The 219,720-nt window shown below is 46.0% G+C and carries 211 protein-coding genes, 2 tRNA genes, 3 rRNA genes, 2 pseudogenes and 4 riboswitches (1 of these 222 running past the window's edge); of the genes and pseudogenes, 174 read left to right on the top strand and 44 right to left on the bottom strand.

The window, feature by feature from the left end; all coding sequences use genetic code 11:
• The coding region (locus BM613_RS02615) for a MurR/RpiR family transcriptional regulator (RefSeq protein ID WP_146192752.1) at positions 1 to 641 on the bottom strand (641 nt) is incomplete at its 3' end.
• 114 nt (positions 642 to 755) lie between these two features.
• Between BM613_RS02615 and hutU the strand changes: the two genes are divergently transcribed.
• From hutU to BM613_RS02595, 4 genes are all read left to right on the top strand, one after another.
• Positions 756 to 2,417 carry a urocanate hydratase gene (gene hutU / locus BM613_RS02610; protein ID WP_109429576.1) on the top strand — a complete coding sequence of 554 codons (1,662 nt, stop codon included), beginning with the start codon at positions 756 to 758 and terminating at the stop codon, positions 2,415 to 2,417.
• A 21-nt stretch (positions 2,418 to 2,438) separates the two neighbouring features.
• Positions 2,439 to 3,716 (top strand): imidazolonepropionase, encoded by a 1,278-nt coding sequence (gene hutI, locus BM613_RS02605; RefSeq protein ID WP_109429575.1) that lies wholly within the window; start codon positions 2,439 to 2,441, stop codon positions 3,714 to 3,716.
• A gap of 204 nt (positions 3,717 to 3,920) precedes the next feature.
• Positions 3,921 to 4,739, top strand: a complete 819-nt coding sequence (locus tag BM613_RS02600) for an inositol monophosphatase family protein (protein WP_109429574.1) — start codon at positions 3,921 to 3,923, stop codon at positions 4,737 to 4,739.
• An 83-nt stretch (positions 4,740 to 4,822) separates the two neighbouring features.
• Positions 4,823 to 6,334 (top strand): nicotinate phosphoribosyltransferase, encoded by a 1,512-nt coding sequence (locus BM613_RS02595; protein WP_109429573.1) that lies wholly within the window; start codon positions 4,823 to 4,825, stop codon positions 6,332 to 6,334.
• Positions 6,335 to 6,376: 42 nt separating this feature from the next.
• Here BM613_RS02595 and BM613_RS02590 read toward each other — a convergent pair whose 3' ends face one another.
• Positions 6,377 to 7,537, bottom strand: a complete 1,161-nt coding sequence (locus BM613_RS02590; protein ID WP_109429572.1) for a serine hydrolase — start codon at positions 7,535 to 7,537, stop codon at positions 6,377 to 6,379.
• A gap of 199 nt (positions 7,538 to 7,736) precedes the next feature.
• Between BM613_RS02590 and BM613_RS02585 the strand changes: the two genes are divergently transcribed.
• The 8 genes from BM613_RS02585 (at position 7,737) to BM613_RS02550 (ending at position 15,330) form a co-directional block, all read left to right on the top strand.
• The gene (locus BM613_RS02585) at positions 7,737 to 8,414 is read left to right on the top strand and encodes a response regulator transcription factor (protein ID WP_109429624.1); all 678 of its coding nucleotides are present in this window, start codon (positions 7,737 to 7,739) and stop codon (positions 8,412 to 8,414) included.
• Complete coding sequence (locus BM613_RS02580) at positions 8,398 to 9,960, top strand: sensor histidine kinase (RefSeq protein ID WP_109429571.1); 1,563 nt, start codon at positions 8,398 to 8,400, stop codon at positions 9,958 to 9,960. Before BM613_RS02585 ends, BM613_RS02580 begins: the two co-directional genes overlap by 17 nt.
• Before the next feature lie 19 nt (positions 9,961 to 9,979).
• Positions 9,980 to 10,969, top strand: coding sequence for a 4-hydroxy-3-methylbut-2-enyl diphosphate reductase (locus tag BM613_RS02575; protein ID WP_109429570.1), 990 nt, complete (start codon positions 9,980 to 9,982; stop codon positions 10,967 to 10,969).
• Positions 10,970 to 11,121: 152 nt separating this feature from the next.
• Positions 11,122 to 12,255 (top strand): 4-hydroxyphenylpyruvate dioxygenase, encoded by a 1,134-nt coding sequence (hppD, locus tag BM613_RS02570; protein ID WP_109429569.1) that lies wholly within the window; start codon positions 11,122 to 11,124, stop codon positions 12,253 to 12,255.
• A gap of 1 nt (position 12,256) precedes the next feature.
• Positions 12,257 to 13,318: a fumarylacetoacetate hydrolase family protein gene (locus tag BM613_RS02565; RefSeq protein WP_245926203.1), complete on the top strand. Its 1,062-nt coding sequence runs from the start codon at positions 12,257 to 12,259 to the stop codon at positions 13,316 to 13,318.
• A gap of 12 nt (positions 13,319 to 13,330) precedes the next feature.
• Entirely contained in the window at positions 13,331 to 14,491 is a 1,161-nt protein-coding gene (locus BM613_RS02560; protein ID WP_109429568.1) for a homogentisate 1,2-dioxygenase, read from the top strand.
• 81 nt (positions 14,492 to 14,572) lie between these two features.
• Positions 14,573 to 14,899, top strand: coding sequence for a peptidoglycan-binding domain-containing protein (locus BM613_RS02555; protein ID WP_109429567.1), 327 nt, complete (start codon positions 14,573 to 14,575; stop codon positions 14,897 to 14,899).
• A 17-nt stretch (positions 14,900 to 14,916) separates the two neighbouring features.
• Positions 14,917 to 15,330 (top strand): hypothetical protein, encoded by a 414-nt coding sequence (locus BM613_RS02550; RefSeq protein WP_109429566.1) that lies wholly within the window; start codon positions 14,917 to 14,919, stop codon positions 15,328 to 15,330.
• A 17-nt stretch (positions 15,331 to 15,347) separates the two neighbouring features.
• Here the strand turns inward: BM613_RS02550 and BM613_RS02545 are convergent, their stop codons facing one another.
• Complete coding sequence (locus BM613_RS02545; RefSeq protein ID WP_109429565.1) at positions 15,348 to 15,677, bottom strand: DUF1811 family protein; 330 nt, start codon at positions 15,675 to 15,677, stop codon at positions 15,348 to 15,350.
• 73 nt (positions 15,678 to 15,750) lie between these two features.
• On the opposite strand from BM613_RS02545, the gene BM613_RS02540 reads away from it, so the two are divergent.
• From BM613_RS02540 to BM613_RS02505, 8 genes are all read left to right on the top strand, one after another.
• Positions 15,751 to 16,080, top strand: a complete 330-nt coding sequence (locus tag BM613_RS02540) for a MazG nucleotide pyrophosphohydrolase domain-containing protein (RefSeq protein ID WP_219930614.1) — start codon at positions 15,751 to 15,753, stop codon at positions 16,078 to 16,080.
• Positions 16,081 to 16,095: 15 nt separating this feature from the next.
• Entirely contained in the window at positions 16,096 to 16,995 is a 900-nt protein-coding gene (gene galU, locus BM613_RS02535) for a UTP--glucose-1-phosphate uridylyltransferase GalU (protein ID WP_109429564.1), read from the top strand.
• A 28-nt stretch (positions 16,996 to 17,023) separates the two neighbouring features.
• On the top strand, positions 17,024 to 18,727 hold the full coding sequence (locus BM613_RS02530) for an ABC-ATPase domain-containing protein (protein ID WP_109429563.1): 1,704 nt from the start codon (positions 17,024 to 17,026) through the stop codon (positions 18,725 to 18,727).
• Positions 18,728 to 18,801: 74 nt separating this feature from the next.
• On the top strand, positions 18,802 to 19,056 hold the full coding sequence (locus tag BM613_RS02525) for a hypothetical protein (protein ID WP_109429562.1): 255 nt from the start codon (positions 18,802 to 18,804) through the stop codon (positions 19,054 to 19,056).
• Positions 19,057 to 19,308, top strand: a complete 252-nt coding sequence (locus tag BM613_RS02520; protein WP_109429561.1) for a hypothetical protein — start codon at positions 19,057 to 19,059, stop codon at positions 19,306 to 19,308.
• Positions 19,309 to 19,532: 224 nt separating this feature from the next.
• The gene (locus BM613_RS02515) at positions 19,533 to 20,594 is read left to right on the top strand and encodes a phospholipase D-like domain-containing protein (protein ID WP_109429560.1); all 1,062 of its coding nucleotides are present in this window, start codon (positions 19,533 to 19,535) and stop codon (positions 20,592 to 20,594) included.
• A 38-nt stretch (positions 20,595 to 20,632) separates the two neighbouring features.
• Positions 20,633 to 21,193 (top strand): phosphatase PAP2 family protein, encoded by a 561-nt coding sequence (locus BM613_RS02510; protein ID WP_181362841.1) that lies wholly within the window; start codon positions 20,633 to 20,635, stop codon positions 21,191 to 21,193.
• Between the two features lie 81 nt (positions 21,194 to 21,274).
• Positions 21,275 to 21,691 (top strand): cupredoxin domain-containing protein, encoded by a 417-nt coding sequence (locus BM613_RS02505; protein ID WP_109429558.1) that lies wholly within the window; start codon positions 21,275 to 21,277, stop codon positions 21,689 to 21,691.
• A 63-nt stretch (positions 21,692 to 21,754) separates the two neighbouring features.
• Here the strand turns inward: BM613_RS02505 and BM613_RS02500 are convergent, their stop codons facing one another.
• On the bottom strand, positions 21,755 to 22,096 hold the full coding sequence (locus tag BM613_RS02500) for a histidine triad nucleotide-binding protein (RefSeq protein WP_109429557.1): 342 nt from the start codon (positions 22,094 to 22,096) through the stop codon (positions 21,755 to 21,757).
• A 148-nt stretch (positions 22,097 to 22,244) separates the two neighbouring features.
• Here BM613_RS02500 and BM613_RS02495 point away from each other — a divergent pair, with 148 nt between their 5' ends.
• The 4 genes from BM613_RS02495 to BM613_RS02480 all read left to right on the top strand — a co-directional run bounded on the left by BM613_RS02495 (position 22,245) and on the right by BM613_RS02480 (position 28,671).
• Positions 22,245 to 23,138 (top strand): aminotransferase class IV, encoded by an 894-nt coding sequence (locus BM613_RS02495; RefSeq protein WP_109429556.1) that lies wholly within the window; start codon positions 22,245 to 22,247, stop codon positions 23,136 to 23,138.
• Positions 23,139 to 23,255: 117 nt separating this feature from the next.
• Positions 23,256 to 25,649 carry a 3-hydroxyacyl-CoA dehydrogenase/enoyl-CoA hydratase family protein gene (locus BM613_RS02490; RefSeq protein ID WP_281267807.1) on the top strand — a complete coding sequence of 798 codons (2,394 nt, stop codon included), beginning with the start codon at positions 23,256 to 23,258 and terminating at the stop codon, positions 25,647 to 25,649.
• Between the two features lie 38 nt (positions 25,650 to 25,687).
• Positions 25,688 to 26,866, top strand: coding sequence for an acetyl-CoA C-acyltransferase (locus tag BM613_RS02485; protein ID WP_109429555.1), 1,179 nt, complete (start codon positions 25,688 to 25,690; stop codon positions 26,864 to 26,866).
• A 32-nt stretch (positions 26,867 to 26,898) separates the two neighbouring features.
• Positions 26,899 to 28,671, top strand: coding sequence for an acyl-CoA dehydrogenase family protein (locus tag BM613_RS02480; protein ID WP_109429554.1), 1,773 nt, complete (start codon positions 26,899 to 26,901; stop codon positions 28,669 to 28,671).
• 130 nt (positions 28,672 to 28,801) lie between these two features.
• On the opposite strand, the gene BM613_RS02475 is transcribed toward BM613_RS02480, so the two are convergent.
• On the bottom strand, positions 28,802 to 29,875 hold the full coding sequence (locus BM613_RS02475) for a 3D domain-containing protein (protein ID WP_109429553.1): 1,074 nt from the start codon (positions 29,873 to 29,875) through the stop codon (positions 28,802 to 28,804).
• Between the two features lie 204 nt (positions 29,876 to 30,079).
• On the opposite strand from BM613_RS02475, the gene BM613_RS02470 reads away from it, so the two are divergent.
• From BM613_RS02470 to BM613_RS02455, 4 genes are all read left to right on the top strand, one after another.
• Complete coding sequence (locus tag BM613_RS02470) at positions 30,080 to 30,754, top strand: TetR/AcrR family transcriptional regulator (RefSeq protein WP_109429552.1); 675 nt, start codon at positions 30,080 to 30,082, stop codon at positions 30,752 to 30,754.
• Between the two features lie 32 nt (positions 30,755 to 30,786).
• Positions 30,787 to 34,077: a fused isobutyryl-CoA mutase/GTPase IcmF gene (icmF, locus tag BM613_RS02465; protein WP_109429551.1), complete on the top strand. Its 3,291-nt coding sequence runs from the start codon at positions 30,787 to 30,789 to the stop codon at positions 34,075 to 34,077.
• Between the two features lie 75 nt (positions 34,078 to 34,152).
• A complete protein-coding gene (locus BM613_RS02460) occupies positions 34,153 to 34,983 on the top strand; it encodes an undecaprenyl-diphosphate phosphatase (RefSeq protein WP_245926202.1) in 831 nt (276 codons plus the stop codon).
• Between the two features lie 33 nt (positions 34,984 to 35,016).
• Positions 35,017 to 36,393 (top strand): MFS transporter, encoded by a 1,377-nt coding sequence (locus tag BM613_RS02455; protein ID WP_109429549.1) that lies wholly within the window; start codon positions 35,017 to 35,019, stop codon positions 36,391 to 36,393.
• Between the two features lie 120 nt (positions 36,394 to 36,513).
• On the opposite strand, the gene BM613_RS02450 is transcribed toward BM613_RS02455, so the two are convergent.
• Entirely contained in the window at positions 36,514 to 36,750 is a 237-nt protein-coding gene (locus BM613_RS02450; protein ID WP_109429548.1) for a ferredoxin family protein, read from the bottom strand.
• A 317-nt stretch (positions 36,751 to 37,067) separates the two neighbouring features.
• Here BM613_RS02450 and BM613_RS02445 point away from each other — a divergent pair, with 317 nt between their 5' ends.
• From BM613_RS02445 to BM613_RS02430, 5 genes are all read left to right on the top strand, one after another.
• Positions 37,068 to 38,243, top strand: coding sequence for an NAD(P)/FAD-dependent oxidoreductase (locus BM613_RS02445; protein ID WP_109429547.1), 1,176 nt, complete (start codon positions 37,068 to 37,070; stop codon positions 38,241 to 38,243).
• A 210-nt stretch (positions 38,244 to 38,453) separates the two neighbouring features.
• The gene (locus BM613_RS14960; protein ID WP_181362840.1) at positions 38,454 to 38,615 is read left to right on the top strand and encodes a hypothetical protein; all 162 of its coding nucleotides are present in this window, start codon (positions 38,454 to 38,456) and stop codon (positions 38,613 to 38,615) included.
• Positions 38,616 to 38,732: 117 nt separating this feature from the next.
• The gene (gene yfmF / locus BM613_RS02440) at positions 38,733 to 40,070 is read left to right on the top strand and encodes an EF-P 5-aminopentanol modification-associated protein YfmF (RefSeq protein WP_181362839.1); all 1,338 of its coding nucleotides are present in this window, start codon (positions 38,733 to 38,735) and stop codon (positions 40,068 to 40,070) included.
• Positions 40,039 to 41,331, top strand: coding sequence for an EF-P 5-aminopentanol modification-associated protein YfmH (gene yfmH, locus BM613_RS02435; RefSeq protein ID WP_109429545.1), 1,293 nt, complete (start codon positions 40,039 to 40,041; stop codon positions 41,329 to 41,331). Before yfmF ends, yfmH begins: the two co-directional genes overlap by 32 nt.
• Before the next feature lie 15 nt (positions 41,332 to 41,346).
• Entirely contained in the window at positions 41,347 to 42,282 is a 936-nt protein-coding gene (locus BM613_RS02430) for an RluA family pseudouridine synthase (RefSeq protein ID WP_109429544.1), read from the top strand.
• Positions 42,283 to 42,292: 10 nt separating this feature from the next.
• Here the strand turns inward: BM613_RS02430 and BM613_RS02425 are convergent, their stop codons facing one another.
• Positions 42,293 to 43,048 (bottom strand): tRNA threonylcarbamoyladenosine dehydratase, encoded by a 756-nt coding sequence (locus tag BM613_RS02425; RefSeq protein WP_109429543.1) that lies wholly within the window; start codon positions 43,046 to 43,048, stop codon positions 42,293 to 42,295.
• 125 nt (positions 43,049 to 43,173) lie between these two features.
• On the opposite strand from BM613_RS02425, the gene BM613_RS02420 reads away from it, so the two are divergent.
• Genes BM613_RS02420 through BM613_RS02405 form a run of 4 tightly spaced genes read left to right on the top strand, consistent with a single transcriptional unit; the run spans position 43,174 to position 46,584 of the window.
• Complete coding sequence (locus BM613_RS02420; RefSeq protein ID WP_109429542.1) at positions 43,174 to 43,947, top strand: SDR family NAD(P)-dependent oxidoreductase; 774 nt, start codon at positions 43,174 to 43,176, stop codon at positions 43,945 to 43,947.
• Complete coding sequence (locus tag BM613_RS02415) at positions 43,919 to 45,313, top strand: Mur ligase family protein (protein WP_181362838.1); 1,395 nt, start codon at positions 43,919 to 43,921, stop codon at positions 45,311 to 45,313. The genes BM613_RS02420 and BM613_RS02415 overlap by 29 nt, the downstream gene beginning before the upstream one ends.
• Entirely contained in the window at positions 45,310 to 46,086 is a 777-nt protein-coding gene (locus BM613_RS02410; RefSeq protein WP_219930613.1) for a type 1 glutamine amidotransferase, read from the top strand. The genes BM613_RS02415 and BM613_RS02410 overlap by 4 nt, the downstream gene beginning before the upstream one ends.
• Positions 46,087 to 46,101: 15 nt before the next feature.
• Positions 46,102 to 46,584, top strand: coding sequence for a GAF domain-containing protein (locus BM613_RS02405; RefSeq protein ID WP_109429540.1), 483 nt, complete (start codon positions 46,102 to 46,104; stop codon positions 46,582 to 46,584).
• A 54-nt stretch (positions 46,585 to 46,638) separates the two neighbouring features.
• On the opposite strand, the gene BM613_RS02400 is transcribed toward BM613_RS02405, so the two are convergent.
• From BM613_RS02400 to BM613_RS02390, 3 genes are all read right to left on the bottom strand, one after another.
• A complete protein-coding gene (locus BM613_RS02400) occupies positions 46,639 to 47,613 on the bottom strand; it encodes an MBL fold metallo-hydrolase (RefSeq protein ID WP_245926201.1) in 975 nt (324 codons plus the stop codon).
• 43 nt (positions 47,614 to 47,656) lie between these two features.
• The gene (ftsW, locus tag BM613_RS02395; protein ID WP_146192749.1) at positions 47,657 to 48,895 is read right to left on the bottom strand and encodes a putative lipid II flippase FtsW; all 1,239 of its coding nucleotides are present in this window, start codon (positions 48,893 to 48,895) and stop codon (positions 47,657 to 47,659) included.
• Positions 48,896 to 49,135: 240 nt separating this feature from the next.
• Positions 49,136 to 49,429 carry a hypothetical protein gene (locus BM613_RS02390; RefSeq protein WP_109429538.1) on the bottom strand — a complete coding sequence of 98 codons (294 nt, stop codon included), beginning with the start codon at positions 49,427 to 49,429 and terminating at the stop codon, positions 49,136 to 49,138.
• A gap of 89 nt (positions 49,430 to 49,518) precedes the next feature.
• Between BM613_RS02390 and BM613_RS02385 the strand changes: the two genes are divergently transcribed.
• From BM613_RS02385 to BM613_RS02365, 5 genes are all read left to right on the top strand, one after another.
• Positions 49,519 to 50,130 (top strand): DedA family protein, encoded by a 612-nt coding sequence (locus BM613_RS02385; RefSeq protein WP_109429537.1) that lies wholly within the window; start codon positions 49,519 to 49,521, stop codon positions 50,128 to 50,130.
• A gap of 82 nt (positions 50,131 to 50,212) precedes the next feature.
• Positions 50,213 to 51,406: an FtsW/RodA/SpoVE family cell cycle protein gene (locus BM613_RS02380; protein WP_109429536.1), complete on the top strand. Its 1,194-nt coding sequence runs from the start codon at positions 50,213 to 50,215 to the stop codon at positions 51,404 to 51,406.
• Positions 51,407 to 51,512: 106 nt separating this feature from the next.
• Positions 51,513 to 52,937, top strand: coding sequence for a type I glutamate--ammonia ligase (gene glnA, locus BM613_RS02375; RefSeq protein WP_109429535.1), 1,425 nt, complete (start codon positions 51,513 to 51,515; stop codon positions 52,935 to 52,937).
• Between the two features lie 166 nt (positions 52,938 to 53,103).
• Positions 53,104 to 53,976 carry a deoxyribonuclease IV gene (locus BM613_RS02370; protein WP_109429618.1) on the top strand — a complete coding sequence of 291 codons (873 nt, stop codon included), beginning with the start codon at positions 53,104 to 53,106 and terminating at the stop codon, positions 53,974 to 53,976.
• Positions 53,969 to 55,180, top strand: a complete 1,212-nt coding sequence (locus BM613_RS02365; RefSeq protein WP_281267806.1) for a pyridoxal phosphate-dependent aminotransferase — start codon at positions 53,969 to 53,971, stop codon at positions 55,178 to 55,180. The genes BM613_RS02370 and BM613_RS02365 overlap by 8 nt, the downstream gene beginning before the upstream one ends.
• Here the strand turns inward: BM613_RS02365 and BM613_RS02360 are convergent.
• The 3 genes from BM613_RS02360 to BM613_RS02350 all read right to left on the bottom strand — a co-directional run bounded on the left by BM613_RS02360 (position 55,158) and on the right by BM613_RS02350 (position 58,267).
• Entirely contained in the window at positions 55,158 to 56,828 is a 1,671-nt protein-coding gene (locus BM613_RS02360) for a hypothetical protein (protein ID WP_146192748.1), read from the bottom strand. The two genes, BM613_RS02365 and BM613_RS02360, sit on opposite strands and share 23 nt — an antisense overlap.
• 106 nt (positions 56,829 to 56,934) lie before the next feature.
• Complete coding sequence (locus BM613_RS02355; RefSeq protein ID WP_109429533.1) at positions 56,935 to 57,603, bottom strand: hypothetical protein; 669 nt, start codon at positions 57,601 to 57,603, stop codon at positions 56,935 to 56,937.
• A 4-nt stretch (positions 57,604 to 57,607) separates the two neighbouring features.
• Complete coding sequence (locus BM613_RS02350; protein WP_245926200.1) at positions 57,608 to 58,267, bottom strand: SpoIID/LytB domain-containing protein; 660 nt, start codon at positions 58,265 to 58,267, stop codon at positions 57,608 to 57,610.
• A gap of 151 nt (positions 58,268 to 58,418) precedes the next feature.
• Between BM613_RS02350 and BM613_RS02345 the strand changes: the two genes are divergently transcribed.
• The 5 genes from BM613_RS02345 (at position 58,419) to BM613_RS02325 (ending at position 62,600) form a co-directional block, all read left to right on the top strand.
• Complete coding sequence (locus tag BM613_RS02345) at positions 58,419 to 58,883, top strand: YwhD family protein (protein WP_109429532.1); 465 nt, start codon at positions 58,419 to 58,421, stop codon at positions 58,881 to 58,883.
• A gap of 174 nt (positions 58,884 to 59,057) precedes the next feature.
• Positions 59,058 to 60,515 carry an aminotransferase class I/II-fold pyridoxal phosphate-dependent enzyme gene (locus BM613_RS02340; RefSeq protein ID WP_484419712.1) on the top strand — a complete coding sequence of 486 codons (1,458 nt, stop codon included), beginning with the start codon at positions 59,058 to 59,060 and terminating at the stop codon, positions 60,513 to 60,515.
• Between the two features lie 63 nt (positions 60,516 to 60,578).
• A riboswitch (cyclic di-AMP (ydaO/yuaA leader) is annotated at positions 60,579 to 60,712 on the top strand.
• On the top strand, positions 60,710 to 61,606 hold the full coding sequence (locus BM613_RS02335; RefSeq protein ID WP_109429530.1) for a LysM peptidoglycan-binding domain-containing protein: 897 nt from the start codon (positions 60,710 to 60,712) through the stop codon (positions 61,604 to 61,606). It overlaps the preceding riboswitch by 3 nt.
• A gap of 44 nt (positions 61,607 to 61,650) precedes the next feature.
• Complete coding sequence (locus tag BM613_RS02330) at positions 61,651 to 62,118, top strand: peroxiredoxin (protein WP_109429529.1); 468 nt, start codon at positions 61,651 to 61,653, stop codon at positions 62,116 to 62,118.
• A 131-nt stretch (positions 62,119 to 62,249) separates the two neighbouring features.
• Positions 62,250 to 62,600, top strand: coding sequence for a HesB/IscA family protein (locus BM613_RS02325; protein WP_109429528.1), 351 nt, complete (start codon positions 62,250 to 62,252; stop codon positions 62,598 to 62,600).
• Positions 62,601 to 62,693: 93 nt separating this feature from the next.
• Here the strand turns inward: BM613_RS02325 and BM613_RS02320 are convergent, their stop codons facing one another.
• Positions 62,694 to 63,314, bottom strand: a complete 621-nt coding sequence (locus BM613_RS02320; RefSeq protein ID WP_109429527.1) for a DedA family protein — start codon at positions 63,312 to 63,314, stop codon at positions 62,694 to 62,696.
• 158 nt (positions 63,315 to 63,472) lie between these two features.
• On the opposite strand from BM613_RS02320, the gene BM613_RS02315 reads away from it, so the two are divergent.
• Positions 63,473 to 64,720, top strand: a complete 1,248-nt coding sequence (locus BM613_RS02315; RefSeq protein ID WP_109429526.1) for a glycosyltransferase family 2 protein — start codon at positions 63,473 to 63,475, stop codon at positions 64,718 to 64,720.
• Positions 64,721 to 64,804: 84 nt separating this feature from the next.
• Here the strand turns inward: BM613_RS02315 and BM613_RS02310 are convergent, their stop codons facing one another.
• A complete protein-coding gene (locus BM613_RS02310; RefSeq protein WP_109429525.1) occupies positions 64,805 to 65,125 on the bottom strand; it encodes a YunC family protein in 321 nt (106 codons plus the stop codon).
• 154 nt (positions 65,126 to 65,279) lie between these two features.
• On the opposite strand from BM613_RS02310, the gene BM613_RS02305 reads away from it, so the two are divergent.
• From BM613_RS02305 to BM613_RS14840, 3 genes are read left to right on the top strand one after another with little or no spacing between them, the layout of a single operon-like run.
• A complete protein-coding gene (locus BM613_RS02305; RefSeq protein WP_109429524.1) occupies positions 65,280 to 67,070 on the top strand; it encodes a B12-binding domain-containing radical SAM protein in 1,791 nt (596 codons plus the stop codon).
• Positions 67,071 to 67,104: 34 nt separating this feature from the next.
• Positions 67,105 to 67,587 (top strand): divergent PAP2 family protein, encoded by a 483-nt coding sequence (locus tag BM613_RS02300; RefSeq protein WP_281267805.1) that lies wholly within the window; start codon positions 67,105 to 67,107, stop codon positions 67,585 to 67,587.
• 27 nt (positions 67,588 to 67,614) lie between these two features.
• Positions 67,615 to 67,797 carry a hypothetical protein gene (locus tag BM613_RS14840; RefSeq protein ID WP_146192747.1) on the top strand — a complete coding sequence of 61 codons (183 nt, stop codon included), beginning with the start codon at positions 67,615 to 67,617 and terminating at the stop codon, positions 67,795 to 67,797.
• Between the two features lie 33 nt (positions 67,798 to 67,830).
• Here BM613_RS14840 and BM613_RS02295 read toward each other — a convergent pair whose 3' ends face one another.
• Together BM613_RS02295 and BM613_RS02290 are read right to left on the bottom strand one after the other, a co-directional pair.
• Positions 67,831 to 68,127, bottom strand: coding sequence for a hypothetical protein (locus tag BM613_RS02295; protein WP_109429522.1), 297 nt, complete (start codon positions 68,125 to 68,127; stop codon positions 67,831 to 67,833).
• 31 nt (positions 68,128 to 68,158) lie between these two features.
• Complete coding sequence (locus BM613_RS02290; protein WP_109429521.1) at positions 68,159 to 68,632, bottom strand: DUF4149 domain-containing protein; 474 nt, start codon at positions 68,630 to 68,632, stop codon at positions 68,159 to 68,161.
• 29 nt (positions 68,633 to 68,661) lie between these two features.
• Between BM613_RS02290 and BM613_RS02285 the strand changes: the two genes are divergently transcribed.
• Complete coding sequence (locus BM613_RS02285) at positions 68,662 to 69,354, top strand: hypothetical protein (RefSeq protein WP_109429520.1); 693 nt, start codon at positions 68,662 to 68,664, stop codon at positions 69,352 to 69,354.
• 82 nt (positions 69,355 to 69,436) lie between these two features.
• Here the strand turns inward: BM613_RS02285 and BM613_RS02280 are convergent, their stop codons facing one another.
• The 3 genes from BM613_RS02280 to BM613_RS02270 are packed head-to-tail and all read right to left on the bottom strand — an operon-like array spanning position 69,437 to position 73,048.
• Positions 69,437 to 70,303 (bottom strand): 2-oxoacid:ferredoxin oxidoreductase subunit beta, encoded by an 867-nt coding sequence (locus BM613_RS02280; RefSeq protein ID WP_109429519.1) that lies wholly within the window; start codon positions 70,301 to 70,303, stop codon positions 69,437 to 69,439.
• Entirely contained in the window at positions 70,291 to 72,045 is a 1,755-nt protein-coding gene (locus BM613_RS02275) for a 2-oxoacid:acceptor oxidoreductase subunit alpha (RefSeq protein ID WP_109429518.1), read from the bottom strand. The genes BM613_RS02280 and BM613_RS02275 overlap by 13 nt, the downstream gene beginning before the upstream one ends.
• 40 nt (positions 72,046 to 72,085) lie before the next feature.
• Positions 72,086 to 73,048 (bottom strand): GntR family transcriptional regulator, encoded by a 963-nt coding sequence (locus BM613_RS02270; protein ID WP_109429517.1) that lies wholly within the window; start codon positions 73,046 to 73,048, stop codon positions 72,086 to 72,088.
• Positions 73,049 to 73,280: 232 nt separating this feature from the next.
• Here BM613_RS02270 and BM613_RS02265 point away from each other — a divergent pair, with 232 nt between their 5' ends.
• On the top strand, positions 73,281 to 73,730 hold the full coding sequence (locus BM613_RS02265) for a DUF86 domain-containing protein (RefSeq protein WP_109429516.1): 450 nt from the start codon (positions 73,281 to 73,283) through the stop codon (positions 73,728 to 73,730).
• 27 nt (positions 73,731 to 73,757) lie between these two features.
• Here BM613_RS02265 and BM613_RS14955 read toward each other — a convergent pair whose 3' ends face one another.
• On the bottom strand, positions 73,758 to 74,369 hold the full coding sequence (locus BM613_RS14955; protein ID WP_181362837.1) for a 3D domain-containing protein: 612 nt from the start codon (positions 74,367 to 74,369) through the stop codon (positions 73,758 to 73,760).
• A gap of 288 nt (positions 74,370 to 74,657) precedes the next feature.
• On the opposite strand from BM613_RS14955, the gene BM613_RS02250 reads away from it, so the two are divergent.
• The 6 genes from BM613_RS02250 (at position 74,658) to BM613_RS02225 (ending at position 82,263) form a co-directional block, all read left to right on the top strand.
• Positions 74,658 to 76,200 (top strand): 16S ribosomal RNA (locus tag BM613_RS02250).
• Between the two features lie 197 nt (positions 76,201 to 76,397).
• Positions 76,398 to 79,346: ribosomal RNA gene (locus BM613_RS02245) — 23S ribosomal RNA — on the top strand.
• Positions 79,347 to 79,441: 95 nt separating this feature from the next.
• Positions 79,442 to 79,558 (top strand): 5S ribosomal RNA (gene rrf, locus BM613_RS02240).
• Together the 16S, 23S and 5S rRNA genes with 1 tRNA gene alongside form the textbook arrangement of a ribosomal RNA operon.
• A gap of 5 nt (positions 79,559 to 79,563) precedes the next feature.
• Positions 79,564 to 79,638: transfer RNA gene (locus BM613_RS02235), tRNA-Val, on the top strand.
• A gap of 187 nt (positions 79,639 to 79,825) precedes the next feature.
• Positions 79,826 to 81,412 carry an FMN-binding glutamate synthase family protein gene (locus BM613_RS02230; protein WP_109429614.1) on the top strand — a complete coding sequence of 529 codons (1,587 nt, stop codon included), beginning with the start codon at positions 79,826 to 79,828 and terminating at the stop codon, positions 81,410 to 81,412.
• Positions 81,413 to 81,441: 29 nt separating this feature from the next.
• Positions 81,442 to 82,263 (top strand): NUDIX hydrolase, encoded by an 822-nt coding sequence (locus BM613_RS02225; protein ID WP_109429514.1) that lies wholly within the window; start codon positions 81,442 to 81,444, stop codon positions 82,261 to 82,263.
• Between the two features lie 39 nt (positions 82,264 to 82,302).
• Here BM613_RS02225 and BM613_RS02220 read toward each other — a convergent pair whose 3' ends face one another.
• Entirely contained in the window at positions 82,303 to 83,172 is an 870-nt protein-coding gene (locus BM613_RS02220) for an MBL fold metallo-hydrolase (RefSeq protein WP_109429513.1), read from the bottom strand.
• A 44-nt stretch (positions 83,173 to 83,216) separates the two neighbouring features.
• Between BM613_RS02220 and BM613_RS02215 the strand changes: the two genes are divergently transcribed.
• The 5 genes from BM613_RS02215 to BM613_RS02195 all read left to right on the top strand — a co-directional run bounded on the left by BM613_RS02215 (position 83,217) and on the right by BM613_RS02195 (position 88,868).
• Positions 83,217 to 83,792: a cob(I)yrinic acid a,c-diamide adenosyltransferase gene (locus BM613_RS02215; RefSeq protein ID WP_109429512.1), complete on the top strand. Its 576-nt coding sequence runs from the start codon at positions 83,217 to 83,219 to the stop codon at positions 83,790 to 83,792.
• Entirely contained in the window at positions 83,792 to 84,559 is a 768-nt protein-coding gene (locus tag BM613_RS02210) for an HAD-IIA family hydrolase (RefSeq protein WP_109429511.1), read from the top strand. Before BM613_RS02215 ends, BM613_RS02210 begins: the two co-directional genes overlap by 1 nt.
• A gap of 94 nt (positions 84,560 to 84,653) precedes the next feature.
• On the top strand, positions 84,654 to 85,133 hold the full coding sequence (gene nrdR / locus BM613_RS02205; protein WP_109429510.1) for a transcriptional regulator NrdR: 480 nt from the start codon (positions 84,654 to 84,656) through the stop codon (positions 85,131 to 85,133).
• A gap of 74 nt (positions 85,134 to 85,207) precedes the next feature.
• A complete protein-coding gene (locus BM613_RS02200; RefSeq protein ID WP_109429509.1) occupies positions 85,208 to 88,432 on the top strand; it encodes an adenosylcobalamin-dependent ribonucleoside-diphosphate reductase in 3,225 nt (1,074 codons plus the stop codon).
• Positions 88,433 to 88,544: 112 nt separating this feature from the next.
• Positions 88,545 to 88,868 (top strand): hypothetical protein, encoded by a 324-nt coding sequence (locus BM613_RS02195; RefSeq protein WP_109429508.1) that lies wholly within the window; start codon positions 88,545 to 88,547, stop codon positions 88,866 to 88,868.
• A gap of 72 nt (positions 88,869 to 88,940) precedes the next feature.
• Here the strand turns inward: BM613_RS02195 and BM613_RS02190 are convergent, their stop codons facing one another.
• Positions 88,941 to 89,375 (bottom strand): Hsp20/alpha crystallin family protein, encoded by a 435-nt coding sequence (locus BM613_RS02190; RefSeq protein WP_109429507.1) that lies wholly within the window; start codon positions 89,373 to 89,375, stop codon positions 88,941 to 88,943.
• Between the two features lie 191 nt (positions 89,376 to 89,566).
• On the opposite strand from BM613_RS02190, the gene BM613_RS02185 reads away from it, so the two are divergent.
• The gene (locus tag BM613_RS02185) at positions 89,567 to 90,838 is read left to right on the top strand and encodes a glycoside hydrolase family 18 protein (RefSeq protein WP_181362835.1); all 1,272 of its coding nucleotides are present in this window, start codon (positions 89,567 to 89,569) and stop codon (positions 90,836 to 90,838) included.
• A gap of 71 nt (positions 90,839 to 90,909) precedes the next feature.
• Here BM613_RS02185 and BM613_RS02180 read toward each other — a convergent pair whose 3' ends face one another.
• From BM613_RS02180 to BM613_RS02170, 3 genes are read right to left on the bottom strand one after another with little or no spacing between them, the layout of a single operon-like run.
• Positions 90,910 to 92,073, bottom strand: a complete 1,164-nt coding sequence (locus tag BM613_RS02180; protein WP_109429505.1) for a Ger(x)C family spore germination protein — start codon at positions 92,071 to 92,073, stop codon at positions 90,910 to 90,912.
• A complete protein-coding gene (locus BM613_RS02175) occupies positions 92,066 to 93,163 on the bottom strand; it encodes a GerAB/ArcD/ProY family transporter (protein WP_109429504.1) in 1,098 nt (365 codons plus the stop codon). Before BM613_RS02175 ends, BM613_RS02180 begins: the two co-directional genes overlap by 8 nt.
• A gap of 4 nt (positions 93,164 to 93,167) precedes the next feature.
• A complete protein-coding gene (locus BM613_RS02170) occupies positions 93,168 to 94,613 on the bottom strand; it encodes a spore germination protein (RefSeq protein ID WP_109429503.1) in 1,446 nt (481 codons plus the stop codon).
• A 183-nt stretch (positions 94,614 to 94,796) separates the two neighbouring features.
• Here BM613_RS02170 and BM613_RS14950 point away from each other — a divergent pair, with 183 nt between their 5' ends.
• From BM613_RS14950 to BM613_RS02160, 3 genes are all read left to right on the top strand, one after another.
• Positions 94,797 to 94,961 (top strand): hypothetical protein, encoded by a 165-nt coding sequence (locus tag BM613_RS14950; RefSeq protein ID WP_181362834.1) that lies wholly within the window; start codon positions 94,797 to 94,799, stop codon positions 94,959 to 94,961.
• 371 nt (positions 94,962 to 95,332) lie between these two features.
• Positions 95,333 to 96,127 (top strand): RecB family exonuclease, encoded by a 795-nt coding sequence (locus tag BM613_RS02165; RefSeq protein WP_109429502.1) that lies wholly within the window; start codon positions 95,333 to 95,335, stop codon positions 96,125 to 96,127.
• Positions 96,128 to 96,142: 15 nt separating this feature from the next.
• The gene (locus BM613_RS02160) at positions 96,143 to 97,102 is read left to right on the top strand and encodes an NAD(P)H-dependent flavin oxidoreductase (protein ID WP_109429501.1); all 960 of its coding nucleotides are present in this window, start codon (positions 96,143 to 96,145) and stop codon (positions 97,100 to 97,102) included.
• Between the two features lie 114 nt (positions 97,103 to 97,216).
• Here the strand turns inward: BM613_RS02160 and BM613_RS02155 are convergent, their stop codons facing one another.
• Entirely contained in the window at positions 97,217 to 97,432 is a 216-nt protein-coding gene (locus BM613_RS02155) for a hypothetical protein (protein ID WP_109429500.1), read from the bottom strand.
• A 266-nt stretch (positions 97,433 to 97,698) separates the two neighbouring features.
• On the opposite strand from BM613_RS02155, the gene BM613_RS02150 reads away from it, so the two are divergent.
• The 3 genes from BM613_RS02150 to BM613_RS02140 all read left to right on the top strand — a co-directional run bounded on the left by BM613_RS02150 (position 97,699) and on the right by BM613_RS02140 (position 100,416).
• The gene (locus BM613_RS02150; protein WP_219930612.1) at positions 97,699 to 97,929 is read left to right on the top strand and encodes a hypothetical protein; all 231 of its coding nucleotides are present in this window, start codon (positions 97,699 to 97,701) and stop codon (positions 97,927 to 97,929) included.
• Between the two features lie 54 nt (positions 97,930 to 97,983).
• Positions 97,984 to 98,766, top strand: a complete 783-nt coding sequence (locus tag BM613_RS02145; RefSeq protein WP_109429498.1) for an enoyl-CoA hydratase-related protein — start codon at positions 97,984 to 97,986, stop codon at positions 98,764 to 98,766.
• Positions 98,767 to 98,865: 99 nt separating this feature from the next.
• Positions 98,866 to 100,416 carry a long-chain-fatty-acid--CoA ligase gene (locus BM613_RS02140; protein ID WP_281267804.1) on the top strand — a complete coding sequence of 517 codons (1,551 nt, stop codon included), beginning with the start codon at positions 98,866 to 98,868 and terminating at the stop codon, positions 100,414 to 100,416.
• 78 nt (positions 100,417 to 100,494) lie between these two features.
• On the opposite strand, the gene BM613_RS02135 is transcribed toward BM613_RS02140, so the two are convergent.
• The gene (locus BM613_RS02135; RefSeq protein ID WP_109429497.1) at positions 100,495 to 100,986 is read right to left on the bottom strand and encodes an inorganic diphosphatase; all 492 of its coding nucleotides are present in this window, start codon (positions 100,984 to 100,986) and stop codon (positions 100,495 to 100,497) included.
• Positions 100,987 to 101,228: 242 nt separating this feature from the next.
• Here BM613_RS02135 and BM613_RS02130 point away from each other — a divergent pair, with 242 nt between their 5' ends.
• The 3 genes from BM613_RS02130 (at position 101,229) to BM613_RS02120 (ending at position 103,418) form a co-directional block, all read left to right on the top strand.
• Positions 101,229 to 102,584: a hemolysin family protein gene (locus BM613_RS02130; protein ID WP_245926199.1), complete on the top strand. Its 1,356-nt coding sequence runs from the start codon at positions 101,229 to 101,231 to the stop codon at positions 102,582 to 102,584.
• Between the two features lie 88 nt (positions 102,585 to 102,672).
• Positions 102,673 to 103,071: a 2Fe-2S iron-sulfur cluster-binding protein gene (locus BM613_RS02125; RefSeq protein WP_109429496.1), complete on the top strand. Its 399-nt coding sequence runs from the start codon at positions 102,673 to 102,675 to the stop codon at positions 103,069 to 103,071.
• A gap of 80 nt (positions 103,072 to 103,151) precedes the next feature.
• Positions 103,152 to 103,418 (top strand): GIY-YIG nuclease family protein, encoded by a 267-nt coding sequence (locus tag BM613_RS02120; RefSeq protein WP_109429495.1) that lies wholly within the window; start codon positions 103,152 to 103,154, stop codon positions 103,416 to 103,418.
• Here BM613_RS02120 and BM613_RS02115 read toward each other — a convergent pair.
• Positions 103,415 to 104,296, bottom strand: a complete 882-nt coding sequence (locus tag BM613_RS02115; RefSeq protein WP_425450678.1) for a lytic transglycosylase domain-containing protein — start codon at positions 104,294 to 104,296, stop codon at positions 103,415 to 103,417. The two genes, BM613_RS02120 and BM613_RS02115, sit on opposite strands and share 4 nt — an antisense overlap.
• Positions 104,297 to 104,442: 146 nt before the next feature.
• Between BM613_RS02115 and BM613_RS02110 the strand changes: the two genes are divergently transcribed.
• A complete protein-coding gene (locus tag BM613_RS02110) occupies positions 104,443 to 105,099 on the top strand; it encodes a DUF502 domain-containing protein (RefSeq protein WP_181362833.1) in 657 nt (218 codons plus the stop codon).
• Between the two features lie 16 nt (positions 105,100 to 105,115).
• Here BM613_RS02110 and BM613_RS02105 read toward each other — a convergent pair whose 3' ends face one another.
• Complete coding sequence (locus BM613_RS02105; protein ID WP_109429493.1) at positions 105,116 to 105,751, bottom strand: TetR/AcrR family transcriptional regulator; 636 nt, start codon at positions 105,749 to 105,751, stop codon at positions 105,116 to 105,118.
• 42 nt (positions 105,752 to 105,793) lie between these two features.
• Positions 105,794 to 107,002, bottom strand: coding sequence for a threonine ammonia-lyase (ilvA, locus tag BM613_RS02100; protein WP_109429492.1), 1,209 nt, complete (start codon positions 107,000 to 107,002; stop codon positions 105,794 to 105,796).
• Positions 107,003 to 107,129: 127 nt separating this feature from the next.
• Between ilvA and hisC the strand changes: the two genes are divergently transcribed.
• Positions 107,130 to 108,266: a histidinol-phosphate transaminase gene (gene hisC, locus BM613_RS02095; RefSeq protein ID WP_109429491.1), complete on the top strand. Its 1,137-nt coding sequence runs from the start codon at positions 107,130 to 107,132 to the stop codon at positions 108,264 to 108,266.
• Between the two features lie 45 nt (positions 108,267 to 108,311).
• Positions 108,312 to 109,400, top strand: coding sequence for a bifunctional 3-deoxy-7-phosphoheptulonate synthase/chorismate mutase (locus tag BM613_RS02090; RefSeq protein ID WP_109429490.1), 1,089 nt, complete (start codon positions 108,312 to 108,314; stop codon positions 109,398 to 109,400).
• Between the two features lie 142 nt (positions 109,401 to 109,542).
• Here the strand turns inward: BM613_RS02090 and BM613_RS02085 are convergent, their stop codons facing one another.
• Complete coding sequence (locus BM613_RS02085; RefSeq protein ID WP_109429489.1) at positions 109,543 to 109,965, bottom strand: DUF2269 family protein; 423 nt, start codon at positions 109,963 to 109,965, stop codon at positions 109,543 to 109,545.
• 467 nt (positions 109,966 to 110,432) lie between these two features.
• Here BM613_RS02085 and BM613_RS02080 point away from each other — a divergent pair, with 467 nt between their 5' ends.
• Complete coding sequence (locus BM613_RS02080; RefSeq protein WP_109429488.1) at positions 110,433 to 111,107, top strand: PspA/IM30 family protein; 675 nt, start codon at positions 110,433 to 110,435, stop codon at positions 111,105 to 111,107.
• Between the two features lie 83 nt (positions 111,108 to 111,190).
• Here BM613_RS02080 and BM613_RS02075 read toward each other — a convergent pair whose 3' ends face one another.
• The gene (locus BM613_RS02075; RefSeq protein WP_109429487.1) at positions 111,191 to 111,460 is read right to left on the bottom strand and encodes a hypothetical protein; all 270 of its coding nucleotides are present in this window, start codon (positions 111,458 to 111,460) and stop codon (positions 111,191 to 111,193) included.
• Positions 111,461 to 111,573: 113 nt separating this feature from the next.
• Here BM613_RS02075 and BM613_RS02070 point away from each other — a divergent pair, with 113 nt between their 5' ends.
• Together BM613_RS02070 and uvrC are read left to right on the top strand one after the other, a co-directional pair.
• Positions 111,574 to 111,882, top strand: a complete 309-nt coding sequence (locus BM613_RS02070) for an NfeD family protein (protein ID WP_245926211.1) — start codon at positions 111,574 to 111,576, stop codon at positions 111,880 to 111,882.
• 58 nt (positions 111,883 to 111,940) lie between these two features.
• The gene (gene uvrC, locus BM613_RS02065; protein ID WP_109429485.1) at positions 111,941 to 113,716 is read left to right on the top strand and encodes an excinuclease ABC subunit UvrC; all 1,776 of its coding nucleotides are present in this window, start codon (positions 111,941 to 111,943) and stop codon (positions 113,714 to 113,716) included.
• Here the strand turns inward: uvrC and BM613_RS02060 are convergent.
• The gene (locus BM613_RS02060; protein ID WP_109429484.1) at positions 113,711 to 114,973 is read right to left on the bottom strand and encodes an NRAMP family divalent metal transporter; all 1,263 of its coding nucleotides are present in this window, start codon (positions 114,971 to 114,973) and stop codon (positions 113,711 to 113,713) included. The genes uvrC and BM613_RS02060 overlap by 6 nt on opposite strands.
• A 319-nt stretch (positions 114,974 to 115,292) precedes the next feature.
• Here BM613_RS02060 and BM613_RS02055 point away from each other — a divergent pair, with 319 nt between their 5' ends.
• The 11 genes and pseudogenes from BM613_RS02055 to BM613_RS02005 form a co-directional block, all read left to right on the top strand.
• Entirely contained in the window at positions 115,293 to 115,604 is a 312-nt protein-coding gene (locus tag BM613_RS02055; protein WP_109429483.1) for an urease subunit gamma, read from the top strand.
• 29 nt (positions 115,605 to 115,633) lie between these two features.
• Positions 115,634 to 117,691, top strand: coding sequence for an urease subunit alpha (gene ureC / locus BM613_RS02050; RefSeq protein WP_109429482.1), 2,058 nt, complete (start codon positions 115,634 to 115,636; stop codon positions 117,689 to 117,691).
• A 53-nt stretch (positions 117,692 to 117,744) separates the two neighbouring features.
• Positions 117,745 to 118,473, top strand: a complete 729-nt coding sequence (locus BM613_RS02045; protein WP_181362832.1) for an urease accessory protein UreF — start codon at positions 117,745 to 117,747, stop codon at positions 118,471 to 118,473.
• Between the two features lie 41 nt (positions 118,474 to 118,514).
• The gene (ureG, locus tag BM613_RS02040) at positions 118,515 to 119,186 is read left to right on the top strand and encodes an urease accessory protein UreG (protein ID WP_109429480.1); all 672 of its coding nucleotides are present in this window, start codon (positions 118,515 to 118,517) and stop codon (positions 119,184 to 119,186) included.
• Positions 119,183 to 119,998, top strand: coding sequence for an urease accessory protein UreD (locus BM613_RS02035; RefSeq protein ID WP_109429479.1), 816 nt, complete (start codon positions 119,183 to 119,185; stop codon positions 119,996 to 119,998). The genes ureG and BM613_RS02035 overlap by 4 nt, the downstream gene beginning before the upstream one ends.
• A gap of 73 nt (positions 119,999 to 120,071) precedes the next feature.
• Positions 120,072 to 120,183, top strand: a riboswitch (SAM riboswitch).
• 53 nt (positions 120,184 to 120,236) lie between these two features.
• Positions 120,237 to 121,367: a homoserine O-acetyltransferase MetX gene (metX, locus tag BM613_RS02030; protein WP_245926198.1), complete on the top strand. Its 1,131-nt coding sequence runs from the start codon at positions 120,237 to 120,239 to the stop codon at positions 121,365 to 121,367.
• A 10-nt stretch (positions 121,368 to 121,377) separates the two neighbouring features.
• Positions 121,378 to 122,697, top strand: a complete 1,320-nt coding sequence (locus BM613_RS02025) for a homoserine dehydrogenase (protein ID WP_181362831.1) — start codon at positions 121,378 to 121,380, stop codon at positions 122,695 to 122,697.
• Between the two features lie 108 nt (positions 122,698 to 122,805).
• Complete coding sequence (locus tag BM613_RS02020) at positions 122,806 to 123,432, top strand: succinate dehydrogenase cytochrome b558 subunit (protein WP_109429477.1); 627 nt, start codon at positions 122,806 to 122,808, stop codon at positions 123,430 to 123,432.
• A 42-nt stretch (positions 123,433 to 123,474) separates the two neighbouring features.
• Entirely contained in the window at positions 123,475 to 125,232 is a 1,758-nt protein-coding gene (gene sdhA / locus BM613_RS02015) for a succinate dehydrogenase flavoprotein subunit (RefSeq protein WP_109429476.1), read from the top strand.
• Positions 125,232 to 126,008 carry a succinate dehydrogenase iron-sulfur subunit gene (sdhB, locus tag BM613_RS02010; protein ID WP_181362830.1) on the top strand — a complete coding sequence of 259 codons (777 nt, stop codon included), beginning with the start codon at positions 125,232 to 125,234 and terminating at the stop codon, positions 126,006 to 126,008. The genes sdhA and sdhB overlap by 1 nt, the downstream gene beginning before the upstream one ends.
• A 241-nt stretch (positions 126,009 to 126,249) precedes the next feature.
• A pseudogene (locus tag BM613_RS02005) lies at positions 126,250 to 126,405 on the top strand (LuxR C-terminal-related transcriptional regulator); the annotation flags it as partial.
• 49 nt (positions 126,406 to 126,454) lie between these two features.
• On the opposite strand, the gene BM613_RS02000 reads toward BM613_RS02005, so the two are convergent.
• The gene (locus BM613_RS02000) at positions 126,455 to 127,669 is read right to left on the bottom strand and encodes a trans-sulfuration enzyme family protein (RefSeq protein WP_109429474.1); all 1,215 of its coding nucleotides are present in this window, start codon (positions 127,667 to 127,669) and stop codon (positions 126,455 to 126,457) included.
• A gap of 146 nt (positions 127,670 to 127,815) precedes the next feature.
• Positions 127,816 to 128,046: a small acid-soluble spore protein Tlp gene (gene tlp / locus BM613_RS01995; protein WP_109429473.1), complete on the bottom strand. Its 231-nt coding sequence runs from the start codon at positions 128,044 to 128,046 to the stop codon at positions 127,816 to 127,818.
• A gap of 307 nt (positions 128,047 to 128,353) precedes the next feature.
• Between tlp and BM613_RS01990 the strand changes: the two genes are divergently transcribed.
• A complete protein-coding gene (locus BM613_RS01990) occupies positions 128,354 to 129,967 on the top strand; it encodes an APC family permease (protein WP_109429472.1) in 1,614 nt (537 codons plus the stop codon).
• An 89-nt stretch (positions 129,968 to 130,056) separates the two neighbouring features.
• Here the strand turns inward: BM613_RS01990 and BM613_RS01985 are convergent, their stop codons facing one another.
• The gene (locus BM613_RS01985) at positions 130,057 to 130,950 is read right to left on the bottom strand and encodes a LysR family transcriptional regulator (RefSeq protein WP_109429471.1); all 894 of its coding nucleotides are present in this window, start codon (positions 130,948 to 130,950) and stop codon (positions 130,057 to 130,059) included.
• Between the two features lie 109 nt (positions 130,951 to 131,059).
• Between BM613_RS01985 and BM613_RS01980 the strand changes: the two genes are divergently transcribed.
• Both BM613_RS01980 and BM613_RS01975 read left to right on the top strand, forming a co-directional pair.
• On the top strand, positions 131,060 to 131,398 hold the full coding sequence (locus tag BM613_RS01980) for a DUF3147 family protein (RefSeq protein ID WP_109429470.1): 339 nt from the start codon (positions 131,060 to 131,062) through the stop codon (positions 131,396 to 131,398).
• Between the two features lie 31 nt (positions 131,399 to 131,429).
• Positions 131,430 to 131,819 carry a DUF3147 family protein gene (locus BM613_RS01975; protein ID WP_109429469.1) on the top strand — a complete coding sequence of 130 codons (390 nt, stop codon included), beginning with the start codon at positions 131,430 to 131,432 and terminating at the stop codon, positions 131,817 to 131,819.
• Positions 131,820 to 131,829: 10 nt separating this feature from the next.
• Here BM613_RS01975 and BM613_RS01970 read toward each other — a convergent pair whose 3' ends face one another.
• Both BM613_RS01970 and BM613_RS14945 read right to left on the bottom strand, forming a co-directional pair.
• Entirely contained in the window at positions 131,830 to 133,449 is a 1,620-nt protein-coding gene (locus BM613_RS01970; protein WP_181362829.1) for a recombinase family protein, read from the bottom strand.
• 4 nt (positions 133,450 to 133,453) lie between these two features.
• Positions 133,454 to 133,621, bottom strand: coding sequence for a hypothetical protein (locus tag BM613_RS14945; protein WP_181362828.1), 168 nt, complete (start codon positions 133,619 to 133,621; stop codon positions 133,454 to 133,456).
• 223 nt (positions 133,622 to 133,844) lie between these two features.
• On the opposite strand from BM613_RS14945, the gene bioA reads away from it, so the two are divergent.
• From bioA to qoxD, 12 genes and pseudogenes are all read left to right on the top strand, one after another.
• Positions 133,845 to 135,236, top strand: coding sequence for an adenosylmethionine--8-amino-7-oxononanoate transaminase (gene bioA / locus BM613_RS01965; protein ID WP_109429467.1), 1,392 nt, complete (start codon positions 133,845 to 133,847; stop codon positions 135,234 to 135,236).
• Positions 135,208 to 136,395 (top strand): 8-amino-7-oxononanoate synthase, encoded by a 1,188-nt coding sequence (gene bioF, locus BM613_RS01960; protein ID WP_181362827.1) that lies wholly within the window; start codon positions 135,208 to 135,210, stop codon positions 136,393 to 136,395. Before bioA ends, bioF begins: the two co-directional genes overlap by 29 nt.
• Complete coding sequence (bioD, locus tag BM613_RS01955; protein ID WP_109429466.1) at positions 136,392 to 137,102, top strand: dethiobiotin synthase; 711 nt, start codon at positions 136,392 to 136,394, stop codon at positions 137,100 to 137,102. Before bioF ends, bioD begins: the two co-directional genes overlap by 4 nt.
• Positions 137,103 to 137,106: 4 nt before the next feature.
• Positions 137,107 to 137,193 (top strand): annotated as a pseudogene (locus BM613_RS01950) (helix-turn-helix domain-containing protein); the annotation flags it as partial.
• A 184-nt stretch (positions 137,194 to 137,377) separates the two neighbouring features.
• A complete protein-coding gene (locus BM613_RS01945) occupies positions 137,378 to 138,082 on the top strand; it encodes a response regulator transcription factor (RefSeq protein WP_109429465.1) in 705 nt (234 codons plus the stop codon).
• Positions 138,083 to 138,085: 3 nt separating this feature from the next.
• On the top strand, positions 138,086 to 139,420 hold the full coding sequence (locus BM613_RS01940; RefSeq protein WP_109429464.1) for a sensor histidine kinase: 1,335 nt from the start codon (positions 138,086 to 138,088) through the stop codon (positions 139,418 to 139,420).
• A 69-nt stretch (positions 139,421 to 139,489) separates the two neighbouring features.
• Entirely contained in the window at positions 139,490 to 139,978 is a 489-nt protein-coding gene (rraA, locus tag BM613_RS01935) for a ribonuclease E activity regulator RraA (protein WP_181362843.1), read from the top strand.
• A gap of 189 nt (positions 139,979 to 140,167) precedes the next feature.
• The gene (locus BM613_RS01930; protein WP_245926197.1) at positions 140,168 to 140,626 is read left to right on the top strand and encodes a DUF420 domain-containing protein; all 459 of its coding nucleotides are present in this window, start codon (positions 140,168 to 140,170) and stop codon (positions 140,624 to 140,626) included.
• A gap of 493 nt (positions 140,627 to 141,119) precedes the next feature.
• A complete protein-coding gene (gene qoxA, locus BM613_RS01925; RefSeq protein WP_109429462.1) occupies positions 141,120 to 141,974 on the top strand; it encodes a cytochrome aa3 quinol oxidase subunit II in 855 nt (284 codons plus the stop codon).
• A gap of 30 nt (positions 141,975 to 142,004) precedes the next feature.
• Positions 142,005 to 143,960, top strand: a complete 1,956-nt coding sequence (gene qoxB, locus BM613_RS01920) for a cytochrome aa3 quinol oxidase subunit I (protein ID WP_109429461.1) — start codon at positions 142,005 to 142,007, stop codon at positions 143,958 to 143,960.
• 2 nt (positions 143,961 to 143,962) lie between these two features.
• Positions 143,963 to 144,589, top strand: coding sequence for a cytochrome aa3 quinol oxidase subunit III (gene qoxC, locus BM613_RS01915; protein ID WP_109429460.1), 627 nt, complete (start codon positions 143,963 to 143,965; stop codon positions 144,587 to 144,589).
• A gap of 1 nt (position 144,590) precedes the next feature.
• Positions 144,591 to 144,950, top strand: a complete 360-nt coding sequence (gene qoxD, locus BM613_RS01910; protein ID WP_109429459.1) for a cytochrome aa3 quinol oxidase subunit IV — start codon at positions 144,591 to 144,593, stop codon at positions 144,948 to 144,950.
• A gap of 124 nt (positions 144,951 to 145,074) precedes the next feature.
• Here qoxD and BM613_RS01905 read toward each other — a convergent pair whose 3' ends face one another.
• Positions 145,075 to 146,676 (bottom strand): ABC-F family ATP-binding cassette domain-containing protein, encoded by a 1,602-nt coding sequence (locus tag BM613_RS01905; RefSeq protein ID WP_109429458.1) that lies wholly within the window; start codon positions 146,674 to 146,676, stop codon positions 145,075 to 145,077.
• A gap of 274 nt (positions 146,677 to 146,950) precedes the next feature.
• Between BM613_RS01905 and BM613_RS01900 the strand changes: the two genes are divergently transcribed.
• From BM613_RS01900 to yihA, 11 genes are all read left to right on the top strand, one after another.
• Entirely contained in the window at positions 146,951 to 147,394 is a 444-nt protein-coding gene (locus BM613_RS01900) for a MarR family winged helix-turn-helix transcriptional regulator (RefSeq protein WP_245926196.1), read from the top strand.
• 141 nt (positions 147,395 to 147,535) lie between these two features.
• Positions 147,536 to 148,369 (top strand): glutamate racemase, encoded by an 834-nt coding sequence (gene racE / locus BM613_RS01895; protein ID WP_425450677.1) that lies wholly within the window; start codon positions 147,536 to 147,538, stop codon positions 148,367 to 148,369.
• Between the two features lie 36 nt (positions 148,370 to 148,405).
• Positions 148,406 to 149,152 carry a ribonuclease PH gene (rph, locus tag BM613_RS01890; protein ID WP_109429457.1) on the top strand — a complete coding sequence of 249 codons (747 nt, stop codon included), beginning with the start codon at positions 148,406 to 148,408 and terminating at the stop codon, positions 149,150 to 149,152.
• A gap of 24 nt (positions 149,153 to 149,176) precedes the next feature.
• Positions 149,177 to 149,776, top strand: coding sequence for an RdgB/HAM1 family non-canonical purine NTP pyrophosphatase (gene rdgB / locus BM613_RS01885; protein WP_109429456.1), 600 nt, complete (start codon positions 149,177 to 149,179; stop codon positions 149,774 to 149,776).
• Positions 149,777 to 149,848: 72 nt separating this feature from the next.
• Positions 149,849 to 149,925: transfer RNA gene (locus BM613_RS01880), tRNA-Arg, on the top strand.
• Between the two features lie 22 nt (positions 149,926 to 149,947).
• Positions 149,948 to 151,240 carry a trigger factor gene (tig, locus tag BM613_RS01875; protein WP_109429455.1) on the top strand — a complete coding sequence of 431 codons (1,293 nt, stop codon included), beginning with the start codon at positions 149,948 to 149,950 and terminating at the stop codon, positions 151,238 to 151,240.
• Positions 151,241 to 151,340: 100 nt separating this feature from the next.
• Entirely contained in the window at positions 151,341 to 151,931 is a 591-nt protein-coding gene (gene clpP, locus BM613_RS01870; protein ID WP_109429454.1) for an ATP-dependent Clp endopeptidase proteolytic subunit ClpP, read from the top strand.
• 12 nt (positions 151,932 to 151,943) lie between these two features.
• Positions 151,944 to 153,224: an ATP-dependent protease ATP-binding subunit ClpX gene (gene clpX / locus BM613_RS01865; protein WP_109429453.1), complete on the top strand. Its 1,281-nt coding sequence runs from the start codon at positions 151,944 to 151,946 to the stop codon at positions 153,222 to 153,224.
• 171 nt (positions 153,225 to 153,395) lie between these two features.
• Positions 153,396 to 155,093: an ATP-dependent protease LonB gene (gene lonB / locus BM613_RS01860; RefSeq protein ID WP_109429452.1), complete on the top strand. Its 1,698-nt coding sequence runs from the start codon at positions 153,396 to 153,398 to the stop codon at positions 155,091 to 155,093.
• A gap of 206 nt (positions 155,094 to 155,299) precedes the next feature.
• The gene (gene lon, locus BM613_RS01855) at positions 155,300 to 157,621 is read left to right on the top strand and encodes an endopeptidase La (protein ID WP_109429451.1); all 2,322 of its coding nucleotides are present in this window, start codon (positions 155,300 to 155,302) and stop codon (positions 157,619 to 157,621) included.
• Between the two features lie 29 nt (positions 157,622 to 157,650).
• Positions 157,651 to 158,268 (top strand): ribosome biogenesis GTP-binding protein YihA/YsxC, encoded by a 618-nt coding sequence (gene yihA, locus BM613_RS01850; protein ID WP_219930611.1) that lies wholly within the window; start codon positions 157,651 to 157,653, stop codon positions 158,266 to 158,268.
• 36 nt (positions 158,269 to 158,304) lie between these two features.
• Here yihA and BM613_RS01845 read toward each other — a convergent pair whose 3' ends face one another.
• Entirely contained in the window at positions 158,305 to 159,216 is a 912-nt protein-coding gene (locus BM613_RS01845; protein ID WP_109429449.1) for a DMT family transporter, read from the bottom strand.
• A 289-nt stretch (positions 159,217 to 159,505) separates the two neighbouring features.
• Between BM613_RS01845 and hemA the strand changes: the two genes are divergently transcribed.
• The 27 genes from hemA to ytxJ all read left to right on the top strand — a co-directional run bounded on the left by hemA (position 159,506) and on the right by ytxJ (position 190,418).
• Complete coding sequence (gene hemA, locus BM613_RS01840; protein WP_109429448.1) at positions 159,506 to 160,957, top strand: glutamyl-tRNA reductase; 1,452 nt, start codon at positions 159,506 to 159,508, stop codon at positions 160,955 to 160,957.
• Between the two features lie 9 nt (positions 160,958 to 160,966).
• Complete coding sequence (gene ccsA / locus BM613_RS01835) at positions 160,967 to 161,791, top strand: cytochrome c biogenesis protein CcsA (RefSeq protein WP_109429447.1); 825 nt, start codon at positions 160,967 to 160,969, stop codon at positions 161,789 to 161,791.
• A gap of 12 nt (positions 161,792 to 161,803) precedes the next feature.
• The gene (gene hemC, locus BM613_RS01830; protein WP_109429446.1) at positions 161,804 to 162,757 is read left to right on the top strand and encodes a hydroxymethylbilane synthase; all 954 of its coding nucleotides are present in this window, start codon (positions 161,804 to 161,806) and stop codon (positions 162,755 to 162,757) included.
• Positions 162,758 to 162,763: 6 nt separating this feature from the next.
• A complete protein-coding gene (locus tag BM613_RS01825) occupies positions 162,764 to 163,525 on the top strand; it encodes a uroporphyrinogen-III synthase (RefSeq protein ID WP_109429445.1) in 762 nt (253 codons plus the stop codon).
• 51 nt (positions 163,526 to 163,576) lie between these two features.
• The gene (gene hemB / locus BM613_RS01820; RefSeq protein WP_109429444.1) at positions 163,577 to 164,557 is read left to right on the top strand and encodes a porphobilinogen synthase; all 981 of its coding nucleotides are present in this window, start codon (positions 163,577 to 163,579) and stop codon (positions 164,555 to 164,557) included.
• Positions 164,558 to 164,581: 24 nt separating this feature from the next.
• Positions 164,582 to 165,913 (top strand): glutamate-1-semialdehyde 2,1-aminomutase, encoded by a 1,332-nt coding sequence (gene hemL, locus BM613_RS01815; RefSeq protein WP_109429443.1) that lies wholly within the window; start codon positions 164,582 to 164,584, stop codon positions 165,911 to 165,913.
• 1 nt (position 165,914) lies between these two features.
• Positions 165,915 to 167,417 carry an MDR family MFS transporter gene (locus tag BM613_RS01810; RefSeq protein WP_109429442.1) on the top strand — a complete coding sequence of 501 codons (1,503 nt, stop codon included), beginning with the start codon at positions 165,915 to 165,917 and terminating at the stop codon, positions 167,415 to 167,417.
• A 120-nt stretch (positions 167,418 to 167,537) separates the two neighbouring features.
• Positions 167,538 to 169,700, top strand: coding sequence for a LysM peptidoglycan-binding domain-containing protein (locus tag BM613_RS01805; RefSeq protein WP_146192746.1), 2,163 nt, complete (start codon positions 167,538 to 167,540; stop codon positions 169,698 to 169,700).
• 39 nt (positions 169,701 to 169,739) lie between these two features.
• Positions 169,740 to 170,681, top strand: coding sequence for a phosphotransferase (locus tag BM613_RS01800; protein WP_109429440.1), 942 nt, complete (start codon positions 169,740 to 169,742; stop codon positions 170,679 to 170,681).
• Positions 170,682 to 170,694: 13 nt separating this feature from the next.
• Positions 170,695 to 171,987, top strand: a complete 1,293-nt coding sequence (locus BM613_RS01795) for a protein kinase family protein (protein WP_109429439.1) — start codon at positions 170,695 to 170,697, stop codon at positions 171,985 to 171,987.
• A 288-nt stretch (positions 171,988 to 172,275) separates the two neighbouring features.
• On the top strand, positions 172,276 to 172,848 hold the full coding sequence (locus tag BM613_RS01790; RefSeq protein ID WP_109429438.1) for a PTS sugar transporter subunit IIC: 573 nt from the start codon (positions 172,276 to 172,278) through the stop codon (positions 172,846 to 172,848).
• Positions 172,849 to 173,169: 321 nt separating this feature from the next.
• Positions 173,170 to 175,860, top strand: coding sequence for a valine--tRNA ligase (locus BM613_RS01785; RefSeq protein WP_281267802.1), 2,691 nt, complete (start codon positions 173,170 to 173,172; stop codon positions 175,858 to 175,860).
• Positions 175,861 to 175,872: 12 nt separating this feature from the next.
• Positions 175,873 to 177,237 carry a bifunctional folylpolyglutamate synthase/dihydrofolate synthase gene (locus BM613_RS01780; RefSeq protein ID WP_109429437.1) on the top strand — a complete coding sequence of 455 codons (1,365 nt, stop codon included), beginning with the start codon at positions 175,873 to 175,875 and terminating at the stop codon, positions 177,235 to 177,237.
• Entirely contained in the window at positions 177,219 to 178,637 is a 1,419-nt protein-coding gene (gene murC, locus BM613_RS01775; RefSeq protein WP_281267801.1) for a UDP-N-acetylmuramate--L-alanine ligase, read from the top strand. The genes BM613_RS01780 and murC overlap by 19 nt, the downstream gene beginning before the upstream one ends.
• A 208-nt stretch (positions 178,638 to 178,845) precedes the next feature.
• Positions 178,846 to 180,510, top strand: coding sequence for a GspE/PulE family protein (locus BM613_RS01770; protein WP_109429603.1), 1,665 nt, complete (start codon positions 178,846 to 178,848; stop codon positions 180,508 to 180,510).
• A 12-nt stretch (positions 180,511 to 180,522) separates the two neighbouring features.
• Complete coding sequence (locus BM613_RS01765; protein WP_425450676.1) at positions 180,523 to 181,599, top strand: type IV pilus twitching motility protein PilT; 1,077 nt, start codon at positions 180,523 to 180,525, stop codon at positions 181,597 to 181,599.
• A 70-nt stretch (positions 181,600 to 181,669) separates the two neighbouring features.
• Entirely contained in the window at positions 181,670 to 182,878 is a 1,209-nt protein-coding gene (locus BM613_RS01760; protein ID WP_109429434.1) for a type II secretion system F family protein, read from the top strand.
• A gap of 221 nt (positions 182,879 to 183,099) precedes the next feature.
• Entirely contained in the window at positions 183,100 to 183,633 is a 534-nt protein-coding gene (locus BM613_RS01755; protein WP_181362826.1) for a type II secretion system protein, read from the top strand.
• Between the two features lie 129 nt (positions 183,634 to 183,762).
• Positions 183,763 to 184,494 carry a prepilin peptidase gene (locus BM613_RS01750; RefSeq protein ID WP_109429432.1) on the top strand — a complete coding sequence of 244 codons (732 nt, stop codon included), beginning with the start codon at positions 183,763 to 183,765 and terminating at the stop codon, positions 184,492 to 184,494.
• A gap of 53 nt (positions 184,495 to 184,547) precedes the next feature.
• Positions 184,548 to 185,579 carry a type IV pilus biogenesis protein PilM gene (pilM, locus tag BM613_RS01745; RefSeq protein WP_109429431.1) on the top strand — a complete coding sequence of 344 codons (1,032 nt, stop codon included), beginning with the start codon at positions 184,548 to 184,550 and terminating at the stop codon, positions 185,577 to 185,579.
• The gene (locus BM613_RS01740) at positions 185,576 to 186,370 is read left to right on the top strand and encodes a hypothetical protein (RefSeq protein WP_109429430.1); all 795 of its coding nucleotides are present in this window, start codon (positions 185,576 to 185,578) and stop codon (positions 186,368 to 186,370) included. Before pilM ends, BM613_RS01740 begins: the two co-directional genes overlap by 4 nt.
• A gap of 57 nt (positions 186,371 to 186,427) precedes the next feature.
• Positions 186,428 to 186,991, top strand: coding sequence for a hypothetical protein (locus BM613_RS01735; RefSeq protein WP_181362825.1), 564 nt, complete (start codon positions 186,428 to 186,430; stop codon positions 186,989 to 186,991).
• Positions 186,992 to 187,036: 45 nt separating this feature from the next.
• Entirely contained in the window at positions 187,037 to 187,435 is a 399-nt protein-coding gene (locus BM613_RS01730) for a type IV pilus modification PilV family protein (RefSeq protein WP_109429428.1), read from the top strand.
• A gap of 70 nt (positions 187,436 to 187,505) precedes the next feature.
• Positions 187,506 to 188,180: a PilW family protein gene (locus BM613_RS01725; RefSeq protein ID WP_181362824.1), complete on the top strand. Its 675-nt coding sequence runs from the start codon at positions 187,506 to 187,508 to the stop codon at positions 188,178 to 188,180.
• A 120-nt stretch (positions 188,181 to 188,300) separates the two neighbouring features.
• Positions 188,301 to 188,705, top strand: a complete 405-nt coding sequence (locus BM613_RS01720; RefSeq protein WP_109429426.1) for a hypothetical protein — start codon at positions 188,301 to 188,303, stop codon at positions 188,703 to 188,705.
• 251 nt (positions 188,706 to 188,956) lie between these two features.
• Positions 188,957 to 189,940 (top strand): resuscitation-promoting factor, encoded by a 984-nt coding sequence (locus BM613_RS01715; protein WP_181362823.1) that lies wholly within the window; start codon positions 188,957 to 188,959, stop codon positions 189,938 to 189,940.
• A 148-nt stretch (positions 189,941 to 190,088) separates the two neighbouring features.
• The gene (gene ytxJ, locus BM613_RS01710; RefSeq protein ID WP_109429424.1) at positions 190,089 to 190,418 is read left to right on the top strand and encodes a bacillithiol system redox-active protein YtxJ; all 330 of its coding nucleotides are present in this window, start codon (positions 190,089 to 190,091) and stop codon (positions 190,416 to 190,418) included.
• Positions 190,419 to 190,516: 98 nt separating this feature from the next.
• Here ytxJ and BM613_RS01705 read toward each other — a convergent pair whose 3' ends face one another.
• Complete coding sequence (locus BM613_RS01705; RefSeq protein WP_109429423.1) at positions 190,517 to 191,740, bottom strand: cation:proton antiporter; 1,224 nt, start codon at positions 191,738 to 191,740, stop codon at positions 190,517 to 190,519.
• 174 nt (positions 191,741 to 191,914) lie between these two features.
• On the opposite strand from BM613_RS01705, the gene BM613_RS01700 reads away from it, so the two are divergent.
• The 27 genes from BM613_RS01700 (at position 191,915) to zapE (ending at position 213,984) form a co-directional block, all read left to right on the top strand.
• Entirely contained in the window at positions 191,915 to 193,045 is a 1,131-nt protein-coding gene (locus tag BM613_RS01700) for a hypothetical protein (RefSeq protein WP_109429422.1), read from the top strand.
• A 202-nt stretch (positions 193,046 to 193,247) separates the two neighbouring features.
• Complete coding sequence (locus BM613_RS01695) at positions 193,248 to 193,829, top strand: Maf family protein (RefSeq protein ID WP_109429421.1); 582 nt, start codon at positions 193,248 to 193,250, stop codon at positions 193,827 to 193,829.
• A 108-nt stretch (positions 193,830 to 193,937) separates the two neighbouring features.
• On the top strand, positions 193,938 to 194,630 hold the full coding sequence (gene radC / locus BM613_RS01690) for a RadC family protein (protein ID WP_109429602.1): 693 nt from the start codon (positions 193,938 to 193,940) through the stop codon (positions 194,628 to 194,630).
• 26 nt (positions 194,631 to 194,656) lie between these two features.
• Complete coding sequence (locus BM613_RS01685; RefSeq protein WP_109429420.1) at positions 194,657 to 195,691, top strand: rod shape-determining protein; 1,035 nt, start codon at positions 194,657 to 194,659, stop codon at positions 195,689 to 195,691.
• A 27-nt stretch (positions 195,692 to 195,718) separates the two neighbouring features.
• The gene (gene mreC / locus BM613_RS01680) at positions 195,719 to 196,579 is read left to right on the top strand and encodes a rod shape-determining protein MreC (protein WP_109429419.1); all 861 of its coding nucleotides are present in this window, start codon (positions 195,719 to 195,721) and stop codon (positions 196,577 to 196,579) included.
• On the top strand, positions 196,576 to 197,091 hold the full coding sequence (gene mreD / locus BM613_RS01675; RefSeq protein WP_109429418.1) for a rod shape-determining protein MreD: 516 nt from the start codon (positions 196,576 to 196,578) through the stop codon (positions 197,089 to 197,091). The genes mreC and mreD overlap by 4 nt, the downstream gene beginning before the upstream one ends.
• 85 nt (positions 197,092 to 197,176) lie before the next feature.
• The gene (locus tag BM613_RS01670; RefSeq protein WP_109429417.1) at positions 197,177 to 199,039 is read left to right on the top strand and encodes a peptidoglycan D,D-transpeptidase FtsI family protein; all 1,863 of its coding nucleotides are present in this window, start codon (positions 197,177 to 197,179) and stop codon (positions 199,037 to 199,039) included.
• Positions 199,040 to 199,078: 39 nt separating this feature from the next.
• Entirely contained in the window at positions 199,079 to 199,765 is a 687-nt protein-coding gene (gene minC / locus BM613_RS01665; RefSeq protein ID WP_109429416.1) for a septum site-determining protein MinC, read from the top strand.
• A 12-nt stretch (positions 199,766 to 199,777) separates the two neighbouring features.
• Positions 199,778 to 200,572: a septum site-determining protein MinD gene (gene minD, locus BM613_RS01660; RefSeq protein ID WP_109429415.1), complete on the top strand. Its 795-nt coding sequence runs from the start codon at positions 199,778 to 199,780 to the stop codon at positions 200,570 to 200,572.
• 82 nt (positions 200,573 to 200,654) lie between these two features.
• Complete coding sequence (locus BM613_RS01655) at positions 200,655 to 201,518, top strand: M23 family metallopeptidase (protein WP_181362822.1); 864 nt, start codon at positions 200,655 to 200,657, stop codon at positions 201,516 to 201,518.
• Entirely contained in the window at positions 201,515 to 202,399 is an 885-nt protein-coding gene (locus BM613_RS01650; protein WP_109429413.1) for a M50 family metallopeptidase, read from the top strand. Before BM613_RS01655 ends, BM613_RS01650 begins: the two co-directional genes overlap by 4 nt.
• Before the next feature lie 128 nt (positions 202,400 to 202,527).
• Positions 202,528 to 202,839 (top strand): 50S ribosomal protein L21, encoded by a 312-nt coding sequence (gene rplU, locus BM613_RS01645; protein WP_109429412.1) that lies wholly within the window; start codon positions 202,528 to 202,530, stop codon positions 202,837 to 202,839.
• Positions 202,840 to 202,844: 5 nt separating this feature from the next.
• Positions 202,845 to 203,162, top strand: a complete 318-nt coding sequence (locus BM613_RS01640; RefSeq protein ID WP_109429411.1) for a ribosomal-processing cysteine protease Prp — start codon at positions 202,845 to 202,847, stop codon at positions 203,160 to 203,162.
• A gap of 24 nt (positions 203,163 to 203,186) precedes the next feature.
• The gene (gene rpmA, locus BM613_RS01635; protein ID WP_109429410.1) at positions 203,187 to 203,498 is read left to right on the top strand and encodes a 50S ribosomal protein L27; all 312 of its coding nucleotides are present in this window, start codon (positions 203,187 to 203,189) and stop codon (positions 203,496 to 203,498) included.
• A gap of 117 nt (positions 203,499 to 203,615) precedes the next feature.
• Positions 203,616 to 204,893, top strand: a complete 1,278-nt coding sequence (gene obgE / locus BM613_RS01630) for a GTPase ObgE (protein ID WP_109429409.1) — start codon at positions 203,616 to 203,618, stop codon at positions 204,891 to 204,893.
• A gap of 5 nt (positions 204,894 to 204,898) precedes the next feature.
• Entirely contained in the window at positions 204,899 to 205,369 is a 471-nt protein-coding gene (locus tag BM613_RS01625; RefSeq protein ID WP_109429408.1) for an NUDIX hydrolase, read from the top strand.
• Entirely contained in the window at positions 205,321 to 205,794 is a 474-nt protein-coding gene (locus BM613_RS01620) for a M67 family metallopeptidase (protein WP_109429407.1), read from the top strand. The genes BM613_RS01625 and BM613_RS01620 overlap by 49 nt, the downstream gene beginning before the upstream one ends.
• Before the next feature lie 496 nt (positions 205,795 to 206,290).
• On the top strand, positions 206,291 to 207,358 hold the full coding sequence (locus tag BM613_RS01615) for a GspE/PulE family protein (RefSeq protein ID WP_181362821.1): 1,068 nt from the start codon (positions 206,291 to 206,293) through the stop codon (positions 207,356 to 207,358).
• A complete protein-coding gene (locus BM613_RS01610) occupies positions 207,309 to 208,334 on the top strand; it encodes a type II secretion system F family protein (protein WP_181362820.1) in 1,026 nt (341 codons plus the stop codon). The genes BM613_RS01615 and BM613_RS01610 overlap by 50 nt, the downstream gene beginning before the upstream one ends.
• Positions 208,335 to 208,346: 12 nt before the next feature.
• Positions 208,347 to 208,724: a competence type IV pilus major pilin ComGC gene (locus BM613_RS01605; protein ID WP_109429404.1), complete on the top strand. Its 378-nt coding sequence runs from the start codon at positions 208,347 to 208,349 to the stop codon at positions 208,722 to 208,724.
• A gap of 60 nt (positions 208,725 to 208,784) precedes the next feature.
• Positions 208,785 to 209,246: a pilus assembly FimT family protein gene (locus tag BM613_RS01600; RefSeq protein ID WP_109429403.1), complete on the top strand. Its 462-nt coding sequence runs from the start codon at positions 208,785 to 208,787 to the stop codon at positions 209,244 to 209,246.
• A gap of 31 nt (positions 209,247 to 209,277) precedes the next feature.
• A complete protein-coding gene (locus tag BM613_RS01595; RefSeq protein ID WP_109429402.1) occupies positions 209,278 to 209,619 on the top strand; it encodes a hypothetical protein in 342 nt (113 codons plus the stop codon).
• Entirely contained in the window at positions 209,616 to 210,146 is a 531-nt protein-coding gene (locus BM613_RS01590; RefSeq protein WP_109429401.1) for a PulJ/GspJ family protein, read from the top strand. The genes BM613_RS01595 and BM613_RS01590 overlap by 4 nt, the downstream gene beginning before the upstream one ends.
• Positions 210,130 to 210,516: a hypothetical protein gene (locus BM613_RS01585; protein WP_181362819.1), complete on the top strand. Its 387-nt coding sequence runs from the start codon at positions 210,130 to 210,132 to the stop codon at positions 210,514 to 210,516. Before BM613_RS01590 ends, BM613_RS01585 begins: the two co-directional genes overlap by 17 nt.
• Before the next feature lie 64 nt (positions 210,517 to 210,580).
• Positions 210,581 to 211,105, top strand: a complete 525-nt coding sequence (locus BM613_RS01580; RefSeq protein WP_181362818.1) for a shikimate kinase — start codon at positions 210,581 to 210,583, stop codon at positions 211,103 to 211,105.
• A 24-nt stretch (positions 211,106 to 211,129) separates the two neighbouring features.
• Positions 211,130 to 213,052 (top strand): asparagine synthase (glutamine-hydrolyzing), encoded by a 1,923-nt coding sequence (gene asnB, locus BM613_RS01575; protein WP_109429398.1) that lies wholly within the window; start codon positions 211,130 to 211,132, stop codon positions 213,050 to 213,052.
• Complete coding sequence (zapE, locus tag BM613_RS01570) at positions 213,049 to 213,984, top strand: AFG1/ZapE family ATPase (protein ID WP_109429397.1); 936 nt, start codon at positions 213,049 to 213,051, stop codon at positions 213,982 to 213,984. The genes asnB and zapE overlap by 4 nt, the downstream gene beginning before the upstream one ends.
• An 11-nt stretch (positions 213,985 to 213,995) precedes the next feature.
• Here the strand turns inward: zapE and BM613_RS01565 are convergent, their stop codons facing one another.
• A complete protein-coding gene (locus tag BM613_RS01565) occupies positions 213,996 to 214,898 on the bottom strand; it encodes a YqhG family protein (protein WP_181362817.1) in 903 nt (300 codons plus the stop codon).
• 63 nt (positions 214,899 to 214,961) lie between these two features.
• Complete coding sequence (locus BM613_RS01560; RefSeq protein WP_109429395.1) at positions 214,962 to 216,620, bottom strand: DEAD/DEAH box helicase; 1,659 nt, start codon at positions 216,618 to 216,620, stop codon at positions 214,962 to 214,964.
• Between the two features lie 143 nt (positions 216,621 to 216,763).
• Positions 216,764 to 216,874: riboswitch (glycine riboswitch) on the top strand.
• Positions 216,875 to 216,877: 3 nt separating this feature from the next.
• A riboswitch (glycine riboswitch) is annotated at positions 216,878 to 216,973 on the top strand.
• A gap of 90 nt (positions 216,974 to 217,063) precedes the next feature.
• Here BM613_RS01560 and gcvT point away from each other — a divergent pair.
• The 3 genes in view from gcvT to gcvPB are tightly spaced (at most 54 nt apart) and all read left to right on the top strand, a layout consistent with a single transcriptional unit that may run on beyond the window.
• Positions 217,064 to 218,158: a glycine cleavage system aminomethyltransferase GcvT gene (gene gcvT / locus BM613_RS01555; RefSeq protein ID WP_109429601.1), complete on the top strand. Its 1,095-nt coding sequence runs from the start codon at positions 217,064 to 217,066 to the stop codon at positions 218,156 to 218,158.
• A gap of 54 nt (positions 218,159 to 218,212) precedes the next feature.
• Positions 218,213 to 219,553 (top strand): aminomethyl-transferring glycine dehydrogenase subunit GcvPA, encoded by a 1,341-nt coding sequence (gene gcvPA, locus BM613_RS01550; RefSeq protein ID WP_109429394.1) that lies wholly within the window; start codon positions 218,213 to 218,215, stop codon positions 219,551 to 219,553.
• Positions 219,553 to 219,720, top strand: partial view of an aminomethyl-transferring glycine dehydrogenase subunit GcvPB gene (gene gcvPB, locus BM613_RS01545; protein WP_109429393.1) — the beginning only. 1,302 nt of this gene lie beyond the right edge of the window; the window shows 168 of its 1,470 coding nt (coding positions 1-168); the start codon lies at positions 219,553 to 219,555; its stop codon lies beyond the right edge, outside the window. The genes gcvPA and gcvPB overlap by 1 nt, the downstream gene beginning before the upstream one ends.

Raw genomic sequence — 219,720 nt, 5'->3', positions numbered from 1 at the left:
AGATGTGTATAAGGGACAGGTACCCGTGGATAGCGGGGAAACGCAAGAGCTATGATGAGCACATCGGTTGCATTTTCTACCGCAAGGTGGTCCCACAGAGAATCGCCTGGCTCTGTTTGATATACGTGGGGTCGCACCTTGCTTAAAAAATAGTGAGCATATGGCATAAGTGTCGCAGACGCGCGCGCGCTCGCAAAGATGACCTGGCGAGCGCGCGCCATCTGTTGAGCGAGTGCGTAGAATGCTTGTGAATTTGTAATGTGTAGTAATTGTTCAAGATTGTTTTGTTCGCTTTGAATGACGCGATCGCCCTCGTCATTTTGTGGATTTTGTGCAAACCACAGGCGGTCTTGAGCGGATAATTCTTGACGAATCAACTGTTGCATTGCTTTATTCCACTCTGTAAACCCGCTGAAACCAAGCAGGCTTGCAAATCGCGAAATCGAAGCTTGGCTTACGCCAACAGCTTTTGCAAGTTCTGCAGAGGTCATAAATGCGGCTTGTCGATAATGTGTTTCAAGGTAGCGCACGATCAGTCGATTGGCGTCAGAGCTATGGCGTGCCGTCTGCCACCACTGTTCAAGCTGTGCAGGTGGATTGATAGGGTTCATAGTGGCTCCCTTTTGAATGAAATTATTCATGATTATGATTAAAATAAATGCTACTATTCAATTGACGTAATTGCAAGAAAAAATTAGCTGTGCTAGCATAACGCTAGACACATTCGTTTTTACATGCAGAGAGGATGATGAGAAATGGCTGTAGCGAGCCGAGGTGTGATTCGCGCTCCGAGGGGGAGTGAGCGATCTTGTAAAGGGTGGGAGCAAGAAGCGGCATTGCGAATGTTGATGAACAATTTGGACCCGGAAGTCGGGGAACGTCCAAGTGATCTTGTCGTTTATGGGGGAAGAGGGAAAGCCGCGCGCAACTGGGAGGCGTATGACGCGATCGTGCGAGCACTGCGCAAACTAGAAAACGATGAGACGTTATTGATTCAATCAGGCAAGCCTGTGGGAGTCTTTCGCACGCATGAAGACGCCCCGCGCGTACTTCTTGCAAATTCTCTACTTGTGCCAGCATACGCTACGTGGGAACACTTTGATGAACTAGATCGCAAGGGATTGATGATGTTTGGACAGATGACTGCGGGAAGTTGGATTTATATCGGGTCTCAGGGAATTTTGCAAGGGACCTATGAGACGTTTGCGGAAGCAGCCAGACAACATCGTGGGGGAACGCTTGCTGGCACTTGGACGCTAACGGCTGGACTCGGTGGCATGGGTGGGGCGCAGCCACTCGCAGTGACGATGAATGACGGGGTTGCGCTCATTGCAGAAGTGGATCGGCAGAGAATCTTGCGCCGATTGGAAACGAGGTATCTCGATGTTTTTGCGCAAGATTTAGACGAAGCGATCGTGCGTATGCAAGATGCTGTAGCAAAAAAACAGCCACTTTCGATTGCTGTGCATATGAACGCGGTGGATCTCTTTCAAGCACTTATCGCGCGAAACCTCATACCTGATTTTGTGACGGATCAAACATCCGCACATGATCCGCTTTACGGTTATTTGCCACAAGGGATGACAGTGGAGGAAGGAGAGCGCATGCGTCAAACGGACGCAGTGGCGTATGTCACTCGTGCGAAAACTAGCATGGCTGACCACGTGCGTCTGATGTTAGAGATGAAGCGCAGAGGGGCGATTGTGTTTGACTATGGCAACAACATCCGTCAAGTGGCCTTTGATCAAGGGGTGAAAGAAGCATTTGATTTTCCCGGATTCGTACCTGCTTATATTCGCCCACTGTTTTGTGAGGGGAAAGGGCCCTTTCGGTTTGCGGCTTTGTCAGGAGATCCGGCAGATATTTTGCGTGCAGATCAACTCGCTTTGGAACTATTTCCGCATGATGCGCATTTGCGCAGTTGGATTGAAAAAGCGCAACAGAAAGTTGAATTTCAAGGATTGCCTGCCCGGATTTGTTGGTTAGGGTACGGTGAGCGTGCAAAATTCGGACTTGCTATAAATGAACTCGTGAAAAAAGGGGAAATTAAGGCCCCTATTGTGATTGGTCGCGATCACCTTGATGCAGGGTCTGTAGCCTCTCCCAATCGCGAGACAGAAAGTATGAAAGATGGTAGCGATGCAGTCGCCGATTGGCCGATTCTCAATGCGTTGTTAAATACGGCAGCTGGTGGATCGTGGATTTCCGTCCATCACGGGGGTGGAGTGGGCATGGGATATGCGATTCACGCTGGAATGGTCGTTGTAGCTGATGGATCAGAGCGAGCCGCGCGAAAATTGGGACGCGTTTTGACGACAGATCCTGGTATGGGTGTCATTCGGCATGTCGATGCTGGGTATGAGCGCGCACAACAAGTTGCTCGGGAGCGTGGGGTACGCATTCCGATGTGGGAATAGCGTTTCGCCAAGGAGGATTCTATGAAACGCGTGAAACGGTTGATTGATCATATCGGATTACTTTGGACGATGAGTTCAGGGAGTGCAGTGCAAGATGCGCAACCGCTTTGTGGGCGAACAGCGATGCAAGAAGTTGGTGCAGTGACGGATGCAGCGATCGCAATAGACGAAGAGGGAATGATCGCAGCCATTGGCAAGAGTAAAGAATTGCAAACTGTCATCGATGCACAAACAGAAATTATCGACGCAAACAATGGATTTGTTTGTCCGGGGTTTGTAGATCCGCACACACATTTAGTACATGGCGGGTCAAGAGAACACGAATTGCCAATGCGTTTGGCGGGTGCGGATTATCTTGATATTTTGCGCATGGGTGGAGGGATTATGAGCACTGTACAAATGACACGAGAGTGTACAGAGCAACAACTCTATGAACAGGCGCAAAAAAGTTTATTGCGCATGCGCTCCTATGGGGTAACTTGCGTAGAAGCGAAAACAGGGTATGGATTAACGGCTGCGACAGAAGAGAAGCAGTTGCGTGTTGCAAAAGCGCTAGAGCAAAAGATGGCGATGCGCTTTGTACACACGGCCCTTCCAGCACATGCCCTCCCACTAGAACGCAAGGACATGCGTGAGCGCTTCGTAAAAGAAGCTGCGCAAATGTATCTCGAGTTATCCAGACAAGGTGCAGAGTTTGCTGATGTTTTTGTCGATGATGGCGCATTTACTATTGAAGAAGGGCGTTATTTGCTTGAGACAGCGAAAACGGCTGGAATGAAGATTAAGTTACATGCCGATGAACTTGTACCACTTGGCGGTGCAGAGTTGGCGGCAGAGTTAGGAGCAGTTTCAGCGGATCACTTACTTGTAGCCAGCGATGAGGGATTGGAGGCGATGGCACAGGCAGGGGTTCTTGCCGTCTGTTTGCCAGGCACATCTTTTTATTTGCAAAAAAAACCTGCTCGTGCTCGTTTTATGATCGATGAAGCGCAGCTTGGGGTGGCGCTTGCGACGGATTATAATCCTGGGTCGGCACCCTCAGAAAACTTTCTTCTGATGTTGAGTCTTGCCCTGTTTACTTTGCGTATGACTCCTGAAGAAATTTTCGTGGCGGCGACGCGAAATGCAGCAGCGGCAGTAGATCGCTGTGCAGTTGCAGGTGTATTGCGCCCAGGGCGCGCGGCAGACGTCGTGATCTTTGATGCTCCCAACCCTCAATATGTTCTTACACACTATGGGATCCAGCATGTGGCGCGAGTCTTGGTCAAAGGGGAAGTCGTTTATTCGGACGTTCAGTGACATTCATTTGTACATGAGCGTGGCATTTTACGGATCTTTCGCGTTTCACGTGAAAAAGGCAAAAATTGTGTCGAATGAAGCGTTTGTATAGGGGCTGCATGGCTTGTTAGCAAGCTGTGCAGCCTTTGTGTAACCCGTTTTGCATTTGCTGTATAATTCTCGTGAGACGCGCTGTTTTTGCGCGAGATGGAGGGTGTGTAAGAATTGGATTTACAAAATGCGCAACGTGTGGCGCAAGCGGCAGCTCGTGTCGCAGGTGAACAAATTCGGACCTTTATTGGTCGACCCGCGCAGACACACCAAAAGTCGTCACCCCACGACTTGGTGACAGAAGTTGACAAGGCTTGTCAAACGGCGATCTATGAAATACTGCAAAAAGAATATCCGACAAGCGTGCTACTTGGTGAGGAGTCTGTGCCACCTGGTGCAGCAGCTGCTACTCTTGCGGTACAGCAAGTAGAAAGAGACTTGCTGTGGGTGGTCGATCCGATTGATGGAACCCTTAATTTTATCCGCGGATTGCCTGCCTGTACCGTTTCAATCGGACTCATGGTTGAGTCAGTAGGTAGGGTTGGAGTGATCTATGACCCCATGCGCGATGAGATGTTTTCAGCGATTCGCGGACAAGGGGCATATTGCAATGGTCGGCCCATGCGTGTGTCTACTGAAGCCGATTTGTCTAGTTCGGTTCTGGCTAGTGGCTTTCCGACTGGGGCATATCGTGGACGCAATGCAGAACAAATCAGGAGATTTGGCTATCATGTGCGAAACGTACGCGCATTTGGATCTGCAGCTTTACATTTGGCTTATGTTGCTGCAGGGCGGCTTGATGGTTTTTGGGAGAATGATCTCAATGCTTGGGACTTACTTGCTGGCGCTGTAATGGTAGAGGCAGCAGGTGGGCGCGTGACAGACGCTGACGGTGCACCTTATTCGCTCGATACGCGCCATGTGGCAGCCACCAATGGACATATTCACGATCAGTTACTGCGCGATTTGAATCTTGATATTCCGCTTGCGTAGTAGCGAGCTTTAGCTTCCCTCATCACCACAGCAGGGCAAGGTGATGAGGGATGTTCTTCACAAAAGGGAGGTTGAATTTTCGCATGGGCGGCAGTGCAGAGCGTCGGATTGCGGCAATTAGTTCATTGCCAATTTATCGACATCGCCAAGAAGGTCTGTTGACCGATTTATATCAGTTAACGATGATGTATGGTTTCTATAAAAGTGGTCGAATGGAACAGCGTGTGGTTTTTGATATTTTTTATCGAATGAATCCTTGTGATAATGGATATGTGATTTGTGCTGGGTTGGAACAAGCCGTCGTCTATCTGCGCAATTTGCGCTTTTATCCTGAAGAAATCGCGTATTTGCGCAGCTTAGGGATCTTTGATGAAGGTTTTTTGAAAGAGCTTGAAATGTTCCGTTTTACTGGGACAGTGTATGCGATTCCAGAAGGCACGGTGGTGTTTCCACAAGAACCGCTCTTGCGCTTGGAAGGTCGAATTTTTGAATTGCAATTGGTTGAATCAGCACTCCTTTGTTTTATCAATCATCAAAGTTTGATTGCAACGAAGGCGGCGCGAATTGTCCAAGCTACGCGTGGTGTTTTGGTGGAAGACGCCCATCCAACCAGTGAATTTGGTTTACGCCGCGCACAAAATGGTGATGCGGCTGTTTTTGGTGCCCGCGCTGCTTACATAGGCGGCTGTACAAGTACAAGCAATGTCGTGGCAGGGTATAATTTTTCGATTCCCGTTTCAGGGACACAGGCGCACAGTTGGATTCAAAGTTTTGATTCTGAACTAGAGGCATTTCGCGCCTATGTGGATGCATTCCCAAACCGTGCAGTGCTACTCGTCGATACGTATGATGTCTTGCGTTCAGGTGTGCCAAATGCCATTCGCGTGGGACGCGAACTACGTGAAAAAGGATTTGATTTGCTCGGTGTGCGCATTGATTCAGGTGATCTCGCGTACTTGTCGAAGGCAGCACGCAAATTGCTGGACGAAGCTGGATTTCAACAGACGCAGATCATTGCTTCAGACGATCTCGATGAAGATACGATTCGCGATCTCATGGTTCAAGGTGCTAAAATTGATGGGTTTGGCGTTGGGACTGCGCTTATTACAGCCAAAGGATGTCCTGCACTGGGCGGAGTGTATAAGCTGGCGGCGGAAGAAAAAGATGGGCGCTTTATTCCCCGTATCAAGGTTTCTGAAAATCCGCTTAAAGTTACGAATCCCGGGAAGAAGAAAGTGATCCGCTTTTATGTCGGAAACAAGGCCAGTGCTGATCTCATTATGTTAGATGAGGAAGCTATCCCTCAAGGGGAACCTGTTACATTATTTGATCCCGTTCATACATACAAGCGTAAAACCATCTATCAATACACGGTTCGAGAACTCCTTATTCCCGTTATTGTAGATGGGGACATCGTTTATGAACTGCCTGCGGTCGAAGAGATTCGTTCGTTTGCACAGCAAGAATTAGCGACGTTATCCAGTGAGACGTTGCGTCCTAAAAATCCGCATACGTACCATGTAGATCTAAGCCTTCCACTATGGGAGTTAAAAAGAGAACTAATGGCACGCATGCGCACGGCTGGGGCAAATTGAAAGCCATGGGTGAAAGCGTGCCTATTTTCTCTTTTCTGTGACTTATTGTTGACTGACAAATTGGGCAACCAAACGGGCGATGTGCGACTCGACGCGGCTTGCCTCGCGTTCGTCAACGCCTTCACTGCAAATGGCTAAGGCAATTGGGTGCTGATGAATCCAGAAAATCGCTGCGTCGTGGAACTCGTTTGGCCAATCCCCAGTCACTTGTTCAATTTTACTTTCGCTTGGCAGGCCACCAGCTATGCGATTTGCCTGTGCGACTTGTAGGAGATCTTGCATGAGCGGCGCGACGGTCTTGGGATGTGCTTGGTTCATGCTATATAAATAGCTCAGGTATAAGGTCAAATCGTACGGGGTTATAAGCCTTGGCGTGGCGAGTGTTTCATGACTCCCGACGCTGTTCATAAAGCTATTGATTTCTGAAGGGTCGAGTTTGCGAATGAGCATATTGATTGCTACGATGTCGTGATCGACAAGTGCAGCTCGAGCGAGTTCAGTCACAGAAAGTGGTGTGCCGTCTGGTAATCCACCGATAAAGCCAGGGCCAGCCTGTTTGTCGACGCTTTGTACGTGAACAAGCGTTTGAGCGCTCAATTGACCATTGGCAATCTCACTGTAGAGATTTACCGTGATAGGCAGAGCGAGTGTCTGTGCCGCACTAAAGGATTCGTGTGCCTGCCAGCCAAATTGAGCTCCTGTCACGAGATCAGAGCCAGCAACGCCAAATGTTCCAGGCTGTTTTTGTAAATACAATTCGATCTCTCTTGTGAGCGCAAGATAGGCGTCTTGTGTAAAGGGCAGCGGGCGTGATTTTTCGGTGACCTGTAGTACGTCCGCCCGCAGGCGAGCGTAGAGTGTTGTAAAGCCGGACGCAGCCATCCATTTTAGCGAAAATCCGAGAAGAATTGCTGCGCAAAGGACAAAAAAAACGCGCAATAGCCGCAGTCGTTTGCGGCGATAAGCTTTAAGCGACGTGGTTTTCCTGTTTTTGTGACGCTGTGGGTTACGGCGTGCATGAGCTGATGTAGAGGATGTTTTCGCTGGTTGCAGGGGTGCAGACGCAAGCGTTTGAATCGAACGACGTTCACCTGGTGAGCGATCTGGTTGGTGTTTTTTCGGTGAATTGCGCCCTTTTGTAGATGTGTTTTTTTTCCTTGTCGCTGATTTTTTAGCTGGAAACTTGTGAAAAGGACTATACATGTGAAATCATCCAATCTATATTGAACTTATAAACTTATTCTTCCCCCATGTTGTTAATCTATCATATAGATGACAAACTGGCGACGGATGATTACTTCTTTTTGGAGGCGGGTTTCAAGTGAACGACATTCGCATGATTGTACCGACAAGTCAGACGGCACGAGCCGCTCAAGTCAAAACTGGAGCAGGCGAGACGAACATGACTCGACCAGGGCGGATTCTCGTCGTCGACGACGAGCAGGGGATCAGTGATTTTTTGTTGTTTGGACTGCGCGACGAGGGGTATGACGTCATGTGCGCGCGCGATGGCGAAGAGGCGCTCGAACTGCTTGAACGGTTTAAACCGCATGTGGTTCTGCTCGATATCATGCTTCCGGGAATTGACGGATTTGAAGTGTGCCGATTGATGAAAGACAGGGCGCGCGTTGCAATTATTATGCTTACTGCGCGCGATGATGTCACAGATCGCGTAAAAGGACTTGTGACAGGAGCAGATGATTACGTCGTGAAGCCGTTTTCTTTCGCTGAACTAAAAGCGCGGATCGAAGCGCGCTTTCGCAATCAGTTCCCTGAATTATCGGCGGTTACTCGGGTAGGAAAATTCGAAGTAGATAAAGTGCAAAAACTTATCCGATACGAAGGCGTTGCGCTTGGTCTATCGCGTACAGAATATACGTTGCTCGAGATATTGTTGGAAACTCCTGGGGTGGCGCTTACCCGCGAACAAATCATGTCGCGCGTGTGGGGCGATGACTTTACCGGTGAAGATAATATTCTAGAGGTCTATATCCGCTATCTTCGCCACAAGTTAAACGATACCAAACGTCAACTCATTCGCACGGTGCGTGGAGTCGGCTATCGTGTCGATCTTCAGTAAATTTAAGCGACAGCCTTTTCGCAATCGCAAAAGGGCTGGGAGTTTAATTCGTGATTTGTATGCGCGCTATGTGGCGGTCGTAGTGATCTTACTGGTGCTTGTGGCGGCGATTCAATTTGAGTCGTTGCATAGCGCGCTTGTCGTCGCCAACGAGAATAATCTCTCCTTTGCCTTGCGCGATGCGCTGTCCGAATCTGCAATTGAACAAGGGATTACACCGCAGACTTTTGCAAAAGCGGCTCCACGCTTGCTTTTGGCACTGAGCATGCGCGGCATTAATGTGCGGCTGTATGATCCGCAGTTACACCCGATCGGTGAGCGGCTCTCAAAATATGATCCAGCGAATTTGATTCCCGTGCGGCCCGATATGCTTCAGGTCATGCGCAAAAATGAAACGCGTGTCTGCCGGATCGCGTCCGCCTATGTCATGCAAACACATGGCCAGATGCTATTGCTGGCAACGGTGGGCAGTTCTAGGCAAATTGCAGGGTATGTAGAACTTGGTTACTCTGAATCGTTATTGTATCCGATCTTATTGCAGCAATCGCTAAAATTTTTGCTGATTAGTTTGCTTGTGGTCGTGTTTGTCGCAGCCATCCTCATTCCTGTTATCCGTGCACCACTGCGTCCACTTCACCGCTTGATCGAAACGGCATTACGCATTCGCGATGGGGCTTTTCAGGAGCGCTTTCCGCTTGTCGGAACACATGAAACCGTACGCCTCGCGGAAATCATCAATGATGCGCTAGATTTGCTCGCAAGCTCAGTGAAGCGCGAGCAAGATGCGACGGAACGCATGAAGCAATTCGTGTCAGATGCGTCTCATGAGTTGCGAACGCCACTCACGGCAATTCGGGGATTTACTGACGTATTATTGCGCAGGTTGGATTCATATGTACAGGATTTAGAGGTTTTACAGCGCAGTGTACACTTGAAGACCGAATTACCAGATGAACTTATGGCGCGACTTTTGACAAATGCAGAAAAAGTGACAGGCATGCGCCAGGGATTACTTACAATGCAACGAGAAACTGGGCGGCTTGAAGAGTTAGTGCGGGACTTACTGCAACTTGCGAAACTCGAACAAGGATTAAAACCGCAACTGTTTGATGTCGAACTTTCTGCAGTTGTTGAGATGTTGCAGCCACAATTTCAGGTTTTAGCTGGCGCGCGACAAATTATCTACGATCTCCGACCTGTAGTTATTCTTTGTGATCAGAGTATGTTACAACAAATTTTATATAATTTAGTCATGAATGCAATTCAACATACAGATCCAAAGCAGGGGATCATTCAGGTTCGCCTGCGGCCACTGGAAAAACAAAGAGCACTACTCACAGTGACTGACAATGGATCTGGAATTGCGAAAGAACAGTTAGCGCGCATATTTGATCGTTTTTATCGCGCTTCAGGCGCTCGCGAACGACATCCTGGAGGAGCCGGGCTAGGGCTTGCGATTGTAGCGGAAATTGTCCGTGTGCACAATGGCCGAATTTGGGCGGAAAGTGAACTGGGTGTTGGAACCACAATGTTTGTGGAATTATAAAGATGTGAGGGAACGGCGCATGAAAGTGATTAAGATTACACCACGCGGGTATTGTTATGGAGTTGTTGATGCGATGGTGTTGGCTTCACAAGTGGCAAAACAGCCGGATTTACCGCGTCCGATCTATATTTTGGGGATGATCGTGCATAATCAGTACGTGGTTGAGGCGTTCGAAAAACAGGGAATTATCACGTTAGACGGGGATAATCGCCTGGAAATCCTAGAGCAAATCGATAAAGGAACGGTCATTTTCACGGCGCATGGGGTTTCTCCTGCTGTGCGTGCGCGTGCGCGTGAAAAGGGATTGGCTGTGATTGATGCTACATGTCCAGACGTGACGCGCACGCACCGATTGATTGAGGAGAAAGTGGCGCAAGGATACGATGTCGTGTACATCGGTAAGCGTGGGCATCCTGAGCCAGAAGGAGCGCTTGGTGTGGCTCCAAGTCGCGTCTATCTGGTTGAAACCATGGAGGATATTGCTGCATTGCCAACCACTCTTGGACGTACTGGCGATCGATCAAAAGCGGATGAAAGCGATCTTCCGCGCATTATTGTGACGAATCAAACGACAATGAGCCAATGGGACATTGCGCAACTCGTCTCCCAAGTAACGCAACGCTTTCCAAGTGCAATTGTGCATAACGAGATTTGTAATGCGACGCAAGTACGGCAGAATGCAGTTGCAACACAAGCAAAGGGAGCCGACTTGTGCCTTGTAGTCGGTGATCCGCGAAGTAACAATTCGGGCCGTTTGGCGCAAGTTGCAACGGAGATTGCAGGGGTAAAGGCGTATCGGATTGCGGATGTTTCAGAGATTCAGCTCGAGTGGTTAAAAGATGTAGAGACGGTGGCTGTCACTTCGGGTGCTTCTACACCGACTCCCATTACACGCGCAGTGATTGATTTTTTAATGCAGTTTGACCCGGCGCGTCCGGAAACTTTTCATGCTGTCCATCACGTTGATTACGAACACCTATTGCCTACAGGGAAAACGCAACAGGAATAAAGGCAGAGTACGATTGCTTTATCTTAGCGATGATGTAAAGCGAATACGCGTTGCTGCTGATGTGCGGCAACGCGTATTCTTGATTTTACACACTTCCTCTTATTAGTATGAATGTGCATAGGCGTTGTATAGAGTTGGGGGAGGTAATGAGGATGGGTGTTGCTCAATCTGAATTTCATCGTGCCACTGCGCAGGGAGTGGATCATTTACCGATAAAATATTTAGATTATATCGAGTTTTACGTCGGCAATGCGAAGCAAGCAGCTTATTTTCTAGCTCATGCTTTTGGTTTCGTACCCTTTGCGTATCGCGGTTTAGAGACGGGGTCGCGCGAGCGCGTTAGTTATGCGTTAAAACAGGGGAGTACAGTCATTGTTGTGACGTCAGCTTTACATCCAGACCACGAGATAGGGGAATTTGTCCGCCTGCATGGCGATGGAGTAAAGGATGTCGCGTTTGCAGTTGACGATGTGCAAAAAGCTTACGAAGCGGCTGTTTTACGTGGAGCAAGAGGGATTGTGCCGCCCTATACGGTTCAGGACGAATATGGGGTGGTCTCGCGCGCGGTGATCGGGACGTATGGGGATACAGTGCATACTTTGATTGCGCGAGAATCATATCAGGGAACATTTATGCCAGGATTTGTTCCGTATGCAGCTTCTTATTCTGTGCAAGAAAAGGGACTCGTGCAATTTGATCACGTTGTGGGGAATGTCGAGTTAGGCAAGATGGAGGAGTGGGTGCATTATTATCGTCAAGCGTTAGGCTTCTCGCAATTTATCTCATTTGACGATCAGGACATCAATACAGAGTATTCGGCGCTCATGTCAAAAGTGATGGCTAACCATTCAGGCCGCATTAAATTGCCCATCAATGAACCAGCTACAGGACGCAAAAAATCGCAAATTCAAGAATTTCTAGATTTTTATGCAGGGCCAGGTGTACAACATGTAGCTCTTTTGACACATGATATCAAAGCAACGGTTCGTGCGTTACAAGCATCAGGAGTCGAGTTCCTCCGCACACCCCATTCTTATTATGAACATTTGCGTGCGACGATGGGAGATATTGAAGAAGGAATCGATGAATTAGAAGAACTCAATATATTACTAGATCGTGATGAAGAAGGATATTTATTGCAGATTTTTACGCGGCCTGTTGTTGACCGTCCCACATTTTTCTTTGAAATCATTCAGCGCAAAGGCAGTCGCGGATTTGGCAAGGGAAATTTTAAAGCGTTATTTGAAGCGATAGAACGTGAACAGGCACTCCGGGGGAATTTATAAGATGAAATGGGTTACTCGGTGGATCACTTCACGGCAAGAACGTTTGCACTTCTTCGCTCGTACAGCGTCTGGTGAACAGGAAGTCGATTTTGCGAACGCGGTACTTGCCTTACGTCGTTTTGTTGCACCAGATCGCTACCTGCAAAGTTGTAAAAAAGTTTATGAAAAACGGGTTGGTTTAGGGAGCAGCAGGAGCGGAATGGATCCCTTGGACACGCCGCCAGACACGTTACTTACTTTGCTTGAAGCAGGGGACCAGTGGTGGCAGTACGCATTATGTGTAGAGCAACTCTTTGTGACGGAATTGACAGCAGAGCAGCAACGGATGTGTTTTGCGACGGGTGTGCCAGCTCCGCTCTTGCCAAAACCTCCTTCATTTCGGGATTTTTATGCTTTTGAGGCGCATGTTAAACAAGCGCGTGCGCGCCGTGGATTAGGTATGCAACCGGAGTGGTATCAGGCTCCTGTTTTTTATTTTTCCAATGCAGCCGCCTTCATTGGTGATGGGATGGCGGTTGAACGTCCGCGGGGATGTTCGTGGCTAGACTATGAATTAGAAGTGGCGACAATCATACGTAAATCAGTTCGCGATGTAAGTCCGCTGGAGTGGCTAGACGTTACCGCTGGATTGACGATTTTGAACGATTGGAGTGCGCGGGATATACAAGTCCAAGAGATGAAAGTGGGGTTGGGCCCAGCGAAAGGGAAGGATTTTGCGACGTCACTCGGTCCAGTACTGGTGACATGGGATGAGTTACAGGATTGCAAGGTGATTTTAGACAACCAGCAAGGCCCCAATTTCAATCTGAAAATGCGTGCATATGTGAATGAGATTTTGCGTTCGCAGGGAAACCTCGCTGATTTGTACTTCACATTTGGACAAATGATCGCGCGTGCATCGGAGGGCGTGACTCTGTATCCAGGGGATGTCATTGGATCGGGGACGGTCGGTTCAGGATGTATTTTAGAAATTGGACCAGAGCAACAGCCATGGCTTGAGGCGGGAGATGTTGTGACGCTTGAGGTGGAACGCATTGGCCGCTTGACAAACGTCATTGCGTAAGGGGGGATTGACATGACATATTACACGATGCAAGGGCAGGTTCCGAAAAAACGCCATACGCAGATGCGCCAGAGCAATGGGCAACTTTATACTGAGGAGTTGTTTGGCAGGGAGGGTTTCTCTGGGAGACAAAGCCTACTTTACCATATCACACCTCCAACAAATGTCACACAAGTTCGCGATCTCGGTTCCGTCGCGCGCGAATTTTCTTTCTTGGGGCCTTTAGTGCATCGCCATTTGCGTACTCTGACATTGCCGCCTCCAGCACTGCAAAATGCAGTGGATGGGCGAGTGATTTTGCTTGGCAATGAAGATGTCGCACTTGGGGTAGCTGTCGTTACGGAAGCGATGGACTATTTCTACCGCACGGCAGAGGGTGATGAGCTGTTCTTTGTGCATCAGGGGCATGGGATGATAGAGACGATTTTTGGACGTCTTGATTATCGATCAGGCGATTATGTGGTACTACCTGTAGGGACAACATATCGTGTGATTCCGACTGCAGGAGAAGTTACACGCCTGCTTGTGATTGAGGCGCAAGGGCAAATTGCGATTCCAAAGCGCTATATGAATGAGGCGGGCCAAATGATGGAGCACGCGCCATTTTGTGAACGCGACTTTCGGCTGCCGCAGTTAGAGACACATGATGAGCAGGGAAATTTTGAAGTGCGTGTGAGGGCGCGCAAACAACTGACAAGTTTTGTGCTCCCCTTTCATCCATTTGATGTGGTGGGATGGGATGGGGCGCTTTATCCCTACATTTTCAACATCGCAGATTTTGAACCGATCACAGGGCGTATTCATCAGCCACCTCCGGTTCACCAGACGTTTTCCGGTGAAAATTTTGTAATCTGCTCGTTTGTTCCTCGAAAAATGGATTATCATCCGGAGGCAATTCCAGTACCTTATCATCATTCAAACATCGAAAGTGATGAAGTACTCTATTATGTAGATGGCCATTTCATGAGTCGTAAAGGCATTGAAATCGGATCGCTGACATTGCACCCTGCCGGCATCGCGCATGGACCGCATCCTGGTGTAGTAGAAAACAGTTTAGGTGTTGCAGATACAGCGGAATGGGCGGTCATGTTAGACGCCTTTCATCCACTCGGCCTTACAGCAGCGGCCTTGGCGATAGAAGACCCACAATATATGTACAGTTGGCGTCTGTAATCATAGAGAGTGAGGCGTGCACACATTTTAGGCGGATGACCATATGATAGGGCATAGACTTTGTTGGGGGGATATGTCCTAATGTTGTGGCGAGGGAAAAATGTGAATGCAGAGCCTGATTATGAGTACCATGAATTAGGTTTTCAGGATTATGGGCATGCGGTAGGGTTTCTTCAGTATATGTTACGTCGGCTTGGCTTTTATCATGGTCCAGTTACGGAGCACTTCAATCAAGGGACAGAAGAAGCGTTAAAACGTTTTCAAATGAGTCAGCATGTCCCGATTACTGGTCGCATGGATCAGCAAATGTGGAAATTGCTGATTGGGGTTGCAGTCAATCGACAAATTCTGCAAAATGAAGTGGGGCCGCAGTTTGTTAATCATTTTACTGTGGCCCAAATGGGATAAAGGGAAGGGTCAATTTCATGCATGTAAAAGCTAAAATGCACGCCACGCTTGATGAAGAGCGCGCTGTGATTGATGCGCCAGGAGCGAAATTGTGGCTTGAGAATTATCTTTGCAAGGAGGATCGAGCGCCACTTTCGCTCCGCTTTGCTGCATCACCGTTTGAAAATGCGCCTCATCTGGTGATTGGGCTGCGAGAACAAGGCAGAGGAATTGATCTCTTAGTGCCTGTTGCACAGTGTGCAACTTTGTTACAAGCACCTGTCGGGATTCTTGTGCGCACAGGAGAAACGCGCTCTGATCTGCAGGTGGATGTTGATTTTGATGAGGATGCTTTTAGTACATTTATTGAGCATGCGGCGACGATGTATCAAGAATTTCCTGATCATGAGGTCTGGGGCGCGCTATCGATGCTGTTTAGCGACGGTGTGTAACTTCATGATAATGGTTGTTAGGAATCGCGCGAAAAGTCGAGCGGTACGAGCTTGCCGATCGGGAATGCGCGTTTTTCTTTTGTCCCAAGGACCTTTCCATAGGCCATAATGCCATCTAAGTATTCGACTGTAAAAAGGTCTGTCGTAGTTTCGATGCCATAGGTGACATGAGGTTCAATCGTTTGGCGATCCATGAGGTACGATTTTGCTAGAAAATAACGTTGCTCATAGACTTGATATTCATTGATGACACCTTGTTCGAGGGCGAGTTTAGCTTGTTCTTGGCAACGAGCCATTTCAGCTTCCAATTGCATTTTTGACATTTGACTGAGCAGTTGAGTTGTCATGATAGTCCCCCATGAAAGATTCTTAACTCTATGTTACCATAAGAACAAGATGAGCACAGGGGGCGTTTGAGCCGTGTTGCCGGATCGGCCGACTTTGCAGGATTGCCAAAGGTTCCATGAATGGTTGGACAAGGAAAAGGGATTTTCACAGGATCTCCCGTTGAATGTGATGTTGCTTGTGGAGGAAGTTGGGGAGGTTGCAAAGGAAGTGCGGCGGTTACAGGGCGCCATGGGTCACCCCGAGATGATCGCAAAGGAAGGCGAAGCCCGCGAGCATTTGCGCGATGAACTCGCGGATTGTTTGGCGTATATTGTGAAATTAGCAAATTACGTAGGGATTGACTTAGAGTTGGCGTACGTCCGAAAAATGCGCTACAACATGGGACGAGAATGGAACGAGTAGAAGGGATCGGTAACGATGAGACGCGTGCGCAAAGCAGTTATCCCAGCAGCGGGGTTGGGAACTCGCTTTTTACCGGCGACGAAGGCACAACCAAAGGAAATGTTGCCGCTTGTAGACAAGCCAGCCATTCAATATATCGTTGAAGAAGCAGTGGCGGCAGGGATTGAGGATGTTTTGATCGTGACTGGGCGATCAAAGCGGGCGATCGAAGATCACTTTGATCGATCATTAGAACTCGAAATGCACTTGGCAGAACATGAAAAGCGTTCTACGTTAGAAGTGGTTCAACACATTTCACGCTTAGCCAATATTCATTATATCCGTCAGCCGGAATTGCGAGGGCTTGGACATGCTGTGTATATGGCTCGATCATTTGTAGGGTCGGAGCCATTTGCTGTATTGTTGGGTGATGATATTATCTATTCACAAAAACCAGCGCTATCGCAACTTTTGGAGATCTATGGCCGCTGTGAACAAACAGTTGTCGGGGTCAAGCCTGTGCCACGGGAAAATGTGTCAAGCTATGGGATTATAGCGGGTGTGAGCGCGGATGGGATCGAATATACAGTTACAGATTTGATTGAGAAACCGTTTGTGCATGAGGCGCCTTCGAATTTGGCGATCGTTGGTCGCTATGTAATTACACCGGATATTTTCTCAATTATCGAGACGACTCCTCCTGGTAAGCAAGGGGAGGTGCAACTTACAGATGCATTGCGTGGGCAGATGTTAAAAAGCGGGTTACACGCGTGTAAGATTGATGGATTGCGATTTGATATTGGCGATAAATTGGGATATATCAAGGCGACTATTGGACTCGCATTAATGCGATCCGATATGAGAACGGATGTTTTGCAGTATTTACATGAAGTGTTAGAAGAGGCAGAAAAAGAGCGCGGACCTTTTGCCATGTGATGGTCGGTCTGATCAGGGAGCGAAGCACATGGAGAATCGATCGTATTTTTTGCGGTTGTTGCGAAGTTTAGAGGGCAAGTCCTATGGTGGATATCGCGATCTAAAAGGTATATTTGATCTTGGCCCATATATTTTAACCATTGATCGGGTGCAATCTGATCCCTTTGCGCCACCTTCGCGCGTTCGCGCGTTTGTAGATGCAGATTTGTTGCGGCTGGACGAAGCGATATTAACGGATCTCGACCGCAGAATCGCAGTTGAGGATTTTTTAACACGAAGGTTATCGGCGGTTTTAAAGGAACTTGGCTTAAAACGTCGAGGGAGTGGCCGTAGTGGGATTATTTTGTTCGCTTCTCCACAACAGGTAGTTTTGCCGCGTAGTGCAGTAAATGTGACAAAAGCAGGCATTGAGGTACGCCTTGCTGTGGGGCTTCCGGCAAATGGTCGAAGGATTCGAGCCAAAGACGCTGAGGCGATGTTTCTTGTCGATTTGCCGTTCGTTTTACATCAGGCATTTGCGCGATCGGAGTTTCCTTTTGCGGAACTAGATGAACATGTAGCATTGTACATAGACCAATGTTTTATCCGACGCTCGTTAGCAGACCGGGGGCTTGTTTCATTTATTGGAAATGGGTCAATCTTGGCACGGCGAAGCGGAATGAGTGAGTTGCCGATGGATGAAAAACTTGCCCAGCCATTTCAAGCACCTCTATCTACAGTGGTGACTTGGCATTTGCCAAGTGGACGGGAAATTGCAGGCATGGGGATTAAAAAGGGCGTAACTTTGATTGTGGGCGGAGGATTTCACGGGAAAAGCACCTTGTTGCAGGCGATCATGCGCGGGATCTACCATCATATTGCGGGAGATGGTCGAGAGTGGTGTATCACGGATGAGACGGCAGTTAAAGTGCGTGCAGAAGATGGGCGCAGGGTAAGTCGCGTCGATATTTCAGGATTCATCTCACACTTGCCGCGCGACCGTTCTACCACCACTTTTAGTACTCAGGATGCGAGTGGTTCCACGTCTCAGGCTGCCGCAATTATGGAGGCGCTTGAGCTAGGTGCACGTGTTTTGCTGATGGATGAAGATACGAGTGCGACAAATTTTATGATTCGCGATGCGCGTATGCAGGCGCTGGTGGCCAAAGAACGCGAACCGATCACGCCCTTTGTAGATCGGGTGCAGGAATTATATCTCACATATGGTGTATCGAGTATCTTGGTGATTGGTGGATCTGGAGATTATCTTGATGTAGCGGATATGGTTTTGTTGATGGACGAATACAGACCGCTTGATGTTACCGAAGAGGCAAGGCGTGTTCGTCTCGATTTCCCTGCAAAACGTAGGATCGAAGCGATAAGTCCTTTGACACAGGCACGCATCCGTGTTCCACAACCTATCGCAATGGGGACAAAACTTGAACGAATGGATGTCAAATCGCGTTTTACGGTACAGTACGGCGATGAATTTGTCGATCTTGGCGCATTAGAGCAACTTATTGAAGAGAGTCAGACGCGTGCGGCAGTGGCGATGATTCGCTATGCACTTACCCAATTTGTAGATGGAGAGATATCGCTTCACCAAGTTACGTCTCGCATCGTGCAAGAAGTTTATAAAAAAGGGTTCGCACAAATAAGTATGGAAGAAGGGTGCTCTGGGTTTTATGCTTTACCTCGCGCCCTTGAAATTGGGATGATTTGGAATAGAATTCGTGGGCTTGCCATTCGTTGACAACCTAGATCGCTATGAACCAACCGTCTTGACAGTGCATATGTATATCGTGTGGCGAGCGAGGAGGAGGATTCATGGCTGCATTTGTCAGTGTGGGAGCGTTCCAGATTTCATCCATGACAAACGATGTGGGTTTTTTTTACGGACAGAACGTCCAAAATGCGTGGGATTCTCATTCTCCTTTGCAAATGGCGGCAGGATATGTGATGGGCAATTATGATCTAAACGGTGTCGCAGCGGTTTGGTCGTATACTCCTGCTGTCGTTTTACAGCCCATCGCGGATTCGGATGTGAAAGACAATTTCTCTCCAAGTTGGCAGGGACCCTAGATGGCAGCGTTTATTCAAGTAGGCAATATCCAAAATGCTGCGATGACAAATGCGGTTGGGCAATTTTTCGGACAAAACATTCAAAATGGTTGGGATTCGCACTCCACGATGATGATGAGCGCTGGATTTTGTATGGGTGACTGGTCATATCTCTCTACGCTAGGGGCGACGTTGACTTCGCGTTCCCAGCTGTTGATGCCGATTTTTGATCAGGATCAAAAATGTCTTTATTCGCCGATTACACAGCGCTAGAGGAATATCAATACGTCTCTGCAGCAATGGTGCATGCAGGGATTTTTTTATGGCAGAAAAAGCTTTTGGCGACAGCATTGTGAACGACAAGTATTCAAAACGAGTAGCCATTGTGTGATTGTAAAAAGGAATTTGGTCTGCTGTTCGCTAACAGAAGAGATTGATGGAGGATGTGCAAAACGTTCTCATCGATCATCGAGTTGTAAAAGAGGAGCGATCACGGCATGATCTTGTATCAATCAACAGCTGCTCGAAGTGAGTATAGATCTGCGCAAAGGCGCAAGATCTGGTTTTTCATCCCAAAAGTGCTCATAAGCGGTGTACTTCTCTTGCTGCTTTCAGGATGTACATCGATGGATGGTATGTCTGCTGGGCAATTTCCTAACCCGGTAACACAGGGCGACGAGACGCTGCTTTGGGGTCCAGAGATAAAACCGGAGGCACTGAAGATGATTGATCAGAGTACAAGCTTTTGCCATTTAACAATGTATGAACTATCCGATCCAAATATTTTGCAGGCTCTATTGCGTGCAAAAGTACGAGGGGTTGATGTAGAAGTTGTACTGGATGCTACAGAACCACACTCTCAATCCGTTGCACTTCCTTTTCTCCAAGCTCATCAGATCAAAGTGCGCACTCTTTCAATCTCCGGGGGGATTTCCCATATCAAATCACTTGTTGTTATGACACATCATGGAATGCAGGCTTTACTGGGGGGGATGAACTTTGGTACATATAGTTGGGAAAATCACGATGCATCAGTCTATTTCACGCATCCAAGTCCAGAGTTTGAAGGTCTTTTTGAACAAGATTACGCGCGTGCGGGCGGCAATCCGGAAGTCCCAGTAGCTTATCCGCTTCCGTTGCGCGCTGATACACAAATTGAGCCAGCCTTGCTTTTGGCGATCGCAAGTGCGAAAGAAGAGATTGATATGGAAGCTTTTGCATTTACTAGTCGTGAACTCGTTGCAGCACTTTCTGAAGCGGTCGCAAGAGGTGTAAAAGTAAGAGTCGTACTTGATGCAAAGCAGCATTATAATCATAAAACGGCTCGGTTGCTGGCAAATGCGGGGATAGACGTTCGCTACTATCAACCGTATGATAATGAATATTTACATGCAAAAATTTTGTCTGTGGACAATGGCCGAATTGTATTTATTGGGAGTGCCAATTTTTCTTACCATGGGTTCTCGGTCAATCACGAGGGTGACGTCGAACTGATGAACGCGTTTGCTTTTGGCAAAAGCATTAAAACTGATGTGGACAATCAGTTTACAAGAAGTTAACGCTTCCTCTAAAGGCTTTAAAAGAAATTAAAGGATTGGTGAATGGTTTGATAAAAGATTGGGTGGCGCGGATTCAGCAGCGCGACCGCGTGTGGTATATGACCATACAAAGGCTTCGCGGCAAACATCAGCTAGTGGATCGATGGATCAGTTGGCTTGGAAGATTTGGGCCCTTGTTATTTTTCCTTGAGATGGGGGGGATCTTTGTAATTCTTGGAATCCAAGAAAGGTCAAATGCAGTGAAGGTTTTGTATGTCCTGCTTGTGGCTATTGCTGCTGCGTTATCGACGAAGTTTATCATTGATCCACTCGCTGCACGGATTGCAAGAGTGCGTCCTTTTGTCAAGGAATCCGTCGTACCACTTGTTGCGAAGGATCCGCAGGATCCTTCTTTTCCTTCAAATCACGCGGGTGGGGCTTTTGCTTTAGGGATATTCTTGTCGATCGCATTTCCGCATTTGCTCTTTTTCTCATTGGGGTTAGCAATTTTAATATCCTTCTCGCGCGTCTATATTGGTCTGCATTATTTCACGGATGTTCTGGTTGGCGGGATGATTGGAACACTTGTTTCTCTGCTGTATTGGAAAATATGGCTATGAATAAAATGGATAAATTAGTTAATTTAGGGCATGATAGCCCTCGTCATCAAATTCTAAATCTGATGTTGGAGGGCATAAGATGTGAGACACTTGACAAAAAATCGCTATGAACAAGAATCTTGGCGGATAAATCAAAGAGGAATTTTTAATGGCGCTCGTCGCTTGTTGCTTCTTCTTATGTGTCTGTCTATTGGACTGTGGCTGAAACCAACTCCTGTTTTTGCAGCTACATATCACATCATTGTAACTGATAAGGGTTTTTTTCCTAAAAAAATCACTGGTTCCTTCAATCAACCAGTGACGATTACAGTCTGTAATAAAGGGACAAAGACACACAACTTCATACTTCCTGCATTCTATATTTATTCCCCCAATCTTGCTGTACATTGCTCCACAACAGTCCAATTTACCCCAGATAAAACAGGGGTGTTTCAATTTTATTCTGATGCCGGAGGATCTAAAGAACCTGGATTAATTGGTGAGATTGACGTACACTAAGGCAAATGATTTCTTGCAGTTTTTTGCAGTTGTGATCGATTACATAAGCGTTTAGAACAGTTTCTAAGCGAGTGTTAATTCCAGATCTCTTCCACCTAAAATATGAAAATGAAGGTGAAAAACCGTTTGACCAGCAGCTTTTCCTTTGTTTGAGACGAGACGGAATCCACTTTCGGCTACGCCGGTTAGGGCAGCAACCTCCCGAATCGCTTTTTGTAATTCTGCTAGCAATTGTGTATCGTCATCAGGAAGTTGCAAAATAGATTCAATATGTTGCTTTGGAACGATGAGCACGTGCACGGGTGCAGCTTTTTGGATGTCTTCAAATGCAATCACACGTTCTGATTCATAGATTTTTTTTGCGGGCAATTCACCTTGAATGATGCGACAAAACACACAATCCATCGTAAGATTCTCACCTTTCTTGTATGTAAAGAATTCACTGTATTCCATGATATCAGACGAAGTGCAGGTTCGCCAATGTTCACATGGTATACAAAAGGTATGTTTCCAAGGGGATTCCCAGTAAACAAAGGAAGAGGAGTGTTAACCAGTGAGTCCGGGTGAATTTTTAAGTGAAACTGAAGGAATTGGTTATGCGCGCGGCCGATTTGTGGGACTTGATGAGCCGGTGATTCCGATTGAGGATCGCGCACATCAGTTTGGCGACGGTGTTTATGAGGTTATTCGCGTCTATGGCGGGAAACCATTTTTATTGCAACAGCACTTAGAGCGGTTTTGGCGGAGCGCAAAGTGGATCGAGTTGCAATTAGATCGTTCATTGCAAGAACTGCAGGAGCTAATAGAGGAGGCGATCACTCGCGCGGGATTTTCTGAAGCACAAGTATATTTTCAATTGTCCAGAGGAATTGTCAAACGGGATCATGCATTTCCAAATGTCCCTAGTCATCTCAGTCTAACTGTACGCCCCGTAAATTTAAAAAAATGGGAGAAGGGGAAAGAATATGGGCAGCATATGATTTTGGTTGAGGATATACGCTGGAAACACTGTCATATTAAATCGCTGAATTTGCTGCCCAATGTGTGGATGAAACAAAAAGCGATTGACCAAGGGGCAGATGATGCTATTTTTGTTCGCGAGGGAGTGGTTACCGAATGCACGAGTAGTAACTTAGCGCTTGTGCGGGATGGCGTTATTTTTACACACCCGGCAAATGAACATATTTTACATGGCATTACGCGTAGGTTTATCATGGAAAACGCCCATCAGATAGGGATTCAAGTTCGTGAAGAAACGTTTTCATCCGATGCATTATACGATGCTGACGAGGTCTTCACTATGGGAACAATGAGTGAAATTCTTCCTGTCACAAAGGTGATGGATACGCCAATCAAAACAAGGTACAAGGAAAAGCAGAGTATTACTTACCAATTACAACAATTACTTAGAGAGGCTATTCACAACCTTACGCACAATAACTACTAGATTGTAAGGGTGTAGCTGTTTGCGAAAAAGAAAATTGACCAATCAGTCAAAAAAAGATGTTCAAATGAATACTCGTTTGTTATCATAGAAACAGCAGGAGTAAGGAGGCTGATCTCAGTGAGCTCAATTCGACGTGCAGCAATTTTAGGCTCTGGAGTAATGGGAGCCGCAATTGCAGCGCATCTCGCAAATGTGGGGATTCCGTCGTTATTGCTTGATATTGTCCCTAATAAATTAACGCCGGAAGAAGAAAAAAAAGGTTTGTCTCTCGAAGACAAAGTGGTGCGAAATCGAATTGTAAATTCAGGAAAAGTCGGTTTGTTAAAAGCAAAACCGGCGCCTTTATATCATACAAAAGACATCGACCTCATTGAGACGGGGAATTTTGAGGATGATTTTGAGCGAATTGCAGAATGTGATTGGATTATCGAAGTAGTCGTGGAACGTTTAGATATTAAACGTCAGGTGCTCGCTAAAGTAGATGAGTACAGACGTAAGGGGTCGATTGTTAGTTCTAACACCTCAGGCGTATCCATCACTGCAATGGCAGAGGGAAGATCAGAAGATTTTCGGCAGCATTTTCTAGGCACTCATTTTTTCAACCCGCCGCGCTATATGAAATTGCTTGAATTGATTCCTACAGTAGATACTTTGCCTCAGGTCATTGCACAGATGCGAATTTTTGCCGAGGACGTGCTCGGTAAAGGGGTTGTGATTGCAAAAGATACCCCCAATTTTATCGCAAATCGCATTGGCACGTATGGACTACTCATCACTTTCGCGGAGATGCAAAAAACAAGATTTGGTGTAGATGAGGTTGATCTTCTAACTGGTCCTGTACTAGGCAGACCAAAGAGCGCAACTTTCCGAACACTAGACATTGTAGGGATCGACACGTTTGTTCATGTAGCACAAAACGTGTACGATCAATCAACTGATCCCGAAGAGAAGGCTGTATTTGAAGTGCCTACAGTTATTCGCAAAATGGTTGACAATGGATGGATCGGGGAAAAGAGCGGTCAAGGTTTTTTTAAACGTGAGAAGACAGCACAAGGGCGCGAGATTTTTGCATTAGATATTGATACGATGGAATATCGTCCACGCAGGAAATTATCGTCCGCTTCTTTTGAGGCTGCCAAGGCAGCGCCAAGTCTCAAAAAGAAATTGCAAACGCTTGCATATGGTGAAGATGATGCAGCTATTTTTGTGTGGAATGTAATAAAGCAAACGTTACTTTATAGTGCGCGCTTAGTCGGTGTGATTGCGGATGATATCACCGCCATCGACGATGCGATGAAGTGGGGATTTAATTGGGACATGGGTCCTTTCGAACTGTGGGATGCCATTGGCGTTCGCCGATCGGTCGAACGTATGAAACAAGAGGGACTAGTCATTCCAGAGTTTGTTGAAGTGCTGTTAACGCAGGGGGAGACGTTTTATACGCAGCGAGGACAAACGGTACAGAGCTTCTTTGTGGGTCATGGGTATAAAGAAGTGAAACCTGATGAGCGAAAAATTGATCTTCGTCTCCTCAAAGAAAACGGACACGTAGTTTTCGGAAACAAGGGAGCCAGTTTAGTCGATCTAGGGGATGGGGTTGCGTGTCTTGAGTTGCATTCTCTAAAACAGGCGATTGGCGCTGATGTAGTAACGATGATGATGAAAGCCGCTGACGAAGTAGAGAAGAACTTTGAAGCACTCATCGTGAGCAGTGAGGCGAGCAATTTCTCAGTTGGTGCGAATTTGATGATGATTTTGATGGAAGCACAAGATGACAATTGGGATGAGATTGATCTAGCGGTGCGCCAATTCCAAAATGCCAATATGCGCTTGAAGTATTTGAAAAAGCCTGTTGTTGTTGCGCCGCATGGGTTAACTCTTGGAGGGGGCGCGGAAATCGCCCTTGCAGGAAGTGCATTACAGATGGCGGCTGAGACTTACTGTGGATTAGTCGAGGTCGGGGTTGGGCTCATTCCAGGTGGTGGTGGCAACAAAGAGTTGCTTATACGCATGATGGAGCGTTTGCCTGAAGGAACGGATTTATCACCTGTACCTCTTGTGCAAAAAGCTTTTGAGGTAATTGCCATGGCTAAAGTTTCTACGAGTGCAAAAGAAGCTGCAGAGTTGGGATTTTTGCGACCTACTGATCAGATTACGGTGGCGCGTGATCAGTTGTTGGCACAAGCGAAAGCGACAAGTTTGAAATTGGCTGAGAATTTTGTTCCGCGCCGGCACAAGGGGATTAAGGTGCTAGGGGAAAACGCTGCGGCGTATCTCATGATTGGTGTTTATGGAATGAAGAAAAGCGGATACATTTCTGAACACGATGAAAAGATTGCTCGGCATCTGATCCGCGTGTTAACTGGCGGTCAGGCGGCTGGTGGTAGTGTAGTCAGTGAACAGTATCTGTTAGATCTTGAACGCGAAGCGTTTTTGTCACTCTGTGGAGAACCGAAAACGCAGGCGCGAATGCAATACATGTTGCAAAAAGGAAAGCCGCTGCGGAATTAGCGCATGGAGATAGCGGATATCTGTAAGGAGGGGTAAGTATGAGAGAAGCTGTCATTGTCGCTGGCGGCCGCAGTGCCGTGGGAAAAGCGGGCAAAGGCAGTCTGCGCCAGACGCGGCCTGATGAATTTGGCGCAGCGGTACTAAAAGCAGTTTTTGAACGGGCAGAAGGATTGGATCCAGAATTAATTGAAGATGTGATTTTGGGGTGCGCAACGCCAGAGGCGGAGCAGGGGATGAACCTTGCCCGAATTGTTGCGGTGCGGGCTGGTTTTCCAACTTCTGTGTCAGGAGTAACTGTCAATCGCTTTTGCAGTTCCGGACTGCAGGCTATTGCGATGGCTGCTCAAGCAATTCAAACGGGAATGAACGATATTGTCATGGCGGGTGGGGTTGAGAGTATGAGTCGCCTGCCGATGGGTGGATATAATATTTCTCCCAATCCTTATCTAGCGGAGTTTTATCCACAGATTTATATGTCGATGGGGCATACAGCAGAAGAAGTAGCTGTACGTTTTGGCGTGAGTCGTGAAGATCAAGATGCCTTTGCGTTACAGAGTCATCGGCGTATGGCGGCAGCGATTGAAGCTGGCAAATTTAAAAATGAAATTATTCCGCTTGAGGTTGTTTTGCGCGATACAGATGATGAAGGGCGCATCGTCGAAAGAAAGTTTATTTTTGACACTGACGAGGGTGTGCGTGTTGATACTTCACTTGAAAGTTTAGCTAAATTGCCGCCTGTTTTTCGTGTGGGGGGAACCGTAACCGCAGGCAATTCTTCGCAGACAAGTGACGGAGCAGCTGCTGTTGTGATGATGTCTGCACAGGAGGCGGCAAAACGCGGTCTGCAACCGCTTGGCGTATTTCGTTCATTCGCTGTAGCCGGGGTCGATCCGGATATTATGGGCGTTGGTCCTGTGGCAGCAGTCCCTAAAGCATTAGAAAAAGCGGGATTAAAACTCGAAGATATGGACCGGATTGAATTAAATGAAGCTTTTGCTTCTCAATCTTTGCAAGTTATTCGCGAGTTAGGAATGGATCCGAGCAAAGTGAACGTCAACGGTGGAGCGATTGCAATGGGCCATCCACTTGGCTGCACAGGCGCTCGTCAGACGGTTACGATTTTAGAAGAACTCAAACGCTCTGGTGGACGCTATGGTCTTGTCACGATGTGCATTGGCGGAGGAATGGGCGCTGCAGGTGTTTTTGAACGCGTGTGAGTAGGAACGAAAGAATCAAGGGGGAATCGTTGATGAGTCAGACAAGAGAGCACGGGGCCGCGTTTTTTGTTGCTCCACAAAGTCCTGAACAAATCTTTACGCCAGAGGATTTCACGGATGAACATCGCATGATTGCAAAAACAACTTTTGATTTTGTAAACGGGGATATCCTACCTGTCGCAGATCAGTTGGAACATCAGGATTGGGATCTCACTGTAAAATTATTGCACAAAGCAGGCGATTTAGGTTTGCTAGCAGTCGATGTGCCTGAAGCATATGAAGGATTAGGTCTGGATAAAGTCACTTCTTCGTTGATTACTGAATATATGACGCGTGGTGGTTCATTTGCACTCTCCTATGGGGCACATGTCGGAATTGGATCATTGCCAATCGTATATTTCGGAAATGAAGATCAGAAGCGGAGGTATTTGCCTGATCTAGCCACAGGGCGTAAATTTGCAGCCTATGCATTAACTGAACCAGGATCAGGATCAGATGCGCTCGGTGCGCGGACGACTGCAAAATTATCGGAAGATGGGAAGTACTACATTTTAAACGGCACAAAGCAGTTTATTACTAACTCTGCTTTTGCAGACCTCTTTATCGTCTATGCGAAGATTGATGGAGAGCAGTTTTCTGCTTTTATTGTGGAGCGAAATTTCAAAGGGGTATCAACGGGGCCAGAAGAGAAAAAGATGGGGATTAAAGCATCTTCTACTCGTCCGCTCATCTTAGAAGATGTGCATGTTCCAGTAGAAAATTTGCTTGGAGAAGCTGGAAAAGGTCATGTCATCGCTTTTAACATTTTGAACATTGGACGTTATAAACTAGCAGTTGGCTGTGTTGGAGGCATCAAAGCAGCTCTTGAAACAGCTGTAAAGTATGCAAAAACAAGGGAGCAATTTAAGCGTCCAATTGCCTCATTTCCTCTTATTCAAGGAAAGATTGCTGATATGGCGATGCGCGGGTATATTGCAGAGAGTATTGCGTATCGGACGACTGGCGCAATTGATCATGCACTGTCAGAAGTTGACCTTTCAGGTGAAGATGCAGGGCGCAAGGCAGCCAAGGCTATTGAAGAATTTGCGATTGAGTGCTCCATCAATAAGGTCTTTGCTTCTGAAGCCTTAGATTTCACGGTAGATGAGGGGTTACAAATTCACGGGGGGGCAGGATTTATCCAAGAGTATGCGATTGAACGGATGTACCGTGACTCGCGGATTAATCGAATTTTTGAAGGAACGAATGAGATTAATCGACTGTTGATCCCTGGCACGCTTATGAAAAAGGCGCTAAAAGGAGAAGTAGCACTTTTGCAAGCAGCGCAGGGGTTACAAGAAGAACTGCTCGGCATCTTGGAGCCTGCTGATGAATCAGAACTGCTTGGAATCGAGCGTCATGCAGTGGAAATGACACGTAAAATTTTCCTCTTTGTCGGAGGGCTTGCTGTTCAAACGTATGGACAAAAGCTTGAACGAGAACAGGAGATTTTAGCTAATTTAGCAGACCTTGCAATGGCACTGTACGCTATGGAAACGGCTTTGTTGCGGGCTTTAAAAACACAGGCGAACGAGGGGAGCAATGCGCAGTTGCAAGGGGACTATGTGCGCTTATTTGTCGCAGAGACCTTCCCTGAGGTAGAGCGTATTGCGAAAGATACCTTAGCTGCGATGCAAGATGGGGATACGTTAAGAACTTCTCTGGCTGTTCTTCGAAAATTGACGAGAATTGCACCAGCAAACACGGTCGAACTCAAGCGCCGTATCGCTGCGCGTATCATTGAAGCAGAGGGATATTTAGCATAGAATTCATTTTTCAGTAGAAGTACTGTGTGTATTTGCTTGGCAAACCTCAGGATTGTTCTTGCGCAGTATGCGATGATCCTGAGGTTTGCTGTATTTTGGCGTTGTTCAGCTATACTTGCATCTTGCAATGTTAGAGCGAGTGTTTAGCTGATTCGAGCATCGGCTGCCAGATATAGCGATCAAGCGTGATTACCCACACATCAAGTATGTCACTTTGGTTTCCTTGTGTGCCGAGCGAGAGACTAGAAATCGCTTTTCCCAATTCTTGATTTGTCGTCATAGACGAGTACTGTGATGAGTTAGCAAGCAACTCTCTTGTAGCAAGCGGCATCGATGTGGGATTCCCGACAGAGGGTGCAGCTGTTACAACCGCGGTCATGCGGGCAGAGGAACTGACCTCTAAGTTTTGCGGCGCCAAATTTGCGCTTGTGCTCATTGCTGTTACTGTATCTTGCGCAAGAGAAGAGCTAGCGGGAGCCACTGAATTGTTATTATTTGAGGCTAATGACCCAAAATTGTTGGCTGCTGATGCCTCAGTCCCTTGTGTGGCCAGACTGTTTAAGGGTTGACTGTTGTTCACAGGGCTCGTTAGACTTGCAGCAAATACGGGCAAACCATCCTGATAAGCCACATCTGCTGGTGGAATTAAGTAGACGACGACATTAGGTTTAACGCCAAAATTCATTGCTGTTTGCTGGCTATTGAAAAATACATCGATGCGATTGCCAACGATTGCCCCTCCCGTATCATCAGCGATCCGCAGTCCCACACCTGGAATAAATACTGCTGTACCATACGGGATGACAGATGGATCTACAGCGATCGAGAGCCCTTGTCGAGCCACTTGACCGGTCGCCGTAATCCCGTATCCTGGATCCCCGGGGACTTTCCCTGTTGATTGATATCCATCTGTATAGGCCGTGAGTGTGCAAACCATCGCTTGTGATCCGATCGGCAAATTTTGTTCTATGGTTGGGACCACTAAATGCTCACCGCTATAGATCAGATCAGGATTTGGCAATCGATTTAGCATCTCAAGAACAGTTGGTGTCGTGTTAAATGCGGCTGCAATCGAATCAAGCGTATTCCCTGGCTGTACGACGTAGATGCTTGTCATATCAGGTGGTGTCAGTGGGCTTGCAGCGATTGCCTTTCCCACAAACAACACACCACTTAATAAACTGAATAATATCAGACGTTTCAATACGAGATCACTCTCCCTAGTGAATATACTAGTATTTTGAACCAGTTTTTAACTTACTAAACATGCGATCTATAAAATGGTCCTTTATAAGGAAATGAAGAAATACTCTAGCGACAGATTTCATGGTATGATATGATATTTTTGACTGAGCGCTCGCTCGGTAAAGGGATAGAGGAGAATGAACGCAGAGCGGGGGGACAGGGTATGGCTAATATGCGCAATATTGCTACACCAGTGAAAGACCCTGATCTCGTGCGCATGCGCCGCGATCAGATCGTTCAAGCGGCCACGAAGCTGTTTGCTGAGAAAGGGTTTCATGGGACGACTACACGGGAAATTGCGCGAGAAAGCGGTCTTGGGACGGGTACATTGTATGAGTATGTAAGTTCTAAGGAAGATATTTTGTACTTAGTCTGCGATATGATTCATTCTCAGGTAGAGGAAAAACTGCATTCTGTTCCAGTGACAGGATCGCGTGCAGACGAAGTGTTACCTGTTGTATTGGCAGGTTTTTTCCGTGTTATGGACGAACTGCAAGAGCTGGTTTTACTGATTTATCAAGAAACCAAATCCTTGCCTCCTGAATATATGCACTATGTCCTGCGCCGCGAGGAAGAGATAAGCAGTTATTTTGCAAAAATATTACGCACAGGGATTGAAGATGGTTCTTTTTCGATTTCGCCAGAGGTGGTTTCCTTAATGGCGCATAATATTACTGTACTGGGACAAATGTGGGCGTTTCGCAGATGGTCACTGCATCGCAACTACAGTTTGGAAGCGTTTACGGAAACGCAAACTTCTCTCTTTATGCGAGAACTTTGTGCGGATGCGAACGCTGGCTTTCTAGGGAGAACACAGATTCACGAGAATGTGCAGTAAGTACGAGGAAGTAAAATAAGGAGCGATTCGAGTTGGAAACAGAAGTCTATCGACCGCAGCATCGAGTTCGATTTGTAACAGCATCAAGTCTTTTTGACGGCCATGATGCTTCTATTAACATTATGCGTCGCTTACTGCAAGCATGTGGTGTAGAGGTCATCCATTTAGGGCACAATCGTTCCGTTCGTGAGATCGTGGAGACGGCAATTGAAGAGGATGTTCAGGGAATTGCCGTAAGTTCCTACCAAGGCGGCCATGTCGAATACTTCAAATATATGGTGGACATGTTGAAGGAGCAAGGTTCGTCGCATATCCGTGTGTTTGGCGGAGGCGGTGGAGTGATTGTACCGCGTGAAATTGAAGAATTGCACAACTATGGAGTGGCTCGCATCTATTCCCCTGACGATGGGAGAAAACTCGGACTCGTCGGGATGATTAATGACATGGTACGCCTCTCTGATTTTCCGACGCCAAAGGAGAGAGCGAAGAGATGGATCGAATCATCTGCGCCGCTTGATGGTCAAGATCGGAAAATGGTCGCAGAATTGATCAGCCTGTTAGAAGAACGGGTGGAAACTGGACAGTCAGTGGCAGATCTGATGCTGCGCTTGACAGAGGCGATAGGTAGTAATCAGAAAGGTCAATTGGATCATAAAACGGTTGTTGTAGGAATCACGGGGACAGGGGGAGCTGGGAAAAGTTCTCTCACAGATGAGCTTGTCCGCCGCTTTATTCGCGATTTTCCAGACAAGAGAATTGGCATCTTGTCTATTGATCCTTCGAAACAAAAAACAGGTGGCGCATTGCTTGGTGACCGCATTCGAATGAATGCGATCTATCAGCCTCAGGTATACATGCGATCGATGGCTACACGGTCGTCGCGTTCTGAGCTTTCACTTGCGATCGAAGAAGCAATCGCTGTACTGCGCGCTGCTGCTTATGATCTTGTTTTAGTCGAAACAAGTGGCATTGGGCAGGGGGATGCTGCAATTTCAAACATTGCAGATGTCAGTCTTTATGTGATGACGAGTGATTTTGGCGCTCCTTCACAATTGGAAAAAATCGATATGCTTGATTATGCGGATCTTGTTGCGATTAACAAGTTTGATCGCAAAGGCTCACTAGATGCACTGGCTCATGTGCGTAAACAATTGCAACGGAATTTCGGGAGATTTTCTGAGCCGTTAGAGAATATGCCTGTGTATGGAACAATGGCAAGTCAATTTAATGATTACGGTACTAATGCACTATATCGTGCCTTGATCTCCACGATCGATCAAAAATACAGGAAAGATTGGAGTAAAGGGCTTGGGGAAGAAGCGATATCTCCTGAACGTGCGGTGATTATTCCCGGAGATCGTGCTCATTATTTGTTGGATGTGGTTCAAACAGTCCGCGGATACCGGGCAAAAGTAGAGGAACAGGTGGCTTTGGCCAGTAAGTGGTATCAGATTGAGGGGACATTAGCTGAATTGAAGCAGCGCAAAGTATCCGAAACAGTGCTTGATGCAGTTTTAGAAGCGCGGGATGATGTAAAAAAAATGCTCCGGCCTGAAAATATTCAGCTTATCGAGACGTTTCCGGAATTGGTACAACGCTATCGTCAACCGGAGTTTATTACAAAAGTGCGCGATCGCGAGTTGCGTTCTCCTTTATTTGTAAAGTCTTTAGCTGGTTTACAAATTCCCAAAGTGGCAGTTCCACGTTTGCGGGACTATGGCGATATTCTAAAATACTTGCTTCTTGAGAATGTTCCTGGGGAGTTCCCTTATACGGCTGGTGTATTCCCGTTAAAACGCACGGAAGAGGAACCAAAACGGCAATTTGCAGGGGAAGGAACACCTGAGCGAACCAATCGGCGATTTCATTTTTTGTCTAAAGATGATAAGGCGAAACGTTTGTCAACTGCTTTTGACAGCGTGACTTTATATGGTGAAGATCCGGATTATCGACCGGATATCTATGGGAAAATCGGTGAAAGTGGGGTTTCTGTATGTACTTTGGAGGATATGGAGCAACTCTATGATGGGTTTGATCTCGCAGATCCAAGTACTTCCGTTTCAATGACGATTAATGGTCCAGCCCCCATTATATTGGCGATGTATTTGAATACAGCAATTAACCAACAGTTAAAAAAATATGCAGCGAAGAAAGGTGCTCCGTTAACAGATGCTGAGGAAGCAGAAGTCAAGGAACAAACGTTACGGGCAGTGCGAGGAACAGTCCAGGCAGACATTTTAAAAGAAGATCAGGGGCAAAATACCTGCATTTTTTCAACTGAATTTGCGTTGCGCATGATGGGGGATATTCAACAGTACTTTATCGATCACGGGGTGCGCAATTACTATTCGGTTTCGATTAGTGGGTATCACATTGCTGAAGCTGGAGCGAATCCTATTTCACAATTGGCGTTTACCTTGTCAAATGCATTCACCTATGTGGAGTATTATTTGAGTCGCGGAATGAAAATTGATGATTTCGCTCCAAATTTATCTTTCTTCTTTAGCAATGGCATGGACCCAGAGTATACGGTGATGGGGCGTGTAGCCCGTAGAATTTGGTCGGTGGCAATGAAGTTTTTATACAAGGGAAACGACAGAAGTCAAAAGTTGAAGTATCATATTCAAACGTCGGGCCGATCTTTGCATGCGCAAGAAATAGATTTCAATGACATTCGCACAACGCTGCAAGCTCTTTTGGCTATTTATGACAACTGCAATTCGCTTCATACGAATGCCTATGATGAGGCGATAACAACGCCTACAGAACACTCTGTGCGGCGAGCCATGGCGATTCAAATGATCATTAACCGGGAATTTGGATTGACAAAAAATGAAAATCCGATTCAGGGCGCTTATATTATCGAGGAACTGACAGATTTGGTGGAACAGGCGGTCTTAGATGAATTTATGCGCATTCATGAGCGCGGAGGCGTGCTTGGAGCTATGGAGACGCAGTATCAACGCGGAAAAATTCAAGAGGAATCACTCTACTATGAAACATTAAAACACTCTGGTGAACTTCCGATCATCGGTGTAAATACATTTATTGATCCAGAGACTTTAAAAGATGACTATCAGGCGCCAGAAATTGAGTTAGCGCGCGCGACGCGTGCAGAAAAAGAGCAGCAAATTCAATCCTTGCACGCTTTTCAAGAACGCCATCGGGAAGAGGCGAAGGCAGCACTTGAGCGCTTAAAGCAAGTCGCTGTCGAACGGGGCAATATTTTTGCTGAGTTAATGGAAACGGTTAAAGTTGCGAGTTTAGGTCAAATTACTGCGGCACTCTATGAAGTAGGGGGACAATATCGCCGCAATATGTAGTTCACGAGTCTGCGTGTGATACAATACGAAGGGAAATGACTCATTTCAAGGGGGAATTCGCTTCGTATGCATCTCATGCAGACTCTGATTTTTGCATTGGTTCAGGGAATTACTGAGTTATTCCCGATCAGCAGTGTGGGGCATGGTGTGCTTTTGCCCTATTTATTTCATTGGCCAAACATACAATCTAGTCCCGCGTTTTTACCGTTTATCGTCATGCTGCACGTTGGAACAGCCGTCGCATTGCTGATTTTTTTCTTTCAAGACTGGCTTGTTTTTTTGCGTGCACTCTTTGCATCTGGGAGTGAAGGAAAACAAAGGAGTACACGCAGTGCGCGCAAAGAATTTTTATTGTTAATCGTTGCAACTTTGCCTGCGGTGATTATTGGTGGACTTGGGGCTAAGAAGTTTGCAGTCTTGTTTGCCACACCACGCGTAGCTATGGTGTTTTTATTTGTAAACGGGTTGATTTTAATCTATGCGGATCGTTTATTGCGCCGCAAAGGAACAAAGACAGCAAGTCAATTGACATTTGGACAAGCTATTGTCATTGGAATTTTGCAGTCATTCGCATTGATCCCTGGGTTTTCAAGGTCAGCCATGACGATGGTTGGAGGACTCCTTTACGGGCTTCGTTATGAGGCGGCAGCTCGCTTTAGTTTTCTTTTGGCGACACCGATTATCCTTGGTGCTGCAGTTAAAGAGTTGCCAAAGCTTCACCATGCAGCCCATGGAATGTTGCAAATGGCGCTTATTGGAGGTGTCGTTGCCGGGATTGCGGCTTATTTGAGCACGTGGTTTCTCATGCGTTATTTTAAAACACATGAGGTAAAGGCATTGCGGCCGTTTGGGATTTATTGTATAATTGTCGGTCTTGGCACATTGCTATACAGTTTTATTGCCTGATTGCTTGATATTTGCTCATCCCCTTTGTCTAAGATGGATAAAATCCGTACAGCTACACACATTGATGATATGGATTGTCATGCGGGCGCCTGGCAACAGGAGCGCCCGTATGTTGTCAGGGGGGATGACATGCGGGCTATAGGGAAAGTCGCAAAGCTGTCGCAGCAGGGGTGGTGGCTACTTGTAGTTGCCACTTTATTTATGACTGGGATTGCGCTCTCGGGAACGTTTATCAATGTGTATATATGGAAGATGGATCGGACGTATGAGGCGATCACCTGGTTTAATTTATTTACTTTTTTTTGTATCCCTTTAGCGTTTGTGGGGGGCGGATATCTGGCTTCTAAGATCGGTGAAGCGTGGGTCATGCGCAGCGGCGTTACTGTATTGGTTATTTTTTTTGCCGTTTTATTAGCGCTCGGACCCTCTAGTGTGCATTATGTGAAATGGCTAGGTATATGTTTTGGAATTGGGCAAGGGTTTTATTGGTTTTCATTTCATGTATTCTCATTTGATTTTACGAATCCAGACAATCGAGCAAAGTTTACCGGACTAAGTGGTTTATTTGCATCACTCGCAAGTATGACCGGTCCCTATGTCGCGGGATATCTCATTGTGCGAGTGCGACAAGTTTCTGGATATCATGCGGTGTTTGCTCTTTCATTCACGATTTTTGCTTTATTATTCATCGCGACGTTTCGCCTTCCGAAAAAAGAGCTGCCCCATCGTCCACAGCTCTCCTTGGCCCTTCGTTTGAACCAAGACTCGGATTGGCGTAGATTATTGATCGGTTCTGTTGTTTTTGGTCTACGAGAAGGGCTATTTTCCTTTCTAGTTGCCTTGCTCGTGTTTGATGTATCCAAAAGTGAAGAAGGACTTGGGTTATATGGATTATATACGGGATTTTTATCGCTCATCGCCTTTCTCTTAGCTGCTTTTATTGGAAAGCGCGAGGGGCTGAGAAAGTTTGGCATGGGATTGGCGGCTTTTTTGCTTGGGATCATCCCATTTTTATTTATGCAGTCTGTTTCAGCGCGGTCCCTTTTTCTCTTTGGAACAACAACAAGTTTTGTTCTTCCTTTTTTTCTTGTGCCTTTTGGAACGATGGTGATGAATGAAATTGATGAGTCGATTCGTTCAGCGCGATATCGTGCAGAACACCTTGCTGTTCGTGAAATCGCTCTGGGGATTGGACGAGTCGTGGGGATAGGGGGATTTCTAGCGTTTGTCGTATACAGTCAAAATGTAAACTGGATCCCTTATCTCATGATGGCACTTGGTTTTGCTCAGTTTTTGGTATTTTTAATTACTTATCGGGTAACTTATACAGATCGCAAGGCCAGTGATCAATCTGTAATTGAAGTGGTCAAAGAGAAACGTGAAGGGCGATCTTTGCAACGAATGAAGTAGAGGTGTTTTGACGAGGCTCTTAGGGTAGGCATGTCCAAAAAGTCCCACGTAACAGATGGAATGAACCCGATCCTCTGCACATCATGGGGCTCTTTGGACAGTGCATAGATCATAAGCAACTTACTTTTTGAAGAAAGCGCGGTTCTTTTCGATAAAGGATTTTTCTTCTTCCGGAACAAAATCTTCCTGGAAAATGGCGGCCACTGGGCATACGGCTTCACAAGCCCCGCAGTCAATACAAGTATCTGGATCGATATAGTACTGGTCTTCGCCTTCGTGGATCGCGTCAACAGGGCATGTTTCTACACAGTCGGCCGCTTTTTCATCAATGCAAGGCGATGTGATGACAAAGGTCATTTGAACCCACTCCTCTTTAAATTCCTTTCTGCCCTATCATATAATACGCGCGGAAAGGATTTCAACTGTGTTTCCACACAAAACCCGTAGGATGGACAAACTGTTTTTGTTCGAAGTTGAATTGTGAACATTGTGTCTCAAAAAAACTAGTTGCTCTCATAAATTAGGCAAGAGTTCATGGCAAATGGTTGACAAAGTAGCTATACTTGCTATCATGAGGATATGAAGTTATATAGCACCGTACTTTGTGAAATATTCTACAATCTTTCTTGGTGTTTGTGAAATAATGGACATACTTTTAGGGAGCGGGAGATCTTATGGGCAATCGGATTGTGATTTTGGGCGCGGGGTACGCAGGGTTAGTTTGTGCGTTACAAACCCGCAAATATTTAACGGCTTCGGAAGCAAGTATTACATTGGTTAATAAACATAATTATCATCAACTCATCACGCTTTTACATGAAACAGCAGTTGGGGCAAGAAGCGATCGTTCCTTGCGAATTCCGCTAGATAAAGTATTAGCGGATAAGGATGTACAAATTCAAAAAGGAACGGTTGTAAAAATCGATCCGAGTGCTAAACAAGTTGCTTTGGAAGATGGGCAAACGATCTCATATGATCTTTTGGTTGTAGCACTAGGAAGTGAAACTGAGTATTTTGGTATTCCTGGATTAAAGGAACACGCTTATACACTCAAGTCTTTGAATCAGGCGCGCTTATTGCGTGCACATGTGGAATCTTGTTTTGCCCGTTATCCGCTTGAACGTAGACGGGAGTTGCTGCGCTTCGTAGTCGGAGGTGCTGGTTTTAGTGGGATTGAACTTGTTGGTGAATTTGCTGATGCGCTGCCTCGTCTTGCAAGTGAAGCAGGAGTGCCGCTGGAATATGTAGAGTTGTACAATGTCGAAGCAGCACCTGGAATTCTTCCGGGTTTTGATGCAGATCTTGTGAAGACTGCCGAGGAGAGTTTAAAAGCACGTGGTGTGCGTTTTCTGACAGGCGTTCCAATCACACAAGTAGAACCTGGAATTGTCCACTTGAAAACGGGCGACACGATTGAAGCAGAGACCATTGTTTGGACAGGTGGTGTCCGTGGAAATCAAATCGTCGTTGACGCGGGATTTGAAACCGATGCGCGTGGTCGAGCAAAAGTGAATGCGTATCTGGAGTCAGTGAATTATGAGGGAGTGTACATTCTTGGAGATTGTGCATTGATCCTCAATGAACAAGGGCGTCCCTATCCACCGACGGCTCAGCTTGCTTGGCAGATGGGGGCAGCTTGTGCAAAATACCTCTACCATGATGTGCGTGGCGGAGTTAAAGAGGAATTTCGCCCAAATATTGCAGGAGCGATTGCTTCGCTTGGTCGCAAAGACGCGATTGGGAAAATTGGTCGTTCTTTCAAAGCAACTGGGAAGATGGCCTACTTATTTAAAGATGCAAGTCAATATCGCTATTTGAGTAAAATTGGGGCAGTTTTTGCCAATCGGTAATCATTATTTCTGAAAATTACTTGCGATTTTTGACGTAAGGGTCTAGACTAGTAGCAATGGATTGTTTTTGTTTGGCACCTTAGAGACGCTAGCAGTAGGAATTGCATGTGACATACCGAACTGAAGGGATGGGTGTCCGTGTTTCAATGTCCGATCTGTGGTGAGCTGATGGAGGCCCTCACAAATTACCATTGTATGAGTCGCCATCACATGTCGCGCAAGGAACTTGTCGATCAACACGGGATGCCGCGGTATGTGTCGCCTGCAATGAAGAGAGAGGTTCAGCAGTGGATTCGCTCTTCACAAGTGATTACCAGATTAGATTATGAGGTGGCACAGGCAGCGGCGCGCAGCCAGATACGAAAAGGTTAAGAATCGGATGTGGCCAGCCCTCGGGGTTCCGGGGGCTTTTGGTATGCTTTGCAGTGAGATACGTATACTATCGGATATCTGTGATTTGTAATGTTGGGATTGGGGGAGTAGATGTCGGTGGATGCTGCGTGGATTAATGACCGGGTAGGGAATCAAGTGCATCTGCACATTTTGCCTACGGAAAAATATAAGATGGTATCTGTACTCGCCCAGTTTGAGTGTGCACTAGAGCGTGCTCGCGCAACGAAGATTGCTTTACTTCCGCAGATGTTAATGCGTGGAACGGTGCGCTATCCAGAGCCTACAGCTTTAATTCGCGCATTTGATGAATTGTATGGAGCGGCAATTGGGGCGCGGGTTAATAAGCATGGAGATCGCCAGACAGTGGAATTTACGATGCAAGTTCCACATGAAGGATTTTTACCAGAAGCAGAGGGGTTGTTTGCTTCTGCCATGCAGTTGTTTGCTGAAGTGATCTTTGCTCCCAAAACAGAAGAGGGTGGATTCCAAAAATCAGACTTTGCGGCTGAAATCACATTACAGCGGCAACGTATCGAGAATTTAGTGAACGACAAAATCGCTTATGCTGGAGAACGCTGTATACAAGAAATGTGTAAAGGAGAACCGTATGGAGTTGCGCGGTTAGGATATGTTGAGGATCTGGTGAACTTGACGCCAAAGGAGCTTTACACAGAGTATCAGCAGTTGATCCATTCGTCTGCTCTACATATCTACATGGTGGGGCCAATTGATGCCGCTTATGCGCAGGAAACGTGTCAGCGTGAATTTTCGCGTTTTTTGCATGCTGATTTTACAGAGCAGAACATTGGAGCGAACATTTTGGTCGGTGCAACTCGTCATAAGAGGGATATGCATGAACGCTTGATTGTCGAACAAATGGATGTCAATCAAGGGAAATTAAATTTGGGATTGCGTTCGACGACTTCTTACGCTGAAGATGATTATCCAGCGCTTGTTGTCTATAATGGGATTCTCGGAGGGTTTCCCCATTCGAAACTGTTTGTAAACGTTCGCGAAAAGGCAAGTCTTGCCTATTATGCATCGAGTCGCTTAGAGGGATTAAAGGGGTTACTCTTTATTCAATCTGGGATTCAGATCAGTCATTTCGAGCGTACAAAGGCGATCATTGAGCAACAAATTGAGGATTTGAATAATGGGCTGATCAGTGATGAAGAACTTGTCTATACAAAAAAGGGGCTTGTCAATCAATACTTGCAGTCCGATGATCAACCTTTTACTGGAGCAGTTTTGCAAATGTACAGTCGATTCACAGGTCGTGAACGATCTGTGAGTGAGTTGATTGAAGCGGTGCAAAAAGTAACCAAAGAAGATGTAATTCGAGTTGCGCGCGGCGTCACGATTGACACGATCTATTTTTTGCGGGACAAGGAGGCGTCGCAGGATGAAAAAACAGCAGTATCAGCGGCTAAATGAAACTATATATGAAGAGACACTCGACAATGGTCTTCAAGTGTTTGTGCTTCCGAAAAAAGGGTTTCGTCAAACGTATGTGAATTTCACAACGCGCTACGGTTCTATTGATAGTGAATTTATTGTTCCAAGACGTCAAGAGCGTATAAAAGTTCCAGATGGGATTGCTCATTTTCTTGAACACAAGATGTTTGAAGAAGAACACGGAGACGTGTTTATGGAATTTGCTAAAACAGGAGCCTCAGCGAATGCGTTCACGACATTTGATACGACTACGTACTTATTTTCGAGCACCGTAGAAGTCGAACGCAATTTAGAAATTCTGCTTAACTTTGTACAAAATCCATATTTTACAGATGAAAATGTCGAGAAAGAAAAAGGAATTATCGGTCAAGAAATTAAGATGTATGAAGATAACCCGAATTGGCGGGTGTATTTTGGCCTTTTGCAGGGGTTATACGGTGATTATCCAGTTGCCATTGACATCGCAGGAACGATAGACTCGATTGCAAAGATCACCAAAGAGACGTTGTATGATTGTTATTATACGTTTTATCATCCATCCAACATGGCATTGTTTGTCGTTGGTGATGTTGATCCAGCGCGAATTTTGCATCTGGTGCAAGCGAATCAGTCGGCAAAAGGTTATGAAGCACAGGCTCCGATTGAGCGCTTTTATCCAGAATTACCAAAGCAAATTGCACGCAAACGAACCGAATCTACACTTGACATCAGTCAGCCGCGCGTCTTATTTGGTTTTCGTGAGCAACATATCGAACCAAAGCCAACCGCGCGTCAAAAACGCGAGGCGGCAATGGAGGTGTGGATGGATTGTCTTTTTGGTCGCAGTTCTCAGCACTATCAGAAATTAATTGACGACGGACTGACTGATCAAGGATTTGGCTCTGAGTACGAACTAACACACCTTTATGGACACTCGATTTTTGGTGGCAATTCAAAGCGACCAGAAGAACTCATTTTACGAGTGCAAAACTTATTATTGGAGTACGCAGACAAAGGGATTGACGAAGCGGATTTCCTTCGTTCGAAAAAAAAGGCGATCGGTCGCTTCATGGCATTACTTGATTCACCACAAGGAATTGCAAATGTTTATGTCTCACAAAAATTGCGTGGTCTTGATGTGCTCACTTCGTTGGATGTATTGCAAAATCTTGATCTTCACGATGTGAATCAAACATTGCGCGAACATGTGGTGGACAATACAATGGCAATTTCCCTCATTTCACCAGAAAAAGGAAAATAAAACTGGAGGTTTTTCGTGATTCAGATAGAAATTTTAAAGCAAGATAGTGGTAAGAAATTGCACCGTTATGTGCGGCAGATACTTCCTGGCCTGCCGCTTAGCGGTGTTTATAAGATGATTCGCGTAGGGCGCATCAAGGTAAATGGAAAGAAAGGGAAAAATGATATTGTGCTCGTTGCTGGTGATCAGTTGACGATTTATATGGCTGAAGAAGAATACCGTGAGCTAGCGAGAGCGAAACCAAAGTTTCAAGGAGTGCACACAAACCTTGATGTGATCTATGAAGATGAGCATTTACTTGTTGTAAATAAACCTGTGGATTTGCTCACACATCCAGATCATAGTGAACATAAGAATACATTGATTAATCGTGCACTTGCTTATTTATACCGCAAGGGAGAGATCAGTGATGGTCGCTCTTTTTTACCGGCTGCAGTGAATCGGTTAGATCGTAATACGTCTGGTGTTGTCATGATTGGTAAAGATAGTGACACGTTACGTCTACTCACACAATCCATTCGCGAGCATCGTGTTCAAAAACAGTATCTAGCGATCGTCTGGGGAAGACTGATCGGAGAAGGAGAAATCGACGCACCTCTTACTCGCGATCAGCGTAAAAACAAAACATTTTTAGGTGATCAGCAGTCAGAGTTAGCGAAAGGGGCTCTGACACGTTACCGTGCATTAGGAACGGCTGCTGGATTTACACTCGTTGAAATAGACTTGATTAGTGGGCGGACACATCAAATTCGCGCACATCTGAAAGCCATTGGTCACCCACTTTTAGGGGATGCAAAGTACGGCGGGAAAACGGCGTTTGGCGTGGAACATCATTTACTCCACGCCTATATCGTCCGACTTGCAGATGGGAGAAAATTCGTCGCTCGACCTTCTGAAGTTTTTTTAAACGTGCTTTCCTCCACGGGTTTACATCGTTTTATAAAGGAATAAGAAAAAATCTTTATGGTTGATCTAATAAATCGCGCACGATGATACTCGCTAGCATGAGCCCTGCAACTGGAGGGACAAAAGCCAGACTCGCTGGCGGATTGGCTGCTTTACTTGTAAGGGTGCGCCCTTCTCCCACGTCAGTAGGTACCAGTGTTTGTTTGATGGCTTCGTGTGTTACGCTAGGTGTTTCAAATGAACAAACCACCTTTAGACCTTGTGTAATACCGACTTTACGCAATTCGCGCCGCATCACGCGCGCAATTGGGTCCACAGAAGTTTCGCTAATATCGACAATGCGAAACTGTGTAGGGTCAAGTTTGTTGGCAGCACCCATACTAGATGCAATCGGAATATGGAGTGACCTGCAAAGTTGAACAAGATGGATTTTGGCACTTAAGGTATCCATGGCATCGGCTACATAATCAATGGGCTGCGAAAAAATGTCATCTTCAGTATCTTTTAAAAAAAACATGCGCTTTGGAATTACTTCACAATCTGGGTTAATGTCATTGATGCGCTTTGCCATGACATCTACCTTTGCTTCACCGATAGTACTTGTCAAAGCGGGAATTTGACGGTTAATATTTGTGATGTCGATCACATCTTTATCAATGAGAACTAAGCGACCGATACCTGAGCGAGCAAGCGCTTCTGCAGTATATGAACCGACTCCACCAAGTCCAAAGACGGCGACAGTAGCTTGACGGAGCCTGGCAAGGCCCTTTGTGCCAATTAATAGTTCTGTGCGTGCAAAACGATGTACCAAAGTCAGTCTCTCCTTCAAAAGGGCAGTGATTTGTCGCTTTATTGTACTATACCCATTTGCAAAGATCACAAATGTGGGCGCACAAGGGACAGCGATCTTGAAATTTTGAGTAACGAGGTGAATGAATGTCGAAGAATATATTTGATGTTCGCGGCAAGCATGTGCTGATCACGGGTGCGTCACGTGGAATTGGCTTTGCGCTAGCGCAAGGATTTGCAGAGGCTGGTGCAAAGGTCATTTTAGCTGCCCGTAAACAGGAAGACTTAGAGCAAGCTGCGAGGCAAATTGAAGTTGCGACGGGACAAGTAGCCTTTACACAGCAGGTAGATGTGCGGGATCTAGTTTCGATTGCTGCGTGTGTTGAAGGCGTCATTGAAGCGTATGGTCGCATTGATATACTCATTAACAATGCCGGATTAAATGTACGTGTTCCAGCGCTTTCTGTAACAGAACAAGACTGGGATACGGTACTTGATACGGATCTGAAGGGCGCCTTTTTTATGGCGCAAAATGTAGGGCGTAGCATGGTCGCAAATGGTGGTGGGAGCATCGTCAATATTTCGTCGATTGGTGGACAAGTCGCATTGCGGACAGGCGTAGCTTATGCTGCTGCAAAGGCTGGTGTCCTTCATATGACACGTGTACTTGCTGTGGAGTGGGCAGCAAAAGGTGTTCGTGTAAATGCGATTGGACCTTGGTATTTCCGCACGCCACTTACAGAAAAATTACTTGATAATCCAGATTATCTTCGTGACATCTTGGTTAGAACGCCCATGGGACGTGTCGGGGAGCTTCATGAATTGCTTGGCCCTGTTCTTTTCTTGGCCTCTGATGCGGCGAGTTATGTGACAGGACAAGCTTTGTTTGTCGATGGCGGAATGGGCGTCTACGGATTTTGAGGCGATGCGCGTGATAAAAAAATGGAAATCGCGATTAGCTTTATGGGTGGGGCAGATTACGCTTTATGTTCTGAGGTTGATAGGGCGACGAGGAACGAGTTTACCTGGATTCCTTGCTTATCGTTTGAGTCCGGATCTGTTATTTAACTTGCTCACGCAACTGGATACTTGCGTATTTGTGACGGGGACGAATGGTAAAACAACGACCAGTGCATTGCTTTATAGTATTTTATCTGACGAAAAGAATCTGTGGCTGACAAATAAAGATGGCGCAAATCTAATGCAGGGATTGCTTGCTGCCTTTTTGCCGCATGTCACCGCAACAGGCAGACTCGGTCTGCGTAAAGCTATTTTAGAAGTGGATGAAGCGACGCTTCCGCGTATTACAGAACGTTTTCATCCGACGATGGTTGTCGTTACAAATGTAGTACGTGATCAATTAGATCGCTATGGGGAAGTGGATCAAGCACTTGCAATGTTACGACAAGGAATTTCTTATCCAGGAATTCAGCTGATTACGAATGCCGATGACCCGCTCGCTGCATCCCTTGGCATTGAACGAGAACTCACATCCTTTTATGGCATGGATGAGGTTTTGCAGGATACGCAAACTCGTAATGAAGTAAGGGATGGGGCGTTTTGCTTAATGTGCGGACAAGAGATTGAGTATTCACATACAATATATGGGCAATTTGGACATTACCATTGCCCAAATGGCGATTTTACTCGCCCAACTCCTGATTACGGTGGGATTTTGCGCGCAAATGATGCTTCTCTTATTGTGAGATGGCGCAAACGCAATACAGAAGTTGAGCAGTTTGCTGTTCCATCTCCGGTTATAGGTCTCTATAACTACTATAATTTACTTGCAGCTGTCGCCACTGCTTGTACACTCGGCATTTCTACGCGAAAAATCGTCGAGGCTGTGACAGTTTATGAGGCACCTTTAGGCAGGATGCAGGTTTATGCGGGTACTCCTGAACGCATTCTAGCGCTCATTAAAAATCCAGCAGGTGCAAATAGTGTGTTACGTACGATTGAAACTGACAGTCGAGCAAAGGCGGTTTGTTTTGCAATCAATGATGCGGACGCTGATGGACGTGATGTGTCTTGGCTTTGGGATATTGATTTGGAGAGTTTTCTAGCAACGGCTGTATGCGATCGTTATTTTTGTGCTGGACATCGCGCGCTTGATATGGCACTACGCCTTCTTTATGCTGGGGTGCAACGTAAGCAGATTGAGATCCTTGATGCACTGTCAGATGTGGTAAAAGCAACTGAATCTTTGGATGTGCCTGTCTATGTCTTGTCAACATATACCGCCTTATACCCACTTGGGACTTATTTGCGGGAGGCGAGTCGATGAGTGAGGTGAAGATTCGCCTTGGACATCTATTTCCTGAACTGTTGAATTTATATGCAGATCAAGGAAATATAGCAGTGTTAAAACGGCGTGCGGCACTACGCAATATTTTGTTAGAAGTTACCCCAATTAAACTCGGGAATGAATTGAAGGTAGAAGATTTTGATCTTTTGCTTCTTGGTGGTGGATCTGATCGGGAACAAGCAATCGTGGGAAAAGAATTGGCTCCCTATCGAGAAGACTTGCAGGCGGCGATTGAAGCGAATATGCCTATTTTGGCAATTTGCGGAGGATATCAATTGCTCGGGAAATTTTATGAGTTAGCGAATGGAGAGCGAATTCCAGGATTGCGCCTAGTAGATATGGAAACAAAACCGGGACATGGAAGGTTAATCGGGAATATTGCGATCGAATGGATGGCGCAAAATGAATCCTCAAAAGAGTTAACGATTGTCGGGTTTGAAAACCACGGCGGGCGTACTTATCACGATTATCCAGCCCTTGGAAAGGTGTTAAAAGGACATGGCAATAATGGGCGCGATCACTTAGAAGGCCTCCAATATAAATCTCTGATTGGTACGTATATTCACGGTCCGCTTTTGCCGAAAAATCCCCACCTTGCAGATGCTATTTTACGATATGCATTGAATTATCGCGGGCATTTTTCTCTGCTTGAGGCGCTTGACGATCAGTTGGAGTGGGACGCACACCATGCAGTGTTGCAAGAATTGCTGGGAAATAAAAAGTATGCACGGGTACGGCAGCGCCTGTGTTGAAATGAGGTGTTTATCGTGTTTCACCCAATACAGACAACAGAATCAGGTGATGCGTTTTATCGCCATCTGCTTGAGCAAGTAAAGCATTTATTGGAGGGAGAGCGAGACGCAATAGCGAATATGGCAAACGTCTCCTCGTTACTATTCATGATGATGGAAGACGTGAATTGGGTTGGGTTTTATCTTTGGAAAGATGGTCAGCTGGTACTTGGACCTTTCCAAGGGAAACCTGCTTGTGTTCGCATTGCGCAAGGGAAAGGAGTCTGTGGAACAGCTTTTTCTCAGCAGTGTACATTGGTTGTTCCCGATGTGTACAAATTTCCGGGGCACATTTTTTGCGACGGCGATTCGCGCTCGGAAATTGTCATTCCACTGTCCACTCACCAACCAATTGGTGTTTTAGATATTGATAGTCCGATTGTTGATCGGTTTACAGAGGTCGATCGCAAGGGATTGGAAGCAATCGTACAATGGCTCATTGCAGCGACAGATTTTTGATGGAAAAAATAAAACCGGGACTCCTTTGTGTCTCGGTTTTATTTTTTGTTAGAGCTATCTTGCGTGCTTCATGTCTTCGTAATAAAGTAAACCCTTCGCATCTAGTTCGAGATCAATCCCCAATTCCTTGACGTTGAATTCTTCAGAATGCCCCATATCGATGAGTAGAGATTGAATTTCTGCTTCTAAACCGACTTGTAACTCTTCCCATGTGATTCCTCTGTGGTATAGTCGATCTGCCATTCTTGCAAAGCGCTTGGCACCTTCAAGTGTATCGCGCAGTGCTTCTTGTGCAGGGGAAGGGCCGAAATGCGTGTGAAAGACAGTCTTCGCATCTAGTGTACGCAGTTTATTTACAGTCATTTCGACGGCAATTGGGTCAAAATCAGACGGACTGGTAGATGGTAAGATGAATTCAAATGGCCACCCAGTGAATCGATGAACATAACGAATGCCTAATGCATCACCAGAAAAAATGGCGCGTAAAACTGGATCATAGAGACTAAAGTGGTGTTTAGCATGTCCTGGAGTATCGTAAAAAGTGACGATGCGATCACCAAAATCAAGTGTCTCCCCATCTTCACGAATCAGCACTTGATCTTTTGGAACAGGAAGAATTTCACCAAAAAATTGTTCTAATTGTTCTCCGTACACTGCTCTGGCGCCTGCAATGAGCTTAGTTGGATCAATGAGATGACGGGCTGCGCGTGGATGCACGACAAATGTCGCGTTCTTGGAAACCTGTGCCAATGATCCAGCGCCTCCAGCATGATCGAGGTGAATATGCGTAAGAACAACATAGTCTAGCTCGTTTGTTTGGATTCCTAATTCATCGAGTGCGCGTAAAATATACGGGTGAGAAAGTGCAGAGCCAGTCTCAATCAAAACTTTTTTTACCCCATGATATACATAAGCTGCAGATCGTCCGGGTTGCCCCTGTTCAAATAAGTCAAACATGTACAAGTTTTCGGCGAGTTTTGTGGTATATCCCATCTGTGTGCGGAACTGAACTCCTGTCGAGTTCCACATGCCTCCTCTCACTGATCTGTCAAGATCTGTTGCTGTGTTTACATCATTGGCGAACGTCTAGAGACTGTGCGGAGGGTACTGCTGTTGAACGTTTTTTGCGGCGATGCGGCCGCCGTTCCTTGCCTCCAAAGGTGGCTGTTTGAACAATCCCCTGCGCTTTTTTTGTCGCAGAATTTGTCTCGGGAATGGTATAGCGAGACAAGGAGAGTAAAATCCCAGCGGCGCATAATTTCATGATCAACGCGGTGCCGCCATAACTAATAAAAGGGAGAGGGATCCCAGTGATTGGCATCAATCCTGTCACAACACCGACATTGATGAGAACGCCTAAACCTATCATACTGGAGAGTCCCGCTGCAAGCAATGAAGCAAACCGATTGGCAAGATGTTGGCTGATCATGATTCCGCGCCAAATGACGATTGCAAATAGGCCAAGCACAAAAGCGGCACCAACGAAACCTAATTCTTCAACGATTATGGCGAAGATGAAATCCTCATGGGGAATTGGCAAATATAAAAAAGGCTCAATTCCCCGGCCGATTCCTTGGCCGAATAATCCTCCGTGATAAATGGCAATTAGCGATTGCTGAAGTTGGTATCCCCCTTTGTTTGTATACGCGGGGTTCCAAGGATTAAGGAAGATCTTTATGCGGATATTGCGATAAGATTCAAGCCAAGCGAACGCAACAATAATAGGAAGTAAGATTCCTCCGATTGTGAAAATGTGTACCTTGCGAATGCCTGCAACGAACATAACGATGAGTCCAGACAAAAGTAATAGCATACCTGTCCCCATGTCGGGCTCTAAAAGGATCAGGAGAAATTGAATTCCTAAAATTGTGAGTGGAGGCATGACGTCGCGGGTAAAGCTGTTTATTTTTTCCCCTTTTTTATCAAATATGTATGCAAGATAGATCAAGACGCCAACAAGTGCAATCTCGCTCGGTTGGAAGTGCAAGAAAGGAGGTCCGATCCAGCGTCTAACCCCTGCTGCCTTATGTCCGATTCCTGGAATAAGTACGATAAAAAGTGACATGAGTATCCCGAGGGTGATCCACTTCGCATGGCGATGAATGACCGTATATGGGATATTCATAAACACGAACATCACGACAATACCGATCAGTGCATAGATCAACTGCCGTTTAAAATAATAGCCTGGGGAAGCATTGGTCACTTGAATGGCCCAGACCATGCTAGCGCTATATACCATGACGACACCGAATGTAACAAGGCACAAGATGGAGAAAAGCAAGAGGAAATCTGGTCTATGTCTACGCATCACAACAACCTCCGTAGACACTAATTCGCCTTCTCCCCCTAAACATCCTGCCTATTCATAGATCGTTTTGGGCAATTATTCATCGCGTTGCTTGGAAAGTTCAATCCACCTCCTTTCTGCTGTGCAGATTCGGACAAGAAGTTAATGAAATGTCATTGTGATGAATACGATACATGGTAACAGGTCGTTATACTGAGAATGTGACAATATGGATCTGGTCCGTTACAGTGAATGTATCGTTTACCACCCACTCATGGCGCCAAGACCAAGAGCAGTGATGCCGATGATCGCGGCGATAGGCAACGCCACCATTGCCGCTGGATAAAAGACAAGCTCTGCTTGGCTTACTGGGAGCTCGTTTAGTGGTGCGATAGATGGTGATTCGCACTTTATTGCATTGGCGACCTGAACGCCATGCAAGTGTACGTGTGTGTCTGTAATACCGTGTAAATAGCCGTGAAAAGTGCCCATGGTGGTGTGAACTAACACAGGTTGCCCGATGTAATGGTGCCAGTGATGTCGAGGAATCATCATAAAGTGTCGCCTCCTTACTCATACGGTATGTGAAGTTAAACATGAGGGTAGGGGCTTTTGCGGAATTCACAAGATTGATTTCATGAGGGGTGAGGAGCATCTCTGGGGCGGAGTTGTTGGCGCTGATTCATCATTATGGATATATTGGGTTAACGGCAATTTTGATTTTGGGAATCGTAGGTCTCCCTTTGCCAGATGAGACGATTTTGACTGCAGTCGGTTACTTTGTATATAAAGGCAGCTTGTCTTATTTTCCTGCGTTATTTTTTGGGATCTTAGGTGCGTCGTTAGGGATTACTTTGAGTTATGCACTTGGAGTGTTTATCGGACGACCGTTGTTGTTGCGGTATGGACGCTATCTCCACATTACAGAAAAATCACTGGACCGCGTAGAGCGATATTTTAAAAAATATGGCGCAGTTACACTGTTTGCAGGTTTTTTTGTGCCAGGAGTTCGCCATGTGACAGCGATTGTGGCAGGGCTAGGCGGAATGTCCTACGGGCGATTTGCATTTCCGGCGTACATGGGTGTTTGTGTCTGGGTGACAGTCTTTATAACACTTGGAAGATTTGCAGGTCCAAAGATCGCTGGATTTACAGGTATGCTATCGGTGACAGAGGCGGCATGGATCCTAGCGGGGTTAACAATTGCCAGTTTTTTAGCGCTTGTTGCAGTAAAATCCTTGGGAAATCGCCAGTAAACGCAACATTGCTGACGTTGCGTAAACGAATGACTCATGCGATGATTAGCAACGTAGAATGTTTTAGCTTGGAGGCAAAGCAGTGGAGTCAATTGTCAAAAGAAATATTCGCGATTTGGACTATCCTCTTATATTTGTGATGATCTGTATTTCGATTATTAGTTGTATTGCAGTCTACACTTCAACTTATGGGAAAGCGGACCCGGCAACAGGAAATGCATTGCTCGGCATTCCCCCTCACATCCTCTTGCGGCAAATCATGTGGGAAGTACTTAGTTATATCGTGATGTTTGTGATGATGTTTGTCGATTATAAATCATTAGCGAAATGGCATTGGTGGTTTTATGGCATATCTGTTTTTCTCTTGCTCGCTGTATTTGGATTTCATCGTGTAAACGGCGCTCATAGTTGGATTTCTCTTCCCGCTGGATTGAGCTTTCAACCCTCCGAGTTAGCGAAAGTCGCATTGATTATTTGGATTGCAGACTACATGGCACGAATGAATGAGAGGGAATACCCGGATTACTCGTTAAAAGGGCTTCTTCCGATTTTCGGTGTATTTATTGTCCCGTTTCTTTTGACATTAAAAGAACCAGCGCTTGGACAAGCGCTAGTCATGTTAGCGATCTTGTTTTCGATGCTTGTCGTCTACGTGCAGAGGAAGCATCTGCGCATTTTAGTGACGGGTTCACTCGGGTTTTTAATCTTTTTTATGTTGGCTGTAGGTCCGTTTGGCAATCAGACGATTCAAGTGCTTACTCATCAACATATCTTGCATCCTTATCAAACACAGCGTTTGATCTCGTTTATCAATCCGACGGCGAATCCGACAGGCGCTGGCTATCAAGTACTTGAGGCGGAAATCGCTGTAGGATCAGGCGGGGTATTTGGCACTGGTTTATTGCGCGGGTCACAGACAAATGGCAGCTGGATCCCATTTCAATGGACAGATTTTATCTTTTCAGCGATTGCGGAACAGCTTGGATTTGTGGGATCAAGCCTGCTCATCATGCTTTTTTTAATTATGTTATTCCGTATGGTTAAAGTTGCAACGAGTGCTTTAGACGATTTTGGAGCCTATGTGATTGCTGGTTCTATCGGCATGTTTGCCTTTCAGATATTCGAAAACATCGGAATGAATCTCGTGTTAAGTCCTGCTACCGGGATTACGTTACCTTTTGTAAGCTATGGAGGCTCTTCGTTGGTTGTTAACTTTCTTAGCATTGGGATTGTTCTAAGCGTCTCCCTGCGGCGTAGAACTTTGCGGTTCGATTAACTCACTTATTTTGCGTTAGCTAATCTAACATTCTTTATTGACGTTCCTTCTGATCCTAGCGTATACTATCGATAAGTAGTTTACATTTGATGTGGGGGTTGAAGACGTGACTGCTTCAGAAATTTTGTCTCTCATTCAGGAAAAAAATATTCAAATGGTTGACTTTCGAATTGTAGATTTGCCAGGTCGGCAGCATCATGTCACGATTCCTGCCGCAGAGGTTGACGAGGATATGCTCACTCATGGAGTGGCATTTGATGGATCGAGTATTCAAGGGTTTCGCGGAATTGAAGAGAGCGACATGGTTATGCGCCCAGATCTTTCAACGGCTTATGTGGATGCGTTTACGGCAGTCCCCACACTCGATTTAATTTGTGATGTCTATGAACCAAGTGGCAATCGCTATAATCGTGACCCACGTTATATTGCACAGAAAGCGGAAGCTTTCTTACAAAAGAGCGGCGTTGGAACAGCGGCTTACTTTGGTCCGGAATTAGAGTTTTTTGTTTTTGATGATGTGCGTTTTGCTTCTTCACCAAGTGGTGCGTTTTATGAAGTGGATTCTGAAGAAGCAAATTGGAATACAGGAAAAGATACAAGTCCAAACCTCGGATATAAGGTGAAAAACAAAGGCGGTTATTTCCCGGTTCAACCAACAGATAGTCAACATGATTTGCGCACAGAAATGGTTCTTGAGCTTATGAATGCAGGTATTCGTGTTGAGCGGCATCATCATGAAGTGGCCTCTGCTGGTCAGGCAGAAATTAACTTCCGTTTTGATACCTTGACTAATGTAGCAGATACCGTACTTTTGTACAAATACATTGTGCGTAATGTCGCCAGACGATATGGAAAAGTGGCAACATTTATGCCTAAGCCAATCTTTGGTGATAATGGTTCCGGCATGCATGTCCATCAAAGTATTTTTGATGGTGACAAACCGTTGTTCTATGAAGAAGGGAAATATGCAAATTTAAGTAAAATGGCACTTCATTATATCGGTGGAATTCTTTATCATGCACCTGCAATTTTGGCTTTTGCCACTCCGAGCACGAACTCTTTTAAGCGGTTAGTTCCTGGCTTTGAAGCACCAGTAAATCTTGTCTTTTCAAAAGGGAATCGCAGTGCTGCAGTACGCGTACCAGTGGCTGCGGTTACACCGAAATCAGCGCGAATTGAGTTTCGGACTCCTGATGGGACAGCAAATCCGTATCTCGCTTTTTCTGCGATGTTGTTAGCTGGCCTAGATGGAATCCGCCGCGAGATCGATCCTACTGCTCACGGGTTTGGGCCTGTTGATAAAAATATTTACGAATTGCCTTCTGGGGAGAAAGAGAAGATTCGGAGTGTGCCTGGCTCTTTGGATGAAGTGTTAGCTGCGCTAGAAGCTGATCATGAGTTTTTGTTGGAAGGCGGAGTGTTTGATCGCGACTTCATTAATACCTGGATTGAATTCAAGCGTTCTACGGAAGTTCAACCGTTGGCACTTCGACCACATCCGCATGAATTCCAGATGTACTTCGATCTATAAGTAGAATTTGGCATGGAATTGCTGTGACCGATGAAAAAAGCGCCCATAGAGGCGCTTTTTTCATCGTAGTAAGCCTATTGGATAATATGATTTCGCGCAGACGGCTTGGCGTATGGTAGACTACAAATTATACTTATTTGAAGCAATTTGTGCTTTTGGCGAAAGGATGAATCAAGTGAAGTTAGGCGCAAACGTTTCAGTTGCAAAAACAGGGTTGCTACATGCCGTAGAAGAATCCATCTCCTATGAGGCAGATACTTATATGATCTATACACGGAGCAATCGTGGCGGCTTGGCACGGCCCATTGAACAATTTCATCGGGATGAAGCCCTGCAATTAATGGAATCCCATCATCTCAGTGATCCAGTAGTTCATTTATCCTATCTTGTAAATTTGGCGAGTCCGAAAGAGGATACGTTTGAATATGGAATGATGATTCTTTCTGAAGAAATAAGACGCGTAGAGTATTTGGGATTTCGCTATCTTGTTATGCATCCAGGAAGTCACGTGGGGACAGGAATTGCTCAAGGAATCGAACGAATTGCTCAAGGATTAAATGCAGTGTTAAAAGGAGATGAGAATCTATATTTATGCCTTGAAACAATGGCTGGCGATGGCTCGAAAGTTGGTAATCGATTAGAAGAAATTGCTGAAATTATCGCACGTGTAGAATATAAGGACAAGCTTGGTGTGTGCATAGACACCTGTCATAATTACAGTGCAGGATATGATATCGTCAATCATTTTGATGATTTCCTACAGCAATTTGACGATATCATTGGGCTGCAACGCTTGAAAGTCGCTCATATTAACGATTCGAAAACGCCTTTTCACTCTCATAAAGATCGCCATGAGAATATTGGACGTGGATCACTTGGGCTTGATGCACTTCGCTATATCGTGCATCATGATGCGCTGTCAGAGATTCCATTAATTTTAGAAACTCCAGGTGGACTTTATAAACATGAAATTGCACTATTGCGCGGTGATACGGATGAATTGCCGCCGGCGGGAAAAGGGGAAACTGTTGATGAGTAATGGCGAAATCAATATGCCTGTGCAATTTCACATTCAGCCAGCCAAGCGTTTAGGACGTCTTCCTTCACAATTTTTTGCGAAGCTTACGCAACAAGCAGCAAGAAGGATAGCAATGGGCCATGATGTGATTAATCTGGGTCAAGGGAACCCTGATCTACCAACTCCCTCACACATCGTGAGCGCGCTTCAAGAGGCGATTGAAGATCCTTCTACACATCGCTATTCACCTTTTCGCGGAATTCCCGAATTGCGCGAGGCGATTTGTGCGCACTATGCACGAGAATACGGTGTGGATTTAGATCCTGAGCAAGAAGTTGCTATTTTATTTGGAGGAAAAGCAGGGTTAGTGGAAATTAGTCAGTGTCTTTTAGAGCCTGGAGATATCGCGTTGGTTCCAGACCCAGGATATCCGGATTACTGGTCTGGGATTGCTCTAGCAGGAGCACAGATGGAAGTAATGCCATTGCTCGAAGATCATCAATTTCTCCCTGATTTTTACGAAATTCCAAAAGATGTGCGACGGGCTGCTAAACTCATGTTTTTAAACTATCCGAACAATCCAACTGGCGCAACTGCAAACGAGGAATTTTTCCAGTCTGCAGTTGCTTTTGCCAAAGAGTCTGAACTTGTTATTGCGCATGATTTTGCTTATGGAGCGATTGGATTTTTAGATCGTCCGATTAGTTTTTTGCAGATTGCAGGAGCGAAAGATGTTGGTGTTGAATTTTATACCTTGTCAAAGAGTTATAATATGGCAGGCTGGCGAGTTGGATTTGTTCTTGGCAATGCTCGAGTGATCAGTATGATCAATGAGTTGCAGGATCATCTCTTTGTTTCTTTGTTTCCTGCTGTGCAGCGTGCTGCAATTGTAGCACTTAATGGAGATCAGTCGTGTGTTAAGCAGTTGGTGCAGACCTATGCAAAACGACAGCAAGCGTTGCTTGCTCCGCTTGATGATATGGGATATTCTGTAAAGCAATCAAAAGGTTCGTTCTTTGTTTGGATGAAGACGCCACAAGGTATCTCGTCAGAACAGTTTTCAACGTTTCTCCTCGAACATTACGATGTAGTGGTTGCTCCAGGAATTGGGTTTGGTGCACGCGGGGAAGGGTATGTGCGCATCGCTTTACTTGAGACTGAGCAACGTTTGCGCGAAGCAGGTTCACGAATCGCTCGTGCGCTTAATGAGCTGAAGGCTTTGTAGTAAGTGTCCAAAATTGCAATTGTTGTGTTGTCAGCAGACTTATTCCTTTGATATGAACTGAAATCCCTTTCGCGGGACTAAATTCAATGAGACTCGGAAGTCTTTCCCATGTCGTTGTTTGTTTTTGCAACTTAATGGCCATCCATCCTGGCTGTGCGAAATCGGGCAAAGGATTAGACGTGATCGCAGTGATGAACTGAGACAATTGGTTTGTTTGATTCGTATTCGCGGGATTCGTGAAAGGTCCGAGCATATAGGTCCAGTTACCGATTGCAAAAGCAGCAAACCATGTGGCTGAATGGAGAGTGGGATTCTTTACCTTCTGACTCTGTTTTTCGATTGCGCGAATCCATTCAATTTCTGGTCCTTGTTGTGAACTGAGAATCATCGAAGTAAGAGGCTGATAAGCCCCATAAAAACTGGGGATTGGCGTCACCGAATGCACGAATAGATTTTTAGTAGGCAAAATAAGGCTCTTGGTGTCGATATGTTCAATGTGAATCCGGTATTTGTGTAACGCTTGCTTGCTTTTTGCCACTGTAACTTGCAAGATTGTGGAGGGGTTTTGTAATGTCAACCTGATTTCATAGAGACTCGGCCCTTTTACGGTAAGTAGGATAGGCATGATCGAAGAGTGGCCGTATTGAAATGAAATTGAGGGAAGATACATCTCAGGCATGTGCAAAGGTTGTAATGCATTGAGTAAAAGAGGATTTAAAGGCAATGGCGGGGTTTGCGCGTGCGTTATTTGGCCTTTTGCATTGATAGAGATTTGTTCAGGACCCGCAATCACTAAGGCTGAGGAAGTATTTGAATAAAAAGCTTGCGCTTGAAAACTTGTATGAAACACGACGGTTGTATTCGCGGCGAAATTTCGATAGATAAAGACATGTTCACGTTGCAAATGGGAAGGGGAGTAACGTTCATAAATCACCCCGTTTGTAATCGGCATAACGACAGGGGGAACTGGTCTAAGTGGATATTGGCCCAGCAACTGAATCGCAGTATTCGCGTTTGTAAGAATGGCAAATTGAATCATCTTTTGACCATCGATAGGTAGTATATAGGAAAATAGGATTGCAGAATGGTCTTGATAAAGTGTAATTCCATTGTTATTGCTTACATGATCTGTGTATACCTGATTTGTCCGGAATAAAAGTGTCGCATTGTCCGTCAGTGACGTTGTCATCCGCGGAAGTGCATGCTCCATAAAATCACTGGATACAAAGGGTGTAAAGAAAAGAGAGTTTACCAGCGGCTGGTTTCCTTGGATTCCACCTCTAGGTTGTACCGTCCAAAGAATCCCATTATCTTGAAGTAAATACATCAGGCGTGTGTGCGCAGGTAGATTGATTTGATAGGTCATGTGATTTACGACGATGCGTCCAGAAGTTGTTAAGAAGGCTTGCTGCAAAAGATCGCGGTGTAAGGTTCCAATTGAGTCTGGAAGCGCAAGTTGGAGAGATGAATCTATAGTAAGTGGCGCATAGTTTTGCACTTTGGATAAAGGTTTTTGTACAGATTTTATATTTTGAGTATGCAAAGAAGACGACACAGTAGAGGGGGTCGTAGCACAACCACTAACCGTCATACAAAGCGCAGTTATTGTCCCAATTCGTAGCAATCGCTTTGTAGTATCAATTTTCATGTAGATTCCCCGCCCATAGTATTTAATAAAATCAACACTATATTTTATCATAAGTAGAGGCCCTGCATAGAATTGCAAGGCCTCCTATGAGCGAGTGATCTTTCTTTTATGGACGTTCATAACCTTCACCGAGTTGTGAAGGTCGGCGAAACCGATCGGCAAGTTGAATTAGCCACAGACGATGATAGGGTTCGATGTACACGATCGGTTCGAGACGCCGATCTACACCAGGTGTGATTTGGTATTGCCAAATTGTTGTTTTGGTTGTTGCGCCCTCATTCATGCGAACTCCCATATGAATCGAGTCGTGGTAACCGTTTTTATATGAAATGAGGGTGAGTTGGCCGTGCAACTCATTTACCAGAAAGCGAAAGCGAGCACTGCGTAAAACAGGTGCTTGAATCCACGGTGTAAGTCCATTTGCATCCGTTTTGTAGCGTTTCTCCGTTTCTAATACGACAACTTCTGCCCCTTCAATGGGTTTTAAGGTTCTACCATCAATCACTTTCACACGCAAATTGCCATATCCCTTACCGGAAATCATCGGATCGTAACCACTTGTTTGCGGTTTTTCCGCGGGATTTGGTGTTTTATCCGTAGTGTTTGGTGTTTTATCCGTAGGTTTTGGTTGTTGTTGCTGGAACTGCATAGGTTGTGAAACGTTTGCTGGTGTATTTGCAGCTGAACACAGATGGATCGGGAAAAAAGAAAGTGACAAGATTCCTGTAGCCAAAAGAGTGCGAGCTAATATTTGTATCACATTCTTATTTTTCACACTTTTAACTCCTTCCAACGCCTGGAATCGTTGTGAGCATGCGGCCAATATAATAAAATTCGAGAATTTGTAAAGGGGTTCGACCTTGGTTTGCCCAGTATTCAGAACCCCATTGGGCCATGATACCGGCATTTCGGTATTGCCAGTTTGGATTATTCTCGTAACCAGCGCGGTAGTTTAATTCGACAATTTCCTTGTTAGGTTTTACAAACGCTAAATTACGTGTAGCATAATACGCTTGGTCCGTACTCGGTTGATCAGACTGCGCGCGATACGTTTGGAAATTCACCGTATTATCTACATCAAAAGTGTATCCATCAATCGTTACAGGATGAAGATGATGGAACCAGGCAAACATTTTTACTGCGATGGCTCCAGCCTCAAGTGCGGCAGGATTCCAGTTTGGGAACCATTCGTTTGGCAAGACATCACGGCAATATTGATCAAAGTTAACAGTGGAAACATAGATGATTCGACCACGTGGGTCAGGTTCGCCGGATGAATTTGTTTCGCGAATCGCCACGCGAATATTACTAGGGAATCCTGTGGATCCCACCATGTAGGTTTGCGCCTTTGCTAAATTTGCAGGGAGAGTTGCACAAAGAGTTCCAAAAACAAGGGTGGTCAATATGGAAACCAGCGTTCGACGTTGATTTTTATACAAGGATGACTCGACCTCCAGTGCATAACAAGTCAGGATTCTGCTGTAATCATGCCCCACTTGGGAAATATCATGCGTTTGCTTGTGAAATCCTCGTTTGAAGGTAAAATGGGAGAAAAGATCCTTATACGCTGTGAGGAAAGGGTGCTTATATATGGAAGAATTACGTCTGACAGGGACGAATCAACATCGCGCGCCAGAAGGTATGTCGACGTTGTCTGCACTCATTATTGATCAAGGGGAGCTTTATCTGGATAATGGTGCAATTCATGGAAAGGCTAAAATCGATCAAGGAATTCAGTATGAAAAGAGTTTGCAACAGGTTTCTAATCCACGAAAAGTTGCAATTGTATGGTTGAGCTTATACCGCAGAGATGGCAATCAAGGATTTCACGGTGCGGCTGCTTGTGAGTCCTTTATTGATCAACAGTCTGGGAAAGGGTATAAAAATCTAATTGAACAGGCGAATCAAATGGAAAAAGCGGTAAAGGGAAGGGTGGACCTAACGAATCTGACTGAGGAAGAGTTTGGTTTATTGCGCGCATTTGTGCAGGAGTTTCGTCCAGATTTGTACCAGCATGCGTCTCCTCAGTTTCTTGAAGCGTTCACAAGCGAGTGACTTTCAAATCGTTAGAAGCTCTCTATGAATAGGAAGGCTTTGCTTGTAGAGTCTTCTTTCTGTATTATAAGTAGTTGATATTTTACTCGGATGTAATCGATGGGCGAGGATGTGTACCGCTTTAAGCGTGGTGATAGCAGTCATCGTTTGCATAGAAGTGAGGATGTGAATTTTTTGTTAGATCAGTCTCAGACCCCGTTGTTTTCGGCACTGCGTGAGCATGCAATGCGTCGCCCTTTGCAATTTCATATTCCAGGACATAAAACTGGACTCGCGATGGATCCTGAATTCAGGGAATTTATGGGTGAGCGAGCGCTGAGTATCGATCTCATTAACATTGGTCCATTAGATGACCTGCATCATCCTACAGGAATTATCGACCAAGCACAAAAGTTGGCTGCACAGGCATTCGGCGCAGATTATACTTTCTTTTCCGTGCAAGGTACAAGTGGTGCAATTATGGCAATGATCATGTCTGTCGTAGGTCCGGGAGATGAGATTCTCGTTCCGCGCAACATCCATACTTCGGTCCTATCGGCGATTATTTTATCTGGAGCTAGGCCGTTCTTTTTGCAACCAGAAGTGGACTTACGCTTAGGAATTGCGCATGGTGTGCGCGTCGAGTCAGTGGCAGAGGGATTAAAGCGCCATCCGAATGTAAAAGCGGTCTTGCTAATTAATCCGACATATTTTGGAGTAGCAACAGATTTACGTTCGATTGTAAAACTCGCACATGATCGCGGAGTCGTAGTTCTAGTCGATGAAGCACATGGCGTGCATACGCATTTTCATGAGCAATTGCCACCGTCCGCTATGCAAGCTGGGTGTGATTTGGCGGCTACAAGTGTTCATAAATTAGGAGGCTCCCTTACACAAAGTTCAGTATTGAATGTGAAAGAAGGGCTAGTGCGCGCGAGGCATGTACATTCAATCTTATCTTTGCTTACGACCACGTCAACTTCTTACATTCTCTTGGCATCACTGGATGCAGCTCGCCGTCAACTGGCAACGCGTGGGCATGAGTTGCTCGATCGAGCGATCGCGATGGCGCAGAGTGCGCGTCGGCGATTGAATGAAATTCCAGGGATCTATTGTTTTGGTGAAGAAATTTTAGCTTCTTCTGCGACATTTGCGCTCGATCCATTGAAACTTACGATTCGCGTGGCGGAGATTGGGTTATCAGGATATGAAGTAGAAGTCATTCTACGTGAAAAATATAATATTGAAGTTGAATTATCCGATTTATACAATGTGCTATGTGTAATTTCTTTTGGCGATACAGAGGAAAACATCGCAGCATTAATTTCTGCGATTGCAGAAATTGCGAATCGGGAATTGCTGCAACATCACCATAAAATTCAAATTGTTGTACCTTCTACCCCTGTACTTGCAATGAGTCCGAGAGAAGCTTTTTATGCTGAAACGGAAGTTGTACAGCTACGAGATGCAATCGGAAGAATTATCGCAGATGTAATTAAAGTCTATCCCCCAGGGATTCCGATTCTTTTACCTGGTGAAATAGTAACCGCAGATAATGTAGAATTTATTGAAGAAAATTTACGTGCAGGATTACCTGTACAAGGACCAGATGATCCAACAATTGAGACCGTGCGCGTTGTAAAGGAACGGTAAGATTCTCCATGGCATGATTTACAGCTTGGCAATTCGGGGTGATGTCGTGTATAGTTCTACGCGACATCACATAAGCCGAATCACACATCGATGTGTGTACGGAGGAACCGTGTGCTTTGGGGTGAACTCATCTTTGTGAGCGGGCATCCTTCGCCCGAACCCGTCAGCTAACTCCGGAGGCCAGGGAGGGAATTATGCGAATAAAGGCTAGATTTTCTGCTGTGCAGCAAACAACTGCGGCACTGTTATGCGCTGGGCTGTTGTTGGGGTCACATGTGAGTGCTTTTGCGGCGACGACTCCGCTTGGACCCTACACGGTACAACCGCTTGACAGTGCGTATTCAATTTCTGTACAGGCTCATGTAGGGTTGCAAAGTTTCGAACGGGTCAATCACTTGAATGGAGATAGTATTCTGTATCCCGGCGAAGTCGTGGCAATCCCTTTTTTGTATCTCGTCGATCCTGGGGATACGTTATGGTATATTGCTCGTCGTTACAACACAAGTGTCGCCTCTATTCAAGAATTAAATGGATTAACTTCTGACTTAATTTATCCTGGGCAAAAACTACTGATTGCACTAGGGAGTAATGAGGCAACGACGTGGAATTCAAATGACACGAGCAATTCGAATCTCGCGATGACTACGACAACTGCAAGCACTTTATCTGACAGTCAAACGGCGAGTGTTAATGACAGTGCGTCTGCAGCAACTTCATCGACTCCTACCTCTTCTTCACCTGCACCTGCACCACAAACACAAAATCAGTCTTCCGCGCAGACATACAATATGCTGGCCACGTCTTATGATGCATCTGTCGCAGATAATGGTCCATGGGGAGCGGTGAATTATTTTGGACAACCGCTTCAGTTTGGCGACGTTGCAGTAGATCCATCAGTGATTCCGCTAGGCTCAACACTTTTTATTAGTGGATATTCCGATCCAGCACTTCCGCCTGGAGGATTTTATGCAACGGCAAATGATATTGGTGGTGCTATTCAGGGGAATCGAATCGACATTTTTTTGCCAAGTGCAAGTTTAGCTGATCAATTTGGCATGGAAAACGTCAAAGTGCAGGTGATTTCTAAATAAATTCGGTATACTCTAGATGATTGCAAATCAGAAGGAGGAGCCGAATGGAAATAGCGGTTGGTCAAGAGGCACCAGATTTTACACTTACGGCAACAGAAGTTGGCTCATTTCAACTAAGTACACAACGCGGCCACTATGTAGTGTTGTTTTTTTATCCTAAAGATATGACACCTGGTTGAACGCAGGAGGCCAATGAGTTTCAAGCACTCTTACCAGAGTTTGCTAAACTCAAGGCGGTTGTGCTAGGGATTAGCACAGATAGCATAGCTTCACATGAAAAGTTTGCGAAAAAATACAATCTGACGTACCCTTTGCTCTCAGACCCTGATGCAGCAGTATGTACTGCGTATGGCGTCTACAAAGAGAAAAAAATGTATGGTCGCACCTATATGGGAATTGAGCGAACGACCTTTGTTATTGATCCAGAGGGAAAACTTGTTCGGATCTATCCCAAAGTAAAAGTGGATGGCCATGCAGCCAAAGTTTTAAATGACTTAAAAGAGAGCTTATAATAAAATCTCCCGCAAATGTGGAATGACGTTTGCGGGAGATTTTTTCTGTCTTTCATGTACACAGAGGAAATGCTGGTACTCATGTTTTGTGGGGTGTAAAATAGAGTTACAATGGCAAGGAGGAGTTGGCGATGGTAACTTTGACAATGGAAGCAGCGAAAGTGGTCAAGGAACTTTTGTCTGATAAAGAGGAAGGTTTAGGACTGCGCATCTTTGTCAAACCAGGTGGTTGCTCTGGTTATAGTTATGGAATGGCTCTCGATATGAAAAAAGAATCTGATCTTCTTACCATGCAGTCAGGCATTCCAGTTCTCGTTGATGAAGCAAGTTTGCCGCTTATTGATGGGGCAGAAATTGATTATGTCAATGGATTGTCTGGTAAAGGTTTCAAAATTTTTAATCCAAACGCGGTTTCTAGTTGTGGATGTGGTTCTAGCTTTCATACGAAAGATGATGCGGGTACGCCAGGAAGTTGCTCTTAAAGAAATGAAGAGGTGGGCGATTGTAGCCCACCTCTTCATTTCAAACAGGATTCCTGTTTATGTGCTTGGCTATGAGTGGTGGCTCTTTGTTGTTTACTGTGAGGAATTATTGTCAATGTGGGTGTGGGGTTTGTTGCGCAGCCAAAAGATGATCAGTATGGCAATCAACAAAATAGCAAATACATAGGTTAAGGCAGAGGAATGTTGTTCAATAGCAGCCCAATGTCCACCGAACTGGTATCCAAGAAGGGTTAAAATGTAAACCCACGGTAGACTGCCAATTGTGGTAAAAAGCAAAAATGTACTTATACGCATATTGGCAATGCCGGCTGGCAGGGAAATAAAGGTGCGAATTGCAGGGAGTATTCTGCCTAATAATACGGTGATAGCGCCATAACGAGCAAACCAGTGTTCGGCTGAGGAGAAGTGTTTTTCTGAAAATAGAATATATTTTCCGTAGCGTCGTAAAAAGGGTCTGCCTCCTTTGCTGCCGATGTAGTAGGCAATGAGTGAGCCTACTACATTGCCAATGACGCCAGCAAACACGGCTTCTGTAAAGTTAATATTTCCTTTCCAGGACTCGAATCCAGCAAATGTCATGATTAATTCGCTTGGTAGAGGAATACACGCGCTTTCTAGAATCATCGTGATAAAAATTGCAGCAATGCCGTAATGCCGAATGAAGTGTTCAAGTAGAAGTGACAGTCCTTGCATGTTGTACCCCTTTCTGACTGCAAAAGACAAATTGCGTTACAATATAAAGTATACAAGGTGAGAGATCGTCAGTCTACTTGTCCTCTGATTCGCATACATGCTATAGTAAGGAGGGCTTTTAGGCTCGCGATGTCGTGACATGACGGGAGAGACTTTGATTGAGTTTCTGGAGCGCAGTGTTGGATGGCGCCTTCATCGCTCTACAGGCGATCACCGGTCTCATCGGTGCCTATCAAGTGGTTTTATCTGTATTTGGACTGTATTATCGAAAGCGAAAGATTCAGTTCGATCCGCAAAAGCGATTTGCAGTGCTGGTTGCTGCTCACAATGAAGCGCAAGTGATTCGCCCATTGCTTGAAAATTTAAAGCGGATGGAGTATCCGGATCATCTGTATGACATCTATGTGATCGCAGACAACTGTACAGATAACACAGCTGAGATTGCGAGGGCGTGTGGAGTAAACGTCGCTGAACGATCCAATGATCAAGAACGAGGAAAAGGATTTGCGATTCGTTGGATGTTGGATCGCTTGTATGAATCCGAACAAAAGTACGACGCAGTTGTTATGTTTGATGCAGACAACTTGGTGGCGACAAACTTTTTACGCGTCATGAATGAGCGGTTATTAGCAGGGAAAAAAGTAATTCAAGGGTATTTGGATATTAAAAATCCATATGATTCTTGGGTAACGATCTCGATGGCTATTTCCTATTGGTACACGAATCGAATGTGGCAGTTGGCGCGTTACAATCTGGGATTGTCATGTGCACTTGGCGGTACTGGACTTTGTATTGACATGAAGCTCCTTGAACGGTTAGGTTGGGAAGCGACTGGGCTTACAGAGGACGTTGAATTTGGGGCGAAATGTGTATCAGTTGGGATTTATCCAGTATGGGCACATGATGCACGCGTTTACGATGAGAAGCCCATTTCTTTGCGGGCTTCGATGCGTCAGCGTTTGCGCTGGATGCAGGGTCATTTTAACTGTGCACAGCAGTATATGGCGCCGCTTTTGTCAGCCAGTATTGCAGAACGGAGTCTCGCGAAGTTAGATGCTGCCATTTATCTGTTTCAGCCGATGCGGTTTTTAATCTTATTCTTTACAGGTTTTATGCTTTTGTTTCAAATGGGGGCGCCGGCAGCTTGGGCAGTAAATTCCATGACGGAATTACTCCCAACTTGGTTTTGGGCGATGATTAATTTGTTTATTTTACTGCAGATGCCATTAGCCATGTTACTAGATCGCATTCCATGGAAAGCTTATCTGGGGCTCCCGCTCTTTCCTGTTTTTATGGTTACTTGGTTTCCTGTTACTCTGTTAGCCCTCTTTACACGGCACAACCGCGTGTGGAATCACACAGTGCATACAAGGGCAATTCAGCTAGATGAGATGCGCTCGCGGTGAGAGACAACAACATACTTTGGCGGCAGGGGAATCCCCTGCCGCTCGCCTTGCGACAGAAAGCAGCGTAATCTATGTTCTATCGTCTTACGGATGCGTCTGATGACGACACATGAGAAGGATGGCTTCTTTTCCAGTCATCCCCACTTTAATGCCAATTGCATGAGCTGCCTCTGTTACTGATTCTAAGGGAGCTGCGAGTAGTTGCTCGACGGTCTTGACACCGACAGCTCGCGCGGCGATAATCTGACGATCTTTAAGGCGCGCATTTAATAAACCAACGTCTAATGCGCCACACATAATGTATCCGATGTTTGTCGAAACGATGACGAGATCCGTTTTGGGGAGTGTGACGGTAGTTGCGACGCATGAACAATTTTCAATGGTTAACGGAGTAACTGTGACCATGAAAAACGGCCTCCTTTCTTCGTTAACATATGGCGGGATCACTGTCCCGGTGTCAAGAATGCACACTTTGGCTATACTGATATGCATTGGTTGTGAGCTAGGTCTGCTGATGCGAAGGCGTTTTGTACAATTGTTTGCGTGAGGTGAATGAAGGATGGCGCGAGTTTTTTTGACGACTTTGAATGCGAAATTTATTCATTCGTCACTTGCGCTAAGATATTTACGCGCATTTATTGCGGATGCACACGATGTGGTGATGGAGGAATTTACGATCCATGATCCTCTCGATTATATTCTAGGGCGCGTGTACGAAGCAGATCCAGAAGTAGTCGGATTTAGTTGCTATATATGGAACATTGAAGAGATCAAACGTTTAGTTCCCCTCATTCGCAAGATATTACCGCATGTTGTTATAGTGCTCGGAGGACCAGAGGTTTCGTATGACACAAAGGAATTTCTGGAGGAAAATAAAGCGGTGGATGTCGTTGTCATTGGTGAAGGAGAAGCCCCTTTGCGCAACTTATTAGCCGCGATTGAGCAGCACCAACCGTATTCTGCGGTGTCAGGTATTTATTATCGAGCGGAGGATTTCTCGATTCATACGACCGGTCCAAGTTCGAAATTGCGCTTAGATGATCTTCCTACTCCCTATCCTGAGGATGCAATGGATGAACTACGTAACCGAATTGTTTACTATGAAGCGAGTCGCGGATGTCCATTTCACTGTCAATTTTGTCTTTCATCGATTGAAGATGGTGTACGCTATTTTAGTTTGCAAAGGGTCCTAGATGATTTAAATCGGCTAATAAAAGCAAATGTCCGACAAATTAAGTTTGTCGATCGAACGTTTAATTTACGTAAAGACTATGCAATGAAGATTTTTGAATTTCTGGTTGAAAACCATGGGAACACAACTTTTCACTTTGAAATTACGGGCGACATCTTAAAGTCGGATATTGTACAATGGCTTTGTGAACATGCTCCTAAAGGTTTATTTCGGTTTGAAGTCGGAGTTCAATCGACAAATGACCTCACCAATGAGCTGGTTCGGCGGCGCCAAGACTTTACGCGTTTGGCGGCGACTGTACGGAAAATTAAGGAGTCGGGGCGTATCTTGCAACATCTTGATTTGATTGCCGGACTTCCAGAAGAAGATTTTTTAAGTTTTCGTAACACATTTAACGATGTATTTGAGCTTCGTCCAGATGAGTTACAACTTGGTTTTCTCAAGTTATTAAAGGGGACTGGATTGCGTCAGAAAGCTGAACAATTTGGCTATGTTTTTATGGACACTGCGCCATATGAATTGCTTTCAAATCACAGTCTCACATTTTCCGATATCCATCGATTAAAGCACATGGAGGATATTCTAGAAAAATATTATAACTCTGGGCGCTTTCCTTACACACTGGAATATCTCATCACGGAGTCATTTCCTACGGCATTCGATTTCTTTTTATCGTTTGGCGAGTTTTGGAATGCAAAGGGATGGGCGCGAATAGGCCATCAACCATTGGATTTGGTCCGCCGACTCCAGGCATTCTTGGAGTATGAAGGAAAATTTGATGAGAATGTTACCACGTTGCTTCATGCCGATTTTTTGCTGCGTGAAAAATTGCGTCCGCGCTCTTTGCTTTGGGATTCAGGTTTGTCGCAGGCGCATCAGTTAGAGCTGCTTCGAAGATTATTACAAGCTCAGCGCACGGATGTGAGCGATGGTTATTTGATGACAAAGATAAATGATCTAGAAAAGCGCATTGTATTGGATCACGCAGCAATAGGAGCAATTCCCTACATGTTTGCGCAAGTGAATGTCGATCCGAGTGAGGTATACTATCTTGCTTATGTATATCCTATAGCTGTGGGAAGACCGATTGTGTATTTGCTTAGCGATTCTATATTAGAAGTTCAGCACGATATGGGGTTACTGGCAAATCAGATTTAGAATGGGGATCGTTTTTATCAAAAGGAGGGGCCGAGTGGTGTGGTTTTCTGCGCTTCTACGAGGCATTTCACATAATCCAGCACTTATGGCTGCACTAGCGTCAATCCTCGTAGCGCAAGTGATTAAAGTTCCGATCTTTTATGCGACGAACCGCAAATGGGATTTGTCGAAGATGATGTCGACGGGCGGTATGCCGAGTTCTCACTCTGCTGCAGTGTCTTCACTTTCAACAGTGATTGCGATTCGTGTGGGGACCGGTTCGATGCTTTTTGCCGCAGCTGTCGTCTTTGCGATTATTGTCATGTATGATGCAGCGGGTATCCGGCGTCACGCAGGAGAGCAGGCCATTGCAATCAATAAATTAGAAGCAGAGATTGGAAAATATATCGAACGTTTTCCGATGGGACGACACGAGGATTATCAAAAAAAGTTAAAGGAGATGTTAGGGCATCAACCAATCGAAGTATTTATGGGGTCTATTTTGGGAATTTTAATAGGCGTTGTAGCTGCTCGTTAGAAGCCTTAGCAAGCAAGGATGGTGGTTTTGTTGCGATTGTCAGAACGGGATGTAGAACTTATTAGGAGGGCATTACACAGTTCTCTCTTAAGGGCTGAGACTGTGGATGAACGAAATGAATATCAAGCGGTTCTAGATCGCATTTTTGGATTACCCATTAAAGTAAAAGACGGATTTTTATATGATTTCGATGACGATACAAGAAGCTAGAAGGACCTGTTTCGTGCAGATCCTTCTTTTATTCTATTCTTCTTGAGAATGTACATCCTCTCCTACAAACTGAATCTCTGTGTGATCGTGTTCACGATTAATTTTTTTGATCGCTTGTTCCAATGCGACTGCGGGATCTTTTACGACAGTGCTACCATAAATATAGAGTCGATCACTGTGACTTGGCGTGCCAATGGCGTAAAACTCACTCCCCTGTGTTTCAAATAATTCAATTTGGAATAAGTCTCCCCCTAGTTGATAGTGATAGACTTCTTTTCGTAAGAGTTCCGCGTCTTCACGAAGAGGGATTGATTTCCATGAACTTGACATTTGTAACACCTCTCAGTTTGTTTTTTCCACTTTATGTAGTACGAGATGGGGTAACTGCCCAGATAATAAGCGAGGCAAGAATTAAAAAAATCCCAATTAAGTTAAATAACATTGATATGCCATGATACATAAAAAACTGGTTGATAAGCGGTGTTTTAGGCCCTGAAAAGGTGGGGATGCGAGCTGCAAGACTCTGCATCTTAGGAAGTAAAATTAGCCATCCAATGAGCGAGAGTGCACTTGTAATGCCAAGAAAAACTTGAATGAGCTTACCTCTGCGCATACTCGTTTGCCTGTATAAACCAAAGGCTGAGACAAATGCGATTACACAAAGTGGCGCAGTAAGTGTATAGTAAATAGGGAAGAGGCGATCTAAAACGTGTCCTGCTGTATCAATTGGCAGTACTGAAAACAGAGTGGGCGCGACGACTGCAGTAAAAAAAACTAGGGTTCCAAAGGCGATGCTGGTGGCAAGAGTGAACATGATTCGCATTGTAGATTGCATTTTTGATCTCCTAAAAAGGTGTGATAGGTATGAAAAGAGATTCTAAAGCACTTGCTATTCTTTTTGTGACGGTAACGACTGTGCTGCTCACTGGGTGTGGTACATCTAGTGGTGGGGGTGGACCTGTATCACAGCCTCTTTCAGATTCTCAAACGACAGTTACGACCACAGCAGCTTCGTCGAACAGTGCAAGTTCAGCTTCTTCAACTTCTAAGTCGCCGGGAAGTACGACAAGCAAAGGCACAAATAGTACCGGTGCAAGTACTCCAACTCAAGGGACGGGTACTCCTGTCTTGACAGCGGTGAAAGTGAATGAAACTGGGACTGGCAATACGTTTGTTCCTGTGTCCGCCTCTGTTTCGTCTATTTTACTGCCATCTGGATGGCAGTTGCAAACGGCTTCTCTTGGCAGCGGCGGGACAAGCTTAAAACTTGTAAATCCAGCTGATTCTTCGCAGATGATTAGCGAAGTGGTCATGCCTTCGGATCGAAATTTACAATCGTTTTATAACTCCCAATCATCAAGTACAGTTCATTGGATCGTTCCGGGTCAGATTTTGTCCTATACACAGTCTAATCCTGACAATCCATACTCAGATCGCGGAATTATGGCGAATTTAAGTTCCGGAGGTTCTATTCGTGTAGATGTTTATCTACCTTCAGCGGAACAAAAAGCCGCAGAGCAAATTCTAAATAGTTTTGTTGGAAATACCACTGCTTAGCTTCTTACAGGATAAAAAAGCGGGGATTGTCTCCCCGCTTTTTTATCTTTTTTATCTCCTATTTATTTTAAACATGGAGATTTTACGCAAATTCCTCCATCGTTTTTTCAAAGAAGTCGCGCTCAAGATGAAGATCTTGTTTTACGATTGGAGTTTCTTTAAAGCCTTCAATCAGTGTCTCAAAAGGTTGTTTTTGTTTATCTTCATAGATTAAACCAGTGCAAAGGCCGTCAGTCTCTGCGACTTTCGCCATCGCCATATTGCGATTAGTTGGATCGTAATCAGGGAATTGCTCTAAATTGACAACGTGTTCTTTGTACCATTCGTACGTGTTTACTTTGTTATATGTGACGCATGGGCTAAAGACGTTGATCAGTGAAAAACCTTTGTGTTCAATTCCTTTTTGGATCAGTTCAGTCAGTTGATTGACATCATGTGAAAATCCTTGTGCTAAATAACTAATTCCAGCAGCTAAAGCGATTTGTAAAGGACTAATGGCATTTTCAATATTCCCGGCAGGTGTTGTTTTCGCTTTAAATCCAAAAGCGCTCGTCGGTGAATGTTGTCCTTTAGTTAAACCATAAATCGAATTGTCCATGACGATGTAAGTGATATCAATGTTGCGTCGTGCTGCATGCATAAAATGACCGAGTCCAATTCCAAATCCATCTCCATCACCACCAGCAGCGATGACTGTCAAGTCGCGATTGGCTAGCTTAACACCTTGAGCCACGGGAAGTGAACGACCATGTACACCGTGAAATCCATACGCGTTGATATAGCCAGAAATTCGACCAGAACACCCAATTCCAGAAATGACCGCGACGTTTTCCGGCTCTAGATCGAGATTGCCAAGTGCCCGTTGAATTGATGCTTGGACTGCAAAATCACCGCAACCAGGGCACCAGTTAGGTCTCACGTTATTGCGAAATTCTTTTACCGTTGCCATGCGATCATCGATCCTTTCACATGAGTTTCAATTTCTTTTGGCAAAAAAGGCGTTCCATCATATTTGAGGTAACTCTTCATTTCAGGATGACTCAGGCCAAAGAATTGCAATAAGTGGAATAGTTGTCCGGTCCCATTGCTTTCAACGACGATGACTTGTTTTGCGCTATTTAAATAAGATTTGATCGTTTCTACGGGGAAAGGAGAGAGAACTTTAATTTGTGCATGACCAACTTTAATTCCTTGCTTGCGTAAGCGATCTGTCGCCTCACCGATTGCACCCACTGATGAACCAATACCGATCAATAGTACGTCAGGGTTTGTATCTCCCGCATAAGACACACTATTTGGTAGTTCAATTCCTTCAAATTTATTCAAGCGTTTATTCATCATGAGCACGTGATTTTTCGGTCCTTCATCGGGGCGTCCAATTTCACTATGCTCAACGCCTGTCACATGGTGGAGTCCGCCGCGTTGGCCTGGGAAGACGCGCGGTGAGATCCCATCTTCTGTACGCTCGTAGCGCTTAAACATTTGTCCAGCAGGCACTTGATCGAGTTCCTCTTGGGTCGCTAAGCGCCCGCGATCAATTGTTACCTTCTCGTAGTCAAACGGTTTTACCGATTGACTGGCTAGGGACAGGGCTAAGTCGGTCATGAGAATGACGGGGCATTGATATTTTTCCGCGTAGTTAAAAGCGTCTACTGTTGCGTAGAAGCACTCTTCTGGAGTAGAAGGAGTTAAAACGATCTTTCCAATTTCTCCGTGGTTTCCAAATAGTACTGCATACATGTCACTTTGTTCATGTTTGGTAGGTAAGCCAGTACTCGGGCCACCGCGTTGCGTATCTACAATCACAACAGGTGTTTCAGTCATTCCAGCAAGTCCGAGCGCTTCCATCATTAGCGATAAACCTGGGCCAGAGGTTGCGGTCAGAGCGCGTGCACCAGAATATGCAGCACCAATGGTCATATTTAAAGCGGCGATCTCATCTTCTGTCTGAACAACGACACCACCCACTTTTGGGAGCTTTTTGATGAGATATTCCATTACATCAGAAGCTGGCGTAATGGGGTATGCGGGCATCACACGCGCTCCTGCAGCGAGTGCGCCAAAAGCGATCGCATCATTGCCAATCATCAGGAGATGCTTATCAGGAACTGGGGGGGCCAATTGAAAAGCAGCAAAGTCAATTTGCTCAGTGCTCATTGCGTCAAATCCCGCTTTAATAGCAGCTAAGTTTTGATCAACAATCTTTTGGCTTTTCTTCCCAAAACGACTCTGTAAAACAGGAGCACAAAAATCCACATCAAGTCCAACTAATCGTGCAGTGGCTCCTAGTGCAACCATGTTTTTCATAATTACAGCGCCGTGTTCTTCTGCAATTTTGGTAAAGGGCATTGCAACTAAAGTGACGTTCGCGGCAACTTCATTCGGCAATTTGGGATTAAATTTTGCGTCGGCGATGACGATGCCACCTTCGCGCAATTCTCCAGCATTTAAGTCGATTGTTTCTTGATCAAAAGCGACGAGGATATCTAGATAGTCTGCACTTGCCGACTTTGGTTCGGTGGTGATACGCACCTTGTCATTTGTATGTCCGCCTTTAATGCGTGAGGAAAAATGTCGGTAAGAATAAATATAGTATCCCATACGATTAAGCGAGGTAGAGAACGTCTTGCCTGTTGAATCAATACCTTCGCCTTGTTGCCCGCCCACTTTCCAGGACAGTTCCTGTAACATAATTTGTCACTCCTTCTAGCGTAGTGCACAGGCGCACTCGTCACCTTTCACGGCGAACGTCAGCGACAGCTGCGCGGAGTAAATTCACAGATGCTGCATCTGGTCGAAATACAAACTCAATGATCGGTTGCCGATCAGTACATGCTTTTTCAACTTCACGGCGGCGACTAGGTGATACTATGACAGCATGTAGTCCTTTCACAAAGCGGGCAAGTTCGTCTGGGTCAGATGTAGTAGACACGTGAAGTGTGAATCCATCGAGACCTGCTTGACGTAGTGCAGAGCGAACTTTACCGGCAAAGCGATCACTTCGACAAACCAACCCAACTTCACTTTGTTCCGGTATACGAGCGATCTTTACGATCGTCTCTAATTCCGGATCTAGTGCAATGGCTAAGATGGTTTGCATTTCACCTAATAGCTGTTGGACCTCATCAAAGTGAAAGAATGTCGTAATAATTAAATCTGCAGATTCAACTAACAACAAAGCATCCCGTTTTTGATCGCGCAACTCATCGATAATAACGGGGGTAATGTGGACACCTCCAAACTCTAGTTTCCGTGAGAAATACTCCACCTGCTCGCGGTTGCACTCGATAAAGACGATTTGCGATTGATCGAGCAATGCAGCCTTTTCTTTCACGCGAACGGCCGCAAATTGCATGAAGTCGTCAAGCGTAAAACCGAGCTGGAGGCATTCTTCTAAAGCGACATCAATCACTTTTTGTAATAAATCACGCCGATTGCCAAATCGGACTTTATCGTCGCGATCACAGACAAAAGTTCCCCGCCCCTGAGCTGACGCGATCACGCCTTCTCGTTCTAATTCGTGATACGCTTGACTGATGGTGTTGCGACTTACGCCGATCATTGCGGACAGTTCGCGTTCTGTCGGCAATTTATCGCCGGATTGATACACACCTGTCCTGATGTCAGAAAGGATTCTTTCTTTAACTTGGACATAAAGTGGGATTCCATTCTTGCGAATGATAGAACGGTTCATCGCATCACCTTCCCACCGGTCCCTATCTATATGGACTAATCCATTAATCCATAGGATCTGTCACGTTTTATTATACCCGATGAAGAAGGGAAATGAAGCCCTCTTTTTGCTTTTTTCCATGTGAAATTCGAAGATGTAATTCTCGAATAAATTCATGGCCATAATATGGTCCTATTAATGGTAAGATACAGGATGGCACAATACGTATTGAACGAGAACAAGAGGTGATTGTGTGTTTATAACGGATGAATTAAGAACAAAAGTATTTGTTTTGACAGATGCATTAGATGAAGTTTCTCAGGCTTTAACATACCTTGTTCAAGAAACCATCTCTCGTGTGACAGATATGGATCGATTGATTGCAACAAAAGCAATGGAACGGTTAGTACATATTGCGATTGAAGCGATAGCGGATATTGGAAATTTGCTAATTGACGCATTAATTATGCGTGACCCCGCAAGTTACGCTGACATTATTGACATTTTACACGATGAAACTGTCATCACGACGGATGTTGCAGAAGTGTTGCGCCCGATGGTTGCGTTTCGCCGCACGCTGATGCAGGATTACACCAGCAAGCATGCGGCTTCGCTTTTTCTGTACGCACAAAACGCGCATTACATCCAGCAATTTGTGGAACAAGTCAAAAATTATTTATCCGCTTATCCTGAATCCGTTTAGCAAGTTGATGAGTGCTTAGCTATGGATTTAGGCTTTGTTCTTTTGGTGATTATGTCCAAACACGTAAACTTTCACGTGGTTTTTAACCCCGAATATTTTCGCGTCATTTTCGTCCGCAAAAAAAACATCAATATGTGGTCCTTTGATGGCACCACCAATATCTTCGGCAACTCGATAACCGATGCCGTCAATGTAGACAAGGGATCCTAGGGGAATTAAATTCGGATCAACTGCAACCGTGTGTTTGGGTTTTGCGACCTTTCCTGTCGCTGTGATTCCGTATCCTGGGTCGCCGGGATTTTTCCCTGTAGATTGAAAATCTGCGCTGTATGCAGTCAATTTACAGTCATACGTATGTACTACGGCCAAATGACCAAGAGCTTCTGCTGTAGGTAAGACAGGATTTAGCGTAGCCATCGCTTCAATGGCTTGTAGATTTGGTTCATTGTGGTGAATCGGTTTTACTCGCTGATGAAGTGTGAAATGGTCTGGCGAGGATGGTGTTCTTTGGCAAAAGTGTTGTAATTCCTTATTTGTATGCGGTGGGTGTGCAATGTGAGAGTTTGCATGCGGCACAGTTGAGACAGTGGTGAACATGATGAATGCCCCATACGCAATCACATTACTAAATGGCACCATGAAAGAAATCACCTCAAAAAAGAATGGATTAAGTGGCTTATTCAGAGAATAGAAGTACCCTGATTGGCGAAAAACTATGCAGCAAGTGGGAAAAAACTTTCAACAAATTCGCCTTGGGATGGTAAAATAAAACACAGAAAAACACGCAAAAAACGCATTGACAGAGCAAAACAGGGTATGCTATATTACTCGATGTCGCCGCGAGCGGCGGCGCAAGAAGGTAGCGAGTTGATCCTTGAAAACTAAATGCAAGAAGAGACGGACGACGAAAAGAGCACGAAAGCGACATGATTTAAGAGTTTGATCCTGGCTCAGGACGAACGCTGGCGGCGTGCCTAATACATGCAAGTCGAGCGGATGGATGTAACAATCCATGAGCGGCGGACGGGTGAGTAACACGTGGGTAACCTACCTTTTAGACGGGGATAACGCCTGGAAACGGGTGCTAATCCCGGATGGGATCTTTCTGCGCATGAAGGAGGAAGGAAAGGCGCAGACAAGCGCTGCTAAGAGATGGGCCCGCGGCGCATTAGCTAGTTGGTGGGGTAAAGGCTCACCAAGGCGACGATGCGTAGCCGACCTGAGAGGGTGACCGGCCACACTGGGACTGAGACACGGCCCAGACTCCTACGGGAGGCAGCAGTAGGGAATCTTCCGCAATGGGCGAAAGCCTGACGGAGCAACGCCGTGTGAGCGAAGACGGTCTTCGGATTGTAAAGCTCTGTCATTTGGGACGAGAGGCATGGAGAGGGAATGCTCGATGTGAGACGGTACCAAAGGAGGAAGCCCCGGCTAACTACGTGCCAGCAGCCGCGGTAATACGTAGGGGGCAAGCGTTGTCCGGAATGACTGGGCGTAAAGCGCGCGCAGGCGGTTTCTTGCGTCTGAGGTGAAAGGCCAGGGCTCAACCCTGGGATGGCCTTGGAAACGGGGGAACTTGAGGGTCGGAGAGGCAAGGGGAATTCCACGTGTAGCGGTGAAATGCGTAGAGATGTGGAGGAATACCAGTGGCGAAGGCGCCTTGCTGGACGAAACCTGACGCTGAGGCGCGAAGGCGTGGGGAGCAAACAGGATTAGATACCCTGGTAGTCCACGCGGTAAACGATGAGTGCTAGGTGTCGGAGGGTACCACCTCCGGTGCCGAAGGAAACCCAATAAGCACTCCGCCTGGGGAGTACGGTCGCAAGACTGAAACTCAAAGGAATTGACGGGGGCCCGCACAAGCAGTGGAGCATGTGGTTTAATTCGAAGCAACGCGAAGAACCTTACCAGGGCTTGACATCGGCGTGACCGGATCTGAGAAGATCCCTCCCCTTTGGGGCACGCTAGACAGGTGGTGCATGGTTGTCGTCAGCTCGTGTCGTGAGATGTTGGGTTAAGTCCCGCAACGAGCGCAACCCTTGATCTGTGTTACCAGCACGTAGAGGTGGGGACTCACAGATGACTGCCGGTGACAAACCGGAGGAAGGCGGGGATGACGTCAAATCATCATGCCCCTTATGTCCTGGGCGACACACGTGCTACAATGGGCGGTACAACGGGAAGCGAAGCTGCGAAGTGGAGCGAACCCCGAAAAGCCGTTCGTAGTTCGGATTGCAGGCTGCAACTCGCCTGCATGAAGCCGGAATTGCTAGTAATCGCGGATCAGCATGCCGCGGTGAATACGTTCCCGGGCCTTGTACACACCGCCCGTCACACCACGAGAGTGGGTAACACCCGAAGTCGGTGAGGTAACCCGCGAGGGGGCCAGCCGCCGAAGGTGGGATTCGCGATTGGGGTGAAGTCGTAACAAGGTAGCCGTATCGGAAGGTGCGGCTGGATCACCTCCTTTCTAAGGAAGTAAGCCTAAAGAGGGCAGAAGCGGACGATCTCTTACTTGCATTTAGTTTTGAAGGATGGACGCAGGGGGAAAGACCTGCGGCGACCTTCAGGGGTTCCTTGACAACTAGAGGTGAAACATAGGAGCGCACGAGGCGACGGGGAACCGGAGCGCGAGCGCAAAGAGAAGGTAAGGCAAGCGTAGGATGAGGATAAGATAGGAAGGGCGCACGGAGGATGCCTAGGCGCTAGGTGCCGAAGAAGGACGGGGCGAACACCGATATGCCTCGGGGAGCCGTACGCAGGCGAAGATCCGAGGATTTCCGAATGGGGGAACCTCTCTTTCGAAGGAAAGAGACCGGTAACTGAATGCATAGGTTACACGGAGGGCACCGGGGGAACTGAAACATCTCAGTACCCCGAGGAAAAGAAAACAAACGTGATTTTCCAAGTAGCGGCGAGCGAACGGGAAAGAGCCTAAACCAATTACGTGATACAGCGTGCAAGCGATGCGGGATTGGGGTAGTGGGGCAATTCGTAGGGGCCATGCACAGGTTCCACAGGGGAGAGTCAGCGTAGACAAACGGCATGGGAAGGCCGGCCAGAGAGGGTGAGAGCCCCGTCGTCGAAACGCTGAGAGAAGCTGAGAATTGACCCCGAGTAGGGCGGGACACGAGGAATCCCGTTTGAATCAGGGAGGACCACCTCCTAAGGCTAAATACAACCTAGCGACCGATAGTGAAGAAGTACCGTGAGGGAAAGGTGAAAAGGACCGCGGGAGCGGAGTGAAAGAGAACCTGAAACCGTGTGCTTACAAGCAGTTGGAGTCCCGCAAGGGATGACAGCGTGCCTTTTGTAGAATGAACCGGCGAGTGTCGATGGCAAGCGAGGTTAAGGGAGAGATTCCGGAGCCGGAGCGAAAGCGCGTCTGAAGAGGGCGGGAGTTTGCCGACGACGACCCGAAACCGTGTGATCTACCCCTGACCAGGGTGAAGTGGCGGTAACACGCTATGGAGGCCCGAACCCACTGACGTTGAAAAGTCAGGGGATGAGTTGGGGGTAGGGGAGAAATTCCAATCGAACACGGAGATAGCTGGTTCTCCCCGAAATCGCTTTAGGGCGAGCGTCAAGGGCGATGCAAGGTGGAGGTAGAGCACGGATTGGGCTAGGGGCCTGCAGAAGGTTACCGAACCCAGTCAAACTCCGAATGCCAGACTTGTAGCCTTGGCAGTCAGACTGCGAGTGCTAAGATCCGTAGTCAAGAGGGAAACAGCCCAGACCAACAGCTAAGGTCCCGAAGTGCCAGTTAAGTGGGAAACGATGTGGCGGTGCATAGACAACCAGGATGTTGGCTTAGAAGCAGCCACCATTGAAAGAGTGCGTAATAGCTCACTGGTCGAGTGACGCTGCGCGGAAAATGTAACGGGGCTAAACTGGACACCGAAGCTATGGATAGGAAACTATGGTAGGGGAGCGTTCCAAGGGCGGAGAAGGTGAGCTGGGAAGCGAGCTGGAGCGCTTGGAAGTGAGAATGCCGGTATGAGTAGCGAAAAGACCAGTGAGAATCTGGTCCGCCGAAAGCCTAAGGGTTCCTGGGGAAGGCTCGTCCACCCAGGGTAAGTCGGGACCTAAGCGGAGGCCGAGAGGCGTACGCGATGGACAACGGGTAGAGATTCCCGTACCACAGGCGTCTGCATGACCGAAGGGGGGACGCAGGGGCGCAAGGAGAGCGGCCGGATGGAAGAGGCCGTCTAACACGTAAGGGGGTCGTGCAGGGAAAACCGCACGGCGAGAACTCTGAGCGTGGAAGGGGAGCGAAGAGAAGTAGCGAAGCTCCGGAGCGCGAACTGCCAAGAAAAGCCTCTAGGGAGGACGCAAGTGCCCGTACCGGAAACCGACACAGGTAGGCGAGGAGAGGATCCTCAGGCGCGCGGGAGAACTCTCGTTAAGGAACTCTGCAAAATGGCCCCGTAACTTCGGGAGAAGGGGCGCTGATGCGAGTCAGCCGCAGTGAAAAGGCCCAAGCGACTGTTTAGCAAAAACACAGGTCTCTGCAAAGCCGAAAGGCGACGTATAGGGGCTGACGCCTGCCCGGTGCTGGAAGGTTAAGAGGAGGGGTCAGCCGCAAGGCGAAGCTCTGAATTGAAGCCCCAGTAAACGGCGGCCGTAACTATAACGGTCCTAAGGTAGCGAAATTCCTTGTCAGGTAAGTTCTGACCCGCACGAATGGCGTAACGACTTGGGCGCTGTCTCAACGAGAGACCCGGTGAAATTGTAATACCTGTGAAGATGCAGGTTACCCGCGGCTAGACGGAAAGACCCCGTGGAGCTTGACTGTAGCTTGATATGGAGGAAGGGTACGTCATGTACAGGATAGGTGGGAGGCGAAGAAGTCAGGGCGCAAGCCTTGGTGGAGCCGACGTTGGGATACCACCCTTGAGGTACTTTTCTTCTCACTTGGCGCCCTGAAGCGGGCGTAAGGACAGTGTCAGGTGGGCAGTTTGACTGGGGCGGTCGCCTCCTAAAGAGTAACGGAGGCGCCCAAAGGTTCCCTCAGCGCGGTTGGAAATCGCGCGGTGCGTGCAAAGGCAAAAGGGAGCTTGACTGCGAGACGGACAGGTCGAGCAGGGACGAAAGTCGGGCTTAGTGATCCGGCGGTGCCAGGTGGAAGGGCCGTCGCTCAACGGATAAAAGCTACCCCGGGGATAACAGGCTGATCTCCCCCAAGAGTCCACATCGACGGGGAGGTTTGGCACCTCGATGTCGGCTCATCGCATCCTGGGGCTGAAGTCGGTCCCAAGGGTTGGGCTGTTCGCCCATTAAAGCGGTACGCGAGCTGGGTTCAGAACGTCGTGAGACAGTTCGGTCCCTATCTGCCGCGGGCGTAGGAGATGTGAGAGGCGTCGTCCTTAGTACGAGAGGACCGGGACGAACCGACCGCTGGTGTTCCAGTTGTGCCGCCAGGTGCAGCGCTGGGTAGCCAAGTCGGGCCGGGATAAGCGCTGAAAGCATCTAAGCGCGAAGCCTCCCTCAAGATGACATCTCCCGCTCGGTAAAACGAGGGAAGACCCCTTGAAGAACACAAGGTCAATCGGTCCGGTGTGGAAGCACGGCGACGTGTGGAGCAGACGGATGCGAATCGGTCGAGGGCTTATCCTCACGAAAATCTATCCTGTGCAAGTCACCTCTAGTTGTGAAGGAATCCGCAAGGATTTCGCTCAGGGGCACCTGAGAAGATCAGGGGCCTTGAGACGTCTGGTGATGATGGCGGAGGGGACACACCCGTACCCATCCCGAACACGACGGTTAAGCCCTCCAGCGCCGATGGTACTTGGACCGCAGGGTCCTGGGAGAGTAGGTCGTTGCCAGACAGTATGCGGCGGTAGCTCAGAGGGAGAGCACCACCTTGACACGGTGGGGGTCATAGGTTCGATTCCTATCCGCCGCACCAATCTATTCAATTTGTAAACAGGTTTCATTTACCATTTAAATTGGTGAGTGTAACCTGTTTTTTTATCGTCTTTTGTGAATAATTTTGGGTCATTCTAGTATCTTTTTTTCTTTTGCTTTGTATGTTACGTTAACAAGGGGAGTGATTTTCCGTGTTATTGACAGTATTCATTGCATTACTTTTGGTGATGATCGGACCGATTCTTTTGTTTTTTATTAGCGCGTTGATTTTGTCACGAAAACCTCAACATGCGATTATTCGTTCGCATCCTTACCTTGGCTGGGTACGGTATGTTTTAGAGAAAGTGGGACCTGAATTTCGTCAGTATTGGTTTGATGGAGATGAGCAGGGAAGGCCTTTTTCGCGATCTGATTTTTTAGGCTTAGTTTTTTCTGCAAAATATCGTTCAGATTTGATTAGTTTTGGATCAAAACGGAATTATGAGGATGCTGGATTTTATTTAGCCAATGCAATGTTTCCGCTTTTAACGTCTGAGTTGCAGGTGGACAATTCGCAAGAGGCGATTGCAAAGAAATATGTTGTTAAAAAAGAAGGGTTGTTTTCACGGCGAGAAGAGTTACTTCAGGATCATACAAGTCGGTGGTTATATACTGAAAAGGATGCGATTGTCGTCGGTCCTTTGCGGACTCATCCGTGGCGCTTATATGGAATGTTTGGAGCGTCAGCTACTTCATATGGCTCGGTGGGAGAACATTATATTTTATCTACCGGTATGGGCGTGAAAATGGCCGGTGGTTCATGGATGAACACGGGTGAGGGCGGTGTGGCGCCTGAACATTTGCAAACTGGTGCTGATATTATTGCACAAATTGGACCTGGCTTATTTGGTTATCGAACAGATCAGGGTGAATTTTCGTGGGAAGAGTTTTCGCGCAAAGCACAGGAGCCTCAAATTAAAGCGTTTGAGTTGAAATTTGGCCAGGGTGCGAAGATTCGCGGCGGGCATTTAGAAGGAAGTAAAGTGAATGCTAAGGTTGCTCAAATTCGCAAAGTGCCTATTGGGCAGACTGTAAATTCGCCGAATCGCTTTCCTTTTTTAAGGAATGCAAAAGATGCCTTAGAGTTTATTGCTAAGTTGCAGCAGGTGGGTGGTAAGCCTGTAGGCATCAAAATTGTAGTAGGGCAACAACGCAAATTAGAAGAGTTATTTGAAGCGATGATTGCTCTTGACGTCTATCCAGATTTTATTACCGTTGACGGTGGCGACGGTGGATCGGGGGCTACCTTCAAATCTATGGCTGATACGATGGGGCTTCCACTCTATTCGGCATTGCTTACTGTTGTCGATACAGCTTATGCTTATGGAATCCGCGATCATTTTCGCATTTTCGCATCAGGTAGGCTGATTGCGCCAGATAAGGTGGCAATTGCTCTGGCAATGGGTGCTGATGCCGTGAATTCTGCTCGAGGGTTTATGATGGCAAATGGATGTATTATGGCGATGCAATGTCACACGGGTAAATGCCCTACAGGTGTTACTACGACGGATTTGAAGTACCAAAGTGCGTTAGTGCCAGATGAGAAAAAATGGCGTGTGATGAATTATATTTTGACGATGCGTTCTAGTCTTTATGCTCTTGCGGCTGCTGCGGGACTCGATAGTCCTCGTAAATTCACTCGTGAACATGTAATTTATAAGAATGAGTACGGGAGATCTGTTCGACTTTCAGATCTTTTCCCGCTGCCAGGAACTCTCCAACCAACCAGACATGCGGCTTTTGAAACAAGTAGTGAGACTCGTTCCATTCGTTGATGATTTGCCGAAATCAGGAGGTTATTTTTATGGAAATTACATCTTCTAAAAGATCACAAGAACCCGCAGCTCCGCGTTTTTCAACAACAATCATTATGTTGAGGAAAACTGAGAAAAATGCACCCTTTGAAGTTCTTCTGGTTAAACGCGCTCAAACGTTACGGGTATTGCCAGGGTTTATGGTCTTTCCAGGTGGCGTCATTGAAGAAAATGACTTGCAAGTAGCACAAACCTGGTTACATCGCAAACCTTTACTTAACATGCAAAAAAGTCCTCTAGGTGATACTGTCCCGATAGAATTTGTTCTAGAGGGTGCACAATTGTTTGGAAGATATGTCGAACGAACGGAACTGTACTGGGCGTTATTTGCGACTGGATTGCGGGAAATGTATGAAGAGACTGGGATTCTTATGCTTGATAAACAGGAACAAATAGATTTTGTCCCTAGTGAACAAACATCAAATGAGACCGCTGTTTTTCTGCCAGCTGAGCAATTGTGGAACCAAGTTGCGATGCGGACGCAATCACTTCCTTACACTCGCTACTTCGGACGTCGCGTGACGCCTCCTGAGGTCAAATTCCGTTATGACGCGCACTACTTTTTATGTCTCGCACCCGAAGTTGTCCCGTTGCAACTTCGGGAAAGCGAGATCGAGAGTGCCACTTGGTTGACTCCAGAAGAAATCTTAATTCGCTTTCATGCGAATTCATTGCTCATGGCGCCGCCAACAGTAGACGCTATCATGGCTTTAGCACAATATGCTTCTTTAGATGAGTTGTTAACGCAAGGATTCATGCCGCCACAAGTTTACGATGAAAAGCGCATTCGCGACTTTATCTCGCGGATCTGAGTGATTCAAAGTTATGCGTTTAGGGCCCATCGTGTTGACTTAGACTTCTGGCCGTTCATTTGCGCGATAGAGTGCATTGAAAGTAAGAGAGTCATAAGACAATGTCACTTGACGTTCGTCGATAAGTTTTTGCAGATGTCCTTGAACGGTTTTTTTGGCAACCCACAGCATATCTTCTCGAATACTGCCTCTGTAGAGTTCTTTAGTGATTTGTTCAATGCTTTGAGGCGTTTGTTTAATGAAGTGTAGGATTTGCTGTTCGCGTAACAAACGCCGTTCTTTCATGCGCAACATAAGGGGTACGGGATCATGCGTCACTGCGCCGTGACCTGGATAAACGAGCTTGGGGCTAAATGCGCAGAGAGCATCTAGTGATTGCAAATAATCGGCAAGATGGCCATCAGGAGGTCCGATCCAGACTGTACCTCCTGGAATGACTGTATCGCCAGTGAATAATACTTGAGTGAGTGAATCGTATAAGGCAATATGGCCGTGCGTATGGCCAGGTGTAAAAACGATGTCGAGTGTGTGATCTTCAAGTATAATCTTGGATGTTGGGATTAAATCTGCACGGATGTCGAGATTTTGAACCGGAATTCCATGTTGTTCATATAGGCTAGTTAACCGTGGGTACTCCAGTGGATGACAGTGAATCGGACAATTGAATTTTTGTGCTAATTCTGGAGCACCAAGACTGTGATCCGGGTGGTAATGAGTCAAATAAATTCCTTGGATAGTCGCTTCGCGATGTTTTGTGAATTCATAGATGAAAGTGGTCGTATCCTCATACCCTGCATCGATGAGCAGCGCATTTCCGCTAGCAGTTGTGAGTAAATAAGCGTTTACTTCTTGTTCCAAAGAGTGTTTTTGTGTGTTTACAGCCATTTGATCCACTGTAAGAGAAGTCAAGGCAAATCACCTTCATTCTGTAAAGTAAGGGGTTGTAGCTATAAATGAAAATATACACGAAAACAGGTGACGAAGGGCAAACTAGTCTTATTTATGGGCGACGTACGACAAAGGATGATCTGCGTGTTGAAGTTTATGGCACCGTGGATGAAGCAAACTCCGTGCTTGGGATTGTCTGTTCACAACTACAAATTTTAGGTCCACAGGTTGAGGATTTGCGCAAAATTGTGTTGCGCGTGCAACGGGATTTATTTGATGTCGGAAGAGATTTGGCAACGCCTGAAGATAAGCAGGATACCCCAAATATCACTGCAACACATGTTGCTTTGCTAGAAAAGATCATCGATCGCTTAGAAGGTGAGTTAGCTCCTTTACATCAATTTATTTTACCTGGCGGCGATCTGGCAGCGAGCTATCTACAACTCGCGCGTACGGTCGTGAGGCGAGCAGAACGACTCTGTGTTGCACTCTTGCGCACACAAGCAGTGAATGCGGAAATTCGCAAATACTTAAATCGCTTGTCAGATTTACTGTTTGTAATGGCGCGCACAGTGAATGCCCGTCTTGGAGTATCTGAACCGACTGTAGACTTTTCTGTGTTGCCAGAGGATGTTTTGTAATGGATTTAACGCGTGCGCAAGGATTTTTAATCGATTTAGATGGCACTTTACTACAGGGGCAAAACCCTCTTCCTGGTGCGATTGAATTTGTGCGATGGATTGTCAAAGCTGAAATTCCCTATCTCTATTGGACGAATAACTCAACTCGGACTCCAAAAGTAGTGGCTGCCATGCTACAGGAAATGGGGTTTCCTGCTCATGAACAGCAGGTCTTTACAAGTAGTATTGCGACTTCATTGTGGTTGCGAGAACATGTGAAAGAGAATCCTTTACTCTATGTTGTCGGGGAAGCTGGTTTGCGAGAGATTGTAAGTGACGCGGGCGCAACGTTGATTGATTCAACCACAGTCGCGGTAGATGCTGTGGTTGTAGGACTTGATCGGCATGTAACCTTTTCAAAATTGTCACATGCAATGACCCATTTGCTAAATGGTGCAATGTTTGTCGGTACGAATCCCGATCACGCGTTGCCTACAGAAGCTGGATTCATTCCCGGAGCGGGAGCACTATTGGCATTTCTTGAACGTGCGACAAAACGCTCACCACATGTGATCGGTAAACCCAATCCAGAATTTGTACGTGCAGCTTGTGAAAAACTCTCACTCGTGCCTCGAGATGTGATTGTTATAGGGGATAATCCAGAAACAGATCTTCGCGCGGCAACCTTAGCGGGGGCGCGAACTATTTGGGTTAAGACAGGGGTACGGGCAGAGCAAGCGGTAAAGGCTGATCTGGAGATTGCTAGTCTTCGCGATTTATTAAACTAGCAATCTTTTTTTACGTCCTTGACCTTTCTATATATAGCGCATATAATCGTCTTTGTCTCTATGACTACACTACATATAGTTACGGGGTGAGGGCGTGCGCTGTCCGTTTTGTCAAGCATTAGATTCTCGCGTGCTTGAATCGCGTGCCAATGATGACCAGTATACTGTGCGCAGAAGGCGAGAGTGTGTCGCATGTCAACGTCGCTTTACAACGTATGAGCGCGTGGAGTTAAGTCCGTTGCTCGTCGTTAAACAACATCGCACACGCGAGGAGTTCGATCGTGCAAAAATTCGTCGTGGAATTGCACGCGCGTGTGAAAAGCGACCGATCTCTTCCTCGCAGATCGAAGAGTTGGTCGATGAGATTGAACGTCAGTTGCGTACTGAGTATGAACGGGAAGTGCCTGCTGCAGACATTGGCGTAAAGGTCATGCAGCGTTTGCGCACGTTTGATGGGGTCGCTTACGTGCGGTTTGCGAGTGTGTATCGTGAGTTTCGCGATGTCGAGACGTTTGCAAAAGAAGTTTTACAGTTATTAAATCATAAAGAGAACTTAGAGGACACGCTTTCATAAAAATTTTTGCAAGGTGTGTATGTAGTTGTCTTTGCCCTTATGAAGGGTGAATGGACGAGGAGGATTTTATTTAGATGCGAGAAGAAAAACAGATGTTGCCTTTTTCTGATGAAGATCGACTCGGTGTAACGGGTGAACGTATTGTTGCAGATCGATACTTATTAAAAGATGTGAAAAAAGAAACACTCAAAGTAGGCAGTCTTGTCGTTGCTGTACTCGATCAAAAGCGCGCATACCATGAGCTTGCGCGCGTAGTTGAATTGGATGAAGGCAATCGCACGGTGACTGTTCAATTGCGGGATGGGTATGAAAAAGAACTTTCTTTTGACCATGTCGATGTGTTAGAAGAAGTTGCTCCACGTCAAATGTGGCGACGTATTGCTCGCGCAGTTGCACGTGCTACGAAATCCCCTGAAGTGTATGAGCAAAAGTTTTACGAATTGCAAAGTCAGTGGCGCTATGTACCTGGCGGACGTATTAATGCTTCGATGGGGACAGGGATACAGACAACTAGTTATAATTGTTTTGTCATTCCTAATGTTGGACCTACCGTACGCGATTACGCGCGATCTTTTGGACAAACATTGGAAATTCAGGCTCGTTCGGGTGGAGTCGGGATGAATTTAAGTCAAGTTCCTCCGGAAGGATGGCTAACTCCCGTTGAGGATCGCTCGCGTAAGTCTGATTTGTTGCTGGTACTTGATGTCTGGCACGAAGATCTTATGGAGTTTCTCGCACAAGAATATCCCAACAGCACAAAAGTCGTGCGCGTATCTCCTGCGTTTTTACGTGCTGTGGAAAACGGGGAAATGTGGACTTATGTATTCCCTGATACCACAGCGCCAGAGTATGACGAAGTTTGGCAGGGAGACTTGGAAGCGTGGATGGAAGCGGATTTGCCCATTCGTTATGGGGCAACCTTAAAAGCACAAGTTATCTATGAGAAAATTGTAGAGAGTGGCGCACAAATGCTTCAGGATCTAGTAGGTACAGTTATGAATCCTGGTGATAGTCGAGAGACGATTGCGACCACACTTGCAGATATGTGGGAAGCCATGTTAGCACATAAGCGTGTTACGATGGTTCTCTCCTCATTGCGGCCGCGCTATAGTTATGTACGCGGGGTAAATGGGAGGAGTTCAGGTGCTTATTCATGGGGCCAGCTTTACGACAAAGGGAACCAAGTTTTTGGACAAGGATTTGGTCCAGTTGGCGTTGGTGAGATCATGAGTGTTGGTTGCCAATTGACTTTGCAGGGTGGATCGCGGCGTGGTGCGCTTATGCTGATTTTAAATGACCGCCATGCGGACATTCTAAAGTTTATTCGGTGCAAACAAGTCGATGGCGTAATTACAGGGGCGAATATTTCGGTCGGTATTTCAGAAGAATTTATGCAAGCAAAGGCTGAAGATAGAGAGTGGACGCTCGCGTATCCACCTATCGAGCGAAGTACAGAGTTTGATGGGGATTTTTTTCACTGGGAAAACCAAGGCAAGCCACTTGTTGTGACAGCAGAGATCAAAGCTTCTCAGCTGTGGGATGAATTAATTCGTTCGGCTTGGCAATCTGCAGAGCCTGGTGTCGTTTTTTTAGGACGATATAACACGATGTCTAACTCCTATTATTTCAACCCGATTATTGCAACGAATCCGTGCGGGGAACAAGGGTTGCCGGCATTTGGTATCTGTAATTTAGGCGCAGTTGTATTGAGTCAATTTGCTGTTGGTTATGCAGACTCTACCGCTAAAGTTGAATTTCAAGATCCAAGCAAAGAAGAATATATTCGCAGTTGGTTGAGGAAATACTTTGACAGTGAGCGCACTGAATTCCTCTTGCATCACGTGAAATGGGAAGAGTTAGAGGAGATCACGCGCACAGGACTGCGGTTTCAAGATGCCGTGATCGATGCGACGTATTATCCTTTTGAGGATAATCGCCGCAATCAGTTAAGTGAGCGTCGGGTTGGACTTGGCATCATGGGGCTGCATGACCTACTCATTTACTGTGGGATTCGCTATGGATCGGAGGAATCCGTCCATTTTATTGATGTGTTGCTCGGGATGATGGCAGAATGGTGTTATCTTGAGTCTGTAGAATTGGCGAAAGAGAATGGACCGTTTCCTATGTACGATGCGGAGAAATTTTTACAGTCAGGCTACATGCGAACGATGGCAGAACATCGACCGCACGTCGTAGAAGCGATTCGCAAGCACGGGGTGCGTAACGTGACGACCATGACGATTGCGCCTACTGGTACGACAGGGACGATGGTTGGTTGTTCTACGGGATGTGAACCCTACTATGCTTGGTCTTACTATCGGAATTCACGCCTTGGCATGTTTGAAGAGCGCGCAGAGATTGTAGAAGCTTATCGTGCGACTCATGGGGAGGAAAGTCCACTCCCTGATTACTTTGTGACAAGTATGGAATTGTCGCCAGAAGAACATGTACGCGTTCAAGCAGCTTTGCAAACTTGGATTGACAGCAGCATCTCAAAGACGTGTAATGCCCCGAATTCCTATACTGTTGAGGATACAAAGCAACTCTATGACTTGGCATATGAACTTGGTTGCAAAGGAATTACGATTTATCGGGATGGATCACGTTCTGAACAAGTTTTGTCATTGACCGATCCATCGACGACGCAAGAAGGACATACAGATCAAGAAGCATATTCCACCGCACACCAAGTCGCAGCAGCCACAGGGGAAAGCGAATGGGCAAAAAATGCAGGTGTACAAGAGCGGGGCTACCAAAAGCGCAAACGTCCGGATGTTCTTTACGGTGCGACCTATAAGAAAGAGACGCCTCTTGGCACAGCGTTTATCACGATTAACGACGATGAGAATCACCTGGCGCGAGAAATATTTGTAAACATTGGGAAGGCTGGTTCGGATGTTTATGCAGCCAACGAGGCATTAGGTCGAGCGATCACCCTTTATCTGATGGACTCACAAAATCCAGACAAAGAAGCAGTCCTTGTGAAACACTTTAGTGGGATTGGCGGTCAGAGTGCTGTCGGATTTGGTGAGCGTAGGATTACGAGCGTTCCTGACGCAATCGCCAAATCACTGATTGAGCATGCGGAGACGTTCCCTTTGCGTCAAGCCTCACAGGTAGAAATTAGTGCGACATACACGAGTTCAAATGAGTCTAAGGAAGGAATTGGAGCATTTACACATCTTTCCTTACGTGAGGCAGAAAGTGGACGAGATTGGTGTCCTGAATGTCATCAACACACCCTGATTCGGCATGGGGGTTGTTATGAATGTGAGGCATGCGGATACAGTAAATGCTAGGTGAGTGGTTTGAGCATATGTGAAAACATATGCTCTTTTTTATAGAACAGCCTTATTTGTGAGTGCATAAACATAAAGCATCTCATGTCTTTCGTGAAAGGTGGGATGCGCGATGGCTGACTGTTCTGATGTTCGAACAGGATATGTAGGGGATCCTGGTGAGGATTTTATTCGCATTCAAAAATTTGTTGATCGAGGACGTAATCAATGGAGGTTAGACCCTGTTCGTACAGCGCGCATTGTCGGGAGAATTTTCGGGCTTGAACCTACGGATCGCTATACACTTTATCAAACATATTACGATCCGGGTGCAAGCGTACATTATGCCGATGTAATCGTGCAGCATAATTCTTGTCGCTATCTTGTAGAGCTAATCCAGCCTGTCCGTCAAGGACCGACAGGAGTGTGGGCAGTTGAGAGCATTCAAGCTCTATAGAAGAAATAGATCTACGTGTAGACACTGCACAAAGAAGTTGTACAGAATTTATCTACACGTAGAAGCGTTTGTTTAATGGAATTCTACATCAATTTGTTGTCCTACTTGTTTTTTTGTTTTGGGTAGGCGCACTTCTAGAATGCCGTTGTGATAACTCGCTTTCGCAGAAGTTTCATCTACCGTGGTCGGCAGCGCAATGTTTCTCGTGAACTGTCCGTAAAACCGCTCTGTGCGATGGATATTTTCATTTGTTTGATCTTCTTGCCGTTCAATTTTGCCGCTGAGTGACAAGTGATTTTCATGTACGACAATGTTGACATCTTCTTTTCGGTTGAGTCCAGGAATCTCGGCAGATACGATGACTTCTGTTGGCGTTTCGCGCACATCGACGCGAATGCGCGACCAAGAACCGACTTGATTGTCGAACCAATCCTCATCTACCCAACGTGGCAAAGAACCAAATTCCCTGCGAATAATCCCAAATGGATCATATGGAACTAATGACATGCGCTATTCCCCCATAAGTAGAGTAATCAGACATAGTATCCCCGTAAAACAGTTCATTATCCTCTCTTTTCTTTAGGTTTCCAATTGGACAGGAACTGGATTTTCGTGTTCTTAGAGGTTAGAAATAGGAACTAATTCGAAAGGACCCTGCATACGTTATATCAGATTACACTCGATGAGGAGGGACGTTGTTGTATATCTATACGGTGAAAAAAGGCGATACGACAGCAAGTATCGCGAAGTCACACTTTATTCGCGAGTATGAATTACGACAAATTAATGGACTGCGGGGTTCGAAATTAACCCAAGGTATCAATCTTTTAATTCCTGGTCCACCGAGTACTTTGATTCGCCATACAGTGGGGGCAGGGGAGAGTCTCTTTTCCATTGCCCGGCGATATAATACAAGCGTCACAGCAGTTGCGGATGCAAACGGACTCTCAGACAGTGCAGAGTTGCAGATTGGGCAAATTCTGTTTGTGCCGGCTCCCTTAGATGATTTGCGTGAAATTGAGGGAAATGGTTACTTGATTCCCTCGGGAACTGATGCAGATCGAGAGATTCCAAATGATCTCACTTACGTAACGATCTTTAGCTATCACGTGAGTACTACTGGTGAGTTGACGCCTGTTGCAGACACAAAGGCACTGCCAGCAATTCAGGAGCAAGGCTTAGCGCCTCTGCTATCTGTGAGTAATTTTGATGGCAGTAATTTTAATACAGAGTTAGCACATACAATCCTTTCTTCACCAGATTTACAAGCAAAAGTGATTACAAATATCGAAAAAGTGCTGCAGTCAAAAGGGTATCGCGGGGTGAACGTCGATTTCGAACACATGCAACCGAGCGATCGATCCTTGTACAATGAATTTATTAAAAATTTGACAGATCGCATGCACGCAAATGGCTATCTATCTACCCTTGCATTAGGTCCAAAGACGAAGGATGAACCGAATGCCGCCTGGATGGGTGCCTTTGATTATAAGACGCTCGGCTCACTCGTGGATTTTATTATGCTCATGACGTATGAGTGGGGATGGGTGGGGGGGCCGCCCATGGCTGTGGCTCCGCTTAATCAAGTGCAGACTGTTTTAGATTATGCTGTTTCTGTCATTCCGCGTGAAAAAATCCTTATGGGAATGCCTACATACGGATATGACTGGGAGATTTCTGGCGGTGAAAAGAAATTGGCGACAGGCATTTCTCCAGTAGATGCCCAAAACCTTGCGATTGAAAAGGGCGTGGTCGTCCACTTTGATCCTATGGCAGCAAGTCCTATGTTTCGCTATCGCGAGGGAGAACAAGAACACGAAGTGTGGTATGAAGATGCAAAATCTGTACTGGCAAAATTCCACCTTATCTATGAAATGAACCTTCGTGGAATCAGTTTGTGGGTCTTAGGACAACCGTTTCCTCAGCTTTATGAATTGATTCCCGATACATTTAAAATTCGTAAAGTGTAATTTTTCGTCCTCATGCGTGAAAATGTTTGCGCATGAGGACAAAAGTGAATCGAAGGTTTATTCCGCGATTGTTAAAGAAGATCACGGCGATAAGTGCTTAAAAATTCTAGATACGCTTTGACTTGTACGTGGATTTTGGCATGAGGATATGCTTGATCCCATTTGCTATTACCCTGCCATTTTTGTGGTGCATACCAATAGAACATTCGTCCAAAGCCAAAAAGATCTGCATGTAGTACGGTTTGTGTTTGTTGTATACTCGCTTCAATGTTTCGGGCCAATTGTTTTGAGACGATGCGTTCAATATAGAGTTCTTGCCGTATGTCCTCGATGTTATTTTTTGTGCAAGTATTTCCTTCAATATATCCGTGAATGCTTACATGCACTCTGATCGCAGGTTGATCTAGGCGCATGTCTGTAAAGTGAATGGTGGTACGGGAATCGTTAATTTCGACAACGATATGTCTGTTTTTGTGGTGTGGGCACTGAAAGATCAAAGGGGACTTGGGGAATTGGTTTTCAACGAATTCCCATCCGATCGCTTGATCTTTTTGTAAGCCGCCAACCATTTGATCGCCAAAAAAAGCTGCAATCCCTTTGATCGTCGGGGCAGAAAGACTTTCATTACTTTCCCCTAACCAAATGCCGTAGGGTTGAATTCCGGGAGATACTAAGCGTTGGTGAAATCCACCGATTGTCGCATCATAAGGGCGATTGAGCAAAATGTTGTTTTCAAAGAAATTCGAGAGATACGTCGAGGGAATCGGATCAAGCATGGGAATATCTTTTAGAATTGCTTTTGCGGAGTGTGTGGAAATAAATAACCAGCTTTCACGTGACACAATGCGTGCTTGGAGCAGAGGATCAAGGATTCTAAGCAGTCCTTCGCGCGCAAGTTGTTCATTTACAACGATAGCGCGCACATGACCGAAAAAGAGGGTTCGATCGATACTTAATTGCAATTTGCGCAGTGCGTCTGCTGCATTGACGCCTGTCTGACTAATGACAATCGTTTTTTTATTCTCTGATTGAGAGGCTGCTTTCACCGGGTTTTTAAACATTTGAGGACGGGCGATCTGTACACTTACTTTAATCTCTTGTCCATCTTCTTTCCCTGGGTCAATGCCAACCATCAGTACAATGGCACGATTTTGTAATTCGATTCCATCCCAACAGGCGGTTAATGTAAAAGAAAAAAAGACAGAAAGCAAAATGATGAGCAGGATTTTAGTCATTGTGAACTTCCTTTTTCTTTATGAGTAGAAAGCGGATAAAAAACACAGGAAGGCAAACGATTACGAGAAAGAGATTGAAAAAATTAATCATAGATTGAATTTTTAATGTGGTATGGACAAAGTAGTGCGGCAAAATGACTAAAAATCCTAATGCTGAGACCGTGATCGTAAGTACAATCCATTTAGCAAATGGAAGGTAGCTTGTAAGAATATAATTTGCTGCATAGAGATAGAGGTTTAATGCAGAAGACATTGCTACGAGAATTGGGACGAGAAAGATTAAGTCTAGGCGTTCGATAAATGAAGAAGCCATTTTTTGTACGCGCACGACTTCGAGCACTGGCCAGTGAAGTGTCGCACTTTCAAAAGGACCCAGTACAGCAAGTGCTAAGTAGAGGTTGATGAAATTGAGTGTCGCAACGCCGCCTGTACCCAACAACATGCTTTTTAGCGACAAGGCCGCCTGATGTTTCTTAAAGATGACCAAATAAACAACAAATAAATTGAGCCCAGGGAGCAGTTCTAAAATATTTGTCAGAAACGAAGAGAAGGTTGGTTGTACAGGCAACCATAGCGGCAAAAAATTATGGAGATTGGAAAAGCGAAACGACATGATCAGGAGGAAGATCGCCAAGCTTAGAGCAGGATAAAAAAGGGAAACTTGGTACCGGATCAAGGGTTCAAAGCCGGCGGGAATGAGCTGTATAGGGATGAGGAGGCCAACTAAAAGCAAAGCTGCAATGGGTGTATAGGGAAGTGCAGCGTACTGAATAATTTTAATTCCATTAATGCAGGTTTGTGAGGCATAGGTGATGAGAAAGAAGACGAGTAAAAGGTTTAGTCCAGCTCCTAAATATTTACCTAAAAGTGTGTCAAACAGTGTAAGATTGTTTTCTGTAAAAGGTATGTATGCGGTCATATAGTAAAAAAGCGTGATAATCCCTACAAGCAGGGTGAAATAGAGGGTAAAAGGGAGCCAAACTTCCGATTTAAATGCCTCTGACCACTTTGGAATCCATTCCATGGTTCCTGTGCTCAACAACAATTCAAATGTTAAAATTGCGACGACATGTGAATTCATCTGTTTCATCTGTCTACGTCCCTTTTTGCTGGTTTGCTCTACGCAACCATTTTCTTGGACTCCAATACGTCCCTGGCCGTTTTTCGGAGAATTGCAATGGCGCTCGAATCAGACTGTCATGTAAATCTGGGCCGGCCATTTGTACAAAGGGTGTCAAATAGGGAACCCCAAATGAGCGCAGGGTACAGAGATGAGCAAATAGCATAAGGGTAAATGCAATGGTGCCAACAATGCCAAAAATGGACGTTGTGAGCAACATTGGAAAGCGAATCATGCGGGTCACAAATGCCGCTTCATAATTTGGAATCGCATAAGCGCCAAGAGCGGTTAAACCCACTGCGACGACCATGATCGGACTGACAATGCCAGCTTGTACAGCCATGTCGCCAATGACAAGTCCCCCAACGATAGTATAAGATTGTCCCATTTGCTGTGGCATGCGATTGCCTGCTTCGCGAACAAGCTCGACCATGATTTCCATGAACGTCGCTTCTGCGACGATCGGAAGTGGGATTCCTTCACGTGTCGCAGCGAGTTGAAGGACCATTTTTAGAGGGATGAGTTCTGGGTTGAACATCGTGAGTGCGATATATAAAGATGGAATAAAAATAGATACCAACAGCGCAATGATGCGAATTAACCGCAGTGCAGTACCAGAGACCCAACGCTGGCTGTAGTCATCGGTTGTTTGAAAAAAGGACAGCATGACTGTAGGCGCTAATAAAACAAAGGGGGATCCATCAACCATAATGGCAATCCTGCCTTCCAATAAAGCGGCGACTGTTTTATCGGGTCGCTCTGTGGCTTGCATTTGCGGGTAAGGACTCCAGTGGTTATCTTCAATCCACTGTTCGAGCGTTCCACTGTCAAGTACCCCGTCAATTTTCACAGTGTCTAAACGGTCGAATACTTCCTTGACGATCCGTGGGTTCGCTAAATCTTCGATGAAAACGACGAGCACTTTGGTTTTTGTCCGCTCACCGATGATCCTCTCTTTCATTTGCAACTTTTCGTCTTTAACTCGTGTTCGAATGAGCGATACATTGACGTCAATGATTTCTGTAAATCCATCGCGCGGACCGCGGATTGAGGTATCAGCTTTTGGCTCCTCAGGTGTTCGCCTGGTTTGTCCATGCATGTCAATCGCGAGATAGCCCTTTGACGAACAGATAACAGCGGCACTGTCTAATAAGGACTGAGCAGCTTCCTTGGGGGAGGTTAGCGTTTTTATTTTAGCGACATGCAAATTATTGGCTATCCATTCTTCTAGTGGTTCAGTTTGTTGTTCATGAGGAATTCTGGCCCGTTCTGTGAGTGGCTTCAAAATATGTTCTTCGATCCTTTGCAGGTCGACAATGGTTGTAATAAAAACAATTTCTAGCTGTAAATAAGGAATCGTGCGCACAACAACATCTGAAGTGAGTATGATTTGATCAATTAATTTTTGTGTGGTCTCCACTGTCGTACTCCTTAGATTTCCATTGTATGGTCATGTTCATGATGTGCATTTTAAATGAAATTATCCATGGCAAGCGGTGGATCACTTGCTCACTTTTGTGAATCCCTTTTCAATTTGCTCTATTCAATGTATACTGGCTTCATAGAGAGAAAGTTTAGACAAATTAGAGAGGGGAAAAGGAGAATGGAGAACAAAACGGAAAAATGTGTTTTGTGTGAAGCGGAGACCGGGGTTGAGGTAAACACTCCGTGGTTTTTACGCAAGCATTATATTGAAAATTCCGGTCAATTATGCGACGAGTGTTATCACGAAATTGCTAAAAACAAACCTTGGCATGATCTCGCATAAACAGGGGGATCTAAAAGATCCCCCTGTTTTCCATCATCCCTACAACTAGTTGCCAGCCATTCCACCATAACCTGGGACAAGTAGGAAGAAGAGAACAAAAATGATGAGGAAAACGACTGCCCAACGTGTATACCCACCGAAAATTCCGTACATAAAAACCCCTCCTAGTAGATACTTTCTTTAAAATCGCAGCCTTATTGTCTGGCTCCCTGTTACTAAATGCGCAATCGTTCATACTTGATTGGACGTTTATCCATTAGAAATGAAATGAGCGCGTTCTTTAGGCATGAGCATAGAAAGAGCTGCTCTATGACTCTGACACAGTAGAAAGAAACATGGTATGATCATGAGAGGGAGAGTTAGAAGATAGAGTGGAGCGTTGGATAAAAGTGGATTATCTATCTTATAGTCGCTTGTCACTCTATGAGACTTGCGGACTACGTTTTTATTATGAATATGTGGTAGAAGCGACGCCGACAGATGAAGTTCCTACACATTACACCTCGTTTGGTAAGTTGCTACATACTCTCTATGAAGATCACGCAAATTCGCGTGGTGATAAATCGTTTGAAGAGTTAAAAGCGCACTATGACGAGCAGTTTCCTGCACTTGTAGCAGAATTTCCAGATCGTCAGACAGCAGTTGAATTTTATAAAAATGGCGTCCAGGCAATTTATCGTTTTAGTCGCTATCAAGTAGGGGATGTGATCGCTTCTGAGAATGAATTTTTACTTCCCATGAGTCCGTTTACCCCCCCAATCAAAGGTTTTATTGACCGTGTACTCTATACACATGAACACGGGTATATGGTTGCAGATTTAAAAACGGGGAAGGTGTTTTCCGCAAGAAACCCAAAGAAGATGTACCAGTTGGTGATTTATTCGGCAGCTTGTGAGTTACTTTATGGCGAACCGGCAAGCAGCGGCTATTTTGACTTTATCGTTCACGGTAAGCGAGAATGGATCGATATTACGGATGAAGATCGCAAACAAGCTCGTCGTTGGGTTGAAGATATTTGGCGAAAAATTGAAGAGGAGCAGTTTGCGGCTAACTATTCTCCTGGTTTTTGCACGCGCTTTTGTCCTTTTCGTTCACGCTGTGAGGTTTATCAAGCACAGCAGAAATTAAACGTGCAGGGACAGACAAAACAACGTTCTTTTGTTTAGAGGGGTGAGTTTTTTATGGAGAATGAAGTGTGTAGAATTCTTGGATGTCAGGTTCCGATTATTGAAGGTGGACTTGCTTATGTAGGGAATGGGATGCTTGCAGGAGCGATCTCCGCTGCGGGAGCGTTTGGCCAGGTAGGGACGGCAGGACGAAGCATTGCGCAAGTTCGGGAGCAAATTGAAGAGGCTAAAAAGCGTGCCGATGGACGCCCATTTGGGATTAATCTGCCCCTTAGTGAACATCGCGACATGAGTGAGTATGTTCATTTGATCACAGAATATGCGCCAGTTTTGCGTGCGATCAGTTTATCTGCAGGAAATCCGCGACCGTTAATTCCACATTTTCAACAACTTGGGTTAAAAGTAATGGTCGTCGTTTCAACGCCTGAACAGGCTGTGAAGGCAGAACAAGCTGGTGCAGACCTGCTTGTGGCAGAAGGATATGAGGCGGGTGGACATAATGGACCAGCGGAACTGACAACTTTTACGCTGATTCCACAGGTGGTGCGAGCAGTTTCCATTCCTGTAGTAGCGGCTGGGGGCATCGTTAATGGCACAGGGATTGCGGCGGCTTTATTACTTGGCGCAAAAGGTGTGCAGTTAGGTACACGCTTTGTCGCGACACAAGAGTGTGAAGCGCATGAAAATTACAAGCGAGAGTTGCTGTTGCGAAAGAGTGCAGATACGACCATTATAGAACGCAGCATGGGGCGTGTGACGCGCGTGTTAAAAAGTCCCTTTGTCGAACAAATTCTCGAAATTGAAGCGACTCACCCTACATGGGAGACCCTTGCACCTTATGTTTCAGGAACGAAAAACAAAACGGCTGCTATTTTGGGTCAGATGGATGAAGGTTGGGTAAATTGCGGCCAAGGTGTTGGGATGATTGAAGAGTTACCCACTGCGGCTGATTTAATAGAGGAACTAGTAACGCAAACAAAAGAGCATTTGGCACGAGCACAGACACTTTTTTAAAGATTCGTCTGCAAAAGATTAGGAGCAGTAGCTAAGAGGGGAGATCCATAACATTCCGGCTTTATCCCTGTGCCATATCTTTATGGGTTTCTCCTCTTAGCAATTTCCCATAAGTTACTTTACGTCGACATGACCATGGGTAAACTGTTCATCCAAGATGTGATTACAACCTATACAGGCATACTGGTAGGAGACAGCGTTTACTTGTGCAGGAATGGACATTCCACGTGTAACCATCACGCTTGCGTTAAGTTCTACGATTTTTTCTTCGCGAAATAGTTTTCCTCCGCATTGTGGGCAAACAATGGAATGTGGTGCTGGTGCTGCCATGTGATGACGACCTCCTTGTTCTATTGATCACTCGGCTTGAAAATCCACGCTAAGTATACCACTGTTTTGGATATGTTTCTTCTTAGCTGCAGCGGAAAACGGGGAAAAATACGCTTTTGGACGGGCGAGAACGCAAACCTACATGTTCATTTGGCCAAAGGGAATGGTATACTAACACATGACCAGATGTGGGGGTTCACATAAAGATTGGCGAAGAATGACGGTTGATATGCAGCGTCTGTTTGTCTTGAGATCATTGTAACAAGATGTCTCAGTTACCCCGCGCGGCGATTTTAGTAAGGGAAGGTGCCTCGATGGAGCGGGGAATTAAAAATTGGATGGTAGCTTCAATCGCGATTTTATTGTTGGAAATTGGGCGTATTATAGGGAGTCAAGTTCATTCTCACGGTGTGGAAGTCGGGTTTGATGGAGTGGCCGGATTGCTTTTTCTGATCGCCGGAATCCGATTTATCATTGAGAAATGGAAGCGAAAATAGTAACATTGTGTTACAATTAAAATGATTGACTGATCAGTCAAAGGAGGATGTCCGTTGGCAGAGCTTGTACGTGTTGAAAAAGAAGCTGGAATTGCGATTGTAACGATTGTAAACCCCCCGATGAACGTGTTAAGCAAAGCGGTGACTGAGGCGTTGCTGCATCGATTTCGGGAGTTAAAAGAAGATGCAAATGTGCGGGTTGTGGTCTTGACTGGCGATGGTGAACGCGCTTTCATGGCGGGAGCAGACATTAAAGAATTTCCTGAGGCGCTTGGACAACCTGGAGTGGCACTTGAGATGGCAGAACGTCTTCATGAGACGATGAATTTTATCGATTATTTTCCTAAGCCTACGATTGCTGCGCTGCACGGGTTTACACTTGGTGGGGGGTTGGAATTAGCTCTCACCTGTGACATGCGCATTTGTGACGAAGGCTCGATACTAGGACTTCCTGAAATTAAGCTCGGCATTTTCCCAGGAGCTGGAGGAACACAGCGTTTGCCGCGGTTGATTGGTGAAGCGCGGGCAAAAGAAATCATGTTTACGGGAGAGCCAATTGACGCACACACGGCAGCGCAGATTGGTCTTGTCAATCGAGTTGTGCCAAAAGGCGAGTCATTACAGGCCGCCAAAGAATTGGCACAACTGATTGCCTCGCGCAGTCTCGCGACGTTGTCCTTGTTAAAGCAAACGATTGATGATGGTGCAGTGTTGCCTCTCACTCAAGCTGTGGAAGTGGAAGCTAAGCGATTTGACGCTGCATTTCAAACGAATGATGCTGCAGAGGGAATCCAGGCATTCATTGAAAAGCGAAAACCTAATTTTTCCCATCGATAGGTTTGTGTATATTTCATTGAGAGGCAGTAGACGGGTCGTACATGAGCGCCGTGTAAATCTGCGCGCTCCTGCCAGTTCATGTGAGAGGTGGGATCGGTAGTGGATGAGTTTGTTCGGTTAGATGAGCATTTGCGAATGAGTGCACGCGATCACGGGGATGATTATGCTTACTCTTATCTTGGCAAGCGCGTCACGTACAAAGAATTGTATGCGCGTGTTCTTCGGATCAGTGGCTTTTTGTACGAATCAGGATTTCGCAAGGGTGATGGGATGGCCATCATTTTGCCTAACAGTGATGCTTTCTTAGAAATGTATCATGCCGCACTAGCCATAGGCATGTTTGTTGTGCCGCTAAATCCTCTCTATACTCCAAATGAATTGCTTTATATGTTAAAAGACAGCGCAGTGAAGATGATTGTCGCACCGGTACAGATGGCTCCGATTGCACCGATGGTCCTGCAGGCATTACCAGGTGTCCGCTTGATTGTCGCGGGGGATTCAGAGGAAACTTTGCCAGATTCGCTTATTTCTTATGAATCTGTTCTGGAACATAACCCGCTTACAAAGGTAGCGGAAGATCTGACAGTAGAAGATCTGGCGGTTGTGCTTTATACGTCAGGCACAACAGGGAAACCTAAAGGAGCGATGTTGACACATCGGAATTTAAGTTCAAACGCCATGATGGCAGGTGTTTACCTGGGCTTCTCTGGTTCCGATCGAATCGTCACTGTCCTTCCCATGTTCCATGTATTTAGCTTAACCGTCTGTGTTAACGCGGGAATTTTCCGCGCGGCAGAATTGATCATCCTCCCACGCTTTAGCCCCAAAGAAGTGATCACCGTGATTGAAGAAACCAAAGCTACTATTTTTGCAGGTGTGCCTACAATGTATAATTTTATTTTACAAGCGGCAGGAGATCGAGTGGTTGACTTCCATTCACTGCGTTACTGTATTTCCGGAGGGGCAGCAATGCCAGTTGCTGTGCTTGAAGCGTTTGAAAAGCGCTTTTCTGTCACAGTTCTGGAAGGGTATGGGCTGTCAGAAGCGTCACCGATTACTGCTTTTGCACCCGTTGACGGACGCCCGCGTAAAGTGGGATCGATTGGCGTCTCACTACCTATGGTTGATCAAAAAGTCGTAAATGAATTTGATGAAGAAGTTCCTGTAGGAGAAGTGGGCGAACTTGTAGTCCGTGGGCCGAACGTAATGAAGGGATATCTCGGGCTTCCCAAAGAAACGGAAACTGCCTTGCGCAATGGCTGGCTGCACACAGGTGATATGGCGCGGATGGATGAAGATGGGTACTTTTACATCGTAGATCGCAAGAAGGATATGATCCTCGTCGGTGGATTCAATGTCTATCCGCGTGAAGTGGAAGAAGTGTTATTCACCTATGAGGGTGTTCTTGAGGTTGCTGTTGTAGGAATGCCGAATCCCGATTACGGGGAAGAAGTAGTCGCTTGCATTGTTCGTAAAAACGAATCCGTGACAGAGGAGAAGATTCGGCATTTTTGCGAAACTCGACTGGCGAAATACAAGCAACCGACGAAAATCTTATTTATGGATGAACTCCCGAAAAATATGACAGGAAAAATCGTGCGACGTGAATTACGTGAACAACTAGCAGATCAGTTAAAGAAGAACTCATAAAATTGCTTGTCTGAAAGTTGCGCGTCCATCGTCGAGTCTTGCCCGATGGACGCTTTTTGTGACTTAGGGCTTGAAAGGCTATTTCTGAAAACGTGCCTTGCTTTCATTGAGTATACGAGTGGCGGATTCGATGTCTTCCCAGCCCTTGATTGTCACTTTTTTATTCTCCAGATCTTTATATACCTGGAAGAAGTGAGAGATTTCTTTTAAGGTGTGGGGAGGTACATCAGCGAGCGATTGAACGTGTGCAAAGCGCGGGTCTTGTGTTGGGACTCCTAGTAATTTTTCGTCTTGTCCTTTATCGTCCGCCATGATCAACACGCCGATGACGCGACTTTCAATCACACAGCCCGGGAAAGTTGGGAAACTAGTCAATACTAAGATGTCCAGTGGATCCCCATCTTCTGCTAAGGTGTTAGCGATATAACCGTACTCCGTAGGGTAGTGGAAGGGCGAATATAAAACGCGATCTAACCGAAAGACGCCGGCTTCTTTATCATATTCATATTTGTTTTGACTGCCTGTGGGGATTTCAATAAATGCCTCGACAACTAGTGGTGAGTTAGACAAAAGATGGCCTCCTTATCGCGTGGAAAATTAGAATTTGTACATGAAAGTCGCGTATTATTATAGCATATCCAATTTCGTTCATGGAAAAATGACTCATTTGCGGGCCATGTGTTATACTAAGTTGCAATTGTGTCCTCATTATTAATGTGGCGATCTAGTCGGAGGTGAATTCCCGTCGTGATCCTTGCATCTTATGGCCCAGGGGCTATGGGAGTGAAAAAGGGAGCAAGAACGGGGAGTGTGTGGGAATAACCACGAATGAATTCGTTGATTTACTTTGGGCTTTTGTTTTAATTGCCATAAATGGCTATTTTGTTGCGGCAGAGTTTGCAATTGTCCGATCACGCCGCACACGCATTGAACAATATGTGCAACAAGGCAGCAAGATTGCGAAGCATGCCATGGATGTAATCTCTAAGATTGACGCCTATTTATCGGCGACGCAACTTGGGATCACTTTGGCGTCCCTTGGCTTAGGCTGGACAGCACAACGCTCGATTACTCCGTTGTTGATTGCGGTTTTTGGGCAGATTCATGGGGTTTCGCCTCGCGTGCTCGGATTTGTCGCTGCTGTCATCGCATTTTTGTTAGTGACGTTTTTGCAGATTGTTTTTGGCGAACTCGCGCCAAAATCTTTGGCGATCTCACGTGCAGAAACATGGTTGATGGCATCGGCACTTCCACTCAAGGCATTTTATAAACTGATGTACCCGGCAATTTGGCTGCTCAACGCCACTGCACGAAACGTTTTACGTATGGCGCATATTACTTCTACCACCAGTGAACTTGCTCACTCTGAAGAAGAGTTGCGCATGCTCGTTACACAAAGTCACGAGAGTGGCGTGATTGATGAGACGGAGCGGGAATTGTTTAACAATGTATTTGCATTTGCTGATCGCGTGGCAAGGGAAATTATGGTACCGCGCACGGATATGGTAACTTTGTTTACGGATCAGACGATTGAGGAGTGTTTGGAAGAAATTCAACGTGAGCGTCATACACGCTTTCCACTGTGTGAAGATGATAAAGATCATGTCGTCGGGATTATTCACAGTAAAGATCTATTTAGTTTTGCATTGCAACATCCTGATCGGGAAGGATCTATTCGCTCACTAGCGCGTAAAGTGGTAACAGTTCCAGAGGCGATGGGAATTGATGATGTATTAAAAGTTCTTCAAAAGGAGCGCTCTAGTCTTGCCATTGTCATCGATGAGTATGGTGGAACGGCTGGAATGGTCAGTCTAGAGGACGTGATTGAAGAGCTGGTTGGTGAAATTCAGGATGAGTTTGATGAAGAGCGTCCGCCGATTGAAGAGCGGGATGGATATTTATCTGTTGATGCACGCATGTTGATCGAAGAGGTCAATGAGCTGTTTGGCTTTTCGCTATCGGATGAGGAAGTAGATACAGTCGGCGGCTGGGTTTACGCACAATTAGTGGGTCCGCTTAAAGTGGGATTAGAAGTTGAGTATGAAGGTGCGCGATTTGTTGTCGCCGAGATCGATAATTTGCGCATTACACGTCTTCACGTGTATCCTCCAGAGGTAGCAGATGAAGAGAGCGAGGCGGAGGATGAGAAAAAGGGACAGGAAGAATAATGCAGTCGCTTTTGTAAGATCATCCCCGTCCACTCTTTGGCATTGTATGATACAATGAAGCAGTGGTTGCTTTAAAGAGGGATGATCGATGAGTGATAAGGTGGCGATTCGGTTTCAACCGCAACGAGCAGAGATTGCGGTAGAACGCGGTCAAACAGTTCTTGAGGCGGCGCGAATTGGGAAAGTTGGACTCACGCACAAGTGTGGCGGGCATGGTACCTGCGGGACTTGTAAGGTGCAGGTAGATAGTAAAACAGAGTTAGAGACACCGACGAAAGTAGAACTGCGTCATCTCTCTGAACATAGGCTTGCAGCAGGATTTCGCTTAGCTTGTCAGTGTAAGATTACTGGGCCTGCGACAGTGCTTGTTCCTGAGGATCCTCTGCGCCGAGTGGTGAGAGAGTTGCTTGAAGCACAGAGGCAAGAGCGCGGTGATACAGACTCTCAGTTTGAGGACGGATGTTTGGAAGCGGCAGACGCTGAATAGGTTTGCAGAATCGGGTAAAACAGGCGGTTTGGCGCAAGATGTGCCAAACCGCCTGTTTTTTGTATGAGGAGGGCGATGGGATGGCATTCGTCTACATGTTGCGGTGTTCCGATGGCAGCTTCTATACAGGTTGGACGACTCACGTACAGCGGCGTGTATTGATGCATCAAGCGGGTAAAGGTGCGCGCTATACACGCGCACGCCTTCCTGTAGAACTGTGTTATGTCGAAGAGGTGCCTGATCGCAGTACGGCATTACGTCGAGAGAATGCCATTAAACAGATGTCACATACAAAAAAGGAACAACTTGTTCAATTGAGTTTGAGCGATGGGCAGAGCGTACTTTAGGCAAACTCACGATGTAAGGTTGCGAGAATATCTGAGACATACGCTTGAGTTTGCGGATAAGGAGGAATTCCTTGATAGGTATCCACTGCTTCGGGGCCTGCATTATATGCTGCAAGTGCGAGGGAGATGTCACCATGGTAGCGGGTGAGCAACTCACTTAAATACTTCATGCCTCCCTCGAGGTTAGCAACCGGGTCATAAGGTGCGGTGACATTTAACATCTTTGCAGTGCTAGGCATGAGTTGCATGAGCCCCATAGCCCCAGCCGGAGAGGTTGCTGTTGGTGAAAACCCGGATTCCTGCTGTACGACTGCAGCAACGAGTTTTGGATCTAGACCATAGCGAGGTGCTAATGTGTTAATAAGCGGCAAAATGAGCGATTGATTTGCTGTCGCTGATTCAACAGGGAAACTGTTACTGATTGCGACAGGGGTCTCGAAACTCGCTTGAGCATTTATCGGATCGAAAGGACTAGACGACGCGATCCCAGACAGACTGGAATCAGCTGAGAGCAAAAGTGATTGGGGAGATAGTGAAGTGAGTGGTAGAGAAGGAGAAGCGGCAAGTGGCGCCATCCCGAGACTTGCAGGCGAAGGCGAGCGACCAGTGAGCGCGGCTGAAAAATCAGCTTCTAGCTGGGCATTCAATAGTTCTTCTGTCAACATGGCTGCTTCCTGTGCGGCAATCGGGTTCATTGACATCCTGTTTGAGATCGTTACTTGTGGAAATGAAGTCGGATTTGTGTAATTTTGGGGCTGATTCTTCTTGTTTTCTAGATTTTTCAAATATGTATTGAAGTTTTGATGATCGTTTGCGATAGGTTGACGGTGTATATCCTGGCGCGACCGTGTGGAAATTGTCGTTTGTTCAATCTTCAAAATTTCACCTGCTCATCTTTTCACAGATTTTCATAGGAATTGCCGTATATACTTTCCTGATTCTAGCTACATGTTTATAATAAGTATAGAACTAGTTTACCAAATGAATCGCGTGGCGTAAACCACAGATAGGAGTATCTATGCGGTTGCTAAGGAAGTACTTTGTAAACGGTGTAATTACTATCGTTCCGATTGGCATTGTCATTTGGGTCGTGGTGCAATTATTCAATTTTTTTGATAATATATTAGGCAGTCAAATTACGACGATCGATCACCACTATATCCCGGGGCTTGGGCTGCTGTTGACAGTGATTCTGATCACCATTGCAGGTGCTCTTACCACGCACTGGTTTAGTCGCACTCTGTTTACAGCAGTTGATATGCTGCTAAAAAGAGTTCCATTTGTAAAAAGTTTATATGGAATTGTCAAAGATACAGTGGAATCGTTTGTCGGGCAAAGACAGGCGTTTCAGAAAGTCGTCTTATTGCATCTTCCAGGGTCTGACGTGGAAGTGATCGGGTTTCTTTCGCGTTCAGAAGGGCTTGAAGCGTTCGCGTTAGGAGATGACGGGCAACCCGCAGAGGAGAAGGTGGCAGTATTTGTTCCACTCAGTTTTCAAATGGCGGGGATGACACTGCTTGTGCCCAAAAGTCGTTTGAAAATATTGGACATTCCCGTCGAGGAAGGAGTGAAATTTGTATTTTCTGGAGGTCTTTCTCGTTCTGAAGAAGCACAACCTGAAGGCGTAGCACGGACTCTATTTCATTTGTTTAGTGATAAAAAATCACCTCCGCTCATTTAGTATGAGTTTCATGTTCCTATGATCGTTGCGGGGGTTCTTCTGGGAGTTGGCGATCTTTGACTGTCTGGTTTTGCGAGAGTGAACGCACAAGTAACTGCACGAGTGGATCGACCAAACTGTCTAGTGGTTGTGATTCGGGTTCAAGCAGTGTCATCATCAAAACTTCGTGAATGGCGCCAAGCCATGCGTAGGCAGTTAGATGAACATCGATCGGCTGGATGGAGCCGTCATCAACGGCTTGTTGTAAATGTTTTGCAATAAGTCCAGCAAATGCGCGATGTGCTGCTAAGACTTGGCGGTCAAACGTTCGCCCAAGACCCGTGGCTTCGACAAACAGCAGGCGTGTAGCTTTTTCATGGCGTGAAAAAGTTTTTAGCACCGTTTGCAAGGCGCCTTCAATTTTGCCTACAGCGCCTTGGCGAACGTCAATCGCTTCGTCAACATCGCGCACAATGCGATGGACTAATGTTTGCAGCATTGCTTCAAAAATTGCTTTTTTGCTGGGAAAATGAAAATAAAAAGCTCCTTTTGAGGTTTCTGATTCGCGCGCAATGTCGTCAACTTGGGTATCGTTGTAACCTTTTTCAGAAAACAATTCGACGGCCGCTTCTAAAATTCGCTGGCGTGTTTGTTCTTTATCGCGGCGTTTCATTCCTTTTCCTTCTTCCTTTTTGGCAATTGGATTGCTTTTGGATCATTTCATTTGAAAACTGTAGCCTAAACTTAAAAAGCGTTGTCGCAATTCTTCAATATGTTCTTCATTGCGGGTTTCTACGGCGAGATCGACTTCCACTTGTCCAAGAACGAGGGATTGACTTAAACGATGATGCTCGATCGATACAATGTTTGCACCAACGTCGGCGACGGCCGCAACGAGATTCGCAAGTGAGCCTGGGCGATCGGGAAGTGTCGTGACAAAACGCGCATGCCTGCCAGCTGCGACGAGACCGTGCTCGATGATTCGCGAGAGCAACATCATGTCGACATTGCCACCTGAAATCACAACGGCGACTTCTTTCTCAGTGAAAGGTAGGTGTCCTGTGAGAACAGCAGCAAGGGCAGACGCGCTGGCGCCTTCAGAAACGACTTTTGAGCGTTCCATGAGCATGACCATCGTACGCGCGATTCCCTCATCATCGACGACAAACACATCGTCGACTAAGTTCTTTACTGCGTCCCATGTTAAATTCCCAGGCCGCTTTACGGCAATGCCATCAGCAATTGTTGAAACGGCTTCTAGCGTTGTGATGTCACCTGTATCAAGTGAACGACGAAAACACGCTGCACCGGAAGCCTCAACGCCGTATATCTTAATCTGAGGCTTTATCGTTTTTGCTGCAATGGCTATGCCTGATATGAGCCCACCGCCGCCAACTGGAACTACAATCGCATCGAGATTGGGATTCTGTCGCAACAACTCAAGACCAATTGTACCTTGTCCAGCGATGACGTCTGGGTCATCAAAGGCATGAACAAAGGTGAGGCCTGTGGCTTCTTGAAGTTGCTTTGCTTTCGCATAGGCATCATCATAATTTTGTCCGTGTAAAACAATAGCAGCCCCATATCGCCGCGTTGCCTCAACTTTTGACAGGGAAGCAGTTTTTGGCATGACAATCGTGCATGGAATGCCAAGCTCGCGCGCAGCATAAGCGACACCTTGGGCGTGATTCCCAGCCGAGGCCGCGATGACCCCGCGACTGCGTTCTTGCTCACTGAGAAGAGCAAGTTTATTATAGGCTCCTCTAATTTTAAAAGATCCAGTTCGCTGCATGTTTTCTAGTTTGAGATAAATTTTGTTGTGGCTCAGTAGGCTATAAGTTTGCGAACGGTCGAGCGGAGTATTGTCAATGACGGCCGCGAGGCGGGTGGCTGCAGCTTCGATGTCGGAATAGTGCACGCGCATAATTTGGCCTCCTAAAATAAAATTTGCTCAATTCACAAGGTTCTCTTGTGATTTTGGTCTTTGCGGGAGTTCTAGACTGTGATACATTGTATCAAAAACCTGTGTGAGAAGGGAGGTTTGCGCTTCGATGGGAGATCAGCAAAAACTCTCTGAAGCAGTGCCGCTTGCTGAACGTGTTCGCCCTCTTGTACGACCGAATCTTCACGAGATTAAACCGTATGTGCCGGGAAGAACAATTGCAGAAGTGCAAAAAGAATTTGGACTACATGACGTTGTGAAACTCGCTTCAAATGAAAATCCGCTTGGTCCCTCTAAAAAAGCGATCGCAGCGATTCAACAACTCTTGTCTGAGCTCAATCGCTATCCAGATGGAGCAGCTGTTGACGTCCGTGAAGCGATTGCAAAGCACGTGCAACTAACGCCTGAGCACGTCTTTGTGGGAAATGGCTCTGACGAGATTATTAAAATGATAGCTGAAACATTTTTGCAGCCTGACGATGAAGTAATCGTTCCCTTTCCGTCATTTGCTCAGTATAATTTTGGTGCGCAGGTTATGGGGGCAAAAGTCGTTTCTGTACCGCTCACAGCAGATTTTCAGTATGACTTTGAGGCGATGAAAGCGCGTATCACAAAGCGCACGAAGTTGATTTATGTCTGTTCCCCAAACAATCCAACTGGGACCTGGACAACGCACACGCAAGTAAAGAGTTTTTTGGAGGAAATTCCAGAAGATTTGGTGGTCATTCTCGATGAGGCGTACCTTGAGTACGTGGATAGCCCTGATCCGTTGCACTCTTTAGAATTTATTTCTGAGGGGAAACCAGTGTTGTCATTGCGGACATTTTCGAAAATGTATGGATTGGCTGGATTGCGATTAGGTTATGCACTTGGCGATCCTGGGTTGATTCGTTTTTTACACCAAGTTCGTGAGCCGTTTAATGTAAACGCTGTGGCTCAAGTCGGTGCAGCTGCAGCATTGCAAGATCACGAACATGTAGAGGCGTGTCGAGCAGCAAATCAATCGGGGCGTTTGCAATTTTACAAGGGGCTTAAAGAACTTGGAATTCCATATATTACAACTCAAGGAAATTTCTTGTTGGCGCAAGTCGGTGACGGAATGCGTGTCTTTGAGGCGTTAGAACGCTATGGCGTGATTGTGCGTGCTGGTTTTCCTGGATTGCAGGAGTACGTGCGCATCAGCATTGGTACGGAAGCTGAAAATGAGCGTTGTTTGGCTGCGTTGGCTCAAGTATTACGCGCATAAAAAATAAAAAGAGATGGATCGAAAGATAGAGAGGGAGAGTTGGAGATGGCTGAGGATAGACTGAAAGAATTACGCAATGAACTTGATGAGATTAATGATGAACTCTTGGCGCTTTTAAGTCGCAGGGCAGATATTGTGCAACGTATTGGACAGATTAAACACGCACGCGGCATGTTGACCTTTGATCCAGAACGGGAAAAAGAGCAGCTGGATCGCTTGGTTGCACAAAATCCAGGTCCGTTCTCAGATGGAGCGATTCGCCATCTGTTTAAGCAAATCTTCCAAGTTTCTTTAGGTTTGCAAGAAGAGCAGAGAAAACTTCTAGTCAGCCGTATGCGAACGCAAGTTGATACAGTGGTAACTGTAAAAGGCGTGGAAATTGGCGGTGGCAAACCGGTTGTGGTGGCTGGTCCCTGTTCTGTTGAAACTCCGGAACAAATGGAGAAAGTCGGGGCAGAATTACAATCGCAGGGAATTGTGATCATGCGCGGAGGTGCTTTTAAACCGCGGACGTCTCCTTATGATTTTCAGGGATTGGGCGAACCTGGGCTACGGATGTTAAAACAAATTGGACAAAAGTATGGAATGGCAGTTGTTTCTGAAATTGTAAGCCCAAGTGATGTGGAGATGGCGATTCAGTATGTCGACATGATTCAAGTGGGCGCACGTAACATGCAAAATTTTGAGCTGTTAAAAGCAGTGGGAAGCACAAGGGTACCCGTGTTGTTAAAGCGTGGACTGTCGGCCACGATCGAAGAGTTAATCTATGCTGCGGAGTATATTGCTTCGCGTGGTAACGAGAAGATTGTTCTTTGTGAGCGTGGAATTCGCACGTATGAAAAAGCGACTCGCAATACGTTGGACATCTCAGCTGTTCCAATTCTCAAACAAGAGACGCATTTGCCTGTTTTAGTGGATGTGACACATTCGACAGGTCGTAAGGATATTATGACGCCTGTCGCCAAAGCAGCACTTGCTGTTGGAGCAGATGGCGTCATGGTGGAAGTGCACCCTGAGCCTACCGTGGCATTATCTGACGCTAAGCAGCAGATGAATTTTGCGGAATTTGAAGCATTCATGGCTGCATTGCGCGAAGGGCGCATGATTCCCGAGCCAGAAACGGTTACCAACTAACGAAAAAAATGCAGAGAGAAGCAGTTTTGTTAGGGCGCTAGAGCAGAAATAGTCAGGGCAGTCACGTGATGACTGCCCTTTTTAACGTCCATCGTGAAAGTTTCAATCTAATATATAGAAAGAATTGATGCAACGAAGCAGGCTACGCCCACGGTTTGTTTACCATGAGATAGCCGATCCCACCAAGTAAAGCGAGAGCCGCAGCCATGACGCAATAGCTTTCAGTGCGCAGTAACTTTAGTTCATCGCGCGCGTAGAGTTTTTTGCTGTCAGCAATGATGCGCAAACGTCGAAAGACAATGCCGCGAATCAGTAGGAACACAAGAATATAGAGCAACATGGAGACGAGTAGCCACATTTGCAGAAGTAGCCGCCACGATGTGACAAACAGGAGCAGACCACCCGTAATCCACATGGTATAATTAGAAATGCGATCAATGGTCTGATAGCGTTGAACAAATTTTTGAACACTTTGTACATCGCGAAGTTTTGGGATGGTAAAAAAGACGCTGATCTTTGCGATCACGGCGACTAGATGAACAGCGAGTATAGGATAAAATAACATGTAGGACCTCCATGAAGTCTGTGTAAAGGATGGCAATACCTAAAGGACAGTTTAACATATCCTGAGTGGTTTTAGGAGTGAAGAGACGATCGTAGAGATTGCGATGGACCGAGAAACAAGGAGGTATCTATTGTCATTTCATGAATTGCGCCTGTTTACTGTACCTCTTGAGGCGGGATGAGGTCAGTCAGAACAAGCGAGGATCGCTTGCGCAAAGAGTAGTGAGGGTGATGTATACTGGAAAGAGGAAGGACTTTTGATCTCTGTTTCGCCGTCTATTCGCGCCTTATACGGGGAGCATCTGAGGCTCCATAAAGAAGCAGCGAAACTACTTTTGTCAAACGGTGAGGAGTCTGTGTATCTCGGTACTGTAGGCAGAGTATAAAGAAAGTGAACATTTGTTGCAACTTTACAGAACTACACGGTCCCCCCTTGCGGGGACGACATTTAAGGAGGTTTGAAGAGATATGGCATTATTTAAGCGGATTCGTGACATTACAGCTGCGACGGTGAATGATCTGTTGGATAAAGCAGAGGATCCCGTGAAGATGGTTAATCAATTTTTGCGGGATATGGAAGATGACATTCGTGATGCGCAAACGGCTGTAGCCAAACAAATTGCCGTAGAAAAGCGCTTTTTAGAACAGCGCGATGAAGCACTTGATCTAGTCAATAAACGACAAGAACAAGCGGTGAAGGCGCTTGAACTAGGCCATGAGGATTTAGCGCGCAAGGCCCTTCTCGACAAAAAGGAGCAACAGGAAAAGGCTGATCAATTGTCTGCAGAGTATGAGAAAGCAAAGGCTCTGTCTGAGAACTTAAAAGCAAAGCTTGACGAGATGAAGACGGAGTATCAAAAGATGAAAAGTAAGCGAGAACTACTTGTTGCTAGGGCGGATGCGGCGAAAGTACAAAAACAAGTAAACGACGCTTTGGGGAGTTTTTCATCAGATAGTGCTGCACGGGGTTTTTCGCGGATGGAGGAGCGGGTAAATCAAATGGAGGCGCAAGCGCAAGCGAGTGAAGAATTGCGACGCGGTAAACCATCACTTGACGATGAGTTAAAGCAGCTTGGAGATCGCGATGTTGAAGACGAACTCGCTGCATTAAAGGCAAAATTAGCTCAAAAGGCTGACGCGTAAGCTGTGAATGAAAGATTGCCGATGCCTAGTCCGCTCTCTTGCCAGGAGTTTCGTCTGCTCCCGGCAAGAGTAAGATCTGGCGCTTATTCTTCCAATTGATTTCCTCTGGGTTCATCTCCTGGTGGGGGGACTTGGCCATCAGAAAACACGGGGTTTTCATCTTTAAAAGCGGAAGTTACTTGTTGATTTGATTCCCAAGGGGTGACCTTTCCTGGTTTGTCAAAGGGAAAGAGGGAAGCACCGTAAGGTCCTTCAGGAAACTCTTCGTTTTGGATTGTTTGCCATGTATTTCGGATGTAATGTAATTCGTTTGTAAGATCCGCATGTTGGTCTTCGCGTTTTAGACGAGCCATCGTTTCTACCTCCTCATCCTTATCAGTCACTTTGCAACCCGCTTTAGGTATAGGATGCCCAGATATAGCAAAAACAATAGACAAGAGTGGGGATTGAAGGAGGTTCGGAAGTGATGACAGAAGACCGCTTTTCACTTTTGGGGATGATCGTGCTCGCAGGGATTGCAGTGGTCGGTTTCTTTTATGAACTGTGGCGACGCAAGTTGAACCGACGTTCGGCAAACGTTCTTTTTGCGCAAGTAGTCGGAGCAAAGGGGATCGCTATCACGCCGCTGATTTCCTATCGAACTGGGTATGTCCGCGTTGGTAGTGAAATCTGGCCTGTGACCTTAGGGGGTAGCGATACAATTGAAGTAGGACAGTGGATTCGCGTAAATCGAGTAGAGGATGGCAAAATGATTGTGACTAAAGTGTCCGATTGATCGGTCACACAACGCTTTGCGCGGAGCGTTTGATATAAGGAATGATGATGTTTTGAGGATGACATGGGAAGATTTACGAGCTAAATTAACGTTGTTACCAGAGAAACCAGGATGCTATCTGATGAAGGATGAGCGCGGTTCTGTGATTTATGTTGGGAAAGCGAAAGTCTTAAAAAATCGTGTCCGGTCTTATTTTACTGGGAGTCACGACGGGAAAACCCAGTTGCTTGTCAGTCACATCGCTGATTTCGAGTATATTGTTACAGATACAGTAGCAGAAGCACTCGTTTTAGAATGCAATCTGATAAAACACTATAACCCCCATTATAATATTATGCTGCGGGATGATAAGACCTACCCGTACATTAAAATTACCAAAGAAGAACATCCGCGCTTAGAAATCGTGAGAAAAGTACAGAAGGACAAAGCCGCATATTTCGGTCCGTATCCAAGCGGGGGTGCAGCAGCTGAAACGAAAAAACTACTGGACCGCCTATACCCATTGCGCAAGTGTAAAAAACTGAAACCCAAAGTGTGTCTTTATTATCACATTGGACAATGCTTAGCTCCGTGTGAATTTGCAGTGTCAGAAAAGACGTATCAATCTATCGTGAAAGAAATCACGGATTTTTTAAGTGGTGGCTATGAAAAAATTGCGGCTGAATTACAACAGAAAATGCAGGTTGAGGCCGAGGCGTTACACTTTGAGCGCGCTGCAGAATTGCGGGATTTAATTGCGCAGATAGAGCGGGTGATGGAATCGCAAAAAGTTACCCTCTCAGATCACATGGATCGAGACGTGTTTGGTGCTTATGCAGAGAAAGGATATCTCAGTATCCAGGTATTTATTATGCGTCAAGGTAAGATGATCGAGCGCAGTGCGGCGGTATTTCGTCATCACGGTACGGAGGCCGAAGATATCGCATCTTATATCGCACAGTTTTATTTTGATAATCCGGATGTTCCAAAAGAGATTTGGCTACCTCAGGATGTTGATGTCGAGGGATTGCAGGAGTTTCTAGGAGCAAGGATCTTACAGCCAAAGCGGGGGAAAAAATATGAACTTGTCGAACTCGCTGCACGCAATGCTCGCATTGCACTTGAGGAAAAACTGCGATTGATGGAGCGTGACGAGCGTCGTACAGTCAGCGCCATGCAGGAATTGGCAGATGCATTTGGACTTGCGCAACTTCGGCGCATCGAGGCGTTTGACAACTCGAACACACAAGGGACTGACCCAGTTGCCGCAATGGTCGTTTTTATCGATGGTCAGCCAGCTCGTAGTGAATATCGCAAATTTAAGATTAAAACAGTGGTGGGGCCCGATGATTATTCATCGATGCGTGAGGTGATCCGCAGGCGGTATACACGTGTTTTAAAGGAACATTTGTCTCTTCCTGATCTGATTATGGTAGATGGTGGGAAAGGACAAATCGCTGCTGCAATTGATGTTCTCGAGAACGAACTCGCGCTCGATATACCAGTTTGTGGATTGGCAAAAGACGATCGACATCGCAGTCATCAGGTGTTTTTGGGGGAAGAAGTAGAGCCTCTTTCTTTAGATCATGCGTCACCAGCTTTTCATTTGTTGCAACGCATTCAAGATGAAGTTCATCGCTTTGCGATTACTTTCCATCGGGGAACTCGACAAAAAAATGCCTTGCATAGCTTACTTGATGAAATACCGGGAATTGGTGAAGCGCGTCGCAAACAACTGTTACGACACTTCGGATCGCTTGCAGAAATGAAAAACGCCTCGCTCGAAGAATTTCGCAAGGCTGGGATCGGAGATCGTCTGGCGCGTCAAATCATGGCACACCTTCAGTCTTTATAGAGAGATAAAGGTCATGTAGAGTCCAAATAAGATCACGAGAGAAGAAACACCCCATACTGTCCATTTATAGGGTCCGCGCATTCTCCATTCTTTAGGGAGCGTCTTTGCTTCAAGAACGAGTAAAAATCCGAGTACAATAGGCAAGAGCATCGCATTCATGATTTCGACGTCGACAGCTAAAACAACAAGATTTGAACTAAAGAGAACGAAGATAGCACCCAAAATATGCGCAAGCGAAAAGATGAGATAAAACCCTTTGGCTTCCGATGCTTTGTGATTTAGGCTGTGATTGAGTCGAAAAGCTTCTCCAATCCCCCAAGCGCCAGCGATGGATACAACAAGTGCAGCAATAAAACTTGCACCGACCATCCCAAGTCCAAAAACAATTTTAGCGGCTTGTGCGCCAAGCGCTGGTGTAAGTGCTTGGGCGATTTGCGGAACATCGTTTAAAGGTTGATTGGGGTGGTTCTGCCCAATGGTAGCTGCTGTCGTGATGACAACTGCGATCATAAGGAACTGGGTCAAAACGGATCCGCCAAACGTATCCCAACGGGCAAGTTTTAGTTGATGATCCTGTATCTTCTTATCGATGACAGCGCCTTGTTGATAAAAGATCATCCATGGCATAATCACAGCTCCCACATTGGCGGCTAACAAATAGAGATAATTGTGGTTTTGCAGGGGCAGTGATGCAAGTCCAGTGAAAATTTGATGCGGGTTTGGATGTGCCAAAAAAGCCGCTACAATAAAAAACAACTCAAACAGTCCTACTGCGATTCCGATGCGTTCAATGCGGCGATAGCTCCCAGACAGGCCCAAGACAATGAGTAACACGGTCACTAAACCAACACTCGCAAAAGGAGGAACGCCAAATAGTTGACCTACGCCAGCAATTCCACTAAACTCGGTAATTAATGCACCGACAGATGATATAAAAAGTGTACTTACAGAGAGCAAAGCCCACTTCATTCCGAAGTGTTCGCGGATTAATTCTCCATGGCCTTTTTTCGTTAAAATCCCCAGACGGACTGTGATTTCCTGAATGACATAAAGCATGGGTATCAGAATGATCTGCGGGAGGATCATCCGAAATCCCCACTGTGCGCCAGATTGGGCAGCAGTGATGACGCTGCCAGCATCTGTGTCGGCTAACATAACCATAATGCCTGGACCCAATGCGCCAACCCACAGCAGCCATTGGCGCAAGGCGTGTAGACGCCTTTTTGTTTCTGGAAAAGAATTTTCGTAATTTGACATGCGTGTACCCCTCTAATGTGCAGCTTTTCCTCGTTCCTAGATTCTTAGTTTGCAAACTACATAGGAAAGATGAAGTGATGATCTCTTCATGACAGTAGGTGGCAGGAACTAAGTCTAGTTGTTAGTATAGGTTAACAACTGAACCCGGTCAATGCGCCTGGTAGCGCTTCTGGATCCTAAGCCTGTGCATGATCAGAAGCCGTTTCAAATGTGATATAACTTGACGCAAAAAGAGGGATTGCGTATAGTTATCACAAGATTCCTGTAATTCTTGTAATAGATGATGACATAGTCATTTGGTAAAGGAGTCTAACGTCAGATGCACTTAACGGATCGTGAACAAGAAAAGCTCCTGTTAGTTGTGGCAGCAGATTTGAGTCGACGCCGCCAACAGCGTGGACTGAAGTTAAATTACCCTGAGGCGGTTGCGCTTATTTCTTATGAAATTTTAGAAGGAGCGCGCGATGGGAAAACAGTCGCGGAGTTGATGGAGTATGGGGCAACCATTTTAGACGAGCAAGATGTACTTGACGGAGTGGCTGAAATGATTGAAGAGGTGCAAGTAGAAGCGACATTTCCAGATGGGACAAAACTTGTAACAGTACACCAGCCTATTCGGCCTAGGCTCTAGCACAAAGCAGATCGGAGGCGGGCAGAATAATGAAGCCAGGGGCTTATGAATTGCGAGCAGAGCCAGTGTTAATCAATCAAGGGCGAAAAATCGTGACAGTACATGTGGTGAATACGGGAGACCGCCCAGTTCAAGTTGGATCTCATTACCATTTTTATGAAGTGAATCCCCAACTTAAATTTGATCGAGCAAAAGCGCGCGGAATGCGTTTGAATATTCCATCCGGAACTGCAGTTCGATTTGAGCCCGGCGAAGAGAAACCCGTGACACTTGTTGCATTTGGCGGGCGGCAGGTGATAAAAGGGCACCGTGGCATGACAAATGGCGCAATCGGGGATGAAGTAGCTCACCTTGAGGCTTCGATTCAAGCGGGCGTAGAGTTGCCGCGGGCATCGTATGTAGCTATGTACGGCCCTACAGTGGGAGATCGTGTGCGATTAGCAGATACAGATTTGTGGATTGAGGTAGAGCAGGATTTTACGGTATATGGAGATGAGTGTAAGTTCGGTGGTGGCAAAGTGGTGCGCGATGGCATGGGACAGTCCTCTCATGCTACGCGTGCTCAAGGGACACCCGACCTGATCATTACAAATGCACTGATCATCGATCATTGGGGGATTGTAAAGGCAGATATTGGTGTGCGAGATGGGAGAATTGTCGCCATTGGCAAAGCAGGCAATCCCGATACGATGGATCGAGTAGATCCGCAACTTGTGATCGGAGCTGGGACGGAAATCATCGCAGGCGAAGGTCTGCTTGTGACTGCGGGCGGGATTGATGCGCACATTCATTTTATTAGTCCACAACAGATCGAAGCGGCGATCAGCTCAGGGATTACGACAATGATCGGGGGCGGAACGGGGCCAGCTACGGGGACAAATGCGACGACTTGTACGCCAGGCGCTTTTTATATTTGGCGCATGTTAGAATCTGCAGAGGCCTTTCCTGTAAATCTCGGTTTTCTTGGAAAAGGGAATGCATCTGAACAAGAAGTGTTGGTTGAACAGATTCAAGCTGGTGCCATTGGCCTAAAGTTGCATGAAGATTGGGGGACGACGCCTGCTGCAATCGATGCTTGTCTGAAAGTGGCTGACGCTTATGATGTACAAGTCGCTATTCATACAGACACGTTAAATGAAGCTGGATTTGTTGAGGATACACGCGAAGCGATCGGTGGACGGGTTATTCATACCTACCATACTGAGGGCGCTGGTGGGGGGCATGCACCAGATATTATTCGCTTGGCTGGAGAACCAAATATTCTACCCTCTTCGACGAATCCTACACGGCCTTTTACAGTCAATACGATCGAAGAGCATCTTGACATGTTGATGGTCTGTCATCACTTGGATAGTCGCATTCCTGAGGATGTGGCCTTTGCAGATTCGCGCATTCGGCCCGAAACGATTGCCGCTGAAGATGTTTTGCATGATTTAGGCGTGATTAGCATGATCAGTTCCGATTCACAAGCCATGGGACGAGTAGGCGAGGTGATCCTACGCACCTGGCAAACGGCTCATAAAATGAAAGTGCAACGCGGGCGGTTACCAGAAGATACTGCTTCAAATGACAATTATCGCGTCAAGCGATATCTAGCGAAATACACGATTAATCCAGCACTCGCTCATGGCATTGCTGATTATGTGGGGTCGATTGAACCGGGTAAATGGGCGGATCTTGTTTTGTGGAAACCAGATTTTTTTGGTGTAAAGCCAGAGATGGTGTTAAAAGGTGGGATGATTGCGCACGCTGTCATGGGTGATCCAAATGCGTCAATTCCTACGCCGCAACCACAGCGATACCGTCCAATGTTCGGTGCGTTTGGTAAAGCTGTTCCACGTTCTTCGCTCACTTTTTTGTCGCAAGCAGCGATTGAACAAGGGGTACATTTGCAATTAGGGCTAGAGAAGACGGTATTCCCAGTAAAAAACTGCCGAACGATAGGGAAGCGCGACATGATCCATAATCACGCATTGCCAGAGATTGAGGTGAATCCGGAAACGTATGAGGTGCGGGTTAATCAGGAACTCGTTACTTGTGAGCCAGCAGTGCAATTGCCTCTGACACAACGTTATTTTTTATTTTAATACTGGCTATGTAAAGCGGATCTGAGTGGTTCACGACAAGGAGATGGACTCTGGTGAAAGGGTGTATACTCCCGCTCTTACAATTAGCGGATTCGGGTTTCCCGACAGGTGCTTTTTCGCATTCTTTTGGCTTAGAGACGGCTCTTGCAGAAAAAACAGTGAGCGATGTTTATAGTTTACAGCGTTGGTTAGAGGATCTCCTCCGCGGGAGTTTTGCAACAATGGAAGCACCGGGAGTGTATTTTTCTTATTATTTGGTCACTGAGTACATGGAACGTTTTTCTGATCTACCGGCGCGCACTGAATTTGAGCAGTCCATTGCATTGCTCGATTATCGGCTCACTCTTTCAAAACTTGCTCGTGAATCACGCGAGGGCAGTACAAAGATTGGGCGGCAATATCTGCGTATGACATTAGAATTGTATCCACATTCGCATTTGCAATTGTATGATGCCATGATTCGTAAAGGCATATGTTATGGCAATGGAGCGATCGTGCATGGCTTTGTATGCGCGTATCTAGGTATCGATCAAAAGCTTGCGATTGCTACCTATCTCTATTCAGCAGTAAATGCACTCGTGCAAAATGCTGTACGCGCTACGGTGATTGGTCAAACCGAAGGGCAAAAAACGCTTGCCTCACTATTTCCTGCGTTAGAAGACATAGCTTTAGATTTAGTTAAGCAGCCGCCAGCTTTTTTTCATTTAGCGAATGCAGCAATCTTTCACGAAATACAGGGGATGAGACATGAAACGCTCTATTCACGGTTGTTTATGTCGTAGTCGCGGTGAAATTAGTCAGAAAGAGAAAGGGGTAAGGTGACATGTGTGAAGGGGGTCATCATCATGACGAGTGGGAGGCACCTGTAATTTCTGATGTGCGACCACTGCGTATTGGCGTTGGGGGGCCTGTTGGATCAGGGAAGACAGCGCTTGTAGAGAAGCTTTGCGCCAAGTTAAAAGAGAAGTATAGTGTTGCCGTCATTACAAACGACATCTATACGAAAGAAGATGCGTTAATTCTAGTAAATTCGGGAGTGCTCCCAGAAAGTAGAATTCTTGGTGTAGAAACAGGCGGGTGTCCACATACGGCGATTCGTGAGGACGTTTCGATGAATCTTGAAGCGATCGCGGAACTGGAGCAGCGCTTTCCTGATTTAGACCTCATTTTTTTGGAGAGTGGGGGAGACAATCTAGCTGCTGCATTTAGTCCAGAATTAGTAGATGTCTTTATTTATGTCATCGATGTAGCGCAAGGAGAAAAGATTCCTCGCAAAGGTGGACCGGGAATTTTGCGATCTGATCTCTTGGTTATCAATAAAATTGATTTAGCAAAATATGTGCGAGTGAATTTGCACGTAATGGAAAATGACACGAAAAAAATGCGCGGGGAGCGGCCCTTTGTGATGACTGATCTTTTTTCTGATGTTGGCGTTGCATCACTTGTTGCCTGGTTGACAGAGCGTTTATCGCAACGGGCGGCATTGCTCTCGTGAATGGTCGTTGGGAAGGGGCTGTGGTGAATCGTGAAGGACGCACGCGGTTAATTGTCTCAAAACAGCAGGCACCGTTAAAAGTGGCTAAGCCTTTTGAACGGGCAGATGGCGGCCTTATTTTGTATTTGATGGACGCTTCACCCGGACTTTTTGGAGGAGATACACAACGGATTGTTTGTTCAGTAAAAAGTGGAGCAAAGCTTTACTTGACAAATCAAGCTTCTGCTAAGTTACATCCATCTCCCTCTTTGCAACCGAGTCGTCAGATGCAATCGTTTTATGTGGCGCAAGATGCAGTCTTTGAGTATATGCCGGAACCTGTCGTCCCTTTTGCTGGAAGTCTTTTTGAGGGAGAGACGCAAGTTTATATGACGTCTGGTGCAACGGCTATGGTTGGGGAAATTCTTACACCAGGACGTGTAGGTAAGGGAGAAGTGTTTTGTTTTGAGCGTTACGAAAGTCGTTTTATCGTTTATTGGGAGCAGCAGTGTGTCGTATGGGATGCAATTTTGTTGGAACCAAGGCGTGAGTCTCTATTTGTTTCGTCCTCGTTTGGCTCCTTTACACATGTTGGAACGTTTTACGCACTTTCTGAGCGTGTTGCGAATACACATGTAGCTACTTTACAGGCTTTGCTTAATCAATTTTCGGAAGATGATGTATATGGCGGATGTAGTGCGTTAAGTAAAAATGGACTCGTTGTTCGGATACTGGGTCGCAGTGCGTGGCGTGTTGCCCAAGTGATGCATGCCTGTCATACGCGGATGAGACAATTATTGCTGGGCGCAGATGAGCTTTTGATTCGCAAATAAATCACCTAATCTCGTTGTTGACCATGTTGCGGTCATATGATAGCATAACAAGAAATAACAACCGAAAAGAAATCTCTTATCGAGAGTGGCGGAGGGACTGGCCCGATGAAGCCCGGCAACCGTCTTTTGCGTTAGCAAAGGAAAGGTGCCAATTCCAGCAGAGCTTAGGCTCTGGCAGATAAGAGGGAGACGTGAGTGATAGACACCCCCTCTTGACAAAAAGAGGGGGTGTTTGTTTGTGGGGGATTCGACGATGGGGCTAAAGGGACAAACAAAATGGACGCCAACAACTTCACATGTAATGAGACTTGAGCATTATGAAACAGAGCGCGGAGAGCGCTTAGATCAAGTAGAGATCGCCTATGAGACATGCGGGACGATGAATGCGAATGGAACGAATGTTGTGCTGATCTGCCACGCGCTTACAGGAGATGCGCACGCTGCAGATAGCAAAAGCCGCCAAGGGTGGTGGGGGCCATTGATTGGACCTGGTCGAGCCATTGATACCAACCGTTATTTTGTTGTGTCTAGCAATGTGCTCGGCGGGTGTGCAGGAACGACTGGGCCAGCCAGTCTGATTCCTGGGACAGATCGCGTATACGGCTCGAAATTTCCATTGATTACGATTCGTGACATGGTTCATGTTCAATATTATTTACTTCGTCAACTAGGTGTAAGGAAGTTACACGCCGTTTTAGGTGGTTCTATGGGTGGCATGCAAGCGTTGGAATGGCCTCTTTTGTATCCAAATGATGTCGCCAGGGCTGTTGTCATTGCGGCAAATCCAGCTTTTTCCGCGATGGGACTCGCATATAATGAGGTCATGCGCTGCGCGATTCAAAGTGACTCAAACTATCTTTCGGGTGAATATGCGGCAGTCAGTCGATTCCCTGAGGATGGCATGCGGATCGCTCGCATGATCGGGATGATTACGTATCGTACAGCCCAACTATTTGAGCAACGTTTTGGACGACAGTTTAGCAGTGAGCAACCGCTCGATGCGGAAGTAGCACGCTACCTCAGGTATCAGGGAGATAAATTTGTCGCACGGTTTGACGCCGAATCCTATTTGACGCTATTGCGCGCGATGGATTTGCACGATATTGGGGAGGGGCGAGGAGGAATGAGAGCTGCATTGCAGCAAATCAAAGCTGACTTATTGTGGATCGGTATTCGCGATGATTTGCTGTATCCTCCAACGGAGATTCGCCAAGCGGTTGAACTCGCTAGAACTTGTCGGGTGTCGGCTACCTATGCAGAAATCGACAGTGTATATGGCCATGATGCGTTTTTGCTGGAATTCGAACAACTGTCCGAGTTAATTGCCCCGTTTTTGGCAGTTACAAATTTGGATGAACAGGCATTATAGGAGGAATAATATGGCCAACGTAAAACAGATTTACATTGGGCTGTTGGGGCTCGGTACGGTGGGTTCGGGCGTTGTAAAATCGCTGTTAGCCAATGAAGACCACATTATTGCACAAACGGGGTTTCAGGTGCGCGTCAAACGAGCGCTCGTGCAAAATTTACAAAAACAACGCAGTGTTCGGATCGACCAAGACTTTTTGACGACAGATGCCATATCTGTTTTGGTAGATCCCGAAATTTCGATCGTGGTCGAAGTCATGGGGGGCATCGAACCAGCGCTCGGGTATATCCGCAGTGCACTGCAAGCTGGAAAGCATGTGATTACTGCCAATAAAGAATTACTTGCCAAACATGGAGATGAATTGGCGCTCATAGCAAAGAACGCGGGTGTACGTCTTCTCTATGAAGCGAGTGTAGCTGGCGGGATTCCGATTGTTCGAATGCTACAAGCTTACCTTACAGCAAACCGCGTTACTTCCATTCGTGGGATTCTAAATGGAACGTCAAATTACATTTTGACGCGCATGCAGGGAGCGGAAGTGACTTTTGCACAAGCGCTCGCAGAAGCACAGCAACTCGGATATGCAGAAGCGGCGCCGCAAAGTGATGTGGAAGGGTATGATGCAGCATACAAGTTGTCGATTTTGGCGAATATGGCCTTTCCGGTTCAGACTGAGATCGCGTGTGTCGATCGCATGGGGATCACGGAGATAGAGCCGGTTGACATTGCGTTTGCAAAGCAGCTTGGCTGTGTCATTAAATTGATTGCTGAGGCATCCTATAAAGGAGGACAAGTGCGACTTTCCGTCAGTCCAAAGTTACTTTCACAATCTGATTCCCTTGCGACCATTAGTGATGTATTTAATGCAGTGACGGTAGAGGCAGATGTGGTAGGTGAACTTACCTTCATTGGCCGGGGGGCAGGAGAAATGCCGACGGCAAGCGCTGTAATTGAAGATATTGTCGAAGTGTTACGCACTCCGACAATTCCAGCGACTGCACCAAAGCAAAAGGGGACATGTGCAGGTGTTGGAGTATTTCATTTACGAGAAGTGCAAAATTACTATGTCCGGATTCATTTTGCAAAAAAAGAAGATGCAATTCATGTAAGCGCGTGGGAGACGGCTGCATTTTGTTCAGAGGATCGCATATTGGAAGTGGGACGTACGAAGGATGAATATACACGTGCCTATCTGATTGCGACAGACGATCGGAAAAGAATTGATAAATTCATCCAAATGACAGGTGTTCTTTCGTGGATTGTCATGCCTTATGGGGGAGATTTTGTTGTCCATTGTTCTGAACCGTTGACAGAGTTGTCTACAGGATAAGAAGCGCAAGCGATCATGAGCAAGGCGTTGTCCTTGACATGTTCGTTAAAAAATCGCTACAATTTAAGTTGTGTGCGACAAGATTCGTGCAACTGTTAGGAAGGGGGCTTGTCGGTGGCTATTGCAACAGCCAATCACCGCGATTTTTTATTTCGTCGACTTCATACACTCGCTGGCGTTGTACCGGTTGGGTTGTTCTTGCTTGAGCATTTTTTCACCAATGCGACAGCAACAGAAGGGCCGACTGCTTTTAACAATGCAGTCAATACGATTCAGCATATCCCATATTTGCATGTGGTGGAATTTGTCTTCATTTTTCTTCCGCTCATTTATCATGGGGTGTATGGGCTGTATGTAGCGTATACATCGGGCTACAATGCACAGCAGTACACTTGGCTTAGGAATCGCATGTTTGCTTTGCAACGCATTACAGGGGTTATCACGTTTATTTTTATAATCTATCATTTATGGACGACGAGATTTAGTGGGCAAGAGCCCAATTTTAACTTTGTACATAATCTCGTCTCAAATCCGATTAATTTTTGGATTATGCTCATCGGCGTGGTTGCAGCAACTTTTCACTTTTCAAACGGATTGTGGTCATTCATGGTGCATTGGGGTATTACTGTTGGTCCGCGAGCGCAGCGTATTTCTGCTGTCGTGATGATGGTGTTTTTTGTGATCCTTGCATTTGTTGGAATTGATGCGTTGCTTGCGTTTGTGCATACCGCGTAATGAAGTGCTGGAATGGCGTAACCTGCCAAGGGGGAATTTAAGATGGCTTCGCAACGAATTATCGTTGTGGGTGGCGGACTTGCGGGTCTCATGGCCACAATTAAAATTGCAGAATCAGGAGTTCCGGTTGACCTTTTTTCACTGGTTCCTGTGAAGCGCTCTCATTCTGTGTGCGCTCAGGGTGGAATTAACGGGGCAGTGAACACAAAGGGGGAAGGAGACTCTCCCTGGATTCACTTTGATGATACGATTTATGGCGGTGACTTTCTCGCCAATCAGCCTCCGGTCCTTAAAATGTGTGAGGCAGCTCCAGGGATCATACACTTACTCGATCGCATGGGTGTCATGTTTAACCGAACGCCCGAAGGACTCCTTGATTTTCGGCGCTTTGGTGGGACAAAGCATCACCGTACCGCATTTGCTGGAGCGACAACGGGTCAGCAGATGCTGTATGCACTTGACGAACAAGTGCGCCGGTTCGAGGCAGCAGGGCTTGTTCAGAAATACGAAGGTTGGGAATTTACAAAGGCAGTCATTGACGAGGAACAAGTTTGCCGCGGCATTGTCGCACAAGATTTGCGCACGATGGAGATTAAGGCGTTTGCTGCTGACGCGGTGATTCTTGCTACGGGCGGCAATGGAATTATATTTGGAAAGAGTACGAACTCGATTATCAATACGGGAACTGCGGGTTCCACTGTGTATCAACAAGGTTTGACTTATGCAAACGGCGAGTTTATACAGATTCATCCGACAGCAATTCCAGGTGACGATAAACTTCGTTTGATGTCAGAATCCGCACGCGGTGAAGGTGGCCGGATCTGGACCTATAAAGACGGCAAACCTTGGTATTTTCTGGAGGAAAAATATCCTGAGTATGGAAATCTTGTCCCGCGGGATATTGCTACACGAGAAATCTTTCACGTATGTGTGGATCAGAAACTGGGTGTCAATGGGGAGAATATGGTATATCTTGACGTCTCCCATATTCCAGCAGCAACGCTGAATGTAAAACTTGGTGGAATTCTTGAAATTTATGAGAAGTTTGTTGGAGATGACCCACGTAAGGTACCGATGCGTATTTTCCCTGCAGTGCACTATTCTATGGGTGGACTATGGGTTGATTATGACCAAATGACCAAAGTCAAAGGTCTTTTTGCTTGTGGTGAAGCGGATTATCAATATCATGGAGCCAATCGCCTAGGGGCGAATTCTTTGTTATCTTCTATTTTTGGCGGAATGGTCGCTGGGCCTGCGGCTGTTCGCTATATCCATGGTCTTAACAAGTCTGTCGATGCGGTTGGTTCGTCGCTCTTTGAACAGTATAGACAGCAAGAGCAGGATAAGTACGATGCAATCTTGAAGATGGATGGAACTGAGAATCCGTATGTCATCGGGCGAGAACTTGGTCAATGGATGACAGATAATGTTACCGTTGTTCGTTACAATGATCGTTTAAAGAAAACGGATGAGAAGATTCTGGAATTGATGGAGCGCTATAAGCGTATCGGCATGGCAGATAAAACGAAGTGGCAAAATCAGATGGCGCCATATACTCGCCAGTTATGGAACATGCTTGAATTAGCGCGTGTCATTACTCTTGGGGCGCTGTTACGGGATGAAAGTCGAGGCGCTCACTATAAGCCCGATTTTCCAAAGCGTGACGATGAGCGTTTCTTAAAAACGACGCTTGCCAACTGGACTCCAGATGGTCCGAAAATTACCTATGAAGATGTTGACGTGTCGCTGATTCGGCCGCGTGAGCGCAGATATGACGTCAGTAAGGAGGCGACTGTCTAATGAGCGTGGCAGAACAAGATATGAATAGTAAGAAAAAGGTAGTGCGCCTGCTCATTGAGCGACAAGATGATCCAAACAGTTCACCATATACGGAGACGTTTGATATCCCATGGCGTCCAGGAATGAACATCATCGCGGCGCTGATGGAGATTCAACGCAATCCTGTCAATGCGAGTGGGGAGAAAGTTCGCCCCGTCGCGTGGGAATCCAACTGCTTGGAAGAAGTTTGTGGCGCTTGTACGATGGTTATTAATGGGAAGCCTCGGCAAGCTTGCTCTGCATTACTTGACCAACTTTCACAGCCGATTACGATTAAACCGATCCGCACGTTTCCAGTTATCCGTGATCTTGTGGTTAATCGTTCGAGGATGTTTGATGCCTTGAAGCGGGTGAAAGCATGGATTCCAATTGATGGAACGTATGACTTAGGGCCAGGGCCGCGTATGCCAGAAGCCGATCGGCAGTGGGCATATGAGTTAGCGAAGTGTTTTACGTGTGGTGCTTGTGTGGAAGCATGTCCGAATGTCAATGAAAAGACATCGTTTATTGGGCCTTTTGCAATTTCGCAAGCGCGCTTATTTAACACACATCCTACTGGAGCCATGCACAAGAAAGACCGCTTTGAAGCTTTGATGGGCGAAGGGGGAATTCATGAATGTGGGAATTCTCAAAACTGTGTTCAGGTTTGTCCAAAAGGAATCCCTTTAATTACTTCAATCGCTGCGATGAATCGTGCAGTAGACGGATATGCATTTTCTAGTTGGCTTGGTAAATAGAAATTTATTTGGATTCATTAAGACCCTAGACATTGTCTAGGGTCTTTTTGCAGATGGAGAATTGAGTATATTGTCTAGAACGTTCAGTCGACTTCCTGCATTTCCTATCTCTATGAAGGGGATTCCTGCGCGCCCATTCTGGTGTTCTTGTTGCACAACCGTTTTTCCCTACTCATACAATACGTTAACTGTATCCCTGAACCTTGTGAATGTGAACTGGAGCAAGGAGGGATAAGAAAAAGTGTCCGCGGTAAGAGATGTCCGTGCGAAGTCACTTCTCACGATTCGCGAACGAGAAGTGTTTGAACTCCTGGTTCAGGATAAGACCACGAAGGAGATCGCCGAAACGCTTTTCATTAGCGAAAAGACAGTGCGCAACCATATCTCTAATGTCATGTAGATAATGGTGTGCAACGTGCGTGAGAATCTGCGATTTCAAACGGCAGTCAGTTTGCTTGTGCGGCTTTCTCAATCGCTTGGATAAGGTCGACAAATAGGTCATCTGGGTGCTCTAGCCCAACAGCTATGCGCAGAGTGCCCTCTGTAATTCCCATCTCTAAACGTTCAGCCTCGCTTTGGTTGCGGTGTGAGGCGAGTACAGGATAGAGGCACAGTGTATAGACATCGCCAATGGTTGTTGCTGAACGAACAACACGCAATGATTTTAAGAATGTATACGCCGCTTTGCGACCTCCAAAAAGTTCGAGTGTCACGACAGCTCCACCTAGGTGTGAAGGCAAATATCGTTTCGCTGTTGCAAAAGTTGGGTGGTTAGGTAAAAAGGGATGATAGACTGTCTTGAGTAGACCACTTTTGTCTAATTTGCTTGCTAATTGCCAAGCATTTTCACATTGTCGCTCAAATCGTACCGCTAATGTTTGCAAACCGCGGTGAATGAGCCATGCTTCAAAGGGTCCTAAAATCCCTCCACGCAACTTGATGTATTGTTGCAGTGCTTCCTTATAACGTTCGTGAGCAGCGACAATGCCTCCCATTGCATCGCCATGCCCACCTAAGTATTTTGTCGCACTGTGAATGACCATGTCAGCGCCAAGAGCGAGTGGGCGAATCATGAGAGGTGTAGTAAATGTGCTATCGACGATCACTTGACAGTTTACTTGGTGTGCCATTGCAATCACAGCACTCACATCTACTACTTTTAGCAAGGGGTTGGAGAGGACTTCAAATAAGAGCACTTTGGGTCGTAATTTTTCAAGTGTAGCTTGAAGTTGTTCCAGGTTAGTGAAATCCTCCATAAAAGACTTTACTCCGAACTGCCCCCATACCTTTCCGGCCAAGTTTAAAGATGCGCCATACAGATCGCGACTTAATAAGATGGTGTCCCCAGGTGCGAGACTAGCGGCAAATAGCGCAGCATCAATCGCGGCCATTCCGGACGCGGTTGCGATGACAGTACCTGCGCCTTCCAGTTGTGCCATTGCTTGTGTAAGACCTTCAACTGTGGGATTGGCATGCCGTGAGTAAGAAAACCCTTCGGTTGTTCCTGCCATGATTTCATCAAGTTGTTCAGGTGAATCTGCCATATAGCTGGTACTGGGATAAATTGCTAGCGCTGTCGAATCGACATTGTGACGTACATTGCCTGCATGTACGAGCAGGGTTTCCACTGCGAGTGTGCGTTTTTGCTGTTGATTGTTCAAAAATCTTAACCTCCTTCTCGCTTCTCAGTAGGATGTTAAATTAAGTGCGCAAAAATAACAAGGAAGAGTGTTGAATCCTCTCTTCAAAACACGAAAAGAGGCTCTCCATGCTGAGAGTCTCTTTTCGTTGTGTATTTCATTTCAAATTAGGACTGTGTGCGTGCATCGTTGACTTCATCTTTGATCTCTTCGCGAAATCCAGCGATTGCGGCCTCACGGCGTTCATTTTTTTGCTCAATTGCGTGTGCATCTTCGGGGTGCATTTCTTCCCTGTGCGCCTTAAGAAAATCGTCTGCTTCGCGCATGTTTTCCATCGTGTTTGCTATTGCCTCTTGTAAATGTTCTACGTTGTCACTGCGATCGTCCGGTTTTGCCATTTCATTACACACCCCTTTTGTCTTCCTCTTTGACCTTTATAGCGTGTGAAATTACAGGACAGTTTATGCAAAATAGGTTCTATTTCCAGCGCAATAAAAATGTGTGTAATCTTTTATAACACTATTAATGCTACAATCAGGCAATGAAAACGGAATTTGCGAAGATAGAAACCGTTATGTTATTATATATAACGTATTAAGTGAGATTTATTTTGAATTAAGAAGGTGGTGCGGGAATTAACCTTACACTAATCTCGTCGTGAGGTTAGTAATCAGGAGTATCATTTGTACGAGGGGGAATGGGAGAATGAGTGAGGGGTTTAAACGAGATCTTTCTTTGCTCGATCTAATCATGGCTTCTGTAGGAGGAATTATTGGGTCGGGCTGGCTGTTTGGTGCCTTATATGCGGCGCAAGATGCGGGTCCTGCGTCGATTGTGTCGTGGATGATCGGTGGAGTTGCCGTTTTGCTTATTGGACTTGTTTATGCGGAACTTGGGGGAATGTTACCTGAATCGGGATCGATTGCTCGTTATCCGCATTACAGTCATGGTCATGTGACAAGTTTTATCATGGGATGGGCTGCCTGGATCGCCTATGCTTCTGTACCTGCTGTGGAGGCAGAAGGCGTTATGCAGTATGCATCGCATTGGTTTCCTGGGCTATGGAATGCTCAGACAAATTTGTTGACTGGTGGAGGGTTGTTTTTAGCTGCTTTGTTGATGTTTGGCTTCTTTTTAGTTAATTATTTTGGTGTCCGCTATTTTGCAAAAGTGAATACTTCAATTACTTTCGTGAAATTTATTATGCCTGCTCTTACGATCTTAGTGTTTTTATTTTCTGGACTGCACTGGGGGAACTTTACGGATGCAGGAGGATTTGCTCCCCAAGGCACTTCCGGGATTTTAGTTGCAGTTGCGACTTCAGGGGTTATTTTTGCCTATCTAGGATTTCGTCAGGCAGTGGATTTATCGGGGGAGGCGCGCAATCCACAAAGGGATGTTCCGTTGGCGCTGCTCATTTCAATCTTTGTCGGCATCGCGCTTTATGTCTTGTTGCAAGTTGTGTTTGTTGCCGGTATAAGTAAAGGGGCACTTGCACATGGTTGGTTGAATCTTTCCTTTAATGCTCCATTTGCTCAGTTAGCAGTCAGTTTAAACGTAGGATGGCTTGCCGTGTTACTCTATGCAGATGCGGTGATTTCTCCTGCTGGTACAGGAAATGTATATATTGCATCGACAACACGTGTCCTTTATGCATTAGCAAATAATGGATACTTTCCTAAAGCGTTTGCTAAGATCGATCCACGTACCGGAATTCCTGTACTCTCTTTGTTTGCCGCTTTTATATTAGGATTAATCTTTCTTCTTCCTTTTCCCTCATGGCAATCACTCGTTGGTCTGGTTTCATCAGCGACAGTATTTACGTATATTATTGGGCCTGTTTCTTTGTCGGTCTTGCGCAGAACTGTGCGTGAGGCAGATCGTCCTTTTCGCTTAGCAGGTGCGTCTGTGATCGCTCCCCTGGCATTTGTTATTGGTTCGCTCATTATCTATTGGACAGGCTGGACCACCGACTCTAAATTGTTGCTTGCATTATTGATTGGCGTCGTACTCTATGCGCTTTTGGCGCTTGCGTTGCCACAGCAAATTCAACGTCCTCATGCACAGTCGCTGCAAAGTGGGATATGGCTGATTGTGTATTTGATCGTTATGCTTGGGCTCACGTATGTAGGATCGACAAAATTGGGGGAATTGAAAAATTGGATCCCCTATCCATGGGACATGATTACAGTTGCAGGGGTCTCTCTCGTGTTTTACTACTGGGGAGTCCGCAGTGGATATAAAACAGCCGATGTTTCGGAAGCTCTTGAAAATGTTGCACAAACGCGAGAAGCCGCGGCAACGGCAATGATCTCGTAAGGGTCTTTGCTCGCACGAAGTGCAAGCGATGCGCGGGGGTACTTACTCGCGCGTCGCTTGTACGCATCAAGACGCATTTCTTGGGTTTTTCACCATTCATTTTCATTGTTTTGGAACTGGTTTCTCAGATATTTTGCAAAGGCTAGGGCGGCTGCTGAGAGCTGTCGTTGATTGCGCCAAATGACTCCGATGTCGCGATATATGGGTGTATGAAGGGTTAGAGCGCGAATTTCTCCGGTGGCAATTTCTAATTGTACGGTCCGTCGTGCGACGAGGCTAATGCCAAACCCTTGGCGCACAAATCCAATAATTGCACCTAAACTGGTCAGTTCAAGCGTGATGTTTGGATTATATCCAAATGGTTGTGTTAAGCGAAATAATGCATCGCGCAGGCCATATCCTGCCTCCATTGTAATAAAGGGTTGATTTTTTAACTCTGTCAATTGAAGTGATTGATCAGGGAGATGAAAGTCAGGAGAAGCAATTAAAATCAATTCTTCTGACCATAATTTTTCAACGTGCAACAGCGGATCGCTGAGCGGCAAATCAAGCAATGCCATTTGCAGATCTCCAGAAATTACTTGTTTGACGAGAGTTTGTGTACTCGCTTCTGTAACATCAATGTGAAAATCAGGTCTGCTCGTTTGATAGTGTTTGATCAAACTCGGGAGAATAGATCGCGTTAATGTAGGTAAAACGCCAATCCGTACCGTCGCGTCTCGTCCTTGGCTACCGAGAATCTCTTCTCGCGCATCGGCTACATTTTGTAAGATGCGCAGCGCGTAAGTCAGTAAAGTTTGCCCTGCGTCTGTAAGTGTGACGCCATTTGTGTGTCTTTCAAACAAAGGTTTTCCAAGTTCTCGTTCGAGTGCCGTAATTTGTTGACTTACGGTGGGTTGGCTGACATATAAGGCTGCAGCACCTTTTGTGATACTTTTGTGGTCTGCAACCGCAACAAAGTATTCGAGTTGTCGAAGGTCCATGACTTACCCCATCCTATATAGATAATTCCTATGTCTCACTATAGAGATAATGTCTTTTTCAAACAAGCTAATTTCACATAACATGTAAAATGAAGCGAGGAGGTGCCAGATGCTGATATTGAAATTCATAATGGGTGGTATGGCAGTACTGGCGGCTACTTGGGTCAGTCAACGTCTTGGGGGCAAGGCAGGCGGTTTTTTAGCAGGCTTCCCCGCTGTGTTTACAGCCGCATTGATCGTTATTGCACTTTCTAGTCCTCCGGGTAAAACGGATGCGGTTCTCTCTCAAACAATTCTTGGCACAGTGACTTCATTGATAGGGGCTTTAGCTGTTGCAGGGATTGCCCCGAAGGTGTTTCATCGAATGAAGTTTCTCGGAGGTTGGCTTGTATTGTTAAGTTTTTGGGCGGTTGTTGCCGTGTCAGCCAGTATGTTGATCCACATGTAAATTTACTCTAAACAATAAAGGAGATCGGAGTATGTTGCAATTGTTCGTGCGCTTTATGATCGGAGGATCAGTTGTTGCAATTGCGAGTGTCTTAAGTCGCTACGCGCCCTACCTTTCCGGAATGCTCTCTGGATTTCCGGCCGTCTTTTTTGTCAGTCTGATCTTTATTTATCTCTCTGCTCGCCAAAAAGCGGTCATTTCATATGCGAGCACCGCTTTTTGGGGAATGATCGGATCTGTACTCACTGTGGCAGCCACGGGGATTGGTGCGATGGCCGGATGGGCTTGGCCGCTTGTTATAGGGTTTGGCTTGGTCATTTATTTTGTGTTTGTCGCGGTCGCCTTGATCTTTACAAGTTTTCGTCAAAAGGCTGAGCTCAATGCAGAGTTTGCAACGGGTGACGTGAATACAGCCTCGTAGTTTGACCAACTTACTGTTCGAAGTGTGCGAGTTGATGACCGCTGGGGGATGACCCGCGGTTTTTTTCACCCCATGTAAAAACAACAGCGATACTTCCGTCTGAGGAAAATTCTATTTTTGAAATCGTCTGTATGAGTAGGAGACGCTGGGTCATCGCATCAAACAGCTCCATTTGTGCAAAGGGATTTATGGAGACAGCGCTGTCGCGTAGTTGATTTTGCAAGCATGCGCGCTCTGTATGTTCGGCTTGCAGATGATTTATTTCTGTCTGTAGACGTTTGGCTTGTTCCATAAGTTCACTTTGTCCACGAGCAATGACTTCACTTGGAAATAAACCTTGTCTAAACGCTCGTAAATTTGCTAATTGTTCTTTGTGATTATTGGCCAACTCGTTTTGTAATTGTGCAATTTTTGCGGGTAGTGTCGGTTCAACTTGTCCGATTTTACTAAGCAGATCGGTTAATTGCAACGAGTCTTGGAATTCTGATGAGCTGTATTGCTTTAGATGTGCAATAAGTGCATCTAAAAATTCGTCATATTTTGTGAGGAGGTGATTGCTGCAAGCTGATTTGCCGATTCTGCGAATCTTAGAACAAACGATGTACTTATACGGTGTTTTCTTTTTGTTGTGTGATGAATTCGATGTGGAAACAAGCATCTTTCCACCGCAATTTTTGCAGTACATAAGCCCTGCAAGTAAGTTTGTCGAACGTTTGATTCCGCGATTTTTAGCTTTTTTTGCAAGCAATTCCTGTACTCGTTGGAACGTTTGTGCATCGATAATGGGTTCATGAGCGTGCTCGATGAAAATCCACTCGGAAGGTGCGCGCACTACAGGATGCTTTACAGGGATATCGCGTCGTCTCGAATCTTCAATATGGCGAGCGGTGGTCCATTTGTGTGCGATCAACGTACCAAGATAGACTGGGTTGTGAAGGATTGCAGTAATTGTTGAGGCTTGCCATAAGACGGGTTTCTCATAGCGGCGTTTTAGGGTTGTTGGGATTCCTCGAGCATTCAGTGTTTGTGCTATGGCTTTGGCGCCAAAGCCCGCTAAGTATAAACGAAAAATTTCACGCACCACTTCTGCTTCCTCTGGCTCTGGCTGCAAACGTCGATCGTGCGTTTTTTGATATCCAAATGGGGGGATATTGCCAATATGGCGCCCTTTTTTCGCTGACTGGCGCAAGCCGCGCTTGATTGCGGCTGACATTTCTTTTGACTTGTGCGCGGCAAGCATGGCGTGCACAGTAAACACCATTTCATTGTTGCGACCATCAATTGCACTATCATATCCCTCTTCAAGTGAGATCAGGCGAATGCCATAGATAGACTCTAGTTTCTTTTTCATGTGAAACGCATCAGCCATGTCTCGACTAAAGCGACTGATTGCTGTGAATAAAACCGCTTCAAATTTACCTTGCCTTGCATCACGGATTAGGCGTTTGACTTCTGTGCGGTTTTCCATCTCCGTTCCGCTTAGTCCGGCATCATTGTAGATAAACTCAGGGGTGGTTGTGAGTCCAACTATCGTTGCGTATTCTAGACAAGCTGCAACTTGGTGTTCGGGACTGTCTTTTTGCGCTTCATGCTCTGTACTCACACGCACATAGATTGCTGCTCGCTGCATGATCTCACCTCGACAGATCCAATTTTCGCTGCATCGCTTCCATACAAAGGGCATAAACACGACGAAATACTTCTTCGCGGTTCGGTCCATCTGTAAGATGATAAAAAGCGATCGTTTGTCCTTTGCTTAGGTTAATGACAGCGATCTTTCTTAGACCTTCTGGGGTTTTCATCTGATCACTCCCGTTTGTGCTCATCTTGTAGGGAGTGTATGAGTATAGAGCTTGCCTACTTGCTGTGTCCTAGCAACTATGCGTAAAAAACAAGTGATGAGCCAGCATTGCACCATTTAGACATATCGTTAGCCATGAGGAGCAACCGCTTTCTTTTGCTGTTTAGTATATGATAGGATCAAAAGAGTCTTAGAAAGAATCTTAGCCTATTTGAGGTGAGCAGATGAAAAAGCAACAGACATATTCTTATGAAGAATTGTATGAAAAGAATGCAAAATATTTATGGAATCCATTTACACAAATGAAGGAATATTTAGCTGATCAACCTGTGATTATCGAACGTGGGGAAGGGAGGAAATTAATTGACGTACAAGGCAGAGAATATTGGGATGGCGTGTCATCCGTATGGCTTAATGTTCATGGACATCGCGTCCCTGAGCTAGATGAAGCCATTCGCGAACAATTGGATAAAATCGCACATTCTACATTGCTCGGAATGGCCAATGTCCCTGCGGTCTTACTGGCTGAAAAGCTTGTCCAAATTGCTCCGCCGGGTTTATCTAAAGTGTTTTTTTCGGATTCCGGTGCAGAGGCAGTAGAGATTGCATTAAAGATTGCATTTCAATATTGGCGCAATCTTGGTCGACCTGAAAAGGATTCCTTTTTAACTATGAAGGAAGCTTATCATGGGGATACAGTAGGAGCTGTGTCTGTGGGGGCGATCGACATGTTTCACAAAATGTATGCTCCCTTGCTCTTTCCATCGATAAAAGTACCTTTTCCAACGCTCTATAGACATCCTTATGAGTTGGCGGACGAGAAACAAGTGGTGCAACGCTATTTAGCAGAAATGGAAGCTGTCATGGCTGCACAAGCACATCGCATTGCCGCGCTGATTGTTGAGCCTGTCCAAGGGGCGGGCGGAATGATTCCGATGCCAAAAGGTTATTTAAAAGCACTTCGGGAACTGTGCAATCAATATGACATTTTACTCATCGTAGATGAAGTGGCTACCGGTTTTGGGCGAACAGGGAAAATGTTTGCCTGTGAACATGACGGGGTAACACCTGATGTAATGAGTGTGGCTAAAGGGATCACGGGTGGATATTTACCTATTGCAGCCACACTTGCAACAGATCGTATCTATGATGCGTTTTATGCCGATTATGAGGAATTTAAAACGCTGTACCACGGACATTCCTATACTGGAAATCAGCTAGGTTGCGCAGTTGCGTTGGCGAATTTGGAGCTATTTGAATCTCGCCACTTGGTTGAGCATGTCACAAAAAGCGCTGATCATCTGGCAGATCAGTTAAATTCCTTGCGAGAACTTAAACATGTGGGGGACATCAGACAAAAAGGTTTCATGATTGGAATTGAACTTGTCGCCGATCGTACCACGAAGCAGGCGTATCCATTTGCTAAGCGCATGGGAGTAAAAGTTGCGCGACGTTGTCGCGAACTTGGGATGCTGTTACGCCCCTTGGGGGACGTCGTCGTGTTTATGCCGCCCCTTGCCTCGACAATTGAAGAATTGGACAGTATGGTTAAAATTTTATATCAAGCGATCGCGGAGGTAACGCTGGATGATGAGCGGCAATCTGCAGGAGTTTGAAGAAGCTCTGCTTACTTTGCGCGAAGCAGGACGTTATCGTCAATTGCGACGTATGGAGAGTGCTTCTGCGCCGCGCGTTCAGGTCGAGTCGCGTGAACTTGTGATGTGTGCGTCGAATAATTACTTAGGTTTTGCCAATGACGAACGTGTGATTCAGGCAGCTTGTGCAGCGTTACAAACCTATGGCACAGGGGCATCTGGTTCGCGTCTCATTACGGGGAATTCAACTCTTCACGAACAATTGGAAGCGACCATCGCGCGTTTTAAACAGACGGAGTCGGCGATTTTATTTAATACAGGGTATATGGCTAATGTGGCTGCTTTGACAACACTTTTTGGCGATGGTGACGTAATTTTTTCTGATGAACTCAATCACGCGAGTATTATTGACGGCTGTCGGATGTCAAAAGCGCAAGTGGTCATCTATCGCCATAGTGACATGGCTGACTTACAAGGAAAGATGGAGGAATTCCATCATGCAAAGAAAAAACTGATTGTCACCGATGGGGTTTTTTCCATGGACGGAGATATTGCTCCGTTGCCGCAAATTGTGGAATTGGCCCAACGTGAACAGGCTTTTGTAATGGTGGATGATGCACATGCGACAGGGGTTTTGGGAGCACATGGCGGAGGTACAGTTGATTACTTCCAATTAGATGCAAGATACGTGCAAATCCAAGTCGGTACACTGTCTAAGGCGATAAGTTCTGAGGGAGGCTTTATTGCTGGCGACCAAGTACTTATTGATTATTTGCGCAATAAGGCTCGGCCTTTCATATTCTCTACTGCTTTGTCTCCTGGGGTAGTTGCAGCGGCATTAACAGCGATTGAACTCATCGGTGCAGAGGCTGATCGTCGCAATCGTTTGCACAGATTATCTATTCAGTTGCGCAGTGCATTAGCAGCTCGTGGTTTTCAGGTACAGCAGGGAGAAACGCCGATTATCCCTGTGGTGATTGGAGAGGAGCGACGTGCGCTTGCGTTTGCCAAACGGTTAGAGACACTTGGTGTATTTGCACCAGCGATTCGGCCACCAAGTGTGCCTGTGGGATCATCAAGAATTCGTTTAACCCTGATGGCAACCCATTCAGATCGAGATTTGGAACTGATTTTACATGCATTTGAAACAGCAGGAAAAGAAGTAGGGGTGATCTCTTGAACGGATTTTTTATTACAGCAACAGATACAGATGTCGGCAAGACACTCGTTGCAGGAGGGATTGCTTCTGCTTTTCGGAATCGCGGAATCGATATAGGAGTTTATAAGCCGTTACAGAGTGGCCATTTAGCGAATGATGAAAAAGGCGATGCGGCGCGTTTGAAGCGGTTGTCAGAAATCGAGGATGGCATTGCAGATATCTGCCCGTATTCGTTTAGCGAACCCTTGGCTCCTGCTCTTGCAATCGCTCGTCAAGGGCAAGCGATTGCTACAGCGGACCTCGTGGCACATGCGCAGAAACTCGCAAATCGACACACATATCTCATTGTAGAAGGAGCGGGTGGACTCGCCGTCCCTTATGCTTCTGATGGACTCGTTGTTGACTTCGCGAAGGAGTTAAGATTACCTTTACTTATTGTTGCGCGACCGAATTTAGGCACTGTGAATCACAGTGTACTTACGATAGAATACGCGAGGTCACATGGCTTATCAGTACTTGGTGTAGTGATTTCTGGGTTTCAGAAAGAAACAGATGATCTTTCGCAAGAGACGAACGCAGAGATGATTGCCAATCTTGGGAAAGTCCCGATTCTGGGCGTGTTGCCTTGGCTAGGGGATGATCCACCCCCGCAAATCGTACGAGAAGCAGTTGAAAAGCATGTTGCAATTGATCATATATTCCAGATGGTTAGTGTTTTACACCATTGACGTGATCTCTAATGTCATGAAAAAGCTCAATGTGAAGGGCCGCTCTCAAGCCGTAGTAGAGCTGGTTCGATTGGGCGAACTGCAAATTTAATGTGTCGCCTACCTATCGCCTCATATGCGATAGGTTTTTTTTTTTGTAGGTTGACTTGTATATGAGCAAAGGGGGTGGGATTGAAATGTGCTTCCCTGGTTCAATAAAATAAGTCATCATGGAAAGTGCAAAGTGTATGTTGCTCCAATCGATTTTTATGCTCTGTTTTAGGGGAGGGAGTCTTATGCGCATTTTGCTTATTGACGATGAAAAAAAATTAGTGGAAGCACTTAAACAATTATTTGTGGAGAATCACTTTGCCGTGGATCTAGCGCATGACGGAGTAGAGGGATTAGAATTGGCGCGCAATGACGTGTATGACGTTTTGATCGTCGACGTGATGTTGCCTCATTTGTCGGGATATGAGCTCGTCGAAATTTTGCGCAAAGAAGGTTCTTCGGTCCCCATTCTTTTATTGACGGCAAAAGATGGAGTGGATGATCGTGTATATGGGCTTGATCATGGGGCTGATGATTATCTCGTCAAACCGTTTGCAACGAGTGAACTTTTAGCGCGTGTACGTGCATTGACACGGCGCAAGGGGAATGTTGTGGGAACAGAGAAAATTGGAGTTGGCGATTTACAGCTTGATCTGGTGACTCGTCAAGTAACGTGTGGACAGACGGTGATGCAGTTAACTGCTAAGGAGTTTCTCTTGTTAGAACTGTTTCTTCGTCATGAAGGACAAGTTTTACCTAAAGAGGTACTTCTTGATCGTGTATGGGGGTATGAAGCGTTGCTTGATACGAATGCCGTTGAGATCTATGTACACTTCTTGCGTAAAAAATTGTTGGCAGCAAAAGCAAATGTAGCGACTGAAAAGGCGACTTTGCACATTCCAATGATTGAGACGGTGCGTGGCGTAGGCTATGTGCTAAAGGCTTTATAAGTCATGTTTGCGCGTGTGCGTCTTACGTTAACGGCTGTTCTTGTCGCGATTTTTGTTGTCTTATACGCTGCTACCACAACAAGTGTATATACTTTGATGCGAAGCGAAACAATTCATGAATTGGACGCTGAAATGCTTGTGCGCGCAGATTTCTTTACAAGCTTGTCTGTACAAACGCTGATGAATCCAAATGCAGGTACTCCTAATCTCTTGCGGAAAATTGAACAACAGCAGATACAGCAACCTTTTTATTTCACTTTACAAGATACAGGTGGACAATTAGTGGTAACCAATGATCTGCAGCTCGCCCAGTATATCCATGAAGTTCCACTGTCGCAGCTCACGAGACCCAAGTGGGAAACGCTAAACATTAAAAAGTTCAATCTGCATTTGCGGGTTGTAAATCTGCCTCTCTATAATCCCTATACTCTGCATAAAATAGGAGAGTTGCAGTTAGCAGAGAGAATGAATGGAGTCTTATCGGCGCTTTGGCGCTTGCAAAAAATTCTTATCGAAGTCGGCTTGATTGGACTTTTAGGAGCTGTGGTGGCAGGTTTTTTTGTTTCTGGTTTGGCATTGCGCCCAATCTTGCGGTCTTGGCAACGTCAGCAGCAATTTGTTGCAGATGCGTCTCATGAACTGCGTACCCCTATGGCCGTTATTCAATCAAATTTAGATCTTGTAATGGGACATCCCAAGCAAACAGTAGAGCAAAATTTTGAGTGGCTTAACAATGTCAAGGCGGAAGTGAGGAGGCTTTCGCGACTTATCGCGGATCTGTTGACACTCGCGCGTGCAGATTCGAACGAACAACTGATACAACGCAAAGCTGTAAATTGGTTGGCACTGAATCAACAAGTGTTTGAATCGCTCGCTCCGTTTGGTGAAGCGAAAGGATTAAAGATGCACTTTCCAATTCCCGAACATTTATTATCCATGCAAACACATAGCTGGCCCAAAACTGCGGAGTGGGAATTTACAGTTTTGGGCGACGTCGATCGCTTATATCAACTTACTTTTATTCTCTTAGATAACGCGATTAAATATACACAGACTGGAGAGATTGTCGTTGCATTACGACATATCAAGGGGCATCAGATTGTCTTAGAGATTACAGACACAGGAATGGGGATTTCGCCGCAGCAGCAACAGCATATCTTTGACCGCTTCTTTCGTGGAGAGCGAGCGCGAACGACGGAAGGGACAGGACTAGGTTTGGCGATTGCCAAGTGGATCGTACAATCTCATCGGGGCAAAATTGAGGTAGAGAGTTCCATCGGGAAAGGGACGCGCTTTCGCGTTATTTTACCAGGGCACCAGAACTCTCTTTCCACGTGATATACTGATATCGAAGTACTCCCTGGGCAATCGGAAAATGTGAGTGTAATGGACAAGGAGGAAGCAAAATTGCACACTGCTGATTTATGTGATCTCTATGGTTCGAAAGTCCGCTTATGTAAGTTGAAGTTTATTTCCTACGGAAAGAATAAGGTCTTTTCCGGTCCGATTCATACAGTTCGCGTATATGAGGATAATGTGCTTGTAAAAGATGCAATTTCAAGTATTCCTACCGGTGCTGTATTAGTTATTGACGGCGGAGGATCAAGGGAGTGTGCGTTAGTTGGCGGAAATTTAGCTGCATTAGCTGAGAAGCGCGGGTTGTCTGGCATGATCGTGTATGGCTGTGTACGGGATGTGCATGAACTGCAGAACTGTCAGTTAGGGATTTTGGCGTTAGGCGCTTGTCCAGTCAAAAGTAGAAAAGAAGGAACGGGATCGCGCGATGTAACGGTGAGTTTTGGGGATCTTTCTTGGGAACCCGGCAACTATGTCTTTGCAGATGAAGATGGAGTTGTCATCTCTGCCGAAAATCTTCTTGATCAATCTGCTAAATAACTGATTTTCTAGAGGAAGTTGCACTTGTTGGAGGATTTCGCACAAAAACGTGAACAAACTTCTGCTTGTCTTAAAAATTTGCGATAATATACTATCTGATCTCGTCACAAGTAAGTCAAACGAACGAACAGGATGAACAAGTCATAGGAAAGCACATAGGTAGCAGAGTGTGCAATAAGGGGGATTTTTGTGGCGGCTGGTTGGGCGCTTTTTAATGAAGGCACCATGATTGTAAGTGCCTTATGCATTGCTTTGGGATGGGTGATGATTCGGAGAAATAAAGTTCGCATTCACCGTCGCTTTATGTTAGCGGGAACGTGGTTAGGCGCTTTATTTTTTGTAAGTTATGCAGTGGGTACCCTTGTTGTGGGCGATACAGAATTTGGGGGTCCTGCGAATTATGTGACTGCCTACACGATCTTTTTGAAGATTCACGTGTTCTTGGCAAGCATTGCAGCGCTAATGGGAATCTGGGTTCTGCGCTTGGCATTTAAAAGGCGTTTTCGTATCCATCGACGTGTAGGTCCCTGGACTGCTGTATTTTGGTTTATTACAGCAGCGACTGGACTTGCTGTATATTTGATGTTATTTGTAATCTTTCCACCTGGACCCACCTTGCGAAATGTACTACACGTTTTAGGTCAATAATTGGATTAGCGGTTGTTTTACACGGATGCGTGAGCTTGGGTAAGTTGCTTTGCTATTCTAGCGACTTAGCCAAGCTTTCGCATTTTGTATATTCTATGACAAGATCGTGCGGACAAAGATATGCTACAAATGATGAAATAAAAAGAACAATTACTATAATGACGCGTTTGCTTGTTTCGAGAAAGGGGACAACTCTAGTTAATTTTGAACAACTCCTGGCAATATCGAAGATTTTGTTACAGTTTTTAGTCAGTCGTGATGAATCTATGACACTGCACTTATTTAGCCCTTGGGATACTGCAGGAGAAAGCGAAAGAGTGCTAACATAACTTTGTCGATATTGTGCTTAGTTTGGAGCAAGGTGGGCAGACAGTCAGTTTCGCTCTCATTCCTTTTAATTTATGGTGATGCAGTGATCGGCGAGTCTACTGTTATGCAGTGCTTGCCTATAAGCGCAGTTGACAAACTGGAAGAGAGGAGTTGAGTGAGCAGAATGTTGTCACCAAAGAAACGGCGGGGACTAGCGTTTGCTGCGCTGTCGGCGTCCGTGCTTCTGCTTTCTGGTTGCGGATCACAAATTGCAGTTTTGCACCCAGAAGGTCCCGTGGCGCGACAAGAGTATAATTTGATCATTTGGTCGTTCATTCTCATGGCGTTTGTCGGGCTAGCCGTCTTCATATTATTTGCCTATATGCTCATTAAGTATCGTGCCCGTCCAGGTGTTGAGAAATATTATGATCCTAACCTGGAAGGAAATCGCAAACTTGAGGTCGTTTGGACCGTCATTCCTTTGTTGATCGTGATTGCGTTGGCCATTCCAACTGTCAAAACAACGTATGCGCTTACGCAACCACCGGTACAGGCGCATGATCCGATGGAAATTGATGTAACAAGTGCTGCTTGGAAATGGATTTTTCAATATCCCGGTCAACACATTGAAACGGTCAACTATCTGGTGATTCCAACTGGCGTACCTGTAAAGTTTATTCTTACGTCTGTTGGGCCGATGAACACTTTCTGGATTCCAGAACTTGGCGGAATGGAATTTACAATGCCGGGAGCAAATCTGGGATTGTGGCTAGAAGCTAGCAAATCAGGCGTGTATTTAGGTCGTGGGGCGAACTTTTCAGGCAAGGGATTTGCACATATGCAGTTCAATGTCTACGCCAAACCACAAGCTGAATTTAATCAATGGGTGGCGCAAGTGAAGGCACAAGATCCACCGCTAACCATGGCGCAAGCCAATCAATTAGTAAATCATCACGGGCTTTCACCGATTCTCACATTTTCATCGTATCCGGCAGGAGCTGTTCCACAAAATCAAAACACATTGATGAGTGGCATGTAGGAATTCACCAGAAAGTAAAGGGGGAGAACGATGCTTCCACATTACTTTAATCACTTATTTGTAACTGGGACAGACATCTATATCGCAGATGTGCTCATCATCTTAACGAGCCTTGGCATTGTAGGTGTTCTTACCTACTTCAAGAAGTGGAAGTGGCTGTGGCGTGAGTGGTTGACGACAGTCGATCACAAGAAGATTGGCATCATGTATATTATTGCAGCAACGGCAATGTTTTTCCGCGGTGGTATGGACGGTTTGATGATGCGCACGCAATTGGCCGTTCCGAACAATCACTTTTTAGGTGCAGAGCACTATGATCAGGTCTTTACAACACATGGTACGATTATGATTTTGTTTATGGCGATGCCCTACTTGATCGGGTTGATCAATGTGGCAATGCCATTACAAATTGGAGCGCGTGACGTTGCGTTCCCATATCTCAATGCGATTAGTTTTTGGACGTTCTTTTTTGGCGCCATGTTGTTTAATTTGTCGTTTGTGATTGGTGGATCTCCCGATGCGGGCTGGACCAGTTACGCACCACTCGCAGGGCCAACGTTTGATCCTGGACCGGGCGAGAACTATTATCTGTTTGGCTTGAATCTTGCAGGGATTGGAACGCTTGCTAGTGGAATTAATTTTCTTGTGACGATCATTAAGATGCGGGCACCAGGAATGAAATTAATGGATATGCCCATGTTTACATGGTCGACCTTGATTACATCGATTTTGATTATCTTTGCTTTCCCTGTTTTAACTGTCGCGCTATCGTTGTTGACTTTTGACCGCCTGTTTGGGTCTCATATTTTTTCGATGACACACGGCGGTATGCCGATGATGTGGGTAAATCTCTTTTGGATCTGGGGTCATCCGGAGGTATATATCGTAATTTTGCCAGCCTTTGGGATATTGTCCGAGGTCATCAGCACTTTCTCTGGGAAAAAGCTCTTTGGGTATTCGGCAATGGTCGGTTCAATGGTCGCGATCGCCTTTTTAAGCTTTACAGTATGGGTGCACCACTTCTTTACAATGGGTGCAGGACCAGCGGTTAACTCGTTTTTTGGCGTTTCTACAATGCTGATTGCGATTCCTACAGGTGTTAAGGTATTCAACTGGATTTTTACCATGTACAGAGGAAAGATCCGCTTTACCACTGCGATGCTTTGGGCGCTTGCTTTTATTCCTACTTTTGTCGTCGGCGGTATGACAGGGGTTATGCTTGCGGTTGCACCTGCAGACTATCAGTATCACAACAGTTACTTCTTGATCGCTCACTTTCACTATACGTTAATAGGTGGAACGGTTTTTGGAGTATTTGCAGGCCTTTATTACTGGTGGCCGAAAATGTTTGGCTTTAAGTTAAATGAAAGATTGGGTCGCTGGAATTTCTGGACGTTTATCATCAGCTTCAATGTTACCTTCTTGCCAATGTTTTTACTCGGGCTCATGGGAATGACGCGACGTATGTACACATATCCACCAGGACTTGGCTGGAGCCATCTGAATATGATCGAGACGGTGGGTGCATTTGGGCAGGCGATTGGAATGATGTTCCTCGCAGTCAACATTGTTTGGAGTATCAAATATGGTGAACGCGATGTGACGGGGGATGCTTGGGATGGACGTGCGCTTGAGTGGTCGACGACCTCACCTGCACCAGAATATAACTTCGCGCATGTCCCTGTCGTATATGGTAGAGATGCATTTTGGGATATGAAGTACGGCAAGAATCGCGAAAAATATCAAGTGAAGGCGAAACCGTATCGACCAATTCATATGCCAAACAATTCAGGGCGTCCATTCTTAATGTCGCTTGCCTTCTTTATCTCGTTCTGGGGATTTGTCTTTAAGTGGTATTTAGTAGGAGGCCTTGGATTAGCAGCAGTGTTTGTCTTTATGTATTTGCGATCGTTTGAGTATGATACGGATCACTATATCAGTGTGGAAGAAATTGAACACACTGAGGCTGCGGCGGGGAGGTTATAAAAATGGCGTACCAACTAGATGCACATCACGCGCCTGTTGATTCGTCAGTGCCGCTAGAATACGCGACGGAAGATGGCAGTTTAAAGATTCTCGGTTTTTGGATCTTCCTTGCGGCTGACGTGGTGTTGTTCTCTTGTTTGTTTGCAACGTACATCGTGCTTCAACACAACACGTATGGCGGTCCTACCGCACAACAGTTATTTGATGTTCCAGGGTTTGTCACAGAGACGTTGTTGCTGTTGACCAGTAGTTTCACCTGTGGTCTAGCTATTTTTGAAATGCATCGCAATCGTCTGCAGCCAATGATCGGCTGGTGGATTGTCACGATTCTGCTTGGTATGGGTTTTGTCGGCATGGAAATTAGCGAATTCGCGAAGTATGTAGGCGAGGGTGCAAACATTACACGCAGCGCCTTTTTATCCGCTTTCTTTATTCTCGTTGGGACACATGGAACGCATGTTACGATCGGGATTTTCTGGATGCTTGGATTGCTAGTTCAATTGCTGCGTTATGGAATCACTGCAATAACCGCTCGTAAAGCGTTTGTTGCAAGTCTTTACTGGCACTTTTTGGATGCGGTTTGGATCTTTATTTTCACAGTGGTGTATCTGACAGGGAAGGTGAGTTAGGATGACGACACATTCAGATGTGAATCCGTCCCATGGTGCAACGCTTCCTTCAGATCCCAAAGCACATCATGAAACGTTTCCGTGGAAGCATATATTGGGATTTGTCCTGTCATTAGTTCTTACTTTTGCAGCTTTGGGTCTTGTTTTATCGGCGGCACTTCCGCTCACTGCCGTCATAGTTTCGATTGTTGTTTTAGCTGTCCTGCAGCTGCTCGTGCAATTGCTTTTGTTTATGCATTTAACCGAAAGACATGGTCCTGCCACACATGTTCTAACTCTTGTATTTGGCTTTTTTGTGGCTTTTACCATTGTTGCCGGTTCGGCATGGATTATGTTTACTTTCCATGCGACAGTTGCTTAATCACTGAGCAAAGTTAATCTACTCTTAATTTACAAAAAAGACTTTCGGGTGTAATCCGAAAGTCTTTTTTGACTACGTACGTTCTATTTTTGTCCAATCACCTCTAGTGATCAAAATTCTTTGTTTAGTGACGCTTTGTTTTCTTAAAATGGCGCGCGATGATTTGTGTCTCTTTGCCGTTTGCATAGAGTGTTTCTAAATCTATGAGGGTATCAACAATTGACTTGTAAAAAGCAGGTTCGTGTGAAACGAGAATAAGTGTTCCAGTAAAATTCTTCATCGCAGTATTTAGGGCATCTTTGGTGGGCTGGTCTAGGTGATTGGTCGGTTCGTCAAAAAGCAAGAAGTTTGCAGGTTGCAGTGTCAGTTTACATAATCTAACTTTTGCCTGTTCCCCTCCACTTAGAGAGTGGATTGGCTGATTCATATGTTCATGTTTTAAACCAGAACGTGCAAGTACACGCAAGACATCTTTTTTGGGCCAATCCGGTACACATTGCCAAATACGGTCGAGCGGTGTTGCTTTGCTTTTTTCATATTCTTCTTGGGCAAAATATCCAATTTTCAGCTTTTCGTCATGGTGGATCTCTCCACTGAGTGGTGGAAGTTCGCCTAGGAGTGTTCGCAAAAGCGTAGATTTTCCGATTCCATTGCAACCGGTTAAGGCAATTTTACTGTTATGCTCAATCAGAAGGTTGAGTGCAGGGAGCAGTGGATGCGTGTAACCAATGATTAGATTCGTCGCTTCGAGAGCGATCTTTGCTGATGCTGGGACCTCCTTAAAAGAAAAAGAGGGTGGTGCTAAAATTGTAGGTGTTGTAATCCGATCCATCTTTTCTAATGCTTTACGTCGACTCTGTGCTCGTTTTGTTGTGGAAGCACGGGCGATGTTTTTTTCGATAAAGTCTTCCATGCGCTTAATTTCTTGCTGCTGTCTGGAATAAGCCTGAATTTGCTGTGTTTGTTTTTCGCTTGCATAGCTGAGGTAAGCAGAATAGGACCCACTGTAGCGAACAAGTTCGGTATTTTCCAAGGACCAAATCACATCGGCGATCTGATTTAAAAAAAGTGCATCGTGTGAAATTACAAGAAAGGCTTTCTCGTATTGTTTCAAAAAATTACTTAACCAATTGATGTGACTGACATCCAAGAAATTTGTCGGTTCATCGAGTAAAAGCACGTCACACTGTTGCAATAAAAGTTGTGCTAATAAGACTTTTGTTCGTTGTCCGCCACTCAAATGAGCGACAGGATGGTCTAGTCCAAGTTCAAGGATGCCGAGTCCATCTGCAACCGTTTGAATGCGTGCGCTGACTTCATAGATCCCTTCGCGTTCTAATTCATCTTGAAGGTTTGCATATTGTTCAAGTAAGCGCTCGAGTTGTTTGCCCGTCGCATTTGCTAACTTTGTAGCAATTCCCTGCAATGTGCGCTCTTTTGAGAGAATGCTGTCAAATGCGTGTAATAATGCGTCGTTGATCGTCAGAAAATCAGATAATTTCGCGTGTTGCGTTAAGAAGCCGATTTTTATGCCATTTTGCCATCGAATATGACCTTGATCGTGCGAGATTTGATCCGTAATTAGATTAAACAGGGTGGATTTACCAGCCCCGTTTCGTCCGATGAGCGCAACGTGTTCACGAGCTGAGAGATGAATGTTGACATTCTTAAATAGAGTTCGATCGCCAAACCCATGAGATAGATTGGAGATTTCTAAAATACTCATCTACATCAGAACCTTTCATTTTGAGGATCTGATGGCCAGCAAGCAACAGTGCGGAGACAAATGTAGGCCATCTCCGTTTAAACCTTTACACACCAGGAGTACTCCTCAATTTAGAATAATAGGAATTCGTTTATGTGAGTGAGTATATCATGGGGCTGATTCAGCTGCAAAGACGTGCAGATTTACACAGACAACTCTTTGTTCGTGTTGTCATCTGTTGACGCTGTCTTTACAAAGTGTACAATGTGGATAGTTGAAATGCGGAGGTTAGACCGTGTCGTTAAACATTATGAGCGAGGACGTTGAAAAAATAGAGATGTTGCTGCGCAGTGTATCTTCTGCCGTACGCAAGCAGGGGCGGACGATCCTCGGGGATTTTGGGATGACGCCAGTCCAATTTGACGCGCTGGTTTTAGCCGATGAATTTAGGGATTTAACAATTGGCGAATTGAGTGCTCGACTCGGACTTGCCTATAGCACAACGACAGATTTAGTTGACCGCATTGAAGTGCGTGGATTTGTTGAACGCGTGCGCGATGAGCAGGATAAGCGTGTCGTTCGTGTGCGAGTGTTGGCAAAAGGTTTGGCATTGATAGACCGTGTGCTTGATGAGCGCAGAAACTATCTTTGGCGTGTATTGAGTCGAGTATCAGAAGCAGACCAAAAATTAATTTTAAGTGCATTAATGATCTTACAAGAGCAATTGCATACACTGTAAAACTTGAATTGCGATAGGCGTGTGCTTTACAGATGGATCGTCAGGATTGGTCAACTCTTGTCATCTCCAGTAAAGGGGGACTCGGCAGGAGCCTTTTTTGCAATTGGCGCGTATTGTTTTGTACACAGGAGGTTGAAAGGGATGTCGATGCGCAATGCGCCAATTGGGGTTATGGATTCTGGTGTCGGTGGATTGACTGTAGTAGGGGAGATTTGGCGACAACTACCACGCGAAGAGGTATTATTTTATGGGGATTCAGCGCGTTGCCCATATGGGGATCGACCGATTGAGGAGATTGTCACTTTCACATTTAAGGCGCTTGATTATTTAGTTAGTCAAGGTGTGAAAATGCTTGTGATCGCCTGTAACACGGCGACTGCAGTATGCTTAGAAACGGCGCGCAAACGCTATGCGATCCCGGTCCTTGGCGTCATTGCTCCAGGTGCACGCGCAGCGATTGCTGCTACGTCGAATCAGAAGGTTGGAATCATCGGGACAACGGCGACGATTCGTTCGGGGAGTTATCCTAAAGCTTTGCACGCTACGCATCGCGGCATTCAAACTTTTCCTTTGGCGTGTCCGCGATTTGTTGATCTCGTGGAGCGGGGCGTCGCTTATGAAGAGGCGTTGCCTGTGATTGAAAATACATTACAGCCGCTGCTAACTTCTCAGATGGACACTTTGATTCTCGGGTGTACACATTACCCCCTATTAACACCAGTAATTCAAGAAGTCGTTGGAAGTCATGTGCAGTTAATTAATTCTGCAGAGCAAACTGCTCGCGATGTGAGTTTTTGGTTAGATGAGCATGAGCTTACACGCATTGACTTGCGTGAACCACATCATGTATTTTTAACCAGCGGAGATCCACAACAATTTTTGCGTATTGGGCAAAAGTGGCTCGGCCGATCACTGGATGTGAGTCACTTTGATGTCTGGCAAATGGGTGATTATGCTGAGCCCGCACACTTTTAGCGTGAGGCAGGGAATCGCGGAACAGGAGGAATTGCGTTGCGGGGAGATGGGCGATTAGCGAATCAATTGCGTCCAGTAACGATTACTCGGAATTACATTAAGCATGCGGAAGGTTCGGCATTGATTGAAGTCGGGGACACACGTGTTTTGTGTACAGCCTCTGTAGAAGAGAAAGTTCCGCCATTTTTGCGTGGAGCAGGACACGGCTGGATCACCGCCGAGTACTCGATGTTACCGCGCGCGACAGAACAGCGAACGCAGCGAGAAGCAACGCGGGGGAAATTAGGTGGGCGAACGATGGAGATACAGCGTTTGATCGGTCGTTCACTGCGTGCAATTCTCGATTTAAAAGATCTAGGGGAACGGACATTGTGGATCGACTGTGACGTGATTCAGGCTGATGGGGGGACACGCACAGCAGCCATTACGGGGGCTTTTATCGCAGTTGTAGATGCAGTGTCAGCTTTGCGTCGTCGTGGCGCATTACAAAAGCTGCCGATTCGTGATTTCTTGGCAGCTACAAGTGTAGGAATTGTTGAAGAGCAAATGCTGCTTGACTTGCGCTATAAAGAAGATTCAGTGGCTAGTGTGGATATGAATGTTGTCATGACTGGTTCAGGGAAACTTGTCGAGGTACAAGGCACTGGTGAATCTGCAGTTTTTTCACGCGATCAATTAAATGAATTACTCGATCTTGCACAACTTGGGATTCAAGGTCTCATTGACGTCCAACGCGCTACGCTTGGTGATTTGGCGGCAGGGATTGGGCAAAAGCCGTTGTAATTGCGTGGGAGGAGGGAGGTGCGGGTGGAGTATCTTGTCGTTGCTACGACCAATCAAGGAAAATTACAGGAGTTCAAGGCGGAGCTAAAAGAAATTGTGAAGCAGGTGGAGGGATTACCGAAGGATTATTGCCCCCCCGCAGAAGAGGGGAGTAGTTTCCTGGAAAATGCGCTAGTCAAAGCGCGGTATGCTTCTAAGTTACTCTCTGTCCCTGTACTTGCCGATGACTCTGGCCTTGTAGTCGATGCCTTAGGGGGGGCGCCAGGCATTTTTTCTGCACGCTTTGGCGGACTTGAGGCGAGTGATCGCGAGCGTTGTGAATTGCTGTTAGAACGCATGCAAGGGATTCCTCCCTATGAGCGTAGGGCGCGCTTTGTCGCAGCGTTAGCGCTTGTGTGGCCTGATGGCGAGACTCTCACTGCAATTGGCACTTGTTCTGGGGAAATTGCCACCTCTTTACAAGGTCAAGATGGATTTGGATATGACCCTGTTTTTTACTACCCTCCATTTGCAAAAACTTTTGCACAGATGTCTTTATCTGAAAAATCGGCAATAAGTCACCGCGGGCGCGCACTTGCACAGTTGCGTGAGCGGTTACTGCAAAATGGTTTTGATCGCAAATAGGTTGGATAAAAATGCGCTTTACACGGAAAGATCCGATCATTATAATGGTACTGTTTAATCTTGCTTACTTGCGTCTCAGTAGCTCAGTTGGATAGAGCAACAGCCTTCTAAGCTGTGGGTCGGGGGTTCGAATCCCTCCTGGGACGCCACTATTGAGTGGAGGACGTTTTGATGACTGTGAAATGGGAAAAGATAGAGGCGAATGTGGGCGTTTTGGAAGTCGAGGTTGGACAAGATAAAGTTGCCACAGCGCTGGATCAAGCGTTTAAAAAAGTAGTCAAGCGCGTCAATCTTCCAGGTTTCCGCAAGGGGAAGGTGCCGCGCAAAATTTTTGAAGCGCGCTTTGGCGTAGAATCACTTTATCAAGATGCGCTAGACGTGTTGTTGCCAGAAGCGTACAGCAGCGCAGTGGTCGAGGCACAGCTAGAGCCAGTGGATCGTCCGCAGATTGATATTGTGCAAATGGAAGCTGGCAAACCGCTTGTCTTTAAGGCGACAGTAACTGTCAAGCCGGAAGTCGATCTCGGTGTGTACAAAGGGATTACATATACAGATAAAGACTTTGTGCTCACAGAAGAACGCATTGCTGAAGAACTTGAAAAAATCCGCAAGGGGCACGCTGAACTGCAAGTCGTGGAAGATGGAACAGTTGAAGCGGGCGATTTAGTCGTGATGGATTTTAAAGGTTATGTGGACGGCGAAGCGTTTGAGGGCGGTGAAGCAGAGAACTATCAGTTGGAGATTGGATCCAATACGTTTGTTCCGGGATTTGAAGATCAACTGATCGGGGCTAAAGCGGGAGAAAGTCGCGAAGTGATCGTGACATTCCCAGCAGACTACCATGTAAAGTCGCTCGCGGGTAAAGAAGCGAAGTTTGATGTGCTCGTTCATGATGTCAAACGAAAAGTATTGCCCGAATTGGATGATGAATTTGCTAAGGACATCAGTGAATTCGAGACGTTTGAGGAATTTAAAGCGGATGTTGTGAAAAAATTAGAGCATGACTTAGCGCATGAACATGAACATTATGTACAAGACGCAGTCGTTGAGGCAGTGGTTGCGCAGGCTTCAGCAGAAATCCCGGAAGTCATGTTTGAGCAGGAAATCGACTCTGAAATTAAAGAGTTTGAATCGCGCTTGTCCTCGCAAGGGATTCCGCTTGATGCTTATCAGGAGTTTACGGGAACGACGATGGAAGAATTGCGAGAGCAGTTTCGTGAAGAAGCGCAAAAGCGCGTAAAAACTTCGCTTGTCCTTGATGCGGTGGCCCGTGCAGAAAATATTCAAGTGACAGAAGACGAAGTAAGTGCGGAATTGCAAAAGTTTGCAGAATCGACAGGTCTTGAGATTGGCCGGGTCGTTCAGCTACTGCAGAGCCGTGATCCGGGACTTATGGGATTGCGCGCACAAATTCTTTCGCGTAAAACTGTCGAGTTTTTGGTTGAACATAGCGTTCGCGCGTAAAGTTGTGTAAAATAAATGTATGAAGTAATAGGGCACTGTGAAACATGTGCCTTATTTTTCCTTCTGAACATGGTGTTGTTGGTAACAGGAGGGTTTGAGTATGAACTTAGTGCCTATGGTCATTGAGCAAACGAGTCGCGGTGAGCGTGCCTATGACATTTACTCGCGTTTGTTGAAGGATCGGATTATCTTTATTGGTACTCCGATTGATGATTATGTTGCGAATTCTGTCGTTGCTCAGTTGTTGTTCTTAGCTTCAGAAGATGCGGAGAAAGACATTAGCCTGTACATCAACAGTCCAGGTGGTTCGGTGACTGCAGGATTAGCGATTTATGACACCATGCAGTACATTAAACCCCAGGTGTCCACGATTTGCGTAGGTCTTGCTGCTAGCATGGGGTCTTTATTGTTGACCGCAGGAGCAAAAGGCAAACGATTTGCATTGCCAAATAGTGAAATTATGATCCATCAGCCGCTTGGTGGAGTTCGTGGGCAAGCAGCTGATATAAAGATTCATGCTGAGTGGATTTTAAAGACACGGCACAAATTGAATCAAATCTATGTAGAACGCACGGGGCAATCGTTAGAGCGCATTGAAAAGGATACGGATCGCGATAATTGGATGAGCGCAGAAGAGGCAAAAGCGTATGGCCTCATCGATGAGGTGATTTTGCGTACGGATCTACGATAGGGAGGGATACCCATGTTTAAGTTCAACGATGACAAAGGGCAACTTAAGTGTTCGTTTTGTGGGAAAACCCAGGATCAAGTGCGCAAACTCGTAGCAGGACCGGGTGTCTATATTTGTGATGAGTGCATCGAACTGTGTAATGAGATTGTCGAGGAGGAACTCGGCGACGAAGAAGAGTTTGAGCTGAAGGACGTTCCAAAACCAACTGAAATTAAGGCAATCCTTGATTCCTATGTGATTGGTCAAGAGCGTGCGAAAAAATCGCTTGCAGTGGCTGTCTACAATCACTATAAGCGTATCAACACAGGCTCAAAAGCGGAAGACGTTGAATTGTCAAAGAGCAATATCTTGTTGATCGGTCCGACAGGCTCAGGGAAGACTTTGCTAGCACAGACGCTTGCACGGATTTTGAATGTTCCTTTTGCGATTGCTGATGCAACTTCTTTGACGGAAGCCGGATATGTTGGAGAAGATGTTGAAAATATCTTGTTAAAGCTCATTCAGTCTGCTGATTACGATGTTGAAAAGGCAGAGAAGGGCATTATTTATATTGATGAAATTGACAAAATCGCACGCAAATCAGAAAATCCTTCGATTACGCGAGATGTATCTGGCGAGGGCGTGCAACAAGCACTTTTGAAAATTCTTGAGGGAACAGTTGCCAGTGTTCCGCCGCAAGGTGGCCGAAAACATCCTCATCAAGAGTTTATTCAAATAGATACGAGCAATATCTTGTTTATCTGCGGTGGAGCATTCGATGGCATGGAACCGATTATTCGCCGTCGATTGGGTAAAAAAGTGATTGGGTTTGGTACGACAGATGAGGCGCGTGAACATATTGTCGAGAACGAATTGCTCTCTCGCGTACTTCCGGAAGATTTGTTGAAGTATGGCTTGATTCCTGAATTTGTAGGACGGTTACCTGTTGTAACAACCTTACAAGCACTCGATGAGTCTGCATTGAAGCAAATCCTGACGGAACCTAAAAATGCATTGGTGAAACAATATCAACGGTTGCTTGAAATGGATTCTGTTGAGCTTGAGTTTGATGATGAGGCTCTTTCTGAGATTGCAAAAGAAGCGATTAAGCGCAACACAGGGGCTCGAGGATTGCGTGCGATTATCGAGAGTATCATGCTGGATGTGATGTATGATTTGCCGTCACGAACAGACGTGAAGAAATGTATTGTGACAAAAGAGACTGTTGTAAATCGAGAAGAACCGATGCTCATCATGGATTCAGGTCCAGCCACTGATGGTCGCAAGAAAAAGAAGAAAGAGGAGACCGCATAAGCGGTCTTTTCTTTTGGTGTTGTACGTGCGAAATGGCAGCGGGTTGTCGCCTCCTCCTCAATGCCTGCGAATATTTCTTTTACAATTCTGCATAAAGCTTGAGAAGATCCGTTTATCCTTTTCTTTCCTTGGCTACAATGACTACTACTTGTGGGAAGTGGAGGGATGAGGATGAACTCGAGCTTATTGCTGCTCGCAGTAATTCAAGTAATTTTTGCCGGGATTGTTAGTGTGTATTTCTTTAATTTAATGCGCACACAACAACATCATCGCGTGAATATTGACCGTGAGTCGTCGCGTGAAATGGAACGTCTGCGCCGTCTGCGCGCGATCTCGTTAACTGAGCCGTTAGCTGAAAAGACACGCCCTGCTTCGATGCGTGACATTGTGGGTCAAGAAGATGGGTTACGTGCACTTCGTGCAGCGCTTTTTGGACCGCACCCACAACATGTTCTGATTTATGGACCACCTGGTGTTGGTAAGACAGCAGCAGCGCGCGTTGTGCTCGAAGAGGCAAAGCGCAGCATGGGCTCTCCTTTTGCTGCGGATGCTGTTTTTTGGGAGATTGATGCAACGACCGCCCGCTTTGATGAACGAGGAATTGCTGACCCGCTGATTGGATCGGTTCATGATCCGATTTATCAGGGTGCTGGAGCTATGGGGGTTGCAGGAATTCCCCAGCCAAAGCCAGGCGCAGTGACAAAGGCGCATGGTGGAGTGCTTTTTATCGATGAAATTGGTGAATTACATCCGATTCAAATGAACAAATTGCTAAAAGTCTTGGAAGATCGCCGTGTCTATCTTGAAAGTGCTTATTATAATCCGGATGACACAAACATTCCACTCCATATTCACGATATTTTTCAACAAGGGTTGCCTGCAGATTTTCGACTTGTAGGCGCAACGACAAGAAGTCCAGAAGAGCTTCCACCAGCTGTGCGTTCGCGTTGTGTAGAAGTATTTTTCCGGCCGCTAGTACCTGAAGAGATTGGGGTCATCGTCGAGCGCGCTGCTGAGAAGTTGAACATGCCGATCACACCTGACGCGGTTGAAGTCGTGAAACGTCATGCGACCAATGGGCGTGAGGCAGTGAATGTTGTACAGATTGCAGCAGGTATTACTTTGACAGACGGTCGAGGCCAGATTGTTGCAAGCGATATGGAATGGGTCGTTCACAGTAGTCATATCGCACCGCGGCCCGAACGCAAAGTCCCAGCACAACCGCAGGTAGGTGTGGTAAATGGGCTTGCAGTTTACGGTCCTTCGACTGGGTTGTTATTAGAAGTTGAGGCGACGGCAACTCTTGCCACCGTCCCAGGGCGAGGAAAAGTGTCCATTACTGGCGTAGTAGAAGAAGAAGAAATTGGCGGCAGTGGCAGAGTGTTAAAACGCCGTAGCATGGCGCGTAGTTCGGTTGATAACGTAATTACCGCACTGCGCCGAATGTTACCTGTCAATCTGCTGGATTACGATGTGCACGTGAATTTCCCCGGAGGGATCCCTGTGGATGGGCCTTCTGCTGGCGTTAGTATGGCGGTTGCCATTTATTCTGCAATCACAGGATTGAAAGTAGACAACTTAGTGGCGATGACTGGAGAAATCTCAATTTATGGAACAGTACGACCTGTTGGAGGCGTGCCGGAAAAAGTGAAGGCTGCACAAGAGGCTGGCGCAAAGAAAGTACTCATTCCTGCTGAAAATGATCAGTTGCGATTACATGAGGACTCAGACTTACGCGTAATTCCAATTACGCGTATTGAAGAAGCATTGGCGGAAGCTCTTGGCGTAGCTACTCTTCCAGAACCGCTTGCGCGATCGGTGACTGCGCCTGTTTCTGCACCTGGAGCGGTAGCTCAAGGAAGTATATGAATACATCTTGGTTTTTGGAAAAGCATAGTATAGAGAGAACAGAAGCGTCCACGCTTCTGTTTCTTTTCGGGGTGTGCTTTTGCTGTTGGAACAGGGATGCGTCAAATCATGATTGTAGGATGTTTGTCGCTCTTGATTTCGTTCGTTAGACAAAGGAGTGGAATTTCGATACAATGCACAGTGATAAAGCTGTGGGGGTGCAGACAATGGCTCAAGCTGAAATGACAGAGGAACGGATATTGCCGCTACTCCCGCTTCGCGGCCTGCTCGTGTATCCAGCGACAGTTCTTCATTTAGATGTTGGCCGTGAGAAATCTGTCCGCGCTTTGGATAAAGCGATGGTTGAAGATCATATGATTCTGCTAGCGACACAGATGGATACGCAAATTGATGATCCCATGCCGGAAGACATCTACACCGTGGGAACAGTTGCGCGGGTAAAACAGATGATGAAGTTGCCAAATGGGACAATTCGAGTATTAGTCGAAGGGATTGAACGAGCGAAGATCCTCGATTACACGGAGGAAGATGAATGGTTTGAAGTGCGCGCTGAAATCTTAAATTCTTCATTTCACGCGAATCCCGAGATCGACGCTTTAGTGCGTGCAGTGACTCAGCAGTTTGAGCAATTTTTGCAAGTGTCAAAGAAAAACACGGCTGAGACGTATGCGGCTGTGGCTGATATTGATGATCCAGGTCGCTTGGCGGATGCGATTGCAGCAAATTTATCGCTTAAAATGAAAGATAAGCAAGCGATTCTGGAAGCGGTGGATGTTACAGAACGCTTAGAAACGCTGTTGCAAATTTTATCGGATGAGCGGGAAATTCTCGAATTAGAGAAAAAAATATCGCAACGCGTGCGCAAACAAATGGAGCGAACGCAAAAAGAGTACTATTTACGGGAACAAATGAAGGCGATTCAAAAAGAGTTGGGCGATAAAGAAGGCCGCGTGGCAGAAGTCGAAGAACTGCGTGCACAACTCGAGCAGGCTGACCTTCCAGAGAGTGTCTATGAGCGGGTTGATAAGGAAATTGACCGCCTAGAAAAGGTCCCGCAATCTTCCGCTGAAGGTTCTGTCATTCGCACGTATATTGACTGGCTACTCGCTCTTCCTTGGAAAGTGGAGGATCAACCAGAGATCGATATTCATCGTGCGAGTGCGGTGTTAGATGCGGATCATTACGGGTTAGAGAAAGTGAAAGAGCGGATTATCGAATATTTGGCGGTGCAAAAATTAGTCGGTGAGCATCGTGGTCCAATTCTTTGCCTCGTTGGACCTCCAGGAGTCGGAAAAACCTCACTTGCCAAATCCGTAGCGCATGCACTGAATCGCAAATTTGTGCGCATATCACTTGGCGGTGTACGTGATGAGGCAGAGATTCGGGGGCATCGGCGAACTTATGTAGGTGCAATGCCTGGGCGCATTATTCAGGGAATGAAGACAGCTGGCACGATGATCCCTGTGTTTTTGCTAGACGAAATCGACAAAATGGCAAGTGATTTTCGCGGCGACCCGGCATCGGCAATGCTCGAAGTGCTCGACCCGGAACAAAATAGCACTTTTAGCGATCATTACATTGAGATTCCTTATGATTTGTCTAAAGTTATGTTTATTACGACAGCGAACACTTTACATACCATTCCGCAACCTCTCTTAGATCGAATGGAGACGATTTATATTTCCGGGTATACAGAGGTTGAAAAGTTGCGGATCGCAATGGATTATTTGTTGCCTAAACAGCGCAAAGCACACGGTCTAACAAAAGATAAACTGAGCATCAGTCAAGATACGATGTTGCGCGTGATTCGTGAATATACGCGCGAGGCAGGCGTGCGCAATTTAGAACGACAGATTGCTAGCCTATGTCGCAAGGCAGCAAAGATGATTGTCGCGGGGGAGAAAAAACGGGTTACCGTCACCTTGAAAAATCTCTCACAGTTTCTAGGGACACAGCGTTATCGTTATGGGATGGCAGAACAAGAAGACCAAATTGGGGTAGTGACAGGGCTCGCGTGGACGGAAGCGGGAGGAGACATTTTAGCAATTGAAGTGTCTGTAGTCGAAGGCAAAGGACGACTCAATATTACGGGTCAATTGGGTGATGTCATGAAAGAATCTGCTCAGGCGGCATTGTCTTATATTCGTGGAAGAGCAAAGGAACTTTCCATCTCACCTGAGTTTATAGAGACACATGACATTCATATCCACGTACCAGAGGGAGCAATTCCAAAAGACGGACCTTCGGCCGGGATTACGATCGCCACCGCTTTGGCTTCTGCCTTGACAGGGCGACCTGTAGATCGGCGCATCGCGATGACAGGAGAGATTACGCTGCGCGGACGCGTGTTACCTATTGGTGGGGTGAAGGAAAAGTCGCTGAGTGCCCATCGCGCAGGCATCCAAAAAATTTTACTGCCACGCGATAATCAGAAAGATGTCGACGAGGTGCCGGAGAGCGTTCGCGAAAAAATGGAGTTTGTATTTGTTGAGCACATGGATGAAGTTTTACGCCAAGCGTTAAAGTAATTTGCGATCTTAAAAAAGGAGGCGCGCACGTGATTATCCGCTCTGCAGAATTTACGATTTCCGCGGTGCGCCTTGAGCAGTGTCCGGCAAACGGTGAACCAGAAATCGCGTTTGTCGGGCGCTCAAATGTAGGCAAATCTTCGCTATTAAACAAACTGCTCAATCGTCGAAATTTGGCTCGCATTTCTGGGCAGCCCGGGAAAACACAAACATTAAATTTTTACCATATTAACAACACATTCTATTTGGTTGATCTTCCTGGTTATGGTTATGCGCGTGTATCTAAGGAGCTTCGCGCAAAGTGGGGACCCATGGTTGAAGAGTATTTGATGCGTCGGAATTCACTGATACAAGTTGTCCAATTGATTGATGTGAGACATCCACCCACGCGCGATGATCAACAAATGTTTGAATGGCTTCACTATCATGGACGTACCCCGCTTGTCGTCGCGACAAAAGCAGATAAGATTGCGCGCGGGATGTACGCAAAACATACGCAGCAAATTCGTGTAAACTTAGGAATGCAATCCTCCCAATTGCCAGTTATACTCACATCAGCGGATACTGGCTATGGGATTCAAGAAGTGTGGGATACCCTTGCGCGAAAATTGAAGGAATATCCTGGATATAGTGAATCCTCCTTATAATATGTAAACCGAAACATCGCAGATGGCGATGTTTCGTTAGGAGAGATCGCTTGATACGGGGGCGATCGTATGGTCTTGCCCGCCGAGCTCAGTGATGAGCATACCAAGCAAGATCATACCACAGCCGATTAATTCTGCTTTCGTGAGTTGTTGTTTTGTCCAAAGGTAAGTGGCGACAGCAGCAAAAACAGGTTCCATAGAAAAAATGAGCGCTGTTCGAGTCGGGGTTGTAAATTTTTGAAAGGCAGTCTGGGCAAAATAAGCGATAACAGTTGCCAATAAGATACAGATCCATAGAGCCCATTGTACAGTTGGTGTTAACAGAGCAGTCGTTGGATGGGCGAGTGGTGTGTGAGTGAACACTAAAACAAAAAGCGATAAAATGCCGACCGTGAGAATTTCAACTGCTGCAAGCGGTAGTGCAGGATAATTTGGTGCGTACTTGCCGACGGCAATAATTTGCATGGCAAAGGAAACAGCACAGAGTAGTTCGAGAAGGTCGCCGCCATTTAGCGTACCAGACTGACCAAAGGCAAGTAGAAAGAGGCCAATTGCCGCCATGGAAACGCCAATCCAAGCGACTTTTGGAGGTTTTCTTTTCAAAAGCACAATTGAAAAGATGGGAACCAAAACAACGGAAAGTCCTGTGATAAATCCGGCCGTCGCAGGTGAAGTATAGAGTAGACCTAACGTCTGAAAGGCATATCCAGCAAATAGCCAAAGTCCAATGATAAATCCCGCTATGTAAAGGTGGCGGTGAAATGCCGCTCGCCAGGGTGCATAAAGCAGTGCGATGAACAACATGAGCAGACCAGCAACCGTAAAACGGATGGCAAGAAAGGAAAACACGGGGATAAGATGTATTGCATCTTGCACGAGGACGAAGGTTGCCCCCCAAACAAAGGTAATCAAAAGAAGGATGATATCTGCAGTGTAGCGTTTGACCATGTGACAACCCCACCTATTCCTTGCCATTCGTAGTTCAAATGACCTAGATTTATGTAGTCCTATTGTGCCTTGACCATCTTCGTGCGTCAAGCTATTCTCATGATAGAGAAGGGGACGGGATTTGCAGGGTTTTATCGGCTTTTTAAGCTGGAAAACAGGATGACAGATCAAAAAGGTGTCATAGTTCGCTTCAGTTGCGGGTCAAGCAAAGTGTTATAATGAATTGCGTGAAAGTCGGAGATAGATTAGTTTTGTCGGCGACTTGGCGCTGACTATGGAGATGACGGTTATGCAGATTTTGTTGATAGGGCTTAACTATCGAACGGCACCTGTCGAAGTCCGAGAGCGCTTTAGTGTTGACGAATCAGTTCTCGAACAGACATTGCAAGACTTACTTGCAATGTCTGGGGTTCGTGAAGCTGTGATTGTATCGACGTGTAATCGAACGGAAATCTACGCGGTCACGAACCATCGAACACGTGGCGAACAGGATGTGCGTGAATTATTGAGTCGTGTGTCTGGGCTACCAGTCGATGCGTTTGTTTCCTATTTGTATACAGCGGTGGATCACCATGCTGTAACGCACTTGTATCGTGTGGTGAGTGGGCTCGATTCGATGGTGGTTGGGGAGACGCAAATTCTTGGTCAGGTGCGCCATGCCTATCTGTATGCGCAGTCAGCCAATGCAACGGGTCCGGTTTTGAATCAACTCTTCCGTTCAGCAGTTAGTCTTGGTAAGCGTGTGCAGACAGAGACGACGATTGGTCAAAGTGCTGTATCAGTCAGTTACGCTGCCGTGTCTCTTGCCAAAAAAGTATTTGACAGCTTAGCACATAAGACGGTACTTGTCATAGGGGCTGGGAAGATGAGCGATCTAACGCTCACGCACCTTACTGCCCAAGGTGTCAATCGCATATTTATTGTGAATCGGACTTTAGAGCGTGCCAAGGAGATGGCGCAAAGGTTTGGCGGTCGAGCGTTTCCTTTGGATCAGTTAGCACAGGCGCTTTTTGAAGCGGATATTGTGATTAGTTCAACCGGTTCAAAAGAGTATGTGTTAACCTATTCGCTCCTAAGTGATCTCATGCGTCAACGCAAACAGCGCCCTTTGTTCTGCATTGACATCGCTGTTCCGCGTGATATTGATCCGGCACTCGGGCGAGTTACGAATATCTATCTCTATGACATTGATGATTTGCAAGGCGTCGTAGCAGCGAACGTTGCACTTCGCAAACAAGAGTCCCTGCGTGTGGAGGAGATGATTCAAGAAGAAGCTGCCGCCTTTGCTACCTGGTTGTTAGAACAAGAAGTGGTACCTCTGATTGCTGACTTGCGGAAGAAGGCAGTAGAGGTTCAAGAAAGTGTCATGGATAGCTTGGCTCACAAGTTGCCAGAACTTGATGAACGGCAAATGAAAGTATTGCAAAAACATACGATGAGCATTGTAAATCAATTGTTGCGCGAACCTATTGCTCAAATCAAAGAAATGGCAGTAGAGCCAAATGGAGCTGAGGCGATGGCGGCGTTTGCTCGGATTTTTGGGTTGTCTGATTTTTTGCAAGAGCGAGTGAGTGGTGTGGAGGATCAAGTGTTACCGACTTTTCCAGAAGTGCGAGGCGATGCGACAAGGCTTGAGGAAACTGCTGCTGAGCGCAGTTGCTCGCGGGTCGATAAACGCGATGCGCATTCTCGTGATTGGAATGGAACGACGACGCCTGCCATTGCACTTTCTGCGCTATGAGGGGATGAAATGTCATTTTTCAATTCACCCGCCGCGTATACCCTTCTTATCGCGCTGTATGGCGTGAGTATAGGCTTGTTTTATGCCGATTTTTTACGAGATAATCGCATCGCTAGTCGAATGGGTCTAGCGATGCTTTCTGTTGTTTTTGCTTTTGTTACAATGATTATGGGAATACGAATTTCTTTGGATCACCTCTTGCCGTTTTTTTCTTCAGGGCAAGTGATTATTTTTTTTGCGTGGCTCCTTATTGGGGTTTCGATATTTATTAATTATTTTTCGCGAATCGATTATTTTACATTGTTTATGAACATTCTCGGCTTTATTTTTGTAGTATTTGATGCGTTTGTTCATGGTCAATCGCTAGAGGCTACGTATGGACAGCGCGATCTCCTGCTCTTGCACATCGGGGTTGCGCTGGTAAGTTATATTGCTTTTACTTTATCTGTCATCTTTAGTTTGTTGTATCTTTTAGAGGATTCTGCCTTGCGTTTTAAGCGCTTTCAAAGCGGTTCTTTTCGTAGGCTTCCGCCGCTTGAACGATTAGATCTGTATGCATTGCGCTCTGCAGTCATCGCGCTTCCGCTGATGCTATTAGGATTGATCTTAGGGATCTTGTGGTACTTTTTGCTAAGTGGTAAATTCGTGTTGCTTGATCCAAAGCCGTTAGGTGCAATTGGGTTGTCACTGCTTTATGGGTTTTATGCGTATGCGCGGAGTTCTGGTTGGATGACTGGCCGTCGCGCAGCTTGGCTGAATCTCGCGTGTTTTTTTGCGGTCCTGGTTAATTTTTTATTTGTTGGCGAACTGGCGTCAGATTTCCATCGGTGGTGAGGAGGAAGTAAAATGCGTTCATTGATAGTAGGGACTAGGCGCAGCTTATTGGCAAAAACTCAGACAGGGCATGTGGTACAAGCGCTTCGCGAACAATTTAGTGACTTGCAAATTGAGGTTAAGGAGATCGTGACAAAAGGTGATCGCATCCTCGATGTCGCTTTATCTGAAGTGGGTGGGAAGGGACTTTTTATTTCAGAGATTGAAGCCGCTTTATTAACAGGAGAAATTGATTTTGCTGTGCACAGTTTAAAAGATGTGCCTGCACAAGTGGCTCCTGGATTGACGCTTGGCGCTATTCCAAAACGTGAAGATGAGCGCGACGTGCTGGTTACAAAACATGGGCAGACGATTCGCTCGCTGCCGCAAAACGCACGTATAGGAACGAGCTCTTTACGCCGTAGTGCGCAATTGCGAAGTTTGCGTGAAGATGTACAAATCGAGATTTTGCGGGGCAATATTGACACAAGATTGGGGCGGCTTGGCGAATTGGATGCAATTGTGCTTGCGGCAGCTGGGCTTAGTCGAATGGGGTGGTGGGATGGCGAAGGCAATATATCCTACCATGGACATACACTTGTTGGATATGCGCTTCCGCTTCATGATTTTTTGCCTGCTGTTGGGCAAGGTGCATTAGCATTGGAGTGCCGTGCAGATGACCAAGAAGTACTCCAACTGCTACAGGCCGTGCACGATCCGTTCACTGCTCGTCAAGTTTTGGCTGAACGCGCCTTTTTACAGGCGGTCGGGGGGAGTTGTCAAGTTCCGATTGGTGCACATGCGACCATTGAAAATGAAGCAACGATTCGCTTGGAAGGCATGATTGGAGCACCAGATGGAAGCGAAATGTTTCGCGGAGTACAGAGAGGAGAAAATCCACAAGAAATCGGTGAACTCTTAGGGGAACATTTGCTTCAAGCGGGCGGTGCACAAATTTTGCGTGATCTGCAAATTGGAACTAGGTAACGGGCAATGGGGACATTTGTAGGTAAACGTGTGGCAATTACAAGGCCTCTTTTGCAATCGCAAGAGATGATGCGCGCGATTGCGAATTTTGGAGCTGAGCCAAAATGTTATCCTTTGTTAGAGATTCGCTTGCTCACAGATGATCCGTATTTCCAACAAGCTGTACAGCGAGATGTGGACTTGGTTATCTTCACAAGTGTCAATGGGGTTCGCGCTTATGTGCATGCGCGGGGTGAAGACGTGTCTGTGCAATCCTTTCCAAAGGCGCTGTGCGTCGGAGAAAAGACAGCAGAAGCTGCGATGCGCGCAGGAATTCACGTGATAGGACTGCCTGAGCGCTATGCAGCGGAGTACATAGTTGATCTACTGCGAAAAAACGGGGCTCAAGGTCAGCGCGTGTTACTGGTTCGAGGGAATTTGGCAGATCCTTTATTAAGTTCAGCGCTTGTCGAACTTGGCTGCGACGTCTTGGAACTAATAGGGTATGAAACAGTGCCGGGAACAGAGGCGCGCAAACTATGGGACGATATAAAAAATGGGGACATTGACGCAGTCACATTTTTAAGTGGTTCTGCTGCGCGCGTTTTTGCTGCCGCGAAAAATTCGGATGATCAGATCGGGCGCGTGGTTGTGGCGGCAATTGGTCCAAAAACACAGCAAATTCTTGTAGAGTGTCAATTGCCATGTCACGTGGTGGCGCAAGAAGCGACAGCGTTTCATTTGGTCCACGCATTAGCAAATTATTTTGCACTAGCGCCTGATTTTTAGTAGGGTGAGGGTGTTAGGTTTGCCACCGAGAAAAGTTGGGGGGATTAAACGATGAATTTACAATTTGAACGGCACCGCAGATTGCGCAACCATCCTATTTTGCGCGAGATGGTTCGTGAAACGCAGGTCCACATTTCAGATTTTATGTATCCATTATTTGTTACGCACGATGAGGGGCGGCACCCCGTCTTATCGATGCCTGGGGTTGATCATTTAAGCTTAGAAGAGCTAAAACGTGAAGTTGAAACACTAAGTGAGCTTGGCATTCCCTCTCTGATGATTTTTGGGATTCCAGCAATCAAGGATGACCTGAGTTCTGAAGCCTATGCTGAAGAAGGGATTGTACAACAAGCGATTCGAGTTGTAAAACAGGAGAACCCGAAGTTATTGGTAGCAACTGATGTTTGTCTGTGTCAATATAATCCTGCTGGTCACTGTGGCATCGTACATGGCGATCAAATTGTAAATGATGAATCTCTGGAATTGCTGGCGCAAACTGCTTTGTCACATGTTATAGCAGGTGCAGATTTAGTGGCTCCTTCTGATATGATGGATGGACGGGTGGCAGCCATTCGAGCAAAACTCGATGAGGCAGGATTCGTTCAAACCCCAATCATGGCGTATTCCGTAAAGTATGCGTCTGCTTTTTATGGACCATTTCGCGAAGCGGCACATTCTGCTCCAGCGTTTGGCGATCGTCGCAGTTATCAAATGGATCCGGCTAATCTTCGCGAAGCCATTCGTGAAGCACGTTCGGATGTCGCTGAAGGTGCAGACATTTTGATGGTGAAACCAGCTCTTGCCTATATGGATGTCATTCGGGCAGTGAAAGAATCGTTTGACCTGCCACTTGCCGCGTATAATGTCAGTGGTGAATACGCGATGGTAAAGGCAGCTGCAATGCAGGGATGGATTGATGAGCGCTCGGTAGTTATGGAAATGATGACAGGACTGAAACGAGCTGGTGCAGAGATCTTAATCAGTTACTTTGCAAAAGATGTTGCACGCTATCTGCGTGAAAGTGGATCTTAACGGCGGTGTGGAGGTGTTGAAAACATGAGTGAGTCATTTCAAAACGTATCCAACGAACAAGTGGGGGAGAAGTCTGCCGCTGCATTTGCACGCGCAAAAGAAGCGATGCCTGGGGGGGTAAATAGTCCTGTGCGCGCTTTTCGCGCGGTAGGTGGGACTCCGCCTTTTATTGCACGCGGTAACGGGGCTTATTTATACGATATTGACGGGCGCAGGTATATTGATTATCTGCTTTCTTGGGGGCCTTTAATCGCGGGCCATGCTCATCCACTAGTCGTAGAAGCAGTGACAAAACAGGCACAACGAGGGACGAGTTTCGGTGCTCCTACTGAAATCGAAACAGAACTAGCAGAGGAAATTAAACGGGCCTATCCGTCGATGGAATTGGTGCGGATGGTCAACTCAGGCACAGAAGCGACAATGAGTGCATTGCGCTTAGCTCGTGGGTATACTGGTCGTTCGCGAGTTGTCAAATTCACAGGATGCTACCATGGACATGCTGATAGTTTCCTGATTCGGGCTGGATCAGGTGTGGCTACATTTGGTTTGCCCGATTCACCTGGTGTGCCTAGCGCCATGGCGGAGTTGACATTAACAGTCCCCTATAATGACATCGATCATTTGCGTATGGTATTTGAGCAATATGGAGAAGAAATTGCCGCCGTCATAATTGAACCAGTTGCTGGGAATATGGGGTTGGTCCTTCCGCAAGGAGGATTTTTGCAGGCTGTGCGGGAGCTTACGCGCGCGTATGAAACGGTGTTGATTTTCGATGAAGTCATGACAGGGTTTCGCGTCAGTTATGGAGGAGCACAGGAGCGTTTTGGAATTGATCCTGATCTTACGACGTTAGGCAAAGTCATAGGTGGTGGCATGCCTGTTGGTGCATATGGCGGGAAGCGAGAGATCATGGAACTTGTCGCCCCGGACGGGCCCATTTATCAAGCAGGAACCCTCTCTGGGAATCCTCTTGCGATGGCGGCGGGTTTAGCAACTCTAAAGTTACTGCAGACAGAAGGCACTTACGAACGGCTTGAAGCTGTGGCTAAGCGCGTGTCCACAGGGTTTGTCGAAGCAGGAATGCGAGCGGGATTTTCTGTGCAGGCACATGCGATTGGTGCAATGTTTGGCAATTTCTTTGCTGCAGAACCTATTGTGGATTACGAATCGGCTAAGCAGGCGAATGTGCAGCTATATAGCGCCTATTTTCATGAAATGTTGTCGCGGGGTATCTATTTTGCCCCTTCTCAATTGGAAGCTGGATTTGTCTCGCTTGCGCATACGGATTTACAAGTGGATGAGACGCTTGAAGCAATGGATGATGTGATGCAAGAATTGCGTCGGAGGATGCGCTAGGATGGAAGTACAAAGACGTCGGATCGTGCTTGCTGGTCTACTTGTGTCGATGTTTTTAGCGGCGATGGAAGGAACGATCGTCGCAACGGCTATGCCGACGATTATCGGTGATTTGGGAGGATTCTCTTTATTTGCATGGGTTTTCTCCCTGTTTTTGCTTGCGCAAGTTGCCACAATTCCCATCTACGGTCGGCTCGCTGATGTGTGGGGCAGAAAGCGCGTCTTTACGATAGGGATTTTTATTTTTTTATTTGGCAGTTTATTTTGCGGTCTCTCTCATTCTATGTTGCAATTAATTCTTTCTAGGGCTGTGCAAGGGGTGGGTGCTGGAGCAATTCAACCGATTGCAACGACGATTGTTGGAGATATCTACCCCTTGCGCGAACGCGCCCGCGTCCAAGGGTATATTAGTAGCGTATGGGCTCTCGCCTCAATTGGCGGTCCGATGTTGGGTGGATTCATTGTACAAACGATTGGATGGCCGTGGATTTTTTGGATTAATGTCCCGATTGGACTTGTGGCTTGGTTTGGAATCTTTTTCTTTCACAAGGAACAGCTTACGCAAAAACGTCATGTTCTTGATTTTCTCGGATCCATTCTACTTGTCCTTGGCACATCAGCGCTTATTTTGGCTTTGGTACAAGGCGGAGTGGTATGGGCATGGACCTCTTGGCAAAGCATCGCCGTCTTTTTGTTCTCTGGTATTTTTACTTTCTTGTTCATTTTGCGTCAAAGAGTTGCTGCAGAACCAATTTTACCGCTGCAATTGCTGCGCGCGCGAAATATTGCGCTTGCCAATGCAATCGCACTGATCATCGGTGGAATCACGTATGGTCTCTCTTCTTTTACCCCCACTTTTGTTCAGGGAGTGCTTGGTACAAGTGCGGTTGTTGCAGGTCTTACGATTGCCACCTTGTCGATTGGCTGGCCGATTGCGGCAAGTTTGTCTGGGAGGTTGATTTTGGCTCGCGGGTATCGTTTTACTTTTATTCTGGGATTAATTCTCACTTTCTTTGCCACACTGGTCTATCCTTTCTTACTTACAGCGACGTCGAGTCCGTGGTGGATTGCTCTTGGAACTACGCTCTTTGGTTTTGGTCTGGGGTTATCCTCAACGACTTCGCTATTACTGGTACAAACAGTCGTTTCCTATGAGCAACGGGGTGTTTCTACTGGTGTGAACATGTTTGCACGGACACTAGGAAGCTCACTATGGGTTGCCATTTTAGGCAGTGTAATGGACGGGGTGATCGCGCAACACTTAGATTTGTATCCCTCGACGCATTTTTTGCGCGGAGCAACACTCGATGTTACAAATGTGCTGCTTGATCCAGCGCGACGTGCCCAGTTAGCGCCATCTCAACTGCACTTTTTGACGGATGCCCTAGCGGCAGGGATCGACCATGCATTTTGGTTTGTCTGTTGGTCGGCTGCAATTGGCGTGTTACTCACGTTTTTTGTCTCGCCAAGTCTCATAGTTGCAAAACAAGAATCCTCTGATTAATCCCCCTGGAATTTCTCGATCTGTCTTTGTCCGCTCTTTCTAAGTGACCATCAGGCATAACTCGACGTTTTGTGACGTATGGTTTGGGAGAGGCATATGGCGGTAGCAGGGGGGATTGTTTTGACTGAGCAAGAAGACCGACACTCCATTGAATTATTTATTGATCAACAAGTTTTTGTGGATTCCGTTCATGGCAATGAGCAAGTAGCGGAACTTTCAGCACATACGGAAGTGACAACCTTTGATTATCGCGGAGATGAATTATTTCTTGAGGGAAATATACTATTTACCGCCTACCTCGCAAATGACACAGAAGTGACTTCTACACATGCAGATGAAGACTTTGAGCTGGTACAAAACATCCAGCATCGTATGCCGTTTGATTTAAAAGTTCCTGTAAAGTTTCAACCGAAGGGCTTACTCAATATCGAAGTACAGGTTCCAGATGCGATGATGACCATTTTGGGGCCGGGTTGGACTAATATTCAAGCATTTTTAGTGATTGAGGGTCTGTCCCCAACGGGTGGATATACAGCTCATTGTGGTGCTCAAGAAGCAATGGCACCAGCATCATTTGTGCAGTCGGGTGATGTGGAGCAAGAACAACCCCCTTCTGCCGTGACGCAAAGCGAAAAACGTGTCGAATCTTTTCGGCCAAGTTCTCTGGAAACGCCATTTGTTCCACCTACGGGACAAAAACAATCCCAGGAAAGTAGTTTTTCATTTAGTGAATGGTTAAAACCTTTTGAGGTTGACCAATCTTCGGTAAAAGATATGCAGTCACATGGAGAGCTTGCAATGCGCAAGGAGAAAGCAGCAGAGAGTTCTCAAACCGATAGTTTTCACGCACTACTAGGATCTTCTGTGGAAAAATGGAAAATGGATCTAAAGGGAGCCGATCGCGCACTCCATGGATTTTCTACACCAGATGAAGAAGTGAAGAAGCTGGAAACGAGTAAGCCTTTTACTTCGCCTCCGGTACCACAAGCGCAAGAAACCTCTTCGTCTCAGACGAGCCCGGTGTCAGACGAAGCACAGACGTCTCCAAAGGAAGATCCACTTATTTTCCAAGAAGAGACTCCCGCTGATTCTTCTGCTACTTTACGCTTTCATTTTGAACATCTTGAACAGGATAGCCGTGAAGATGATCCAGATATGCATGCTGCGGCGGTAGATTTTGCACGTGTAGAATCAGTTGAAGAAAAAACTGCAAGGCCACTTGAATCAACAATGATAGAAGATGAGCCTGAGCAAACAGAGCAGAGTTCAAAGATGCCTCCTTTACTGACCCTTGATGATTTGAATCCTAGCGCTGTATCTGGGAAAAGTGCGCCGCTTGCACAATCAGCACCTAGTGAGCTCTGGAAAGCAGATGTACAGGAAAAAGTGCGTGAGTGGCCGAATTTTTCACCTTTACGTCAAACAACAAGTGAATTACCAGAGCATTCAGTTGCCGAAGCGATGAATCCATTTAAGACAGGGGCTGCACCTCTACAATCTCAAGTGACATCAGAATCGGAGAATCCCATGTCAAGTCCCAATGTTGCTCCTGGCCTTCGGCACACCTCATCTACTGATGATTCTGAGAATGAAATATCGGGAGCACAAGCTTCGATTCCCCAAGCGATGAGTCCGTTTAAAACGGGAGTTCGGCAAGGTTTTGAGAGTACAACTAAATCTAGTGATACTCTGCCAACTGAGAGTGAGAACGAGCATCTTCTGATTCGGGATACCTCTTTGACTGAACTCGTGCAGCAAGTTACTGCTGAGCAAGAAATCACACAACAAGTTGAACTCTCTGCTAAAGAAGTGAGTATGGAAGTGATGCGGTCTGAATCGTATCAGCAACCAGCAGCACAACCAGCAGCACAACCAGCAGCACAACCAGCAGCACAACCAGCAGCACAACCAGCAGCACAACTTGAGGAAGAAATCTCTTATTTAGGGACTACTGAACAAGCATTGCCAGAAGAAACTGCGGAGGTACAAGAAGTTTTACAAGTAGAGACAAGCACAGAAAAACAGCCTATGCAAATGACTTATAGTGCTGTACCTGAAGAAACAGTTGAAATGTCAGCTGCAGAATGGTTTTGGAAGACGATGAATATTCCTGCCGGAGATACCAAATTTACCATGAAGTTTCGCATCGTGCATGAAACAGAGACCTTGGAGGATATTGCTACATTATACCAAGTGAGTATTTCTGATTTGATGCGAGCAAATCCAATTGCTGTCGACGGGTCTTTGGCTGGCGCGCTGCTATATATACCAGGAGTGCAGTAGTGACAGGGTCTTTTGTTGGCATAGGGAGGTGATTGGGCATTGGACTATGAAAGCATTTTGCATGCGGTGATTCCTCATTATCCAATGCGTGTTTATGACTGGAAGTGGACAACGCCCAATTCCTGCTTGCTAATTACAACTTATGGACATAAGCTGCTGCGTGTCGATCATAACTCTGCGCGTGCCGTTTTGCGCGGACAGGTTTTAGATGCGCTTGCACAGCGCGGGGTAAGAAGAGTGCCAAGGCATATTCGCACAATTTACGGTGATTCGGAAGTTCGTCTCGATGGATATATCTGCACCGTTTCAGATCAGTTGCGTGATCGAGACATCGAGTTGCCAAAAGATGCGCTTGCTGCAATATACAACTTGTCTGTATTACACGAAGCATTGCATGATTGTACTTCTGAAGCTCACACTGCACCTAAACATACTCATGTAAGCGAAGTAATGATTCATGGGCTTAATGTACTTGCACAGATAGAAGAAACTTGTCGCCGTGAACCTCTGACTCCTTTTGCTCATCTGTTGATACCCAATTTGTCGGCGGTGCGCGAGCGGGCGCACCGCAACTTTCACTATGCAAAGGCGGCGGGGTTATTAGAGCGAGCAACACAACTGTCTCCGCAACTGATCTTGGGTCGTTATGAACCGCAAAGCGTCGCTTTTACAGACTTGGGACGGCTTGCAACAATTGATTTTGATGAAATAGGGATGGGCGATTGGGAAATGGACGTAATGTCATTTTGCCGTTCATTATATGTGCGTGGTTTTTCCAAAGAAATTGAACGAGTCCTTCTAGAGTATGGGAAGCACAGGAGCACTGATGCAGATTGGCAACAACGAATTGTGAGTGTTACGAGTTTTCCCTTTTATGTAATCCGCATTGCTCAGCATTATCTAGCAAGTGAACACCACTTTGAGCCTGTGTGGCGAGAGCGCCTGTTACAAGCGCTAACCGGTGATAGCGGGAAGGCATAAGGAGAGATGTTGTATGCCAGATTCTGCTTCAAGCGACGTGAAAACTGTCTGTGAACAGTACGGTATAGATGTTGAAATATTACGTGAATATGAATTTTATCCACGCAAGGCAGCAATTGTTGGGGGGGCACTGCGTCTTGTTACCGATCGTCAAACGGTGTATCTCAAGCGTGCTGCAGTTTCTCATCGTGACCATTTGCAGGCTATTTATGAAGCTGTGGAAGGTCTTTTTGCTAGAGGGGCACGCGTAAGGCGTTTTTTACATACGAAATATGGAGATCCTTATGTTGTTCACGAAACAGGACTGTATTATGCGATGCTGCAGGTTTCTGGAAGTCTGCCAGATTTAGAGGTGCCGCAAGATTTTCTGCAGGCAATTTCTACACTCGCGGAGTGGCATGCGAGTGCAAAAACGTCCCATGAGATCCTCTATCAACCACGTCGAGTCGATTTAACCTACCAATGGAATTTAGAGCGAGCGAAACTAGAAGTTTATCGTGAGTATGCGTTACAGCGTGAGGAGTCAACGGAACTAGATCAAAGATACCTTGCTATCAGGGAGGATTTAGATCGTCAAGTAGGCGTTGCATTGGCGAAGCTAAAACAAATTTCCTATGATCGCATTCTCCAAGAAGCTTTTTTGCGGGGAGAACTCTGTCATGGCAGTTTCGTGCGTCAAAATTTAGTGCAAGCCAAAGATGGGTTATATGTTCTTGATCACGACCATATCTATAGAGGTTCGCAAATGCTTGATTTGGCAAATTTTTATCAGCGCTATGCGGCGCAACAGTCATTCGAAATTGCATTATGTCAACGTGCTTTAGCAATTTATGAGCGGATTCGACCGATTCGAGAGGAAGAATGGCAATTATTAGAAGTTTTGCTGAGCTTTCCTGCCTCTCTCTTGCGTGTGCTTGAATGGTATTACGGACAACGCAGGGATTGGGAAATAGAAGATTTTATTGATGCGTTTGAAGATGCAAGTGAGATGAATGTTGCGCGCAGTGCATGGCATCGCCATCTCTTTGGTGCAGTGGTTGAACCTCCACCTGTGCCGCTTCGTGAATTTTTCGAGAAATACTCAAGCCATTCGATCGCGCCTGGGGATTTTGATCATCGCGATGAAGATCACCCCAAAGAGTTTCGACTATATGAAAAACGAGGAATTGAGACGACTGCATTTGGCACAAAAGAGAAATCGGCAGACACCGGGCCAATCGGATTATGGCGACCTATTCATTCGATGTTTGGAAATTTAGGAGGCGCCAAGAAAGAAAGTGACCAAAACAAGGATCAGACCCGCTAAAATCATCAAATTGATAATAGATGGGAAAAAAAGCATTTGAATCATTGTAAGAAAGATACATCCAAGTAAAATAACCTTTGCAAAACGGGCAAGTGCCATAAAGAAATTAGGCATGAGAATTCCTCCACTCGTAGGATCGACGATCTTTGGCTATCGATTTCTCAATAGATTTCACCATAGCATATGCGTACGCCTTCGTTCGGGTGCTTTTTTTGCTGCAGTTCACAAGTAGCCATTTTCGCGCGACACAAAGACATGGTATATTGTAGGCGCAAAGGTAGCATAGAAATGGGTGAGCGTGTGACAGAAAAAACATCAACAACACAAAAATATAGCGGGTTAACACCTCCGCCTGAAGGCTGGCGTTTTAAAATCATCCTTTATACTGCAGCGGTAGTAGGGGTTATTGGCGCAGCTATCGGGTATCTGCAAAAAGGATCTGATGTCAATAGCATTACAATGGGGATTGGTTTGCCTATGGTGATGGCCCCTTATTTTGTTGTACCTCGGACAAAGACTGCGCGTATCTGGCAAGGGAGTGTCACGGGAGCAGTTGCTGGTCTTGTGGCGATGCTTTTGTTACTCATATTTGCCACGAGTCGGTTTGCCAACCAATGGACAGTGTTTGGAACGGCGTTTTTGCAGTTTTTGATCATGGCAATTGGAATTTCGTGGATGTCAGTCGCGCTAAGTGATTGGGCTGAAAAACGGCGACAAAAATTGGAGGCAAAACGCGCGGACGAAGTTTCTGGAAAAACGCTTGAATCATTTCCTAAGCGTCCGCGATTGCGTGCGCCTAAAAAGGAAGAAATCGCACATCCTGCGCGAGTACATCGGTATAATCGCAAAAAGAAGAGATGACTGCCAGTTTGACAGTGTGATCTGAAGGTATGTATAATGAAGGAAATTGTTCGCGGAATTTCACAGTCAATCAACCTGAACAGGAGTACGTGCGCTCTAGGTCTACAGAGAGGGGAGCCGTGGTTGAAAGCTCTCTGGCTGATGCGCAGGGAATGTCGGTTCGTTAGCTAAAGAAACGCTAGGTTGGGGGTAGCTCCTTATCGCTTTGAGTGTTGTTCGCTTTGGCGTACAAAATGTAAGGTGGTACCGCGGAAGTTCATCCTTTCGTCCTTCAAGGACGAAAGGTTTTTTCTTTTTGTGCAGTTTTGAGGAGGGGTTAGGATGTCAGATCAAAGTGCTATGAAAAATCAAGAATCACCGCTCGGTGTCTATCATGCGCAAGAAATGGAAAACCGTATTTATGAATGGTGGATGCAGGAAGGATTTTTCAGAGCGACAGGAGATGCGCAGAAAAAACCGTTTACAATCGTTATGCCGCCTCCCAATGTCACTGGGGTTTTGCATTTGGGGCATGCGCTTGATAATACGATTCAGGATCTGATCATTCGCATGAAGCGCATGCAAGGGTATGATGCACTTTGGATTCCAGGAACAGATCATGCGGGGATTGCGACACAGACTCGTGTAGAAGCGCAAGTCAGTAAAGAAGAAGGTAGATCGCGTCACGACTTGGGACGCGATGCATTTGTCTCGCGTGTGTGGGCTTGGAAAGAGCGTTACGCTGAAGTGATTCGTTCGCAAATTCGCCGGTTGGGTGCTTCTTGTGATTGGTCGCGGGAACGTTTTACGATGGATCCTGGGTTGTCAAAAGCCGTGCGTGAGGTCTTTGTCACACTCTATGAAAAGGGATTGATATACCGCGGAAACTATATTATTAACTGGTGTCCGCGCTGTACAACGGCACTTTCTGACATTGAAGTCGAGTACGAAGAAACGGTCGGTGCTTTATATCATATTTCCTATCCGTTTGTTGATGGGTCAGGTACACTTACGATTGCTACTACACGCCCGGAAACGCTGTTTGGAGATGTTGCAGTCGCAGTTCATCCGGAAGATGAGCGTTATCGCCATGTGATTGGGAAACGCTTGCGGCTTCCCTTTGGCGAACGTGAGATTCCTGTGATCGCTGATGATTATGTCGATCCCCAATTCGGAACAGGGGCAGTGAAAATTACGCCAGCTCATGATCCCAATGATTTTGAGGTGGGGCAGCGGCATCAACTTGCAGCGATCAACATCATGACAAAAGAGGGTAAGCTCAATGAGCATGCAGGAAAATTTGCCGGACTAGACCGTTTTGAAGCCCGTGAAAAAATCGTTGCAGAACTTGTATCTGCAGGTGTTTTAACACGCACAGAACATCATCATGCGGTTGGACACTGTGAGCGTTGTGGAACGGTTGTGGAACCTTGGCTTAGTACACAATGGTTTGTGAAGATGGAGCCCTTGGCTGTCCCTGCACAAGAAGTTGTCGCTCTTGGAAAAACACAATTTATTCCCGACCGCTTCTCAAAAATATATAGTCACTGGCTTTCGAACATTCGCGATTGGTGTATTTCTCGGCAACTGTGGTGGGGTCATCGCATTCCGGCATTTTATTGTGCAGATTGTGGAGGGACTACAGTGAGTCGGGAAGATCCGATGGTCTGTGTACATTGCGGTAGTTCACGCTTAACGCAAGATGAGGATGTCCTGGATACTTGGTTTTCGTCTGCACTATGGCCCTTTTCAACGATGGGATGGCCAGAAGATGAGGCGGGGGATTTGGCACGCTATTTTCCTACGCAGGTGCTTTCTACAGGTTTTGACATCATATACTTTTGGGTTGCCCGGATGATTTTTATGTCGCTCTTTTTTACGTCCCAACCCCCGTTTGAGTATGTATTGATTCACGGATTAGTGAGGGATGATCAGGGGCGCAAATTTTCTAAAAGTCTTGGCAATGGCATTGATCCGATGGATGTGATTGAGAAGTATAGTGCGGATGCACTACGCTTTATGCTTGTCACGGGAGCTGCGCTTGGACAGGACATGCGCTTTTATATGGAGCGAGTAGAAGCGGCGCAGGCACTGGTCACAAAAATTTGGAATGCTTCGCGGTTTGTCTTGATGAATTTAGATAATGAGTTGATCTATGGATTGCCAGCGCCTGAAGAACGAACTTTGGCAGATCGCTATATTTTACATCGCTTACAAGAAACGACGAGTCAGGCGACGCGGGAACTCGAAGCATTCCAATTCGCAGAGGCTGGAAAAACGATTTACGAGTTTTTCTGGAATGATTTTTGTGATTGGTATATTGAGTTATCCAAAGTACATTTGTATGGTACAGATGCAAGACAAAAGGAACCCACACAAAAGACGCTTACCTACGTATTAGATCACGCTCTGCGTTTGTTGCATCCGTTTATGCCGTTTGTAACTGAACAAATTTGGCAATCCCTACCTCGCGATGGGAAGACAATTATGTTAGCTCCCTGGCCGAACTTTACTGAGGAGTTCGAAGATCCTGCAGCTGCTGACGGAATGGCTCTTGTGATGGATGTGATCCGTTCAGTTCGCACATTGCGGCATGAAAAAAATATTGCTTTGAGTAAAAAAGTTGAAGTGATCTTACGTCCCAAAGCAAAGTGGCAAGCTGTTTTGCAACAGGCAGCTCCGTACATCAATCGTTTATGTAATCCGTCTCTACTTGTCATTGACCCAGATGCTGCATTTCCAGAAGAGCGGGTGACAAGTGTGTTGGCAGATGTAGAGATCGCTCTCTCATTAGCTGGACTTGTCGATCTCTCAGCCGAAAAAACACGTTTGAGTGAAGAAAAGAAGCATCTCGAATTTGAAGTGAAGCGACTGCAGACAAAGCTGGCCAATGAAAACTTTATTGCCAAGGCGCCAGTGGCCATTGTCGAAAAAGAGCGCGAAAAACTACATGATTATGAGCAACAACTTGAAAAAGTAGCTGCGGAATGGGCGCGACTCTTCTCAGTGGCAAATGATCGAGAAGCGGAATAGGATGGTAGGAATATGAGCCTATCTGTCGATGTGAGTTCCACTTTAGCGTATATTCAATCACGCGCGCGATTTGGAGTAAAGCCTGGTCTTGAACGCATTCTGTACTTGCTAAACGGGTTAGGCTCTCCACATGATCGCTTGCGTTTTGTACATGTAGCGGGAACGAATGGCAAAGGATCTACTTGTGTTTATACAGCACAAATTCTGCAAGCGGCCGGTTATCGCGTTGGTCTTTATACGTCGCCTTATCTGACAGCTTTTGCAGAGCGTATGAGTGTAAATGGCGATCCAATTACAGCGTTTGAATTGGTTCAGTTTACCGAGCAAGTGCGGCGTGTGGCGCAGACGGTAGAAGGCAATCCACTGCTTGAGCCGACAGAGTTTGAAGTGATCACGGCTGTCTCGATGTTGTTTTTCTTAGCGCGTAACGTCGATCTTGTCGTACTAGAGACGGGGCTTGGCGGCAGATATGACGCAACAAATGTCGTATGGCCAGAAGTATGCGCGCTTACGAACGTCGCTTTAGACCACACGGAGATTTTAGGGAAACGTGTAGAAGAAATTGCTTTTGACAAGTCTGGTATTATAAAGAAAAAAATTCCGGTATTCACAGGAGCTGATTCGCAAGCTTTATCCGTAATCGAACGAATTGCAAATGAGCAACAAAGTCCATTATGGGTTCTATCGCGTGACTTGCATGTCGTTTTTGAGGGCAGTTTTGGCGTTCGCGGACAGCGCTTTAGCTATTTTGGCATGCGACGTGACTATCTCGGATTGCAAACACGAATGCTAGGGTCCCATCAATTGAAAAATGCTGCAATAGCGCTTGGTTTGGTGGAGGCGTTGCGCGAACGTGGGTTTGCAATCAGCGATGAGGCTGTACGCACAGGGATCGCTACGGCGAAGTGGCCTGGACGACTTGAAGTGATTCAGGAAGATCCGCTTGTTTTACTAGATGGAGCACATAATCCCGCGGCTGCACACGCTTTAGCACAGGCACTGAAAGATCTTGCGATAGACCGCTTTGTGCTTGTGATTGGAGTGCTTGGGGATAAAGATATCGAGGGGATTGTGCATGCGATCATCAAAGACTGTGTGCATATTGTCGTCACGGAGCCAGATGTGCCAAGAGCTGCACCGGTTGAACGTTTGAAAGATGTCGTTTTGCACCATGTGGGAGCTGATGTGCCGGTAGAAACTGTGCGTGAAGTATCAAGCGCGGTGCAAAGAGCGGTACGATTGGCTAAAGATTTGTCACTTCCTTTATGTATTATGGGATCTTTGTACACAGTTGCACAAGCGAAGGCGATATTTATGCAACAAGCAGAAGGAAAGTATGCGCGAGAGGTGGAGAAGCAGTGGCAGTGGGACAGGTAGATAAAGCGTCAGCGCCGCATATTCATTTCATTGGAATTGGTGGCGCTGGCATGAGTGCGATTGCAAGCATTCTGTTAGAGAAGGGCTATGAGGTCTCAGGGTCGGACGTCGCGGCTCAGGATTACATCGCGCGGCTTGTCGAGCGCGGTGCCACTGTGTACCAGGGTCATGATGCAAAGCATATTGCGGGAGCAGATTTTGTTGTTTATACAACAGCCGTATCTGCTGATAATGTGGAGCTAGTCGCAGCTCGTGCAGCACAGATTCCAATCTTGCACCGCTCTCAGATGTTGGCACAATTAATGCAAGAAGGTGTTGGCATCGCCATTGCTGGTGCGCATGGCAAGACGACAACGACTTCGATGGTTTCTTGGATTTTAGAGCGAGCTGGCTTGGACCCTACGTTTCTCGTTGGGGGTGTCGTAGCGAATCTCGATACAGGCGCAAAAGCAGGTTCGGGAAATTACGTGATTGCAGAAGCAGATGAAAGTGACGGGTCCTTTTTAAATTATGAGCCAGCCATTGCAGTCATTACAAACATCGAAGCAGATCATCTCGAGCACTACGGGGGTCAATTTGAGCAGTTAAAGGCAGCGTATCGGCGCTTTGCAGAGCGCATTCCTAAAGATGGACTGTTGATTACCTGTGCAGATGAAGGAGAAGCTCAGTCTCTGCTTACTCAAGTGCCATGTCGTAAAAAAACGTATTCTGTGCGCGGGGCGGTTGCTGATTTGACGGTGCAAGCGGTAGAACTAAATGGGCGCGGTTCGCGTTCTGATGTGTATTTGCTTGGAGAATATTTGGGAGAACTGCAACTGCAGGTTCCAGGAGTTCACAATATCGCTAACGCTCTGGCCGCGACACTTGTTGCGCTTGAAGTGGGTGTGCCTTTTGTCGTGATTAAAGAAGCACTCGCCTTATTTCGCGGTGCGTTGCGGCGCTTTCAAGTGCATTATGATCGCGACGGCATCATGATTGTCGATGATTATGCGCACCATCCCACGGAGATCAAAGCGATTATTGCAGCAGCTAAGGCGACTGGCAAGCGGATTCTTGCTGTGTTCCAACCTCAACGCTATACGCGCACCTATCATTTATTTGATGAGTTTACACAGGCCTTTACAGAGGCGCACGACGTCATTATTGCAACGATTTATTCTCCTGCTGGTGAAAATCCCATTCCTGGTGTCAATGCGCAGCGCCTTGCCGAAATGGTGCGAGAAAACAGCAATCAAACGGCAAAATTTATTGCTACGCACGCCGAGATTTTGACCTATTTGAAAGAGCATGTGCAACCAGGCGACCTCGTTCTCACGATGGGGGCAGGGGATATATGGAAGGTTGCAAAAGAGTTATCTGCTTGGTTTGAGGATAAGGGTGCGTTGGCAAAACTCGGCTAAGACCTGCATCCTGAGTAGAGTTGGACAAAAGGACGTTAACAACGGCGTGTTGATTGATCATTCAATTGACACGCCTTTTTCATAAGATCAGTGATGGCGGAAATTCAATTAGATAGGGGAACAAAACACACAGCAGGGTTTTTGCGGATCATGTCGAATTGCATCAGAGGATGAGATGTAGGGAAAATGGGGAGAGAAATGGAGTTTGGTGGCGGTGGCGCGCAAACGCTTAGGCGATTTGTTATATGAGTCGGGATTGATTAGCAAAGAGCAGTTGGAAGAGGCGTTACGTCGGCAAAAGGGAACTAAGGATCGGCTGGGGGATGTACTGATCCAGTGTGGTTTTATCACAGAGAAACAGCTCATTGAAGTCCTTGAATTTCAACTAGGGATTCCGCATGTAACCTTAGCGCGTGAGAAATTAGATCCTGCGATCTTGGCACTTGTGCCTGATGCACTGGCATTAAAATACGTTGTTTTGCCTCTGCGCAAGGAACGCAACAAGTTACTCGTCGCGATGGCAGATCCACTTGATTACTATGCGATCGACGATTTGCGTATGTCGACCGGCTTTCAAATCGAAGCTGCCATCGCGGCTAAAGATGAGTTGCGTCTTTATGTTGAGCGTGTGTATGGAATGAAAGGATCGCTTGAACAGGCGCAACAATCGGCACAAGTGGATATTGCGGCAACTGCAGATGCGGAACTTTTAGATGAGGATTCTCCAGTTGTGCGTCTGGTCAATCAGTTACTCAGTCAGGCGGTAAATCGGCGTGCAAGTGATATTCATCTGGATCCCATGAAAGATGGACTTTTTGTGCGCATGCGAATTGATGGGATGATGCGCCAGGAACAGATTTTGCCAAAGCAGATGCAACAGCTTGTGACGTCTCGGGTGAAAGTGATGGCAAATATGAATATCGCAGAGCATCGCTTGCCACAAGACGGGCGCTTTCGCATTCAACTGAGTGGGCGCGATGTAGATGTTCGAGTCTCTATTCTACCTACGCTGCACGGCGAAAAAATCGTGATGCGTGTCCTTGATTTGACATCCGGGTTACAAAGGGTACAAGATCTTGGATTTAGTCCAGCCCATTTCGCTGCATATCAACGGATGTTGTCTGCTGCAAATGGGCTTGTACTCATTACAGGTCCGACTGGCAGCGGAAAGACGTCCACGCTTTATGCGGGGCTTGTGGAACGAAGCACGCCTGAAGTAAATGTCATCACGATTGAAGATCCCGTTGAATATCAACTGACCGGTGTAAACCAGGTAGCTGTGAATGTCACGACAGGGCTCACTTTTGCTCGCGGATTGCGGGCGATTTTACGACAAGATCCTGATGTCGTGATGGTTGGCGAGATTCGTGATACAGAGACGGCTGAGATTGCAGTGCGCGCGGCGCTAACAGGGCATCTGGTCCTATCTACGTTGCATACAAACGATGCTCTCTCCACCGTTGCACGGCTTGTTGATATGGGGATTGACCCTTTTCTCGTGGCGTCTTCATTGACAGGCGTGATTGCTCAGCGTCTGGTGCGCAGGGTTTGTGAAGAGTGCAAGGGGCTAAGGGAGCCAAGTGCGTTTGAGCGGGAGTTACTCGCTCGCTACGAAATGAATGCGGAGTCGTTTGTATATGGAAAAGGATGCTCAGCATGTGGAAAGACAGGCTATAAAGGACGCCTCGCGATCCATGAAGTGCTTGAGGTCGATGAAATGCTGCGTGGCATGATCGCTCGTGGTGCACATAGTGAAGAGATACAGATGCATGCAAAAGAACTAGGATTTCACACGCTATTAGAAGATGGATTAGAAAAGGCCGCACAGGGACTTACGACCATTGCAGAAGTTGTGCGCGTCGCGTTGCGTTAAGTGTGTGAAAAAGTGAAAGATAGAGGGGCGTTTGGTTTGAGTCAAATTCTCGAACTCTTGCAAGATGCCGTAAGTCAAAATGCGTCGGACTTGCACCTTACGGTAGGATCACCGCCAGTTTTTCGCATCGCAGGTGAACTGCGTGTTCAGCAAAGTGAATCTCTGCGAGCAGAAAAAACTGAGGCGATGGTGCGCGAACTACTTAATGCTGAACAGTGGCAACATCTTGTTACGACCGGGGAGATTGACTTTTCATTCAGTCTGCCAGGTGTGTCGCGATTTCGCATGAACGCATTTCGCCAGCGCGGATGTTACAGCCTTGCTGTACGGATGGTGCCCACGCATGTACCATCGTTTGAAAGCTTAGGATTGCCGTCAGTGATACGCGCTTTTGCTGATCGACAACAAGGGCTCGTTTTAGTGACAGGCCCAACTGGAAGCGGAAAGTCGACAACGCTTGCGGCGCTGATCGACGCGATTAATCAGACGCAAAAACGACACATTATTACACTTGAGGATCCAATTGAATATCTGCATCGGCATGAGCGTTCAGTGATTGATCAACGCGAAGTGGGAATTGATACGATGTCTTTTGCACAAGGATTGCGCGCCGCTTTACGCCAAGATCCAGACGTCTTACTTGTTGGTGAGATGCGCGACCTGGAAACGATGACGACGGCGATTACAGCCGCAGAGACAGGACATTTAGTATTTGCTACGTTACATACGCCAGATGCACCGCAATCGATCGATCGCATGATTGATGTTTTTCCCCCTGGGCAACAGCAGCAGATTCGCTTTCAGTTAGCAAGTGTGATTCTCGGTGTTGTTTCTCAGCGTCTCATTCCAACGGTGGATGGGAAGTCGCGTGTGGCAGCAAGCGAGATTCTTGTGAACACGCCAGCTGTGGCTAATTTAATTCGGTCTGAGAAAGTTCACCAGATTCGCACGGCGATGCAAACAGGGAAAATGTATGGCATGCAGACGATGGAAATGAGCTTGCGGGAATTGTTGCAGAGTAAACGCATTAGTGAGGCACAAATTCGTCAGTATGCAGCCGAATGGGCGAGTGGTTTGTCTTTGCTTTAATCGATGATGCAAAGCGTGGCAGCAGAAGTTCATTGTAGTTTGATACTGAATTGAGGATGGTTGATCGGGGATGCCGGATTACGCGTATCTAGCATTGACGCGGGACGGAAAACGCAAACGCGGAGTGAAAAAAGCGCAAAGTGAGCAAACGGCGATCGCAGCGTTGCGTGAGGAAGGCGTATATGTCCTCTCGGTGAAAGAGCAAGTTGATGTTTGGTGGAGACAAGAAATCTATTTTGGGGCTAAAGTAAAGTTAAAAGATTTCACAGCATTTTGCCGTCAATTCGCCACCTTAATTCGAGCGGGTGTGACCATTATCGAGAGTGTTCGCATCTTAGCTGAGCAAAGTGAAGCAAAACCATTGCGACAAGCGCTAACAGAGATGGGAAGTGCGCTTGCGAGCGGACGGGCATTCTCTGCAGCAACTGCTGAGCATACAGATATTTTTCCGCCGATTTTTATTCATATGGTACGAGCTGGTGAAGTGGCTGGGAATTTAGACGAAATCCTCGAGCGGATTGCGAACTTTTTTGAGCGCGAAAATGAGACGCGAGAAAAAATTAAATCTGCACTTACTTATCCGATCGTTGTCGGAATTGTGGCGGTGTTGGTCACGATCTTTTTACTTGTTAAAATTGTGCCGTCGTTTATAGGCGTATTTGCTTCCTTTCATCAACAACTGCCTTTGCCAACCCGCATCGTGCTTGGAGCTAGTGCAACGATAGAACATGCTTGGTGGGGTCTACTCCTAGTTGTGGGAATCGGTTATGGTGGACACGTATACTTGAAGACCAAACGATCCTATCACAGATTTCTTGATTACTTGAAATTGCGCATTCCTGTTTTTGGGGTGTTAATCAAAAAATCTTTGATTGCGCGGTTGGCGCGAACGATGAGCTCTTTGCTAAGAAGCGCAGTTCCTATTATGGAGGTCCTCGAGATTGTAGATGCTGTGGTCGGGAATCGAGCAATCGGTGAAGTGCTGACGCAAGCAGGTGAAAATCTCCAAAAAGGCGGGACATTATCGGGGCCGATCGGCAAAAGCAAACTCTTTCCCCCGCTTGTTTCACATATGATTGCGATTGGTGAAGAGACAGGAAACATGGACTTTATGTTTGAGAAGATCGCAGACTTTTATGAGGCTGAAGTCTCAACTTATGCAGATCGTTTAAAAGCGTTGATTGAGCCTCTCATGGTCATCGTATTGGCTCTTATAGTTGGTACGATTGTGATGGCTGTGATTTTGCCTGAGTTCTCTCTCTATAAAACGATTAGCTAGTGGAAAAGGGACTGAACGATAGAAAAACGTTTGATGTCAAATTTTTATCATAAATAATCAAAAAATCAATCTGAATCAGTAGGAATGGACTATTGATCGCTCTTTACAACAAAATCTAGCATTGCCTATAATGAATACAGTAAAAACTGCTAAGTCTAAGTCCGCCTTTGGCGTGTATGACGTATTACATAAAGAGACTCTATCTGAGGGGGAAGCATCGAATGATGCGCAACAATCTTCGAAACAAAATCAAGCAATCGATAAATCATTTTCAGATTTTGCATACTTTAAAGCGAGAGGAAGGGCTCACCTTAATTGAATTGCTCGTAGTGGTCGCAATTCTTGGAATTATCGCTGCGATTGCAATTCCATCGATTTCTGGAGCGATGACAAATTCAAAAATAAGCGCGACAGAAACGACAATGAGTACCATTCAAGAAGCCCTGCAGCGTTATGAGATTGACAATGGGAAATATCCAACAAGTTTAAGCGACCTTACCCATTCTACTACATCAAATAATACTACCTATGGTCCATACTTGAATGTACAATCCTTTAATGATGGTTGGAGTACAGCTATGTATTATGGTACGACACCTCACGCACACGGATACCTTTTAGTTTCAAGCGAGGGAAATGGCAATTCTACTAACTCTAGTGTTATTGAGGCAGAGGGTGGTACCGCGGGTGGGATGACGCCTACACCCGAGAAAAATTTAACGAATACGAGTATTCGATTGACACAACAGAACTAACAGCAGTCGTTTTTCTGGATGAAACGTTAGGGAAAGAGGAGCCAGGTCCTGAACTTCCTCGGATTTGTCTGTGATCGGATTGCAAGTTTAGAGGGTGCATGAAATATCGTTACTCTTGTCGCAGTTTTGATGGGCATTTATGGGCTGGTTTTCGGGTCGTTTTTTGGTGTGGTGGGGATGAGAGTCCCAAAAGGGGAGTCGATCGTGACTCCCCCGTCGCATTGTCCGGCTTGTGGGAGGAAATTGGCAGCCTATGAGTTGATCCCTGTGATTTCATGGTTGCTATTGCGCGGAAAGTGTAGAACTTGTCATTCGTCAGTTTCTGTTTTATATCCGCTTGTTGAAATTGTGACAGGGGTCTTCTTTGTCCTTACATGGTTACATTTTCGGTGGACGCCTGAATTTCTTATTGCACTTTTTACAACGAGTATTCTTGTAATTGTATCAGTCTCGGATTTTCTCACTTTTCGTCTGCCAAATCAAATTGTACTGCCAAGTATTTCTCTGCTGTTTGTGCTTCGTCTCTTCTTCCATCCTCTTGGCATGGGTTCCTATCTTATGGGTGCGTTCATAGGTTTTCTACTTATTTATTCGATTGCTCTCATCAGCAAGGGGGGAATGGGATTTGGCGATGCGAAGCTATTTTTCTTGGTTGGATTATATGTAGGGTTTGCTCAGACTGTGTTTACTTTGCTTCTCGCTTCCGTTTTAGGTGCGGGAGTCGGAATAGTTCTGCGTCTGATTGGGAAGCTGCAAAAGCGAGCAGCGATTCCTTTTGGTCCTTATATCGCGAGTGCGGCCATTTTTATTCATCTGTATGGGAGTTCTTTTATCGCATGGTACATGGGACAATTTTCGTAACTCTGCGTGACAGATAGATTCCATTTGTTTTTTGCAATGAAAGGATGTTTGTTATGGCACTTCTTCATTTGGAGCGGCCTCGCTCCTTGCCACTGGGCCTCGACTTGAACGGGGACCTGTTTGTTGTCTCTGAACTGAAATTTCGTTCCTCTAAATTACTCGCTCAGCAAGAGTTAAAAAAATTAGTTTGGAGACGCCTTAATGAAGAAGGGCGATGGCTTGATGAGGAAAAGCGAGAACTGTTTACTGAGACGCTTGCACAGGTGGTGAAAGAGAATCACTGGAAGGGGAGAAAGGTTGTCGTTTCTGCTCCATCGGATCATTTGTTGTTACGACATCTTTCCTTACCTTCAATGTCCAATCGCTTACTTCGTCTTGCCGTGCAGACAGAACTTACACATTCTTTGCAACTTCCGTTTGAAGACCCCGTTTACGATTTTGCCGTGTCTTCTGGAAATCATGTACTATCCCGACAAGAGGGAGAACAAGATATCATTTTGTTGGTTCTGCCGCGAGAAGATGTCATACGAATTAGCGATTGGATTCGCGCTGCCGGACTGCGGCCTATTCGCATGGAGCCGACATTATTAGCTGCGCAACGAATGCTTGGAATAAAAGAGGTGCAAAGCGGCCTTTATGCGATTGTGATCCTGCGCCAATATGGGGCGGAACTCGGTGTTTTTGATCGATCTGATCTAATTTTTTTGCGGCAAGTGCAATTGTTGCCAGCAGATTATGGACTTTATGCTGAGTCAGGAATTGAAGAATCACAACTTATGGGATTTGCATCTGATATGAGCCATGAAATCGAACGATCGCTCAATTTCTTCCACTATAATGTCATTCAAGCAGATTCACATATTGAACATGTCTATGTGTTTGGCTCTCCATTTTATGCATCAGCGGTCATTGCAGCTTTACAAAGTCGCTTAGAACAAACCGTACAGGTAATTTCTCCGCAACTTGGTGTTTTGCATATGCAGTCGGACGCGGATCAAAAAAAGAGTAGAGGGGTGCATTCTGCAGAACTCTTACATGGGGCTCTTGTGGCTGCTGGACTTGCTTTGTCGGAGGTCTCCCAATGAGGATTAATTTACTCCCCCCGCCTCCGCCAGCTTTGCGTAGGCGCGTCTTACTTTTTTGGATTGTGTTTGCAATTTTATTTATTTTCGCCTTGGAAAGTGGCATCACTTATGATACAACGATCCTCTCTATTCGAACGTTAACGGCAGAATATATAGCTGCACAGAGTACTCTTCGTCCACTTTCACAAAGCGTCGCTGTTGCACAAAAGCTACAAGCAAAAGAGCAATTCGTCGAGCAGGTAAAAACACTAGATGCCACGCTTCCGCTACCAGAAGAAGCAATTTCAGAACTTCAGAATGATTTACCCGCTTCGTGTGAGCTTGGTTCGATTGCAGATGTGAGTGGGAGAATCACTGCGATAGCCTATCTTTATACGTATCAGGAGGCAGCCACTTTTTTAACTGCGCTATACCACAATCCGGTTTTTCAAGATGTGCAAGTTTCTACTGTTACAGATCCGTATTCTAGTAATCCATCAGCACTATCGACGGCAGGAACTACACTGGGAATGTCAACTTCAACTACGAATGCACACCATGTGCCTCAAACTACAGGTGCTTCACTTTCTTCAAAGAATTCGCCTGTTGTCGAGTCCCCTTCTTCTTTACATCATACAGTGACTGCTACAGAAAGTAGCCTGGAATCACTCTTGGCCGCTTTTTTCCATTCACAACAGGTGTCAGAAACTAGGGATATAAGCTCTACGATGACGAGCCATCCTCCGGTTGAAGTCACGCTCTCTTTACAGGTAAACGAACAAGAGTTAAGAGCTCAGATGGCAAATAGGTAGGAGATGGACGAGATGCGAGGCGTGATTCGACAGGTATGGGGATCCTTTCAGAGCTATATGAAAGAATTTATCGCATGGTTTTTCCTGCTCGTTATCGCGGTGATGTTTACCGAATTAAATGCCACTGCTACAGTGACAGAACAGCAGGAGCAGGACTTATTATTTCAGGCTAACTCGCAAATACAGACATTAAGCAGTAGGTTACATAGCTTACCTCAGTCATCGATCCATCATGCGCAGGAGCAGATTGCAGCACTCCCTACTTTCACAGATATTCCAAGCATCTTGGTTACGATGGAGCAGGTTGCCAATCAGACACAAGTTGTGATCACGTCCTTTACTTTTGGACCACAAGGTGCAATTGATTTAAATGGCAATTCGACAGGTGCGATGCAAGGTATGCCCAATAATCAAGCGAATTCGATCATTCACAGCCTCTCTGTTCAATTATCGATTCAAGGAAAAACGGAAAGTATCTTGCAATTTGTTAAAGAGCTTGAACATGAACCGCGTCCTACTGCAGTAGATGAAGTCGATATTGCACAAATGCAACGAGGGCAACAGAGCACGGCGACCCTTCATTGCGCATTGTATTACCGCGATGTATCCGCGCAGTCGTGATCGAAAATCTTCGTAATCTACGCGGATCATAAAGGAGGTAGCCTGATGCTCGAGATCGATGTGCATCGTCGACACAGAGATTCTGGGATGACACTGGTAGAAGTACTTGTGTCTGTCGTCATTCTCAGTATGATTGCAGTGGGATTTGCAACCTTTGCGATCACTTCTTTACATCAAGTGGGCGTGACGACACAGCGTGTGCAAGCACTCGAACTTGCTCGTAAAGCAGCAATACAACTAATGAATGGAACGGCTGCGACACAAATTGACAAGCAGGTTACGATTCGCGGAATTACCTATGCGATATATGATAAATTGAGTACAAGAGAAAACATACATGAATTGGATCCTGATTTGCATGCAGACCAAATCACCGTTTCTTGGGACGCTCGAGGCAATCGACAACGCCATCTTGTACAACTCACCGTATACTTGTCGAATTGAAGAACAATCAAACTTGTAGGTGAAAAGGAAGGAATAGTTCGTGGATATCCTTTTGCGTTGGAAGAGAGTCTTGAAAGAGTCAACTCGTGTTTTTTCTTTAAAGAATGAGGAAGGAATCACGCTGGTTGAGCTTCTTGTCTCGCTTTCCATCAGTGCACTTGTTCTTTCCACCGTTTATTTTCTGTCCACGGATATACTTAAGTGGTATTCAACAATTACAGAAGAGTCCACGCAAAATCAAGAAGAATTAGCACTGACGACGATGTTTCAAGAACTATCACAAGATGCACGTGCAGTGACCCTTTCATCAAATTCATCCATCATCTTCACGATGAAAGAGCTTGGTCAACAGGAATATGCAGATCCTCATTTTGTCCCATCTACTTTCCATTCCAAGCCTACTCTTGAGATTACCAGCATTTCGAGTGGGAATCAAACCGATCACCTGCTTTTATCGAGTGGAAACATTCAAGATGATTTGTTGACAAGTAGAGACTATATTCAATTTGGTGCTGTCCCAAATGATTCTTTGGAATTTACGATACAACTAGGCCATTCAATACCGATTTATTTTCGCGCAAACGTGGTTGGACAACCTGGACAACCTGGACAACCTGGACAACCTGGACAACCTGGACAACCTGGACAACCTGGACAACCTTGGGGGATGGAATTTTTCTATTGGTTAGAGCTAATTCTTAAAGAAGGGCTCCAACTCTTGCAGCAAATTATGCATTTTTTGTAAATCTAATGAAATTTTTCTGAGACTTTAACACGATAATTTTAGAAATTCTCGTATCTTGAGTGAAGCGAAGGCGGGCGCAGTTGATGATCATTTGATTCTCTTTTTATGAGAGTGAGGTGTTTGATTTTGAGATGGGTTCGAACATTGCGCAATGATGATCGCGGTGCGGTTCTGATCAATGTTTTACTTTTGGTTGCCGTTTTGTCTATCCTCATTATGGCGGTTCTCATGATGACGTTGGCACCTACTCAGTCATTTCAAACCACACTTTATGACACGCAGGCACTCTATAATGCACAGGCTGGGATTCAGGTTGCTGAATATAGAATTGATAAGGGGCATGGCAAATATTTCACGTCTAGTGAGAAAAATAAGTTACTTGCTTTTAAAATGGAGAGCGCGATTTTTCGAGTATCTGTTTCTCCTGAGAGTCAAGGATATTTGATTACATCCACAGGCGTTAGTGGAGATCGAACAGTTTTGCTAGAACAATTTGTCTCAAGTATAAATGGTAATAAAAAGTAATTTGTATAGCGAAAACGATCAATCTAGCGGTCTATAAAACGAAAGCACAGCATACGGTTAAGAAAAGAAAAGGAGTTACCCAGTATGCAGTTGTAAGCTTGCTTGTGTATGGTATGAATAAATACCATCTGTCCCCATTGCACAATGGCGGATCGATCGGTATACTACAAGCTAGTTTGATAGGCAGTAGGCGCTGTCTGATGCTTTGCCCCTTTTCCGTAAGGTTTTCATACGTGAAAAGAGGTGGTCAGGTGCAGAAGTTCCGCCGAACCAAGTATGGTGTCATGGTTACGTCAGCGGCACTTGTGGCGCTAGGATTGACGACAGGCATGGCATCGTACAAGTCTGTCGATGTGGTGGTGGATGGGCATGTGCTCCAAGAAGGCACATACGCTGGGGAAACAGTAGCTCAGTTTCTAGCCCAAGAAGGCATTCATATCACAGATTACGATTTGGTTGAACCAGCAAGAGCGACACTACTTCAAAATGGAATGAAGATCGTCGTTAGAAAAGCGAAACAGGTGGTTTTTCGCGATGGAGCGAATCCTCCTGTTACAATGCATACACTCGCAAATACGGTAAGGGAATTTTTGGCACAGGCGCATGTGCGTTTGGGGCCAAACGACAAGTTGAATGTCCCACTTGATGAGAAGATCAAACCAGGGATGGATATTGTCGTAACCAAGTTGCAAACTGTTGTTGAAACACAGAAAGAAGTCATTCCCTATGTTGTAGAGCGTAGATCTTCTAGCCAATACCCGGCGGGAGACGATGTTGTTGTCCGCACTGGTGAGAACGGGATGGCACTGATTACTACGCAAAGACATTACATTAACGGGAAGCTCGTTTACACGCGTCAAACCAAAAAAGTGCTACAGCGACCGATCAATGAGATTATTGACGTGGGAACGGCCCCACAAGCTCCCGTAATGTCGAGAAGTGATGCTTCACTCGTCGCAAACGAAGTACTCACTGTCGTTGCGACAGCATACGCAAATCCCGGTGGCTATACAGCAACTGGTGCTCCAGCTGGGTATGGAGATGTTGCAGTAGATCCAAGTGTGATTCCACTTGGTACAAAGTTGTATATTCCGGGTTATGGTTTTGCTGTGGCAAACGATACAGGTAGTGCGATTCAGGGGTATCGCATCGACTTGTGCTTTAACTCTGTACCCCAAGCGATTGACTTTGGACGCCAAATGGTAAAGGTTTACATACTGGGATCTTCATCATGATGTAATGCATAGGCGTCGCGCAGGAGTGTTGGGGAAGGGGTTAAACGCAGGGAGAAGACAGCGCCGTAAGACCGAGGGGAGCGAAAAGCTCCCCTCATTCGCATTTCTAAGTCAGCGAGATCCGTGAAAAGGGAAGGGTGATTGGCTAATGATTGAATTGAAGACAGAAGCAGAGTGGATCGAGCAAACCAGTAAACAAGCATCCCCTTATTTTATCTTTAAACATAGTACGACTTGTCCGATCAGTGCAGCGGCATATCATGAGGTGATGCGTTTTGAGCAAAAGGGCTTGCTCCCTATTTTTATGGTAAAAGTACGGGAGGCACGCCCCTTTTCTTTAAAATTAGCGGATAGTTTGCATGTTGCACACGCTTCACCGCAAGTGATTCTTGTCAAAGAGAATCACGTACTGTGGCATACTTCACATGGTAGTATTACTGAGCAGAGTCTGGTAGAAGCCGTGTCCAAATATGTCTGATGTTATTCGGTGAGCGAAGTTGTATCAAGCTTTGCGAAAACGTGTATCACGAAAAAGCGGGTAGAAGGCAGAGGTGTCTTTATCCCGCTTATTGAATGTTAGGAAGTGACTGTGGGTGCTATTTTACGTGGTCGTGACATGTAGTTAAAGAGCAAGGGTCCAAGTAAAACGGTGACCATCGCAGTTGCGATGAGAAGACCTTCCTCTGTTCCACCGATTATGCCAATTCGAGCTGCAACGGTTGTAACTGCGATGACAAGGGTAAACCGCGTTGACATCAAAACACCTCCAGCGATCGTCTCGCGCCAAGAGAAAGTAGGGCGAAATGCCGCGGCTGCACCAATTTTAACGAGAAATGCAAGAAGTACGTAGAGTGGAAGGTTGGTTAGAACTGAATTGAACTGAACGTGGCTGAGGTCAAGTTCCATCCCGACCGTGACAAAAAACATGGGGAGAAAGAGTGAATATCCTAGAATTTCTAATTTGCTGCGCAAGATGTCATGTTCATCCTGTGCGAGTAATGAACAGACGAGTCCTCCGACGAATCCTCCAAGTATGACTTCTGCATGTAATGCAAGTGCTGCTGCGCCGCAAACAGCCATAATGGCCAGGGCAGCACGAACGCCTAATTGAGAGACACGCACGATGCGCTGACGCAAATTAAGTACTCTGAGTGCGAACCGTCCCACAAAAAAGATGAGGAGACCTAGTCCTGTGAGTACAGCCATCTGCAGACGCAAATCTCCCTGGGGACGCGTAGGACTATGAAGCACCCAAGAGGCAAAAAAGACGGTTACGAAATCAGCGAGTAAAGACGATAAGAGAAGAGCTTGCCCGAGTGGCTGATCGATTAGTTCTGTTTCCTTTAAAATGGGCACCACAACGCCAAGGGATGTGGTGGCAAAAATAAGTGCAGTGAGGACTGGACTTTGAGTTAGTTTCAGTTGCCACAAAAGATGGCCAGCGAAGAGGGCAAGTGCAGCAGTTGCAAGAAAATTGACGACTGCCAGCGCTATTGTTGTGATTCCACCTGTTTGGACGGGTTTTGTTACTTCGCTTGAAACTTTGTCTTTGCGTTTTAAGGGAATGCGAATTTCTAAACCGGCTAAAAACATGAGGTAGAGAAGGCCTACCTTTGTAATGACCCGCATCCAATCTGGAGGCAAAATGAGGTGAAATCCGCCGCGACCAACGAGCAATCCACTTATGATTTCAAGAATTGCAGTGGGTATGCGCAGTTGTGGAATCAGGAGTGCGACAATCGGCATCGCAAAAGCGATGACAAACACGGATGAAAAGGTGAAAAAGGGCGATGAGAGCAAAGCGGTCACCTCCTTAGGGATGTCCTTATAGCATATGTTTCAAAAGTTTTGTGCAGAAGATCAGAATCCGTGAACAAAGTCGTACAGCATTTTCGTCTTACAAGTAGAACTCATAGATTAGACGCTAGGCTCATACTCTCCTACTAAGAGAAAATTGATTAGTAGGTGATAGAGTTGGCGTACAGATGGAGTTTTGAGCGAGACCCGGAAAGTGGGAAAATGAGGGAGCGTACTGATTCTGTTGTCGTTAAAACGAAGTCTTTTTCGCAAGAGGCGCATAACGCTTCATCTTTACCCCCTTTGCCAGTTGTCGACCACAATTTACGCAATGTCCTACAACATGCTCGTGAATTAGCGAGTACAAGTGATGTTACCTGGGGCAAAATGGCTACGCCATCAATAGGTATTCGGCGTGTTCGGAATTCTTTATGGCGACGGGCTAAGCGTCAGCAGCGTAACTACTTCAAAGGTAATTTGCGATTTATGAGAGATGGCAAGGTGGCTTGGTCTTTACGCGAAATCGCCTATGCGGCACTATCGATCGGTGTGACGATGGGTGCTCTTTTGATTGCAGGCTTGCATTTTTTGCTTCTATTAGCTCCGGGCAGTGATGTTTCAGGTTTAAACAGTGCATACACGCAAGGTGCGAGTCTCCATGCGATTCAAGTACAAAGTGGTAACCAAAATCTAATCGATCAGGCACAAAGGAGTGATTCAGTGATCGTGCCTGCATTGACGACTGTGATGTATGAAGATGGAATTTTTTCAACACTTTCAGAAGCGCAATTGGCCCTTCAAGACATTCGTCACAGTGGCGTAGATGCGGTAATATCTCCAAACGCTCCCTATCGCTTGTTGCTAGGTCCAGTGCTTCACGTTCGTGGAGATCAGGCATTTCGTTCTTTTTTAACCCGCGCCGAAGTTCCCTATGCAGTGACTCCTTACAGAATCGAGGAGCATTCGATTGCGCTTAGCTTACAAGGCGTGCGTGCATTGAGTACACCCACTCTCTCTAAACTGGAAGCACTAGTAACGGTTGATGCGAATTTACTGCAAGCACTTTTAGCACTTAATTCACAATACCAAGTCCCACAGTTATTCGACTTAGAGGCGCAAAGTGAGAGCTTGGGTCAGACTTTGTCGGTAATCATGCCGAATTTAGGGCGTGTTGGAACAAGAATTTGGGCTTTTCACCAGAGAGTACAAAATGCAGCAACTCATTTGAGTGTGATCGCAAATGCAAAGAGCGATGTAGGAAAAGTGCTGCTTGTACAAGCTGTCATTGCTATGCAAAAAATTGGCTGACGAGCATGGAAGAGCGTTGAAAATGCTTAGTACATCTTTTATCCATAAGATAATGGGCGAACTTCGTGTAAATGGTATACTGAGAGCAAATGCGAAAGGTATTTAGAAGGATGAAGTAACATTCATTCGCGATTAAAAACAAAATGAAGAAATTTACTTAAGCGGGGCATATTACTTTGTGAGCGCTTTGGCAAGTAGGTGAATGAATATGGTTCCTGAAGTTGTGCTTGCTTCGTCATCTCCAAGAAGAACAGAATTACTGCGCATGTTAGGAATTGCTCATCGAGTAGTAAGTGTACCAGTGAATGAAACCATGATTTTCGGTGATTCGGTCCCTAGCAACGTTTCGCGCCTGGCGCGCGAAAAAGCACTCGCAGTGGCTTCTCGTGTTACGCAGGGTTTGGTAATTGGAGCTGATACGGTTGTTGTTTTTGACAATCAAATTTTTGGTAAACCCACTGACGCCAATGACGCAGTTGACATGTTGCGAAAACTTCAAGGGCATGTGCATGAGGTGTTCTCAGGCGTTGCCGTGATCGATGCAAAGACGTTGATGGCGCGTATGGATTATCGGCGTGTAGAAGTAAAGATGCGCAAGTTGTCTGATGCCGAAATTGTTTCTTATGTAAACACGCGGGAGCCTTTAGATAAGGCAGGTGCCTATGCAATTCAAGGGGTTGGTGCGCGCTTTATTGAGTGGATTTGCGGGGATTATTATGCAGTAGTGGGACTACCTTTAGAACTCACAGCGCATTTGCTAATTGAGAGTGGCTACTCGTTTTAAGGAGAACATCTGGACTGTGGTACTTCTTGCGAGGTAGTGGACATTTGCTGAGGATTGCGAGGCTGATTACATTTGATCGAGCGCCAAAAGCCGGAACGTGGTACACTAATGGCTGAATTGCCTACTGAAGAAAGACCGCGTGAGCGTTTGTTACAGTCTGGCGCGCAAAATCTGTCGACATCCGAATTGCTAGCGATTGTTCTTGGGACGGGACGTCGCGGGGAATCAGCGATTGCGGTTGGAGAACGCGTTTTAAGTCACGTGGGCGGATTGCGGGAGTTACTCGACGTTCAAGTGACAGAACTGCGACAAGTGTCTGGTGTGGGGGCTGCAAAAGCGGCCACTATTCTCGCAGCAATTGAACTAGGTCATAGGTTACATGTGACGGCAGAGGCTTTGCCCCAGAAGATTGCTTCGCCAGAGGACGCTGCTCGATACTTGATGGAAAAGTTGCGCTTTCTTCGTAAGGAACATTTTGTTACCATCCACTTGGATACGAAGCACCAAATCCTCGGGGAAGAGGTGGTTTCGATCGGTTCTTTAAATGCCTCCATCGTGCATCCGCGCGAGATTTTTAAGACGGCCGTTAAACGTAGTGCTGCTGCAATTATTTGTGCGCACAATCATCCGAGTGGGGACCCGACGCCAAGCCAGGAGGATATCGAAGTGACGCGCCGACTCGCTGCTGCGGGAGCTATACTTGGTGTTGAGGTGCTAGATCACATTGTGATTGGTGACAAACGGTTTATAAGTTTGCGTGAAAGAGGTCATTTTGCTGACACTCGTTCTTTACTTGGCTAACTATGTGAAAGGATGTAGGAAAATCGATGTTTGGAAATTTACGTGATATGGGAATCGATCTTGGTACGGCAAATACATTAGTTTATATGAAGGGGCGCGGGATTGTAGTACGCGAACCTTCCGTTGTTGCTCTGCGTACAGATACGGGTGCGATCCGAGCGGTAGGTGAGGAAGCGAAGCGCATGATCGGTCGTACACCTGGTAACATTGTGGCTGTACGTCCGATGAAAGATGGCGTTATTGCTGATTATGATACGACGACGACGATGCTAAAGTATTTTATTCGGCAGGCATTAAAAAAGAAGTCAGTCTTTGCAGGAAAACCACGTGTGATCGTATGTGTTCCTTCTGGAATTACGGCGGTGGAGAATCGTGCAGTTCTCGATGCAACGATTCAAGCAGGTGCGCGCGAAGCAGCGACAATCGAAGAACCTATGGCAGCTGCCATTGGAGCGGGTCTACCTGTCGGTGAACCTACAGGGAGTATGGTTGTTGATATTGGTGGAGGAACGACAGAAGTCGCGATCATCTCACTTGGAGGGATTGTGACCAGTCGCTCGATTCGCATCGCTGGAGATGAGATGGATGAGGCGATTATGAATCACATTAAACGCCACTATAATTTGATGATTGGAGAACGGACTGCAGAAGAATTGAAAATTTCTATAGGTTCAGCACTCGTAACAGAATCAGGTGAAGAAGTGGATATTCGCGGTCGAGATCTGATTACTGGACTCCCTAAAACGGTTACGATCACTGCTGCAGAAATGGCTTCTGCACTCTCTGATACGGTAATGAGTATTTTAGAGGCAGTAAAAGTGACACTTGAGAAATCTCCGCCAGAATTGGCTGCGGATATCATGGATCGAGGAATTGTTCTTACAGGTGGCGGTGCTTTGCTGCGCAACTTGGATAGGCATTTGTCACGCGAAACGGGTATGCCTGTAATTGTTGCGGAGAATCCACTTGATTGTGTTGCTGTAGGAACTGGGAAGGCCCTGGATAGCATCGAAACTTTGCGTAGTGATCGGCGAACGTTTAAACGTAGTCGAGGACGCTAGTTGCGAGACGCGAGGGGAGAGGCGTTTGTGGGAAAGTTTTTGTCGGGTGGGCGCTTGTTTGGCTTGCTGGCGCTGATCATCTTGCTTGTCGTCGTCGCTGGAATGACACTGCGTTCGCGCATCTCACAACTTACATGGCCAGAAAGATGGCTTCATGATTCTGAATCAGTGGTGAGCGGGTGGATTTATGAGCCCGTTTTTCAGATTGACACCTTTTTTCGGCATCTTCGAGATTTGCAAACTCTGTATGAGGAAAATGCTCAATTACAAACGCTTGTGAATCAAGATCAGAGTTTGCGTTCTGAAGTGTATCAGGAGCAACAACAAAATCAAATTCTTAAACAAATGTTGGACTATAAGGGGAAAGTTCCTCAATTCCAACTGATCGCGGGAGAAGTTACAGGCCGCAGTCCGATCTCATGGAATGATGAACTTACGATTTCTGTTGGGACAAGGGCTGGAGTTGTGCATAACGATCCTGTTATCAACCAAAGTGGTCAGTTGATTGGTCGCGTTGTCGCGGTTGCACAGTATAGCAGCACAGTTGAGTTGATCACTTCAACTGCCACATCAGATGGTGTGTCAGCAGCTATTGTAACGTCTGGTGCACCTGCTTATGGCGTGATTCAAGGTTCACGCACACACCCGGGAATGTTGAGTATGCAGTTTATTTCTCAATTGGCGCGAGGGATTAAACCGGGAGATCAGGTAACAACTTCGGGGCTTAGTGATATCTATCCACGTGGTCTTGTGATTGGTACGATTACACAATTCACATCGGATAGTACAGGAATTACACGTTCTGCGATCGTTGCACCAGCAGCAAATATGAGTGCGTTAGAATATGTTTTTGTCGTCTCGCCACAGCCAGGGCAGGTGTTAAAATGAAAAATATTTTGTTTTTCATTGTACTCGTTGTGAGCTTGGTCCTTGACGCGACAGTTTTTCGCATGCCGGGGATTTCAGCATTTGCTCCTAATCTTGTAGTTTTGGGTATTGTAATGGTGGCAATTTTACGTGGTTCGCGCATGGGGATGATTTTTGGTGCGTTGATTGGATTGATGCAGGATGTGAGTTTTGGCCCGTTTTTAGGTCAAACAGCATTTGCCTACGCACTTGTAGGGTATTTAAGCGGGTATTTTCGCAGTTTGGTGATGCGTGAAAGTCTATTGCTCGCTTTGTTATTAAGTGGGGTGAGCGCGGAAGTCTCTACGTGGATTGTATATGGCGTCAGTCGATTGTTTGCTGCGGCTCCAACGAGTTTACACTTGATTTTGCGCGAATCCTCCCGCTCAGCTTTGATGACGATGATTGCGTGTGTCATTTTATATCGGATCTACCGCCTAGTTTTTCTCGTAAAACCCAAGGTGAAATACCATTCCGATTCAGCAGGCGTTTAAATGGATGTTGTAGAGATAAATAATTGTGCTCGGTAAGCTGACTTCTGGGAGAACATGCGGGTAATCTAGAAGCAGAGGATTGCACATGACGGATGAAAAATTTTTATTGCGACAAAAACGCTTTAACATTCTGCAACTAGGTTCTACCTTGGCTCTTGGGCTTCTCATTTTAAAACTAGCCAGCATGGAAATGGTTGGGCATGATCACTATGCTGCGCTTTCTACGCGCAATCGTGTGGATACGTTTCCGACGCCAGCGCCGCGTGGAACTATTTTCGATCGAAATCATCATGTTCTCGTCTATGATCAACCTGTTTTTAGTTTGGTTTATGCACGCAATGGGCGTGAGGCGGCGCCCATTGCACAAAAGCTAGCACCGATTTTGGGAATATCCCAACAAGTGTTGATCTCGCGCATGACAGGTTATGATTCAGGAAGTGTGCATACATTACTTGCGACACATATTCCAGAAAAAGCGATCGCTTATGTGGGCGAACATCAATCGGAATTGCCGGGCATTCGGATAATTCCTGACTCTGTTCGCGTGTATCCGCAAGGGGATTTAGCTTGTCACATTCTTGGTTACATTAACTCGATTCCAGAGCAAAAACGTGATCAATATGTTCTTCAAAATGGGTTTCCCCCTTCTGCAAAAGTTGGGTGGAGTGGCGTTGAACTTAGTTATGATCGCGCATTGCGCGGACAACCAGGGCGAATTTGCGTAGAGGTCAACAGTGAAGGGGTACCAGAGCGCACATTGCCTGACTCGCGGTTGCCAAAGCGCGGGGCTGATCTTACGTTGACGATTGATGCAGAATATCAGCGTGACGTGCAGCAACTGCTTGCACGTCAAGTCGAGGACTTGCATAGGCATGGACATAAAGATGTCTCACATGCTATGGCTGTTGCACTTGACCCGAATACTGGAGCTGTTCTCGCCCTTGCGAGTGTACCTACCTATCATCCAGAGTGGTTTGTAAGTGGAATGTCTTATCGAACTTATACCAATCAATTTGCTCCCGCTGAACGCAACTGGTCCACTCAAGCGGCTGTGGCGCCGGGATCTACACTAAAGCCCTTGACCGGATTATTCGGTCTTATGCAACACGTGATTACTCCAACACGTTCGATCGATTGTAGTGGTGGGTTGCGAATTCCAGCGACGAATGGCACAGTCATTCGCTGTTGGACGCGGCATGGGAAGGTGACCTTAGCTACCGCACTTGCCGAATCTTGTGATGTGTACTTTTATCAGGCGAGTTTAGACTATGGCCACTGGCCCCCGCCGCATGATCGGCAGATCCCCTTTTGGTTACATCGCACACGCCTGGAAACATTGCACAAACTAGAACAATTGCAGCGTGCATTTGGCCTTGGCAGGGAGACGGGGATCGATCTGCCAGATGCAAATACGGGATACGTAAATGAAGGGTCTGGACAGGTTACAGATTTACCTTATACCGCCATCGGCCAAAACGAGGTGTTTACCCCACTGGAACTAGCTGTCTATGCCTCTACTTTAGCCACTGGTGGAGTGCGTGTAACGCCGTATGTCGTGCAATCGATTGCTTTTCACAATACGCATCCTAAGCCTGTGCGCAATTTTGACGCGCTGCGCTTAGGGCTTCGCCCAGAGGATATGGCAGTCGTCAAATGGGGAATGTACTTGACGTGTAATGCACCCAATGGAACGGCATATTCCACGTTTCATGGCAAACACCCCGCTTCTTATGTTGCCGCGGGGAAAACGGGAACTGCTGAAACGGGAATTGTAGGCTTTGATAATTCTGTTTTTATCGGCTATGCACCATTTGATCATCCGAAAATTGCCGTCGCTGTTGTTATCCCAGGTGGAGGTCATGGAGCTGATTCTTCAGTTCCGATCGCGCGTGCAATGTTTGATCGATTCTTTGCACATGCGAGCAGGAAAATGCCACCGCTGCGTTGAAATTATCTTTTTGGAACCTTAAGCAATGGGAGGCCGGTCATGACAAAGTCGGCGAAGTCGATCTCTTCAATTGGATCGCGAGAACTCGTGACAATCAAAGGGATCCGTAGCGGATTGCTGTTTGTGCTTGCCGACGATGCGCTTTTTGCGGATGTCGTTGAAGAACTAAAGCAAAAGCTCACTGGCAGCCATCAGCATTTGCTGTCTGGTGCGACAGTAAACGTTTATATTGAATGCGGGATGCGTGAGCTTTCGAGTGAAGAACAAGAAATTTTGCGAGAAGTATTTGCTACACACGAAAACCTCGTCTTAGATGGATTTGATGGCCCGCCACCGATGCGTGAGATGGGCGTGAAAGCACCGTACGTCTTTAAAGGCACACTTCGGTCGGGGCAATTGATTGAACACGATGGAGATGTGATTGTCATAGGGGATGTAAATCCGGGAGCACAAATTATTGCTTCTGGAGACATTTTCGTCATGGGGCATTTGCGCGGATCTGCACATGCTGGAGCAGCGGGAGATGTCCGTGCTGTAGTTGCTGCGGCATATTTTGAACCACTGCAGGTGCGGATTGCACAAGTTGTGCGCCGTTCACCAGAGGCATACGATCGCCCAGCAGAGATGGAGTTTGCTTATTTAGAGGGCGAACAAATGGCGGTTGAGAAAATGGCGGTCTTTACGTATCATCGTCAGCGCAGGAATCGATCTCGCGCTGTGATATAAGGGGGAAATGGCATGGGAGAAGCGATCGTGGTCACATCTGGAAAAGGTGGCGTCGGCAAGACGACTTCCTCCGCCAATATCGGAACTGCGCTTGCATTGCTAGGGAAAAAAGTGTGCTTGGTGGATACTGATATTGGATTGCGCAATCTTGATGTGGTGATGGGACTTGAAAATCGCATCATTTTTGACATTGTCGACGTCGCGACAGGGAATTGTCGAGTCGAACAGGCGTTGATTAAGGATAAGCGTTTTGAACACCTCTTTTTACTCGCTGCGGCACAAACAAAAGATAAACTCGCTTTAAGTGTCGATAGTATGCAGATGATTGTTCGCAAACTTAAATCTCAATTCGATTATATTATTATTGATTGTCCGGCAGGGATTGAACACGGATTTCGCGTCGCGATTACGGGTGCTGATCAAGCGATTGTCGTAACAACGCCGGAGCAAGCGGCAGTGCGCGATGCGGACCGTGTAATAGGGTTATTAGAAGCAGAGAAGTTACCTCCTGCAAAATTGATTATTAATCGCATTCGCCCTCATATGGTTAAAAATGGAGACATGCTTGACATTGATGATATTATCGGAATTTTGTCGATCGATCTTCTTGGCATCGTCCCAGATGATGAGTTGGTGATTAAAGGAGCAAACCAAGGCGAACCGATCGTGGTTAAGCCAGATTCGAAAGCTTCACTTGCCTACCGCAATATAGCTCGACGCATCTTAGGAGATGCAGTGCCTTTATTAAGTTTGCAAGAAGAAGATGGATTTTTTAAACGGATGCGCAAATTGATTGGCTTGCGCTAGGCCGCATATTCCTTGCTCTTATCTCATAATGTTAGATGGACGGGTTGTCCCTAGCATCGTGAAGATGGGAGGAGGGGAGATTTTGATCAAGCGACAGGATGTACGGCCCGAATATTCGACAGGTCCTGATGATGATCTTTATGGATCACCGCGTTCGTGGAGTGGAGCACAGTGGGAAGAGAGCAAAGAGGAGACGGATCCAGAAATTCGAATGACACAAACCGGATTCGAGTCTACCCTCTTTCCGCGTGAAGAGAAGGTGCCAAGCTTTGAGACAGGGATGTATCGCGATCGGACGTATAGTGAATTGCGCAAATCACTTCCGAGGCATCGCAAGACCTCACTCCTTGATCGGCGAGAACAGGGGCAGGGTCTTTCGGCGTGGACGCTGCAAGCGATTGCGGCACTTTTTCTAATTGGTGCTTCATTTTTTATGTTTCATAGCACTCGTCCACTCGCCATGCAATTGCAACGCGATATACGCTCAGCTTTTTCAAACGATGATTTGAGTGTCTTATTGCCAAAACAGATTGCTTATGCGTTGGGAACAAATCTGCCTTCTTCGGAGCCTGCTGTGGCTGTCAGTGTATCAGCGATGCAAATGGTGATTCCACTGAAAGGGACCATTGTTCGTCCATACTCTTTGATTTCACCAGACCTCGTGATTGAGGGACGTCCAGGTGCAGAAGTGGTCGCAGCTACTGACGGCCTGGTGACTGCTGTCGCTGAGAGTCAAGCAAATGGAAAATATATCATGATTGATCATGGCGCATTTGGTCAGACTTTTTATGCGCATCTAGGACAAATCACTGTGCATACAAATGAATATGTGGTGGCGGGACAAGGGATTGGATATTTGCCAAAAGATCAACGAGAATTAGTTTTTGGTTATATTCGAGGCAACGCCTATCACAACCCAACTACATTTTTTGGTGAAGCAAAATGAGAATTTGGGGGATTAAGTTTAAGGTAAATTTGTTGTTTCTGGCCGTCATCGCGATTGCGGTTTACGGCCATTATTTTACACAAATTGCCTTGTTGTTTACGATTGTGCTTCTTCATGAAATTGCGCACGTTGTTGCTGCTCGCGTATACGGATATCGTGTAGAGTCTATCGAATTGCTGCCATTTGGCGGAGTGGCAAAATTAGCATCGAGTGAATTAGGATGGAATGCTAAGCATGAGACTTTGATTGCTATTTGTGGTCCACTCATGAATTTACTTTTAAGTTTGTTAGCAGAATGTTTGTATTTGTTGCACTTGATCTCGGCGAATGACGCGACAAATTTTGTCTCCATGAATATGACAATTGCCATCTTTAACTTACTTCCCGCACTACCTTTAGATGGGGGAAGAATTGCGCGTGCTGCTCTTGCTGTGCATTATGGATATGAATGGTCAACGAGGTTGGTGACGCGATTGGCTTATTACCTATCAGCTGCACTCATGATTCTAGGACTGTTGTCTTTGTGGTTAGGCTATGCGGATCTTGGATTACTGGCGCTAGGCGTATTTTTATTATTTTCTGCATTTACTTTAAGTAAGCAATCACGTTATGATACACTTCGTTTTCTCGATTCCAAACGCAAGATGAAAAAGCGTGCAGCAGAACCATTGCGTGCGCTAGTAGTAGATCCCGAAATGGCCATTGGTGATGTGGCTGTACAATTTGCTCCAGGCACGTATCATGTCGTCTATATCAGGGATGAGAGGTTATATGATGATAGACGTGGCGTATTTGCAAAAACATTGAATGAGGAACAAATTTTATCCGCGATTTTTGAACGTGGATTATGGCGAGAACCTATTTTTCAATTGCTTTCATGACACTTTATGTGGTATCCTTTTTCAGTGGTGTGTAGCTTTGGTTTTATAACCGCTTGCGATAGGCGATATCAATTGGAGGAGTAGATCCAAGCCTGCAGCAGCGAGTCTCATTTATGGAGGTGCGCGTGATGTACGCGATTGTTGAAACGGGTGGAAAGCAGTATAAGGTTTCTGAAGGTATGGTTTTATACGTTGAAAAGTTGGATCATGCTGTAGGTGATACTGTAACTTTGGATAAGGTTTTTCTACTGGAAACCGAGGGTCAAGTTAAGATTGGAACCCCTTATATTGCGGGAGCAAGTGTGACCGCTACAGTCCTTGAGCAAGGAAAGGCGAAGAAGATTATCGTATATAAGTACAAGTCAAAGAAGAACTATCGCCGCAAACAGGGACATCGACAGCCTTATACGAAGGTTCAAGTTAACGCAATTCAAGCGTAATTTCTATGATTGTAGCACAAATTTTTGAATCCAAGACAGGGCAAATTGAGCGATTTTATGTAACGGGCCATGCAGGATCAGATGAATATGGACGGGATTTAGTATGTGCAGCCGTATCTGCATTAACAATTAATTTTGTCAATAGTGTCGAGGAACTGTGTTATTTAAAACTGCGTAGTGACGTCAGAGAAGGCTACTACGATGTTGAAGTTCCTGAATCGGCTGATGTGCAATTGTTGGCGAAAAGTCTTGCTAGTGGGCTAAGTGGTATTGCGAAAGAATATGGGATGTATATTCAAATAAAAAGAATTCGTAAAGAGTAAGTCGACGTTAAAGGAGGCATTACGATGTTACAATTTAATTTACAATTGTTTGCTCATAAAAAAGGAGTTTCATCGACGCGAAATGGCCGCGACAGTCATGCGAAGCGGTTAGGGGTAAAGCGTGCCGATGGGCAAGTAGTGACAGGTGGTAGCATTCTCGTGCGTCAACGGGGTACGCGGATTTATCCAGGGTTGAATGTGGGAATTGGTAGCGACGACACGCTTTTTGCTAAAGTTTCCGGACGGGTAAAGTTTGAGCGTTGGGGACGGGATCGCAAACGCGTAAGCGTGTATCCGGTTGCTGAGAAAGTGACAGCTGAAACGGTGAATGCGTAAGTTTAGCAAATGCAGACGGTTGAGACGACCCAGTTGCCTTGTCGCGACTGGGTTTTCTCTTCCTCATTAGGTTCTTATTACACCTATAGAGTATGGATAAAGGAAGATGGTGAAATCGTGTTCGTTGATGTGGCAAAAATCGAAGTAAAAGCAGGCGACGGTGGAAATGGAATGGTTGCTTATCGGCGAGAGAAATATGTTCCGATGGGTGGACCGGCAGGTGGTGATGGTGGACGTGGCGGTGACGTTGTATTTATCGTGGACCCGGGTTTGCGCACTTTGATGGATTTTCGGTACCAACGACATTTTCGAGCAAAAGCTGGAGAAAATGGTCGACCCAAGAATCAACATGGAGCAAATGCCGAAGATCTTTTAGTCAAAGTACCACCGGGCACAGTTGTGCGCGATGCACAGACTCAGGATTTAATCGCAGATTTAACTGAAATTGGTCAGCGGGCGGTAATTGCTAAGGGCGGGCGTGGTGGACGAGGCAATGTACGCTTTGCTACAGCTAAAAACAAGGCTCCTGATATGGCAGAACGCGGGGAGCCAGGTGAAGTAAAAGAGGTTTTATTGGAACTGCGTTTGATCGCGGATGCGGGACTCGTTGGATTCCCGAGTGTTGGAAAATCTACGCTTCTCTCTGTCGTAAGTGCTGCTCGTCCGAAAATTGCATCGTATCACTTTACTACGTTGTCACCGCATCTAGGGGTTGTTTCACTTGGGGATGAGCGGTCGTTTGTATTGGCAGATTTGCCCGGTTTGATTGAAGGTGCACATGAAGGACAGGGTCTTGGGCATGAATTTTTGCGACATGTAGAGCGAACAAAAGTACTTGTGCATGTCGTTGATATGGCGGCAACGGAAGATAGAGATCCCGTCTCTGATTACTATGCAATCCTTCATGAACTGAAAGAGTACAATCCATTATTAGTAGAGCGTAAACAAGTTGTGGTTGCGAATAAAATGGATCTTCCCGGAGCGCAGGAACATCTTGTTCTTTTTCAACAAAAAGTAAAGGATGTAGAGATCTATCCTATTTCTGCGATTACACGAGATGGGATTGACGTTTTGATGCATCGCATTGCCGAATTGCTAGATCAGATACAGGTGGAAGAGTCAAATAAAATGGATTTTGCTGAGGCAGAAGTGGTTTATCGAGCACGCGGACCTCGTTTAACCTTTACCATTGATCGTGATGGAAATGTGTTTGTTGTCGAAAGTGCGGAACTTGATAAACTAGTAGCAATGACAAATTTTGACCAATATGATGCAGTCAAACGTTTTCAAACGATACTGCGCCGTTCTGGTGTTGATGATGCTTTACGTGCTGCAGGGGCGAAAGATGGCGATGTGATTCGTGTCGGGGATATGGAATTTGACTTTGTGGAGTGAGGGGAATGGGTGTGTATAAAGGGAATCAAGGTGTGACACGCGATTTTGTCGCTACAGGCATCGTTGTGGATGGAGATCGTGTGTTGCTTTTGTTTCATCACAAATTGAGGCGCTGGCTACCACCTGGAGGTCATATTGAAGCACCAGAGTTGCCAGAAGATGCGGCGATCAGAGAAGTATTTGAAGAAACCGGCCTTGTGGTTGAAATTCTCGCGGAGCATGAGCCAGCTGGTTTTGAACATGCGCTTGCACGTCCTGCGGGAATTCAGTTAGAAGACATTGAACCTGGGCATCAACACATTGACTTAATTTATTTTGCGCGTCCTATCGGCAACAAGGAACCAAAGCGCAATGCGGAATCGGACGCGATCGGATGGTTTACCCTTGAGGAAATGAGAGCCATGGAGGTTACTGAGGAGGTCATAGCGTGGGGGGCAAAGGCGATTGGGGCAGTTTCCAAAATGACTGGTGCCTGATCATTCCTTTCAATGTTCTTGAACAGATACGTGCGCATGTAACACAGCGACTTCCATTTGAAAGTGGTGGATTATTGTTTGGACATCGTCGCGCGTTTGAATTAGTTGTCGAGACATTTTTGCCCGTGGAATCAGCACTACCTTCGCGCACTCATTATGTAGGACGCGCTGCAGATGCTGTCAGAGCTATCTTAAAAGCTGAACGAACTGGTCAGCCTGTGATTGGCACTGTTCACAGTCATCCTGAAGGTAGTGGGGATCCGTCACATTTTGATTTAGAAAGAGCATACGGGTACAAGGATATTTGTCATTTGATTGCTTTTCGTTCCCAAGGGGAACTTTCTTTTTCTGTATTTCGTTATGAGGTTGGATTAGAAAATAAAACGAATCTTCGCTACGAGCAGATCGAGTGGAAAATTGTCTAGTCAATTAAAGACTTTTAGCCTTAACAGTAGTTAAAATTGCGCGTGCGAACGACGTAGCAGAAGCAACTACACTTGAAGGTGGTACAATGGGTGTAGCAAGGTATGGCAGTTAGTGCAGTAGTGGCATCTGCGCCCGAAATTACTGTCGGAGCTGGTTTAGGTGGTGCTACTGCATATGTACTCCACTATCAGAGACTGCGATAGCAATCGCTTTATTCTGAATGTTCAAAACTAACAAACTTTTTGATCGTGTTCAATTTAGCCGGCTCTTTTCGTTTTGTGGCTCTACACTGGCTTCACAGTCACAGTGTAATCCACGTGATCACGAAACGGGGCCGGCCTCGTTCATTATGACTACTCGATTGATAAAGAGCTTATAAGAGTACAAAAAAGTGATAGAACTATCCAATTTTTAATCCGATTAAGAGCATAGAAAACAGGAGACTTGCTGCTTATTGCGAACAGACCCTGTAGAACTGAATTTGGAGGGATGTATGTGAGTACAGGGGAATACGTCGATGAATTAATTGCGTTGGCTATTCGGCTGCAGGCGTCTGATATTCATTTTGATCCTTTTGAAGAGCGATTTTTAGTTCGCTTGCGGATACATGGGCGTCTAGTAGACATTGATCAAATTTCCGGTTATGAGAAATGGATTCATCGCCAAGCGGTAACCCGCTTGAAGGTGTTAGCTAAGTTGTCTTTAGTTGAAACCAGACGGCCGCAAGATGGATATTTGCACATGAAGGGGAATTTTGGTAGTTGTGATCTGCGCATATCTACACTTCCTACCATACAGGGAGAGCGTGCAGTGGTACGTCTTATCCCTGGGGAGGTTCCTGATCAAACGTATGTTGCACTTGGTATGACACCTCTGCAGGCAGCTCAGTTGCAGTCAGTTGTCAATGAGAACGCTGGGATGATTGTCGTCACAGGACGCGTCGGCGTTGGTAAGAGTACCACTTTACATGCAGTGCTGGCGGATCGATCGAATTGCGGGAATTCCATATTAACAATAGAAGATCCTGTGGAACGACGAGTGTCGGGTTATCAGCAAGTAGAGGTCGACGAACGAATTGGACTTACTTTTGCACAAGGATTACGTGCAGCTCTTCGGCAAGATCCAGATGTACTGATGGTAGGAGAGATTCGCGATGAGGCGACTGCAAAAATTGCTGTACGTGCTGCTCTTACAGGTCATTTGTTGCTTAGCACGATGCACGCTGAACTGGGTCCGCAAGTTGTCTATCGACTCATAGAATTTGGCATTCCGATCGAATATATTCGTCAAGTCTTAAAGTTAGTTATTTGGCAGACATTGCATCCTATAGATTGTACGATTTGTGCTGGAGCGGGATGTTCTGCTTGTAAAACACTGGGTGTGACAGGGCGCAAAGCTGAATTTTCTCTCTTCCCATCGGAATCTATTGCAGATTTTCTCTGCCAGCCTATTTCTCACGATGTGTTTAAGACGCCATATACCCATGAGTTTTCAGAAATTGGAGGTCACGCTGATGCAAAAGAGCGTTCGCACGTCTCTCGAGATCGAGAACTTACTCGTTGATTTAAGTGATTTGTTGCGATCTGGAGTTGATCTCGAATTTGCGCTTTTTGTGATTTCCGAACAAAAATTAAGCTATGCAACAGATGCACATCTGTTGAGGCAGAGTGTGCGCATAGGGGAAACATTGTCCCAAGCCCTAACTGCCATTCACTATCCAATGCGAATCATTAGTTTTGTGCGTATCGCAGAGTTGTCTGGTGAACTTGATCGCGCATTGTTACGCTTGTGTGAACATCTTTTGCAGCAACGAACGCGTAGAGAGCGAACCATCAAAATGCTAATGTACCCGATTGTACTTATTATTCTGTCGATCCTTGTTGTGTATGGGTTGGCTGCAATCGTGATGCCCAATTTTGAGCAAATGTATGGCTCGATGCATTTGAAATTGACATACAGTACCTCCTTGACATTTTATTTGGCACATTTGATGGTACTTTCATTACCTCCTTTTATTTTGTTAGTCATATTGTTTGCCGGAACTGCGTTCTTTTTCCCCAGGCTAATGAAGCGGATTTTCTTTCCGTTATTGTTGTCTTTTCCACTCCTTCGCTCTTTCATACAGATTTTAAAAGGGAGAGAGGTCATGGAAGTAATCGCATTGTTGTTGTCTTCGGGAATTGATTTGCTATCTGTGATACACGTACTTGTGGAACTCGATTTAGCACATCTTCGAACGGATTGGCTCGAACTTATCGCCGGACTTGAGAGCGGGAAGACTTTTGCGCAAGGATTATCTGAAATTTCATTGCTTCCAAGTTTCCTAAGTGAAATGATCGCACTCGCAGAGAACACGGGTGAATTAGATCGTACAGCTCAACGCGCCTTCTTGCACTTAGAACGGATGATTGATCGCTCATTTGAGCGCTTTATTCGAGTTGCAGAACCAAGTTTAACAATCTTCGTTGGACTTCTCGTGGGGGGAGCCACATTATTTTTGACGTTGCCTATGTTTTCTTTGATCAGACAACTGTCTTAAGGGGGAGATTATGTGAATAGGAAAAAGGATAAACGCAGCATGGCGAGTAAGCAGTTTATGAGCGATGATGGGTTCACATTAATTGAAATGGTGATTGCATTATTTATCACTGGGGTGATGATGGCGATTGCCTTGCCCAATTTGCAGGCAGCGGGAGTAAAGGCGACTCAGTTAGCTACAGCTGGAGATGAAAAAATGATCGAAGCTGCGCTTACGCAGTATTATCTTAATTACCATCAATTCCCGACTGAAACAACAACGCAAGCAGACTTGTTAGATTTAAAGAATGCCGGGTATTTAGACAGCGTTCCCACGTGCCCTACGGGAGGTAATTTTGTTATTACCCTCTCTCCGGATGGGACGACGGCAAGTGTTACTACAACGTCTTAGTTCATGGCTTTAAAGTATATCTGTTAGGTAAGTTTTTGTATCAAATAGGAGGATTCTCACATGACTGATGATTTTGGATATTCACTCCTAGAGATCTTGATTGGACTTATGATCTTTGCCATGTTGTCAGCCCTTGTTTTGCCTAATGTTACGGCTTTGCTTGACTCAGCTAATTTACATCAGACAGCACTGCAAGTACTTTCAGATTTGCGCATGCAACAATTGCGGGCAGAAGAATTCCAGGCGTATCAAGAGGTGCGTTTTGCTCCTTTTGCTCCCTATTATTTTCTCTATGGCAATAGCGGACGTTTTGAGAAATACCAACCGTTTAGTTGGCCGACGGATTATTATGATGGATATCTGCATCTTCCTAACCCAACCGTTCGATTTGACGATTTAGGCAATGTGAGTGAGAGCGGACAAATTGCTTTTACTGATCCTCTCGGAGGCGTACAAAATATCGTGTTGTATTTACAATATGGGGATATGAGGATGACGACACACATGTTGCTTGGAAAATGATTTAAAAAGAGTACAGGTAGGTGGTGGAAGTATGACGTTAGGGGAAGTTATTATGGCGCTTTGGGTCTATAGCATGGCACTTGTTGTTGCTTTTTCTAGTATGATGACAAGCTTGCATGGGATGGAGTTAGCGCAAAGTACAAGCACAGGGATGTACGTTTGTCAAGGGCAACTCGAAACTGCTTGCCGGGAACTTTCCATTGGGGAACGACCTGAACCGTTGAAGCGAATCACTTTAAATGGGGTTTCTTTTGTATCTCAAATCGACGTTGAAACTATAGGGATCAATCTTGTCAAGGTACGCTCTGTGATTTACTTTTTACAGCTTGGACGTGAGCAAAAAATATCTTTTGAAACGTTACAAACTCTATGAACAAACAAGGAATACATGTTCTTGGTCGCAGTTGTTTTCAATACTTTTTGCGATGGCATTCCCGATTTCTCGTAGACATGTTTGATGAAGGATTTACTCTTATGGAAACGTTAATAAGTCTTGCGATCGCGAGTTTGTTTTTTACCCTTGCTATTGCTTCCTATCTAATGTTTTTACATGTGAGTGAGCAGATCCAGGAAAAGACTTTTCAATTAGATGACAGTTGGGTTTATTATCATGCCCTTGAGGACGATCTGCATTCTGCTAATTCGTATTTTTATCAAGCACAGACGATTGAAATCAAGCAAGGAACCCAGATGTATTTAATTTATCGCCTATCTCCGTTGCACTTGATTTATCGCAGTGTGAATGATTATGGAGCTGCGGTGGTGTCTACGGATGTAAGCGCAGTTCAGTATCATGTAGAGCCAAGGATTGGAGTTGATGTTGATGTATACTATGGACAGGGCAATTCAATTTACGACAGTAAATTTGCCTTTTCCTTTGCACTTGGACATTCGGTCTGACCGAGGAGCCGCCTTGCCGTTTGCGCTCTTACTTTTTGCAGTTCTAATGGTTATTTCGTCTACTTTACTCATGCTTTATAGTACCTTTGCTCAGCGTGAAGGTGCGCGTATTGACATGATCAACGCATATAATTTGGCACATGCAGGGTTTGAGCAGGAAGTTTCTTATGCATACGCAGGTAAATCAGCTGTGATTGATCATGTATACTCTTCAGAGGGTGAATACAGTGCGAGGATTCTCGGCTACTTTCAAAAGAATGTCGTACAAATAAAGGCAGAAGGTTTGACTCGCTTGGGGGCGCAGGCAACGATTATTGCGAGTGTTGATACAGCATCGCATACAGTACTCTCCTGGCTACAAACACCATGAGAGCAATAGGATAGGGGAATAAATTGTGTTAACATAGTGGAGCGTCCATATGAGGAGGATTGCGATGATTTCTTTGATTGGCTTTACGGGTGCGGGGAAATCTTCATTAGGTCGGGTGCTGGCTATGCGCTATGGCTTTCTCCTATGGGATCTCGATCATATGATCGAGCGCAAAGAGAATATGTCAATTGCTGAAATCTTTGCAGAGAAAGGCGAGTCTTATTTTCGTGAAGTGGAAGGTAATATCCTTAAAAATATTGTCTCTCAAGGATTTTCTAATAGTGTATTGGTTACAGGTGGTGGAGCTGTGTTGCGCGAGCAATCGCGAGCGCTTTTGATCAGTCGTTCGTTCGTTATTCATTTGCATGCTGATTTTAAAGTGATTGTTCAACGTTTGTTACACGATAAAAGCCGTCCTTTATTACAAGGTGGCGATATGGAGAGTACGCTTGCGCAACTTCATGCGAAGCGCGAGCACGCTTATGAATTTGCTCATTTGACTGTTGATTCTCGCGATTTGGAAGAGGCTGCTGCGAAAATCGTGGGCGGTTGGTATGAATTTAATCGGAGATCGCAGATTTTGATCTGATGAAGTAGAGAGGATGGCTATCACGTGTGTGGAATTGTTGGGTTTTTAAATCGTCGTGGACAAGCGTGTGACACAGAGATCATTCATGCCATGAATGGGGAAATCGTACATCGTGGCCCGGATGATGCAGGATATTATTTTGACGGGTCCCTTGGATTGGGATTTCGTCGTTTGGCGATTATTGATTTAAAAGGTGGGCATCAACCCTTAACGAACGAAGATGAAAGTATTTGGATTGTATTTAATGGGGAAATTTATAACTATAAGGATTTACGTGATGAATTGATTGCTTGCGGTCACAGCTTTAAAACGGAGACGGATACAGAAGTGATCATACATTTGTATGAGGAATATGGAGTTGAATGTGTTTCTAAATTGCGTGGAATGTTTGCGTTTGGAATTTGGGATGGGAAAAAAGAACAACTTTTTTTGGCGCGTGATCTATTTGGAATTAAACCCTTATATTATACGTACAACAGCGATTTTCTTGCTTTTTCCTCAGAAATTAAAAGCTTGCTCAAAATTCCAGGGATATCGCGTGAAATTGATCGCGAGGCATTTTGGAACTATTTGACCTTTCAGTATGTTCCCGAACCCATGACGATGTTTGAAGGAATTTGGAAGTTGCCACCGGCTCACTACCTAATCGCACGAGGAAACGAAGTCGTTATCAAAAGATATTATCAACTTGCATTTACTCCTATTGAACAACCTGTGTCATATTTTGTAGAAGGTGTTCTAGAACAACTTCGCGAGTCGGTACGTGTGCATATGAATAGCGATGTTCCACGCGGTGCCTTTTTGTCATCTGGAGTGGACTCAAGTGCGATTGTAGCTTTATTAAAAGAATTAGAAGAGGTTCAAACCTTTACGGTAGGTTTTGAAGGTGCTGGAGGACTTAGTGAGATTGAGTATGCGCGCGAGACGGCTCGCGTACTTGGCACAGTTCATCGCGATACGGTCATATCGGCGAAACGTTACTTAGAAGAACTTCCGCGCCTCGTATATCATCAAGATGAACCTGTAGCAGATCCGTCTGCCATAGCTTTGTATTTTGTTTCAGAATTAGCGAGCGAACACGTAACCGTTGTGTTGTCAGGGGAAGGTGCTGACGAAATATTTGGCGGTTATACGATTTATAGAGAACCACTTTCATTGCGTGTATTTGACTATTTACCACCTAGTATGCGGCAAGGGTTAGGTGATGTGGCTCAGATCATACCTGAAGGGATGAAAGGTCGCAGCTTTCTTATGCGGGGCTCAAAAACAGTTGAACAGCGTTTCTTTGGAAATGCATTCCTGTTCTCGGAAGCGGAGAAAAGGAAGTTTGTCAAATTCGATCCGGAAAAGTTGGGATATGGTCGTCCGACGGATCTCACTGGGAGGTATTATCAACAAGTACAAGATGCAGACGATGTGACAAAGATGCAGTATTTAGATCTGCACACTTGGTTGCCAGGAGACATCCTCATGAAGGCAGATAAGATGACAATGGCAAATAGTGTGGAACTACGTGTTCCTTTTTTAGACAGACAGGTGTTTGAATTTGCATCAAAAATTCCAGCAGCTTATCGATTAGCTAACGGTACGACTAAATATGTATTGCGTGAAGCAGTTCGTAAATTATTACCAAAAGAAGTAACTGAGCGTAAGAAACTTGGTTTTCCAGTTCCTACGCGTAAATGGCTACGTGACGAACATTATCAATTCGCTCGTGAGATCATTGGATCTAGTACGTTAGATGACTTATTTGATAAGGATTACGTGTTGCATTTGCTTGAGGAACATCGTCAAGGTGTACGTGATCATGCACGCAAAATCTGGGCAATTGTAATTTTCTTGCTCTGGCATCAAATTTTTGTCGTTCAATCGCAAAGTTTTATTTCAAAGGAATCAGAGCTTGTGGCCAAGCGCCGACATCGAATGTTCGTGGAGGAGTTCGTATGAGTTTAGAACGGCTCTCGGGTTTGTTGCCTAAGGAGCTGTCGGCATCTGCAGCGAGGGATAAGATCGATCCTGCAACGTTGCGCGTTAAGTTACCGGAGCTTAAAGAGCTTCAGGTTTCAGATGATGCGATTAGACGTGCGCAACCGTTGCTCCTTGATGTCATCGCGCAAAATAAAATTTGTGATAGCTGTACTGGATATGAGCATTGTGGAAAAATGGGTGACGCCAAGGGGATGCAGTATCGGTTAGATCTATATAATGGTCAACTCGTTCTAAAGACAAGTTATTGTTCTCCGTTTCTTGAATATCTAGCTTTATCGCGTGCAGCAAGATACCAATCCTATTCTGAGCGGACTCCTTATGATTTACAGTTGGCGTTTGCAAATTTTCCGAAATCGCAGAGAGTAAGGAAACCAAAACTTTTTGCAGCGGCACAAACCTTTGCCAATCAGTACAAGCCTGGTGACGACATGAAGGGGCTTTATATCTTTGGTCCAGCTGGAGTAGGGAAAACACACCTCCTGCACGCAATGATCAACCGTTTAGAAGAGCGCAAAGTCCCTGCGATCTTTGTTCGTGTTGACGCCTTATTTGATCGCTTACGCAGTATGATTGGAGAGGGGAAAGACATCGAACCTGCTTTGGAGACGTTTTCCACCGTTCCTGTTCTTGCGCTCGATGAGATCGGGCAGGAACGGCCGAATGAATTTACTTTGGAAAAATTGTTTCGAATTGTTAACCAGCGTTTTGCTGCAAAACTTCCTACGCTTTACACGAGTAATTTTGCTCCCCCCAATCTGTATGATCGAATGCCTCTGGATATGGCAAATTTCATTGACCCTTTAAAGAGTCGGATCATCGGGGGGACTCGTGTCGGGTATCTTGATGGGACTGATTATCGCATTGCGAATGCAGAAATTCTTGACGTGTAAGTTATTCCTTCTTATACGGGTGCAGAGGCGAGATATGCAAGTGCAATTTGTTGTGGGCGGACCTCAATTTTAGGTTCCATGCGCCAGATCAGTTCTGCTTTTCGCAGTTCCCTTTCAGCTTCAATCGACCAACTATTTGTTGTCGATTCAAAGTTTGTTTGTGCATTTTCGATAAGTGTTTTTTCAAACGGTCGGTCAAGTTCTTTGGGTGATTGCTGAGCGTGCACTTTCTCTTTACTGCTTAGAATGGATAAGTAGTAATGGTCGAGTTTTGATAATTCGTTTTCGAGCCGTTTTTTTGCATCTTTTGCCCACGTGTGATCGCGTTCTTCGACATCGAGTCGAACGCATTGTAATAGCAGTGTAAATATTTGGTCCATATCGATAGGGACAGGGAAAATTTGGGCGTGTAAGGGTCTTTCATCTTGTAACTTACGCTTTGTGAGATGTTCCATTACATTTCCATATACTTGTAAGTTGGTCAAATCAATTGCGTATGATTCTAAAAAATCTTGTCTTCGATCTGAAATCAATGAAATTTTTACAATGAAGATTGCGTATGGGGAGAGCTTTCCTTCACTTTCATAGGTTGATGCAAATGTTCCGCGCGTTTTTGCGCTGGCATAGATTCGCATCATGCGGTAACACCCTGGAGTGATTAACTCAGGTTTAGCTCTTTCAGGCGCGTCAATGGGTTCGAGTTCCGGGGAAAATGTGAGATAGAGAATCGTACAGGGGGGATTTTCGTTCATGGCTTCCACCCACATCCAATAAAAAGGTCGATCTGTTAATTCTTTATCTACATCGCGAGGAATTTCCACACATAAGGCCCCTTCTTGTGCTGGCAAGAAAGTTGCGCCAACGGTTTCAAAATAACGTTTGCAGTACATGTAGAGATCAGATTGAAATGGCAACGATATGTTTCTCCTTTCTTTCATACACTGATAAAAAGATGGTCACGTGTCATGTGACACGTGTCAGACGCTTGCGAGTTGTTCAGTTCCTGAAGTTTGCACGCGATGTGAAAGTGCAGAGAGTCGCGCACGAATTTCTGCATCACTCCCACTCTCCATAAAAGTTCGCATGAGATCTTCTTCAAATGCTTTCGGTCCTAAGATTACGTCTAATTTTCCAATGACCATTTCAAACATGCGGATTTTATCTTGCAATAAATGAACAATGTATTCTTCGATGGTACCTTTTGTAGAGAAATTGTGGATATAGACAGGTCGCGTTTGACCCAGGCGATGGACGCGTCCTATGCGTTGTTCGATGCGCATAGGATTCCACGGTAAATCAAAATTGATGACTTGATTACAAAATTGAAGGTTGATGCCTTCTCCGCCTGCTTCTGTAGCGATCAATACTTGAGCTCGGTGTTCAAATAAATCTTTCATCCAATCTTTTTTCCCGCGTTTATAGCCGCCCCGAAATAAAACTCCCTTGATGCCGGATTGCTGTAGCATATACAGGAGGAAATCTTGTGTCGCGCGATATTCAGTAAAAATAATGACTTTATCGTCGATTTTTTTAACTAAATCAATCACTCGATTTACTTTGGTATAGTTTGGGACTGATTCTGCTAAGTGATAGATGTCAGTGAGTGCGATGCGTTCCTGATCGGTTAGACGTTTATCTTTTTGCATCGTTTCTAATGTGCCAAGCGCTGCATAGGAACTGCTACAAATTTCACGTTGCAACGTGATCAGCGAGAGGACACTGCGTTTTTTTTCGCGGAGTTTCACATAAGCATCCCTAATAAATTCTGTGACGGTATCATAAAGCAATTGCTCCTCTTTCGACAAAGAAATCGGAACAACCTCGACGAGTCGTTCGGTAAATTCAACGCCTCCCATTTCTCTGCGATTTCTAACCATGACTTCGCCAACTGCACTGCGAAGTGCTTGTGGGTTTTTGGGGATTCGTTTGGAGTCAACGTGATTGGCCTGAAACGCTGTTTGATTGCCGAGTTGGCCAGGCCGCAGGAGATTAATTAGATTAAAAAGTTCGCGCATATCATTTTGTACTGGTGTGGCAGTGACCAGGAGTAAATATTTTTTGCGCAATTGATTAATGAGTTGCCAGTTGCGCGTTTTGCTATTTTTTAATTTGTGTGCTTCATCAACGATCACAATATCGTAATTTTGTGAGAGAACTGCACTGCGATGCGGGTCTCGCTTTGTTGTATCAATTGATGCGACGAGAATGTCGTAGGTGGTCCAAGACCATTCATTGCGCTGGGCAAATGCATGGATGGCAAATTTCTCATTAAGTTCACGCGTCCATTGCAGTACCAGTGAGGCGGGAACTAAGATAAGCGCTTTTTTTACAAGGCCGCGCATCAAATATTCTTTTAAAATAAGTCCTGCCTCAATGGTTTTGCCAAGGCCTACTTCATCGGCAAGCAGAGCGCGCCCATGCAATTCGTTCACAACGCGCTTTGCGGTCTCGATTTGGTGAGGAAATGGAACAAGACCAGGGAGAGCTCCAAGACAAATAAAATCATCAAATGAAGAGGATAGAAATTGTTTTTCGGCTTCATAAGCCAACTGAAAAAGCGCCCATTTTCCAGCTGGCATATCCCCTCGTTCCGCCAGTTGTTTGCGTAAATCCATCTGTTCAATGTATTGATACATAGGGGTACCCCTTTCTCCCAAGTGTTTCAAGACTTTGTATCCAGTATGTCCAAATCTTCTTCACTCAAGCGCGATGCTTTGGATTTGAAGTTGGCAAAATGCTCTGATTGAAGGTATACTAAAGTCGAAAATTAGATAAGCGGATGACCATCGTAGGAGAGTGTTGGATCTTAGATCCACCGCCGAAGGAGCAAACAAGGGAAAATGCGGTTCTGTCTTGTGAATCTCTCAGGTAGAAGTACTGCGGTGGGACGCAACTCTGGAGAGTGCCTATGGCCACCCACGGGGAAATGGTGATGTACGCGCGGAATCTCGTCGCTTCATCACGTGAACTCTCAGGTAAATGGACAGAGAAGATACCGACGTTTCGTTTGGTGTCTTTTTTTGTTGTTTAGGCTGATAATTGGTCTCGCAAATTCTAAGTTGTCATGAAAAGGAGTGTGATTCATTTGTTAAAACGTACCCCGCTCTATGATCTTTACGCTCAATTTGGCGCAAAGACGATTGATTTTGGTGGATGGGAAATGCCTGTGCAATTCCGTGGCATTCTTGCGGAACACGAAGCAGTGCGGACGAAAGTAGGGCTGTTTGACGTTTCGCACATGGGGGAATTTGAGGTTTCAGGTCCTCATGCCTATCATTTTTTGCAGAATATTGTAACAAATGATGTGGGGCGGCTCGAAATATCCCAGGCATTGTACAGTCCTATGTGTTACGAAGACGGCGGTACAGTAGATGATGTATTGATCTATCGGTTAGAGGAAGAAAAATATCTAGTTGTTGTAAATGCCGGGAATATTGAAAAGGACGAAGCGTGGTTTCTGTCCCACGATCACGGGGCGGTCATTGTGAATCGTTCACAAGAAACGGCGCAACTTGCTTTACAAGGCCCAAATTCCGTGTCAGTTCTGCAAAAATTAACAGATCAACCGGTGGCAGATATCCCGTATTATCACAGTCGACAAAATGTTGATGTTGCAGGCATTCCTTGTCTGGTTTCGCGTACAGGGTACACAGGAGAAGATGGGTTTGAACTTTATCTTGACGCAGGTGCGGCGCCCAAGTTGTTTTTAGCACTTATGGCAGCAGGGGAGCAGGAGGGGATTTTAGCCTGCGGGCTTGGCGCGCGGGATACATTGCGACTTGAAGCGCGTTTGCCGCTTTATGGACACGAGCTCAGCCCTGAAATCAGTCCGTTAGAAGCTGGTTTAGGGACCTTTGTTAAGTTGCAAAAAGCTGAATTTTACGGTCGTGAAGCTTTATTGCAACAAAAAGAGCAAGGTGTCACTCGCAAGCTCGTCGGTTTTGAATTAAAAGATCGAGGGATTGCACGAGCATCACATGAAGTGTTGGCAGCAGGGAAAAAGGTTGGGATGGTTACGAGTGGTACAATGAGTCCCACTTTGCACAAGAGTATTGGTTTAGCGCTTGTCGAGAAAGAATATGGAGAGCTTGGCAGCGATCTTTTCATCGATATTCGCGGTAAATTGAGTGAGGCCAAAGTGGTTAAGACCCCATTTTATAAAAGGGCAAAATGACGACTGTTTACCATTTAGATTTGAAAAGTTATCTCAGACTTAGGAGGCGAAGTTGTGAATTCGTTTAGTTATATCCCAAATACGCAAGAAGATCGCGAATATATGCTGCAACAAGTAGGGCTCAAACGCATAGAGGAATTGTTTTCAGACATTCCAGAAACTGTTAAATTAAATCATTCGCTCGATCTTCCACGTGCAGCGAGCGAATGGGAACTCATGCAGGAAATGCGCGAACTAGCAGGAAAAAATGTGGAACTCGGAAATGCGATCTCTTTTCTCGGCGCTGGCGCTTATCGCCACTATATTCCTAGTGTCGTAGATGCAGTAATTAGTCGATCCGAATTTTATACTTCGTACACTCCCTATCAGCCAGAAATTAGCCAAGGGATGTTGCAGGCCATTTTTGAATATCAATCGCTTGTTGCAGAACTTATGGGACTAGATGTTTCCAACGCCTCACTTTACGATGGCCCAACAGCGCTAGGCGAGGCTGCTGTCATGGCTTGTGCTCATACGCGACGCGAAAAAGTGTTAGTCGCGCGCACAGTTCATCCTGAGTATCGCGCGGTCATGCAGACCTATGCAACTGGTCAGCATATTTTGACGCAAGAAATTGGTATGGCTAATGGTATGCTTGATTTCTCGGCACTGAGTCAAGCGATGTCTCAAGAGATCGCGGCTGTGGTGATTCAGTATCCCAATTTTTTTGGAGCGATCGAAGATGTGCGAGCAATTGCAGAACTTGCACACAGCTATGGAGCGCTTTTGATCGTTAATACGTATCCTATTGCTTTAGGTTTACTTGAGGCACCTGGCAAGTTAGGGGCTGACATTGCAATTGCTGAAGGACAGTCGCTAGGCAATTCCCTCTCTTTTGGAGGTCCTTATCTTGGCGTTATGGCAACAACGTCCGCGCTCACACGCAGATTACCAGGAAGAATTGTTGGGCAAACCAAAGATCGCGATGGTCGTCGTGGTTTTGTTTTGACTTTACAGGCGCGCGAGCAGCACATCAGACGTGAAAAAGCTTCCTCTAATATTTGTTCCAACCAAGCATTAAATGCACTCGCCGCATCTGTATATTTAGCGTATATGGGGCCGAACGGACTTCGCGATGTCGCGTATCAATGTTTCGCAAAAGCGCATTATGCTGCACAGCAATTCGCTGCCGCAGGTGCTCATCTTCCCTTTACAGGTCCTTATTTTCACGAGTTTGTAATCTCTCTTCCAGACGGGAAACGCAAGTGGAGAGAATTAGCGAATGAACGAATTTTTCTCGGTTATTCTCTGGGTGGAGCCTATGAAGAATTGCAAGATCACTTTGTAGTAGCTACCACGGAAGTACTGAGTCGCGAACAAATTGAATATGCAGCAAAACGAGTGGAGGCGATCTAATGAGTCGGCAAACTGAAGATTTCCCGCTGCTTTTTGAATTGAGTAAACCTGGACGTATTGCTTCAAGTCTTCCTCCTTTAGACGTTCCTGATGTCGAAATTTCCCAGGAATTGCCTGCCGGTTATTTGCGCGAAGAACTCCCTGCCTTGCCAGAGCTATCTGAAGTA

This window comes from Sulfoacidibacillus thermotolerans (genome assembly GCF_003144315.1).
GTDB lineage: Bacteria > Bacillota > Bacilli > Alicyclobacillales > SLC66 > Sulfoacidibacillus > Sulfoacidibacillus thermotolerans.
The sequence above is the reverse complement of the archived record's forward strand: the minus strand, read 5'-3'. Positions and strand labels throughout refer to the sequence as shown.

Excerpts from the sequence above, each read along its gene's own strand:
- hutU (WP_109429576.1), top strand. The coding sequence starts at position 756 with ATGGCTGTAGCGAGCCGAGGTGTGATTCGCGCTCCGAGGGGGAGTGAG.
- hutI (WP_109429575.1), top strand. The coding sequence starts at position 2,439 with ATGAAACGCGTGAAACGGTTGATTGATCATATCGGATTACTTTGGACG.
- BM613_RS02595 (WP_109429573.1), top strand. The coding sequence starts at position 4,823 with ATGGGCGGCAGTGCAGAGCGTCGGATTGCGGCAATTAGTTCATTGCCA.
- BM613_RS02590 (WP_109429572.1), bottom strand. The coding sequence starts at position 7,537 with ATGTATAGTCCTTTTCACAAGTTTCCAGCTAAAAAATCAGCGACAAGG.
- BM613_RS02585 (WP_109429624.1), top strand. The coding sequence starts at position 7,737 with ATGACTCGACCAGGGCGGATTCTCGTCGTCGACGACGAGCAGGGGATC.
- BM613_RS02575 (WP_109429570.1), top strand. The coding sequence starts at position 9,980 with ATGAAAGTGATTAAGATTACACCACGCGGGTATTGTTATGGAGTTGTT.
- hppD (WP_109429569.1), top strand. The coding sequence starts at position 11,122 with ATGGGTGTTGCTCAATCTGAATTTCATCGTGCCACTGCGCAGGGAGTG.
- BM613_RS02565 (WP_245926203.1), top strand. The coding sequence starts at position 12,257 with ATGAAATGGGTTACTCGGTGGATCACTTCACGGCAAGAACGTTTGCAC.
- BM613_RS02560 (WP_109429568.1), top strand. The coding sequence starts at position 13,331 with ATGACATATTACACGATGCAAGGGCAGGTTCCGAAAAAACGCCATACG.
- BM613_RS02555 (WP_109429567.1), top strand. The coding sequence starts at position 14,573 with ATGTTGTGGCGAGGGAAAAATGTGAATGCAGAGCCTGATTATGAGTAC.
- BM613_RS02550 (WP_109429566.1), top strand. The coding sequence starts at position 14,917 with ATGCATGTAAAAGCTAAAATGCACGCCACGCTTGATGAAGAGCGCGCT.
- BM613_RS02545 (WP_109429565.1), bottom strand. The coding sequence starts at position 15,677 with ATGACAACTCAACTGCTCAGTCAAATGTCAAAAATGCAATTGGAAGCT.
- galU (WP_109429564.1), top strand. The coding sequence starts at position 16,096 with ATGAGACGCGTGCGCAAAGCAGTTATCCCAGCAGCGGGGTTGGGAACT.
- BM613_RS02530 (WP_109429563.1), top strand. The coding sequence starts at position 17,024 with ATGGAGAATCGATCGTATTTTTTGCGGTTGTTGCGAAGTTTAGAGGGC.
- BM613_RS02525 (WP_109429562.1), top strand. The coding sequence starts at position 18,802 with ATGGCTGCATTTGTCAGTGTGGGAGCGTTCCAGATTTCATCCATGACA.
- BM613_RS02520 (WP_109429561.1), top strand. The coding sequence starts at position 19,057 with ATGGCAGCGTTTATTCAAGTAGGCAATATCCAAAATGCTGCGATGACA.
- BM613_RS02515 (WP_109429560.1), top strand. The coding sequence starts at position 19,533 with ATGATCTTGTATCAATCAACAGCTGCTCGAAGTGAGTATAGATCTGCG.
- BM613_RS02500 (WP_109429557.1), bottom strand. The coding sequence starts at position 22,096 with ATGGATTGTGTGTTTTGTCGCATCATTCAAGGTGAATTGCCCGCAAAA.
- BM613_RS02485 (WP_109429555.1), top strand. The coding sequence starts at position 25,688 with ATGAGAGAAGCTGTCATTGTCGCTGGCGGCCGCAGTGCCGTGGGAAAA.
- BM613_RS02480 (WP_109429554.1), top strand. The coding sequence starts at position 26,899 with ATGAGTCAGACAAGAGAGCACGGGGCCGCGTTTTTTGTTGCTCCACAA.
- BM613_RS02470 (WP_109429552.1), top strand. The coding sequence starts at position 30,080 with ATGGCTAATATGCGCAATATTGCTACACCAGTGAAAGACCCTGATCTC.
- BM613_RS02460 (WP_245926202.1), top strand. The coding sequence starts at position 34,153 with ATGCAGACTCTGATTTTTGCATTGGTTCAGGGAATTACTGAGTTATTC.
- BM613_RS02455 (WP_109429549.1), top strand. The coding sequence starts at position 35,017 with ATGGATAAAATCCGTACAGCTACACACATTGATGATATGGATTGTCAT.
- BM613_RS02450 (WP_109429548.1), bottom strand. The coding sequence starts at position 36,750 with ATGACCTTTGTCATCACATCGCCTTGCATTGATGAAAAAGCGGCCGAC.
- BM613_RS02445 (WP_109429547.1), top strand. The coding sequence starts at position 37,068 with ATGGGCAATCGGATTGTGATTTTGGGCGCGGGGTACGCAGGGTTAGTT.
- BM613_RS14960 (WP_181362840.1), top strand. The coding sequence starts at position 38,454 with ATGTCGCGCAAGGAACTTGTCGATCAACACGGGATGCCGCGGTATGTG.
- yfmH (WP_109429545.1), top strand. The coding sequence starts at position 40,039 with ATGAAAAAACAGCAGTATCAGCGGCTAAATGAAACTATATATGAAGAG.
- BM613_RS02420 (WP_109429542.1), top strand. The coding sequence starts at position 43,174 with ATGTCGAAGAATATATTTGATGTTCGCGGCAAGCATGTGCTGATCACG.
- BM613_RS02415 (WP_181362838.1), top strand. The coding sequence starts at position 43,919 with ATGGCGGAATGGGCGTCTACGGATTTTGAGGCGATGCGCGTGATAAAA.
- BM613_RS02410 (WP_219930613.1), top strand. The coding sequence starts at position 45,310 with ATGAGTGAGGTGAAGATTCGCCTTGGACATCTATTTCCTGAACTGTTG.
- BM613_RS02400 (WP_245926201.1), bottom strand. The coding sequence starts at position 47,613 with ATGTGGAACTCGACAGGAGTTCAGTTCCGCACACAGATGGGATATACC.
- ftsW (WP_146192749.1), bottom strand. The coding sequence starts at position 48,895 with ATGCGTAGACATAGACCAGATTTCCTCTTGCTTTTCTCCATCTTGTGC.
- BM613_RS02390 (WP_109429538.1), bottom strand. The coding sequence starts at position 49,429 with ATGATGATTCCTCGACATCACTGGCACCATTACATCGGGCAACCTGTG.
- BM613_RS02370 (WP_109429618.1), top strand. The coding sequence starts at position 53,104 with ATGAATCAAGTGAAGTTAGGCGCAAACGTTTCAGTTGCAAAAACAGGG.
- BM613_RS02365 (WP_281267806.1), top strand. The coding sequence starts at position 53,969 with ATGAGTAATGGCGAAATCAATATGCCTGTGCAATTTCACATTCAGCCA.
- BM613_RS02360 (WP_146192748.1), bottom strand. The coding sequence starts at position 56,828 with ATGAAAATTGATACTACAAAGCGATTGCTACGAATTGGGACAATAACT.
- BM613_RS02345 (WP_109429532.1), top strand. The coding sequence starts at position 58,419 with ATGGAAGAATTACGTCTGACAGGGACGAATCAACATCGCGCGCCAGAA.
- BM613_RS02335 (WP_109429530.1), top strand. The coding sequence starts at position 60,710 with ATGCGAATAAAGGCTAGATTTTCTGCTGTGCAGCAAACAACTGCGGCA.
- BM613_RS02325 (WP_109429528.1), top strand. The coding sequence starts at position 62,250 with ATGGTAACTTTGACAATGGAAGCAGCGAAAGTGGTCAAGGAACTTTTG.
- BM613_RS02320 (WP_109429527.1), bottom strand. The coding sequence starts at position 63,314 with ATGCAAGGACTGTCACTTCTACTTGAACACTTCATTCGGCATTACGGC.
- BM613_RS02310 (WP_109429525.1), bottom strand. The coding sequence starts at position 65,125 with ATGGTCACAGTTACTCCGTTAACCATTGAAAATTGTTCATGCGTCGCA.
- BM613_RS02305 (WP_109429524.1), top strand. The coding sequence starts at position 65,280 with ATGGCGCGAGTTTTTTTGACGACTTTGAATGCGAAATTTATTCATTCG.
- BM613_RS02295 (WP_109429522.1), bottom strand. The coding sequence starts at position 68,127 with ATGTCAAGTTCATGGAAATCAATCCCTCTTCGTGAAGACGCGGAACTC.
- BM613_RS02290 (WP_109429521.1), bottom strand. The coding sequence starts at position 68,632 with ATGCAATCTACAATGCGAATCATGTTCACTCTTGCCACCAGCATCGCC.
- BM613_RS02285 (WP_109429520.1), top strand. The coding sequence starts at position 68,662 with ATGAAAAGAGATTCTAAAGCACTTGCTATTCTTTTTGTGACGGTAACG.
- BM613_RS02280 (WP_109429519.1), bottom strand. The coding sequence starts at position 70,303 with ATGGCAACGGTAAAAGAATTTCGCAATAACGTGAGACCTAACTGGTGC.
- BM613_RS02275 (WP_109429518.1), bottom strand. The coding sequence starts at position 72,045 with ATGTTACAGGAACTGTCCTGGAAAGTGGGCGGGCAACAAGGCGAAGGT.
- BM613_RS02270 (WP_109429517.1), bottom strand. The coding sequence starts at position 73,048 with ATGAACCGTTCTATCATTCGCAAGAATGGAATCCCACTTTATGTCCAA.
- BM613_RS14955 (WP_181362837.1), bottom strand. The coding sequence starts at position 74,369 with ATGGTGCCATTTAGTAATGTGATTGCGTATGGGGCATTCATCATGTTC.
- BM613_RS02230 (WP_109429614.1), top strand. The coding sequence starts at position 79,826 with ATGATCGGACCGATTCTTTTGTTTTTTATTAGCGCGTTGATTTTGTCA.
- BM613_RS02225 (WP_109429514.1), top strand. The coding sequence starts at position 81,442 with ATGGAAATTACATCTTCTAAAAGATCACAAGAACCCGCAGCTCCGCGT.
- BM613_RS02215 (WP_109429512.1), top strand. The coding sequence starts at position 83,217 with ATGAAAATATACACGAAAACAGGTGACGAAGGGCAAACTAGTCTTATT.
- BM613_RS02210 (WP_109429511.1), top strand. The coding sequence starts at position 83,792 with ATGGATTTAACGCGTGCGCAAGGATTTTTAATCGATTTAGATGGCACT.
- BM613_RS02200 (WP_109429509.1), top strand. The coding sequence starts at position 85,208 with ATGCGAGAAGAAAAACAGATGTTGCCTTTTTCTGATGAAGATCGACTC.
- BM613_RS02195 (WP_109429508.1), top strand. The coding sequence starts at position 88,545 with ATGGCTGACTGTTCTGATGTTCGAACAGGATATGTAGGGGATCCTGGT.
- BM613_RS02190 (WP_109429507.1), bottom strand. The coding sequence starts at position 89,375 with ATGTCATTAGTTCCATATGATCCATTTGGGATTATTCGCAGGGAATTT.
- BM613_RS02180 (WP_109429505.1), bottom strand. The coding sequence starts at position 92,073 with ATGACTAAAATCCTGCTCATCATTTTGCTTTCTGTCTTTTTTTCTTTT.
- BM613_RS02175 (WP_109429504.1), bottom strand. The coding sequence starts at position 93,163 with ATGAAACAGATGAATTCACATGTCGTCGCAATTTTAACATTTGAATTG.
- BM613_RS14950 (WP_181362834.1), top strand. The coding sequence starts at position 94,797 with ATGGAGAACAAAACGGAAAAATGTGTTTTGTGTGAAGCGGAGACCGGG.
- BM613_RS02160 (WP_109429501.1), top strand. The coding sequence starts at position 96,143 with ATGGAGAATGAAGTGTGTAGAATTCTTGGATGTCAGGTTCCGATTATT.
- BM613_RS02155 (WP_109429500.1), bottom strand. The coding sequence starts at position 97,432 with ATGGCAGCACCAGCACCACATTCCATTGTTTGCCCACAATGCGGAGGA.
- BM613_RS02150 (WP_219930612.1), top strand. The coding sequence starts at position 97,699 with ATGTCTCAGTTACCCCGCGCGGCGATTTTAGTAAGGGAAGGTGCCTCG.
- BM613_RS02125 (WP_109429496.1), top strand. The coding sequence starts at position 102,673 with ATGAGTGATAAGGTGGCGATTCGGTTTCAACCGCAACGAGCAGAGATT.
- BM613_RS02120 (WP_109429495.1), top strand. The coding sequence starts at position 103,152 with ATGGCATTCGTCTACATGTTGCGGTGTTCCGATGGCAGCTTCTATACA.
- BM613_RS02105 (WP_109429493.1), bottom strand. The coding sequence starts at position 105,751 with ATGAAACGCCGCGATAAAGAACAAACACGCCAGCGAATTTTAGAAGCG.
- ilvA (WP_109429492.1), bottom strand. The coding sequence starts at position 107,002 with ATGCGCGTGCACTATTCCGACATCGAAGCTGCAGCCACCCGCCTCGCG.
- hisC (WP_109429491.1), top strand. The coding sequence starts at position 107,130 with ATGGGAGATCAGCAAAAACTCTCTGAAGCAGTGCCGCTTGCTGAACGT.
- BM613_RS02090 (WP_109429490.1), top strand. The coding sequence starts at position 108,312 with ATGGCTGAGGATAGACTGAAAGAATTACGCAATGAACTTGATGAGATT.
- BM613_RS02085 (WP_109429489.1), bottom strand. The coding sequence starts at position 109,965 with ATGTTATTTTATCCTATACTCGCTGTTCATCTAGTCGCCGTGATCGCA.
- BM613_RS02080 (WP_109429488.1), top strand. The coding sequence starts at position 110,433 with ATGGCATTATTTAAGCGGATTCGTGACATTACAGCTGCGACGGTGAAT.
- BM613_RS02075 (WP_109429487.1), bottom strand. The coding sequence starts at position 111,460 with ATGGCTCGTCTAAAACGCGAAGACCAACATGCGGATCTTACAAACGAA.
- BM613_RS02070 (WP_245926211.1), top strand. The coding sequence starts at position 111,574 with ATGACAGAAGACCGCTTTTCACTTTTGGGGATGATCGTGCTCGCAGGG.
- uvrC (WP_109429485.1), top strand. The coding sequence starts at position 111,941 with ATGACATGGGAAGATTTACGAGCTAAATTAACGTTGTTACCAGAGAAA.
- BM613_RS02060 (WP_109429484.1), bottom strand. The coding sequence starts at position 114,973 with ATGTCAAATTACGAAAATTCTTTTCCAGAAACAAAAAGGCGTCTACAC.
- BM613_RS02055 (WP_109429483.1), top strand. The coding sequence starts at position 115,293 with ATGCACTTAACGGATCGTGAACAAGAAAAGCTCCTGTTAGTTGTGGCA.
- ureC (WP_109429482.1), top strand. The coding sequence starts at position 115,634 with ATGAAGCCAGGGGCTTATGAATTGCGAGCAGAGCCAGTGTTAATCAAT.
- ureG (WP_109429480.1), top strand. The coding sequence starts at position 118,515 with ATGTGTGAAGGGGGTCATCATCATGACGAGTGGGAGGCACCTGTAATT.
- BM613_RS02025 (WP_181362831.1), top strand. The coding sequence starts at position 121,378 with ATGGCCAACGTAAAACAGATTTACATTGGGCTGTTGGGGCTCGGTACG.
- sdhA (WP_109429476.1), top strand. The coding sequence starts at position 123,475 with ATGGCTTCGCAACGAATTATCGTTGTGGGTGGCGGACTTGCGGGTCTC.
- sdhB (WP_181362830.1), top strand. The coding sequence starts at position 125,232 with ATGAGCGTGGCAGAACAAGATATGAATAGTAAGAAAAAGGTAGTGCGC.
- tlp (WP_109429473.1), bottom strand. The coding sequence starts at position 128,046 with ATGGCAAAACCGGACGATCGCAGTGACAACGTAGAACATTTACAAGAG.
- BM613_RS01990 (WP_109429472.1), top strand. The coding sequence starts at position 128,354 with ATGAGTGAGGGGTTTAAACGAGATCTTTCTTTGCTCGATCTAATCATG.
- BM613_RS01985 (WP_109429471.1), bottom strand. The coding sequence starts at position 130,950 with ATGGACCTTCGACAACTCGAATACTTTGTTGCGGTTGCAGACCACAAA.
- BM613_RS01980 (WP_109429470.1), top strand. The coding sequence starts at position 131,060 with ATGCTGATATTGAAATTCATAATGGGTGGTATGGCAGTACTGGCGGCT.
- BM613_RS01975 (WP_109429469.1), top strand. The coding sequence starts at position 131,430 with ATGTTGCAATTGTTCGTGCGCTTTATGATCGGAGGATCAGTTGTTGCA.
- BM613_RS01970 (WP_181362829.1), bottom strand. The coding sequence starts at position 133,449 with ATGCAGCGAGCAGCAATCTATGTGCGTGTGAGTACAGAGCATGAAGCG.
- BM613_RS14945 (WP_181362828.1), bottom strand. The coding sequence starts at position 133,621 with ATGAAAACCCCAGAAGGTCTAAGAAAGATCGCTGTCATTAACCTAAGC.
- bioA (WP_109429467.1), top strand. The coding sequence starts at position 133,845 with ATGAAAAAGCAACAGACATATTCTTATGAAGAATTGTATGAAAAGAAT.
- bioF (WP_181362827.1), top strand. The coding sequence starts at position 135,208 with ATGATGAGCGGCAATCTGCAGGAGTTTGAAGAAGCTCTGCTTACTTTG.
- BM613_RS01945 (WP_109429465.1), top strand. The coding sequence starts at position 137,378 with ATGCGCATTTTGCTTATTGACGATGAAAAAAAATTAGTGGAAGCACTT.
- BM613_RS01940 (WP_109429464.1), top strand. The coding sequence starts at position 138,086 with ATGTTTGCGCGTGTGCGTCTTACGTTAACGGCTGTTCTTGTCGCGATT.
- qoxA (WP_109429462.1), top strand. The coding sequence starts at position 141,120 with ATGTTGTCACCAAAGAAACGGCGGGGACTAGCGTTTGCTGCGCTGTCG.
- qoxB (WP_109429461.1), top strand. The coding sequence starts at position 142,005 with ATGCTTCCACATTACTTTAATCACTTATTTGTAACTGGGACAGACATC.
- qoxC (WP_109429460.1), top strand. The coding sequence starts at position 143,963 with ATGGCGTACCAACTAGATGCACATCACGCGCCTGTTGATTCGTCAGTG.
- qoxD (WP_109429459.1), top strand. The coding sequence starts at position 144,591 with ATGACGACACATTCAGATGTGAATCCGTCCCATGGTGCAACGCTTCCT.
- BM613_RS01905 (WP_109429458.1), bottom strand. The coding sequence starts at position 146,676 with ATGAGTATTTTAGAAATCTCCAATCTATCTCATGGGTTTGGCGATCGA.
- racE (WP_425450677.1), top strand. The coding sequence starts at position 147,536 with ATGTCGATGCGCAATGCGCCAATTGGGGTTATGGATTCTGGTGTCGGT.
- tig (WP_109429455.1), top strand. The coding sequence starts at position 149,948 with ATGACTGTGAAATGGGAAAAGATAGAGGCGAATGTGGGCGTTTTGGAA.
- clpP (WP_109429454.1), top strand. The coding sequence starts at position 151,341 with ATGAACTTAGTGCCTATGGTCATTGAGCAAACGAGTCGCGGTGAGCGT.
- clpX (WP_109429453.1), top strand. The coding sequence starts at position 151,944 with ATGTTTAAGTTCAACGATGACAAAGGGCAACTTAAGTGTTCGTTTTGT.
- lonB (WP_109429452.1), top strand. The coding sequence starts at position 153,396 with ATGAACTCGAGCTTATTGCTGCTCGCAGTAATTCAAGTAATTTTTGCC.
- lon (WP_109429451.1), top strand. The coding sequence starts at position 155,300 with ATGGCTCAAGCTGAAATGACAGAGGAACGGATATTGCCGCTACTCCCG.
- BM613_RS01845 (WP_109429449.1), bottom strand. The coding sequence starts at position 159,216 with ATGGTCAAACGCTACACTGCAGATATCATCCTTCTTTTGATTACCTTT.
- hemA (WP_109429448.1), top strand. The coding sequence starts at position 159,506 with ATGCAGATTTTGTTGATAGGGCTTAACTATCGAACGGCACCTGTCGAA.
- ccsA (WP_109429447.1), top strand. The coding sequence starts at position 160,967 with ATGTCATTTTTCAATTCACCCGCCGCGTATACCCTTCTTATCGCGCTG.
- hemC (WP_109429446.1), top strand. The coding sequence starts at position 161,804 with ATGCGTTCATTGATAGTAGGGACTAGGCGCAGCTTATTGGCAAAAACT.
- BM613_RS01825 (WP_109429445.1), top strand. The coding sequence starts at position 162,764 with ATGGGGACATTTGTAGGTAAACGTGTGGCAATTACAAGGCCTCTTTTG.
- hemB (WP_109429444.1), top strand. The coding sequence starts at position 163,577 with ATGAATTTACAATTTGAACGGCACCGCAGATTGCGCAACCATCCTATT.
- hemL (WP_109429443.1), top strand. The coding sequence starts at position 164,582 with ATGAGTGAGTCATTTCAAAACGTATCCAACGAACAAGTGGGGGAGAAG.
- BM613_RS01810 (WP_109429442.1), top strand. The coding sequence starts at position 165,915 with ATGGAAGTACAAAGACGTCGGATCGTGCTTGCTGGTCTACTTGTGTCG.
- BM613_RS01795 (WP_109429439.1), top strand. The coding sequence starts at position 170,695 with ATGCCAGATTCTGCTTCAAGCGACGTGAAAACTGTCTGTGAACAGTAC.
- BM613_RS01790 (WP_109429438.1), top strand. The coding sequence starts at position 172,276 with ATGGGTGAGCGTGTGACAGAAAAAACATCAACAACACAAAAATATAGC.
- BM613_RS01785 (WP_281267802.1), top strand. The coding sequence starts at position 173,170 with ATGTCAGATCAAAGTGCTATGAAAAATCAAGAATCACCGCTCGGTGTC.
- BM613_RS01780 (WP_109429437.1), top strand. The coding sequence starts at position 175,873 with ATGAGCCTATCTGTCGATGTGAGTTCCACTTTAGCGTATATTCAATCA.
- BM613_RS01760 (WP_109429434.1), top strand. The coding sequence starts at position 181,670 with ATGCCGGATTACGCGTATCTAGCATTGACGCGGGACGGAAAACGCAAA.
- BM613_RS01755 (WP_181362826.1), top strand. The coding sequence starts at position 183,100 with ATGATGCGCAACAATCTTCGAAACAAAATCAAGCAATCGATAAATCAT.
- BM613_RS01750 (WP_109429432.1), top strand. The coding sequence starts at position 183,763 with ATGGGCATTTATGGGCTGGTTTTCGGGTCGTTTTTTGGTGTGGTGGGG.
- pilM (WP_109429431.1), top strand. The coding sequence starts at position 184,548 with ATGGCACTTCTTCATTTGGAGCGGCCTCGCTCCTTGCCACTGGGCCTC.
- BM613_RS01740 (WP_109429430.1), top strand. The coding sequence starts at position 185,576 with ATGAGGATTAATTTACTCCCCCCGCCTCCGCCAGCTTTGCGTAGGCGC.
- BM613_RS01735 (WP_181362825.1), top strand. The coding sequence starts at position 186,428 with ATGAAAGAATTTATCGCATGGTTTTTCCTGCTCGTTATCGCGGTGATG.
- BM613_RS01730 (WP_109429428.1), top strand. The coding sequence starts at position 187,037 with ATGCTCGAGATCGATGTGCATCGTCGACACAGAGATTCTGGGATGACA.
- ytxJ (WP_109429424.1), top strand. The coding sequence starts at position 190,089 with ATGATTGAATTGAAGACAGAAGCAGAGTGGATCGAGCAAACCAGTAAA.
- BM613_RS01695 (WP_109429421.1), top strand. The coding sequence starts at position 193,248 with ATGAATATGGTTCCTGAAGTTGTGCTTGCTTCGTCATCTCCAAGAAGA.
- radC (WP_109429602.1), top strand. The coding sequence starts at position 193,938 with ATGGCTGAATTGCCTACTGAAGAAAGACCGCGTGAGCGTTTGTTACAG.
- BM613_RS01685 (WP_109429420.1), top strand. The coding sequence starts at position 194,657 with ATGTTTGGAAATTTACGTGATATGGGAATCGATCTTGGTACGGCAAAT.
- mreD (WP_109429418.1), top strand. The coding sequence starts at position 196,576 with ATGAAAAATATTTTGTTTTTCATTGTACTCGTTGTGAGCTTGGTCCTT.
- BM613_RS01670 (WP_109429417.1), top strand. The coding sequence starts at position 197,177 with ATGACGGATGAAAAATTTTTATTGCGACAAAAACGCTTTAACATTCTG.
- minC (WP_109429416.1), top strand. The coding sequence starts at position 199,079 with ATGACAAAGTCGGCGAAGTCGATCTCTTCAATTGGATCGCGAGAACTC.
- minD (WP_109429415.1), top strand. The coding sequence starts at position 199,778 with ATGGGAGAAGCGATCGTGGTCACATCTGGAAAAGGTGGCGTCGGCAAG.
- BM613_RS01650 (WP_109429413.1), top strand. The coding sequence starts at position 201,515 with ATGAGAATTTGGGGGATTAAGTTTAAGGTAAATTTGTTGTTTCTGGCC.
- rplU (WP_109429412.1), top strand. The coding sequence starts at position 202,528 with ATGTACGCGATTGTTGAAACGGGTGGAAAGCAGTATAAGGTTTCTGAA.
- BM613_RS01640 (WP_109429411.1), top strand. The coding sequence starts at position 202,845 with ATGATTGTAGCACAAATTTTTGAATCCAAGACAGGGCAAATTGAGCGA.
- rpmA (WP_109429410.1), top strand. The coding sequence starts at position 203,187 with ATGTTACAATTTAATTTACAATTGTTTGCTCATAAAAAAGGAGTTTCA.
- BM613_RS01625 (WP_109429408.1), top strand. The coding sequence starts at position 204,899 with ATGGGTGTGTATAAAGGGAATCAAGGTGTGACACGCGATTTTGTCGCT.
- BM613_RS01610 (WP_181362820.1), top strand. The coding sequence starts at position 207,309 with ATGCAAAAGAGCGTTCGCACGTCTCTCGAGATCGAGAACTTACTCGTT.
- BM613_RS01600 (WP_109429403.1), top strand. The coding sequence starts at position 208,785 with ATGACTGATGATTTTGGATATTCACTCCTAGAGATCTTGATTGGACTT.
- BM613_RS01595 (WP_109429402.1), top strand. The coding sequence starts at position 209,278 with ATGACGTTAGGGGAAGTTATTATGGCGCTTTGGGTCTATAGCATGGCA.
- BM613_RS01590 (WP_109429401.1), top strand. The coding sequence starts at position 209,616 with ATGAACAAACAAGGAATACATGTTCTTGGTCGCAGTTGTTTTCAATAC.
- BM613_RS01580 (WP_181362818.1), top strand. The coding sequence starts at position 210,581 with ATGATTTCTTTGATTGGCTTTACGGGTGCGGGGAAATCTTCATTAGGT.
- zapE (WP_109429397.1), top strand. The coding sequence starts at position 213,049 with ATGAGTTTAGAACGGCTCTCGGGTTTGTTGCCTAAGGAGCTGTCGGCA.
- BM613_RS01560 (WP_109429395.1), bottom strand. The coding sequence starts at position 216,620 with ATGTATCAATACATTGAACAGATGGATTTACGCAAACAACTGGCGGAA.